Origin of the sequence: Paenibacillus sp. MY03, assembly GCF_002165585.1 — a bacterium.
GTDB lineage: Bacteria > Bacillota > Bacilli > Paenibacillales > Paenibacillaceae > Pristimantibacillus > Pristimantibacillus agaridevorans.
Map to the genome: position 1 here is coordinate 57,672 of NZ_MXQD01000012.1, position 209,340 is coordinate 267,011.

Annotated in this window: 182 protein-coding genes, 4 pseudogenes and 1 other annotated feature (1 of these 187 cut by a window edge); of the genes and pseudogenes, 35 read left to right on the plus strand and 151 right to left on the minus strand. The window is 49.7% G+C overall.

What is annotated here, in order from left to right:
* The 4 genes in view from B1748_RS14070 to B1748_RS14085 are tightly spaced (at most 58 nt apart) and all read left to right on the plus strand, a layout consistent with a single transcriptional unit that may run on beyond the window.
* Positions 1 to 406, plus strand: the end of a protein-coding gene (locus tag B1748_RS14070) for a carbohydrate ABC transporter permease (RefSeq protein WP_087568557.1). 566 nt of this gene lie to the left of the window's left edge; the window shows 406 of its 972 coding nt (coding positions 567–972); the start codon falls outside the window, past its left edge; its stop codon occupies positions 404 to 406.
* A gap of 40 nt (positions 407 to 446) precedes the next feature.
* Complete coding sequence (locus tag B1748_RS14075) at positions 447 to 1,331, plus strand: carbohydrate ABC transporter permease (RefSeq protein ID WP_087568558.1); 885 nt, start codon at positions 447 to 449, stop codon at positions 1,329 to 1,331.
* Positions 1,332 to 1,389: 58 nt separating this feature from the next.
* Entirely contained in the window at positions 1,390 to 4,146 is a 2,757-nt protein-coding gene (locus B1748_RS14080) for an alpha-mannosidase (RefSeq protein WP_087568559.1), read from the plus strand.
* 13 nt (positions 4,147 to 4,159) lie between these two features.
* Positions 4,160 to 5,272: a sialate O-acetylesterase gene (locus B1748_RS14085; protein ID WP_087568560.1), complete on the plus strand. Its 1,113-nt coding sequence runs from the start codon at positions 4,160 to 4,162 to the stop codon at positions 5,270 to 5,272.
* Positions 5,273 to 6,456: 1,184 nt separating this feature from the next.
* Here the strand turns inward: B1748_RS14085 and B1748_RS14090 are convergent.
* Complete coding sequence (locus B1748_RS14090) at positions 6,457 to 7,797, minus strand: FAD-binding oxidoreductase (RefSeq protein WP_087568561.1); 1,341 nt, start codon at positions 7,795 to 7,797, stop codon at positions 6,457 to 6,459.
* 328 nt (positions 7,798 to 8,125) lie between these two features.
* Between B1748_RS14090 and B1748_RS14095 the strand changes: the two genes are divergently transcribed.
* A complete protein-coding gene (locus tag B1748_RS14095; protein ID WP_256975659.1) occupies positions 8,126 to 8,503 on the plus strand; it encodes a hypothetical protein in 378 nt (125 codons plus the stop codon).
* Between the two features lie 594 nt (positions 8,504 to 9,097).
* Positions 9,098 to 10,672 carry an MFS transporter gene (locus tag B1748_RS14100; protein ID WP_256975660.1) on the plus strand — a complete coding sequence of 525 codons (1,575 nt, stop codon included), beginning with the start codon at positions 9,098 to 9,100 and terminating at the stop codon, positions 10,670 to 10,672.
* A 231-nt stretch (positions 10,673 to 10,903) separates the two neighbouring features.
* On the opposite strand, the gene B1748_RS14105 is transcribed toward B1748_RS14100, so the two are convergent.
* From B1748_RS14105 to B1748_RS14125, 5 genes are all read right to left on the minus strand, one after another.
* A complete protein-coding gene (locus B1748_RS14105) occupies positions 10,904 to 11,722 on the minus strand; it encodes an SDR family NAD(P)-dependent oxidoreductase (RefSeq protein WP_087568564.1) in 819 nt (272 codons plus the stop codon).
* Between the two features lie 73 nt (positions 11,723 to 11,795).
* Positions 11,796 to 12,365 (minus strand): TetR/AcrR family transcriptional regulator, encoded by a 570-nt coding sequence (locus tag B1748_RS14110; RefSeq protein ID WP_087568565.1) that lies wholly within the window; start codon positions 12,363 to 12,365, stop codon positions 11,796 to 11,798.
* 129 nt (positions 12,366 to 12,494) lie between these two features.
* Positions 12,495 to 12,818, minus strand: a complete 324-nt coding sequence (locus B1748_RS14115; protein WP_087568566.1) for a winged helix-turn-helix transcriptional regulator — start codon at positions 12,816 to 12,818, stop codon at positions 12,495 to 12,497.
* Positions 12,819 to 12,846: 28 nt separating this feature from the next.
* Positions 12,847 to 13,638: a hypothetical protein gene (locus B1748_RS14120; protein ID WP_256975661.1), complete on the minus strand. Its 792-nt coding sequence runs from the start codon at positions 13,636 to 13,638 to the stop codon at positions 12,847 to 12,849.
* A 146-nt stretch (positions 13,639 to 13,784) separates the two neighbouring features.
* Complete coding sequence (locus B1748_RS14125) at positions 13,785 to 14,456, minus strand: HAD family hydrolase (RefSeq protein WP_256975680.1); 672 nt, start codon at positions 14,454 to 14,456, stop codon at positions 13,785 to 13,787.
* A 120-nt stretch (positions 14,457 to 14,576) separates the two neighbouring features.
* Between B1748_RS14125 and B1748_RS14130 the strand changes: the two genes are divergently transcribed.
* Both B1748_RS14130 and B1748_RS37485 read left to right on the plus strand, forming a co-directional pair.
* Positions 14,577 to 15,359, plus strand: a complete 783-nt coding sequence (locus B1748_RS14130) for an alpha/beta fold hydrolase (RefSeq protein WP_087568568.1) — start codon at positions 14,577 to 14,579, stop codon at positions 15,357 to 15,359.
* A gap of 402 nt (positions 15,360 to 15,761) precedes the next feature.
* Positions 15,762 to 15,884, plus strand: a pseudogene (locus B1748_RS37485) (aldo/keto reductase); the annotation flags it as partial.
* Between the two features lie 63 nt (positions 15,885 to 15,947).
* On the opposite strand, the gene B1748_RS14145 reads toward B1748_RS37485, so the two are convergent.
* The gene (locus B1748_RS14145) at positions 15,948 to 16,799 is read right to left on the minus strand and encodes a LysR family transcriptional regulator (protein ID WP_087568570.1); all 852 of its coding nucleotides are present in this window, start codon (positions 16,797 to 16,799) and stop codon (positions 15,948 to 15,950) included.
* A gap of 211 nt (positions 16,800 to 17,010) precedes the next feature.
* On the opposite strand from B1748_RS14145, the gene B1748_RS14150 reads away from it, so the two are divergent.
* On the plus strand, positions 17,011 to 18,555 hold the full coding sequence (locus tag B1748_RS14150; protein ID WP_218781632.1) for an MFS transporter: 1,545 nt from the start codon (positions 17,011 to 17,013) through the stop codon (positions 18,553 to 18,555).
* 178 nt (positions 18,556 to 18,733) lie between these two features.
* Here the strand turns inward: B1748_RS14150 and B1748_RS14155 are convergent, their stop codons facing one another.
* The 12 genes and pseudogenes from B1748_RS14155 to B1748_RS14215 all read right to left on the minus strand — a co-directional run bounded on the left by B1748_RS14155 (position 18,734) and on the right by B1748_RS14215 (position 26,626).
* Entirely contained in the window at positions 18,734 to 19,249 is a 516-nt protein-coding gene (locus tag B1748_RS14155) for an SRPBCC family protein (RefSeq protein ID WP_087568572.1), read from the minus strand.
* A gap of 237 nt (positions 19,250 to 19,486) precedes the next feature.
* On the minus strand, positions 19,487 to 20,170 hold the full coding sequence (locus B1748_RS14160) for a DUF998 domain-containing protein (protein WP_256975662.1): 684 nt from the start codon (positions 20,168 to 20,170) through the stop codon (positions 19,487 to 19,489).
* A gap of 13 nt (positions 20,171 to 20,183) precedes the next feature.
* On the minus strand, positions 20,184 to 21,491 hold the full coding sequence (locus B1748_RS37490; RefSeq protein ID WP_256975663.1) for an alpha/beta fold hydrolase: 1,308 nt from the start codon (positions 21,489 to 21,491) through the stop codon (positions 20,184 to 20,186).
* Between the two features lie 102 nt (positions 21,492 to 21,593).
* Entirely contained in the window at positions 21,594 to 21,914 is a 321-nt protein-coding gene (locus B1748_RS14175) for an ArsR/SmtB family transcription factor (protein WP_087568573.1), read from the minus strand.
* A gap of 370 nt (positions 21,915 to 22,284) precedes the next feature.
* Complete coding sequence (locus B1748_RS14180; protein WP_256975664.1) at positions 22,285 to 22,587, minus strand: rhodanese-like domain-containing protein; 303 nt, start codon at positions 22,585 to 22,587, stop codon at positions 22,285 to 22,287.
* A 106-nt stretch (positions 22,588 to 22,693) separates the two neighbouring features.
* On the minus strand, positions 22,694 to 22,954 hold the full coding sequence (locus B1748_RS14185; protein ID WP_087568575.1) for a metal-sensitive transcriptional regulator: 261 nt from the start codon (positions 22,952 to 22,954) through the stop codon (positions 22,694 to 22,696).
* Positions 22,955 to 23,051: 97 nt separating this feature from the next.
* The gene (locus tag B1748_RS14190; protein WP_087568576.1) at positions 23,052 to 23,540 is read right to left on the minus strand and encodes a DsrE/DsrF/DrsH-like family protein; all 489 of its coding nucleotides are present in this window, start codon (positions 23,538 to 23,540) and stop codon (positions 23,052 to 23,054) included.
* A gap of 112 nt (positions 23,541 to 23,652) precedes the next feature.
* Positions 23,653 to 23,880, minus strand: a complete 228-nt coding sequence (locus tag B1748_RS14195; protein WP_087568577.1) for a sulfurtransferase TusA family protein — start codon at positions 23,878 to 23,880, stop codon at positions 23,653 to 23,655.
* Between the two features lie 21 nt (positions 23,881 to 23,901).
* On the minus strand, positions 23,902 to 25,023 hold the full coding sequence (locus tag B1748_RS14200) for an MBL fold metallo-hydrolase (protein ID WP_373271276.1): 1,122 nt from the start codon (positions 25,021 to 25,023) through the stop codon (positions 23,902 to 23,904).
* 48 nt (positions 25,024 to 25,071) lie between these two features.
* Positions 25,072 to 25,215 (minus strand): annotated as a pseudogene (locus tag B1748_RS14205) (DsrE/DsrF/DrsH-like family protein); the annotation flags it as partial.
* A 32-nt stretch (positions 25,216 to 25,247) separates the two neighbouring features.
* Positions 25,248 to 25,826, minus strand: a complete 579-nt coding sequence (locus tag B1748_RS14210) for a sulfurtransferase TusA family protein (protein ID WP_087568579.1) — start codon at positions 25,824 to 25,826, stop codon at positions 25,248 to 25,250.
* A gap of 17 nt (positions 25,827 to 25,843) precedes the next feature.
* Entirely contained in the window at positions 25,844 to 26,626 is a 783-nt protein-coding gene (locus tag B1748_RS14215; protein ID WP_108992518.1) for a sulfite exporter TauE/SafE family protein, read from the minus strand.
* Positions 26,627 to 26,956: 330 nt separating this feature from the next.
* Between B1748_RS14215 and B1748_RS14220 the strand changes: the two genes are divergently transcribed.
* Positions 26,957 to 27,259, plus strand: coding sequence for an ArsR/SmtB family transcription factor (locus tag B1748_RS14220; protein WP_087568581.1), 303 nt, complete (start codon positions 26,957 to 26,959; stop codon positions 27,257 to 27,259).
* A gap of 87 nt (positions 27,260 to 27,346) precedes the next feature.
* A complete protein-coding gene (locus B1748_RS14225) occupies positions 27,347 to 28,912 on the plus strand; it encodes an FAD-dependent oxidoreductase (RefSeq protein WP_306299328.1) in 1,566 nt (521 codons plus the stop codon).
* Between the two features lie 191 nt (positions 28,913 to 29,103).
* Here the strand turns inward: B1748_RS14225 and B1748_RS14230 are convergent, their stop codons facing one another.
* Positions 29,104 to 30,147 carry a LacI family DNA-binding transcriptional regulator gene (locus tag B1748_RS14230; RefSeq protein WP_087568582.1) on the minus strand — a complete coding sequence of 348 codons (1,044 nt, stop codon included), beginning with the start codon at positions 30,145 to 30,147 and terminating at the stop codon, positions 29,104 to 29,106.
* 121 nt (positions 30,148 to 30,268) lie between these two features.
* Between B1748_RS14230 and B1748_RS14235 the strand changes: the two genes are divergently transcribed.
* From B1748_RS14235 to B1748_RS14245, 3 genes are all read left to right on the plus strand, one after another.
* Positions 30,269 to 31,564, plus strand: coding sequence for an FAD-dependent oxidoreductase (locus B1748_RS14235; RefSeq protein ID WP_087568583.1), 1,296 nt, complete (start codon positions 30,269 to 30,271; stop codon positions 31,562 to 31,564).
* Positions 31,565 to 31,873: 309 nt separating this feature from the next.
* Positions 31,874 to 32,539 (plus strand): YjgB family protein, encoded by a 666-nt coding sequence (locus B1748_RS14240; RefSeq protein WP_179215584.1) that lies wholly within the window; start codon positions 31,874 to 31,876, stop codon positions 32,537 to 32,539.
* A gap of 86 nt (positions 32,540 to 32,625) precedes the next feature.
* Positions 32,626 to 33,069, plus strand: coding sequence for a CBS domain-containing protein (locus B1748_RS14245; protein WP_087568735.1), 444 nt, complete (start codon positions 32,626 to 32,628; stop codon positions 33,067 to 33,069).
* Between the two features lie 67 nt (positions 33,070 to 33,136).
* Here B1748_RS14245 and B1748_RS14250 read toward each other — a convergent pair whose 3' ends face one another.
* Complete coding sequence (locus B1748_RS14250; RefSeq protein ID WP_087568585.1) at positions 33,137 to 34,666, minus strand: glycine betaine uptake BCCT transporter; 1,530 nt, start codon at positions 34,664 to 34,666, stop codon at positions 33,137 to 33,139.
* Positions 34,667 to 34,823: 157 nt separating this feature from the next.
* Between B1748_RS14250 and B1748_RS14255 the strand changes: the two genes are divergently transcribed.
* The gene (locus B1748_RS14255) at positions 34,824 to 36,671 is read left to right on the plus strand and encodes a stalk domain-containing protein (RefSeq protein WP_179215585.1); all 1,848 of its coding nucleotides are present in this window, start codon (positions 34,824 to 34,826) and stop codon (positions 36,669 to 36,671) included.
* 57 nt (positions 36,672 to 36,728) lie between these two features.
* Here B1748_RS14255 and B1748_RS14260 read toward each other — a convergent pair whose 3' ends face one another.
* Entirely contained in the window at positions 36,729 to 37,253 is a 525-nt protein-coding gene (locus B1748_RS14260) for a cyclase family protein (protein ID WP_087568587.1), read from the minus strand.
* A 138-nt stretch (positions 37,254 to 37,391) separates the two neighbouring features.
* Between B1748_RS14260 and B1748_RS14265 the strand changes: the two genes are divergently transcribed.
* On the plus strand, positions 37,392 to 38,174 hold the full coding sequence (locus B1748_RS14265; RefSeq protein ID WP_087568588.1) for an SDR family oxidoreductase: 783 nt from the start codon (positions 37,392 to 37,394) through the stop codon (positions 38,172 to 38,174).
* 80 nt (positions 38,175 to 38,254) lie between these two features.
* Here B1748_RS14265 and B1748_RS14270 read toward each other — a convergent pair whose 3' ends face one another.
* Positions 38,255 to 38,800, minus strand: coding sequence for a hypothetical protein (locus B1748_RS14270; protein WP_087568589.1), 546 nt, complete (start codon positions 38,798 to 38,800; stop codon positions 38,255 to 38,257).
* A 35-nt stretch (positions 38,801 to 38,835) separates the two neighbouring features.
* Positions 38,836 to 40,050, minus strand: a complete 1,215-nt coding sequence (locus B1748_RS14275; RefSeq protein ID WP_087568590.1) for a GNAT family N-acetyltransferase — start codon at positions 40,048 to 40,050, stop codon at positions 38,836 to 38,838.
* A gap of 167 nt (positions 40,051 to 40,217) precedes the next feature.
* Between B1748_RS14275 and B1748_RS14280 the strand changes: the two genes are divergently transcribed.
* Positions 40,218 to 40,508, plus strand: a complete 291-nt coding sequence (locus tag B1748_RS14280; RefSeq protein ID WP_087568591.1) for a DivIVA domain-containing protein — start codon at positions 40,218 to 40,220, stop codon at positions 40,506 to 40,508.
* A gap of 50 nt (positions 40,509 to 40,558) precedes the next feature.
* On the opposite strand, the gene B1748_RS14285 is transcribed toward B1748_RS14280, so the two are convergent.
* The 21 genes and pseudogenes from B1748_RS14285 to B1748_RS14390 all read right to left on the minus strand — a co-directional run bounded on the left by B1748_RS14285 (position 40,559) and on the right by B1748_RS14390 (position 61,684).
* Positions 40,559 to 41,992 carry a DHA2 family efflux MFS transporter permease subunit gene (locus tag B1748_RS14285; RefSeq protein WP_087568592.1) on the minus strand — a complete coding sequence of 478 codons (1,434 nt, stop codon included), beginning with the start codon at positions 41,990 to 41,992 and terminating at the stop codon, positions 40,559 to 40,561.
* 178 nt (positions 41,993 to 42,170) lie between these two features.
* A complete protein-coding gene (locus tag B1748_RS14290) occupies positions 42,171 to 43,310 on the minus strand; it encodes a toxic anion resistance protein (RefSeq protein ID WP_087568593.1) in 1,140 nt (379 codons plus the stop codon).
* A 29-nt stretch (positions 43,311 to 43,339) separates the two neighbouring features.
* Complete coding sequence (locus B1748_RS14295) at positions 43,340 to 45,028, minus strand: vWA domain-containing protein (RefSeq protein ID WP_087568594.1); 1,689 nt, start codon at positions 45,026 to 45,028, stop codon at positions 43,340 to 43,342.
* 13 nt (positions 45,029 to 45,041) lie between these two features.
* Positions 45,042 to 45,776 (minus strand): hypothetical protein, encoded by a 735-nt coding sequence (locus B1748_RS14300; protein ID WP_087568595.1) that lies wholly within the window; start codon positions 45,774 to 45,776, stop codon positions 45,042 to 45,044.
* A gap of 303 nt (positions 45,777 to 46,079) precedes the next feature.
* Positions 46,080 to 46,895: pseudogene (locus tag B1748_RS14310) on the minus strand (EcsC family protein).
* A gap of 75 nt (positions 46,896 to 46,970) precedes the next feature.
* Positions 46,971 to 47,864, minus strand: a complete 894-nt coding sequence (locus B1748_RS14315; RefSeq protein ID WP_256975665.1) for a helix-turn-helix domain-containing protein — start codon at positions 47,862 to 47,864, stop codon at positions 46,971 to 46,973.
* Positions 47,865 to 47,988: 124 nt separating this feature from the next.
* Complete coding sequence (locus B1748_RS14320) at positions 47,989 to 48,699, minus strand: FAD-dependent oxidoreductase (protein ID WP_087568598.1); 711 nt, start codon at positions 48,697 to 48,699, stop codon at positions 47,989 to 47,991.
* 32 nt (positions 48,700 to 48,731) lie between these two features.
* The gene (locus tag B1748_RS14325; protein ID WP_087568599.1) at positions 48,732 to 50,987 is read right to left on the minus strand and encodes an ATP-binding cassette domain-containing protein; all 2,256 of its coding nucleotides are present in this window, start codon (positions 50,985 to 50,987) and stop codon (positions 48,732 to 48,734) included.
* Between the two features lie 37 nt (positions 50,988 to 51,024).
* Complete coding sequence (locus B1748_RS14330; RefSeq protein ID WP_087568600.1) at positions 51,025 to 51,420, minus strand: SRPBCC family protein; 396 nt, start codon at positions 51,418 to 51,420, stop codon at positions 51,025 to 51,027.
* Entirely contained in the window at positions 51,417 to 51,746 is a 330-nt protein-coding gene (locus B1748_RS14335) for an ArsR/SmtB family transcription factor (RefSeq protein ID WP_087568601.1), read from the minus strand. The genes B1748_RS14330 and B1748_RS14335 overlap by 4 nt, the downstream gene beginning before the upstream one ends.
* A gap of 195 nt (positions 51,747 to 51,941) precedes the next feature.
* A complete protein-coding gene (locus B1748_RS14340; protein ID WP_087568602.1) occupies positions 51,942 to 52,331 on the minus strand; it encodes a VOC family protein in 390 nt (129 codons plus the stop codon).
* Positions 52,332 to 52,560: 229 nt separating this feature from the next.
* On the minus strand, positions 52,561 to 53,091 hold the full coding sequence (locus tag B1748_RS14345; protein WP_306299327.1) for a type 1 glutamine amidotransferase domain-containing protein: 531 nt from the start codon (positions 53,089 to 53,091) through the stop codon (positions 52,561 to 52,563).
* Positions 53,092 to 53,171: 80 nt separating this feature from the next.
* The gene (locus B1748_RS14350) at positions 53,172 to 54,212 is read right to left on the minus strand and encodes an NADH:flavin oxidoreductase (protein WP_087568604.1); all 1,041 of its coding nucleotides are present in this window, start codon (positions 54,210 to 54,212) and stop codon (positions 53,172 to 53,174) included.
* A 90-nt stretch (positions 54,213 to 54,302) separates the two neighbouring features.
* The gene (locus B1748_RS14355) at positions 54,303 to 54,731 is read right to left on the minus strand and encodes a MarR family winged helix-turn-helix transcriptional regulator (protein ID WP_087568605.1); all 429 of its coding nucleotides are present in this window, start codon (positions 54,729 to 54,731) and stop codon (positions 54,303 to 54,305) included.
* Positions 54,732 to 54,844: 113 nt separating this feature from the next.
* Positions 54,845 to 56,911, minus strand: coding sequence for an Ig-like domain-containing protein (locus B1748_RS14360; protein ID WP_087568606.1), 2,067 nt, complete (start codon positions 56,909 to 56,911; stop codon positions 54,845 to 54,847).
* 201 nt (positions 56,912 to 57,112) lie between these two features.
* Positions 57,113 to 57,853 (minus strand): ABC transporter ATP-binding protein, encoded by a 741-nt coding sequence (locus B1748_RS14365; RefSeq protein WP_087568607.1) that lies wholly within the window; start codon positions 57,851 to 57,853, stop codon positions 57,113 to 57,115.
* Complete coding sequence (locus B1748_RS14370; protein ID WP_087568608.1) at positions 57,846 to 58,667, minus strand: ABC transporter permease; 822 nt, start codon at positions 58,665 to 58,667, stop codon at positions 57,846 to 57,848. The genes B1748_RS14365 and B1748_RS14370 overlap by 8 nt, the downstream gene beginning before the upstream one ends.
* Complete coding sequence (locus B1748_RS14375) at positions 58,664 to 59,254, minus strand: nitrous oxide reductase accessory protein NosL (RefSeq protein WP_087568609.1); 591 nt, start codon at positions 59,252 to 59,254, stop codon at positions 58,664 to 58,666. The genes B1748_RS14370 and B1748_RS14375 overlap by 4 nt, the downstream gene beginning before the upstream one ends.
* Positions 59,251 to 60,666, minus strand: a complete 1,416-nt coding sequence (locus tag B1748_RS14380; RefSeq protein ID WP_256975666.1) for a right-handed parallel beta-helix repeat-containing protein — start codon at positions 60,664 to 60,666, stop codon at positions 59,251 to 59,253. Before B1748_RS14380 ends, B1748_RS14375 begins: the two co-directional genes overlap by 4 nt.
* 168 nt (positions 60,667 to 60,834) lie before the next feature.
* Complete coding sequence (locus B1748_RS14385) at positions 60,835 to 61,167, minus strand: hypothetical protein (RefSeq protein WP_087568610.1); 333 nt, start codon at positions 61,165 to 61,167, stop codon at positions 60,835 to 60,837.
* Positions 61,157 to 61,684, minus strand: a complete 528-nt coding sequence (locus tag B1748_RS14390; RefSeq protein WP_256975667.1) for a redoxin domain-containing protein — start codon at positions 61,682 to 61,684, stop codon at positions 61,157 to 61,159. Before B1748_RS14390 ends, B1748_RS14385 begins: the two co-directional genes overlap by 11 nt.
* A 177-nt stretch (positions 61,685 to 61,861) precedes the next feature.
* Here B1748_RS14390 and B1748_RS14395 point away from each other — a divergent pair, with 177 nt between their 5' ends.
* From B1748_RS14395 to arsC, 3 genes are read left to right on the plus strand one after another with little or no spacing between them, the layout of a single operon-like run.
* Complete coding sequence (locus B1748_RS14395; protein WP_087568612.1) at positions 61,862 to 62,176, plus strand: ArsR/SmtB family transcription factor; 315 nt, start codon at positions 61,862 to 61,864, stop codon at positions 62,174 to 62,176.
* A 12-nt stretch (positions 62,177 to 62,188) separates the two neighbouring features.
* Complete coding sequence (locus B1748_RS14400) at positions 62,189 to 63,487, plus strand: arsenic transporter (RefSeq protein WP_087568613.1); 1,299 nt, start codon at positions 62,189 to 62,191, stop codon at positions 63,485 to 63,487.
* 19 nt (positions 63,488 to 63,506) lie between these two features.
* A complete protein-coding gene (gene arsC, locus B1748_RS14405) occupies positions 63,507 to 63,932 on the plus strand; it encodes an arsenate reductase (thioredoxin) (RefSeq protein ID WP_087568614.1) in 426 nt (141 codons plus the stop codon).
* Positions 63,933 to 64,069: 137 nt separating this feature from the next.
* On the opposite strand, the gene B1748_RS14410 is transcribed toward arsC, so the two are convergent.
* From B1748_RS14410 to B1748_RS14455, 10 genes are all read right to left on the minus strand, one after another.
* Positions 64,070 to 66,418 (minus strand): beta-galactosidase, encoded by a 2,349-nt coding sequence (locus B1748_RS14410; RefSeq protein ID WP_087568615.1) that lies wholly within the window; start codon positions 66,416 to 66,418, stop codon positions 64,070 to 64,072.
* Positions 66,419 to 66,436: 18 nt separating this feature from the next.
* A complete protein-coding gene (locus B1748_RS14415) occupies positions 66,437 to 67,360 on the minus strand; it encodes a metallophosphoesterase family protein (protein WP_087568616.1) in 924 nt (307 codons plus the stop codon).
* Between the two features lie 27 nt (positions 67,361 to 67,387).
* Positions 67,388 to 68,356: an aldo/keto reductase family protein gene (locus tag B1748_RS14420; protein ID WP_087568617.1), complete on the minus strand. Its 969-nt coding sequence runs from the start codon at positions 68,354 to 68,356 to the stop codon at positions 67,388 to 67,390.
* A gap of 59 nt (positions 68,357 to 68,415) precedes the next feature.
* Entirely contained in the window at positions 68,416 to 69,612 is a 1,197-nt protein-coding gene (locus tag B1748_RS14425) for a Gfo/Idh/MocA family protein (protein WP_087568618.1), read from the minus strand.
* Complete coding sequence (locus B1748_RS14430; protein ID WP_087568619.1) at positions 69,602 to 71,419, minus strand: right-handed parallel beta-helix repeat-containing protein; 1,818 nt, start codon at positions 71,417 to 71,419, stop codon at positions 69,602 to 69,604. The genes B1748_RS14425 and B1748_RS14430 overlap by 11 nt, the downstream gene beginning before the upstream one ends.
* Positions 71,395 to 73,110: a right-handed parallel beta-helix repeat-containing protein gene (locus B1748_RS14435; protein ID WP_087568620.1), complete on the minus strand. Its 1,716-nt coding sequence runs from the start codon at positions 73,108 to 73,110 to the stop codon at positions 71,395 to 71,397. Before B1748_RS14435 ends, B1748_RS14430 begins: the two co-directional genes overlap by 25 nt.
* Complete coding sequence (locus B1748_RS14440) at positions 73,107 to 74,531, minus strand: endo-alpha-N-acetylgalactosaminidase family protein (protein ID WP_179215587.1); 1,425 nt, start codon at positions 74,529 to 74,531, stop codon at positions 73,107 to 73,109. The genes B1748_RS14435 and B1748_RS14440 overlap by 4 nt, the downstream gene beginning before the upstream one ends.
* Positions 74,532 to 74,608: 77 nt before the next feature.
* Positions 74,609 to 76,237, minus strand: coding sequence for an extracellular solute-binding protein (locus tag B1748_RS14445; RefSeq protein ID WP_087568622.1), 1,629 nt, complete (start codon positions 76,235 to 76,237; stop codon positions 74,609 to 74,611).
* 60 nt (positions 76,238 to 76,297) lie between these two features.
* A complete protein-coding gene (locus tag B1748_RS14450) occupies positions 76,298 to 77,179 on the minus strand; it encodes a carbohydrate ABC transporter permease (protein WP_256975681.1) in 882 nt (293 codons plus the stop codon).
* Positions 77,180 to 77,199: 20 nt separating this feature from the next.
* Positions 77,200 to 78,144 (minus strand): ABC transporter permease, encoded by a 945-nt coding sequence (locus tag B1748_RS14455; protein ID WP_256975668.1) that lies wholly within the window; start codon positions 78,142 to 78,144, stop codon positions 77,200 to 77,202.
* Between the two features lie 403 nt (positions 78,145 to 78,547).
* Between B1748_RS14455 and B1748_RS14460 the strand changes: the two genes are divergently transcribed.
* Positions 78,548 to 80,719: a helix-turn-helix transcriptional regulator gene (locus B1748_RS14460; protein ID WP_087568624.1), complete on the plus strand. Its 2,172-nt coding sequence runs from the start codon at positions 78,548 to 78,550 to the stop codon at positions 80,717 to 80,719.
* Between the two features lie 66 nt (positions 80,720 to 80,785).
* On the opposite strand, the gene B1748_RS14465 is transcribed toward B1748_RS14460, so the two are convergent.
* The 5 genes from B1748_RS14465 to B1748_RS14485 are packed head-to-tail and all read right to left on the minus strand — an operon-like array spanning position 80,786 to position 86,708.
* Positions 80,786 to 81,838: a metallophosphoesterase family protein gene (locus tag B1748_RS14465; RefSeq protein ID WP_179215588.1), complete on the minus strand. Its 1,053-nt coding sequence runs from the start codon at positions 81,836 to 81,838 to the stop codon at positions 80,786 to 80,788.
* A gap of 25 nt (positions 81,839 to 81,863) precedes the next feature.
* Positions 81,864 to 82,850: a metallophosphoesterase family protein gene (locus tag B1748_RS14470; RefSeq protein ID WP_087568626.1), complete on the minus strand. Its 987-nt coding sequence runs from the start codon at positions 82,848 to 82,850 to the stop codon at positions 81,864 to 81,866.
* Entirely contained in the window at positions 82,847 to 83,677 is an 831-nt protein-coding gene (locus tag B1748_RS14475) for an alkaline phosphatase family protein (protein ID WP_087568627.1), read from the minus strand. The genes B1748_RS14470 and B1748_RS14475 overlap by 4 nt, the downstream gene beginning before the upstream one ends.
* Before the next feature lie 23 nt (positions 83,678 to 83,700).
* Positions 83,701 to 84,555, minus strand: a complete 855-nt coding sequence (locus B1748_RS14480; protein WP_087568628.1) for an EamA family transporter — start codon at positions 84,553 to 84,555, stop codon at positions 83,701 to 83,703.
* 17 nt (positions 84,556 to 84,572) lie between these two features.
* Complete coding sequence (locus tag B1748_RS14485; RefSeq protein ID WP_087568629.1) at positions 84,573 to 86,708, minus strand: alpha-amylase family protein; 2,136 nt, start codon at positions 86,706 to 86,708, stop codon at positions 84,573 to 84,575.
* Between the two features lie 307 nt (positions 86,709 to 87,015).
* Between B1748_RS14485 and B1748_RS14490 the strand changes: the two genes are divergently transcribed.
* Positions 87,016 to 88,950 (plus strand): DUF5696 domain-containing protein, encoded by a 1,935-nt coding sequence (locus B1748_RS14490; protein ID WP_087568630.1) that lies wholly within the window; start codon positions 87,016 to 87,018, stop codon positions 88,948 to 88,950.
* Between the two features lie 74 nt (positions 88,951 to 89,024).
* On the opposite strand, the gene B1748_RS14495 is transcribed toward B1748_RS14490, so the two are convergent.
* The gene (locus B1748_RS14495) at positions 89,025 to 89,333 is read right to left on the minus strand and encodes a hypothetical protein (protein WP_087568631.1); all 309 of its coding nucleotides are present in this window, start codon (positions 89,331 to 89,333) and stop codon (positions 89,025 to 89,027) included.
* Positions 89,334 to 89,511: 178 nt separating this feature from the next.
* Between B1748_RS14495 and B1748_RS14500 the strand changes: the two genes are divergently transcribed.
* Complete coding sequence (locus tag B1748_RS14500) at positions 89,512 to 90,993, plus strand: cellulase family glycosylhydrolase (protein WP_256975682.1); 1,482 nt, start codon at positions 89,512 to 89,514, stop codon at positions 90,991 to 90,993.
* 60 nt (positions 90,994 to 91,053) lie between these two features.
* Positions 91,054 to 91,626 (plus strand): TetR/AcrR family transcriptional regulator, encoded by a 573-nt coding sequence (locus tag B1748_RS14505; protein ID WP_087568633.1) that lies wholly within the window; start codon positions 91,054 to 91,056, stop codon positions 91,624 to 91,626.
* 115 nt (positions 91,627 to 91,741) lie between these two features.
* Here B1748_RS14505 and B1748_RS14510 read toward each other — a convergent pair whose 3' ends face one another.
* The 3 genes from B1748_RS14510 to B1748_RS14520 are packed head-to-tail and all read right to left on the minus strand — an operon-like array spanning position 91,742 to position 94,969.
* Entirely contained in the window at positions 91,742 to 93,049 is a 1,308-nt protein-coding gene (locus tag B1748_RS14510; protein ID WP_256975669.1) for an alpha-L-fucosidase, read from the minus strand.
* A gap of 5 nt (positions 93,050 to 93,054) precedes the next feature.
* Positions 93,055 to 94,152, minus strand: a complete 1,098-nt coding sequence (locus tag B1748_RS14515; protein WP_087568635.1) for a mandelate racemase/muconate lactonizing enzyme family protein — start codon at positions 94,150 to 94,152, stop codon at positions 93,055 to 93,057.
* Positions 94,153 to 94,201: 49 nt separating this feature from the next.
* Positions 94,202 to 94,969 (minus strand): SDR family NAD(P)-dependent oxidoreductase, encoded by a 768-nt coding sequence (locus tag B1748_RS14520; protein WP_087568636.1) that lies wholly within the window; start codon positions 94,967 to 94,969, stop codon positions 94,202 to 94,204.
* A gap of 241 nt (positions 94,970 to 95,210) precedes the next feature.
* Here B1748_RS14520 and B1748_RS14525 point away from each other — a divergent pair, with 241 nt between their 5' ends.
* Both B1748_RS14525 and B1748_RS14530 read left to right on the plus strand, forming a co-directional pair.
* Entirely contained in the window at positions 95,211 to 96,068 is an 858-nt protein-coding gene (locus tag B1748_RS14525; RefSeq protein ID WP_087568637.1) for a helix-turn-helix transcriptional regulator, read from the plus strand.
* An 83-nt stretch (positions 96,069 to 96,151) separates the two neighbouring features.
* Positions 96,152 to 97,261, plus strand: coding sequence for an AbrB family transcriptional regulator (locus tag B1748_RS14530; protein ID WP_256975670.1), 1,110 nt, complete (start codon positions 96,152 to 96,154; stop codon positions 97,259 to 97,261).
* A gap of 103 nt (positions 97,262 to 97,364) precedes the next feature.
* Here B1748_RS14530 and B1748_RS14535 read toward each other — a convergent pair whose 3' ends face one another.
* Together B1748_RS14535 and B1748_RS14540 are read right to left on the minus strand one after the other, a co-directional pair.
* Entirely contained in the window at positions 97,365 to 98,033 is a 669-nt protein-coding gene (locus B1748_RS14535) for a TVP38/TMEM64 family protein (RefSeq protein WP_087568639.1), read from the minus strand.
* A complete protein-coding gene (locus B1748_RS14540) occupies positions 98,030 to 98,467 on the minus strand; it encodes a MerR family transcriptional regulator (RefSeq protein ID WP_087568640.1) in 438 nt (145 codons plus the stop codon). Before B1748_RS14540 ends, B1748_RS14535 begins: the two co-directional genes overlap by 4 nt.
* Positions 98,468 to 98,636: 169 nt before the next feature.
* On the opposite strand from B1748_RS14540, the gene trxA reads away from it, so the two are divergent.
* Positions 98,637 to 98,945, plus strand: a complete 309-nt coding sequence (gene trxA / locus B1748_RS14545) for a thioredoxin (protein ID WP_087568641.1) — start codon at positions 98,637 to 98,639, stop codon at positions 98,943 to 98,945.
* Positions 98,946 to 99,028: 83 nt separating this feature from the next.
* Here the strand turns inward: trxA and B1748_RS14550 are convergent, their stop codons facing one another.
* From B1748_RS14550 to fabF, 5 genes are all read right to left on the minus strand, one after another.
* Positions 99,029 to 99,886: an SDR family oxidoreductase gene (locus B1748_RS14550; protein ID WP_087568642.1), complete on the minus strand. Its 858-nt coding sequence runs from the start codon at positions 99,884 to 99,886 to the stop codon at positions 99,029 to 99,031.
* A gap of 102 nt (positions 99,887 to 99,988) precedes the next feature.
* Positions 99,989 to 100,405 carry an Rrf2 family transcriptional regulator gene (locus B1748_RS14555; protein ID WP_087568643.1) on the minus strand — a complete coding sequence of 139 codons (417 nt, stop codon included), beginning with the start codon at positions 100,403 to 100,405 and terminating at the stop codon, positions 99,989 to 99,991.
* A gap of 122 nt (positions 100,406 to 100,527) precedes the next feature.
* Positions 100,528 to 101,235 carry a DUF4367 domain-containing protein gene (locus B1748_RS14560; RefSeq protein ID WP_087568644.1) on the minus strand — a complete coding sequence of 236 codons (708 nt, stop codon included), beginning with the start codon at positions 101,233 to 101,235 and terminating at the stop codon, positions 100,528 to 100,530.
* The gene (locus B1748_RS14565) at positions 101,232 to 101,786 is read right to left on the minus strand and encodes a sigma-70 family RNA polymerase sigma factor (RefSeq protein WP_256975671.1); all 555 of its coding nucleotides are present in this window, start codon (positions 101,784 to 101,786) and stop codon (positions 101,232 to 101,234) included. Before B1748_RS14565 ends, B1748_RS14560 begins: the two co-directional genes overlap by 4 nt.
* A gap of 137 nt (positions 101,787 to 101,923) precedes the next feature.
* Complete coding sequence (fabF, locus tag B1748_RS14570) at positions 101,924 to 103,162, minus strand: beta-ketoacyl-ACP synthase II (protein WP_087568645.1); 1,239 nt, start codon at positions 103,160 to 103,162, stop codon at positions 101,924 to 101,926.
* Between the two features lie 120 nt (positions 103,163 to 103,282).
* On the opposite strand from fabF, the gene B1748_RS14575 reads away from it, so the two are divergent.
* Positions 103,283 to 104,119, plus strand: a complete 837-nt coding sequence (locus B1748_RS14575; RefSeq protein WP_087568646.1) for a helix-turn-helix transcriptional regulator — start codon at positions 103,283 to 103,285, stop codon at positions 104,117 to 104,119.
* Between the two features lie 71 nt (positions 104,120 to 104,190).
* On the opposite strand, the gene B1748_RS14580 is transcribed toward B1748_RS14575, so the two are convergent.
* The 5 genes from B1748_RS14580 to B1748_RS14600 form a co-directional block, all read right to left on the minus strand.
* Positions 104,191 to 105,210: an SDR family oxidoreductase gene (locus tag B1748_RS14580; RefSeq protein WP_087568647.1), complete on the minus strand. Its 1,020-nt coding sequence runs from the start codon at positions 105,208 to 105,210 to the stop codon at positions 104,191 to 104,193.
* A gap of 35 nt (positions 105,211 to 105,245) precedes the next feature.
* Positions 105,246 to 106,232: an aldo/keto reductase gene (locus B1748_RS14585; RefSeq protein WP_087568648.1), complete on the minus strand. Its 987-nt coding sequence runs from the start codon at positions 106,230 to 106,232 to the stop codon at positions 105,246 to 105,248.
* A gap of 75 nt (positions 106,233 to 106,307) precedes the next feature.
* Positions 106,308 to 106,616, minus strand: coding sequence for a hypothetical protein (locus B1748_RS14590; protein ID WP_087568649.1), 309 nt, complete (start codon positions 106,614 to 106,616; stop codon positions 106,308 to 106,310).
* Positions 106,617 to 106,664: 48 nt separating this feature from the next.
* The gene (locus B1748_RS14595; RefSeq protein ID WP_087568650.1) at positions 106,665 to 108,152 is read right to left on the minus strand and encodes an aminoacyl-histidine dipeptidase; all 1,488 of its coding nucleotides are present in this window, start codon (positions 108,150 to 108,152) and stop codon (positions 106,665 to 106,667) included.
* A 63-nt stretch (positions 108,153 to 108,215) separates the two neighbouring features.
* Complete coding sequence (locus tag B1748_RS14600) at positions 108,216 to 109,703, minus strand: Lsa family ABC-F type ribosomal protection protein (protein WP_087568651.1); 1,488 nt, start codon at positions 109,701 to 109,703, stop codon at positions 108,216 to 108,218.
* Positions 109,704 to 110,186: 483 nt separating this feature from the next.
* On the opposite strand from B1748_RS14600, the gene B1748_RS14605 reads away from it, so the two are divergent.
* Complete coding sequence (locus B1748_RS14605; protein ID WP_087568652.1) at positions 110,187 to 110,405, plus strand: alpha/beta-type small acid-soluble spore protein; 219 nt, start codon at positions 110,187 to 110,189, stop codon at positions 110,403 to 110,405.
* 152 nt (positions 110,406 to 110,557) lie between these two features.
* Here the strand turns inward: B1748_RS14605 and B1748_RS14610 are convergent, their stop codons facing one another.
* From B1748_RS14610 to B1748_RS14700, 19 genes are all read right to left on the minus strand, one after another.
* Complete coding sequence (locus B1748_RS14610; protein ID WP_087568653.1) at positions 110,558 to 111,082, minus strand: D-glycero-alpha-D-manno-heptose-1,7-bisphosphate 7-phosphatase; 525 nt, start codon at positions 111,080 to 111,082, stop codon at positions 110,558 to 110,560.
* 174 nt (positions 111,083 to 111,256) lie between these two features.
* A complete protein-coding gene (locus tag B1748_RS14615; RefSeq protein WP_087568654.1) occupies positions 111,257 to 113,653 on the minus strand; it encodes a polyprenyl synthetase family protein in 2,397 nt (798 codons plus the stop codon).
* 165 nt (positions 113,654 to 113,818) lie between these two features.
* Complete coding sequence (locus B1748_RS14620; protein ID WP_087568655.1) at positions 113,819 to 115,786, minus strand: stalk domain-containing protein; 1,968 nt, start codon at positions 115,784 to 115,786, stop codon at positions 113,819 to 113,821.
* A 239-nt stretch (positions 115,787 to 116,025) separates the two neighbouring features.
* Positions 116,026 to 116,925, minus strand: a complete 900-nt coding sequence (locus B1748_RS14625; RefSeq protein ID WP_087568656.1) for an ROK family protein — start codon at positions 116,923 to 116,925, stop codon at positions 116,026 to 116,028.
* Between the two features lie 110 nt (positions 116,926 to 117,035).
* Positions 117,036 to 117,737, minus strand: coding sequence for a response regulator (locus B1748_RS14630; protein ID WP_087568657.1), 702 nt, complete (start codon positions 117,735 to 117,737; stop codon positions 117,036 to 117,038).
* A complete protein-coding gene (locus B1748_RS14635) occupies positions 117,721 to 119,259 on the minus strand; it encodes an ATP-binding protein (RefSeq protein WP_256975672.1) in 1,539 nt (512 codons plus the stop codon). Before B1748_RS14635 ends, B1748_RS14630 begins: the two co-directional genes overlap by 17 nt.
* 301 nt (positions 119,260 to 119,560) lie before the next feature.
* The gene (locus B1748_RS14640) at positions 119,561 to 121,891 is read right to left on the minus strand and encodes a histidine kinase (protein WP_087568659.1); all 2,331 of its coding nucleotides are present in this window, start codon (positions 121,889 to 121,891) and stop codon (positions 119,561 to 119,563) included.
* Entirely contained in the window at positions 121,888 to 122,496 is a 609-nt protein-coding gene (gene kdpC / locus B1748_RS14645; RefSeq protein ID WP_087568660.1) for a potassium-transporting ATPase subunit KdpC, read from the minus strand. Before kdpC ends, B1748_RS14640 begins: the two co-directional genes overlap by 4 nt.
* A 32-nt stretch (positions 122,497 to 122,528) precedes the next feature.
* Positions 122,529 to 124,559 carry a potassium-transporting ATPase subunit KdpB gene (kdpB, locus tag B1748_RS14650; protein WP_087568661.1) on the minus strand — a complete coding sequence of 677 codons (2,031 nt, stop codon included), beginning with the start codon at positions 124,557 to 124,559 and terminating at the stop codon, positions 122,529 to 122,531.
* Between the two features lie 25 nt (positions 124,560 to 124,584).
* Entirely contained in the window at positions 124,585 to 126,264 is a 1,680-nt protein-coding gene (gene kdpA / locus B1748_RS14655) for a potassium-transporting ATPase subunit KdpA (RefSeq protein WP_087568662.1), read from the minus strand.
* A 33-nt stretch (positions 126,265 to 126,297) separates the two neighbouring features.
* Positions 126,298 to 126,375, minus strand: coding sequence for a K(+)-transporting ATPase subunit F (kdpF, locus tag B1748_RS38035; RefSeq protein ID WP_087568739.1), 78 nt, complete (start codon positions 126,373 to 126,375; stop codon positions 126,298 to 126,300).
* Positions 126,376 to 126,478: 103 nt separating this feature from the next.
* A complete protein-coding gene (locus B1748_RS14665) occupies positions 126,479 to 126,925 on the minus strand; it encodes an SDR family oxidoreductase (protein WP_087568663.1) in 447 nt (148 codons plus the stop codon).
* 229 nt (positions 126,926 to 127,154) lie between these two features.
* Positions 127,155 to 128,057 carry a class I SAM-dependent methyltransferase gene (locus B1748_RS14670; RefSeq protein ID WP_087568664.1) on the minus strand — a complete coding sequence of 301 codons (903 nt, stop codon included), beginning with the start codon at positions 128,055 to 128,057 and terminating at the stop codon, positions 127,155 to 127,157.
* Between the two features lie 73 nt (positions 128,058 to 128,130).
* Positions 128,131 to 128,532 (minus strand): Rrf2 family transcriptional regulator, encoded by a 402-nt coding sequence (locus B1748_RS14675; RefSeq protein ID WP_087568665.1) that lies wholly within the window; start codon positions 128,530 to 128,532, stop codon positions 128,131 to 128,133.
* Between the two features lie 228 nt (positions 128,533 to 128,760).
* Positions 128,761 to 133,767: an S-layer homology domain-containing protein gene (locus B1748_RS14680; RefSeq protein ID WP_143810297.1), complete on the minus strand. Its 5,007-nt coding sequence runs from the start codon at positions 133,765 to 133,767 to the stop codon at positions 128,761 to 128,763.
* Positions 133,768 to 133,850: 83 nt separating this feature from the next.
* A complete protein-coding gene (locus B1748_RS14685) occupies positions 133,851 to 135,419 on the minus strand; it encodes an extracellular solute-binding protein (RefSeq protein WP_087568667.1) in 1,569 nt (522 codons plus the stop codon).
* Between the two features lie 77 nt (positions 135,420 to 135,496).
* Positions 135,497 to 136,363, minus strand: coding sequence for a carbohydrate ABC transporter permease (locus B1748_RS14690; protein ID WP_087568668.1), 867 nt, complete (start codon positions 136,361 to 136,363; stop codon positions 135,497 to 135,499).
* Positions 136,364 to 136,377: 14 nt separating this feature from the next.
* Complete coding sequence (locus B1748_RS14695; protein ID WP_087568669.1) at positions 136,378 to 137,283, minus strand: ABC transporter permease; 906 nt, start codon at positions 137,281 to 137,283, stop codon at positions 136,378 to 136,380.
* A gap of 224 nt (positions 137,284 to 137,507) precedes the next feature.
* Positions 137,508 to 138,521 carry a Gfo/Idh/MocA family protein gene (locus B1748_RS14700; RefSeq protein ID WP_087568670.1) on the minus strand — a complete coding sequence of 338 codons (1,014 nt, stop codon included), beginning with the start codon at positions 138,519 to 138,521 and terminating at the stop codon, positions 137,508 to 137,510.
* A gap of 225 nt (positions 138,522 to 138,746) precedes the next feature.
* Here B1748_RS14700 and B1748_RS14705 point away from each other — a divergent pair, with 225 nt between their 5' ends.
* Positions 138,747 to 141,041, plus strand: coding sequence for a helix-turn-helix transcriptional regulator (locus tag B1748_RS14705; RefSeq protein ID WP_087568671.1), 2,295 nt, complete (start codon positions 138,747 to 138,749; stop codon positions 141,039 to 141,041).
* A 184-nt stretch (positions 141,042 to 141,225) separates the two neighbouring features.
* On the opposite strand, the gene B1748_RS14710 is transcribed toward B1748_RS14705, so the two are convergent.
* Entirely contained in the window at positions 141,226 to 142,071 is an 846-nt protein-coding gene (locus B1748_RS14710; protein ID WP_087568672.1) for a hypothetical protein, read from the minus strand.
* A 134-nt stretch (positions 142,072 to 142,205) separates the two neighbouring features.
* Positions 142,206 to 143,201, minus strand: coding sequence for a GNAT family N-acetyltransferase (locus B1748_RS14715; RefSeq protein WP_087568673.1), 996 nt, complete (start codon positions 143,199 to 143,201; stop codon positions 142,206 to 142,208).
* A gap of 141 nt (positions 143,202 to 143,342) precedes the next feature.
* On the opposite strand from B1748_RS14715, the gene B1748_RS37495 reads away from it, so the two are divergent.
* Positions 143,343 to 143,477, plus strand: coding sequence for a hypothetical protein (locus B1748_RS37495; RefSeq protein WP_256975673.1), 135 nt, complete (start codon positions 143,343 to 143,345; stop codon positions 143,475 to 143,477).
* A gap of 65 nt (positions 143,478 to 143,542) precedes the next feature.
* Here B1748_RS37495 and B1748_RS14720 read toward each other — a convergent pair whose 3' ends face one another.
* The 13 genes from B1748_RS14720 to B1748_RS14780 all read right to left on the minus strand — a co-directional run bounded on the left by B1748_RS14720 (position 143,543) and on the right by B1748_RS14780 (position 170,447).
* Positions 143,543 to 150,865, minus strand: a complete 7,323-nt coding sequence (locus B1748_RS14720) for a LamG-like jellyroll fold domain-containing protein (RefSeq protein ID WP_087568674.1) — start codon at positions 150,863 to 150,865, stop codon at positions 143,543 to 143,545.
* A gap of 46 nt (positions 150,866 to 150,911) precedes the next feature.
* The gene (locus tag B1748_RS14725) at positions 150,912 to 153,737 is read right to left on the minus strand and encodes a LamG-like jellyroll fold domain-containing protein (protein WP_087568675.1); all 2,826 of its coding nucleotides are present in this window, start codon (positions 153,735 to 153,737) and stop codon (positions 150,912 to 150,914) included.
* A gap of 146 nt (positions 153,738 to 153,883) precedes the next feature.
* On the minus strand, positions 153,884 to 155,125 hold the full coding sequence (locus tag B1748_RS14730) for an alpha-L-fucosidase (protein WP_087568676.1): 1,242 nt from the start codon (positions 155,123 to 155,125) through the stop codon (positions 153,884 to 153,886).
* 21 nt (positions 155,126 to 155,146) lie between these two features.
* On the minus strand, positions 155,147 to 156,532 hold the full coding sequence (locus B1748_RS14735) for an ABC transporter substrate-binding protein (RefSeq protein ID WP_087568677.1): 1,386 nt from the start codon (positions 156,530 to 156,532) through the stop codon (positions 155,147 to 155,149).
* A 130-nt stretch (positions 156,533 to 156,662) separates the two neighbouring features.
* Complete coding sequence (locus B1748_RS14740) at positions 156,663 to 157,640, minus strand: carbohydrate ABC transporter permease (RefSeq protein ID WP_179215589.1); 978 nt, start codon at positions 157,638 to 157,640, stop codon at positions 156,663 to 156,665.
* A 2-nt stretch (positions 157,641 to 157,642) separates the two neighbouring features.
* Positions 157,643 to 158,539, minus strand: coding sequence for a carbohydrate ABC transporter permease (locus tag B1748_RS14745; protein WP_256975674.1), 897 nt, complete (start codon positions 158,537 to 158,539; stop codon positions 157,643 to 157,645).
* Positions 158,536 to 160,740: a DUF5696 domain-containing protein gene (locus B1748_RS14750; RefSeq protein WP_087568679.1), complete on the minus strand. Its 2,205-nt coding sequence runs from the start codon at positions 160,738 to 160,740 to the stop codon at positions 158,536 to 158,538. Before B1748_RS14750 ends, B1748_RS14745 begins: the two co-directional genes overlap by 4 nt.
* Entirely contained in the window at positions 160,733 to 162,793 is a 2,061-nt protein-coding gene (locus tag B1748_RS14755; RefSeq protein ID WP_087568680.1) for a YIP1 family protein, read from the minus strand. The genes B1748_RS14750 and B1748_RS14755 overlap by 8 nt, the downstream gene beginning before the upstream one ends.
* 36 nt (positions 162,794 to 162,829) lie before the next feature.
* Positions 162,830 to 163,696, minus strand: coding sequence for a carbohydrate ABC transporter permease (locus B1748_RS14760; protein ID WP_087568681.1), 867 nt, complete (start codon positions 163,694 to 163,696; stop codon positions 162,830 to 162,832).
* Position 163,697: 1 nt separating this feature from the next.
* Positions 163,698 to 164,675, minus strand: a complete 978-nt coding sequence (locus B1748_RS14765; protein WP_087568682.1) for a carbohydrate ABC transporter permease — start codon at positions 164,673 to 164,675, stop codon at positions 163,698 to 163,700.
* On the minus strand, positions 164,672 to 167,644 hold the full coding sequence (locus B1748_RS14770; RefSeq protein WP_087568683.1) for an extracellular solute-binding protein: 2,973 nt from the start codon (positions 167,642 to 167,644) through the stop codon (positions 164,672 to 164,674). The genes B1748_RS14765 and B1748_RS14770 overlap by 4 nt, the downstream gene beginning before the upstream one ends.
* A 24-nt stretch (positions 167,645 to 167,668) precedes the next feature.
* Positions 167,669 to 168,778, minus strand: coding sequence for an ABC transporter ATP-binding protein (locus B1748_RS14775; protein WP_087568684.1), 1,110 nt, complete (start codon positions 168,776 to 168,778; stop codon positions 167,669 to 167,671).
* Positions 168,779 to 168,938: 160 nt separating this feature from the next.
* Positions 168,939 to 170,447: an extracellular solute-binding protein gene (locus tag B1748_RS14780; RefSeq protein ID WP_087568685.1), complete on the minus strand. Its 1,509-nt coding sequence runs from the start codon at positions 170,445 to 170,447 to the stop codon at positions 168,939 to 168,941.
* A 214-nt stretch (positions 170,448 to 170,661) separates the two neighbouring features.
* On the opposite strand from B1748_RS14780, the gene B1748_RS14785 reads away from it, so the two are divergent.
* Positions 170,662 to 172,362, plus strand: a complete 1,701-nt coding sequence (locus B1748_RS14785; RefSeq protein WP_087568686.1) for a sensor histidine kinase — start codon at positions 170,662 to 170,664, stop codon at positions 172,360 to 172,362.
* 21 nt (positions 172,363 to 172,383) lie between these two features.
* Positions 172,384 to 174,009, plus strand: coding sequence for a response regulator transcription factor (locus B1748_RS14790; protein WP_087568687.1), 1,626 nt, complete (start codon positions 172,384 to 172,386; stop codon positions 174,007 to 174,009).
* Between the two features lie 7 nt (positions 174,010 to 174,016).
* On the opposite strand, the gene B1748_RS14795 is transcribed toward B1748_RS14790, so the two are convergent.
* The 5 genes from B1748_RS14795 to B1748_RS14815 all read right to left on the minus strand — a co-directional run bounded on the left by B1748_RS14795 (position 174,017) and on the right by B1748_RS14815 (position 182,160).
* On the minus strand, positions 174,017 to 175,102 hold the full coding sequence (locus B1748_RS14795; protein WP_179215590.1) for a peptidylprolyl isomerase: 1,086 nt from the start codon (positions 175,100 to 175,102) through the stop codon (positions 174,017 to 174,019).
* Between the two features lie 205 nt (positions 175,103 to 175,307).
* On the minus strand, positions 175,308 to 177,596 hold the full coding sequence (gene metE, locus B1748_RS14800) for a 5-methyltetrahydropteroyltriglutamate--homocysteine S-methyltransferase (protein WP_087568689.1): 2,289 nt from the start codon (positions 177,594 to 177,596) through the stop codon (positions 175,308 to 175,310).
* A gap of 165 nt (positions 177,597 to 177,761) precedes the next feature.
* The gene (locus B1748_RS14805) at positions 177,762 to 178,664 is read right to left on the minus strand and encodes a LysR family transcriptional regulator (RefSeq protein ID WP_087568690.1); all 903 of its coding nucleotides are present in this window, start codon (positions 178,662 to 178,664) and stop codon (positions 177,762 to 177,764) included.
* 40 nt (positions 178,665 to 178,704) lie between these two features.
* Complete coding sequence (locus B1748_RS14810; RefSeq protein ID WP_087568691.1) at positions 178,705 to 180,384, minus strand: glutamine--tRNA ligase/YqeY domain fusion protein; 1,680 nt, start codon at positions 180,382 to 180,384, stop codon at positions 178,705 to 178,707.
* Between the two features lie 166 nt (positions 180,385 to 180,550).
* Positions 180,551 to 180,811 (minus strand) — a binding site (T-box leader).
* Positions 180,812 to 180,891: 80 nt separating this feature from the next.
* The gene (locus B1748_RS14815; protein ID WP_087568692.1) at positions 180,892 to 182,160 is read right to left on the minus strand and encodes an MFS transporter; all 1,269 of its coding nucleotides are present in this window, start codon (positions 182,158 to 182,160) and stop codon (positions 180,892 to 180,894) included.
* A gap of 140 nt (positions 182,161 to 182,300) precedes the next feature.
* Between B1748_RS14815 and B1748_RS14820 the strand changes: the two genes are divergently transcribed.
* Positions 182,301 to 182,843, plus strand: coding sequence for an NADPH-dependent FMN reductase (locus B1748_RS14820; protein ID WP_087568693.1), 543 nt, complete (start codon positions 182,301 to 182,303; stop codon positions 182,841 to 182,843).
* 96 nt (positions 182,844 to 182,939) lie between these two features.
* On the opposite strand, the gene B1748_RS14825 is transcribed toward B1748_RS14820, so the two are convergent.
* The 12 genes from B1748_RS14825 to B1748_RS14880 form a co-directional block, all read right to left on the minus strand.
* The gene (locus B1748_RS14825) at positions 182,940 to 184,160 is read right to left on the minus strand and encodes a M20 metallopeptidase family protein (protein WP_087568694.1); all 1,221 of its coding nucleotides are present in this window, start codon (positions 184,158 to 184,160) and stop codon (positions 182,940 to 182,942) included.
* A complete protein-coding gene (gene sdaAA / locus B1748_RS14830; protein WP_087568695.1) occupies positions 184,157 to 185,053 on the minus strand; it encodes an L-serine ammonia-lyase, iron-sulfur-dependent, subunit alpha in 897 nt (298 codons plus the stop codon). Before sdaAA ends, B1748_RS14825 begins: the two co-directional genes overlap by 4 nt.
* Entirely contained in the window at positions 185,050 to 185,733 is a 684-nt protein-coding gene (sdaAB, locus tag B1748_RS14835) for an L-serine ammonia-lyase, iron-sulfur-dependent subunit beta (RefSeq protein WP_087568696.1), read from the minus strand. The genes sdaAA and sdaAB overlap by 4 nt, the downstream gene beginning before the upstream one ends.
* Positions 185,734 to 185,760: 27 nt before the next feature.
* The gene (locus B1748_RS14840) at positions 185,761 to 186,831 is read right to left on the minus strand and encodes a dihydrodipicolinate synthase family protein (RefSeq protein ID WP_087568697.1); all 1,071 of its coding nucleotides are present in this window, start codon (positions 186,829 to 186,831) and stop codon (positions 185,761 to 185,763) included.
* Entirely contained in the window at positions 186,831 to 187,847 is a 1,017-nt protein-coding gene (locus B1748_RS14845) for an NAD-dependent epimerase/dehydratase family protein (RefSeq protein WP_087568698.1), read from the minus strand. Before B1748_RS14845 ends, B1748_RS14840 begins: the two co-directional genes overlap by 1 nt.
* 114 nt (positions 187,848 to 187,961) lie before the next feature.
* The gene (locus B1748_RS14850; protein WP_087568699.1) at positions 187,962 to 189,278 is read right to left on the minus strand and encodes a hypothetical protein; all 1,317 of its coding nucleotides are present in this window, start codon (positions 189,276 to 189,278) and stop codon (positions 187,962 to 187,964) included.
* Between the two features lie 36 nt (positions 189,279 to 189,314).
* Positions 189,315 to 189,524, minus strand: coding sequence for a helix-hairpin-helix domain-containing protein (locus B1748_RS14855; protein ID WP_218781634.1), 210 nt, complete (start codon positions 189,522 to 189,524; stop codon positions 189,315 to 189,317).
* A 32-nt stretch (positions 189,525 to 189,556) separates the two neighbouring features.
* The gene (locus B1748_RS14860; protein ID WP_256975676.1) at positions 189,557 to 190,747 is read right to left on the minus strand and encodes an MFS transporter; all 1,191 of its coding nucleotides are present in this window, start codon (positions 190,745 to 190,747) and stop codon (positions 189,557 to 189,559) included.
* A 97-nt stretch (positions 190,748 to 190,844) separates the two neighbouring features.
* Positions 190,845 to 191,285, minus strand: coding sequence for a DUF6376 family protein (locus B1748_RS14865; protein ID WP_087568701.1), 441 nt, complete (start codon positions 191,283 to 191,285; stop codon positions 190,845 to 190,847).
* A 194-nt stretch (positions 191,286 to 191,479) separates the two neighbouring features.
* Complete coding sequence (locus B1748_RS14870; protein WP_087568702.1) at positions 191,480 to 192,028, minus strand: hypothetical protein; 549 nt, start codon at positions 192,026 to 192,028, stop codon at positions 191,480 to 191,482.
* An 11-nt stretch (positions 192,029 to 192,039) separates the two neighbouring features.
* Positions 192,040 to 192,564 (minus strand): YfiT family bacillithiol transferase, encoded by a 525-nt coding sequence (locus tag B1748_RS14875; protein ID WP_087568703.1) that lies wholly within the window; start codon positions 192,562 to 192,564, stop codon positions 192,040 to 192,042.
* Between the two features lie 80 nt (positions 192,565 to 192,644).
* Positions 192,645 to 193,364: a YebC/PmpR family DNA-binding transcriptional regulator gene (locus tag B1748_RS14880; protein ID WP_087568704.1), complete on the minus strand. Its 720-nt coding sequence runs from the start codon at positions 193,362 to 193,364 to the stop codon at positions 192,645 to 192,647.
* A 174-nt stretch (positions 193,365 to 193,538) separates the two neighbouring features.
* Between B1748_RS14880 and B1748_RS14885 the strand changes: the two genes are divergently transcribed.
* On the plus strand, positions 193,539 to 194,057 hold the full coding sequence (locus B1748_RS14885; protein ID WP_087568705.1) for a TlpA family protein disulfide reductase: 519 nt from the start codon (positions 193,539 to 193,541) through the stop codon (positions 194,055 to 194,057).
* Between the two features lie 27 nt (positions 194,058 to 194,084).
* Here the strand turns inward: B1748_RS14885 and B1748_RS37500 are convergent, their stop codons facing one another.
* The 24 genes and pseudogenes from B1748_RS37500 to B1748_RS15005 form a co-directional block, all read right to left on the minus strand.
* On the minus strand, positions 194,085 to 194,474 hold the full coding sequence (locus B1748_RS37500) for an antibiotic biosynthesis monooxygenase family protein (RefSeq protein ID WP_256975683.1): 390 nt from the start codon (positions 194,472 to 194,474) through the stop codon (positions 194,085 to 194,087).
* An 18-nt stretch (positions 194,475 to 194,492) separates the two neighbouring features.
* Positions 194,493 to 194,960: pseudogene (locus tag B1748_RS37505) on the minus strand (GNAT family N-acetyltransferase); the annotation flags it as partial.
* On the minus strand, positions 194,957 to 195,457 hold the full coding sequence (locus B1748_RS14895) for a putative immunity protein (protein ID WP_218781635.1): 501 nt from the start codon (positions 195,455 to 195,457) through the stop codon (positions 194,957 to 194,959). The gene B1748_RS14895 and the pseudogene B1748_RS37505, both read right to left, overlap by 4 nt.
* Before the next feature lie 3 nt (positions 195,458 to 195,460).
* Positions 195,461 to 196,012, minus strand: a complete 552-nt coding sequence (locus tag B1748_RS14900; RefSeq protein WP_087568707.1) for a pyridoxamine 5'-phosphate oxidase family protein — start codon at positions 196,010 to 196,012, stop codon at positions 195,461 to 195,463.
* Entirely contained in the window at positions 195,996 to 196,556 is a 561-nt protein-coding gene (locus B1748_RS14905; protein ID WP_087568708.1) for an NUDIX hydrolase, read from the minus strand. The genes B1748_RS14900 and B1748_RS14905 overlap by 17 nt, the downstream gene beginning before the upstream one ends.
* A gap of 400 nt (positions 196,557 to 196,956) precedes the next feature.
* On the minus strand, positions 196,957 to 197,517 hold the full coding sequence (locus tag B1748_RS14915; RefSeq protein ID WP_087568710.1) for a DEAD/DEAH box helicase family protein: 561 nt from the start codon (positions 197,515 to 197,517) through the stop codon (positions 196,957 to 196,959).
* 29 nt (positions 197,518 to 197,546) lie between these two features.
* On the minus strand, positions 197,547 to 197,957 hold the full coding sequence (locus B1748_RS14920; RefSeq protein WP_087568711.1) for a DUF1801 domain-containing protein: 411 nt from the start codon (positions 197,955 to 197,957) through the stop codon (positions 197,547 to 197,549).
* A gap of 80 nt (positions 197,958 to 198,037) precedes the next feature.
* Entirely contained in the window at positions 198,038 to 198,433 is a 396-nt protein-coding gene (locus B1748_RS14925) for a GNAT family N-acetyltransferase (protein WP_087568712.1), read from the minus strand.
* Between the two features lie 63 nt (positions 198,434 to 198,496).
* The gene (locus B1748_RS14930) at positions 198,497 to 199,084 is read right to left on the minus strand and encodes a metallophosphoesterase family protein (RefSeq protein ID WP_087568713.1); all 588 of its coding nucleotides are present in this window, start codon (positions 199,082 to 199,084) and stop codon (positions 198,497 to 198,499) included.
* 48 nt (positions 199,085 to 199,132) lie between these two features.
* Positions 199,133 to 199,678: a DNA topology modulation protein gene (locus tag B1748_RS14935; RefSeq protein ID WP_087568714.1), complete on the minus strand. Its 546-nt coding sequence runs from the start codon at positions 199,676 to 199,678 to the stop codon at positions 199,133 to 199,135.
* A 23-nt stretch (positions 199,679 to 199,701) separates the two neighbouring features.
* Positions 199,702 to 200,184, minus strand: a complete 483-nt coding sequence (locus tag B1748_RS14940) for a DUF6933 domain-containing protein (RefSeq protein WP_087568715.1) — start codon at positions 200,182 to 200,184, stop codon at positions 199,702 to 199,704.
* Between the two features lie 346 nt (positions 200,185 to 200,530).
* The gene (locus B1748_RS14945; protein WP_087568716.1) at positions 200,531 to 201,238 is read right to left on the minus strand and encodes a class I SAM-dependent methyltransferase; all 708 of its coding nucleotides are present in this window, start codon (positions 201,236 to 201,238) and stop codon (positions 200,531 to 200,533) included.
* A 158-nt stretch (positions 201,239 to 201,396) separates the two neighbouring features.
* Positions 201,397 to 201,903 carry an HIT family protein gene (locus B1748_RS14950; protein ID WP_087568717.1) on the minus strand — a complete coding sequence of 169 codons (507 nt, stop codon included), beginning with the start codon at positions 201,901 to 201,903 and terminating at the stop codon, positions 201,397 to 201,399.
* Positions 201,904 to 202,056: 153 nt separating this feature from the next.
* On the minus strand, positions 202,057 to 202,632 hold the full coding sequence (locus tag B1748_RS14955; protein WP_087568718.1) for a GNAT family N-acetyltransferase: 576 nt from the start codon (positions 202,630 to 202,632) through the stop codon (positions 202,057 to 202,059).
* A 42-nt stretch (positions 202,633 to 202,674) separates the two neighbouring features.
* The gene (locus tag B1748_RS14960) at positions 202,675 to 203,157 is read right to left on the minus strand and encodes a DinB family protein (RefSeq protein WP_087568719.1); all 483 of its coding nucleotides are present in this window, start codon (positions 203,155 to 203,157) and stop codon (positions 202,675 to 202,677) included.
* Positions 203,158 to 203,179: 22 nt separating this feature from the next.
* Positions 203,180 to 203,569 (minus strand): NUDIX hydrolase, encoded by a 390-nt coding sequence (locus B1748_RS14965; protein ID WP_256975677.1) that lies wholly within the window; start codon positions 203,567 to 203,569, stop codon positions 203,180 to 203,182.
* 80 nt (positions 203,570 to 203,649) lie between these two features.
* Positions 203,650 to 204,102 (minus strand): VOC family protein, encoded by a 453-nt coding sequence (locus tag B1748_RS14970; RefSeq protein WP_087568720.1) that lies wholly within the window; start codon positions 204,100 to 204,102, stop codon positions 203,650 to 203,652.
* Between the two features lie 70 nt (positions 204,103 to 204,172).
* Positions 204,173 to 204,847 carry a class I SAM-dependent methyltransferase gene (locus B1748_RS14975; RefSeq protein WP_087568721.1) on the minus strand — a complete coding sequence of 225 codons (675 nt, stop codon included), beginning with the start codon at positions 204,845 to 204,847 and terminating at the stop codon, positions 204,173 to 204,175.
* Between the two features lie 910 nt (positions 204,848 to 205,757).
* Positions 205,758 to 206,558, minus strand: coding sequence for an inositol monophosphatase family protein (locus tag B1748_RS14985; protein ID WP_087568722.1), 801 nt, complete (start codon positions 206,556 to 206,558; stop codon positions 205,758 to 205,760).
* 106 nt (positions 206,559 to 206,664) lie between these two features.
* Entirely contained in the window at positions 206,665 to 206,895 is a 231-nt protein-coding gene (locus tag B1748_RS36420; RefSeq protein ID WP_143810298.1) for a DUF6199 family natural product biosynthesis protein, read from the minus strand.
* A 111-nt stretch (positions 206,896 to 207,006) separates the two neighbouring features.
* Positions 207,007 to 207,447 carry a UPF0158 family protein gene (locus B1748_RS14990; RefSeq protein WP_179215591.1) on the minus strand — a complete coding sequence of 147 codons (441 nt, stop codon included), beginning with the start codon at positions 207,445 to 207,447 and terminating at the stop codon, positions 207,007 to 207,009.
* Between the two features lie 94 nt (positions 207,448 to 207,541).
* Positions 207,542 to 208,135: a histidine phosphatase family protein gene (locus tag B1748_RS14995; protein WP_256975678.1), complete on the minus strand. Its 594-nt coding sequence runs from the start codon at positions 208,133 to 208,135 to the stop codon at positions 207,542 to 207,544.
* Between the two features lie 185 nt (positions 208,136 to 208,320).
* Positions 208,321 to 208,506 carry an NUDIX hydrolase gene (locus B1748_RS15000; RefSeq protein ID WP_087568725.1) on the minus strand — a complete coding sequence of 62 codons (186 nt, stop codon included), beginning with the start codon at positions 208,504 to 208,506 and terminating at the stop codon, positions 208,321 to 208,323.
* A gap of 143 nt (positions 208,507 to 208,649) precedes the next feature.
* On the minus strand, positions 208,650 to 209,069 hold the full coding sequence (locus B1748_RS15005) for a GNAT family N-acetyltransferase (RefSeq protein ID WP_087568726.1): 420 nt from the start codon (positions 209,067 to 209,069) through the stop codon (positions 208,650 to 208,652).
* Positions 209,070 to 209,340: the final 271 nt, after the last annotated feature.

A 209,340-nucleotide genomic window follows, 5' to 3' on the forward strand; every position in this document is an offset into this window, starting at 1 on the left:
CTTTTGGCTCATTATCATTACCGTTTGGAAAGGTGTCGGAAGCACGGTCATCATTTATTTGGCGGGGCTCCAGGGGATTGACACAACCTTATATGAAGCAGGTAAAGTCGACGGTGCGAGCAGATTGAAAATATTTTGGTATATCACCATTCCTTGCCTGAGGCCAATTACGATGTTTTTATTGATTACAGGAATTATCGGCAGTTTTCAAATTTTTGAACCGGTACAGCTCATCACGTATGGAGGTCCTCATGGAGATACGAACATTATCTTGTATCGCATCTATCAGGATGCTTTTCAGGCCTTTAATTTCGGGATGGCGAGTGCATCTTCAGTCGTCGTATTGGTCGTGACCTTGATCTTGTCCGTTATGCAATATCGCATTTCGCAACGCCGAATGACATGATCAACTGAAGCTGGATTGCTGATGAAAGGAGAAAGTCAGGGTGCAAAAACGAACGCGCTTAGAGTCCTTGATTATCTACGGGATACTTGCAGCAGGTAGCCTTATTATGTTTTATCCCTTTTTGTTTCAACTTATGGCCTCTTTGGGGACGAATAAGGACTACTATGACACTTTCATTGTCCCGATACCAACGGAGTGGCAATTGGAGCGATACATTCAGGTGTTTACGGATCCACAAGTGTATCGGCTATATATCAACACTTTAATACGTTGTCTCTGGTACATTTTAACAACCTGTATTATTGCTCTTGTGGCAAGCTACGTGTTCTCCAAGCTCAGGTTTAAAGGCCGGGATACGGTATTCCTTATCTTTCTTGCCTCCATGATGATTCCAAGCCAGGTAACGTTAGTGCCTACTTATTTGCTCTATGTGCGGTGGCCGTTGGCAGGCGGCAATGATTGGCTGGGCCAAGGCGGTCACGGCATGCTTGATTCCTGGGCAGCTTTATTGGTAGGAGGACTAGTCCCCGTATATGCAATCTTCTTGATGAAACAGATGATGGATTCTCTTCCGTTTGATTACGAGGAGGCGGCGCGTGTGGATGGTTCGGGAGTGTTCCATACCATTTTCCGGATTTATTTCCCCATGACCCGTCCGATTCTAGCCGCACTGATTATCATAACGTTTATCGGAATATGGAACGATTATTTATGGCCCCTTATTGTGATCAACAGTATGGATATGCAAGTGATCGCTACGGGGATTTCCTCCTTGATGGGAGAAGCGAAGCAGGTGGGAAGAGTACCGGATTATCCGTCGATCTTCGCCCTGGCAACCATTACGATGATTCCGCCTATCCTCGTTTATTTATGGCTGCAGAAACATTTTATTCAAGCCTTCGCGATGACGGGAGTAAAAGGATAAGAGAATGGCATTCTAAGAGGCTTTCAACTATTATTTATTGAATTGGGAGAAACCGAAAATGGAAAAAAACCGAATCGAAAAAATGTATGTTCTTTCGCAGACTCATTGGGATAGGGAATGGTATCAGGATTTCCAGAGCTTTCGCACCCGCCTGGTCTACATGATGGATGAATTGATTGATTACATGGAGCAGAACGCCGACTATCGCTTTTTTACGATGGACGGCCAAACCATCATGCTCGACGACTACCTGGAGATTCGCCCGGAGAATCGTGACAGATTGCAACGGTTAATTCAGGATAATAGAATTGCTATTGGCCCCTGGTATGTCATGCCGGATGAATTCCTGGTCAGCGGCGAATCATTGATTCGCAATCTTTTGAGGGGAATAAGGGATGCTCGTTCCTGGGGAGTTCAACCCATGTTGTCGGGGTATGTCACGGATATATTCGGACATAACAGCCAGCTGCCACAAATTCTCCACGGCTTCGGTATTGATAATGCCGTATTGTTCCGAGGTTTCCGCGGGGATGCGGACCCTGCGGAAATTTGGTGGGAGGGGGCCGATGGCAGCAGAGTATTGGGATTGAAGCTGGATGAAGACCGTTCGTATAGCGATTTCTATTTTGCGTTGAGATGGCCCTTTTATGATCGTGATAATGCTTATGAGGAACATCAGGATGAACTGATGGAGCGGGCCATGATGTTGATGGATTATAAGAATAAACGGGCCACCACCACAATAGCTTTGAGCATGGATGGGGTGGATCACGTTGAAATCGAACCGCAATTGCCTTGGATGCTTAAAACCTTGAGCGAGAATAAAAAGTTGAATGTGCAGTTTGTTCATGCCCATCTTGAAACCTATCTACAAGACTTGCGTGGAAAAGTCGGGGATTTGAGGGTTTATAAAGGGGAGCAAAAGGAGCTTGCTTATAATGGACTAAACAACTGGGTTCCGGAGAACACCTTGTCTTCGCGCGTCCATTTGAAACAGCATAATCAGCATTGTGAAAACTTGATCGAAAAATGGGCTGAGCCATTGGGCGTGATGGCGGCTTTGGAAGGACGAGCGTATTCCAAAAGCTTTATCAAAAAAGCATGGGAGTTTGTGCTGCAAAACCATCCCCATGATTCCATTTGCGGTTGTTCGATTGACCAAGTGCACCAGGATATGATTTATCGGTTTGACCAATCCCGCTTGATAAGCGAACAGATGATTTATGAACAAATGAGCTACATATCCAATCATCTTAACGAGGAGCAGCTTGGTGGGAATCACGCCTTTACGGTATTCAATCCTTCGCAGTCTTCCGTAGAGGGGATCTTTGAGGTCGAGCTTAGTCTTCCTGCAAACTCGGATGTTTCGGTAACGATGAAAAATTCGTTAAACGGCACTTCTTTTCGAATTTATGATGCGGAGCACAATGAAATTCCTTACCAATTGCTCACTATTCAAACGAACAGCATGCACCTGTATAGACCCTATAGAGAGCTTCCCCGTGGTGAAGCAGTGGATCGGTTTCGCATTGCGATGCCAGGCAAGGTACCTGCTTTCGGTTATTCGGTTTATACATTGGAAAGGTATACGATTGAAAATCATGCTCCTTTGGAATACAGTGCCCCAAAGCTGATCGCGCCAGTGCGCTACCCAGGCTCCATGCAGATGGATGAACATACCTGGGATAATGGGCGCATTCGATTACGCGTAACTTCCAATGGTACCATTCAAGTAACAGATGTCCAAACGGGACGCTTTTATGAAGGACTATTACTATTGGAAGATGAAGCGGACATCGGGGACGGCTGGAGTCATGTTTCACCAATAAATAATGAAACCGTACGTTCTTCCGGCGTGCAAGCTACGGTATCCACTATGTATGATGGACCCTATCAAGCGTGTATTCGTATCCAACTCAATCTTCGTGTTCCGAGGGGCATTGAAAGTGATGAGAACAGCAGAAGCAAGGAATGGGTTGACATGCCGATTACGACTTGGGTCGAGTTGAAAAAGGGTGATCCCATCATTTATTGCAGGACTTCTGTTCACAATACAGCTCGCAATCATCGTCTGCGCATCTTGTTTCCCAACGGATTGGATACGCAACATTACCATACAAGCACCCCATTTGATTTGGTGAAACGACAGATTCAGCGGCCGGATCGGTCTGATTATTTGCGCAAGGATTTTGAAGTTGTGCCGCATAACGGGATTGTTACCGTGGATGATCACAAGGATGGCCTGGCCATTTACAGCAAAGGGCTTTATGAGGTTGTTGTCCGAGATAATAACCAGCGCACAATCGCGTTAACTTTATTTCGTAGCACGAGTAAGGAGGTACTATCGGACGGCAGCGATGGAGGTCAATTGCTGGGAGAGCTCGAATTCAATTATGCTATTAGGCCTTTTGCAATCGAAGAGACTCATCCTGCGCCGCTCTGGAAGGAACATCAGCAATATGTGACCGGTATTCGTTCGCTGAACCGGAAACCCGGCAAGCTATATCGGGAAACCCAGCAGCAAGGAGCCGGCGGATTATCTTTAAGCAAGTCGTATTTGACTCTCGCATCCCAAGCATTGATTGTGAGTGCCTTTAAACAATCGGAGGACCACGACAACAGCTACATCGTTCGATTATTTAATGTAACCGAACAAGAAGGGGCAGGGACATTGACTTTTGAACGAGCGATTGCTTCGGCGGAATTAGTCAATTTAGACGAGGCTCCAATAGCCGATTTACCGGTTACGGCAAGAGAGATTCATGTTATTGCAAAAGCCAAACAAATCATTACAGTGAAAGTAACTCTAGTTTGATGAGGGTGATGATATGCTTGATGAGCGAATGAATGTTCCTGTAATTTCACTTACACATCCTAAGCCGTTTCAAGTGATTCAAAGAACAGGTTATTGTGCAGCGCAAGCTTATGCTAATCATCCAGGCGGGCCAAGACTGGGAGAAGGAACTTTTATCATTTCAGGTACAGTTTCCAGGCGAACGCAAGGCAGGCTGGAAGCCAGAACGTTGCTCCTCCAAGATGCGTATGGAATAGCAGTAGACTGGAAGGACCTGGATGCGGAATGGGAGGGAGAGCAGTTCGAAGCGACATTTCTTGTTCCTGCAGGAGGCTGGTATCGATTAGAACTTCGCTACATCGGCAAGGAGCGGGGGGAACAAAGCGATTCCGTCGTTGTGGAGCCAGTTGGCGTTGGCGAAGTTTTTATCATAGCTGGGCAATCGTATGCGGAGAATTGCAATGACAGCTGTATGCGCATAGAAGATCCGCAAGGAAGAATAAGCGCATTAGACCCTCGCTCGCAAGAATGGAGAGTGGCCCATGATCCGCAGCCGACGGTTAATCGCAGTAACGATAATGAGCAGAGCCGGATGGGAACCATCTGGCCTGCAGCGATGAACCACTTGCTGCCATTGCTAAGAGTTCCGATTGGCATGGCGAATGTAGCTGTTGGTGCTACATCCTCCAGACAATGGATGCCTGGCGAACCTTTATTTGAAAATCTACAGCATGCAGGAATAGCGGTCGGCCCCTTTAGAGCCCTGCTGTGGCAACAGGGAGAATCGGATGTGATTGAGGGGACTTCAACCGAGGTCTATAAGTCTCGCTTGCTGGCCATAAAAGCAGCACTGGAAGAAATCTGGGGACATTCATTCCTGTGGCTGCCTGCCAAATCCACCTTGCATCCAACCGTTTACATCAAGCCATTAGAGGAAGGGAGTATCCGGTTGGCGATTGATGAGCTCTGGTCAACACCCGGTTTTTTACCGGGCCCAGATACTGATATTCTTGCAGGTATCGGGTTGCACCGTGCATTGGAAAGGGAAAGCGGGCATTTCACTTTGTTAGGGCAGCAGCAGGCCGGTTTACTGTGGTGTATAGCTATTTGGAACCTGTTGCAGTTAAGCGGAGTTGCGAATGAATAGTATTAAGATGTGGTGCGGTTCGAACGTTGATGGATCGTAATCGTGTTTAATCATAGGATTAGGATTGACACAATACAATGATAGAAATTCTTAACGCCAGGAAGCCGACGTTCCCGTAGAGGAACTCGGCTTTTTCGGCTTTCTGCATGACATAGGGTATCGTATATATTAGGAGTGCTGCTTATGATTTGTATTAGTCATTTCTTCGGATGAGGATAACCTTTGGGTTGTCATTTTTTTATTTTTTGATTAAGTTTACATAATAATATGTATGTAAATATTATAAATTTCGAAAGAGAAGCTCCAATTGAAAATCAACCAGGGTTCCGGCGTTTTCTGTTTCGAGGCCTTATGCGTCCGTAGGCATCTTGAGAACAACCGTCTGTGGAGAGAACCTGTTTGATTTTGAGAGCAGGGGAGTGCATTGGACCAGCTCTTAAACGGCCAATAGTGTAGATTTTTAAGTTGAACTTAAAATTAATGCTCCAGTCTAATACTTTCATTGCACTGGACATTAAGTAAATGAATATAGTTAATGAGGTTAATTAAATAAGACTGTATTTGTAGAGGGTATAATGTAATAATTACGATTTTAAAAAGTGAATTCAAGATTGTGAGGTGTTCGATATTCGTAGTTACGTAATTATATTTATGTAAACATATTAGAATCCATTTACGATTTATGTTCGTTCACGTAGATATCGATACAAATTGGGTAAATCACTGGCCGTTCCCAAATGATCTGAATCGCGAGCTGTGCGAAACAACTAATTGCGTTCTGGCATTTTTGCTGATCCATAATCGGAATCAAATTCATAAAACGATTATAAAAAATGAGCAGCCGGACAAAACATAACTGATAAAAACATATCAGATAAAACATGAGGTGATAAATGACCTGGAATCAAAGTGCACAAAAGCAAGGCAAACATGCTAAATACATATAAGATCGATAGCCACTCATTTTTCTTAGCTATACATTTACACAAAACTCGTATTTTGTACATATGTATATAGATTGAATCAACCCTTTGATATGACTGGTTTTGATTGGATTGTGTCACAATCAATCACTTGCTTTCAGCTTACTTTTTTATTACCCTCTTCCTCGTTTTGTTTTTTTATAGTCACTCAACCAAGAAGCCAAGATCACTACTGATCTTGGCTGAACAGGAAATATGATATTAAGCCGGCGGAATACTTTGTGGATTATTAAACACATTTTTAGGATCGTATTTAGCTTTTGCTTTCCGCAATCTTGCATAGTTCTTGCCATAATAAACTGGGCCGGAACATTTAATACCTTGGTCTGGTACGTTAATATACGAACCTACAATGTAAGGCTGTAGCTTTTTCCTGGTGTTCCGAGCTAGGGCAATATTCCTAGCCGCATGAGATGGCTTCACCCACGAGCTGTTCCATTCTACATAATATTGCGGATCACGCCAGTAGAAGGCTGTAGCACGAGGAGCCATATTTTTTATAGCACCACCCCAGTTGAGGAAGAAAAATCCAGCAGGTGTGCCTCCCTCCGCTTTTTCCAAAAACTCTCGCATAGGCTTAAACGCTTTATCAGGGAATGGCTTTCTGCCGAAGCCACTGGAGAACTGGTTGCTGAACTTTTGAGTCAAGATCGGGTCGGGAGCTAACATATATTTAGTAGCTTCCAGGTAAGGAAGGTTCTTGATTTCTTTTGTTGGTGTCCCAACCCTAAGAATTGGCTTAAGGAAATGAAGAGCTGCCTTTTTCGATCCGAGGTAAATGCCTAACATGCTAACATTACCGCCCTTTTTGGGACCAACAGACAATTCGCTGCCCAGCTTCGTACTTGTGAAAGGAGCCCAGCGTTGCCATGCTTTAACGATCTTCTCAAATTGGTTCCATGGCCAGGTGATAGTGAATACGGTAGCATTCTCTGGAGCGCGCCTTACTTTGAATTTATATTTGGTATATACGCCAAAGTTACCGCCGCCTCCCCCACGGGAAGCCCATAGAAGATCGGAGTGACGTTTATTGCTGGCACGAAGAATTCTACCTTTTGCGTCAACCATTTCAAGCCCGATGAGATTATCGCTGATTAGGCCGATCGTCCGTTGGAGCGGCCCGATACCACCACCTGGCGTAATACCACCGATACCGACGGTAGGGCTGTCGCCAAACGGGGCCATATATCCTTGCCTCGCAAGCTTATCAACGATTCTTCCTACTCGGTTGCCCGTCCCAACAACTACGGTGCCACATTTTTTGTCCAGTTTAATGGACTTAAGTTCGCTTGTATCGATTACGATACCACCATTAACCTGCGAAAGGTTAGTTTCCAAGGCATGCCTTCCGCTTCTTGGTCGTATAGGAACATTATTTTTACGGGCCCATCTTATAGCGTTCGCTACATCCTGCGCTTTCTTTGCAAAAACAAAAACTTTAGGACATCTGTCCGTATGAGGATCCCAGTTCTTTCGAGCTGCGTTATAACCAGGATCTCCTTTGAATACTACTCGCCCAGTAAGCTTAGTTATTGAATTCACTTATCCAACTCCCTATAGGTGAATGATATACTTTTTTAAAAATTAGGCATTCCCATATAACGTATGATGAAAGACTTAACCCGGTATGGGCTGGTGCTGATAACGGTTTTATATAGTAAAAAGCCGCTATCAAAATTGATAACGCCTTTACCATTTCAGATCTATTTGATTAATAAATACTTACTGTTCGTACAATAACTTTTAGTAAACAGGTATTTAAAATTACCTATCTATATATTTCCCCCCATTTGTCCATAGCATTTTTTTTATTGAATCTTATATTAGTGTATGAACACTTGTCTTAATTGAAAATGGAAGGAGGGATTTTTTGAGCCACAATCATAATATTTTATCAACCGGTGTATTACGAAGACACTCGAGTACGAAATTCATTACTGTTGAAGCGATGAATGTTGATCCTGATGATTTCCGGTCAGTAACTGTTCAAATGTTTGACTGGTCATCCGGTTCACCTATTTTATTACCAACGGTTGATCCGACAACTCAAACGATACCACCTAATCAATACAGAACATTTAGATCATTTGAGATTCCTCCTGCGACATTTTCTTATGAAGTAAGAATAATACATCCTAAAGATAAAGATGTTGTTACAAACGTTTTTGGACTTAGCGATATTTCATTTGACCCACAGGAAGGAAACAATGTCTTACAACATGACTTAGCTAAAGTGAAATTGAGTTAAGCTGTCCAATAAGTCCCCAAAATAAAAAGGCTGGGCGAGAAAACGCAAGGTTTTCCGTCTAGCCTTTTTTGTGTCGCCTGCTGTTGCAGGAATGCAGCGAGGCGGATGCCGTGCATAGATCACGGATTTTTCGTCATCCTCAAATGGTATTCCAGTGTACTTGGCGGTTCCCCTTTGCTTTGGTCCATTCGGGCAAATGAATCGATCATCCAACTCCTCATACGTCTGCATTACCGAATCTATCTTTCCCTTTTTTAATAAATCGTCATCTTGATCCTTACGTGACGTCATGTTTTATAGTTAAGCTACCGGTAAACGACCAGCGCGCTTAATGGAGATGATTATGGAGAATCAATGGAAAGTCGGCGAGTTCGCCAAGTATCGATCCAGATTAAAAGAAGATATCCATCGAAAGAGGCGAAAATAATGAATGAACGATCTGTAGTCCATGATACTTTTGTGCTCGAACGTACCTTTAACACTACGCCATCGCGTGTTTTCTCAGCTAGATGGGTACGATACCCCGGCTGTTCGTGAGCATGGTACGAAGGCAATACTGGACATACTCGGGAAAGCACTGAGACAGGAGGTATGATGTTTGCTGTGACAGTGACAGTGATGAAGGCAGGATTAAAGGATTGGATTGGGCTTGCCGTGCTGGCATTACCCGCGCTCCTTGTATCTATTGATGTCTCCGTAATGATTCTCGCGCTGCCGCATATCGGTGCTGCTCTTGGGGCAGATAGCACGCAGCAGCTATGGGTCATGGATATTTATGGTTTTATGCTTTCCGGGTTTTTGATTACGATGGGCACGATCGGCGACCGGATTGGAAGGCGCAAGCTGCTAATGATTGGGGGCGCCGCATTTGGCGCCGCTTCGATTCTAGCGGCATTCTCACAGAGCGCTGGGATGTTGATTGCTGCCCGGGCACTGCTTGGAATCGCGGGAGCAACACTTTCGCCCTCGACACTTGCCCTTATCAGCAATATGTTCCATGACCACAAGCAAAGATCCTTTGCCATCGGCATATGGCTGACTTGCTCCATGGGCGGCATGGCGCTTGGACCGGTTGTAGGTGGAACGCTGCTGGGGCATTTCTGGTGGGGATCGATATTTCTACTCGCAGTACCTGTCATGGTGCTGCTGCTGATTCTGGGTCCCTTCCTGCTGCCGGAGTATCGCCAGAAAGATGGGGAACGTGTGGACCTTTTAAGTGTAGGCTTATCTCTCGGAGCGATTTTGCCTATCGTTTACGGCTTTAAAGAAGCAGCCAAGCATGGTTTTCAAACACTTCCAATCGTGACTATATTGGTGGGGCTTCTGATCGGTGTTCTGTTCGTACTGCGGCAGCAGAGGCTTTCCAGCCCACTGCTCGATTTGCGGCTGTTTACTAATTCAGCCTTCAGCACATCTCTTGCCTGCATGTTCGGGGTTACCATGACAGGTGCGGTGATGCTGTATATCGCTCAGTATCTCCAATTTGTTAAAGGATTGTCGCCACTTCAAGCAGGGCTGTGGATGCTTCCGGGAGTGATCGGTTCCATGAGTGGTATGCTGCTGTCGCCCCTAATTGCGCGGAGAGTCCGACCTGCTGTTCTCATAGGAGCAGGATTGATCTTGTCGGCCGCTGGATGCGTACTGCTGGCCCGTATTTCCCCTGCTTCAGGTCTCATGCTTCTGGCAGGGGGTTATACACTCTTTAACCTTGGAGCTTCCCCTTTCCAGAGCCTGGCCAGCGACTTTGTCGTGGGGTCAGCCCCGCCTGAGAAGGCTGGTTCCGCTGCCTCGATGCTGCAGACCAGCGGTGAATTTGCCTTTGCTGTTGGAATCACCGTCTTAGGCAGTCTGGGCACGGTAGTTTACCGCAGCAGAGTCAAGGATACGATGCCAGTTGATATACCCCCTTCTGTAGCGCAGGCTTCCGGGGATAGTCTCGCCAGTGCCACAACCGCAGCGGAAGGCTTAAGTGTACTGGCTGCAGACAAGCTGCTGACCAGGGCACACGAAGCCTTTACGAGCGGACTGAATGTGGTTGCAGCATGCTGCTGCGCGTTGATGCTCGGATCTGCCATAATCGCTGTGATTCGGTTTTGGAAAAAAAGGCCGATCGGTACATCCGAGCCACAAGAACCCGGCAGAATTTCAACGGCTGCATCTGAAAAATGAAAGAGAGTACAAACAATGTACAAATTACAATCACTGGACGGAACCCCGGTTGCATAATGTACGAAATGTTTGATCACTGTCAGTGGATAAAAACATGTAAACTATGAAAGCCGCATTATATGCGGTTTTTTTGTTTTAAATACGGATCCAGATGAAGAGCTAATTGCCTTTTTATTGGCTATCGGGACACAATATAGACAACGCCCTTCTCCTTATATGTATAGTTCGTTATCATCCATTTTTAAGTTTCCGTATACTTCTAATTTTTTGTAACCAGGCTTGATCTAACAATCTTGGGAAGAGACGATAAATACGCCATGCCCACCGAACGGATGTCGGGAAAATAATGATAGCTTTATTTTTGATAATGCCCTTTAATATAATATCAACAGCCTCGCTTGGATTCATTGCCCCTACGGGTAGAGATTCCACTATTTTTTCATTTGGAACATTGGCAACCGTCATATTTTTATAAATGTCGGTTTGAACATGTCCGGGACAGATGATACTAACCTTAACCCCCACATCAACTCCCTCATACCGTAACGATTGTGAAAGACCGACGACTGCGTGTTTACTTGCGCAATATGGCGTGTTGCCGGGCTGCGGCATTAATCCTGTGGCAGAGGCTGTATTGATGATATGTCCAAATCCTTGTTTGGCCATCACCCGATAGGCTATCGTCGACCCATAAAGAACGCCATTCAAGTTGATATCCATCACTTTTTTCCACTGCGCTAGGGTCAAATCTCTGACATCCCCGCCAATCGCAATGCCGGCGTTATTAAACATATAGTCAATCCTGCCATATTGTAATACAGTATCATCAATTAGCTGTTGAATATCGGTTTCGCTAGCGACATCGACACGCATATAGTTTGCGGTTCCACCGCTATTTATGATCTGATCAGCAGTCATTTTAGCATGATCTTCACGAATGTCTGCAACAACAACGCTCGTTCCCAATTTAGATAATTGGAAACAAAGTTCTCTTCCGATGCCAGCGCCTCCGCCAGTTATAATGGCAACTTTATTCATAAAATGATTCACTATATACACCCTTCCTCTGTTGACTGACTTGAGTCAATAAAATATAAAAATAATACAACTTCCGAAGAAGTTGTTAATCGATGCCTAACATGCGTTTATAAAAATACTTTAGCTTCCCTACTCTTTCTTCATCGGAGATGCTTGAATCAATCGACTGCCAGCCGTATAAACAGAATTTCGCTGTTTCCTCAGGGTACGAGCAATTGAAAGAACCGTCCGCATTTCCAATTTCAATTAATTCTTTGAATATAGGGAGAATCATTTTTATTCCTGTGCTGCCAATTCGCTTGTGAATCTCCTCATTCTCGTGCTGATGTATGGTTGTAATTAAAGAAGCATCTTTTTTTAACATGTTGCTTGTAAATAGGAACATTTTTTCTAATCGATCCGCTGCACTTATTGTGTTGTCTTTCATCAGAACCATTAAATCTACCAATATCTCTTTAGCCCACTCTTCAACTACGGCATCGAGCAATTCTGATTTTGATTTCACGTAGTGATACACAAGCCCATGTGCAACACCCATTTTATTCGTAATATCACTAATTTGAGTTCCTTCATAACCCTTCTCCTCAAACAATTCCTTGGCTGTCTGAATAATTTCAGCGCGCCGCTCCTCTGGTGGCTTCGTCTTTCGGGCCATGGATGTTATCCTCCTTATGAAAACCATCGGGTTGCTTCAAAAATGAATATAACATGCTCATTGACTTGAGTCAATCGGAATTCGTACCGGCCCTGCCTATTTTCTGCTTGGGGTACCACCGCCGCCGGATCAAGGGTCGGACGTTACGGAATCATCATCATGAGGCATGAGGGATAAGCCGCGTTCTGATAATGAGTACTCAACCTTTGGAGGTACTTGCGGATATTCCTCGCGTATAATAATTTTATCCGCCTCCATTTCTTTCAACATGATACTGAGCGTTTTAAAGGTGATCGAACCGATACATCGCTTTAGTTCGTTAAACCGCATAACTTTATTTTCTGATAGCCAATACATAATGATCATTTTATATTTGCCGCTTACTATGGACAACGTATACCCGAAGCCGGTGTCTTTTAGTTTTACTCCGCTTGGAACACAGGTATCAAGCAATGCAGTCACTCTCCGTATCTTTAGTTTTCTATAAAATCCTGTTGAACTTTTGAATATCGACAAAGTTGCGTTCAGCCATCCGATTCAGTTTTAGATAGCTGAATGCGTATTTATAATAGTGTCCGTGCCAATTGTCCGATAATGCTTGTTCCCAGTAGGAGGCTTCCAAGGGACTCCAGCTCTTCTCAGATACTGCAGCCGAAGAAGATACGGCCTCTAATTGGTTCGCGAAATTTAAAATATCTATCCTTGTGAAAAGGGCCTCATCCAAGACATCTAAGCCATCTCCATTAAAAGCTTGCTTAAGTTGTACGATAGCATGACCGTGGGTAAGTATATGCCCCAGCTGCATATCGTTTTTTTCCATTTGAGGCATCCTGGAAAATCCGTGGAATAGATCAAGTACCATTGCTGGAGTAAGCTTGAATCTTTCGACCTTTGTCTCGAGCCCATCCGGATGGATGACCACATTCTCACCGTTAGTGGTTACATAACCTGGGCCCGATTCTCTGAACCCCTCAAGTAACTTCTTCATGGCCTGATATAATTCGGCGGTAGCGGAAACGTCGGAGCGAGTGAGTAAATCAAGCATATAATAGGCGTAGATGACGTCATGTCCAAGCGAATTGGCAGTACCGCTATTCTGAATCAGCAGTTCTATCAAACCGGATCGGCAATCGTTATAAGCCTTATCATTCCGATACTTCTCTGAGTTTTCATGCTCCTCAACTGTTTTATCGAGATTCTGATAGATTAGGTTTCTAACTCGCTGGGTACCAGTTTTTCTTCTAAAAGATGAATCAATGCCAACACCGCACACGCCCAATGACCATCCCAAATGTTACTATTGGAAGCTTCAACCATTTTTTGGCATGCCCATCTCCTGAAATAATCATGACTAACCATGCAACCACCCCATTTTTTATTAAACTCGTACATAGGCCCAACCAAACAGATTATCCACGTTTAAAGAATCTTCCAGCCGTGCCGTTTAGCCTCCGCACGGAAGTCCGGTGTCGGAGATACGGCAACAGGGTAGCCCACCGACTCCAACATGAATCGGTCCGGCAGCGTATCGCCATAGGCGAAGCTATTCTGCCAGTCGACTGGACGATTCGTTTGCTCCTCCCAGTCCTGAAGCCGCTTCACTTTACCAGATCCCGAACAGAAAATTCCAACTATGCGCCCGGTCAAGCGACCATCGGAGGTCATTTCTAACTCAGTCCCCAGCGCTTGCCCACCGAGCCGTTCTGCAAAGCGCTCCAGTAAGGGCTGGACGACCGCAGAGACCAGCAATACCTCACGCTCCTCAGCCTGATGACTGCGTAGAAGGTTTGCCACTGCTTGCCTGACTTGTTGCCGCTCCACCGTACGATGAAAGTATGGCTCTAAGGTAGTTAGTTTGTCGCCGGCCATCCACCGAACAATGAGAGTAGTGCCAAACAAGGTAAATCTTTCGCTTGAAATCAAACGTAGTTTTCTCAACACTCCGGCACCGCCTGCCAGGCCAAAAACGAGCACCCCGCGTATGCGCCTGTAGCCGCCTTTCCAAAGCTCCTTGGCCAAATCCGGCATCACGCTCTTGTTGCCCTCCAACAAGGTGCCGTCGAGATCAAATGCTGCAATTTGCTTCGACATCTTCAAATAAAGCCCACCTCTTGCTGATGTTCTATGTTTCTTCCACAATCGCCGGCAATCACCTATGCCCTAACTGTGAGTATAATATTAGATGTACAAAACGGATTCGGAGGGATCGACGTGGGACGTTATATTACGGTGGAACCCGGCATTAACCTATTTGTGGAGGATATTAATCCGGCGGGCAGGAAAACGATCTTTTTCATTCATGGCTGGCCGCTTAACCACAATCAGTTCGAATATCAGTATGATGTACTTCCAGCGATGGGCTACCGCTGCGTTAGTATTGACTGGCGTGGATACGGCAACTCAGATAAACCATTCACGGGCTATAGCTTTGACCGTTTGGCGGACGATGTACGAATCGTCGTGGGGGCGCTGCAATTGAAGGACTTTACACTGGCTGGTCATTCGACCGGCGGGGCGATCGCAATTCGGTATATGGCGCGGCACCAAGGTTTTGGCGTAAACAAACTCGTGTTGATCGATGCGGCAGCGCCGTCTAGCTTAGACAAACAGACGGCAAACGAGTTTATTACAGCCACCTTGAACGACCGCCCCAACATGCTGCATAACCTGACTAATATGTTCTTCTTCCAGCTTATTACAGGTCCTTTTGCCAATTGGTTTATGCAGATGGGACTGCAGGCAGCTGGCTATGCCACTGCGGCGATCATGGCCACGCTTCGGGACGAAAACGTGTATTCTGATCTTCAGAAAATCGACGTACCTACACTGATTGTACACGGCGTACACGACAAAATCGTTCCTTTCGCCAAAGGGCAGGAAACGAGCAAACTTATCAAGGGCTCGCAGTTCGTCCCATTCCAATACAGCGGCCACGGGCCTTTCTGGGAAGAACGGGAGCGTTTTAATCAACTGTTGATGCAATTTGTTGGTTAAACTGTTAACTCGATTGTCTCAAATAATTGCCTGATTCTCTCTAATGGCGGAAAGACGCAATGTCTTCCGTCCAACTTTTTTTCCTGCTTTTTCAGGAAAGTGGCGAGGTGGATGCCTGCCACTTAACATTCAACCAAAACGGGGCGTCCAGCATTCCGTTTTCACTGATTTATTGGATAATCATTTGCCAGGTGCCGGCCTGTTTGGGGATTGTGTATGAATTTTCATACACGTTTAGCCAGGTGCAGGCCTATTTGGTGGATTGTATATGAATTTCCTACACGTTTGGCCTGATCCTAGCCTGTTTGATGAATTGTATATGAATTTTCGAATTTTCATACACACTTATCCCGGTGAAGCCACTTGTGTTGAATTTTGTATACAAGCCTACCAATATAATCGAGCCAAGAGGACATCGGGGCTATGGAGTCAATTGCCACATTAGATACGAAACAAAGCCTCTTCTTTTCTCATCGCGATCCAGAAATGGTGAAATGGCTTGGTACACGAAAACTCGAAATCTAATTCATAAAGCCAGAACTACATTTGACTCCTTGGGGCGAATGCATTGACATGCCCATATTCTCTTTACAGACCTTCCTCATTAACTAGATCCGCAAAAGCTTTGTAAGCATAGTCCAAATATTTTTCTCTTCTTCTGATAAGACCTGTTTCAATAAATCGATACGCTTCGGGTATAGGGTACACATTTAAATCTTCATATGGACCTTTTAAAACCGATTTAGGTAAAATGGTTGACGTCAACCCCGCTTTTACACTGCTTAAAATCGTTTCTAATGAACTAATCTCAATGAAATTCTTTAATGCAACTCCCTCGTCCTTCAACCATTGTTCCAATTTCATTCTGAAAGGACAACCTCTTGGAGATATCGCCCACTTTTGCTCTATTAAAGCTGAGACATCGAATGTCCTGCCAGATAATAATACAATTTCATCCGTTAATAAATAGTCTGAAACGAGATTTGTTTTAGTCAGTTCACCTGTTACAAAAGCAGCATCTAACTCGAAGTTCCTTACCTTCTCCATTAATTCAAGAGGATTGCCTGTTTCTAAACTAAGAGATACTTGTTCATATCGCGATTGGTAAGAAGCAATTAGGTTCATGAAATTCCCGCACGTAACCGTTTCAACAACACCTATTTTTAATGATCCACTTGGTTTACCGTGATCTTGTAGTATTTTGATCGACTCATCTGCCATTTGCAAAATTGAATCGACATACTTTCGAAAAAGGGCGCCTTTTTCTGTGATCTGAACTCCTTTAGGTCTTCTATAAAAAAGCAGGACACCTAACTCATCCTCTAGTCTACGTAACCTTGCAGTTACATTGGACTGAACATAATCTAATCGCTCTGCAGCTCCAGAAATGCTTCCTTCTTCAGCAATTGCTTGAAATATCCTCAGGTCGCTTAGTTCCATGAATCACGCCTCCATCATAAAAAGTGATATCAATATCACTAACAATCATTATACTTGATGATAATATGCATGTATACTCGACACAGACTATTAAGAGTGGAGATGGGGAAATGGAACACTGGCTTTAATTAAGCATTAAAGATCAGAAGGAGTGATTCTTTTGGCAAATTCATGTACCACTGAAGGGCCTGAGGGGAGAACAATTCAATCCGTGAGGTTCGCCGGCCCGCGCGAATGGGCCGGGCTCGCGCTTCTCTCCCTACCAACCATCCTGCTCGGACTCGACCTGACGCTGTTGCATCTGGCGTTGCCCGCGCTAGCAATCGATCTGCAGCCCACGAGCGCGCAGGCCCTATGGATCGTGGACGTGTATGGCTTTATGATCGCCGGCTTCCTCATCACGATGGGAACGCTGGGTGATCGCATCGGGCGGCGCAAGCTGCTGATGGTCGGTGCGGCTGTTTTTGCAATCGCTTCTGTACTCGCGGCCTATTCGACTAGCGCATCCATGCTTATTGTAGCACGTGCGGTACTTGGTGTGGCTGGCGCGACACTAATGCCATCGACGCTGGCACTTATCAGCAACATGTTCGTAAACCGTCACCAGCGTGCGCTGGCGATTGGGGTTTGGGCGACCATGTTCGCGCTTGGCATGGCGGCCGGCCCGGTCGTGGGCGGTATATTGCTAGAGCACTATTGGTGGGGGGCGGCCTTTCTTGTCGCGGTGCCGGTGGTCGGGCTCCTGCTTGTAGCCGCACCATTTCTCCTTCCGGAATACCGGGCACCACAGAACGGCCGGTTGGATATCCTGAGTGTCACCCTTTCGCTCCTAGCCCTGCTGCCCATCATCTACGGCATCAAGCAGATCTCCAAAAATGGGTTCAGTACCGAAACAGCGATTGCGATTGCGGGGGGATTCGTCTTCGTGATCTTGTTCGTTCGGCGACAGCGCCGATTGGAAAACCCTCTTTTCGACTTGGATCTTTTCTCTAGCAAGGTGTTCAGCGTCGCATTGGTCGTACTTCTTGTTGGCCTCATCGGCGTCGGCGGAACGATGCTGCTAGTCACTCAGTACCTACAATTGGTCGCCAGCCTACCGCCGCTGGTAGCAGGGCTTTGGATGGGGCCGCCGGCGCTCGCTATGCTGGCCGCTGGCATAGCGGCACCACTGGCATCGCGGCGTATCCGGCCCGGCTATGTGATCGCGGTCGCGCTCGGACTGTCGGTCATCGGCTATTTGATGCTCACGCGACTCGAAAACGGGCCTTCTGGCATTCCTCTGGTCACCGCGGCGTTTTCACTCGTCTATCTCGGCCTTGGCACGATCGCCGCTCTAGGCACGGATCTGGTGGTAGGCGCGGCGCCAGCGGAGAAGGCAGGATCAGCCTCGGCCATATCCGAGACTGCACAGGAACTCGGACTGGCGGTTGGCATTGCCACGCTGGGTAGCCTCACAACCGCCGTCTATCGCAGCCGGATGTTCGACCGGATACCCGATACGCTGGCTCAGGATGTCCACAAGGCAGTCGGAGACAGCCTCGCGGGAGCTTCCTCGGTAGCGCAAAAACTGCCTCCCGGCTTGCTTGAGGAGGCGCAGGCAGCATTCACGGCGGGATTTAATGCAGCAGCGGCAACAATCGCAGTCAGCATCGCGATCCTCTCCATACTCGCGGCCGTCATCTTGCGTCATATTGGAACTGACGGCGGTAATGCCGACGTCATCGAGGCGGTTAAATCCAAGCAAGCTGAATCGTAATTGTTTTCATCCTTCCACGTTTATTAATCTTCATCTAAAATAGGCTGCTGAAAGAATTCAGCAGCCTATACGGGGTCGTACCAACGAAGCTCTCATGTAGTGACAAGTACCAAAATAGTTTCTCTCTGCGAACAATGCTGGTACTACTCTAAGATGTAACGTCGGCAGTGTATGTAATTCATTGGTTCGATCTCATGAAGTTGTCAGTTCGATTGGAGTATTGCTGCGTCATTGGCTTCTCAAGTCGATGCTTCGGCACTGCGCCATACGTCACTCCATGCTCCAGGTAATATTTGAGCAAAGTCAAAGCCTCGCCCCATCCGACCGCGCAATCGGCGAATGCCTTCAAGTCCATGTCGGTTTGCTTATAGCCCGACTCCGCTAATGAAACCAAAGTCCCTTCGCCCAGACTCGTTAATACGAAGGAAATCGTCGTCGTCGATTCGCCCGGCGTCCACTGATAGACAAATTTCTCGCCAGGAATCGCTTCGAGAACCGTTCCCCCATCCTCGAGCGTGATATGGTCGGGCCCAAAATCTTGGAATCGAAAATGAATCGTTCCGCCCGGTCTTGCATCTACGGTCGTTCCCTGCGTAAACCACGCGTCCCAGCCCGCTCCGGTTGCAATCGCCTCATAGACGTCGTCCGGCGCGGCGTTAATAAACGTACGATGGTGAATAGTAAGTGTCTTCATAACTTGATCCCTCCAACTATAATTTCTATCCCCTTCACGATTTATATATTACCATCCGGATATATAACTGTAAAGTAATAAATAGAATGCAGTTATCGCTAACATCCTTTCGTAAACTGTATTTGAATGAATCTTTGCCCCATTTCAGACGAAAACCGGCTGCAAGCGCAATGCAGCCGGTTTTCGATAATTCGAAGTTATATGTTTTTTCTACAGCCCTATACCTCTAATTAAGACTTACTTAGTAGCTCCCAGCTTGGCTGCATGTATTCCCACTATGATTAGCCACGCAATGTCGGCCAAGATTAAGAATCGTCCGAACATACCGGCCAATACCTCCGGCCCGAATTGCCCGTCTTGAGGAATTAGAAGTACAAATACGAGCATCGCGACGATTGCAATAACCGCACTTGTGAGCAGCACTCTCTTCATAGGTTTCCAAGCATCTATTCGACATAACGAAAGACTAATCAGCAAGGCGGCTACCGGCGTGTAGTCCAGCATCGCTCCGATCGAGTGTATGCTGCCGCTAAACGTTGCATCATCCGGACCAACGGAGATGGGATCGGTCACGAAGATACCCGCGATAATAACGCCAATTGCACTGATTCCAAGAATGACAATTCCAATGTATCCCGAAACCGTTCGAATATGCGGAAAAATCGTAATCGCCACACTAATTTGAGCAATTGCAAGCAATCCAAATGCCAGGTGCATCATCCAACCATAGTCACCAAGAGCATATTCGCTGATAAAACGCCATGTTGGATCAAATTCAGGTTGCAGCAGATGCAGGCTGATTAGGATAAACACGAACAATGCTCCTGAAAAGATCGCTACAAGCGCGAATCTAGAGGCCGTCGTCGTCAAAGGTTTTGCCATGTACCGACTAATCGATCCAGAGTTTGAAGAATCCGTCATACTCCCATTCTCCTTATCCCTCGAAATCAACTATGGCCTTTGCCACTACATCTGGGGACATCACAACTGCGGAATGATCTTGACCGGCGAGTAAATGAGCAGTAGCCTCTGGAAGAAGCTCGACAAGCGCGCGTGCAGCGTCATGGAATAGCGGTTCGCTGTTTTCCCCTGTCATTATCAAAGTAGGAATGGCAACGTTCCATCGGCCGGCTGGCAGTGGGTTACCGGATTGTGTCGTTCCCATAATCATGCCATCGTAAGCAAGCGTATGGGCCAAGGACTCCATTTTGTTCCAGGAAGCGTCGACCTTCATGTAGCCGATAAATTCTCCAGGTATGCCTAGAGCCTCGGATGCAAAATATTCGACTGCTTCAGACCGCTTGTCGGCTTCAATGAGCGCATTCAAATGTTCTACGTAGTTACCAGGCACAGGCTTACGGCTGTCGTTAATAATAAACGGTGGTTCGTACAAATAGAGCTTAACAATCGAGTCACCTAACAGGTTTGCCGCCTCAAGCGCCAACACGGCTCCGGACGAGCTGCCGAACAAGTAGGCTTGTCCCCCGGCAGCTGCAATTAATGCTTCAATATCCTCCACTTCCCGAGCGACTGCGTAAGGCGCGGTATCCCCACTCTGACCACGTCCGCGACGATCGTAGTTGTATACGGTGAAGCTGGCCGTCAAGTGCTCGGCTAACGGTAAAGCATCCAGATGGTCAGCGGCTGCTGAAGAAATGATGATGATTGCAGGACCGGTTCCTTGTTTAGTATAAGCAATCTGTGTCCCATCTTTTGAAATAACGGTTTCCATCGTGTTTTTGCCTCCCATTAAGGTTTCTAAGTAGTCTTCCAGTCGATCATAGGCATCGGTGAATCCTTCGATCATGCCCATAGCTTCCGCGTTGTTCAATTGTTCATTGGTAGCGAATCGCGTCACGATGCTAATCCGCGTTCCTCCGCTAATTTCCTCGAACAACACGGTCGTGTACATTTCGCTATCCGAAACCATATTCCAATCGCTGTCGGCAAAAGTGTCAATGTAGACCAGCTTGCCCGGCGCCTCCACTTCTTCATATGTGGCTCTGCAATAGGCTTCTTCGCCGCTATTGTCATCGGCTTTGAGACTATATCGCCACACGCCGCCTGGCCGTACATCCATTTCATAAACGGTGGTCGTCCAGCCTTTTGGCCCCCACCAATTTGTAATATGTTTAGGTTCCGTCCAGCCTTCCCATGCAAGCCGGACAGGCATCGTGACAATTCGCTCGACAGTGAGTTCTCTGCGCTCGCGGTTTTTACGAACGGTTGTTTTTCTTTTCATCTGCAGACATCCTTTTTAGGTAGTTTTCAAGGGAATCCAGCCTTTGGTTCCAAACGTTGCGGTCATTTAGCATGTAGCTCGCGATAAAACGGCTGATACCTTTCATAAGTCCTCCTTCTTCTTAGAATCCAGCATATACTCCTCGAAATTGTCGAGACGCTCTTCCCATAGAATGCTGAAGGAATCAAACCATTCGTCCAGCTCCTGGAACGGTCCGGCCTCGAGACTGTAAATGCGCAGCTGTGCTTGGCTGCGTGAGCGTACCATTCCGGCCTCGCTCAAGATGCGCAAATGACGGGATACATGCGGCTGGCTTATGCCTAGTGCCTGGACAATTTCTCCTACCGATTTAGGCCCATTTCTTAACAACTCAACGATGTTGAATCGATTGGGTTCGGCTAGAGTAAGTAACGTTAACTGCATGGTTGCTGTTCTCATGAACTAAATATATACGAGAGTATATATACATGTCAATATATATTAAGGTGCAACTTTCAGCTTTATACGAAAACCATCTCGAATTATCGTACCAAAAGAATTAAAAGTAAATTAAAAAAACGACAGCCAAGGACGCGAAACAAGTCCTGACTATCGCTGTACATCGCACCTCGGTTTATGAAACTATTTGCGAATACTTTAATCCAACCACATAATTAGGCGACGTTCGATGTCCAAAGCAATATCCCTTAGAGCAGTCGCAGATTCCTCTCCAGCCGTTCCAATCAAGTATTATTACCTAAAGCTTAAAAAATAACGCAAAAAAAGAGCCCCCGATGTGTAAGGGACTCCATTCTTATTTTCGAAGCGAGTTATGCCAAGCCATTATGCCGCCTTTTAGGTTCACGATACTGGGGATACCGTTTTTTTTGAAAATTAGCGCAGCCCGTTTGCTTCTCATTCCGCTCTGACAATAAACAAATACGGGTTTATCCTTTGGAAGTTCGTTCATTCTGCTGCTTAATTGCGAAAGCGGAAGATTCTTCGCCCCTGGCATGTGCCCTGCCTTATATTCATGCGGCTCACGGACGTCGATGACAATGGCATCTTTTGTGGACGTTCGCTCTTGTTCGAACTCTTTTGAATGTAATGTCCGCACTCCTTTAACCGGAGCAAACTGCTTAAAAAAAATAAAATAACGACTAAAGCGATAAAAATGTTAATCATCGTTGATGTATCCATTTTATCATCATTCCTTACCTTTTTTATCTGCTTTTGATTAGCAGATCAACCGCTTGCTTCACAACCTGTCCGGTCTCTTGTCCTTGTTCCATTTGTTCAACAAGACACTGCTCCAAATTAACGGCTACGATATAGGCAATCGCCTTGTCCGTTGCGCTCCTAATAGCTGAAAGCTGGCCTACGACATCCTTACAATCTTTATTCTCTTCCATCATGTTAAGAACGCCTCGAACCTGACCTTCGATTCGCTTCAATCTGCGTTTCACATCATCATCATATTTCATGAAAACCACCCTCTCCATTAAGCAAACAGGTATATTATGAACAAAGATCACAAGGTTTACAATACACCAGATGCGAAGGTGATGTCCGTTTGCGAGCTTAAATGAACAAGTTAACCTTCGCTTCCGTCGCATCGCCCAGATAAGCTGCAACACCGGCATATTCAATGCCATCCAGCAATTCCTCCTGTTGGAGACCAAGCAAATCCATCGTCATTGTGCACGCCACCAATTTAACGCCTTGCGCTTGTGCCAATTCGATTAACTGTGGCAGACTAAGTGCATTATGCTTTTTCATCACATGCTTGATCATAGCCGGGCCTGCGCCTGCGAAATTCATGCGCGATAAGCCTAGTTTTTTGGAACCGCGCGGCATCATCCAGGCAAATGCCTTTTCCAATAGCCCCTTTTTAACCGGAACAGGCTGATCTTTTCGCAGTGCATTTAGGCCCCAAAACGTAAAGAATATCGTAACCTCATGATCGTAGGCAGCTGCCCCGTTCGCAATGATGAAAGCAGCAATCGATTTATCCAGATCTCCGCTGAAAAGCACAATCGTGGTTCTTTCAGTGGTTCCAACTTGTGTCATGAAGTAAATCCATCCTTTCCTTATACATAATAATAAACAAGTGAAATCTAACAGTATTGGATTTAAATTTTAGGAAGGAGAAAATGACATTTTGTCATTCCCTCCTCAGTATTTAACCTTTTCTAATCCAAAATTTGAAAACGCCGTTTTCTTCCTTGCTGTCCAATATTTCATGACCAGTTTTTTTGGCCCAAGCGGTCAAATCATTTTGGGCTCCTTTATCGGTAGCATGTACCTCCAGAACTTGCCCGGATGATAATTCGTCGATCGACTTTTTTGTTTTTACGATAGGCATCGGACACGCCAATCCAGTTGCGTCTAACAATTTATTGTGATCCATTATACATTCCTCCAAAGTTTATTAGTTATCATGAACGGCACACCGGTTTGGTCCGATTTCCATTTCACGCTGTTCTTCTTCGTCGGGATTGATTTTTCCCATATTCGTTTGGCGAATTTCCTGATATGCGTTTGGCTGAGGCGGCAAGTTCTCGGTGACTGTCTTGCGGAAATCATCTTCGTTCGTGATGTTTAAGCCTGGGTTTTGCTTATAGAGATCGCCGAGTCGGCCAGATACCAGCCCCTTTTCGCCAAGTTCTGTTGTTTTTCCGAAATGCGCCGGCAAAACAATTAATTCTTCAGACAGATTTTTATATCGGCTGTAAAGCGTCTCTCGAAGGTCGCCAACCCAATCCTCAGCCAACCCTGCCAAATCCGGGCGTCCGATCGATTCGATAAACAAAATATCGCCGGACAACAAAAATTTGTTGTCGATAATAAACGATGTCGAACCGATTGTATGCCCGGGAGAGTAGATAGGTTGTACAATAATTCGTTCGCTTCCTACGTGGATATCCTTGCCTTCTTCAAGTTTCTCGTAGTGGAATGTCACTTCGCCTGCGTCTTTCTCGGGCAAGTGATAGGTCGCGCCATACTTTTCTGCCAAAGCCCGGCCTCCTGAAATATGATCGGCATGCAGATGCGTATCGATGGTGTGAACAAGTTTGGCGCCTTTTGCTTGCAAAAAATTTTCATACTGGTCCATCATACGGTTTGTATCGATAATGGCAGCTTCGCCTTTAGAAAGCACTGCGTAAGATAAGCAGCCTTTTCCGATACGAACAAACTGGTACAGTTCGCCTCCACCCGATAAATCTGCAACCTTTACAGGCTCCAGGTATTCACTCCACGACTTCATCCCCCCTTCCAAATACGACACGTTGCTTCTGCCGGCTTCCGCTATTTGCTCGGCAACAAACATCGAAGAGCCTTCCTTCGCACATACGACAAGTACGGGTTTGCCATCCGGAATTTGTACAAGCGCGGGATCAACGCCGTCAATCAGATCAAAGTATGGGATGTTGATAATCTGCACGCTGCGGCCTTCAATTTTCCAGTCGATAAAATCAGTTTCATTACGCACATCGAGGATAAACAGTTCTTCGCCTCCCAAAACAACTTGTGCAACTTCTTTTGCCGACATCTTCCTAATTTTGTTCGTGGACATATGATTTCCCCCTTAGGCAGTAAATTAAAATGTTAGTGTCACATTGGCATCTTGAGCAAAATCAAGGAACGTCACAGCTCCGCCAACATCTATACCGTCGACGAAATCCTCTTTCTTGAGATTCATAACGTCCATTGTCATCTGGCATGCAATAATTTTCACGCCCAAATAGTTTTGAACCTTGATCTATCGATTTGTTATCAAATGTCTTTCTCCAAGTCTCCATCCCACTCGGTCATGCCCGGAATGACATTTTTTAGCTTTGAGAAGCCTTTGTCAGCCAGGGTAAGGCATGTCATGTCACTTCGGCTGCCAGTTCTGCAGATCACATGATATTCTTTGTCTGGATCCAACTCCTGATAACGAGATTCCAGCTCTCCTGCAGGGATTGATAGGGCTCCGGGTATTCTTCCGAAAGCGTACTCAGCCGGTTCTCGTACATCAAGAAAGTTCAATTTCTCACCGGAAGCGAGTTTATTGCGAATTTCCTCCAGTGAAGTCGTGTGTTGAAATTTCACGTCTTCTTTGGTTTCAGTTGGATCGGCTTTCCGGATGTAATGGCGGAATACCCCGCCTTCCTCCATAAGTCCGATATATTGATGACCGGTCCGTTTGGACCAGCTTTGCAGATCCGCTACGGAACCTTTATCGGTTGCTTTTACTTCCAAGACCTCTCCGGTGTTTAGTTCCTCCATTGCTTTTTTTGTTTTTACAACCGGCAGAGGACAAGCCAAGCCTTCGCATTCGATTGTCCGATTAACTTTAAGAGTTGTTGTCATGGTAAACAGTTCTCCCTTCAATTAGTCAAAATATCAAGCCAAATCTTTATGACCGTCGCAACAATTAACGCCGCGAGAATCCATTGCAATACTTTGGTGTTCAGTTTCTTGCTTATCATAGCGCCAAGCGGTGATGCGATTGTGCTGGCAATAACCATGACGATTGATGGCAGGAGCAGCATGTGGCCGCCCATCATTTTTCCTGCAGTTGAGCCGATGGAAGATATAAAAGTAATCGCTAGCGATGAAGCAATGGCAACGCGTGTAGGTATTCGCAAGACAACGAGCATAATAGGAACCGTAATAAATGCGCCGGCTGCTCCTACAATTCCGGAGAGGATCCCGGTCAGGCCGGCCAAACTAGCCGCAAGTGTTTTATTAAAACTTAACTTCGTGAAGTCCGCTAACTCGTCTCCTTTTTTGGGAAGAAACATCATAATACCAGCTATAAGCGCAAGAACGGCATAGGTCAGGTTAATGGCTTCATCAGGCAAAAACTTTGAGCCATAACCACCGGCAAAGCTTCCGACTACGATGGCGACGCCCATGTATAACACGAGCGACTTATTGATAAAACCTCCCTTTCGAAAGGCAAATATCCCGGCTAACGAAGCAAAGAATACTTGTACTGCACTAATTGCGGAAACCTCCTGTGCTGTAAAAGCAACGAATCCTAGTGCCGGGGGAATGTAAAGGAGCATCGGGTATTTAATGATGGAGCCTCCGATACCGACCATCCCGGAAATCAAGGAACCGACAAACCCGATTGCAAACAATGTCAGAATCCAGGCAAAATCCAAGTGGGTCTCCTCCTTTCTGTTTTTCGGACCGGATAAACGTAATGCGTTCATTTATGATCGACTTAAATACCCTATGGGGTATTTAAGTGACCAAAAAAAATGAACACTTTACAATATTCATTTTTCCGTCCGATTCATTTTGATTTCGATAATACAGATACCCGTATGGGTATATTGATACTATAAGCTATTGTTTCATATTCGTCAACCCTGTATATGAATTACTAACCGCATGTCGCTAAAATCAATCACTCTGTGACTTAGTTCATAGACCTCTGTATCTTTTTATCGTAATATTACGATATCGCGATATGAAAGGAGTCCTCGTGGATGGATTATACTATACAGCATCTTCAGAAGACGGCTGAAATGCTCAAAACGCTTGGCCACCCTGAACGATTATGCATCGTTACGCGTTTGGCTCGGCAAGGAAGCTTCAATGTTGCGGCGCTCCAAGATTGCATGAGTCTCCCGCAATCGACGGTCTCTACTCACCTGCAGAAGCTGCGGGCAGCCGGCATTGTCGAAGCGCGGCGACAAGGCCTTGAAGTCACTTATTCACTCAAAAACGAACAAGTGAAACAGATCGTTGAATTATTATTCCAATCAACGGAGGGAAAAAAACATGAGTAAAAAGGTAATAATTGTAGGCGGCGTTGCGGGCGGCGCTTCGGCGGCTGCACGACTGCGGAGATTGGACGAGAAGGCTTAGAAATCATCCTGTTTGAACGGGGCGAATACATTTCGTTCGCAAATTGCGGACTTCCTTATTATATCGGCGGAGACATCAAGGATCGTTCCAGACTGCTTGTCCAGACGCCGGAAGCTATGCAGAGCCGCTTTAATCTCGATGTCCGTATCAACAGTGAAGTAACGAGTATTAACGCCTTACGGCGAACGGTTACTGTACGACAAAGTAATGGCGAAGAGTATGAGGAAAGCTTTGATGCCTTATTACTATCTCCTGGCGCGAAGCCGATAAAACCGTCTAATTCAGGCATAGATAGTGAGCGCATATTTACGCTTCGGAGTCTACCTGATACAGATCGCATCAAGTCCTATATTGAAGACCATCATGTTAAACGGGCCGCTGTTATTGGCGGCGGATTTATTGGAATAGAAATGGCCGAAAATTTAATTCAGAGAGGTATTGAAGTCACAATAATTGAAGCTGCTCCACACATCTTGGCTCCCTTCGATTCCGATATGGCCGTTTATGCAGAACAGGAGCTAGAGGACAAAGGAGCACGTCTTGCGCTCGGGGAGAGCGTCGAATCATTCGAAGCGGTATCAAACGAAGTACACATACAATTGAAAAGCGGACGGAAAATCGCAAGCGACATGGTCATTCTCGCAATTGGAGTGACGCCAGACACCAATTTCCTGCTTGAGTCGGGCATTGAATTTGGTGCCCGCGGTCACATTGTTGTGAATGAACGGATGGAGACCAACATTCAAGGAATCTATGCCGTCGGTGACGCTGTAGAGGTCAACCATTTTGTTCTCGGTAATCAAACGGCAATTCCGCTTGCAGGTCCGGCCAATAAGCAAGGTCGAATTGCGGCTGACAACATTGCCGGATTAACAAGTCAATATCATGGTACCCAAGGGACTTCTATTTTAAAAATATTCGGAATGACTGCAGCGGCTACAGGGGTAAATGTACGGACACTCAAGCAGAACGGCCAGACGCCTCATGTTGCTTTTGTTCATCCGCCTTCCCACGCGACTTATTATCCAGGTGCGTCTTCGATAACTCTGAAACTGATCTTTAACGATGAAGGGCGAATTCTCGGAGCCCAGGCTTTCGGTAAAGAAGGTGTTGACAAACGAATCGATGTTATTGCTACCGTGATGCGGTTAAAAGGTACGGTCCAAGACCTTTCTGAACTTGAGCTTTCCTATGCTCCACCATTTTCTTCTGCAAAAGACCCTGTTAACATGGCAGGCTATGTCGCCCAGAACATATTGGATGGAAGAACCGATGTTTGGCTGTCGGATGAACTGGACGATTTAGAGATTCCAGACACGCAACTCGTCGATGTTCGTACGGAAGATGAACACTCCGTTGGGGCAATTCCAGGCTCCATAAACATTCCAGTGGACGAACTTCGCGAGCGTTTGCACGAATTGAATCCATCAAAGCCCGTGTATACCTATTGCCAAGTGGGACAGCGCGGTTATATAGCTTCTCAAATATTAACTCAAAATGGTTTTAAAGTAAGGAACCTCTCGGGGGGATATAAGAGCTATAAGGCCAATCCGTTTAAAACAGATTCAATTTAATATAGTAAGCGAAACAAGGACAGACTGCAAAAGCGACGCATTCTGGCCTTGTTTCTTTTTTATAGGATACGGGACATCCTGAAAGTTACCAAATTAGTAACGGAGAGCTTCGGTAGCCGACATGGCAATTTCTTTTGTTTCATGAACTGTGTACTTTCCCGCGGGAATTATTATTGCAAAATCACTCTCCTCTATGGTTTGATCCGAATTATTGTTTCGCCCGGATAAAATGTCCCTCTCAGCCTCACTTGCTCATAAGGCAGCAGCGGATTCGCGATTCTTCGCAGCATCAGCTCCGCCGCTCGCTCGCCGGCTTCCCGGACAAGCAGCAAAGGCCGCGACATGGCTTCATAACGGGGATGCGCTTCGTTCTCCATCCCGACAAGGGACAAATCACCCGGAATGCTCAGCTTTAGAAAACCCGCCGCGACTCTCACCCATTCGGCTATGCCTGGTATGGCGGCAACGGCAGCCGTGTATTTACCGGAGCTCAGTTTCGAGGTCAAACGTTCCATCCATGCGGCACGGTCCGAAGAACTCTCCGTTACGTGCTCTGCCGGGTTAGCGAGGCCATGCAATCCAAGCCGCTCCGCCGAAGCGGCGAACGCGCTCCATCGCATACGAAATCCTCTAAGCCGCCCGAGCTCCCCGATGTACAAAATGTCTCGATGTCCCGCCCGGTATAGCTCTTCCATCGATTGATGGATGGCGAATTCCACATCCCAGATGACGCTGTCGACCGCTGTTACGTCAGGCGGGTAATTGATAAGCACCTTGGGCAGCGGAAGCTCCAGAAGAATGGTCTCCATCCACTCCGGAATTACCGCGGTCAGGAACAGACCATCCGCGAAGAACAGTCCGTTGTTATCCAGCCAATGCCGAAGCTCGTCCTCGTCGGATATCTCGGCCGGCACGAGCAGCGGATAAAGCGAATGTCCGAGCTCGTTCAGACGCACGCGAACCCCTTCCAACTGCATCTGATGGAAGTCGGAGTCGCCGACGATCAGCATCGCGAAGCGCCGAGGTTTCGCCAACGACCAAGGAATACGTTCCGCCGAGATGCCCGCTTCCTGCTCCTTCGTCCGGTATCCGAGCTCTCGGGCGCAATCCGTGACGGCCTTGCGCGTCGCTTCGGACATGCCGGGCAACCCTCTCAGCGCCTTGGATACGGTATGAATGGTCAAGCCAAGCTCATCGGCGATCGTTCGTAAAGTCACTTGTTTTCTAATCGACATCCATGCTCCTCCTTGCAGGTTATGTTGATTCTAATTGTAACAAAAATGAAACTATAAATCATACTTCATTTTCCTTACAATTGAAATCAAGAATAACAATTTGTTAAGGGAGTTGGTCATTGTGTCAAATCGCGAAATCAAATTGGAACGCAGCGTTCCCGTATTCGATGAAGTCGACGTCATCGTTGTCGGGGGAGGCCCGGCTGGTACGGCTGCGGCCATCAGCTCCGCCCGCAGCGGACAAAAGACGATTCTGCTGGAGCAGTCGGGGCAGCTTGGCGGTATGGGAACGCTAGGCAACGTAAGCGTATTCATGGGCGTCGGCAACGTAACGGGTATCTATCGAGAGATCATCTCGGAGTTTTTGCCCGAGGCGCTTCCGGATTCGCATCACGTTTCCATTTGGCCGCAATATTCGCCGTTCGAGCTGCGGCATTATTTAAACGTCAAGCTGGAGAAGGAAGGCGTTGAGGTTTATTACCATACCAGCTTCGTCTCTTCTATTATGGAGGGCAAGCGTGTTGCTGGCGTTGTGGCCAATACGCGGGAAGGGCTGCGGGCGTTCACGGGACGAGTCGTGATAGACTGCACCGGCGATGCCAGAGTCGCTCAGGATTCCGGCGTGCCTACCCGGTCCGGACGCGACGAGGATGGGTTGACGCAGCCGATGACGCTTATGTTCATGATGCAGGACACAGGCAAGCCGGTCCGCCAATATTTGCCTGACGATTGTTATAAGTACGAATCGATCGAGGAGCTTCCGCAAGGCCGCCATCTGTATTGGGGAGGCATGGGTAACGGCACGCTGCTCGTCAACATGACGCGCGTCAAGGGCAATGGAGCGAATATTAAGGATATTAATTATGCCGAGAAGGAATCGCTGCGACAAGTGTTCTCTGTCGCCAATTACCTGCAGCGAACGAATCACCCGAACCATATTTTGTCCCATGTTCCCGGACAGGTAGGCGTCAGGGAGACCAATCAGATCGAAGGCCGTTATACGTTGACCGAAGAAGACCTGACGAGCGGACGCCGCTTCGAGAACGTGGTTGCCCAGACCAACTATGAGATCGACATTCACAACCCGACCGGCGGAGCGAACACGGACGAACGCAAACTGGACGGCTACGATATTCCGTATGGCTGCATGCTTCCTCAGAACGTAGAAGGCTTGATCGTCGCTGGTCGCAGCATCTCCGCCACGCATGTAGCCATGTCGTCGATGCGCGTGCAGGCAACCTGCTACGCGTTGGGCCAAGCGGCCGGCGTCGCTGCTGCGCTTGCCATCGAATCGGGTTCCAACCTCGCGGACATCTCCATCCCTGCTTTGCATAAACAGCTTGCAACGCAAGGCGTTGTTTTTTACAAAGAAAACGGAGGCGCCAGAACTAAACAGACGGTTAACGGCCAATCCTAATCGAAAATGGTGACGTTGCCCTTCCTCCCGCCTGTACGATATTGATATACAATACCCTTCTCCCCCTGCCGAAGTGGCGGGGGGTGTTGTTTTTGGTGTATGTCCGTTAGCCATGCCCATTTGTTTCTGAAGCTGCTGTGAAGGTAGGTTTTTCATTCATATTGATTCAACTCTTCAATTTATGGTTATCGGACACAGGAGGCCCTATTTGCCCGTTTCGTGCAACCTTAGGGCGACATGGCTCGTCTGTTACACCATATTTCGAGCAACAGACAACATGCAGAGACAGACAAAGGAGTGTGGATCCTAATGAATATGAAACCCTGGCTTTACGCAGCAGCTTTGGCTGGCGCACTAACGATGACGGCTTGCGCTAATGGCGGCGATAACGGGAACGACTCTTCACAGTCCCCTACTGCCACCGCAACCGCTCAACCCTCCCTGGAAAGCACATCACCCCCCATTACGACGACTCCGGGAGCTACGGCCAACGAACAGCCGACTAAGCCCAGCGCGCAGCCCCAGCAAGACGGTTCTGCCGCAACCGCGGACAAGCTGATCGAAATCCGGAAACTGGCAAGAGAAGGACGCGTGCCGGGCCTGTCCTATACGGTTCATACCTCTCTGATCGACGACATCGAGAAGGATTGGGGCGAAGCAGACCGCACCGATTCGGCGGGCAAAGGGATTTACGCCACGTACGAAAGCCATCATGCTGCATTCGGCTATAATAAGGGAAGCGTAGTTTTCGACGTGCGTTCCTATGCCGACGACCTAAAGGATCTCTCGCTTCGCGATATCGAGCAAACGCTTGGCAAAGCGGATTCCGTTACGGAGAATGGCGACGACGATATCTACGTGTATCAAGTTAACGAACAATACGAACTGAAATTCGTCATTCCGGCCAGCAAGGAGCGGGTCGATCATATATCCGTGTTCTCGCCGAAAGATGCCCATAATAATATGGCGGGATAAAATCCCTTATTCGGAAGCACCCTATCGGAGTGTGGCTGTCTACGGATCATGTTGCCACGTTACGAATACGAAAGGTGTTGAAGGAATTGAAACAAGTGAAAGATCTCATGTCCACGAATTGCAAAACGGTTACGCTCCAGGATAACGTTTACGAGGTTGCGGTCATAATGGCCCAAAACGATGTAGGATTCGTACCCGTTGTGGAAACCCATGACTCCGCCAAGCTTATTGGCGCAATTACGGACCGCGACCTGGTCGTTCGGGGCTACGCGCAAAAGAAACAGGGTTCCAGTTCGGTCAGCGAAGTCATGAGCGAAGCGCTGGTAACGGTATCCTCTACGACGGATGCCGAGGAAGCCGCGGATATTATGGCCGCTCATCAAATCCGCCGCCTGCCGGTCGTCGACGACGGACGACTCGTCGGCGTCATCTCGCTTGGCGATCTCGCGCTGGGCAACACGACTAGCAGAGACGCCGGTCAAGCGCTTAGCGAGATTTCCGAGCACGAGAATCAGAACGCGGTGCACTAAAAAATGACAAAATCCCATCCTGGCCGAAGCGCCCGGATGGGATTTTTTTCAACCGATTGGCGTTCTGTCAAAGCTCCTTTTCAAGAAGCTGCTTTAATCTTCGGCGCTGCTGCTTCTCCTTCATGCATCGTTCTTTATCTTCCGCCTGAAGAGCTTTCAGCAAGGAAAAGCAGATGCCGATGATAATAAATGCAAACGGCAATGCGACTACAATGGAAGCCGTCTGAAGTCCGGCCAAGCCTCCGCTGATCAGGAGCGTCACCGCAATGGCAGATTGCAGAACTCCCCAGGCGATCTTTACTTTATTGCCTGGATTTAGATCGCCGTCCGTCGTAAACATCCCCATCACAAATGTCGCCGAGTCGGCCGACGTAATAAAAAAAATCATAATTAAAACCGTAGCGACTACGGACATGATCATACCGAGAGGCAGGTTCTCCAAAGTGAGAAACAGCGCTGTGGTCGTATTCTCCTTAACGCTCTCCGCCAGTTGCGCTCCATCGAACAATTCCTGATGAAGTCCCGTTCCGCCAAAAACGGAAAACCAAATAAAACCAAAAAGACTGGGGAGCATCATGACAAAGATGACAAACTCCTTGATCGTTCTTCCCCTCGATACCCTGGCGATGAAAGTACCGACGAATGGCGCCCATGCTATCCACCAAGCCCAATAAAACAACGTCCAGGTGCCTACCCACGTTCCTTTGGAAAACGGAGTCATTCGAAGGCTCATATTGATCAAATTTTGAAGATAGCTGCCTAGTGTGGTCGTAAACGTTTCGAAAATAAACGCAGTCGGGCCTGTCATCCATACAAAAAGCATCAGCAAAACGGCGATAACCAGATTCGTGTTGCTCAATAATTGGATGCCTTTATTTAAACCCGAGACGGCGGATATAAGAAACAACACGGTCACGATGACAATAATCATAATTTGGGTCCAGACCGTAAGGGGCACACCAAACAGATGATGGAGCCCGCCATTAATTTGCAATGCACCCAGGCCTAGAGAGGTGGCGACGCCAAATACAGTCGCTATAACCGCCAATATGTCAATGGCTTTGCCAATCCCTCCGTACACTAGCCGTTCGCCAAGAAGCGGGATAAACGCGGAGCTGATCAATCCCTTATAGCCTTTGCGGAATTGGAAATAAGCGAGAGCAAGCGCAATTATGGTATAGATGGCCCATGGATGAAGACCCCAGTGAAAAAACGAATAACGCATCGCCAGCCTCGCAGCATCCGCAGTCCCTCCTTCCGCGCCCTCCGGCGGCGACAAGTAATGAGAGAGCGGTTCGGCCACGCCCCAAAATACCAGTCCAATCCCCATGCCTGCACTAAACAACATCGATAGCCAGGACAGGGTCGAATATTCCGGCTCGTCGTCGTCATCTCCAAGTCGAATATGACCGAATCGGCTAAATGCCAGATAAATCGCAAAGACCAGAAAAAACAACGTAGCAATCAAATAAAACCATCCGAAATTGCTTATCGAGAAATTGTATGCCCATCCGGAAACGGATGCCAGTTGCTCCGGAGCAATTGCGCCCCATATAGCAAACAGAGCTACAATGATGATCGAGACGGCTAATACCATGTAATGTCCCCCACTTTTAATCATATCTGCATGGATTCCAATCATCCACAGTATGTGCAGACCGTACAAATTCCAACCCTCTCCAAAAACAAGAAACTTTTCCGCTGTTGAAAGCGTTATACTATTAAATCTATACATAAGAAAGAGAGGTTTCGTAATGAAAAGAAAGAAAGTTAAGCAACGCGGAAGCTTGGTAGTAACCAGCATGGCGGTTCTTGCGTTAACCGTATCGACTCTTGGCCCAGTTCCCGTCCGTGCAGAGGAAGTAGCAACTACCCAGTTGCCGCCCTCGTTGATCGAGCAGCTTGAGCAATGGAAAAAAGGCGTATACGTTGAGTTCCGCAATCTGCGTATTGGGTTAAGCGAGCAGCCAAGGCTGAAAGACGGCATCATGATGGTTCCGGCACGAGAGCTGCTGATCGGCCTCGGCTACACCTTATCCTGGAACGCTTCCGATCGCTCGCTGCATGCCACGAAACCGGACCAGTCGCGCCCCGAGCTTTTGTTCCGCGATGGCAGATCCGAGTTGCAGGCTGGCGGCAAGTCCGTCGCTGCAGGCACAGCTTCTTTTATTGACGATGGCAAGCTATGGATACCGCTTCGCGCGACTGCCCAATCCATTGGCTTAAAAGTGGAATGGGTTCCTCAAAATCGACTTGCCGTAGTCTCGGATCCGTTGGCTACTCCCCAGTTTAGAATCATGACGCTGATTCCGGGGCAAGAAGTCGAAACACCGTCGGTTCTGCTGGAACAGCTAAAAAAGGCTGCGAAGGCAGATGCGGAGATCACCTGGGTAGGCCCTGACCATTACAGACAGAAGTCCATGGTCATGATCGCAGCTGGCGATATGCCGTCTATCATGTTGTTCGATCATCCGTATTTTATCCCCAATGATATTACGGAGAGCATTACGGTTAACCCTGGCCCTTATTTGGACGATTATCCGACTTTGAAGAAGCTTGCGGAAGAAGGTCCCGGGTCACGATATCTCAATGGAGATCCCTATTTCATACCGCGTCTGAGCGACCCCCATCATGCGTCCTTCCCGGCTATCCGCAAGGATTGGCTGGACAAGCTGGGGCTTATCGTTCCTTCGACAATGGATGAGCTGTACGAGGTTATGAAAGCTTTCACGAATTACGACCCGGATGGAAACGGCAAAAATGATACCTATGGTCTGACTGGCGCCATGTTCGGAGAACAATCGATCGCTTGGGTCGAGCATGTTTTTACCGGCAGACCGGAACGTTTTTCGATCAAGAACGGACAGGTTATCGACCATGCGGTATCCGAGGAAGAAACGAAGGCGCTGCAGTGGCTGGCCAAAGCGTATCAAGAGGGACTTGTGGATCCTGAATTCGCGGTACTGGGATCACAGCAAGTGATCGAACGTTTAGAGAATGATACCGCTGGTCTTGCTTCCCTTACGATTGAGCAAGCGGCGGAGCAAAGCGAAGACGATGCCGTTTGGGTACCGCTCGGGTCCCTCAAAGCCGACTCCTCCAGTGCATCGATTGCGCCTTGGAATTCGGCAGGCATCGGCTCCTACATCATTACGGCAATGGCCAAAGAAGATCCCGACCTCCTTCTTCAATGGCTGAACTATGGCATAGAGACGACTTTAAAAGGCGGTTGGAGCAAGCTAGAAGGATGGAGCGCCGCTGATCAGGCAGCCGTCAACAGCTTGTTCGGACAGCCGGATTTGCTCCAACATAATCCCACGCTCGATGCCTTGCCGGAGAAGGTGCTCGATCAGTATAAAGCTTCCGTGGAGCAATGGCGGAAAGTATCGTACGAGGATAGCGCCTTCCCGGAAGCCGAGCTGCTGTGGAGCCAGGGCAAATATATCGAGCTTCGCGACGAGTTGAACATGAACAAAACAAAAGTCATTATGGGAGCCATTAGTATTGACGAATGGAAAACCTACCAGCAAAAGCTCGTCGCGACGGACAGTTATCGCGCCATGATGAAAGAACTAAACGAGCTGCTTAAAGCTCGACTATAGATCCGGCAATGAAAAAGAACGGCAGAGCAGGATAATTCCTGATGCCGTTCTTTTTTCTCATTCGTACACAACCGCAACGGCTCTAACGGGAGAACCATCGCCGGAGACAAGGCGCAGAGGAAATCCGTAAAACATAAAATCCGTTCCGACAGGAAGGCGTTCCATACTCTGCAGCCCCGTATACGTCACAATATTAATGCCTAATAACGCCCGCTCCAGATCTTCCGACAGATCACCGCCGACAAATGGCGGCAGCAGGGCAGCGAGACGATCAAAGCAATCCATACCAACGGATTCGTTGAAAAACAGTCCCCGTCCTTCCGGCCAATTCGTTTCTTCGAGCCTTACTAAACGCGAGGGTCCAAAAAATCGCTCCAAGGGCAGATCGTCCAATGTTGCGGCACCTGGATGCATATGAGAAGGCGCGTCCATATGGGTTCCCGTATGACTGCCCATCGAAAGCTGCCGTAATTCCCAAGAGTGGCTCTCGAAAGTATGAGTTATCTTTACGTTGACCTCCGGGTCGCCGGGATAGACGTCCATTCCATCCACGATCGGCATCGACAAATCAATGACTTTCAACCAGGTGTCCCCTCTCCTATTTGTTAATATACCAAGCTAAATTTAGCTCAATCGACATCCTTCTCTTGCTTGTCCTTCCATTACGCTATATGATTTTACTGATGATTGGAGATTTTTTCTAAAGGAGCTGTTACAAGCATGCAATTGGGATTGCAAGGAAAACGTGCCATCGTTACTGGCGGCAGCAAAGGAATCGGCTTCGCTACAGCGATGCTGCTTGCATCGGAAGGCGCCCAGGTCGCTCTCATTGCCCGGGGCCTGGAGTCGCTGGAGAATGCTGCAGAGCAGATCGCTGCGAAGACGGGAACGAAGCCCCTCGTTATTCAAGGCGATGTGTCGCGACAAGAAGATGTCAATCGCGCCGTCGCTGTCGCGGCCGAGCAATTTGGAGGCATCGATATCCTCGTTAATAATGCCGGCGCAATGGCGGGCAAAACTTTCGAGCAGGTAGATACTGCATCCTGGTCTGCGGATTTGGACCTTAAGTTATTTGGCGCCATACATTGCTCGAAGGCTGTGCTGCCGTATCTGCGCCAGTCTGGGGATGGAGCGATCGTCAACGTTGTGGCTATCGGCGGCAAAACGCCTTCCAGTTCGTCACTGCCCAGTTCGGTCAGCCGCGCATCCGGATTGGCTTTAACGAAAGCGATGAGCAAGGATTTGGCCGCAGGCAACATTCGAGTGAACGCGGTATGCATCGGAGCCATCCAAAGCGACCAGATTGAACGGGTTTGGCAGGCAACCGCCCCGGAATTGTCCTGGGACGAATATGCTGTCCTTCCCAAGCATAACATCCCTCTCGGCAGAATCGGCCGCGCGGAAGAAGCGGCGAATGTGATCGTATTTCTCGTCTCGGCCGCGGCTTCCTACATTACCGGCACGGCTATTAATATAGACGGCGGCATGTCACCGGTTCTGTAACTATAACTATCATCGATAAAAGCCACTTTACACGTCTTAACGAGACAATTAAAGTGGCTTTCCCATAACGTCCAAGCAAGTCAGCTGTTTTCTTCGACCTCCCACCGATGTCTATGTTTCGTGAGTTTAGGATGAGCGTCAGGCGGCGGTTCGCTTATAATTAAACGGATTTTTCCGATCCACTCCTCGAAGGAATGGAAGGAAGCGAAGGCATTCGCCATTGCCGGCGAGACATACAGGAATATCGGTTGCGTATATACATCCATCAAATGCCGCAGCGCCGCTTCGATCGGGGTATACTTCTTGCGTTTCCCTTCCCAATTCTCAACGGTTATGTTCCCACTGTCCTCCCGCTCCTCCCGCTCCTGCCGCCAATCAAATAAATACTGCTCCCGCTTGTAGTAGGGTTCGATCGGCCGCTTCCAGATTCGTCGGGCGGTCTCTTCGTGCAGCGGATACAAGACAAGCTTAGTAAACAAGCGTGAGGTTACCAATGAAGCAGCCCGCTCCAATTGCCTATCCGAAATATCCTGGAAAGTATCGTAAAACACCAATGTTCCCTTTCCCGTACGCGTGTCCAAGCGTTCCTCGTAACCAAAAGGCACTTTGTTAATGCCGCGATCCATCCAATCCCTCCATTCTTAATCCTTTAACCTTCCACTTAGAAGAAATCCGAGAAATAAGGCGTTTGTTGCTCGATGGCGTCTTCTAATAGATCAAGCGTCTCGGGAGAACAAGCGATACGGCCAATCCTATGCAAATATTCGGGCCGTTTGTAGCCAAGCAGCATCGTCGTCATGGTCTGAATATTGATGCTGTCTTCGTTCCGACGATTCTGGCTTCGCGAGATCGTACCTTTGCCTTCCGGCGTAATTTGCAGTGTAAACGTTCCTTGATTCCAGGACAGCAATGGATCTTCTAAAGTGAAGGTCCATTCCCTGATGATGTTGGCTGGTTTAAATGGATACTTCGAAATAAATTGTTCGACGTCCACGATCCGGGCCATATAATAAGGCGAGATCGATTCTTTAATATCGGCATCTTCCAGCAAAAAGGAAAGCTGCTCATCCATATGAATGTTGCCTACGACTTTGGATATCATGGAAAAATGAGCGCTAATAAAGTTCCAAAGACCGCTGCGAGCTTCTTCGTGAATAAAAATCATGTCTTTGACATGAAAAACCTCTTCTTCGATCCAATATAGAATATAACCGTCAGGCTGTCCTTCTTCGCCATAATAGACGGCGGCGGTCAAATCATCGGAATCCCAGCGCCAGTATTCACTCCAGGCTAGTTCTTTGCGAAGCATCGCGCCATGCGTCTGCATCGAATATCGTTCATAAGCCCTTTTTACGTCTTCGCTTTCCGGTTCTATACGAGCGACGTCGCCAGGGACGGGTTTATTTTTGGGCAGTTGGTAATCTTGCACCTCGAATACGATTTTATCGGAGACGATCTCCCACCCTTTGCGGCGATAATAGGGAATCGAGTACGGGTAAAGGTACGAAATCGATTGTTTTTTTTCTCGCATATTGGTAAGAGCCTGCAAGAGCAGCTTATTCATTAATCCTTGTCCGGAATATTCCGGGAAGGTGCCTACCCCTGTCACGCCGCCCATAGCATAAGTTTGATTGAACACCCGAACTTCGAATGGGTAGGTAGATACTTGAGAAATCAACTTGTCATTGTCGAACCAGCCCAAAACGTCCGCTTGTTGCAGTATGGGAGATTTGGCATGGACGATCTCCTCTTCCTTCCAGCCAGACTTGTACAGATCATTCCGGGTTACCTGAAATACATAGCGCAATAACTGATTATATTGTTCCAGATGCGATACATCCACTTTTTTCATTTTCAAATTTCGTTTGCGACTCATTTCGATTCATCTCCTATTTCTAAACAGGAATACTTTGGTTCTGTATATTATAGCGCATTTCTTTAGAATGCCCATAGTTTGGGTAATCATGACGAATGTGCTCTTGCAAAAGTCTGATGGTATAATGAGTTGTAGTTCATACAAATTATAGAAATGGAGGAAGTGGCATGAGCCGTATACGTAGTATTAAAGAGCAGTTCGGACTTCACTTTACCCCTTTGGACATTCACAACAAGGAGTTTTCCGTCAAATATAGAGGCTATGACAAGGACGAAGTGGACGAGTATCTGGATATGATCATTAAAGACTATGAAAAATTGTCGGCCGAATTCGCGAAGCTGCAAGAGCAACAAAACATCGGAGATCATCATCAAGAGGTAACTAGATCCGAATTCACTAATCTGAAAGAGAGAGTTATCAAGATGGAGGGAATGCTCAATCGCGCGGGCATTTATTAATTCCTTTAATGAAAAAGAGGAGCCTGATGGCTCCCCCTCCCCTATCGCAATTAATGCATGGAATGCATGGTGGAATGACTGACTAAGACACGGCGTATAGTAAGCGCAATCCCAAGACTGATCAAAGTAACGACGAATGTAAAGGTAAAGACATGCTGTGCTCCCTGCATCATCGCATTCGCAAGCTCCGTCGGCAATGTCGGCGAAGCGGAATTGTGCAGATACTTCTCGCTTCCGCCCGACAGAAGGCTGATAGCAACCGCAGTGCCAATCGCTCCCGCAACCTGCTGCAGCGTATTCATCACGGCCGTACCGTGCGGATATAATTCAGGCGGCAGCTGGTTTAACCCATTCGTCTGCGCGGGCATCCATACCATGGAAATGCCTACCATCAATCCGATATGCAATGCGATGATAAAAGCTACGGAAGAGGTTATCGTCAGTGTCGTAAAGAACCAGACGGTGACGGACACGACTATAAAACCCGGGATAACCAGCCACTTCGGGCCGTACTTATCGAACAGACGCCCCATTCTGGGCGACAATATGCCATTTAGCGCGCTGCCCGGGAGCAGCATGAGACCCGTCACGAGAGCGGACAGTCCCAAACCTTTCTGCAGGAACATCGGCAAAATAATCATGCTCGACAAAATTATCATCATACACGCCAAGACCATTAACAGACCAACGATAAACATCGGGTGTTTAAACACGCGCAAATTCATCATCGGTTCTTTCATCGTAATCTGTCGGATCACGAACAATGCAAGCGCGACTAGGCCAACGGCAATGGAAATGATGACGACCGGATTGCTCCAGCCTTCCGTTCCCTCGCCCGCATTGCTAAAGCCGAACACGACTCCGCCGAAACCAATCGTCGACAACACAATAGAGTATATATCGATCCTCGGCTTGGACACTTCCGTCACGTTTTCCAAATACTTCAGACCAACCAGCAAACCAACAATCAAAAATGGCAGCGAGAACCAGAAAATATAATGCCAAGTTAAATACTCAATTAATAACCCTGCTACTGTCGGTCCTGTCGCTGGCGCGAACATGATGACAAGTCCGACAAAACCCATAGCTGCTCCACGCTTCTCAGGCGGATAGACGACCAGTATGGTATTAAACATAAGGGGAAGCAATAACCCCATACCAAATGCCTGCATGACGCGGGCTGCCATCAACATTTCGAAATTTACCGCGAGCGCCGCTATGATTGTACCGACAATGGAACTCGCAAGCGATCCGATAAATAACTGCCTGGTCGTGAAACGTTGCAACAATAGTCCACTCATCGGCATTAAAATACCAAGCGTTAACAGAAATCCAGTCGTTAACCATTGAGCGGTTGCGGCCGATATCTGGAACACGTCCATCAAATTACTGATCGCGATGTTAAGTGCCGTCTCGCTAAACATGCCTACGAAACCGCAGATTAACAGCGATGCCATAATGGCGCGTGTATTGTACTTCTTCATGTGATTCACTTCTCCCAATCCGTGTAGTTAATCATGCGCGATGTGACATTCTTGCCTCCTTCGTTTTTAGGGCTGAGTTCTATTCTACACGCTTTTACTTTCGATTCAATAGCGAAAATCGATTTAAAAAGAAAAAAACCGCGATTTACGCGGTTAGAAGCAAAAGTTAATAAATTCTTTAAAGTCCAACTGCATTGCCTCGTTCAAGCCGAACAATTTGCTGCTCTCCTGCTTCCGCTAATTGGCGGAATTCTTCGATGCTCGCTCTCATGCGGGGGAGCGCATCCTGCTTGTATTGACTAATCGCTTCCATTGCGGCAAAGGTGTCGGCGAAGGCCTGCTTCAGTGAGTCCACCGAGATGCTCGAATCAATGGCTCCTTTATGAATCTCGGTCCCTTGCGTGTTCAACATTCTTGCCGTGTTTTCGATAAAAGTATTCGTCGTCGCGTACAAAGCGTTAAGCTGATCCAGCACGATTTTTTGGTTTGCGAGAGCGCTGGCGACGGTTGCCGCAACCCGCAAAGCCGATACGGTAACCGTGTTGGCGCGATCAACGCCACGGATGAGTTCCTTGTTGTTCCGAATAATAATTTCGAATGCCATGTAACCTTGTTGGTTGACGGCCATCATGGATTGCATATCCATCGTACGCTGACGAAGCGGGAACAACACTTCTTCGATGATAAATCTGATTTTTTCCGGATCCTCGCTGCGCAGCTTCGCTGCTTCAATCTGAGCCTCGATCGCTTCGTCCATAAAGGCAGCCAATTGAATTTCCTTCTCCAGCTTCTTCGTTAAATCCCGCAGCGCATGTTGTTCAATCATGAGCGTCGTATTATCGTCTTTTAAGCCGGCTTTGCCTTTCTCGAGCAATTGAACAATCTTCGCGATGACGGCGTCCGCCTTTTCAAACTTCTGGAAATAAGCCCGTAACGGATTAAACAGCTTCCCGAAAAGACCCTTCTTTAAAAAATCAATGCCGCTCGGATCCAGATCCTTCATATACATATGAAGCTCGCCAAGCCCTTTGGCTACAACTCCGCCCTCTTCGCCCGACTTGGACAGACTTCCCAGAGACACCTGCAGCAATGCGTTTTTGGACGATGAGGTTTTCATGGTATCATATCCGAATTGCTCCACGGACGAAAGAATGGTTTTTCGTTTGTCTAGCGAGTCCATGTCGATCGACATAATGGCCTTTACATTCTGGTCGGCTTGTTCCTTTAGTTGTTCGACTTCCTTCGGGATGGGTTTAATCTGTTCCTCAACGATTTCTTTAAGCTCTTCAGGACTTGATACCTGCATGGAAAATGTCATTGAAATTCCTCCCTTAATCTATCGTTGGATTACATTTGAACATTAAACAGGTTGCTGATTTTATACACGACATCGTCCGTATCGGCATTGATGCTTGCTGCTTCGTTAATGCTGGATATGCTTTGAAGGGCTTGAATATCCGCGTTGTATCCGATGGTATAGATCGGGATTTTGTAGCCTTCGATTAGACCGCGAATATCCTTTAAGGAATGGCCCTCGTTGGTTTCGCCGTCGCTAAGCACAAAGATGAGCGGCTTCACATCAGGGTTGGCGGCCATATAATCCTGCAGCATCTTGATCGCCACGACCACGCCATCGAATGTCGCGGTTCCGCCGCTTGCTTGAAGACTGTTAACGGTTCCGACGAACAAGGACTGCTGATTCGTGTCATATCGCGCGATCGGCAGGTTGATCGTTACGTCACTGGAGTAAGAGACCAGTCCGATCATGTTGTCTTTGCCTAAATATTTCTGGCCTTGCGTTAATGACTCTTTTAAACGATTAAGCGCCTCGCCATCCATGCTTCCCGATACATCCGTTACGAATACTGCCGCTATCGGTTTAGCGCCGTTTTTCTTCTCCTTCCACACCTTTTGCGCAGCGCTTAATGTAGGACCGTCGAGAGGCTCAAGCTCGGCTTTATAATCATCAAGACCGTTAAAACCTCTTTCTTTTGCATGGACTTGATATTTTTCGCCGGTTACAAAGGTGGTGAAGGCTTTGAGAATCTCCTTTTTCTCGTTCGAAATGTCGCCAAGCGCGTAGAGCGGGCTGTCATGCCTGACACCAAAAGGCGTAAAGACATATTCATTTTTGAGATCGCCGGGCGTGTTAACGAAAGTCTGATACTCCAGTACGAATCCATCCAACATGCCGGAAGTCGCCGCATCGCGCATTTGAATGGTCGTCGAAGCGATAAAAGGGACATTGACCTGGAATTGCTCAAAGCCTTGTACAGCCTCACTGCTTAACGGATTTCCGTTATCGAAGGTTTTCAGAGCCGTAACGAGAAAATTGAGGCCCGTCGAGCTGGCGAATGGATCTGTATATCCCATAGCAAATTCATTATTGGCGATCGCTTCCGTCACGGTTTTTACATTGATCGCGCCGTAGCTATTAACGAGCTCATCATGTTTCGCCTTTGCAATAACGATACCAGGCACATTGCCTACCAGTCTGCTCGAAATGAGCTCTGTCTTCACCCCTGCCGCTTTCACCATCTCTCCCCACAGTTCGTTGGAAGGCGTAAAGGCATCGGGTATGTATTTACCGGATTTGATATAGTCGGTTGCGGTACCGGAAGCAATATTCCTGATCATAACGGATACGGGCTTCCCATTAATGGACAGATTAGACGAGTTAAAATCAGATGCAGCGTCGCTTAACCAACCGTCTGTACCGGTACCGCCCTTTTCTGTCGACGAGAAAATCTCTACATATAAGTCCGTAGTATTCGTCACTGTTATTGGAAACTTCGATATTTCCGGCAACGATTCCGCAACGTCCACGGGATTTATATCGATCTGGCCTTTCACGGGTTCGGCAGTGTTGACAGATATTTTGGAGTATAGTTTTTCCAGACGTTTGCCCGCATCTTCGGCCGACACCTCGGCATCGGATTTCCCTAAGTTGGAGGTAAACGTAATCCCCGCGTACACAGCAATAAAAACAATGATAATTAATGAACTAGCTATAAGGAAAAACTTGCCCTTATTCATGTAGTCATCTCCTTTATGATTTATATAATCTGGTTTGTTTAATTAACGTATCGATCTCTTGCATGCATGGCATGGTCTCCATATCTTTAAGCTCCACCGTATCCAGACGCGACACTTCAAGGATCAGCTTGTCGAGCTTAAGCAATATCTCTTCATTTGTTTCAAGAGATCTTCGAATAAATAACAGATATTCTTGGAAAACCTCTTTTTTTCTCAGTTGGACCTGCGAGGGGGAAGCAGCATTTTGAGTCATGACCCGGTTATATTCTCTTTCGTCAAAAATATGAAGATGCGTTAGGATACCGCGAATATTGGTGAAAAATAGATTTTCGACATCCTTTGTGGTGTCGGCGAACTTGACGAAACTAAGACCTCCAGGCACAAATCTTTGATTCAGCACATTAAGAAGAGTGTCGTGGCGCTTTTTGATTCTGTCGATTTGGTGGAGCGCCAAGCTCACGTCGTTCTCGACAGCCTTTACTTTTTGGAACTGCTTCAAAGCGATTTCGAATTCTTCGGGCGTATGAACTTCAAGGATTGGAATACGCGCTTCTTTCTTGAGCAGCAGCGTATAGCTGCTGTATAAAAGGATTGCAGCGCTGCCAGCTAACGTGGCTGCGGCAGTTGCGCTTTTTAGCGCATTCTCTCCAAAACCAATGGCTAAAAGTCCTGGGGATAAGATGGCAATATCAATGAGGATGACCGTCATTACAATGAATGTTAATGTTATCACTTTTTTAGCATCCACTTCGGCAGCCCCTCCTTTCTGTCTTTAAATTTGGAACACTAACATTTGACAATAAGTATAGTACGATAGATTTTTTATTAAGACTCAAATTCCTAAGCGCGGCAATCATCTAGAACAGCGGAAGTATCTGTCTTCGCAACCTCTGCCGAACCTTTTTTTGTTCCTTCGGAACCAAATTATACCTTTCGTACCTGTTGGTTTCAATGATTTTATTTAAAACCTGATGCCATTTCCAGACAAAAAAAGACCCGATTCCCTTTACTTCAGGATTCGGGTTGTTGCAAGCAAACTTTCGGTTCGCCATCAAGGCGCCTCGATAGTCTTCAATTTCTCAAGAATTCGACGCTTTCGATACATCATTTTGCCTGTTTCGCTGACATCCATAAGCGTGGATCGATTTAAATATGCGCCGAACAAGATGCCTGCGATGGGAATCATCTGGAACAGCTTTTTCCAGCCAAAATTGTCTCTCTATGTGAGCATGACCTCGCGCCAGCCTTGAAGTTGGGACATAACCTGCCCGCTTCTCTCTTCCGAATGGAAGGCTGAAAGCTCTTCGAGAATCGCCTTTTTGCCGACGATATCGGAGGAGGAGAACTGCATGCATTTTACGATGAAAATACGTTCCGACTTTTCGTTTGGGTCATAGCCGTAGCTGAGCGCAACCTCCTGGAGCGCTTTGAGCGAGATGCCGAGCAACAGCGGAATATCGATAGCGATCGTGAAGATGCCTCCGATGCCTGTCGTTGCGCCCTGCACGGTCGCCATCTTGCTGCTTGTAGCGATTACGCGATCAGCCGCTTCATCCATTGTACGCAGAGGCAGCTTGCCGATCCGATCCAGGGCCGATTCTTCGCCTTGCTCTTCGTCCGGAAAAAACTTGCGGTACATCTGTTCCTTGCTGATCAGATAACGACCGCCGTTCTGAATATAGCTGCCGAGCTCGTCCAGCGCTGTACTTATTTTGTCCTGTATGAACTTCGGCGTAATTCGGTCCAGAATGGCAAAGGGCAGCCGTCCTAGCTTCTCCCAGAAGAACAGTCCCTTCTGATCATTTTCCCACGTTTCGATTTTCTTTAATTCCAACTTCAACGCTTCCGCGGTTTCTATATTTGTCATCCCTAAAGCAATACCTCGCTTCGATAAGTGATTTAGACCTTACATACTTCTCGAAGCGCTTCAACGTTTCATTTTTTATTCCTCGAACGACAAATTTTGCGGCTCGTCCCGCAATTCTCCGCCGATCTGCATATTCGTGCTTGGCGTTCGTTCATCCACAATGTCGAAGGCGAAATTGTCCATCCATACTTTCCCTTGACCGGTAAGCAGAACGCCGAACGAGATAGACGCACTGTCCGATGGCACATCGAGCACGATGGAGTACAAGTTCCAAGATGCTGTACCTTGAATCGGCCGGTCGCTCATATTGTCGAATTGCATCGTATCCCCCGCCGCGTTGTCGATTCTCATCCATAACCCGGCAAAAGCAGAAACCTTCTCGACCTGGATAAAAGCAGACAGCTTTATTCGTTTTCCTTTGTATTTGTCGGATCTGAATTGCTGCATAATCGTCGCGAATTGCGTCTCTGATGTTGCGGATACCGATTTTAAATAACCGGATACCTTCCCCATATGGACAGTCTCCCGATCCATGCCCATCTCATAGAGGGACGGGTCGGCCCCGCTCAGAATCCAACCTTTAACTTGGTTATTATCGTTCATCTTCTTAATCTCCTCTCGTTGATCATGCGTGTAAAGCACGCTCTCCATCATTTTGCGGTAACGTCCAGGCGGCATGCCGTATTCCTTCTTGAACGCGCGTGTAAATGCTTCCTGCGATTCAAATCTGCATCGGAACGCGATCTGGATGATTTCCTCCGAGGTATAGAGGAGAAGCGCCGAAGCACCGGCTAGTCTGCGAGACCGGCTATAGTCCGTTACGCTTGCGCCTACTTGCTCCAGAAAAATTCGGTGAAAATGATATTTGGAGAAACCTGCGGCGGCCGCCACCTGCTCGAGCGTCAGCTCTTCCTCCAGATGCGTTTCGATATAATCTAAAGCTTGATAAATCATGGGATGGTATTTCACGTGATCACCTCTTGCAGACAACAATAACATAAATGTGCGGAGCTATTTTTGATCAGAATTGCGAATGTAATGGAATGCGCCATAAATGACAACAAAAAAACCGCGAAAATCGCGGTTTTTTTACTTACGAGTAGCCCCAGAAGGCATCCTTTTTAATATTTCCTTTGGCCACAGCAAGCTGCTTTAACTTTTCGGCATGCAAGTCGACGAACGACTTCGGACCGGCTATATAATACCTGCCGTTTACCTTATGAGAGGCTGCAAACCTGCCAATCTCCTGCTGCAAGTCGTCCCTGGAGTCCAGATACGTAATCCGGAACGACATTTTGTTTGCAAGGTCATCAAGCTCATCCTTGAAGATATAGGACTTATTGGTGTCCGTGTATACAAGATGGATATGGCTGGCGTCTTTGTTACCTTCAGCATCCAATTGCTTGAGGATGGAACGAAACGGAGTAATTCCGATCCCGCCGGCGATCAACAGCGAAGGATTGTTGTCCGTCAAAGTAAACGCGCCGACAGGACCGCTCATTTTGACCGTCATGCCTTTCTTCAATTCGGACATCGCCGTCTTGAATTCGCTTGGATTTTCGCCGACGCGCGTCGTCAGTCTAATGACATTTTCTGAAGGCGCCGATGCAATACTGAAAGGTTTTGTTCCGTTCTTGATTTTTTTATGAGTAGGAGTGAACAATCCATATTGACCGGCATTCCAGGTCAGATCCTTCGGTTTCTCGAATAAGAAGGAATAGACTTGGCGATCCTCCTGGAGGCTCTCCAAGAACACTAATTCTTTTTTATTAAATATGGCGAACATATCTTTGAAGAAACTCAATTCTTCCTCATCCCCTTATGTGAGCTTACGACTTACGTCAAATATTTTCCAGTGATCGATTTCTCCGCTTGAATGATCGACGTAGGTGTGCCCTCGAACACCACCTGACCGCCCTTGCTTCCTCCGTCCGGTCCCATGTCGATGATCCAGTCCGCTTGGCTGATGACATCGAGATTATGTTCGATCACGATGACCGTATTGCCGCTGTCTACAAGACGGTTCATGATCGCCATAAGATGGCCGATATCGGACATATGCAGTCCTGTCGTCGGTTCATCCATTACATAGATGCTCCCCTTCTTGTGCAGCTCGCTCGCCAATTTGATCCGCTGACATTCTCCGCCGGACAATGTGCTGAGCGGCTGACCAAGAGTAATGTAGCTCAGACCTACGTCGCTCATCGCTTGAAGCTTGCGGACGACTTCTTTCAGCTGGAAAAATTCCAATGCCTGCTCGACAGTCATCATCAACACTTCAGCGATCGACTTGCCATTCAGCTTGTATTCGAGAACCTCTTCCTTGAACCGATTGCCGCCGCATACATCGCATGGCAGTTTCACGCTGTCAAGAAAAGCAAGGTCTGTGTAGACAACGCCAAGTCCTTGGCAATTCTCGCAGGCTCCTTTGGAGTTGAAGCTGAACAAGCTCTGATTGACTTTATTCGCGGATGCGAACGCCTTGCGAACATCGTCCATAATGCCCGTATAAGTCGCGGGATTGGAGCGTGTCGACACGCCGACTGCCGATTGATCGATGACAATGGCATCCGGTTGCTGCTTCAGGAAGATTTCGTTGATCAATGTACTTTTGCCGGAGCCGGCAACTCCCGTCACGACCGTTAGAACACCGACAGGAATATACACGCTTACGTTCTGCAAATTATGCAAGCTGGCATTTTTAATGGAAAGCTTGCCGGAGTGCTCTCTGCTCTCGTTCTTAAGCTGAAGCGGGTGCTTCATATGGTTGCCCGTAAGCGTACCCGACTCCAAGAGGCCGGGATAGCTGCCTTCGTATACGATGTTCCCGCCGCGTCCGCCGGCATGAGGTCCTACATCGACAATATGATCCGCCACCTTGATGACATCGGGGTCATGCTCGACGACGATTACCGTGTTCCCCTTGTCGCGCAGCTTTTGCAGCAGCTCATTAAGACGGTGTACGTCTCGCGGATGCAGGCCAACGCTAGGCTCATCGAAGATGTAAGTAACATCAACCAGACTCCCGCTCAGATGTTTAACCATCTTTACGCGTTGCGATTCGCCGCCTGATAATGTATCCGTCTCGCGGTCCAGCGTTAGGTAATCAAGTCCGATATCTACCAGATGCTGCAGCCTCTGTATCAGAGACTTTACGACTGGCGCCGCCACCGGATCGTCGATCTCCCGGATGACACGGATTAACTGACCAACCTCTGTGGAGGACATTTCTGCGATGTTGAGGTCGTTGATCCTGCAGTTCAAAGCCGCTTGACTGAGTCTGGCGCCATGACAGCTGGTGCAAGGACCCTCGGAGATGAATGGCGAGACTGCTTTTTGCGTTCGTTCGGACATCGTCTTCAGATCGCGTTTAATATACTTATTGGTAAACTTCTCAATGATGCCCTCTACAGTCAGGTTCATCGCCTTTCCGCCGAACATCACCTGAACCTTGCTAGCCTTCGCGTAGAAAAGCTGATCCAGCTCTTCCTGCGAATAATCGCTTAACTTTTTGTCAAGATCGAATGTCCCCCACTGTGGAATCATATTCCATTCCCAGCCGTTCACCGCATAATCGGGCATCAAAAGAGCCCCTTCATTAAGCGACTTGGACATATCCACCGCTTTGCTCATGTCTACGCCCAGTCTGCGTCCGAGTCCGCTGCAATCCGGACACATGCCTTGCGGATCGTTGAAGGAGAACATATGAGCCCCGCCAACATGCGGCTGGCCGACTCGGGAGAACAACAGGCGAAGAATGGGCGAAATATCGGTTATCGTGCCCATCGTAGAATGGGAGCCGCCGCCGAGTCGCTTCTGGTCGACGATGACAGCCATACTCAGATTCTCTATGGCATCCGTATCCGGCTGAGGCACGCGCGGCAGGAAATTACGCACAAACATACTGAAATTTTCATTTAGCAAACGGGTAGATTCTGCGGCGATCGTATCAAAAACGATGGATGACTTGCCGGATCCCGATACGCCGGTAAAGATCGTGATCTTCTTTTTTGGGATGCGTAACGAAACATTGTTAAGATTGTTTTCTCTTGCTCCCGAGATGACGATAAAATGTTGATTATTTTCGCTCATTCATGACATCCTTCCGATCTTTTTGTAGGCAAGCTTCTTACGCCAATGCTTTATCCAGCTCGCCGCACCAATTCGACCAGCCATGTCTAGCTCCTTCAAGCCCATGTACATTCGAGAATCCGGTTTGTTCCAGATGCAGGTTAACCTTCCCGTCTTCGATTTCCTGAAGCGTCCAGTTCACGGTATGCTTCTCTTCGCCGACAGCCCAAGAATAGGACAAGTGCGATGGCGGGTCCACGATCAATACTTCGCCGTCAATAATGCCATCCCAGTACTCATTTGGTTTGGCGCGAAATTGGAATTGATGGCCCACTATAGGCTCGAAATCATTTTCCAACACCCATTTCGCCAATTTGTTGGAATCCGTTAATGCCGACCATAGCTTCTCGATCGAGGTCTTGTATTGAAAATCCAGCTCCAGCTTTAAACTCATTTTTCTTCCTCCTCTAGTAAGAAACCTAAACTTAGTAAATTAGCAGTCCAGAACTTGTTATAGAATGAAAGCCAATCCTGCACTTCTCTAAGCGGTGAAGGATTCAGCTTGAATCGCGTTTCTCTGCCAACCTTTCGGTCCATAACAAGTCCTGCTTCTTTAAGTATGCTCAAATGTTTGGACACAGCTGTTCGGCCCATCTGGAATTGCGTCGTCAATTCGTGCAGTGGTATATCGTCTGTCTCGGCTAACAGCCTTATAAGTTGGCGTCTGGTTGGATCTGCAATCGCGTCAAATACATCCCGCAACTGTTTGTGTTCGCTCACAACACCCTCTCCTAAGGAATGATATTTAGTTGTTAATTGGACACCATTTGGTGACTTTTTGATTATAGGACACCGTTCGGTGTCATGTCAACTGCATGAAAAATGAAACAACGATAGTCAAGGACGAGAAAATATAGTCCTGGACTGCCGCTGTTTTTTTATGCTAACGTTCTCGGTAAATTGTATATGTATGAATTACTCCGCTTGAAACAAATCAAATTGATTACTGTACAAATCCTCAAAACCGACTCCTTTTCCTCCCGGAACTATGGCTGGTTCTCCGTGGAAAACGACACCCCGTCCTTTCATTTCAAAGTAGTCGCCTTCGATGTCATCTGTTTCAAACATGACCAGGACTTGGTTAGCGCTCTGTTTGCCTATCAATGCCAGTTGGTCTGATGTTTCCGCCTTTACCAGTTCAAACAACGTTTCATTACTCTCTCTCGGAGCGACCGCCAGATATCGCGATCCCTGACCAAAATCCATATCCGAGATTACGACAAACCCAAGTCTTTCCGTATAAAATTGTTTGGCTTCTTCTTGATCTTTCACAAGAATCGTAAGTTGGGCCGCTTTAAGAATCATGTCCCAGTCCCATCCTTCTACTATTATTTATATTCCAATTATAGCACATACGTTCGTATCCATCTACCCGAAAAATCCCGATTCATCCTCTGCCTACGCTCTCTCTTCGTGAGTATGTTGACTCTTTTTAAAACAGCTAGCCAGACATTAAACAGAGGACCCAAGTCGTTAGTTAATAACGACTATAGAGTCCTCTTTTTTACAATATGGGTTTTTGCGTTTTAAGCCGTTACCAGGCATTAACGCCGAGACGCTCGACCGTCTCCCGAATGAATGCCGGCTCGTCCTCCGGCACGCGCGAAGTGACGAGATTACGATCCACGACGACTTCGCGGTTAAGGTACTTCCCGCCCACCGCCTCGATCTCCGAAGAAATGCCGGGAAACGCCGTTAACGTTCGGCCTTCCAGCACGCCTGCCGCAGCCAGTACTTGCGGTCCGTGACAGATCGCGGCAATGGTTTTCCCTTCCCGGTCGGCTTCTCGAACGAAACGATTGACATCTTCGTTATACATCAGATAACCTGGCGAACTGCCGCCTGGGATGATAATGGCATCGTAATCCGCCGCATGGGCATCTTTGATACCCAGATGCGTAGTATACGTCACCGTACCTTGTTTGCCTGTCAGCTCCTCTTGTGCCTCTAGTCCGATGATCACGGTCTCGTGACCGTTCTTTACCATCTCTTCGTAGGGATTAACCATCTCGGAATCCTCGAAATCCTTAGCAAGCAAAAATGCTACTTTTTTGGCTTCAGTCATCTTCATAGCTCCTCTCCAAATCATCGACATAAAGGTAATATACCCAATGATGCCCATGTTGAAGCGGCTAAGCGATGGAATTAATACAAAGTTTGGAGCGCCTGAGGCGTGAATGGAATCAGCTCATCAAGGTTACCGTCTCTAATTTTTTTGACCCAAGCCGGATCTGCAAGAAGCGCTCGGCCGATCGCCACAAGATCGAATTCTTGATTCTCGAGCTTTGGAATCAGGCCATCCAAGCTGGCGTTGCCTGCACCGCTTCCCTTCGTAAAAAATGTCGAGACATCGCCGTCCAGGCCAACAGAGCCCACCGTAATGGTCGGTTTGCCGGTCAAATGTTTCACCCAGCCCGCAAAATTCAACTTGGAGCCTTCGAATTCCGGTTCCCAGAAGCGGCGTGTCGAGCAATGGAAGATATCAACCCCGGCGTCAACCAGCGGTTCGAGAAATTGCTTCAGCTCCTCCGAAGTCTCCACGAGTTTCGCCGAATAATCGCTGCCCTTCCATTGCGAAATCCGCAAAATAATAGGGAAATCGGGACCAACGGCTTCGCGGCAAGCTTTCACGACTTCTGCGGCGAAGTTCGTACGCGCGAGCAGGCTGCCGCCGTACCGGTCACTGCGTTGATTCGTTTTCTCCCAAAAGAACTGGTCGATCAGATATCCGTGAGCGCCGTGAAGCTCGATGCCGTCAAAGCCAAGACGTTTCGCTTGCGCCGCGGCTTTGGCGAATTCCTGCACGATGCCGACGATCTCGTCTTGGGAGTATTCGTTCACGTTGCCACGGGCGCCCATGTGCCAGATTTGAGGGACGATCTTGCCACCTGCTTCGTGCACTTCCGATAAAACGTTAGCCCAGCCGTTTAAGGCATCTTCCCCATAAAAGAACGGAACGTTCTCCTGATTACTTGAATCGGCGTGATTGATGACCGTACCTTCCGTGATGATCAACCCGACTCCGTTCTCGGCTCTGCGGCGATAATAGGCGGCGACATCCGGTCCGGGAACGCCGTTCGGCGATTTTTGACGCGTCATTGGCGCCATTACGGTCCGATTAGACAATGAAAGCTTCCCCAGCGTAAAAGGACGGAACAGGGATTGCACAGTTTGCGTGTTAGTCATGGTTACCCTCCAATAGGCATATTCTTTATTTTTAAAAGCATGCGCATGCATATAAATTATCAAAAAGAAAAGAGCCCTGTCAAGAGGCTCTCATTTCAGAAGCTGTTGTACAAGCTTCCCCAGCTCGGTCATCGCCCCATCGCGGCGTAATTCAGCATCAAGCACATCATTTACGATAGCAAGGGCACGCTGATACTTTTGTTCGCCCGTTTCCGTAATGCGGGTATAGATGCCTCGTCGATCATTGGTGCAAGAATGCCGTTCGAGAGCTCCTACATGAGGGGCTTCCATGCGATCCACTAAACGCGACGTCGCGCTTTGGCTTAATCCCACCATCTCTTGAAGCTGCTGCAATCGCAGCTCCTTGCACGCGGAGCCGGAAACGAATTTAAGAACGTAAAATTCCTTTAAGGATATATCAAATTGCTTCAGCAGCGCTTGTTCCAACTTTTCGTTGACGCTGGAATGGATGAGGGATACGGACAGCCATAAATCCAGTCGTTCGTTGTCGTGATGCAAGATTGACCACCCCGTAAATAATTGTTGATTCCGTCGTCTTATTGTATCAAGGTTGCTCGGAATGGTCAAAATCTCGCAAAACGACTGATTTGCTCAGCTCATCATTTGTACAATTAAACGCCGGTGAACGAAAGGCTGATATCTTCGTTGCCGTTTTTGATCTGCCAACCGTTAAAGCCCGCCGCATCCGTAATGCCAGGCTTAAATGTCAGAACATAGACCTGGCCAGCCTTCAGATCATTGGACATCTTTAGCGTGACTTCGGTGACGACCGCTCCCGTGTTGTTTAATTCGTCATGGGAGATGCGAACCGCTTCTCCACCCTGCTCAGCCAAGGCAAAGGAGGTTTCATTCACGTTTTTTACCGGTTCGCTAAATAATACTTTGATCGTCGAACGGTTAATGACGACGACCTGCTTCGCGTACGGCGCTTCATTAGGAACGACAGTACCCGCGAAGGTTGTGTCGTTCTCTCCGTTTTGGGTATTCAGGGACGATACGCCCGTTACTCTTGCAGAATACACGCGGCCTGGCTGGAACAAGTTCGGATTGGAGTCGGTACTTGTTCGGAATTGGACGCTGACCACTCTGTTCGTGCCGGCTTTGCGCACAGCGTACTTGCTCCAACCGGACATCGAGACATTGGCTCCGTTATCCTTTAAAATCGTTACGACAAGCGAGCCTACGTCCGAATCCTTAATATCACGATCGAAGGAAACTTCGATTGTATTTTCATTAACCGCCGTTATGCCCTGCAGCTTCACGGGAAGGACCGGATTGGAGATGCCTCCGAACAGGAGACCGGACTTCGTATCCATGACGTTGCCGGCCAGATCGGGAATGCCCGATACGGTCAAGTTGTACACAGTTTTGTCTTGTTGCGCGGAAGTCCGCAGTGTGACGGTTCGACCTTCATTGTCCAAGCTTGCCGAGACGACAGCCAATCCGGGGATGCTGTAGCGTCCGGTCTGGACCGCGATATCCCGATTGACCTTTTCGCTGAACCTAACGGTCAAGGAGGCATCTGCGTTTACCTTGAAATCCGCTTCTACGATCGTCGGCTTCGTGGCGTCCGCGCTGCCTACGATAGACAAGTCGGAACGCGTATCCATAATGTTGCCGGCCAGATCCTTAATGTTTTTGACCGTCATCGTATAACGGGTATTATCCGACTGATTGGATGTTGTAATCGTCACTTGTCTCTTATCTCCGGACAATTGCACTGCCGACAGCTTAAGTCCGCCGGAGAACGAATAATTCGAAGGATTGGTAGCTGTCGCTTGATCCAGCGCCTCCGAAAACGTTAATACGTAGACTCGCGCCGTAATCCGATCGAATGCGGTGATCACGGGCTTTGTCATATCCGATCTCGTCGAGCTGTAAGCCCACGACTTGCCGTCGATGGTTAAGTAGTGCGTTCGATTTTCGGCCTGATACCCTGTCGTGATCAGTATCGACATGCCATCCCCGCTTAGCGAGGAAAGCAGAATCGGGACGATGGTATTGCGATCGTCTCGCAGACTGAACCTTGAGATATCGGCGGACTCAGCCTTGGATTTCAAGTTTACTCGAACCGTCTGGACGCTAATGGCCTCGACAGACTTGACATCCAGCAGAATTCCCCAACCTGTATAAACCGCATAGACGGCATCTACAAGAACGCTGCGTGTTGCGTTAATCGTATAGTCGTTCCGATGAGCAATCCAGCCTTTGCTAAGAGCGGTTCCTACAGCAGCTTTCGCCCATGGCGATACTTTGCCTTCGAAGCCGATGTTGGAGTTAGGCGTAATATTGTTGACCTTTAGCAATACAGAGGCCAACTCCTCCACTTTCACTTTTGCCGTCGGTTCGAACCTGTTCTCGCCTTTGCCTACCATAATCCCGGCGCCTCGGACAGCTTGGATCGCTTCATACGACCATCGCGTCTTCAATACGTCGACGAAGCTTGGCGTGGATTGGGAACGAGGCAATTCAAGAAGCTTGTAGAGCACGGTCGCAAACTGCTCTCTTGACATCGTTTCGTGGAGACGTGAAGACCCATCCTCGAAGCCGCTCATGATGCCTTGATTTTTTAACACCTGGAACTTCTCTTCCGTTGTCAATGTTGCCGCGCTTGCAGTAGGGATGGCCAATCCGAACAACAAAGTTAATGCAAGCAGAGTCAGTGCTATTTTCCTCATCTTCAGGGTCCTCCTAATGGATTTCTGCTGGTACCTCGTATAATTAATAAGTCCGGTTGCGGCCACGGTCCAGCGAGTGTACCCTCTTTAACGTTGCCATTGAGGAAAATGTTTCTGACGAAAGCTGTCACATCCAAAACTAGTCATGATTCGAGTAAAATCTCTGAAATCCGAGCGATCGCTCTTCGAGTGGAGGTTTTCTCACTGGCCGTGTTTCCCCGCCCCCGCCAAACCGAACAGTTCGCCGAACACCTTGTGCAAGCCATCGCTTCCGTAAGCGCTCCGAATGTCGGCCTTATTACCGTCCAGTACGATGACCCCATCCTTGAGGAACACGATTCGATCGGCTAACGTCTCGGCTATGTGCAGTTGATGCGTCGAGAATAACACGGTGCTTCCACTCGCGGCAGCCCCCCGGACCAGACTTACGAACGTTTCCATCCAATAAGGATCCAGTCCGTTCGTCGGTTCGTCCATGAGGATGAGCGGCGGCTTGGAGAGCAGAGCTTGACCGAACAATACCCGTTGACGCATTCCCTTCGAGAAGGAAGTGACCGGTTTTTTGCCCGTATCGGATAACCCGACGAGCGTAAGCACCTCGGCTGCCCGATCCTTGCCCAGACCTCTCAGCTTGGCCCAGAACGTCATCGTCTCCATCGCCGTTAGCCCTGCGCTGAAGCGATAATCATCCGGCATATAGCCGATCTTCTCGGCGTAGGCTTTCCGATTCTCCTTCCAGAGGATGCCGTCAACCGTAATGGATCCGCTTGTCGGCAGCATGATGCCGGCCAGCATGCGAAGCAGCGTGCTTTTGCCGGCTCCGTTGCCGCCGCATAAGGCTACCGCGCTTCCACGTCCAATGTTTAAGTTCATAGCTTCGATGACGGTTTTGTTTTTATAGGCTTTGTGAACGGAGTTGAACCTTACCAGCTCTTCAGCCACGACCGCGCCTCCTCTCCCACAGCACATAGGAAACGGTGAATATAATACTGATCCAGAGTAACGCGATGCCGGCAAACGCCGAAGTTCCCCAAGGCTGCAAGACCCACTTCACCCACTTATAATATTCGGGACCCAACGTAGAGCCTCCGCCTAACTTCACCACGGTGAACAATCGGGTCAATTCCGCCGGATTAAGAAAGACGAGCGCGGTTACTGCCGGCTTAATCCAGAGATAGGGCAACATGCCGAGTACGGCGATCAGCAGCGACGGCCAGGCAATAATGGCGAAAAACCAGACACCGACGGCCACTGTAAGCGCCTGCCAGCGATTTTTTGAAAGCGTGCCGATCAACAGCGCTATGGCTAGGAAAAATAAGGATAATAGCGCAGCGAAAATCAGCAATCGCCCATAAGTAGCCAAGTCGAATCCTCCGCCAAACATGGAGCCGGCGAGCCCCGATAATCCGAAGCCTGCGGCAACAATCGTGAGAAGCACGATGGCAAGCCCGATATATTTGCCGAGCAGGTACGCTCCCGTCCCCAGCGCGTAAGTGGACAGAAGCTCCCAGTTGCCCTCCTCCTTGTCGCCGGTAAGCGAGAAGGAACCTAACATCAGTGCCATCAAAGGCAACAGGTAAATAGCCAGATTCAGCATCGTGCCGCTCACGCCGGAATAGCCGCTTACATAACCTTGCAGATTGATCAAGAGCAGGCTGAACATGAATAGCGTAAAAAGGGCCATAAACGAATAGGCCCATGGATTACGAAATCCGATCTTCAATTCTCTTGCCGCAACATGCCTCAGAAGATTCACGAAGCGTGTCCTCCGCCATCATGAGTGCCGCTCTCCTCAACATGTCCATGCTCTTCTTGCCCGTGAGTATCAGACTCGCCATGCCCTTGATCATCGGAATGATCGTGACCGTGCATCTCCATCATTTCATGGTTAACCGCCCAGGAATGGCTGGCAAGATCATCTGCGGACATCAGCGTTCCTTTGCCTTGCTCAGCGATATAAGCCTTGGCATCCTCTTCCTTCTCGAACGATACGATGCCGTAGGCCATCGGTGTTTGAAAAGTAGGATCATAAGCATAATAGGCTTTCTCGTAACGCAGCCATTGCTTGGAGTCGAAATCGCGTACAAACGCAGCGCCGATCGTTTCCGTTCCGTTTTCCTTCTTCCAAGTGTTTAGACAGCCGATATCGTCGAATTTGAGCGACTGGCCGTCCTTCGTTATGATTTGCGTCGCAAATTGATCATCCTTGATTGCCATCTTGCAGATGACGCATACATCCGTCTCTTCGTTAATGGCTTGCGCCTCGTATTTCTCTCCGCCGCAAGCCGCTAGCGTCAGCACGAACACCAGTGCGAGGGCGAGCAGACTTATTTTTTTGTTCATATCGTTCTCCTCCTGTTCATATACAACATACCGATTACCGCGATAGTTAACAGCAGGCTCAAATAGACTGTCGCCTTGGAACTGCCATGACTTGGATTAACGCCGTCAAAACCCGGAGGTGCCAAAAGGGGCTTGACATCCCTTGACCAATCATCCCGATTGTTTTGGAAGAGCTCCTCGAGAAACTCCATGCCCGGCGATTGGAAGAAAAGCTGGAACGCCGCTCGTTTCTGCGTCACGCCTTGAAAAAAGGGATTGATCGCATAAGCGGTATCGCTATATCCGTCCCCATCCGTGTCGATGCCGCTGAAGCCGTCCCAATAGTTCCCGGCAATCTCGTTGTTGCTGCTTCCGCGGGCCTGCGCATCCGCGACATTCCCTTGGAAGAGGTTCCCTTCGACGACATTGCGTTCCGCATCGAGAAGCTGGATCCCGACAAAATTGTAGATCACTTCATTGCCGACGATGACATTGCCCGTAGACTGCTCCACGTAGAAGCCTGTCCGGTTGCCTTCGACTTTGTTGTCTTCGAATACAGAATCATGCGCGTCGAATAACAGTATGCCTTGCGAATGGACATTTTCGTTCTGTTTCGTGAATGTATTGCCGTTTACCTCAACCTCTGTAGCCGTCATCACCATGGCGCCGGTCACATTGGCATTGCCGACGTTGCCGCGAATGACCGTTCGGGCGGTATACATGCAATGAATGCCGTAACGCGAACGCTCGACGACGTTGCCGGTTACGATCGTATCATCGCTTTTCTCCATGTAGATACCGTCATGAGCATCGCTGACCGTGTTCCCGTCAATCCGCCAACGATGGGAATTAAAGAGGTCGATGCCGTTGCCCTTGGCAGCCATGGATACCTCTCGCGGCGTCCAATCAATCACGGTGCTTGTGATCGTACCATTATCTGCATCCTTCACGGCAATCCCGTCTGCGCCCGTAGCAATCCATAATTGCTCGATTCGAGCCCGGTCTCCCGATACGACGATCGTTGCTTGCGGCTTAAACGCCTCGTCGCGGATTCGTATTCCAGCCAAGGTGACGTCATCGGCTTCGACAATTAAGGCGCTTTCTTCACTTTCGTTCAGCAGAATGGATTCTCCAGCAATCTCGGAACGAAGCTCCAGCGGTTTCCGGATCACCGCCGGTCCCAGGTAGATACCCGGCTTTAGAACAATGGTCGATCCAGGCTCGGCTTCATCCAGAATCGGTTGCAATTCGGTTGTCATGGACGCAGATGAGACATCCGAGACATCCACCGATCCGGTATGATTTGCCGTGGTTGACGGATGGCCGCTGGCGCTTTCCGTAGCTGCTGCAGATGCTTGCCCGCCGCTGAGTACGGCGACTACCAACCAACCCATGATGGTGGATCGAAGCGCAAGCCTACATGTTGGGGTCAAATCTCCTCCCTCGCTTCCCTCCAGTTGTGCGGCTATTCAAGTACTTCTTTACAGCCAATCAAATTGTAACAATGACGGCCATCCCCATACATAGCCCTTTGTAGTCAATGTCGCCCTTAAGATCGACAGTCTTGTGACAAACCTGCGATTCCTTGCGCACGCGTGGAATTACCATGACCAAACGGATTCCATCAAACCCAGCTTCTCTCCTATTCGTTTCAACAGGGAATAACTCACCGGCTCCATAAGTTGGGTGGTACAGTCGGAGTTTGAAACATAATCTTTTTCCTGGGCTTTATCCCAGGTTGTCTCCGTCAAATAATTTGTAGCCTCCGCTTCATCGAAGCATGGCGGAGCTATGTACACTTCGTGGGTATGGTCGAGAATCATTCGGATATCGTTTGGCGGAGCAAAAGGTAGAGGAACTACAAGCAGTGTTATCAGGACGAGGGTCAGACTGATGCCGACCCAACCTTTTCTGAAGGTTGATTTATTTTTCATCGCTAATCCCCCTCGTCAGCGCGAAGATATCCGACATATCCGTCAACTCGCCTTCGTGACGTTTAATGAGTTTTCCTTGCTCATCGATGACTACGGTCAGTGGAAGACCTGCGACGCGATATTGCCGCTTTACATCCTGCTCGCGATCCATCGCGATCGGAAACGCAAGCTCGTAACGGTCGACGAACTTCTTCACCGTCTCCTCGTCTTCCCCGACATTAATCGCGATCATGTCGATGCCGGCTAGCTTGTAAGCTTCATTGAGAAGCGGCAGTTCATTGACGCATGGATTGCACCAGGACGCCCAGAAGTTAAGCACGACGCCTTTACCTTCAAAATCGGATAATGCAAGCTGACCGCCGGCGAGTTGATTCAATTGGAAGGACGGAGCCGCATCGCCAACGGCAGCCTTGCTCTGCGGCGCGGCATTGGTTTGTACCACTACGTAGACGGCGAGCGCGACTACGCCTGCCAGCAGCACGGCTTGAAACCAGCCTTTGCGTATGACTGAAATCAAAGTATACACCTCTCTAACTAAACAATAGTATCTATCTATTGTAACAATGGTGAAGGCTTGCAGATATGACTCGTTTGGGCTATTCATGATGTGAATAAGTATATAGTTATATTGTTATTTACTTATATAATCAGTTGCGTATATAATTGGTGTAGTTCACACGGAGGAGGCACAGTTATGGACCCGATTGATGAAATGTCGGAAGTACTTAAGCTTTTGTCGGATAAAACTAGATTAACGATACTCGCGCTCTTGAAGGAGCGGGAATTATGCGTCTGCGATATCGTGGAGCTGTTGGAAACAAGTCAACCTAATATCAGTCAACATCTGCGGAAGCTCAAGCTGGGCGGTTTGGTTCATGAAACCAGGCGCAGCCAATGGATCTATTATTCCTTGAATCTGGAGTCCAGACCGTATCTGCAGACCGTCATCGATCAGCTTCCCTCTATGAAAGAAAAGCTTGTCGGCCGTGCGAACTCGACTTGCGATTGATGGGGAGGCACTATGCTGGTACTTGCGTGTTTGATTTTTATCGTCACTTTAATTTTCGTTATCTGGCAGCCTAAAGGACTGAGCATCGGCTGGTCGGCATCCGCTGGCGCTCTTGCAGCTTTGCTATTCGGAGTCGTCGATTGGCAGGACGTTTGGGATGTTACCGGCATGGTCTGGAACGCCACGCTCGCTTTTGTCGCCATCATTCTGATTTCATTAGTTCTGGACGAAATCGGATTTTTCGAATGGTCCGCCCTTCATATGGCGCGATTGGCACGCGGGAATGGAGTTCTCATGTACGTCTACGTCATTCTGCTCGGTGCTGCGGTAGCGATCTTCTTCGCCAACGACGGTGCGGCGTTAATATTGACGCCAATCGTTCTGGCTTTGGTTAGAGCGCTGAAATTCGAAGATCGGCTCGTTCTGCCTTTTATTATCGCTAGCGGTTTTATAGCGGATACGGCCTCTTTGCCGCTAATTGTCAGCAATCTGGTTAATATTGTATCCGCTGATTTCTTTTCGATCTCCTTTATGGAGTACGCCAGTGTTATGATCGTGCCGGGTTTGTTTTCTATCGCTGCCAGCTTGCTTGTGTTGTTCGTTTATTTCCGTAAAAATATCCCTTCCCGCTATGATCTCGAGAAAGTAAAAGAACCTAAGGAAGCCATAAAGGATCGGACTTTGTTTCGATTATCCTGGTGGGTGCTGGGCGTACTTTTGGCGGGGTATCTGGTTAGCGAATCCATAGGCTTGCCAGTCTCTGCCATCGTGGGAATAGTGGCCGTCATCTTCCTGCTATTAGCGAGACGCAGCCATGCCTTGCAAACGTGGAAGCTGGTCAAAGGCGCGCCGTGGTCCGTTGTCGTTTTTTCGATTGGCATGTATGTCGTTGTTTATGGCTTGCGCAATGTAGGCTTGACCGATCAATTGGGCCGATTATTCCAGTGGGTTGCCGAACAAGGACTATTTATTGCCGTATTAGGAACCGGCTTTATCGCGGCGATTCTTTCCTCCGTGATGAACAATTTGCCAACCGTCATGATCGACGCGCTTGCCATTCAGGGAACGACAACCGAAGGCGTAATCCGTGAAGCATTGATTTACGCCAATGTAATCGGCTCGGACTTGGGACCCAAGATTACGCCGATTGGCTCGCTCGCCACCTTATTATGGCTGCATGTGTTAGCTCAGAAAGGCGTTAGAATTGGCTGGGGACAATATTTTAAGATAGGACTGATCCTCACGCTCCCCACCCTGTTCATCACGCTGGTTGGTTTATTTCTATGGTTGTCCTTCCTCTATTTTATATAATCCAAAGGAGATTTTACTTATGACGTCCAAACGGTTAGTTTACTTCCTATGTACAGGCAATTCCTGCCGCAGCCAAATCGCTGATGGTTATTTGAAGGCTATCGGAGGAGATCGTTTTGAAGTCAAAAGCGCCGGCCTGGAAGCACACGGACTTAATCCCCGAGCAGTTGCCGCAATGCAAGAAGACGGTATAGATATTACCGCTCATACCTCGGATGTCATTAATCCGGACATTTTGAACCGCGCCGATTACGTAATTACTTTGTGCGGACATGCCGACGAACATTGCCCCGTTGTCTCTAATGTCAATGTCGTAAAGCAGCACTGGGGCTTCGACGATCCAGCCAAAGCTGCCGGAACGGAAGAGGAAATTACAGCGAAATTTCGCGAAGTGCGGGATTCCATTAAAAACCGAATTCGCGAATTTGTTGAGTCGTTGCAATAGTTCGGAACAAAGAAAATAAACAGCGGCTACCTTGAGAAACATTAAAGTCTCAGGGGAAGCGGCTGTTTATCTTCATTTCGCATTTCCGTATATTGGTCGCCAACGATCGCGTTTGCGGTTACAAATCATCGGGACTTCTAGGCGTTCACAACGATCGTATACTCCGCTTCCGCGCGAACATCCCTAATTTCCGCCTGGTGATCCTCTTCCGGTCTGGAAGGCATATAAATATTGCTTTTCTTTAATAGCGGGGAAATTTTCAGAACGATTGGTTCGTTGGCCATAATCTCGCGGAACCGCTTTAAGCCTATCATCCAAGGAACGCCGCTGTAGAACTGATCCGCAACGCATTGTCCGGCAATATAGGCCTGCGCCACGTCTCCCACAAAATCGATGATGAGCGTAATATCGTTCGCTTCGACGAAGGCGGAGGGATCTAACGTAATCTCCCATTCCGGAGCATTTCCTTTTTGACCTTCGTCTTCGAACAAATACTCGAAGAAGCTTGCATGTAATGACGGATCCCGGGTCGGTTTCCACGTAACTTCGACTTCCCGGGATTGCAAGACCGGCTTATACGCTTGGAATATTCCCTCTTGTTCGGCCAATAACGAAAGACCCCCTTGATCCAAGGCGCGCTCGACGGGAGGATAAACCGCAAACGCCATCCGTTCGGCTTCAGTTCCGCTAATATGCAGAGCATCATCCTCAAACGTCACGTTTCCTTCGCATGCGATCAATCGATCGCGTCCGAACGCTTGGCCTTTCCACATGTGCAGCGACTGCCGCTCGTTGACCGTTAACACCTTTATCACTTCGCCTTCAACAGTCCTGACGGTGAATAAGCAACCAAGACCCGGCCTCAGGTCGCGAACGGCAATCGCGCCTTCTTCGCGTTCTACTCCACCCTCCTTGAGTTCAACATCCGCAATGCTCACCGGATCGAATGAAAATTCCGGCCGCACTCCTGCAACCTCGAAGAAAACGTACAGCGTTACATCATCTTCGCGAAGCGTACATAACGGCTGAGCGGTCGCATACTTCAATCGGGCGCCGCCCATGTCCATTTGGATCGGCCAGAAGAAATAAGCGTCATGCTTGAGCGCAAACGGAGCCGCAGGCACGTTCAAGGTTTCACTCGCCAGCCGCAATTCAACCTGCACGTGTTCTTTGTCCGGCATTTCCGTCAATCTTTGATAATTATTAAAGAACAGGAAGCCGCTGTCTCCATCCATTCGCGCCGCAACGCGCACCGTCTTGGTATCTTCGACGGAGTAAGGTCGAATATCGGGATAAACCGCAGTCATAAGCGCAAGCTTCTCTCCGAAATCATGAATAAACAGATGAAGGCGCTTCAAGCTTTTGTAGGAGTCCCTGATTCGGCCAAACTCCCCGATCGGCGCTTGAAAATCGTAGCTGCGCACCGGCAGCTGATTACCGCGGGCGTCCGACTCCTGCATCGTCGAGCGTTCCCCGAGGGGCTGAGTGCCTCCGTGATACATGTAATAACCTAGCAGATTACAGCCGTTGGCGATTTTGACCATCGCCATTGCGGCAACATCGTCGGAATCAATGACGGGACGCCTATGATAGGTGATTTGCACTCCGCCTCCAAGTTCGCAGCAGCCGTCGGGATAACGATCGATATCATCCAAATCTCTAATCTCCGACTCTTTTTCGCCAAACAGATCGCTGCCGATGCTCGGATCGTTGCGCATCGGATGGAAAAAATAATGCGGTCCAGGCGGAAGCGGGTTCGTATGTTTTTCCCACGGATGATCGGGATAACCTCCGAATAACGGCAGCACTTCATCTCTCGGAATGCGCGCCCCGCCGGGACCTCCCCAGCCTGTAATCGTATACAAAGGAGCTTGGATACCCGATTCCAGCGCCATGCTCTTTAATGTCCGCAAATGCTCTGCATTGTCCGTCAGCTCGTTATCAAGCTGTATGCCGATAATCGGACCGCCGTCTTGATAAGCGAGCCCATCGACCTGCCTGGAGATTTCCTCGTACAATCTTCTGGCGTATAACAAATAGTCCTCGTCGTTCGTCCGCAAAGCGCCTCTCCCGTACAACCAATCCGGGAAACCTCCGTTGCGGCATTCGCCGTGAGCCCATGGCCCGATGCGGACAAGGGCATCCAAGCCATGTTTTTGGCAAAGCCTGACGAAAGTTCGCAGATCCTTGTCGCCAGACCAGTCGAAACGTCCCTCTATTTCTTCGTGATGAATCCAGAATACGTATGTGGCGACAATTTGGATGCCGCCTGCTTTCATCTTCAACAGTTCTTCCTCCCATTGTCCATGAGGGCATCTAGAGAAATGAAACTCCCCCATAACCGGCAGCCAAGGCTTTCCGCCGCGGGTGAGGTACCTGCTGTTCGCATCTATTTTTACCCCGGACGGATTCTCTCCCCCCATTTTCAAATGCCCTTCGATCAACTCCGCATTTCCATGGCGGCTGGCATCCAGTACATACTTCATGATTATAATTTCACTCCTTCAACGAGGATTCTGTTCCTGTTGCCCGATCTTCTCTCCCGTTACCAGCCGCAGCCATGTCGAAAATCCGCTGACGCCTTGCTCCAAGCGAATAATCCGCGCTCCGTGCGGGAAGTCCTCCCGGCCATACGTATTCAAGCCGGTGGCACGGCCATAGTATAATCGGATGCCGTACCACTCACCCCAAAAATCGTTTAAGTGGTCATGCCCGCAGAACGTGCCCATCACGTCTCCCTGCTCCACCATGGCAGTGAACATACCCGAATTGATTTTGGGACAGCAAACCTTCTCCAGCTTGCTGCCGTAACCTCCTTTTTCCATCCACATTTCCTCATATTCCGGTAGTGGAATGTGGAAGAAGGCTAACGCGGGTACAGGAGCGCCTCCGTTTTTCGATGCAAGCTCCCGGGACTGCTCCGCGTACCAGTTGATTTGATCCCGCCTAATCCAGTCGTATCCCTTAACAGAGGGCACGGAAGAGACATCGCCCGAATCTAGAAAGTAGAGCGCGACCTCGCATTCGCCTTCCGCTTCCCCGATCTCGACGACGTAGTTGCCTTCGCCGGACAACTGCTCCGGTCCGCGCTGCGTAATCGAATGAGGCTGCGCGATGATAGCCTCGATCAATTCTGTCCGGCTAATATTTTTCTCCGTATCATGGTTGCCACAAACATAAGCCCATGGGATGCCTCTTTCTACGACCGGCTCGACAGCTTGCCGCATCATCTCCACGGGATCCGTTGTATCCGACGGATAAATCAAATCGCCCGTAAATACGACCAGATCCGGACTTTCGGCATCAAGAACCGCTCGTATGACTTTTTCCGTTTGCCGATCGATCTCGAGCCCGTCTTGCCAATGGACATCAGTGAACTGAATAATGGTAAAAGTACCGTCTTCCCGATATGTCATCCGATGATTCATCACCCAATTCCTCCGATTAGCATATGTTTAGTCTCTGTCTTCTTCCGTTAATATGTTTTCAATTTCGGACAACGTATCCTCCGAAAGCGAGATGCCCGAAGCAGCGACATTTTTCTCTACTTGCTCCGGTTTCGTAGCGCCGATAATACAGCTAGAAATGTTCGGAAGCCGCAGGTTCCATGCTAACGCTAGCTGCACCAAACTGATGCCTAGTCTCTCAGCTACCTGGATTAAGCTCTCGATTTGGTCTACCCGATGCTCGGAAAGCAGCCCCTGGCTTTTTATCCAATGGTTATGATCCGGATTGGTCGCGCGCGACCCTGGAGGTAACGCCACTCCCTTGCGATATTTTCCGCTAAGCACGCCGTGGGCTAACGGAGAAAACACGACTTGCCCGATTCCGTGCTTCTCGCACATCGGCACGATATCCGATTCGATGCGACGGGTGAACAGATTATACTCTGGTTGGTTCACCACAATCGGGTCCAGGTGCAGTCGCTCCGTTATTCCCGCTGCTTCAGCGATTTGCCATTCCCGCCATTCGCTTACGCCGACGTACAATACTTTGCCTTGCGTGACCAGATCATCCATCGCCCTCAACGTTTCATCCAGCGGCGTATTCTCGTCGAAGCGATGGCAATAATACAGATCGATATAATCGGCGCCAAGCCTCTTCAAGCTGGCTTCGCATTGCTCCATAATATGTTTGCGCGACAAACCTTTACGATTTGGTCCTTCGCCCATATCAAAATAAACCTTCGTTCCGAGCACATAAGAGTCTCTCTCGTATCTCGCAAGCGCCCGTCCCATAACTCGCTCCGCTTCGCCGCGGGCGTACATATTGGCCGTGTCGAAATAATTGATTCCCAGTTCGTATGCCTTATGAATAACGGCCTCTACAGAAGCGGCCTGCCTAGGGTCGTCATAGGTGAGCCAGCTTCCAAGCGCGATCTCGCTCACCTGAAGTCCGCTTCTTCCCAATCTGCGATATTTCATTGTCTCTCGATTCTCCTCCCGACGGGCAAGCTACGCCACGATTTTTTCATCCGACTATATTACTTGCCGCTGATCCATTTTCCGTTCGTAAAATCGGGAATCGCAACCGGATGTCCTCCCAAAGCGATAGAATCTTCGCTTAAGGAAGAGATGCACATCCAGGAAGCCATGTCGTACACGTCGATCGGCGTTTGCGTCCCGTTCCTCACGCTATCAAAAAATTGCTGAAAAACGAGCCAATCCATGCCGTCATGACCTTCCCGCACTCCTTCTTGCAAGTAGCGCTGCCATATCGGATGCTCATACTTTTCGCGATATTGCTCCACATTGCCCCATTGCGACTTCCATTTCGTTTCATATTGGGCATGCTCTTCCTCCAGGAACAAAGAGCGATTGTCCTCCATAAACAATCCTTTTGTGCCTCTTACCGTAAACCCTCGCGCATAGAAACGAGGCAGCGTCGTATCCAGCGTGAGCGTAATCGTCTCTCCGCGCGCGCACTTGATGACGGTCGTCACGATATCTCCTTGTTGAAAGCGGGTATCGGCGAGCTCGCTATCGCCTCTTTTGTTTGTAACGTATGCCTGCATGCCAACCGCCTTGGACGCAACCGACACGAGGGATAACATACGGTTTCCTTTATTAATATCGAGCACCTTGGCAATCGGCCCTAATTCGTGAGTCGGGTAGTTTTCGCAGTTTCGATGAATATATTCGTTTAGCCGATAATGACGGTTTTCTTTGCCGTAAGCAATTTCAGAACGCAGATCGTGATGATAACCTCCCGAACAATGTACGATTTCGCCGAGTACACCCAGCTTCACCATGTTCAGCACCATGAGCTCATCCCGGCCATAACAGCAATTTTCCAGCATCATACATGGAACGCCCGTTCGTTCATAAGCCTCCACCAGCTTCCAGCATTCCTGAACAGAATAAGATCCGCCCACTTCGCAGGCAACATATTTCCCCTTCTCCATGGCATCAATGACGATCTGGATATGAGAGGACCACGATGTGCATAAAACGAAGGCATCAACCGATTCCATCTTCAGAATTTCCATATAATTAGAAGTTGTGACAGGACGACCATTTCCTCCGAACTCGATGATGTCGGCCGCCCGCTCGCGACGATCCTCGTGCAAGTCGCATACGGCGACGACCTCCACGTCCTTCATTTTCATTATGATGATTTCGAGCAGCCCCATCCCTCTGCCGCCAAGTCCGATCAAGCCGATTTTCACTTTAGATGTCATTTTCGCCACCCCTCCTATTAAAAGCAGCCTGCCCTTTATCGATAACAAGATGTTCGTCTTTCATTAAATTCGTCTGTACGATTGCGGTTGCATGATCTTCAATCGTATTTCCGACAATTTCAACCCCGCTGCAAGCCCGCAGTCGAATGATTTCGTGCGAATCGTCGGATGATCCGTCCCTACAGCCGTTCCTCAAAATGTCATTATCGGCCACGATCAAGCCGCTCGTACTTTTCGCCTCCAATAAAGGTGCACCGTTCAGTTCAAAGCGATTGCCGCTTATGATGACGTTGCGATGAACAGGCAGGTCGGAGGATACGTGCGTGTTTTCTGGGCGAATCAGTAGGACTGGCGCTTGGCGATTGCCGCAATCGATAAACCGATTGCCGCGGATCAGAACATCTCGTACCATTCCCGATTCGAACCAGCTTTCGGCGTCGTCGGCGATCAAAATGGCGCTCATATGCAGGTTGTCGAACACATTGTTCTCAATCGTCACCTTGCGCCGGGTTGTTGCCAGAATGCCGCGAGTCGGAATTCTCTTAAAGACATTTCCGCTAACGGAAAGCTCAGGCGTCCAGGTGACGTTCTCGATAACATCCCCGTCTTGGATCGTATCCGGTACGGGAGAATCAAGCGTCAGCTCAACTTCGCGTATAGAAAGCGGTTTAATGCCGACAACGCTGCAGGTTGCGTAAGAAGTCAAAGAGCTTGCGGAAATAAAATCGATCTCGTCACCCGGATGGAATGCGTTAAATCCATAGCTTTGAGGATGCATGAATCTAACCCGTATCCGCCTGCCCTCCTCCACCTCCTCGATACGGAGATGGGTTCCATGGACGTTGATCGCATCATCGTGCGCTCCCTCGAATACGCTGTCGACAATGGATATTTTCCCTTTTATCCCGGATAGATGAACAAAATCGGCAAACGCCGCCGCCGTTCGTCCGCTGGAAGGGTCCGGCGCCAATCGCAGACGCTCGAACGTCAAATTTTCACTGAATTGTCCGACGATCCCAAGTCCATGCATATACTGCATCCAGACGTTGCGCCAGATGATATTCCGGCAGCCGACGATCAGGACGCCGACCTGATCCCGGATGCCGTCGCGCATTTGAAACACATGGCCAACCGACGTGTGCGGCGCGGAGATGAACCGCAATCGGAGCTTGCCTGGCCCGAGCTGTTCGACCTGATTAGCCAACATGATCGGGTTCGGAACTCTCCAGGTCCGATTGCTTACCGGATCATATTCCTGAGCGGGACCGCCTCGATAAGACCATCCTTCGTCAATCCAATACAGCTTATCGTCTTGCAGCCTGTATTCGGAATCCGGATGGACCTCCACGTCCCAATGACTTGCGCTTGTCGCTGTAATACGCATTTCGGAAATCGTCGGACGGGCGAAATCGATCGTCAAATTCCGTATTTCCGCTTGGATACAGCCATCCATTACGATCGGCGTCATCTTTCCGTGAAACAGAAGCCGCGAGCCGTTCCCTTCTATGTGAATCCGGCGTGATCCTTTGAGCCGCAGGCCGATCGTCTTGGTCGGATCGGGATGCTCCTCTTCGCTGGCCGTATTGGAGATATAATAAACCGACTTTACGGCATTTGTCGGATACAGATCGTATTGGCCAGGCGGAAATTCAACTACCGTCGGCCCATTCGCGGCGGAAGCGGCATCGATCGCAGCTTGTATCGCGTTTGTCGAATCCTCGCCGGAATCCGGTATCGCTCCGTAATCGGTTACTCGAAAGATTTGGATCGGCGGTTCGATGCCTATGGAGTTTTCTTGATCTTGCATGTTTCATCCCTCAATATGATCGTCTTTTCCAAGCAACCTGCTCCTACAAAAATCTGTGTATTATCCCGATCAAAACGATTGTTCTGCATAACTACATTATACGAGTGATCAAACAGAGCAATAGATGAGGTCGAATAAAACTCGTTCTCTTCAATGCAAACTTCTTTCGCGCTTTCGATCCGCAGCGCGAGACCGTTGCGTCCATGTATGACGTTTCCGATAAATTGAATATGGCTATGTGCTCCGACAACAGGCTCCGGGGCTTCTACGCTGACAACCATCGCCTCCGCTTTTCCAATCGTTCCCGCTCCGTAAGCGCATTCCAGAAACTGATTGTTTTTTATCGAAACACGGTCGACGTTCAAACTTTCATACCAATAAATCGAGCAATTCACATGAATAGCCGTGCCGGTGCAATGATCGAACGTACAATTCTCAATCTCCACATCCCGTGTTTGAACGAGGAAGGCCCTGGCGCGATTGTTGCGTACCGTACAATTTTTAACAGATAGGGAAGCGGTTCTTGACAGGTTCGCAATCAAGTCGGATTCAGCCAGGTCTTTTGGGATTGGCCGCGACATCTGAAGTATAAGAGTGCCATCCGGGCACAATTGAATGCCGGCGACTTCATTCGTAGAATAAGGCTCCAACGTCTGGCTTCGAACGATCTCGAGATGATCACCGACATCCGGAAAATCCAGCTTTTCGGATTGAGGAGTAATATCTACGAATACTTCCACCGTATGATCGTCGACGATTTTTTTCACCTTTAAATAAAATCCGTGAACATTTACCGCATCGTCGCCCATGCTTTCGAAGTAGCAGTCCGCAAACTTGATTTTCCCCTTGCAGCTTATAAAATGAGTGGCATCCGTATTCGTGGACAAAATTCTTCCTTCGCCTGGTTTCACTGTCAGACGGACAAAAGACAGATGCTCGCTGCGGTGTCCAATAATTCCCATCCCGGGAGCATACAATAAAGTGACATCTTGTACTTCAACAAACATACATTCGTATAAAAGAATGCCCATGCGGTAGTTTAATATATGCCGCAGCAACAACTGCATGCCCGGTTTCAGCCGTTGCGGATTCTCGTAATGAAGGCGCAATCGATTCGGCGAAGGCTGCTCCGTTCGATCAACCTGGGAAAAAGATTCGATGGAACCGATCAACGGATAGGGGGAATACCGGTCGACATTCATAAGCGCTGCAACAGGAACGGCACCTTCATCCAAATGTCCCTCCTGAAGATCGATCAAAGCGCTCATTTCGTCGGCAGAGCTGACAACTCCTATGGAAAACAGCGGTTGCTCCCAGTCCATCGTGAAACGGTGAATTTTGAGATTCCGGCACCTGATGAATGCGAACGGCTGAACTAATCCGTGGAACACGAATTGCGAGAATCCGCCATCCCATTCGAATTCTTCCATCTCCTCCAATTGAAACGCGATAACTTTCTGTTCTGTCGATTGGCCCAAATCCAATTGTGCCCCATGTTTCATAAGCAAGTCATATTGTTCTATGAAAGAAGAATGTTTGAAATCATACCTTCCTTGTTCGAATACGATACGGCGAATTCCGTTTTCCTTACAGTGCCGAATTGCATTTCGTACAGCTTCCGTGCTGTCTTTGCCCGTATCCGGCTTGACGCCGAAGTCGGACGCTTTCACAAATTGAATGGATAATGTCATCTTACAATCCCCCTTTCAGAGGGAAATATGGAAACGGCAACACCGGACGGCAGCGAAAGCTCCAATTGTCCGCCTACCGCTGGGTGACCGAGCTTGATTTCCTTTAACCCATCAGAAGTGATCAGGTAAATATCGACGGCATTCACTTCATTCCAATCCGGCGGCAGAGACCAGAGCTTTTGCGAGTACCCCGTTTTGCTAAACGCGATCAGTTCGGACCGTTTATGCCATAAAGCCGGGAACAGTACGTCGTCCCCCTCTCGCAACGGCTTCCCGTCACGACGAACGGAGCGATCGGCCAGGTGGACAGAATGGTCATCGGAATAATGAACGACTCTGTTGTCACCTTCGTTATCCATCCGAATGCGATCCAGCGAATTCAAATATTGGTATTGCAGCATTCTTGTGCAAAATCGCTCGATAAATAAAGGATGCCAATCCTCGCGCGGAGCATCTTTGTCGGAATCCCAGAAGACGTCTTCCCCGTGCACGCCCGCGCCGAATAGAAACTCCAGGTCGTGCCGGACCGGAATGCCGGGCTGCGAATAATCGCGAATCGCGGCGCCGCTCAACAGCCTGGCGGGTCTCTCCAGAAAATGCTGTTCGTCGCATTGGTCGAACCACCAGCACCAGGGCTGCAGCCCAATAAACGGATCGTTGCGCAGATGTGCAAAGTTTTCGCTCGTCACATCGATGCCGCGCCCTCGGAAATAACGGATCGTACGGCGCATATAGGAGGATTCCTCCTCCTGGGTGATGTCATGGAAGGCGTTCGGTCTCGGAAAATAGGCGTCCAGATGCACCGTTCCCGCACGATCAAGCTCGAGCAGCGAAATGAGCGTCTCGATCCGCTTTACGATGACCCCGCTCTCCCACTCGTTCTTATAGAAAATCTGATAGGCTGGCCAATCGTTGTAAGTGCCCACTTGCAGCAAGGAACCATCTGCTTTACGCGAGATCAGGTCCTTCCCCAAGTACATGTCCCAATGCGGACTATTAGGATAAGCATCCGTCATATTGACATGGACGCTTATCGTCGTATGATATTTTTGCGCTTCTTCCGCCAGCCATAGGTAGCTGTCTCTCGCCGTACGATCCTGCGGTCGCTTCAGATGGACGTTGACCTCGTCCCAAGCCGGATAACGGTCATCATGTCCGTTATACTGCCAACCGACCAAATAGATGATCTTTGGAATTTCTCTCGTCAAAAGATCGATCTCCCGGATAAAGTCCAGCGCGCGTTCGAACGTGCATAAGACGCGAGAGCCTCCTTGTCCGTCCGGTATAGCCATACCCAGCTTCATCGTGAGCGTCCGGCTGTAATCGAAATTGTACGGACTTTCCGGCTGCATAGTCGCTTTCCAATCGTAGTAATCTCCCGATATGGAGCGCCACTTTTCATTTCTATCCATTGAATGCATTATTCCGCCCTCTTTCTTCCCCCAATAGGGAAACCTGGCAGTGCCGATAATCGACACTGTCAGGTTTCGGATCGTTCCTACTTCGATATTTGAGCGTTCATCATATCTACAATCGATTGATAATCTCCGATATTCGAAAGCTCTGTCTTGAAAGCATCCCATTCGGAGAGATCTCTTTCGCCTAGCAGGAACTTATAGATGTTCTCATCCACATAAGTTGTCACCGCGGTCATGACCTGAGCTTTCTTAGCCTCATCCTCTTTGCTTAAACGTAGAACCGGTGCGACTTCATACGGTGCAATAGCCGTTTCCGGGTTTGTATATTTTCCCATCCCCTCTTGAGGACGCATTTCTTCAATCTTTCCGTCGCCGAAAAATTTAACGTCTTTGTATCTGATATAGTCCGACGAATAGTTTTGTGGAGCGAAGACAAAGCCTTGACGTGTCCAGGGTTCAGCTAAGCCGAAGTCGGATAATTCCTTCCAGTCTCCGTTTTTATTAATAAATTCCTTCTCGCCGTTGACTACCTGGTATGTTTTGCCTTCCACGCCCCAATGCATCAGTTCAACCATTTCTGGTGAATACTGGTAATCTAACATTTTGACGATAAGCTCCGGATATTTTGTTTTTTTGGATACCATGACACCGTAGTTGGCATAGATGGTTTTGCCTAACAATGCCGGACCCAGCACCCACTGGTCGCCATACTTTTCGTTTTTCGGATTGACGGCCGCTCCCCACTCGACGCCTTGGTCTGGAACGGAATATTTCTCCCACCAGCCTCCCCAAGCGATCGGAAGCATAAAGGATTTTCCTGTGGTGACTTTAGCCTGCAATTGATCTTGCGACTGACTCAAGAACTCTGGATCCAGCAGCTTTTCATCATACAATCTGCGGATAAACTCCAAACCTTCTTTAAAAGAGTCCTCGGCGGGTCCGAATACATATTTCTCGCCATTCCAGTAAATATCGTTTTTCGTATGGTTCGAAAGCGCCAACGCGTCTATAAATTTAGGCCATTCCTGCGAATTGACCGGATAAGAATCCGGATACAGCTCTTTCAGCTTAACCGCCGCATCATAAAATTCATCCCAGTTTTCCGGAATCTTGATGTTATGCTTCTCGAAAATATCGAACCTATACAGAGATGGGTAAGCCGAGCCGGAAAATCCGGTATCGTTTAAAAATCCATCTCCAAAGAAATACATTTTTCCATCCGGCGTATACATGCTCTTGTCTACGAACTTGGTAGATTCCAAATAGGATTTGTAATTTGGAGCGTACTCGTCCAGATAAGGAGCAATGTCCAAGAGAGAGCCTTGGTTGCCGAACTGGAACATGACTTCAGCATCCTTGACGCCCGACATAATGTCCGGTGTATCGCCGCTCGCCAGTGTCAGCTTCACTTTCTCCGGATAGTCGTCACTATTTACGTAGATCCATTTAATATCGAGCTTTGCGCCGATATAAGCTTCCATCTTTTCTTTCCATAGCTTATAGAGCTCAGTATCCTTCGGGTCGTCCCCAAAGCTGGACATGTAAGCTGTAATCTTGATCGTTTCTTCGGCCGGCGTCGATGTTGCATCAGAACCGGAATTCGTATTGCTTGGCTGATTCGACGGATTGTTGTTGTTCTGGCTGCAGCCTGCGAGCACAAGCGTCACAGCGAGAACGATACTGAGGATGAGACCCATTTTTTTCTTCAAAGCTTAACCCCTCCATTAGTTTAATTTGTTTATCTATAATAAATAATAGAGAAACCGTAGTTAGCCTTTCACCGAACCAATCATCATCCCCGAAACAAAGTGCTTCTGCAATAGCGGATAAACGAACAGAATCGGTAAAATGGTGACGATGATAGAAGCCATCCTGATGTTTTTGGGGTTCAGATTGTAGGTGTCGAGAAACCGCTGCAATCCGCCCACATCCGTATAATTGTCTGTCTCTATGGTCATCCTGCGCAAAAGCAATTGAATCGGATGATCGTCGTTATTATTTAGAAAAATCATCGGTTCAAACCACATATTCCAAAACATGACGGCGCCGAAAAGCGCGAATGTCGCCAGCAGCGGCTTGGAAAGCGGGATGTATATACGAAACAGAATGCCGAAATCATTTGCTCCATCCAAATAGGCGGACTCACGCAATTCCTTGGGTATATCCTGAAAGAAGGTACGGAAGATAATAATATTGAAAGCGCTCATCGCGACGGGCAACACAACCGCCCAGATCGTATTGAACATATTCAAATCCCTAATAAGAAGGAATTGCGGGATGAGACCTCCGCTGAATACCATGGTGATAATTACATAAACCGCCAACGGCTTGCGGAATATAAAATCGCTGATCGCTAGCGGATAAGCAAACAAGGTGGTCAGCAGCAACTGCAACGAAGTGCCGATGACCAAAAACACAAGCGTATTCTTATAAGCATTCAAAATGTTTTTATCCTGAAAAATGTACTGGTAGCTGTGAAAGTCGAATCCCTGTGGATACCAGGTGATTTTCCCTTGACCTACCAAGACCGGATCGCTAATGGAAACAGCAAACGTATTCAATAGCGGATAAAGCATAATGATACATAAAAGGATCATAAGCAAGTAATTAAAAATATCGAAAGATCTGGACCAAAGCCCTTCGTTATACACTTTCAACGTTTATCAGCTCCTTACCATAAGCTGTTTTCGGATACTTTTTTGGAAAAGTAATTTGCAAATAGAATCAAGAAGAAACTGATCACAGAGAGCATTAATCCGACCGCTGCGCCATATTCGAATTGTCCGCCTTGCACGCCTACCCGGTAGACGTAAGTTTCGATTACATCCGCCGTTTCATAAATTTTCGGATTGTACATCAATAGCACCTTTTGATAATCCGTACTAAGAATAGTTCCCACTTTCAGAATGAGCATCACTGAGGTTGCCGGAATAATGGCCGGCCAAGTGACATATCTAAGTCTCTGCCAACGGTTTGCGCCGTCGATGACAGCTGCCTCGTGCTGCGCAGGATCAACTCCGGTCAAAGCTGCTAAGTAGATGATGGCGCCATAACCCAATTCCTGCCATATGCCCATTCCGACATAAAGCGGCCGGAAAGCTTCGGAAACATACAACAGCGTCCTCGGTTCCGCCCCAAACCAACCCAGAACTTTATTAATAATACCGTCAATCGAAGTAAATTCATGAATAAAGCCGACGACAATGACTGCAGACAGAAAATGCGGGAAATAGGTAATCGTTTGCACTGTCCGCTTAAAAAATTTGTGACGAAGTTCATTTAGTAACAATGCGAAAATAACGGGTGCGGGAAATCCGAAAAGCAAGGAGTAAAATGCAAGCAACAATGAGTTTTTTGTAATTCTCCAGCTCATCGGAGAGTCGAAAAACGCTTTGAAATGGTCGAAACCGATCCAAGGGCTCCTTAGAAATCCCAACGAAGCATCATAACTTTTGAAAGCGATTGTAATTCCATACATGGGAAAATACTTAAAAACGAGTAGAACTAGAAAACCGGGCAGCGCCATTAAGATCAAATAGCGCTGTTTTAAACATTTTCGCAGAAAACTATCTTTTTTTCTTAGTAGCGGCTTCTGCACTAGCTGTTGATTCTGCAAATTTCACCCCTCCAGTGTACTTTTGCGTTACGAGACGATAAAAATGAAAACCCTTTCCTGAAACTGTGGCAGCAACCAAGCCAGGCTCGCTCTTGGTGAACCCAGATTACAGGAAAGGAATATTAATCGGCAATAATCAACTATTCATATCGTTTGAATTATTTCATATTTACTCGAAAATAGACCTCATCTGAACGGACGATAATCACTCCGCCGCTTAAAATCAAGAACTTTCATTTATTAATGTGCTGTTCAGTATTTCAACATCGCATGACAACCAGGCAAGATCCAGCTATAATACAATCCAGTGGCGTAAAAAACCTAATTTGTGTATGCGGTTACAAATTGAAAATATTATAGAGATCGAGGATCGTGCCGCTAACAAAAAAAGGGGGGCTCCAACTTGAATAAGTTGTTTCGATCTGTTTCTGCTCGCTATCACAGAAGCAGCGTTTTGTATAAGCTGCTCATCATCAACATGATTTTTATCATTTTGCTCACGAGTCTGCTGGGATTTAACTACTCGTATTTAAAAACGAATGTAAGGGAAGATGTTTTACGAACGAATGAAAGCTTTCTAAAGCAAGTATCCAGTCAATTGTCTGGAGAATGGCTCGCGATCCGCAACATGATTTACAATTACAGCGTGAGTCCGGAGACAAAGATTTTATCCAACATCTCAAAAAATTCGCGTTCCTATTATACCGAGTTATTAGCTTATAAAAACAAAATAACGCAAACCAATTTGCAGCTTCCGTTTCGAGCCCAGCTATCCGCCTATTTCCCGGCTCAGAATATGGTCGTCAGCAGCGACGGAACCCGCAGCCTAAACGTGTTTTATGAAAATCTTGACCTTAAAAACGACGGGGTAGTCTGTCGTTGTCTGCTGCAAAACGAATTGGAGCGGGTTTATAATTTCAGCAATACAATCGTATTCTCGTATCGGCTCTTTCCGACGGGATACATCTTTGTTCAGATCGCGAAGAACGAATTGCTGGCTTTTTTAAACGGTCAAACCAGTTTGCTTGATAATGTCATCATGATAAGCGATAAGGATAATCAACCTGTTATTAGTACAGCCGCTCTTGATCAGGATCTCGCCGGGCAACGGCTTCAAAATTTGTCGGGGCAGATCATGATCGATGGGAAAAAATATACACCTATCGCCCATACAGACCCCTTGTTTACTTACACCGTTTTGTTTTCGGAAAGCCAGATGCAGGAGAAGCTTCAAAAGGCCAACGTTTACGCCTTTATTTTGTTTGCCGTTTTCTTTGCCATTAATCTCGGATTTTTATTCGTCAACTGGTCCTTGTTCAGACCGCTTAGACTTATGGCAAGAACATTTAATCAATGGACGACAGCGCCCGCTACAAAAAATGAATTCGCGATACTCTCGGATACGTTCAAGGAGCTCAATTCTGTGACAGTCTCCATGAAACTGGAAATGACGGAGCAAGCCGACATCCTGGAGCATAACGCGCTTTTGCGGCTATCAAACGACGAAAACTATATTTTGAAGCCCAACATCCACCAGATGCTGTCAGCCAAGTTTGATTCTTATGCTGTTATTTATGTCATCGAAGAGAACAACCTTGGGGAGCACTCAGCTTATTACGCACCATTGCTAGAAGCCGCATTAAACCAAATTGGACCGTACATTCGCCTGCACCACCATAGCGATAAATGTATACTTATCGTAAATTGCTCCGAAACCGAAACGCTGGAAGCGCTAATCTATCGTGTTTTGGAGAGCGATCCCGCTCCGGTAATCAATGGGCTTTTTCTCTGCGGCATCAGTTCCGTTAAAACGCAACTGAAAGAAATCGGCAAAGCCATTTACGAATCGAAAGACGCGATAGACAAACATGTGCCGGACTTAATCCATTTAAAGCGCGTCAATCCATATCAAGCCCAGAACAGCGGCCAATCTTCGGTCATCCACTTATCCATCGATAAGGAGCAAGAGCTTGTCAACTATGTGCTCAAAGGAAACTCGGAAGCCGTTTATCAATTTTTTGATAAAACAATGGAAAAAACGTTTAAAAGTTTGACATTCGAGCAGTTCCAAAATATGCTTCGTTATTTCCACGACCTGCTGCTTGTCATTTTGAACAGCAAAAAAATTCCCTCCGAGGAGGTTGGGTTAACTCCGCCCACACCTATGGAGAGCTACCATCTTCAATATTTATTTAATCAAATTCGCAATGGATACGCCGTAGTTGCAAAGCGATCTGCATTGCCGAATACGCCGCTTATCGAGCAAATTAAACTTTATATCGAAAAAAACTATGCCAACCCGGACTTGTCGTTAACTGTCATTGCAGATCATTTCTCGATCACTCATGTTTATTTGTCTACCTACTTCAAGAAAAATACCGGCTATAACTTGAACTATTACGTGCACCTGATACGGATACAATCCGCAATTCAACTTATCCAATTGCATTCGCATTTAGCTATGAAAGATGTCGCCGAACGCGTCGGTTATACCAATGCCGGGACGTTTATCCGCCATTTCAAAAAAATTGCAGGTACGACGCCCACCCAGCATGTCAGGATGCAGCAGGAATAGATGTAAAAAAAGGGAGGCCGCGGTAAGCGGCCTCCCTTATGTTCTGATCCGGTGCTGCCGGACCGATCATACTTCAAAGATTACAATCCTGTCTTCTCCCGCTCCGAACCGGGTCATTCGCAATTCGCCTTTCGAACAATCTATACTGATGAGATCGAACGCCGTCTCGCTCGCCGTACCAACCGTCCTGTCGGGGCTTTCGGCATAATTTCGGTAGCTAACCGCGTTAAGAGTCGAAATCAGCGGAATGCCGTCTTGGTACAGCACCTGGTCGATATGGACGTGTCCGAACAGACAGGCGACAACTTGATTGCGATTTGTTTTGATGACTTTCCAAATCTTCTCGCCGTTTTCGACTTCGCCGTCAACATATCCTTTAACCCCTCGCTGAATAATTGGCAGATGCGAGAAAATGACGACCTTCCACTTATCGCCGTCCGGTATGTCGCTAAAATCGAACACCTTATGCTCGAACCAATCCACCTGTCTGTCCGAGAAGGCGTACTCCCATTGTCCGTTTTGCTGCAGCATTCCGTCCGCTTTTACTTTGTAGAGAACATCGACGCTGTTCAGCATAACGATTCTCGTCTTTTTTACCGGAATATCGTAGTAATAATAAAGTCCGCTTTCGTAGCCTTTGTCAAATGAAACGGTCCCATCCAATCTTTGATAAATAACCGTGTAGGCTTCGACCGGGAAAATGACATTGTTCGCGCCTTTTATTTTCAGGCGAAAATCCTCAATCGAGTTGTCATCATGGTTTCCTCTCATTGGGAAGGCGGGACAACCTTGCATTCGTATCGCATCCATCAACTCCGATTGGGCCAACAGGATCTCTTTTTTGGGCCCATTCTCCATAATGTCCCCCCCGATAACCATACAGTCCGATGATAGCGCTTTAGCGGCGTGTTTGACCGCAGCGGCTGCCCGCAGCTGATTGCCTCCCAGTTTATGATGGGGATCGGTGTAAAACACGATATCGACACTTCCTGTCGTCTGCGCTTGCTTAGCCCGATCGATCGTTTCGCTTAAAGGTATATGATAATAGTCCGGTAAATCAGGATATTGTTCAGCCAGATCCGCTTGGCCCCGTCCATGCTCAGACGTTTCCACTCCCATTCGTTCATTCATCTCCTTTCTTGTTTTAGATGCGGATGCTTCTGTCCTCTCCCGCTCCGAAGCGGATGATCGAAAGTTCATTTTTCGCCTCATTTAAGCTGACAATATCGAATGCCGTTTCGGATGCCATATCTATTAATCTCCCGTAAGTGGCCGCATTAAGAGTAGAAATCATCGGAATGCCGTCTCTCACCAATACTTGATCGCAATGGACATGGCCGAAAAAACAAGCCGCGACGTGCTTTTGATTTCTTCTAATGATATCCCACATGGCTTCCCCATTAGCTACATCATGATCAACGCCTTCCAAGCCGTCCTGGATAATCGCGACATGTGAAAAAATCAAAACTTTCCATTCATCGCTGCTCGGCTGCCGGCCAAAATCGAAAACTTTGCGTTCGACCCAATCCAGCTGTCTTTCGGAAAAAGCGTATTCCCATTGTCCGTTATGCTTAAGCTCCCCGCTGTCAGCAGTCTGGTACGGAATATCGATACTGTTTAAAATGGCGATTCTCGTCTTTTTGCCGGGAATGTCATAGTAGTAATATAAGCCGCATTCGTTTCCTTTATCGAAGACTACTTTGCCCTCCAATGGTTTAAGCCAGTCCTCGTAGGATTGTTGCGGAAAAATGACATGATCCACGCCGCCCGTTTTTAAGTGGAAGTCTTGAATGGAATTGTCGTCATGATTGCCTTTTACCGGAAAAACGGGACATTCCCGCACCCGAAGCGCATTAAGGATTTCCATTTGCGACCGTTCGACCTCCTCTTTCGGGCCGTTTTCGCTGAAATCTCCTCCGCATACGATCGCATCTACAGAAATGTTTTGCGCCAGCTGCCGGATGACCGCCGCCGTGCGAAGCTGATTGCCCCCGGGCATGTGATGCGGATCCGTGTAAAAAACAACTCGAACCGTCTGTTCATTTTGATCCTTCATCGTTCGCCTAATGGCTTGCGAAACCCAATACTCGTAATATTCCGGTATATCGTTGTTGAACTGATTTGCGCTCAACGGGACTCCTCCTTAAATAAACCAGAAGGCACTTTTGCAGACCATGTAACGGGCGAGTCGATTCCCAGCGCATAGGCGACGACAGCCGCTGTATCTTCAATCGCAACAGGCTCCGCTTCGACATTCGACACGACGTTTGGACCTGCGCATCCCCAGAAAATCGTCACATCCTTCGGATGATCGCTTCCATGGTTTTTCGGGTCCGCCCCGCCCCCGCCGTGATCGGACAGAAATATGATCAAAGTGTCTTCCAGCTTATTTTTTGCCCGAAGAATAGCAAGAATTTGACCAATCAACTCATCTGTTTCTTCTATAACCTCATGAAATAGTGTCGTGCCATAACCGAAAGAATGTCCAGCCCCGTCGATCCCGTCGAATTGAATAAACATGAGCTTGAAATCCGGATATTGTTCAGAAAAAGCGGCCACTTCATGAACCAAATGTTTATCCGCATGGACGTTGGAGACATAGTCTGCGACGCCCGCTTCGATAATGCCGTCATTGATCGGCTTCCACGCGCTAAACGAGGCGATAACAGCGGACGGATCCGCTTCCTTTACAAGTCGCATAAACGACGGATATGGCGAATCGATCGGATATTGGCGATGCTCCGCTCTTTCGTTGGTAAGACCGTGCAGACTCGGCTTTACCCCATGGAACATCGATCCCCAACATTCTCCGCTAATCGTGGGAAGTACTGTTTGCGCCTCGTACGTAATAAATCCGCCCTTTAAAGCTTTGTCAATATTCGGAGTGATTGCTTGATCGATCATATTGCCGGCCCCGTCAAGACCGATGATCACTACTCTTTTCGTTGCTTGCTTCATTTTCTTTCATCCCCTTTTGTTCATTATCCGCTTATGCCGACTACGATAATGCCTGCCGTAATCGCCGTTGCAGTCATCAATCTTCTGATTCCATTTTTCTCTTTCAGAATCCATATTCCCAACAAAGTAGCGACAACCGTTCCGATTTCCCTGACCGGAGCGATATGGGATACCGGAGCCAGGTTCATCGCCAACAGGAATAAGAAATACGAGCCGGGCATCAGCACCGATCCGAGCAAAATCATTCCTTTATTTTTTCTCCACTCGGACAATAACGTTTTTCCGTTTACCATCGTTCGTACATTCCCCAGCATAAATCCGATGTTGGACGCCGCTATCAGAGTAAGCGGAGTTACGTATTGCAGTGTCATTTTATCGATCAACACATACGATGTCGTGCATAACCCTACCCCTAGTGCTATCAATACGGGCATTAACTGTACCGCTTGACCGGGATTTGAGCGTTTATTCCATTCGCTTAACCCCAATATGCCGCGCAGGATGATGGCTACTCCCGCCCATCCCGCTATGGACAGTCGCTCACCCATAAAAATGACGCTAATTAAAGGAATAAGCAGTACTCCCGTTCCACGCTGAATCGGATAGACTTGGGACAAATCGCCCAGCTTATAGACCTGGGATAACATAAATGCGTAAGCCGCTTGTGCCGCCATGGACAACAGGAGCAATAAATAGACTTGCAGCGGATACCTTTCGCTCAACAATTCCATCAATAAAATGGGAATCAGAATGACATTTGCCGTCATGACGATCAGTGCGAGATACGCTTGCTTACTTTCACTTCGCTTGGCGAAAAAATTCCATATTGCATTCATTGTGCCTGAAATGATGACCAACGACATCGCAATCCAAAACATACGTTAACCTTCTTTCATCAACTAAATCCGAGATCAGCCTTACCTTGTTCTTCTTCCCACCGAATACTCAATTTTAGCAGGCGGCTATCCTCGCTATCGCTGTCTTCGACTGCGATTACGATCCCAATACCGCTGCAATTCTCGTAGCGGTACGAGGAAGGAACCGAAATCCAATAATGCTCTGTCGTTCCCGGCACTCCCCGCAAATCGAGAAGCAATCGTCCGTCCTCCCAGCGTTCGTCTGCAACGCTGACCGCATCCATGCTGACATGTCTGGAGGAACCGATCAATTGCGGCCGGTTCTCGGCTTTGCACAAACCGACGATCTGACAATGCCCGAGCTCCAGTGCATCCAGCGCGATCGATCCGGTCTTTTTACCCAAATAACGCTGTTTCCAAAAATCGAACGCATGGTACGCGTCATCTGGCGCAAGCGCCAACGCTTCCAGCTCAAGCACGGTCTCCATTAGAGGCACAACCGCAAATCGGCCCGCAACGCACCACCGGCGAAATGGAAGATCAAAGTGTATCGCCCACAACGACCCAGTCGCATTCGTTTCACGCGGTTCCGCGTTCAGGCCAAGCAGAGCATAGGCGAAAGCATCATCCATTTGACGATCGCCGAGCTGCGGCAAGGACAAATCCAACGGGAAGGTCATGTCGAGCTGCCCCGTTTCTCCAGTCGTCGTTGCCAGAGACGGGATGCAACGCTGAATGGAATGAATTCTGTCCTTATCATAGAGCTCCGTATTGTCGCTGATCATCAACAGTCCGCCTGTTAACGAAACGAGCGACAGCAGCGATTGGCCCCACGCTTCCTCCGTACGCACGCATATGTAATCCGGGTCGTTTAAATAAAGGATTCGCTGAGTATGATACCAGCGGGCTGTTTCAACCATCTGCTTGCAAATCGCCGACCAGCTCGGATTCGAATCTCCGGCGATTCTGCACGCGTCAACGATTCCTGCCGCCTCCGTCAACACGCCCCAGCAAGCGAGGAAAAAGGAATCTTCTCCAATCTGCTCCCTTGCGCACTGGAGATAGTTGCGCAAACTCGCGGATGCCTCCTCATTTGAAAGGAGGCCGTCATTGACCGCCTTATGCAAACCGTCATACAAAAAATGACGAATTTGATCGGTTTTGAAATAACTGTACCCTTTGTCCTTTAATCCCCTGTACAGCGGCGCCACCTGCTCAGCCAACGTTTTCGGATCCGTTTTTAAGACGTTAAAAATCCACTGACCATATAAAGGATCCCCGCTGGAGTCGCATTCAAAATATTCGCGGTTCGCTTCCACGAACTCCCGATTCGTAACCATCGCGCTTGACCAAATTCCAGCCCGAAAACCACGTCCCTTTATGCTGGATATTAATCCGTCATGGCCATCCGGAAAGCGATGATTCGTTTGAATCCAAGCATCGGCAACGCTCCCTTCCTTTGTTGGAGGAATGTGTTCTGACTGAAAGCCGTCATCAATCTGCATCACATTCAACCCATAAGGCTTGAAGTGGGTTTCCAAAAACGCCGCAGTTTTTTCGATATCCTTGCCGGTAACACGCTGCGCGAACGCTTCCCATGAGCTCCAGCCGGTAATCGGCTGCACATTCGGACGCCATTGCCATGGACGATGATGTTCAAATTGAAGATGGCGGCGATAATACTGCATCCGTAAATTGACAATCCAAGGCTGCAAACCTCCCTGAACTTCCAATTCCGCCTGCCAATCCCCTGTTTCGCTCTTTTCCAGGCGCGATTTTGTCCACGACCAACCTGCTCCATGCCAATCGATCAGCAAATCCTGAAAAACATCGTAAATCCCGTTAACCCCTTTAAGCAAAGGTTTGCCGATCTGACCCAGTATCGCCTGGCCTTTAACCGCTCTTTGCGGCCGCATGTTGAGCGCCTTCTTACTTAAATGAATGTTGACTTTGACCAAAGCAGGCTTATCCAAAGCAACATATATTTGCTGCACAAACGGGCTGCTCTGTATATTGCCGTTAGAAGCTTCACGATAGTACGGTTTTGCCCCCTCCGGAATAAAAATCGAGAGCAAAGGTTTACCATTATAGTCATAGTGCAGAGAATGCTCGTTTTCTTCCCATCTGTGCGACGCATGAGCGACGGGCGGTTCCTTTTCAAATGTCGATTTCATCAAGCGACCTCCATATACAACTATTAGTTGCGCACTGATAAATATCTCTACATTGCTATGCTAAGCATGATCGTTTCGGGAGGCAACAGTCATAATTTAATCTGATAAACAAAAAAGCAGAGACGGTATTTTCAGTTTTTCATATGGCAGTCATATCTTTATCCGGACGACGATTAACCCACGTTTTCGTAACGATCTTAAAAACGACAAATTGTTGAAGCTCCGGTCTCATGCTAGTTTAAAAAACAGGAGGATTGTAAGGAGGGACAATTCCGACATACAATGCTTAACGATGAGGTCAGAGAGGATGATCACGAAGACCATGCATGAAAATGATAACGTTATCTTATTAGAAAACGGCGGCACAAAAATTTTTCTGGACAAGAAAAGTTTAAGCGTACGCGTCGAGACGGAAAATGTCTCTTGGGAAACCGTTTCCGGGGCTGCGAGCTTCGCCGTCGGATACGAACATGCCGAACGGGTTTGGATTTCTTTTCATCAAGCTGAAAACAAACAGTTTTCCCCTATCGACTCGGGTTTCCTTCAAGGCGTCCGCATTCATCTTGGCCCATTTTCCAGCAACGGCAAAATAATCGGAGTTCAAGCAGATGTTACCGTCCTGCTAAACACCCACAGCGGCGAACTCGTATTTGAAGTCCATGGGATCAGCGGCGGAACAGAAAATGAGGTCTCCGAAGTCATTTGGCCGGGATCCTTTGCTTTCTCCGGCGATCGAGAGACCGACTATACGGTCGTTCCCGCTATGCAAGGCTACCTGATTCCGGCAAATTGGCAGAAGCCCTTTCGGCGATACCATAAAGGGATGATGTTCGATCGGGATGCCTATATGCCTTGGTGGGGACAAGTCAAAGAAGGAAACGGATATTTGGCCATCATCGACACGCCTAACGATGCGCGCCTCTCCGTGGAGCACCTCCCCCTTGTTCACACCCATGCGGAAGTCGTATGGATTCATTCGCTTGAACGCTTTGACTATACCCGGAAGCTGCGTGTTCGATTCGCTAAGGATTTGAACTATGTAGGCATGGCCAAAATGTATCGTCAATATGTACGAAGTTTAGGCAAGTTACGTACATTGGCGGAAAAGCAGCTTGTAAATCCGAAACTGTCGGAATTAATGGGCTCGGCCGTCGTACACACAAGCGTACATACTCGCATAGCGCCGGAATCTTATTACTTCGATAAGGAGCATCCCGAGAAAAACGATTTTGCCGTTTCCTTCGAAGAGAGAGCCTTGCAGCTCGCGGCGCTCCAGCAAAAATACACCGGCAAGCTCTATGTCCACATAGATGGTTGGGGACGCAACGGCTACGACAATCTCCATCCCGACGTGCTTCCCCCAAGCCCGAAAGGCGGAGGCTGGGAAGGCATGCGGAAACTCCAGGAGGTGTGCAGAGATCAACATATTTTATTAGCCCTGCACGACAATTATCGGGACTTTTATCACGATGCCGATTCTTATAACCCCGAGCTAACGATTAAGCATCGGAACGGAGATCAGGAATTTTGCGATTATTGGGCAGGAGGAGCTCACAGCTGGCTTTGCACAACGTTGTCCAAAGGCTATTTAGAACGCAATCACGATAAACTAAATGAAAACGGCATATATCCGGATGGGGTTTATATCGATGTGTTCGCAGTTGTACCTGGCGATGAATGTTATGATCCGAGACATCGGATGACAAGAACGGAGTGCATGGCTTACCGTGCCTCCTGCTTCGAAGAGATCCGCTCCAGAGGGATGATCATCAGTTCGGAGGAACCAACCGATTGGGCCGTGCCTTATCTGGATCTGGTCCATCATGCTCCATATGCCCTTTATCCCGGTCCGGGAGAAGGCCCGGCTATCGGAATTCCTACACCGTTGTTTTCCCTTGTTTATCATGACGCGATCGTCGTGCCGTGGTCCTTGGATAGAGGAGCCTGGGGAATTCCGGAGGCGGATCTCGGCCTGCTTCATGGGCTGTTGAATGCCGGCGTTCCTTATTTGCCCATCCAGCCTTCGGACAACGAAATTCCGATCGTCAAAACAATGGCCCGGCTCCATCAGCTAATAGGATCGCTAGAAATGACGAACCACGAATTTATGGACGGAAGCTGGCGCAAGCAACGCACTACGTTTGCAGACGGTACGATCGTCGAGGTCGATTTGGACGGTGACCGTTATACGATCCAAATGGCGGACGGTGAACTCATTTCGGAGGCAGACGTTCATTTGTAATAAGGATGCGGATAACGCGGAAAGCTGTCCCCATAGTAGAGAATTCTACACCAGGGACAGCCTTCTTCGTTGTTTTAAGCTTTTATCTGATAATGAGCGGTTGTAATCGGTCCTTTATTGCCTTGATTGTCAATTGCATACATTTCGATGTCGTACACTCCCGGAGGCGCTTCCCAAGGGATGACATACGACCATGAGAACAAGCGGTCGCCTTCCCGCTTCATCGCATCGTATATACCATAATCCGATATTCGCATGATCGATCTCTCCAACGCCTCGCCGCTGTTGCCGGCATCGCCATACTCGATCTGCAGCTTAACCCTCTCTCCGCGTCGCCCGATCTTCGGATCGAACGTCACTTTGGCTTCATTAGCAATACTCATTTTATCACCCTCGCTTTTTGTTGTACTGACTAGTCAGTTTAATATTAGGGGTTAACTGCATGCCATGTCAATAGGGTAAGCAAAAAAATTACGAATTGACAGTCCTCCCTTATCCGACATATATTTAGACTGACTAGTCAGTTCAATTTCACTAAAAGGAGACTGCCCTTTGAAAAACATGACAACCAATGGTTCCAGGTTTATCGACGCTCAAGGACGTCAAGTCATTCTTCACGGTATCAGCATGGTTTGCAAGGATAAAGAAAAAGGTTATCTCGATCATTGGACAGACAAAGATTTTCTGAAATTAAAGCAATGGGGATTTAATGTCATCCGGCTAGGCATCATATGGGACGGAATCGAGCCTCAACCGGGACAGTTCGATGGTCAATACATTGAAAACGTTCGGGGGATGATCCGAATGGCCCATCGTTACGGTTTGTACGTCTTTCTGGATATGCACCAGGATTTGTACAGCTCGTTGTACGCAGACGGCGCGCCAGCCTGGGCTACTTTGATCGACGATCATGTATACGTAAAGACCGAACTTTGGAGTGACGCATACTTGTTCGACCGGGCGGTGCAAACCGCGTTCGACCATTTCTGGAGCAACACTCCCGCGTCCGACGGCATCGGCCTGCAGGATCACTACGTCGCGGCTTGGCGTTTTGTTGCCGAACGACTGCGCGATGAACCTAATCTGATCGGGTACGACATGATGAACGAACCTTTCATCGGCTCTAAAGTCGAGGTGATGGTTGGGGGCATGTTTACCGCTTACGGAGAATTGGTGGCGGAACAAACAGGTCGGCCTCCCGAAATGGAGGAGCTGCTCGACATTTGGACCGATCACGAGAAAAAGCTGCAAGCGCTCGAAATGCTGAATTCCGTCGACGCGTATCGTTATGTCATGCAAGCGACTGCGCCAGCGCAAGACGTTTTCGAAAAGAACGTGCTCTCCCCCTTCTTCCAGAAAATCGGCCATGCTATCCGCGAAGTCGATCCGGATCGGATTTTGTTTCTAGAAACGAATTACTTTTCTAACCTTGGCGTTGCCAGTTCGATCCAGCCAATCAAGGACGCGCAAGGCCGACGAGATGCGCAGCAGGCATACGCACCTCACGGCTACGACCTGGTAACCGATTCCGATTTCGTGCATGCCGCGGATAGCCGCCGCATCGACTTTATTTTTGACAATCATGTGCAAACCCGCGACAGACTGGATATGCCAATGCTGATCGGAGAATGGGGAGCCTACGGGGAATCCCGGCTAGCGGAGCAAGCGTGCCTCGACGTACAAAAAAACTTCGAACGGATGTTATGCGGCGACGTTTATTGGTGTTATTTGTACCCTGATATGGATCAGTTCAGCTCCTTTAACGGAGTGTGCAGGGGGATTCCGTCAGAGGTGGCCGGAACTATATTAAGCTATCAATATGAAAGAAGCAGCAGCTTCTTCGAGATGAAGTGGGACGAGGACGGCAATGTCGACGCTCCGACGAGAATCTATTTTCCCGATATCGAAGTCATGCGGTCTGGCCCAATGTCGCTAACTTCATCCGAAAGCGGATTTGAGTGGTCTGGCCTGGAAGGAACGAAAGCAGGATATCTGAGCATTTCGTCTTCTGGAGGTGGCAAAAGATCTCTGCAGATCGGTTAATTCCTGAGGATGTGGTATACTTTACGGAAGATCGAGTTGTAGGAAAGGACCGATAGTACGTTGAGCAAAAATAAAATTATCGATGCCGCGATCAAGCTTTTTTCCGAGCAAGGCTATTACAAGACAAATATGGACGACATTGCCAAAGAAGCCAATGTGGCCAAAGGCACGCTTTATTATCATTTCTCGGGCAAGGGCGAGCTCTTCGAAAGGATCGTGACGGACGGCATTCAAATGCTGATGGACAAAATCGAGGAAGTGCTGCGGCAAAACGAGGACCCGGATTGGCAAATCCGAACAATCGTAAGCAAACACATCGAGCTGTTCCTGCATTACGGAGAACTTGTTCACATTATTTCCAATGAAATCACAAACGGAATCGAGCCGGATATTTTGGAGCGGATCGTGGCGCTTAAAAACAAGTACATCGCTTTTGTGGCAGACGTTTTGCGCTACGGACAAGCGGACGGCTCGCTAAACGAAATGCATTGCGAATTGGCGGCGGCAGGGCTGATCGGGATGATCCAAAGCGCAAGCTTGTACGTTATCCATCATCACGGTAAGAGATCGGTCGATGAGTTGCACGAAACGATTAACGCCTTCGTGCTTCCAGCTCTGCTTAAGAAAACTTAAAGGCATCATGCTTACAGCATAATTATCGAACAGTGATTTTCTTTCCTATATTACTGCAAAGGCCTTCCCGACATGCGGAAGGCCTTTGCCGCTATAATAATTTAATCTCTTACTTTCACCCCGGCCACACCGGTTTGCCTTCGAACTCGACCGCGACGACCGTATTCCAATCGTCGCAGTCAGCAGGATCGAGCTCGATCCACAATCTGCTGACGTAGTAGTCGCCTTCCACGCCGCCGGAGAAACCGTGCGTTCGCTCTGTTCGATATGGCAGCGGCTGTCCGGAACCAACAAGATGCACGCTCTTGACTTCCCCGCCGATTTCGCGAAGCTCGATTGGGGATCGAGGCAAGTCGCGGACATGCAGATAGATGATGTTGTCCTTCGTCGTCATCGGTCCATAGAACACGGGAGGATAGTGTTTTGGCGCTCGCTTCGTCCCGTAGATGCTTTCGCCCCAGCGAGATAACCAACTTCCGATTGCAATCAGACGTGCCCTCGCTTCTTCCGGCCATGTTCCATCTGGACGAGGCCCAACGTTCAAGAGCAGATTTCCGCCTTTCGTCGCAATCTCCAGTAAAGTGCCCAGCAACGTAATCTCGCTTTTATAAGTGGATGCATCGGGATGATACGCCCATTGATGGTTCATCGTCATGCAGGTTTCCCACCATTCGTCCGGCGGATGATGCGGTACAAATTGCTCCGGCGTCTCGTAGTCTCCCGCACCGGGGAGACGATCGTTAATGATCAGGTGAGGCTGAAGATTTAGCATCATCGTCTTTACCTCGCTGCTCCGCCAGCGATCCGCGCCGAAGCCGGGAACGTCGAACCAGATCAGATCGATCCGGCCATAACCCGTAAGCAGCTCCCGGAGTTGTTCGACGAACCGCCCATGGAACTTCCACCACCGATCCGGATCATAAGTATTCGGTTTCGGAGATTGTATGCTCGCCGAGATCGGAATCGTGGCAAAATCCGGATCATGCCAGTCGATCGTCGTGAAGTATAGTCCTACTTTAAGACCCTCTTCTCGAGCGGCCTCTACGAACGGGGCAATCAGATCCCGGCCCGGTCCTCGCTTCACGGCGTTATAGTCGGTAGTGGCGGTATCGAACAGACAGAAGCCGTCATGGTGTTTGGCCGTCAGGACGATATAGCTCGCCCCTGCTTCCTTGGCCATTCGAGCCCATTCCTTGGGATCGTAGGACTGCGGATTAAATTCATCCGCAAGACTTTCATAGTCCTCCGCCTTCATATGCTGGTTGCTATGGGACATTAACGGCCAGGAGGCCTCGATGCCCCGGACCGAATAAGGTCCCCAATGAAGAAATATACCAAATCTCGCTTCGTCGAACCATTGCGCTTCCGGATGTATAGCTTTCATCGATTCGTTCTCCTTTGGAATGTTATCGTCATGCCGCAATCTTGTTACTTCACTCGATACTCGTCAAAATAACGAGGAAGGATCGTCGTCGAAGCTCCCGGCAGCTGTGGCAGCACATAAAAGCCGTCCTTGACGGTAGCGGGCTCCTCGAAAATATGCCGGATCCACGGAATATACTCCAGCATGACGGCTCCCGGCGTAGCAGCCACAAGATGCTGATGGATCTGCCCCATGTCGCCGACATGTGGGCAGACCGGAATGTCGTAAGCCGCGGCAAGACCAGCCACCTGCAGCCACTCCGTGACGCCTGCGACGCGAGTAACGTCGACTTGAACGTACTCTACAGCGCCCGACGCGATGTAATCGCGGAACGCGTATTTGTTGTAGACATGCTCGCCGAGGGCGATTGGCACGTTTAATTCATCCGCCAGCTTTTTGTGACCGGAAATATCATCGGGATTTAACGGCTCCTCCAGCCAAATGAGATCGAATTGTTCCAGCTTTTTGCCCCAGGTCATGGCTGTCGTGATGTTCCATTGCTGGTTCACGTCGATCATAAGGCCGGCTTTATCGCCAATCGCTTTGCGGACCGCCTCTACCCGCTCGTAATCTTCCCCTGGGTCCGGCTTGCCGACCTTCATCTTAACGGCGGAGAAACCTTGCTCGAGGATAGAGGTCATATCCTCTACCAGCCGCTCCTTGCTCCAATTCAACCAACCTCCGTTGGTGTTGTAAGCTTTGATTCCTTCCGGCTTATGGCCGCCCAAATATTGCCATAGCGGCTTCCCCGACGCCTTGGACATGATGTCCCACAACGCAATGTCCACTGCCGCCAGCGCCATATGAGTCACGCCGGAACGGCCGATCCAATGCATGGGTCCAAATCGCATTTCGTCCCAAAGCTGCTTCACCATAAAGGGATCCTTGCCGATGAGCGCAGGAGCGTAGTAGCGATCGATCGTATCGGCTATCATTTCGTCGCCTTTTGCGCATGTCCCCGTGTAGCCATACCCCGTCACGCCTTCATCGGTCTCGATGCGCACTCCCGTCACGCCCCAATGGGTAGCCACGTTAATAGCGTCCGTAATGGGCGGCAGAATCGGAACATGCAAAATAAAGCTTTCCGATTTCGTGATTTTCATAATTCATTCCTCCTGGAAGTATCGTAATCGAATAAGCGTAAACAACCCTTTAATAGCCTAACGATGCTCCTCCGTCTACCGGCAAAGCAACGCCGGTCACGAATCGGGACAAATCGCTGGCGAAAAAGATCGCGGCGTCCGCGACTTCTTCCGGCGTCGCCGGCCGGCCCAGCGGATGCATGGCGTTTAAAATGATCCGCGTCTTGGCGGGATCATCCTGTTCCTCGATCCATTTCTCTAGCAGCGGCGTTGACACGCCGGCGGGACAGATGCAATTGACGCGCACTCCATCGGAGGCGTAGTCCAGCGCGAGCGACTTGGTCATGGCGACGATCGCGCCTTTGGTAGAGGCATATACCGCATTTTGCTTCTGCCCGACCAATCCGTTTAAAGAAGCCATATTGACGATGCTTCCCTTGGACTCTCGCAGCAACGGGATGGTATGTTTGATCAGCAAATAAACGCTTTTCATGTTAATATCGATAACCCGCTGCCACTCCGTCTCCATCACATCTTCCAGCGGCTTCGGCAAAATCGTTGCCGCGTTGTTGATCAGAATGTCGAGCCTGCCGTATCGGTCGCGAATCGTGGTTGCTAATTGCCGAACTTCCCCTTCGTCCGCTACATCGGTTCGAACCGAAACAGCGGGTGAAAGGCCAGTTTTTCCCGCAAGAGCTTGCGCGACCCGCTCGCCTCTCTCCCCGTCTACATCCGCGACGATGACCGTCGCGCCTTCCTCCGCTAATCTGATCGCCGTTACTTCACCGATACCGGATCCGCCCCCTGTGATGAGACAAACCTTATTGTTAACGAGCATGGACAAACTACCTTCTTTCGACTTTGGTCTATTTGCATATTAATCCGTTATTTATTCCTGGTTGTTTTTGTGCGATTCTTTTTACATCGTAACATTTCAATGGACAACTGTATTTATCAGCTCCTCCAATCATTTGATAAATAATCCGGTAACTCCGAATGATATTACTTTAAAAATGAAATGGAATAAGGTAAGCTTTCACTACGAGATTGAAATAACAGTTGCAAAGGGATGAGCATGAATGAAACGGCTGCACGAGATCGAACCTTACGTTGGTGATGCTTTGCCCTATTTATACGATGGGGGCTACGAGGAGAAGCTGCGGGTATGCAATGTGTTTGCGTTTCATTTGTTTAACGATGGTCCGGGAGAAATGGAGATCGACGGCATGAAGCATCCCATCGGTCCAAAAACGTTGGTGTTCTTAAGGCCGAACCAACCGCACGCGTTTCATATCGACGCGAAGCATCCCCTTTCTTCTTACAATATCTATTGCGATTTATGGGACAAAGAGCATCCGCTCTCGGGGAACCGCGCATTTATTTATGACCCTGCACCTTTCGTCTTCGAAACGAATCGGCAGGCTGCCATGCCGACTTGCGCCGATTTGGACTCCTTGCCCAGTGTGTTTTCCCTGCAGTCTCACCCCTGGTTATATGAATCTATCGTTCAACTAACCCGATTGTTCCATGATACTTTTTATTATAGAGATGAGTTGGTGAGCGGCTTGATGCAGAGCTGGCTGCTGGGTTGGTACAATGCGGTCCACTCGCGTCAGCCTACCGACTACCGAATCGTACGACTCCTTGCTTACTTGAACGAGAATCCCGAAGAACGCGCTTCGATCGACGAATGGGCGGCTTCCTGCGGGATGAAACGTTCCTACTTCCATGCACTGTTTCAGCGTGAAACAGGCATGGCGCCGAAGGCTTATCAGCACAAGCTGCTGATGAGGCGTGCAGCCAACCTGTTGCAAGAGAGCGAGTTGACGGTTACCGCCATCGCGGATCGATTGGGGTATCCCTCCATTCACCCCTTTACGAGGCATTTCACCGCCGCATACGGAGCTAGTCCCCGACAATTTCGGTTAAATCGGTAAAACGGGTTTATCGTCCTGCTATTATCATGTATGATAATAGTTCAGTACTAAACGATTCGACTACTTAGAGGATGATTGGCGACATGAGATGGCTTCGAGCACGACATCGTTTGTTTATCACATTAATAACTTCTATTGCGGGAGGATGCGTCTTCTATTTCCTGCATATTCCCCTGCCGTGGATATTGGGTCCCATGACGTTCGTGTTACTGGGATCGACCCGCTTTAAAAATCGGTTCGCATGGAACAAATCCCTGCAGAACGCGGGCATGATGATCATTGCTTATACGATGGGGCTTTCCTTTACGGCAACGGTCCTGCACGAAATTTCTCGCCATTTGCCCAAAATGCTGCTGATGACGGTCATTCTTGTGTTGTTTAGCGTAGCGCTGGCAGCGATTCTAACCCGTCTAACGGGCGGCGACTTCCTGACCATGCTCATGGGCACGGTACCCGGGGGCTTAAGCCAGGTCGTTTTATTGGCTCAGGAGACAAAAGGCGTCAATGTGACGATCGTTACAGTCATGCAGGTCATGCGACTGATGACGATCATCGTCATGGTTCCGTTATTATTGTTCAGTCCCATTGTCGGCGCAAAACATAGCAACACGCTTGCGCCGCTTGCAGGCGAAATGGGAGCAACGACAGCCGCTGGTCAGAGCATTCTTATAAATGCGGCCCTATTTGCCCTTGTTTGCGTTCTGTTCGCATGGGGAGCAGGGAAGCTGAAGCTGCCTACTGCTCCGCTGCTTGGACCGCTGTTCGGGACCGCATTGCTTCAAATTCTCGGTTTGTCAGGTCCCGAGCTGCCGCCTATCGTACTGATTGCGGCTCAAATCTGCATCGGCGCCTTTCTGGGGTTGCTCTTTAAGCCAGCGGAGTTTACGAACCGGTTCAAGACGCTGGCTCTGGCGCTTGCTTCCAGTCTGCTGCTTATATTGGGGACTTACTTGCAAAGCTTAATCTTGTCGGCGGATGAATCCATGTCGCTTTTGACAGCTTTGTTAAGTCTGGCTCCGGGCGGCATGGACCAGATGAGCATCATTGCTCACGAGACCGAGGCGGACGTCTCCATCGTCGTCGTTTATCAATTATTCCGGTTGCTGTTTATGTTTTTTGTCGTGATCCCGCTGCTCAAGATCGTTGTGGACAGACTGCAGAACAAAAACCGTCAGTCTCGAGCCGGCTTATGATCCGTCAAAACCCAAAAACTCGTCTCCAACGCGGAGACGAGTTTTTGGTATGTTAAACGTTATGATGACCGTGTCTTGAACCTCGCGCTCGAGGAAGAAGGCTTTATTTGACTTGCCTCGGTTGCTCCAAAGCCTCGTTCCCCTCACTCCGGTTATTCGCAAGGAAGTGAAATCGTCGATATGCTGCCAGGATGACGAGCAAAAAAAGCATATAAAAGACAATAACCCGAATCGCTCCTCCGGTGCTGGACATCCATTGATCTCCAACCAGAGCAAAAACGAACATGGTAGGCAGCTTCCCAATCAGCGTTGCGACCGCGAAAATTCGGAACGGCATCCGGCTGAGAGCCGCATAGACGTTGACGAGGATTGCGGGAACGAACGGAAGCAGCCTGGCGAACAAGACGGCGATAAACGCATTGCGTTCCACTTGGACCGTGAACTTGCCGATCGTTGGGTTCTTGGACAGGAGCCGGCTGCCTTGCTCATGGAAGGCAAACCGCACGAGATAGAACATGATGGCGGCAGCCGCGGTCGATGAGAGAACGTTCGCGAGTCCTCCCCAATAGGGACCGTACTTTGCTCCGATGATGCCGGCTACGATGCCGTACGGAACGATTGGAACAAGACCGAATAAAATCGCCGCCCCAATGAGAAGGACGTGATGGGACGCGCTATCCTCTTGCAGCCAATGCATGATCGGCTTCCGATATAGCAGCAATAAAGCGACGGAAGCCGCATAAGCAGCAATGACCAGTCCTTTTTTGATCATGTCTCCCTTCCCTTTGTATGCGGTTTGGCCTGATCGTTAATGGTACTTAGGCTTTCGCTGACAGAAAGCGCGCTTCCACCAGCTACTCTTTCGTTGTTGATGGATTGGATTCGATCGATCAAATTGTTCCGAATGCCGTTCAAACTGCGAATTTGCTCGTCGATTTCTTCCAACTTCTGCTGGTAGATGGGCAGCACTTCCTCGCAGAACGATTCTTTATTCCGGATGACGCAATGGAGGAAGCTCGCGATTTGAACCGTAGTGAGGCCCAGATTCAAATAAAATCGTATCGTTTGAACTTGTTGAACGGCAAGCGGCGAATATTCGCGATAACCGTTGTCTTGGCGCAGCGGCGACAAAAGTCCCTTCTGCTCATAATATCTGAGCGAACGAAGGCTGCTTCCGGTCAATTCCGCTAATTGTCCGATCTTCATCGGGAGTCCTCCCTTCCTTCGATCATTATCCTTCTATTATAAACCTTTACGCAAGTGTCAGGGTCAAGGGGTTGACCTTGTCATTAATGGCAGGGTTTATACTGAATTCGCGGCACGATTGGCAAGAGCCATCGTACGTACTCTGCAAGAATGAAAGGAGCGAATAGGATTGGCCATTCTAGATGCAACGGAAAGCGATTTTGATGAAGTGATCCAATCGGAGAAGACGGTACTTGTGGACTTCTGGGCGGTATGGTGTCCGCCTTGCAAGCGGCTTTCGCCTATCTTGAAGGAGCTCGACGAGGAGCTTGAAGATTTTAATGTCGCCAAGGTGAATGTTGACGAACACCCGGAGCTCGCTAGCCGCTTCGGCGTGATGAGCATGCCGACGTTGATCGTCTTCCAGGACGGCCAGCCTGTCAAGAAAGCCGTCGGTTTCCGCCACAAGGAAGCACTGACGGAGCTAATTGCCCGTTAGATGTTAAGGAAGGATGAACGCAAGCACAAAGAAGGACTGTGCCCTGGTCTAATGACCAGAGGCACAGTCCTTCCTGTCAAACTTTATTCTTTCACGAGATCGGCTAATGCTTCTCGCACCGGCGTTGCGGGCCTGCCCAGAAGTTTTTCGAAATCGTTGCTGACGATCTCGAGATGCCCTTCCCGAATGCCTTGTTGAATGCCGACGAGAATTGGCAGGACGAATTCAGGTATGCCCGCGCCTTTCATGATATCGGAATATGCCGCATCGTCGATATGCCGTACCTGCACGTCCTTGCCGATCGTATCCGCAAGCGCAGACGCCAATTCGTCTTGCGTAAGCAGGTTGCCCGACAGTTCGTAGATCGAATTTTCATGTCCTTCGCCGGCGAGAACGGCAGCTGCTGCTTCCGCGTAATCTTGCTGCAATGCCCAGCCCACTTTGCCCGATTCCGCGGAAGTAACCCATGGCGCGCCGGCAGCAGAGGCTTTGATCGCACCCAGCTCATTCTCCAGGTACCAGTTATTGCGCAGGAACGAATACGGAATGCCGGTTGCGGCTATGGCCGCTTCCGTGACGCGATGAACTTCGGCAAGGAAGATGCCGCTCTCGCTCGCGTTAGCAAGACTTGTGTAAGCGATGAAACCCACGCCGGCGCGTTTGGCCGCATCTACCGCATGGTTGTGCTGTCTGATGCGAGTCTCGTTATCTCCGTCCGCCGATATGATCAGCAAGCGATCAATGCCTTGGAAGGCGGAATCCAGCGTTTCAGGACGATCGAAGTCGCCGAGTCGCACGTTTACTCCCTGCTCTTTGAGGTGTTGCGCTTTCTCCGGATTGCGTACGCTGACGGCAATATCGTTGGCAGGCAGTTTGCGCAGCAAAACTTCCACGATTTTCGAACCCAATTTCCCCGTTGCTCCCGTTACCAATACTTTCATCTGATGTTCCTCCTCTTTTTTATACGTTGTCACCATATTTGTTATAACATATATAGTTACAACGTTTTTAAAAATAAAAGCTCATGGATTAGAGCTTCCACTTTAAATAAACTTCGCGGTAATTCCGCTTAAAGTCGTCTCAGCCAGTCGATTCTCTAACGCGAGTTGCGCTTCATCCATCTCCGATTGCAGCGCCGCTTCGATATTTCTGCCGACCAGGCATCGTTCGTTGGGATCTTCGTGGAACCGGAACAGCCGTTGATCCTCGACGACATCGACAGCCCTATAAATATCCAGGAGCGTAATGTCTGCCGGAGATTTCAGCAGAGAAGCGCCACCCACGCCGGGACGCACGTCAATAAAACCTGCCTTCTTAAGCATGCCCATAATTCTACGAATGACAACGGGATTCGTGCCTACGCTACCGGCTATATAATCGCCCGTACATTCGTTCGGAAAGCTTGCGATCAGGGACAATGTATGAACCGCTATCGAGAATCTCGTACTGATCTGCTTCATGTTTTGAATCACCACCGTTGTAACCATTGTAGTTACTGCGCATCGTCATGTCAAGCGTTCTACTCGAAAAAATCCCCGCCGTTTATTTGGACAGCGGGGATGAATACCAATCGTTGTACCGTTCAGTTGATCGATTCGGCCGCCTGCACGGCTTCGTCTGCGGTCAAATTGCCCACGATTCCGTATTGAATGCCGTTTTCGATCCAATACAGCTCCACAAGCTCCGGCTGCTCGAATACGAATCCTTCGGCTCCCTTTACCTGAACGGGAGAGAACATGTCTTGCGGGAAGTCAGTCTCCATGCGGCTTACGGTATACGTGAACGTTCGATCTCCCGCGGCATACGTAAGCACGGCATCCCGAAGCGGCTCTCCTTCCATGCCCGCTGTCGTAATATCTTGAAGCAGGAATCCTTCCGGAAGCATTGAAGGTACGAGCAGACCTTCGCCGAAAGCGGCTTTGGCTTCTTCTACCGTTGCCAACTTCGCCGTAATGAGCTGGGAAAGTCCCGTCCCCGTCCCAGTGCCCGACGATGCGCCACCATCCGATGGCGGTTGGCTGACACCCGTATTTCCCGTTTGCGGAGCGGGGACTGACGACGGCCCGTTTAACAGCGGGTATCCCGCGAATACGACGACAGCAGTAACCACTACCGCCGTGCCCGCGATCCAGGCTTTGGGGAGGGAGAAACTTCTTCGCTTCTGCCCTGTCGGCGACGCTTGACGGCGAATTTTGTCCTTGGCTGCCTCGCTTAGTTCCATATTGTTAAATAACATATTATCCGACTCCTCTCGAAATTGTTCTCGCAATCGACGGTCGATATCGTTCATCTTCCGTATTCCTCCTTCTTCATCTCCTTGGCAAGCGCTTCACGAGCCCGATGCAGACGGTTCCGTACTGTTCCTTCGGGCGCTCCGATCGCCTCGGCGATTTCCTTCGTTCCCAGATCCAAGTAATAATAAAGATACAACGCTTCCTGATAAGGCATAGATAATTGAAGCACATATCGCAGCACTTCGCTCTTCTCGAATTTCTCCAGCGCTTCCTCTTCCACGCTAATCGTTCTGCCCCGGTCCATGCGGACTGGATCAGTGGGCTGTTCCGCGAACATGCGGACGCCCATTTTGTCCCGGCATACATTGACGGTTATTGTCGTTAACCAGGTTTGGACGCTGCTGTCCCCCCGGAAGGACGTCCATTTGCGATATGCCCTTAGAAATGTCTCCTGGCTAATATCCTCCGCGAGATGCCGATCGCCCGTATAAAAATAGGCGGTTCGCATGACAGTCGAGCCGTAGCGGTTCATGAGCAGCTCGAGCGCCGCATCGGGATCGCGAGGAATGTTATCGTTTTCGTAGCTATTGGAGCCGGCCGGCCTCACTGGATCATCACCTCCAACCTATTAGACGGTCATTGGTCCGTTTTCGCTGCATGCTTCTTTTATTTTTTCCACCACGCCAAGAAGCATCCGGCTGACTTAGCCGAATGCTCCTCTATTGCCGAATGTTATACCATAACTTATCCCTCATAGGTTCTGACGATAATGACCGCGTTGTGGCCGCCGAATCCGAACGAATTCGACATGCCGATCCGTAAATCGGCTTTTCTAGCGGCATTGGGCACGTAGTCCAGATCGCATTCGGCATCCGGTTCCGTCAGATTGATGGTTGGCGGGATCATGCCTTCGCCCAGGCTTTTCACCAATGCGATCGCTTCTACGCCTCCGGCCGCTCCGAGCAGATGTCCAAGCATGGATTTGTTGGCGGTGACGGGGATGCGGTAAGCATCGTCTCCGAATAGCCGCTTGATTGCGGCCGTCTCCGACCGGTCCCCGAGCTCCGTACTCGTAGCGTGCGCGCTGATGACATCCACTTCGTCCGGTGTAATACCGGCGTCTCGAATCGCCTCTCGCATCGCCATGTAAGCACCGTCGCCTTCAGGATGCGTAGCCACCATATGGTACGCGTCCGAGCTGGCTCCGTATCCGATGACCTCGGCAAGAATGCGGGCACCGCGCCGCTTCGCGTGGCTGAGAGACTCCAGTACGACGATCCCGGCACCTTCGCCCATGACGAAGCCGTCCCGATCCTTATCGAAGGGCCGGCTGGCGCCGGCAGGATCATCATTGCGCGTCGACAGCGCGGTCGCATTGGCAAAGCTGGCCAGCGAGATGCGTGTCACGGCGGCCTCCGCCCCGCCGGCCAATATAACATCCGACCTTCCGGCTTGAATGCGATGGAACGCTTCCCCGATAGCGGTATTGCCGATGGAACAAGCCGTGACGGGAGACAAGGTCGGTCCGTGCAGGCCATGCCGGATGCTGATGCTCGCCGCAGCCATATTGGATATCAGCATCGGCACAAGCACGGGACTTACTTTGCCGGGACCTCTGGCAAGCAGCGTTGCGTGCTGCTCCTCCAGCGTCCCGATTCCGCCGATACCGGATCCCACATAAACGCCAATACGCTCGCGATCGATCGTAGCCAGATCGAGCTTTGCGTCGAGGATGGCTTGGTCGGCGGCGGCAACGGCGAATTGCGTGAAACGGTCCATTCTTCGATATTCCTTTGCGCCGTACAGCTCCTTGCCGTCAAACCCTTTGACGGATGCCGCGATCGTTACCTTGTACCCGTCCACGTCAAATGCATCAATTTGCGTAATGCCCGAAGTACCCCGCACAAGCTGCTTCCACGTTTCTTCTACGTCCAGACCCAACGGCGTAATGGCTCCCATGCCTGTAATAACAACTCGTTCCATAAGCGATACCTCCATGCTCATCTATTTGTGTTACTCATCTTGCCATATGATTTATCCTATTACAAGTTGTCGTTTATCCTAGTATAATAAGTACCAGTATGAGTCATTGGAGGTTTCCTCATGAATCGTCAAACGAAGCTTCAAGTTTTATCAGAGTTTCTGAAAGCCGCGCGAGCACGACTTACTCCCTCGTCTGTCGGTCTGCCCGAAGGAACGCGCAGGCGAACGCCGGGCTTGCGCCGGGAGGAAGTCGCATCGCTCGCAAACGTCAGCGCTACTTGGTATACGTGGCTGGAGCAAGGCCGCGACATCACCGTGTCGCCTGCCGTTCTTGATGCCATAGCGACAGCGCTTCGACTGACGACGGACGAAAGAAAATACGTGTTCTCCCTTGCGCGAGATTCCGTTGCTGCCGTCCATGCTCCAGAGGAAGAAGCTGCCACGATCAGTCCTTCCTTAAATCGGATGATTACGGAGCTGCGAGGCTGTCCAGCCATCATTTCCGACCGCAGATGCAATATCGTCGCATGGAATGAAGCCGCCGGCCGGGTGTTTATGGATTTTGGAAATTTGCGTCCCGATGAGCGAAATATGATTAGGCTGCTGTTCGCCCGGCGTGAATTCAGACGTCTGGCGGTGAATTGGGAGAGCTTCGCGCGGGAGTATTTAGCCATGTTTCGCGCCTATTACGGTCAATACGCGGACGATGAATGGTACGAGATGTTTCTGGAGGAGATGATGGATGCTTACCCCGACTTCTCGCGATTGTGGGCTGCCGGCAACGTGAGTTATGCGCCGGAAGTGTTGCTCGAATTCCGCCATGCTTCCGCCGGAAAAATGCTGTTTCAATTAACGTCGCTTCACGTTCACGGAGACGCGGATCTGAGATGCAGCATCTATACACCTGCACAGCACTCCAATACGGATGCGAAAATGTCGGCGTTAATGGCGAAATAATTCGCGTCAAGGCAATATCAACGGCAAAGGGCATCGTCGACGACGATGCCCTTTGCATGAACATTCCAGCTTTATGATCCCTTGACCGCCGCAATCGCGCCATCCATAGCCCGTGCTACTTTGTCGCACCAAGCGTCGAATTCGGCATCCTCTCTTTGAAGCTCCGGGTGGTCCAAAATATATCGAATTGTCGCCTTAATGCCCTGATCGAAGCGAGTTGTAGCCGTAAATCCGGGTACGAGCCGCTTCAACTTCGAATTGTCAAAGACGACGGAATTCGCTTTGTCCCCGATCAGACCGCCCGTATAGTCCATTTCGCTGCAAGCCGCGAGGAAGGACGAAGACACGTGAACGGCATTCAGCTTTACGCCGAGCGCGGACGCAATACATTCGTAGATTTGATTCCATGTTAAGGATTCGTCCGACGTAATTTGCACCGCTTCTCCGATGGCATGAAGGTTGCCCATCAACCCGATGAAACCTTGCGCGAAGTCCGAATTGTGGGTCATCGTCCATAAGGAGGTGCCATCACCGTGGATAATGACGGGTTTATTCTCCAGCATGCGCTTCGCCACTTGCCATGAGCCGTTTCGGCCGTGCACGCCAAGCGGGATGGATCTTTCGTCGTATGTATGGCTCGGCCTGACGATCGTAACCGGGAAACCTTGCTCCCTGTATTGTTTCATCAAATATTCCTCGCAGGCGATCTTGTTGCGGGAGTATTGCCAATATGGATTGGCAAGAGGCGTCCCTTCTGTTATTCGATAGTCGGATAGAGGTTTTTGGTAAGCGGAAGCCGAGCTGATAAAGATAAACTGCTTGGTCTTGTCCTTAAACAAGCGGTAATCCCGTTCCAGCTGCGAAGGCTCGAACGCGATAAAATCGGCGACGACGTCGAAAGACAGCTCCGAGATCAGCCCGGCAACCTTGTTTTCGTCGTTGATATCGGCTTGAATGGTGATGACGTTATCCGGCAGCGTGGACCGCCTGTTCCCTCGGTTGAGCAAATACAGTTCATGTCCTTGCTCTGCCAATTGCTTCGTAATCGCGGAGCTGATCGTTCCGGTTCCTCCAATAAATAACGCTTTCATCCTTTTCTCCTCCTATCAACCTATCTATCATTTTGTTACTCTTTCAACGCCCCAACGACCGGGTGCGGAACGTACGGTGCTTCCAATTCGGCAATTTCGTCCTGAGTCAGCTTGACGGATAGCGAGGAAACCGCTTCATCCAGATGCGACAGCTTCGTAGCGCCGATGATCGGAGACGAAACGTTATCCTTCTGCAGCAACCAAGCCAGAGCGACCTCGGCGCGAGAGACCCCGCGCTGCTCGGCTATGGCCGCAACGCGATCCACAATCGGTCGATCGACATCTGCAGTAGCGTCGTATTTCATCTTTTGGGCAGGGTCGGTCTCTGATCGCTGCGTCGTGACGGACAGGTCACGGGCAAGTCTGCCCGAGGCTAGAGGGCTGTACGGGATGACGCCGATTCCCTCTTCCTTGCATAGAGGCATCATCTCGCGCTCTTCTTCCCGATAAATCAGGTTAAGATGGTTCTGCATGGCCGTAAATCGGGTCCAGCCGTGTCGTTCGGCGACATGCAGCGCCTTCTGGAACTGCCAGGCGAACATGGCGGAAGCGCCAATGTACCTGGCTTTGCCGGACTTCACGACATCATGCAACGCCTCCATCGTCTCTTCGATCGGCGTGTTGTAGTCCCAGCGGTGGATTTGATACAGATCCACGTAATCCGTACCGAGACGTTTCAAGCTGTTGTCGATTTCGCTCATAATCGCTTTGCGGGACAGACCGGCGCCGTTAGGACCTTCCTGCATGCGGAAAAATACCTTCGTAGCTATAACAACCTCGTCGCGTCTGGCGTAATCCTTTAGAGCGCGGCCAACGATTTCTTCGCTGGAGCCGATGCCGTATACATTTGCCGTATCAAAGAAATTAATGCCGAGGTCCAGCGCCTTCTTGATAAACGGACGGCTCTGCTCCTCGTCGAGCACCCATGGATGATTCCAGCGCTTTGCGTCGCCGAAGCTCATGCAGCCCAAACAAATGCGCGATACATCCAATCCCGTACGGCCTAATTTTACAAATTCCATTCCAACTCCCCGCTTTCTATTCGCAATTGAAATGATTTGCTATGTATCCACAGAAACCCTGTGTGCAACCCACGTTCATCCTTCCGTCAAATCCGCGCGAAGTTCGCTTGCGATCTCGACCATCTTTGAAACAACAGCCTCGTTGGTGACCGCTACGTACAAATCTCCCATGTAATGCCGGAACGGAATTTCCAGTTCTCCATGGCTCCACATAAAGAAGTCGCCGTCGATGGACATCGTGGCGCCGGGCCCTTTAACCGTGTAGACGGACTTATATACAAAGTCAGGTTTCGCCGCAAAATATTTTTTGCATTCCTCCAGCGTTATCTCCTGAGCCTCTGCCGGCTCCTGAAATGATCTTGTAATCCGGTATCGTTCACTCAACTTGCATGCCTCCTTGCTGTAATTCCATTCTTTTCTATCATACCACGCCTATTGCTTCAGCGCGCGCAGCACATCGACCAGGAACGCCCATGAACGCTCCACGGACGTAATCGACAGATGCTCTTGCGGCGTATGGATATCGTAGAGATTGGGGCCATACGACACGGCGTCGAGCTCCGGCATTTTGCCGACCAGCACGCCGCATTCCAGTCCGGCATGAATGGCTTTGACTTCAAGAGCTTTGCCGAACCGCCGCATGTATACTTCCTCAAAGACGGGACGAAGTCTGGAGTCTGCCAGGTACGGCCAGCCCGGGAAGTAGCTGTCGAAGCGGAAGCCGCAGCAGACAAGGCCGGATAACGTCTCCATCCTTCGGAGTACATCGTCCAACTGCGATCGATGCGAGCTTCGCGCCAAACTTTGCATAACGATGGATTCATCGCCGGTTGAAACAATGCCGAGATTGGAGGAGGTTCGAACCAGATTCGGGATCGCCTTGTCCATACTAAGCACGCCGTTCGGAATGAGTTCAAGCAGCCCGATCGCTGCCGACTTCGTTGCGTCGTCTAACAGCTTTCCGTTATGCGGCAAATCTCCTCCCCACTCTTTTGAAGCATGTAACTCAACGCGGACATCTTCGTCCGATACGCGGTATTCATCGCTGAGTACGGTGTTGAGATCGGCGATCACCTCTTGCGTCGCCTCAAGATCACTCTGGCGGATATACACCACGGCTTCCGCTTCGCGCGGGATCGCATTCACTTTCATGCCGCCAGTTACACTCGCAAGACCGAACGAGACTCGGCGGCGAAGCTCGCCCAGCGCTCTCCCGAGCAGCTTGTTCGCATTCCCGCGTTCATGGATAATATCGTCGCCGGAATGACCGCCCCGCAGTCCTTGTACAACAATAACGTAAGAATCGCCGTCCGCCTGCTCGGCTTCGCGCCAGCCGATTGGCACCGTATGGTACAGATTCACTCCGCCGGCACTGCTGACGAACAATACGCCCTCGCGGTCGGAATCGAAGTTGATCATACGACGGCCCTTCAGCGTGGAAACATCCAATGCGAACGCGCCGCCCATCGTCGTTTCTTCTTCCGTAGTCATTAAAATTTCCAGCTCCGGATGAGCCAGCTCGGCGGAATCGATCAATGCAAGGGCGGTTGCGACCGCAATGCCGTTGTCAGCGCCGAGCGTCGTTCCATCCGCATAGATAAAATCGTCTTCCACGCGAAGTGTTATCGGGTCATTTTCGAAGTCATGTACGGTGCCTTTATTCTTCTCGCACACCATGTCGAGATGCCCCTGGAAGATGACGGGCTCCGCGTGTTCATAGCCGGCTGAAGCCTGCTTGCGAATAATGAGGTTATGGCGTTCGTCCTGCAGGACCTCACAGCCTCTTTGCCTGGCGAAATCCGCCACGAAATCGCTGATCGCCTTCTCGTTGCCCGATCCTCGAGGAATCGCGGACAATTGTTCGAATAGCTGTAGTACTTTCAGATCGCCGGTATACTTTGCGTTATTGGTTTTTTTCATCGTGGTATCCCCCTTTGCGCTTCACTTAGAATTCCTCTGATTCCATCAGTTTAACACAGTCGCTTATCCGTTCGACAGCTCGATCCGCTCTGTCGCGATGGCATTGGTGAATTCTCGATCGTGTTCGACGAACAACAAGGTTGGCGCATAGTCCAGCAAAAGCTGCTCAATCTGCATGCGGGAGATGACGTCGATAAAGTTTAGAGGTTCATCCCAGACGTGCAGATGCGCTTGTTCGCATAAGCTTCTGGCGATCAGCACCTTCTTTTTTTGTCCGCCGCTGTATGCCGATATATCTTTTTCGAACTGCACTCTGGAGAAGTCCAGCTTGCGCAAAATCGACTTGAACAAACTTTCGTCAATCCCGTAATCGCGCGCATATTGGCTCAGACTGCCGTTAAGATGTGATGTATCCTGGGATACATAAGAGACGACCAGCCCGCTGCCTCTTCTCATCGTTCCCGTATATTTCAGCTCCTCCCCGCAGATCAGCTTAAACAAACTCGACTTGCCCGAGCCGTTGCGTCCCGACAATGCGATACGTTCGCCACGTTCGATGTCGAAGCTGATTTCGCCGGTTACGGGCGTTTCTCCATAATAGATCGACACGCGATCCAGCTCTACAAGCCTGCTTTTGTGATAGTGCAGCTGCGTCAGCTTCAGGCTGTCGGCAGTTTCTACGTTTTTGAGCAGCCTGGATTTCTCTTCGATGGCATCCGATTGTCTGCCTTCAATCGATTTGGAGCGTTGCATCATTTTCGCGGCTTTATGGCCGACGTATCCCTTGTCGATCTTCGATCCGGAATTTAATGTGCCGTTTTTCGATTTCTCAACTTCATCGGACCAGTTGCTTGTGCGTTTCGCCGCCTCCGAAAGCCGCTTAATATCCTTCTTCAGCTTATCGTTTTCGGCGAGCTCGAAGTTGTCTTGCCGTTTCTTATTCTCCCACCAGTCTGAGAAGTTGCCTCTCTGCACGGTTATATCCGTCCGGTTGATGGACAGGATGTGATCGACGCAATTGTCGAGGAAGGCACGGTCATGGGACACCAAAATATATCCTTCCTTGCTTCGCAAATATTGACTGACCAGCTCCCTCGCTTCCATATCGAGATGATTGGTCGGCTCGTCGATTAACAAAAAATGATTGTCTTTGAGGAACAGCGCCGCCAGCAGCATCTTCGTCTGCTCTCCGTTCGACAGCGTCTCGAAGGATCGATACAGGACATCTTCGCCCACCTGCAGCAGGTTCAACTCGCGCATCAGCTTCCAATGCTCATAATCCGGAGCGATGTCTTCGACAACTTCGATCGCCATCCGACCACGGTCCTTTACCTGAAAGGGGAAGTAATCAAATTCGACGGAAGTGGATATCGTGCCCTCGTACTCCTGTTTGCCGAGCAACAGATTGAGAAAGGTGGTTTTCCCCCTCCCGTTGCGTCCGGTGAAGCCTAACTTCCAATTCGTATCGATCTGGAAGCTGACGTTCTCAAAGATGGGATCGTAGCTGCCTTCGTATGCAAACGTTAATTTCGATACTTGAATTAATGACATTAAGGATTCCCTCCCGTATGGAAAAAAATAAAAAAGCCGCAAGAAAGTTACTCTCTCGCAGCTCATTACCATATAACTCTAATATCCGCACCATAATAAAGGGCGGTCCATTAGAGATATGCCGTTGAGACTGAAGCCGATGAAGTAACTTTCTTGAAGTCACGCGACAAAACAAACGGATGATGTCATCATGCGTTCGCCCATTTGTCTACTCGTAACGATCAAGAAAATCCTACATCCTGCATTCAGCTCCATTCATGAAATTAACAGTAGGTTATCACAATCATGTGCCGATGACAACCCTAATTCTTTGTTAGGCTCGATCAAATATCATTCAAAAAAAAATTTTTGGTCAGAAAATGGCGTCATTATGCGGAAAAAGTCAATTACCATTTTTTACATGTAATTTCTTGCGGATAAGCATGTATATCTTGTTCTATCATGCACACAATAACCTCACATCCCATTAAGGAGTGATTAACAATGAGCAGACAAAGTTCAAACAACCTGGTAGTACCGCAAGCAAAAGCAGCACTGAATCAAATGAAAATGGAAGCGGCATCCTCGCTTGGCGTATCCCTCTCCCAAGATGGATACAACGGCAACCTGACAACTCGTGAAGCTGGTTCCATCGGCGGTTACATCACGAAAAAATTGGTCCAAATCGCCGAGCAACAAATCGGCGGCGGCCAACGTTTCTAGAAGTCGGCGACGAGCAGGATAATCAAGGTGAAACGGCTGTCGCCGCCCTTTGGCGGCGCAGCAACTTTCATCCTGGGAATTATAGGTCCAGTATGGCGTAAACCTATACTTTCTATAATTCAAGAAGGCAGCCGGATTACCGGCTGCCTTTCTTATGCGTGTATAATGCTGCGATCCCGCAGGCCGTTTACGGCTTCCAGCAAGCCGGAGAATACATAATCCGGATCAATGCCGGAAGGAACGTTGTCGCCAATAAATACCGTATGAACGCCTGCGCTGCGTCCCGCCATTATATCGGTGTCACGATCACCGACCATGAAGCTTGCTTTACGGTCAATATCGTACTTTTTGATCAGCTCAAGCAGCATGCCCGGTTTGGGCTTGCGGCAGGAGCAGCCCGCATGCGGCTTATGCGTGCAATAACGAGCTTCCACAATATCGCCGCCTTCTTCACGAATAAGAGTAACCATGTAGCCATTTATGCTTCTGAGAGCCGATTTGGTCATGAAGCCCAACCCGACGCCTCCCTGATTCGATGCCACGAATACGCCGAAGCCCATGTCGTTTAACGCTTTTATCGCCTCCGTTACGCCAGGCAGCAACTGGAATTCGGATTTTCGGTTGATGTTCCCACCTTTATTGATGACTCCGTCGCGATCCAAAATAAAGGCCTTCATGCTTGTGGTGTTCGCTCCTTTTATTCAAGGGGATTAATTAGTAAATGGTTTGCCAGTCCGCCCATAAACAGCTATCGTTTGTCTGTTATAAGTTTCTCCTATAAATATGCCGTCGATTCTTTCCGGCTTATCGTTCAGAAAGGAACGCCCGGTCAGGACGCTCCTCAAAATGACTTATGATTGTCTTTGAATCAAATAATGGAGCAGATGCGCCAAAAAGGCCGAATCACGAGGAAGTTCGTTCAGAGCTTCCGACGCAAGACAAAAATGCTCCCACATGGTCTTCGTTGCACCGTCTTTGCCAAACAACGTCACGAACGTCGAGCTGCTATTGCTCTCGTCCTGTCCAACCGGCTTGCCAAGCATCGCGACGTTACCCTCGGCGTCAAGCAAGTCGTCCTTGATTTGGAACGCAATGCCGGCATGATAAGCGTATTTCTTTAACGCTTGAATTTCCTTCTCATCCGTGCCGGCGAGAATGGCAGGCATAAGAAGCGATGCTTCGAATGCGATACCTGTTTTGTAATAACATAAGATGTTAAGCTCTTCGAGCGTAAGCGCCTGACCGCGCGTGCGCAGATCCATCTCTTGGCCTCGGCACATATCGGCCGCCTTAGAAGAGGAATATTGGATCAATTGCAGGACGGATTTCGGCGAGAAGCCGGTCAACGAAGATTGCTCCTCGATAGCCTTCTGGATCAGGAACAGACCGGTCAGCTCGGCTGTTGCGCTATTGTGCACGAGGTGAAGCGTCGGTTTTCCTCTGCGGGAGGAAGCATTATCTTGCGTCGGCAAGTCGTCGAAGATGAGCGACGCCGTATGCATATATTCGAGCGAACGGATGAGCGGAGCGATCGAGGACGGCGATAAACCGTATTCCTCTACGCACATCACCCATGCGACAATGGGCCGTATTCGCTTTCCGGAGCCTTCGAGACTATAGTTGGCCGCATCGGTTAAGGATTCGCCGAGTATTTCGGATCCTCCCTGCGCTTGTAACGGCAGAAGTGCATTGATCTCTTCGCGTATGCCTTTAACGGTTGCGGAAAATCGTTCTTTCTGTTCGCGATTGGAGCGCAGCGTGGACACCATCTGTTCCCGAAGCAGTTTATCGAAAAAATCGACGCGATCGGCCTTTTGTATAAGACGTTCCAGCATATTGTCGAAAGAGGCATCGCCTACGGCGAATACGCGCATGAACGACTGATAGGTGTCCACTCCGACTTTTTGCTTAAACCGCTTAAGCCCGCCGATCGCCCGCTCTAGAATGACCTTGCGGGCAGTGGGTTGCGACCGATACACCCGATGGATCAAGTGAGCCACTACAGCCCAGTATAATTCAAAAGGATTAAGCAGATCAGGACGTTCGCGATGGTTGCTCCAGTAGTAGGTGTATGGCGTTACAGCGCCTGCCGCCAAATCGTCGTACATATCCGCGAAGTCGTCAGCCAATTGGTTATATAGGCCGTAATAGAATGTTCGCTGATCGAAGGCCTCGTCCTCTTGCGCGCCGATAACCGAACGGACGATCAGCCGTGAGGATGCTGATTTAATAATAATAGGCAGCAGCAATTCTTCGTTCGTGTAATTCGTTACTTTCGGCGATTTATCCCGATCGATGTCCTGGGATTGGAAGAAAACATAAGACTGCTCGTAGAAAATGGGCAGAGACTCCGGGTTCTGATGTTTCCTGATCGTCTCGAACGCTTCGCGGAGCTCGCCATGCACATATTGGATCAGACCGGCGTTGTTCCCCGTCCAATTCTTGACATCCGGCACGGAGCCGTGCAATAGTGTGTGACGAATCATGCGCGCATATTGCGATTTCTCCGCGTCGTCAAGTACACCGGAATCCATTAAATCGTCGATAAACGGATAAGTTAATCCATAGGAATACCCTAATCGAATGCCTTGATCCAGTCGGCGAGAACGTTCGGCGGGCAGTATATGATCGTCCATGTCATCCATGACGTGAAGGACGACGCCGATCATGATTTTGATCAGTTTGCGTACCGCGTGCTCTGCATTCATCTCGGGCGGAATGCGATCGGAAACTCGTCTAAGTTTGTTGATCGCCCAAATGACGGCCAACTCGACACCTTCCCGCTGCGCCCAACGATAGATCCCGGCTAGACTCATATGTTCTGGAATCCCTTTGCTGTCGTTCGATGAATCTGATGAAGGAATCAGATGCTGCTTCAGGAAGGCGACCAACTTTTCAATTCGCCTCTGCGTGCTGGGCGATGCAAGGTCTTTGCCAAGATCGCGCATGTACATATAAGTAACGCTGCGTTCCAGATAGTCGTCAAGCCCTCCTGTCAGCCGCTGCCATCGCAGAAATTTTCCGTAATCCTTGTAATCGGGTTTGCGGCCCGCCAGTGATAAAGCGGATTGCCAAGCAGAAGGTTTGATAAGCTCCTTCTCCCATAGCCGGAAATCCGTCAAAAGCGTATCCCTGTAAGATTTATGTCCAAGCTCTTCTTGCAGCAGCGCCAGGTAATGGGCGGCTTTGCGTTCCGCATTCGTATACCAGCTATCGGCAAGTTCTGTCTTCGTATTTAATTGATTCATCTCGGAAACGCCCCTTAATTGTTGCCCTTAATCATACTCGCGCTTCGGCAAGTAGTTGAGTATACGCGCTACCCTCAGCCGGGTTGCTATTAAATATTGTATAAGTTATTGCGCTATAAAAAAACCGACCTCGGAAGGGGATTTCTTCTTTGGTCGGCGATATGGCTATTTATAGTATTTCCCGTTGCCTTTTGCAAATGCTTCGACGACGACGTCGGCATCCGCTTGTTCGTAGGTAATGGCTGCGCGTGCGTAAATGTCCTCATAATCGTAAGTGACATAGACATAACATTGTTCGACTCCGACTACATCGCCCCAGCGCATCTGCGCAACATGATTCATTAGCTTGGCTTTGGCTTCCTTGGACAACCCGTTAAACAACTCTGCGTCTTCTTCTGTTTCAAGCTCGATAAACATCATCGCTTCCGTGCTGTCCAGATTATAATCATTTACGTAATAGCCGTCGATATAGCTGTAAAAAGAGTTCCGAAGCAGCTGCTTAATTGTGGTATCTTCGGTAACGGGCGGAGGTTCTTCGCCAATATACTCGTCCGCTACCCAGTAACCCGCATTGGATATGGTATTGTCGGCATGTCGGATAAATCCGTATCCGTCCATATTGCCTTCATATACTTCTCCGATATAGCGTATGCCGTCTTCCAAATAGAAAATGCCTACCCCTGTTATGTTGCCGTTCGTCAATTCGCCCCGATAATATTTGGTACTGCCGTCGGAATAAACGGTTCCACTGTCGTGAGCCTCGTTGTGATAAAAATATCCTACATATCCCAATTTTCCGTCGTAGTATTGCTTGCCAATATAACGTCCGTCATTCAGCCACTCCCCGTCATAATCCAGCTTGCCATCGGTATAGAATTTGCCTGAGCCATTGTAGTAACCTCTCTCGAAGGAGCCGATATAATAATTTCTTGGCGCTTCGTAATAAGTTCCGTGGCCGTGCAGCGCGTCCCTTTTAAACTGTCCGTTATAACGCAGCGAGCCATCCGCATTAAACCACTTGCCGATCCCTTCGCGCATGCCGTCGACAAACGATCCCTCATAATACGAGCCTCCGCTATACACCATTTTGCCTTCGCCTTGAGGTCGATTATTTAGGAACGGTCCATCGTAATAAGAGGTGGTATCCTCTACATCGTACATAATGCCATTGCCCTCGACGATCCCGTTGTTGAAGTCGCCTTCGTAGAACAACGTCCCTTTGTATAACAAGCGTCCCTTACCGTTAGGAACCCCATCTTTCTGATCGCCGAAGTATTTCGTGTCGTTCGAATACAAATATTCGAAGTTGTAGGAGGTAACGGTGCTGTTGATGGATACCGTTCTCGTCTCAGCATCCCACTCCACGCTCCTCCCGGTAGCTTCTCCGATAAAGCGCAGCGGAACCATCGTGTTTCCGGACATGAGGATGGGGGCAGAAGGTAGGGTTACGGGCTGTCCGCTTACGAAAGCGCTTTTGCTGTCGATGACCAGCTTCAGTTCCAGCTTTTCCTTGCTTCCCGTTACCGTGCGCGTTGCACCATCCCAGCCTACTTCAAGTCCGAATTGCTCGAACAGCGGACGGAATTGCACCATGGTTGAACCTTTGACGATTACAGGATCGATCCCGAATTCGGCAAGCTCTCCATCGATATAGATTTTGATGGGAGCCAAGCTGCTGCTTTCGGAGTTATCGTCCAGATCTATTTTCGTAACGACGGTGACGCCCTTCTCTTTTAATTGTTCCACGACGTATTGGCCTTCCTCATTGAGAGAGCCGCTGTCAATGTATAGAAATTGAAGCGATTCGATCGACGAAAGCGCAGTAATGTCGAGCTTGTCATGGGTGTTCATGATGAATATTTGCGTCAGATACAAAGCATGCTCCAATCCTTTGAGAGACTGGATTTCCTCCGTGTCATCGAGAGACAACGAATGAATGATCGAAATCTCATCCTCCGTAACGGGCTCCTTCTCCGGCAATCCAAGCTCATAACGAATATCGTCCTGCAAAGCCTTGTCCATCGTTAATTTAGACAAAGCGTGGGTTGTGTCCGAGAAACTCCATGCGAAGCTTCCCGCGGCGATTGCGCATGCAATCGCGAGCTTGCTTAATTTGCCGAATTTACGAAACAATGAAATTCCACCCTCCGACGAAAAATAGGATATTTGAACTACTTTAAGTTAAATACGAGATGTCCGCCGGAATTCCTTCCAAACTTGGACAGTGTTAGTAAATATTTTTGTGAAGAAATGCCTTTGACTTTAAATACGTCTGCTTTTATATAAAACGTGAAAAAACCACCCTCGCGGGCGGTTTAGAAGTTGATATTTCTATAGGGAATCTTGTTTCCCCACACCTTTACTTAATTCCATTAACCATTATCGACATTAACCGAGGACTTTCTCCAAGCCTCGACGCCGAGCGCCAAGGATCCGCATAATGCCGCATTATCGCCAAGTCCAGGAGAAACGATATAATTTTTAATGTCATTAACTATAGCGTTAACTTGAACATAACCGTTCAAATTCCGTTGCACTTCTTGCCGTATGAGAGGCAGCAGCTGCTTCTGATGCATGACGCCTCCCCCAAGGATGACCCGTTTCGGAGAAAGCAGCAATATCGTCGATGTGACGGCTTGTCCGATATAGTAGGCTTCCATCTCCCATGCCGGATGGTCCGGTGCAAGCTCGCTGCCCTTCACTCCCCACCGCTTCTCGAGCGACGGTCCTGCCGCCAGGCCCTCCAAGCAATCTCCATGGTAGGGGCAAGCACCTTCGTAACGATCGTCCGGATGACGTCTAGGCAGAATATGTCCGCCTTCCGGATGAGCCAATCCGTGCACAAGCCGTCCCTCCGAGTAAACGCCGACGCCGATGCCGGTACCGATCGTGAAGTAGACGCAGCTATCCAGTCCTGCCGCGGCTCCCCATACCGCTTCGCCATATGCGGCAGCGTTAACATCCGTGTCCCAGCCCATCGGCACATCGAAGCATTCTTTTAAAGTAGCAAGGAACGGAAAGTCGGACCACCCCCGCTTCGGTGTCGTCGTTACATATCCATACGTCTTGCTTGCGGGGTCAATATCGATTGGGCCGAATGTCCCAATGCCAATGGCTTCAACGTCTTTGTTGCGGAAGTAGTCGATAATGGCCGCCATGACTTTCTCCGGCTCCTCCGTGGGGAAGCTGATCCGGTCTTCGATTACGCCTTGTTCATTGCCGATGCCGCACACGAATTTCGTGCCGCCCCCTTCAATGGCTCCGATTCTCATCGTTGTTCATCCTCCTGTTTGTTCATTACAACAAAATGACTGTCCGAGCGGACAGCCAGGTCACTTCTTCCATCTAGCCATAAAAATGGCTAATTGTCTATCCTCATTGCCTAATCTTCTACCGCGAACCGGTACCCGATTCCGGGCTCCGTCAAAATGTACTGTGGTCTCGTCGTGTCGGTCTCCAGCTTCTTGCGCAGATGGCCCACGTATATGCGTAGGTAATGCTGTTCCGTCTCTCCATAGTGACGGCCCCATACTTGCTGCAGCAACTGTCGCTGAGTCATCACTTTTCCCCCGTTGGAAGCAAGCGCTTTGAGCAGATCGTATTCGGTCGGCGTCAATTTGACCCGTTCCCCTCCAAGCTCCACGTTTCGCATAGCGAGATCGATCGTTAAGGCTCCGAAACGAAGGACGGGTTCGCTGACGGAACCCGCGACATGCCTAAGCGCTACGCGTATGCGAGCGACGAGTTCTCCCATGCCGAACGGCTTCGTCACGTAATCGTCCGCGCCTTCGTCGAGAGCGGCGATCTTGTCCTCTTCCCTGTCTCTCGCGGTCAGGACGATGATGGGAGTCTGCGACCATTCGCGGATCCGCCTTAGTACGTCCATGCCGCCCATATCGGGCAAGCCCAAGTCGAGGACGATCAAATCCGGATGCGACATCGACGCTTGCAGAATGCCTTCTTCGCCGCTGCCGGCTTCGGCCACATCATAGTGATGTGCATGAAGCGTTACTTTGAGCAGCTTGCGAATTTGCGGTTCGTCGTCTATGATCAATATTTTGGCTCCTTTATCGGGTGCGCTCATGTGCGTCCATGCTCCTCTCCAACATATGTTCCAGTGAATTTTCCTGGTTTTGCAGCGGGAGACGAATCGTGATGACCGTACCGCGCCCTCCGTTAGGTGCCGCCGATATACGGCCGCCGTGCAGCTCGACAATTCCCTTGCATATGGCAAGTCCTAAGCCCGTTCCCGGCAAATGACTCGTTTTATCGGCCCGATAGAATTTGTCGAAGACGCGCTCTATCGCAGCCGGTTCAATACCCATGCCTTGGTCGGCCACGGCAATCGACACCTCGGCACCGACGGTGAGTACTTCAATGACAATTTCACTTCCGTCCGGGGAGTACTTGATCGCGTTGCTGACCACGTTCGTCAGCACTTGCTCCAGGAGCACTTCGTCTCCGGGGATGGGGGGAACGGTTTCCGCAATGATCACCTTCAGCTTCCTGTTATGTTGGAAGTCCCTGACCTGGGACAGCACGACGCTAATCATGTCCTCCGCGTCGCACCATTGCTTGCGAAGCCGCAGCATGCCGCTCTCCAGTTGGACCATTCCCAGCAGGTTGGAGACGAGCCGGTTCATGCGAAGCGCGCCATCCCGGATCGTGCCTAGCAGTTCCATTCGGTCCTGCGAAGTAAACAAGGCATCATTGTCCATTAAAGCGCCCGCTGAACCGATCATGCTTGCCAGAGGCGTTCTCAGCTCATGGGAGACTGAGTCCAGTATCGCGGTACGCAGCTGTTCCGATTCTGCCGTCAATTGCGCCAGCTTCGCCTCCTCGCTCAACTTGACTCTGGCCATGGCAATGGCCGCAAGCCCCCCGAGCGCCTCCAGGAAAGAGACCGAGTCCGATGACAGCACGACATCATCCAGCTTAACGCCAAGTACGCCATGAACGCGATCCTCGGTGCGCAAAGGCAAATACAACCCCTTCGAAGCATTCAGCGTCGAAGTTCCTTTTCCCGCTCTGTTACCGTTTCTATATACCCAATCCGCAATCGTTAGCTCTGCATCGCCACTCCCCCAATCGTCTGGTTGTTTGGTAGATGCCGAAACCGCCAGAACATCCAGGTCGTCCGGCAAATAAATGACGGCTGGCGCCCCTACGCTGATGGATACTTGATCCGATACGTTATGCAGAAGCGATTGAATGTCTGTAAACGCGCTCATTTCTCTGCTAATCGCGTATAACGAGGCGGTGTAACCTTCCTTCCGCTCGGATTCCTTCAACTGAGCTTTAAGCCGTGAAGCGAGACTAGCCGTTAAAACCGCTACGACGTAGAAAACGACAAACGTCGATAAGTTGCGTAGATCCGAAACGGCGAAGCTGAAAAAAGGCGGGACAAAAAAGTAATTAAACGAAACCAGCCCTAGCGTTGCAGCATAAAGAGAAGGACCTCTCCCGCCGTACACTGCCCCCATCAACACAGGCAGCAAATATAGCAGAGCGATGTTTACAAGTTCAACCGTCGGCCACCACTTCGAAAACACGAACGTCAAAATCACGTTCGCAACGGTTACCCATAGGTATACCTGCTGCCTCATGACCTTCATCCCTCACACGTTAACTTTATAAGAGGTTGTTCAAAAAGTCCGCTTCCCATTACGAAGTATTTCTTGGAGCTTACTCGACGTCGAATATTGAATTCAGCCGAACCTTCCGGTGCTCACGTAGCCTCCACTACGCTCCGCTCCTCAGGTCCTAGCTTCATCCAATCTTCTCGGTACTGAGAACCGAACTTTTTGAACTTGCACTATAAACACCATCATACACAGGAGAACGAAGGCATGGCAACTCGGCGGCGGAAGATGTTTTCCGCTAACTGAAGTACTTCGATTGAAGTTTTTATCTCGTTTTCGCCTCCCGTGCATAGTCGGCTACGACAAGCACATCCATATGTCTCCCGCGGCCCAGTAAGGTCTTTACGACGGAGCCCCGTTGCAAAAATGGCATCCAGCGTCTGGACGGCTGTCCTACGATCATCTGCGTCGTTTCATATGCTGAAGCCATATCTAACAGGATGCGGGGAATATCGCATTTCGACTCGGTTACAGCGTATTCGAAACGCCCTCCAAGCCTCGCTGTAAACGCACAAATTTCGTCGACACGTTTCTGCTCTTCCTCCGTAAGCCGAGAATTGGCGTGGATATAGACGACATGCCATACCGCCTTCAGCCGATGCGCGATGCGGAAGCCCCGCCTAACGAGCCGTTCCGCGCCCGAACCGAGCGTAACCGCTACGAAGATTCTCTCCCGCCTTCGCCATGGTCCCCGCAAATATTCCTTCCGATCCCACGCTTCCAGCCGTTCGTCGACATCGTCCGCGATTTCCCTTAAAGCAAGCTCGCGAAGCGCGATCAGATTGCCTTTCGAGAAAAACCGGCCTAACGCCTGTTCGATCTTGTCCGGCGCGTAGATCCGGCCTTCGCGCATCCGTTGCCGCAGCCGGTCGGGCGAGACGTCGATCAATTCGACTTCGTCGGCAATGCCCAGCATCCAATCCGGCACGGTCTCTCTCACCCGAATGCCGGTTATTTGCTCTACGGCATCATTTAAACTCTCCAAGTGCTGGACATTCATAGTGGAGATGACGTTAATGCCAGCGTCCAGCAGCTCCAATACATCCTCGTACCGTTTTTTGTTTTTGCTTCCCGGCACATTCGTATGAGCCAGCTCATCGACCAGCACCACCTCCGGATTTCCCTCCAAAATAGCCGGAACGTCCATTTCCCTGAGCTGCGTCCCCCTGTAATCGATGACGGCTTGCGGCACCACGGGAAGCTCGCCTATTTGAGAGACGGTCTCTTGCCGTCCATGCGTTTCCAGCAGTCCAATTACAATTTGAACTCCTTTGCGTAAAAGAACATTGCCTTCTCTCAGCATCGTATAGGTTTTGCCAACGCCGGGGGCGGCGCCAATATATACTTTGAACGACCCTCGACTTATCCGATCGATTCGTCGATCCCTCTCTTGTTCGTTCAATCGTTTATAAGACTCGGAGCGTTCCGCTACCCGGTTAGACTTTGCCGGCATAATACGTTCGCCTTCTTGATCCGACCTGTCTGCCACAAAAAAGACATCCGTACTACAGATCTTATCCAGCAATCCGTTCACGATAGAACCTTGCCGCCATTCCTTCCACGGATCGTGTTTGGAATGTCCCATGACGATTCGCGTTACGCCATTGTTTATCGCGTATTGGACAAGCGCGCCGGGGATGCGGCGCCTGCCGGGGTACGGCAGCTCTGTAAAGGTGGCGCCGATCTTCGAAGTTAATTTCTTTATGGAGTCCTTGAACATGGTCTCTTCCTTGTTTAGCGCAGAGCTGCTTTTTGCAAACGAAACGACATGCAGATCTCCATTCAATCGCTTGGCGATCTGCTGGCCGCGGCGGACATAAATAGACCCGTTCCAGTGATATTGAGCGGATACGAGAATCCTCTCGCTGGCTCCCGATGGACCGGTCAGTCCCAACTCTCCCCGGTGCTTCTCCAAGGATTCGTTGACCTCTTCGGCCATCTGCCGCAGCGCAAGCTCCCGCAACACGCCGAGATTGCCTCTTGCCAGCATGGATGCTGATCGGACGCCGGTCAGATTGCCTTCTTCGATCCGTTTCAGCATCGTCTCCGGCGTGACGTCGATCAGTCTCACTTCATCGGCGGATTCCAGCGTCTCGTCCGGCACCGTCGCCTCCCCTTGTATTCCCGTCAACTTGTGCGCTACATGCGATACGCCTTCCAACTCGTAGACGTTTACGGTCGTCATTACGCTGATCCCTCTGCCAAGCAATTCGCGTATGTCCTCCAACCGGGTTGGATTAGAGGCTTCTTTGCGATTCCGATGCGCCAGTCCATCGACCAGTACGATTTCGGGATTGCGGGCAATCAATGCCTCCATATTTAAATCCTTCTGCGGGACATCGACTTTCTGCCAATGAATGCTTGGCACCCGTTCCAGCGTCCCCAACTGCTCCATCGTTTCGGGCCACCCCATGGTCGAGACCGCGCAGATCACGACGTCCGTGCCTTGCTGCTTCAGGCGTTGCCCTTCCCGCAGCATGTGATAGGTTTTGCCCGAGCCGCTTACCGCGCCGATAAAGATCGTCAATCTGCCTCTGCGCAGCTTGGCAATAGTAGACAATATTTCTTCAGGCGTCTTGCGTCTGTAAGAATTCATGAACGGGAGATCATCTCTTGAAGCGCCATGTTGAGCTTTAATACATTGACCCTCGGCTCGCCGAATAAGCCGAGATCGCGATCTTCCGTATGCGCTTTGACAAGCGAACGAAGCTGCTCTTCCGTCAGATTCGTCAGGCTACTTATTCGCGGAACCTGCACGTAGGCTGACTCAGGCGTGATATGAGGGTCAAGCCCGGAACCCGAATTGCTAATTAGCGCGATCGGGAGTTGTTGGATCGGGACTTCGGGATTGTTCTGCTTCCATTCGTCAATAGACGCCAGAGTTCGCTCCAGCAAATCAGGGTTCGAAGGGGCGTAGTTGTTCGAGCCCGACGCATCCGCCTTATAGCCGATACTGGATACGCGGCCATGAAAGTAAGCGGGGTTTGTAAAACTCTGTCCGATCAGCTCAGACCCGACGACATCCCCGTTCCCGTTTTTCAGCAAGCTTCCGCCCGCCTGATTCGGCATGAGCAGCCCGGCAAGACCCGTGCATAGCAGCGGGTACAGCAATCCGCACAAGACAATAAACGTGACGCCCGCTCGGATCGCGATAAGCAAGGACGTTTTCCCCGAACGAATTGGATCCGTATGATTTGTCATTAGTCGCGTCTCCTTCCTTTTTGAACTACCTCTTACACCCAAAGTTGTACGATCATATCGATTGCCTTGATGCCTATAAACGGCACGATGACGCCTCCGAGCCCATAGAGAAACATATTGCGGCCAAGCAGCCTCGAAGCGCTCAACGGTTGATAACGGACGCCGCGCATGGCGAGCGGGATTAACAGAGGAATAATAAGGGCATTAAATAACAGCGCCGACAAGATCGCGGATGCGGGAGATCCCAGATTCATGACGTTAAGCACGCCCATCTCGGGAATCGCAAGCATGAACATCGCCGGGATAATTGCAAAATATTTGGCAATGTCGTTCGCGATGCTAAACGTCGTCAATGCTCCGCGCGTCATGAGCAGCCCCTTGCCGATCGCCACCACCTCAATGAGCTTGGAAGGATCGGAATCCAGATCCACCATGTTGGCCGCTTCCTTGGCGGCGGCAGTCCCACTGTTCATTGCCAGTCCGACGTCGGCTTGCGCAAGCGCCGGCGCGTCGTTCGTGCCGTCTCCGGTCATCGCGACGAGCTTGCCCTGCTCCTGTTCTCTGCGAATAACGGCGATTTTGTCCTCGGGCGTGCTTTCCGCGATAAAATCGTCCACTCCCGCTTCCAATGCGATCGTGGCCGCCGTCAGCGGATTGTCGCCTGTGCACATGATCGTCTTGATGCCCATCTGCCGCAGCTGCTCGAACCTCTCGCGCATACCCGGCTTAACCGTATCCTTTAAATAAATGAGTCCGTACACGCGACCGTCGACGGCTACCGCCAGAGGCGTTCCCCCTTTGGACGCAATAGCATTCCCTTTCTCTTCCAGATCCTTAGGAATGTTGCCGCCCAAAGCCGTTACCCATTTCTTTACGGAATCAACAGCGCCTTTGCGAACCTTGCGGCCGTCCGCCAAGTTCATGCCGCTCATCCGGGTCTCCGCTTGAAAAGGAATGAACGCGGCGCCTTCACCAAGCTCGGCCGAATATTGCCCTCCTGTGTTTCTCATGTATTCAAGCACGGAACGTCCCTCCGGCGTCTCGTCCAGCAGCGAGCTGATCGCTGCCCAACCGGCCAGTTCGCTCTCCGTTGCATCTCCCACGGGAATAAGGGCGCTTGCCATCCGATTCCCGTACGTAATGGTTCCCGTTTTGTCCAGAATCATCGTATTAATGTCGCCGGCAGCTTCCACGGCCTTGCCGGATGTCGCAATCACATTAAATTGCGTCACGCGGTCCATGCCGGCGATGCCGATTGCCGAAAGCAACCCGCCGATCGTCGTCGGGATCAAGCATACAAGCAGCGCGATTAGGACCGGCACTTCCAGGTCGACTCCCGCATAACTGGCGATTGGCGGAAGCGTAACGATCACGATAAAAAAGATTAGCGTCAGGCTTGTCAACAGCGTGTTCAACGCCAGCTCGTTCGGCGTTTTTTGGCGTTTCGCTCCTTCGACCAACGAAATCATACGATCGATAAACGATTCCCCGGGGTCGCTCGTAATCCGCACCATGATCCGGTCGCTCACGACGCGCGTTCCTCCCGTCACCGAGCTGAAGTCGCCTCCGGCTTCCTTAATGACGGGAGCCGATTCGCCCGTAATCGCGGATTCATCGACGGAGGCCAGCCCCTCGACGATTTCTCCGTCGCCCGGGATCCATTCTCCCGAAGCGACCACGACCACATCCCCTTTGCGCAGTTCCGTGGAAGGAACGACCTTTATCCCGCTTCCGACGATTTTGTTTGCCATCATCTCTCCCTTCGACTTCTTGAGCGTATCGGCTTGCGCCTTGCCCCGCCCTTCGGCGAGCGCTTCGGCGAAGTTCGCGAACAGCAGGGTAAACAGAAGGATCAGGAAGACGGTTAGATTAAATCCGAATTGTCCCCTTGCTTCGAAGTAGTCGGGAAAGATCGTCATCATCAGGACGACAAATGTTCCGGCCTCCACGACAAACATGACGGGATTCTTGATCATGGACATGGGATTTAATTTCTTGAAGCTGTCGATCGCGGCGTTCTTCACGATTGCAGGCGTCAACAGCGCTTTGCGTTGCTCATTCATTCTTTTCGTCACCTCATTTTTCGCATTAACGAAGCGTCAGCTGTTCCGCGATCGGTCCCAGAACGACCGCTGGCAGGAACGTGAGCGCTCCGATGATAATAACCGTGCCAATCAGTATGGCTGCGAACAGCCCGTTATCCGTACGGAACGTCCCGATCGTCTCGGGTACCCATTGCTTGGCGGCCAAAGAACCGGCTACGGCAAGCATCGCGATCATGGTGACATACCTTCCCAGCAGCATGACGATCCCGGTAGAGATGTTCCAGAACGGCGTATTGTCGGCGAGGCCCTCGAAGCCGGACCCGTTATTGGCGGCGGATGAAGCGAACTCGTACAGAACCTGCGTTATGCCGTGGAAGCCCGGATTCGTGATCGACCCTTGACCAAGCTGGGTCAGAAACGAGAGGGCCGTCGGTCCCAATATAATGAGCGGATGCACGAGTATGACGATTGCGATCAGCTTCATCTCCTTGGGCTCGATCTTTCTTCCGAGAAATTCCGGCGTTCGCCCCACCATTAACCCTGCCAAAAACACGCCGAGAATGGCGTACATCAGCATGTTCACGATGCCGACGCCCTTGCCCCCGAACACGACGTTCAACATCATCTCGGCCAGCGGCACAAGTCCGCCGATCGGAGTCAGCGTGTCATGCATATTGTTGACCGTACCTGTCGTAGCGGCAGTCGTAACGGCCGTGAACAAGGCGGATTGCGGAATGCCGAATCGCACTTCCTTGCCCTCCATGCTGCCTTGCGAGGCGTCGATGCCTAACTCGTTGATGACCGGGTTGCCTCGCGTCTCCGCTATATATACAGTTGTAAGGAATAGGAGGAACAGCGTCATCATGGCGCTGAACACGACCCAGCCCTGCTTGCGATTCCCGGCGAACAGTCCGTATGCATACGGCAGTGCAGCCGGCAATAGCCACATGGATAAAATTTGGATGACATTCGTGAGCGGACTTGGATTCTCAAACGGATGGGACGAGTTGGCTCCGAAAAAACCTCCGCCGTTTGTTCCGATATGCTTGATAGCTTCCAATGCAGCGACGGGTCCAATTGCGATGGATTGTGTCTCTCCTTCCAGCGTGGTAACGTTGATGGTCGATTGAAGCGTCTGCGGGACCTGCAGCGCAACAAGAACAAGCGTTACGAGAACAGCGGCGGGAATGAAGATACGGGTATGGGCCTTGACGAAATCCTGGAAGAAGTTCCCGATTGTCGTTCCCCTGCTCGTTAACCCGCGAATGAATGCGATCGCCACGGAGAAGCCCGTTGCCGCCGACGTAAACATCATCATCATAATGACGGCCATCTGGGAAAAATAACTGAGTCCCGTCTCGCCGCTGTAATGCTGCAGATTCGTATTCGTGACGAAGCTGATGATGGTATTGAACGCGAGCGTTTCCTCCATGCCGTCGATTCCGCTCGGATTGACCGGCAGCAGATTCTGCGTTCTAAGAACGATGTAACCTATGCCTACTAATACAACGTTTGTAAGCAAGACGCTTAAGGCATAGGCCTTCCATGTCATGCCTGCAAACGATTTTAAGCCAATAAGTTTGAACAACAAGTTTTCGAACGGTCCGAAAACGGCATCGCTCCGGTTCCGCTTATTCGAGAACACGTGATAAACGTAAGTGCCTATCGGCTTGACCAGCAGAATAAGCACGATCAAGACGATGGCGATTTGTACTATGCCCATGAGGCAGCCTCCTTCGGGTACGATTTGGGTCGGTCAGAATTTCTCCGGATGGATCAGCGCGTATACCAAATAAACAAAAACGAGCAGGGCACAGATCAGCAGCAAGGTCACCGGGAATCCTCTCCTTTATCTTCAATGACATGCCCGCACCATGCCGCGAATCCGTAAAATAAGACAAACGCGGCAGCCAGCGTCGCAGCCATATACACATCCATCATTTAGTGTCATCCTCTCCCGTTGATTCATGATCCGTCATCTCGTCCGTTATTAAGAAGTTGGAATCCTGGCCGCTTGCATAAATAACGTAGTTGGCGCCTAGACCTCGGTACATCAGCTTGGGCCTCACCTGTTCCGTAATGACATAGATGGGATTGTTGCTCCACTTCCTGCAGATCAAGAGATAGCGGCAGATTTGATTCAAGCTTCGTTCGAACAAATACACTCGGCCTATGCCGATATCGGGGGCCGCCGGCCAGACTCCTTCGTCCGACGTGTCCACCGCTATAATAGTTTCAACGCCTAATCCCAGCAGCCGTTCGTATTCCTGCTCATTGTTGACGATCGCTGCAAAAGGGATATGCCTATGGAGAAGAGCTCTAACGAACTGTTCTCCCCTCAGGTTAGGAGCCGATACTAATATGACATTTTCGTGTTTGTTCATGTTCGTTTTCTCCTCTGTTTGCTTCAGGCCCAAAAGCTGAAGCTGCGGCATTTCATGAAGTCCGGATTCACACTTTCATCTTAGAACGGGTTCGGGTAAAAAGGGGGTAAAGAAATAACGCCGTGATATAAAAAAAATATAAAAATCGCGAATCCGCCTTGGTACGCAAAAAGGTCCTTGAGCAACATGCATGCTCAAGGACCTTATGATGTTTTTAGCTGCTAATCGCTTAAGCTTGACGAGGCTTTCGCGTATACATGTTTTGATCCTGGAGTCGGATGAGTACCTTCCCGAATCGTCCGCCCTCCTGGTATTCCACCTGTCCATCCGGATAGGTCTGCTGCATATATTCCGTAATGATGGATAGGCTGTTTTCGTCTGCCGGCAGACCGTGAATTTTCAGCCAGTTTATTACCTCCTTATTGGCAATCTCAAGGTCGCTTTTTGTCGTTTTGACTTCACGGGAAAGGATGGATTCGAACGAATATCCCTTCAGATAAAGCAGGTGCAGCAAATAGGCAAACTCCATGATCTCATCACGAATCGGCTCCTGTGTAACTAGTGTTCGCACTTCATCCAGAAGGCTATGCTCCCTTCGTCCAGCCGGCATGCTGATATAACAGTATCCACGTGCGCAGCTCAGCACCCTCTCCGCGCCATCCCAGTCCGTTATGACTGGACACATGGAGACGAACACGAGATCGAATTTATTTAGCCAGCCTTTGCCCTCCAGGTCGATATCTTCGAAAGGTTCGGCGATCACTTCGACGCTTCCTTCGGGCAAGTCCTGAATATTCTTTTGCAGCAGCTCTCTCAGAGGACCGTTTGGCTCGACGGCCGTGACGCGGGCTCCCCGCTCCGCGAACGCAACAGAGAATCCGCCGGACGCGGCACCAATATCCAGCACAGTCATGCCGTTAAAGTCCACATTCTGGCCTTCAATCCAGCTCAGGATACGATTGGTACGTTTTTTCCCCCCTTCGCTAAACACTTCCTTATTGAATGCGACCGCTCTTTTATCAAATACGCGTGTCGGGTCCATGCCTGCGTTCAACATTTTGTTAATGGCGGTATTACGGTCTTCCTTCCAGGCTTTCTCCCATACGGATGCGTCAAAAAAGGTATTCATCATTATTCCTCCATTTTTTTATTGAGATTTTGTAGAGTTATTATGTCTATGATCGGAGCCGAGAAAAAAACGTCCGTTAAGGCACGTTTTTTATCGACTGGGCCAAATCGTATATGGTCTGTTCGCGCAAGCGACGCTCCATTTGATCTTCCGCAGCCAGCACCACCTTCTGAATGACGCATTCCGGGCCATGGTCCAAGCTGCATTCGAACAACGAAGTCGTCCCTTCGATGGCATGGATGATATCGAGGAACGATATTTTCTCCCAATTTCGTTTGAGCCGGTATCCCCCGCTCGCTCCGGACGCGGATTCGATCATGCCGGCTTTGACGAGCTTCGTCAATATTTTGGACAAATAGGTTGGCGAGACATTCTGCTTCTCCGCAAGCTGCTGGACGCCTATGGGCTTCTCCGGCGTGGCTACGGCGAGAAAAAGCATGCTGTGAAGCGCATAATTCGTCGCTTTGGAGTATTTCAACGTTATCCTCCTTCCGATTATATTGCAGATATAATGAATCTATAATAACTTCATTTAATGGATTCGTCAATTCCGCTTTCGAATTGAAGCAAATTTTCTTCAGAGCTCTATTGAACACTAGGCCACTAAGTTATATAAAAATCCCGGCACCGTCCCTCCCACTTGGGACAGACATTGTGCCGGGATTTTCAAATTAATGGAGTTTAGGTCCTCTCTATATTTGATCTATTATTCATCTTCCTCCAAATAACGAACCAGTCTTAGAATAACGGTAACTGCTTCCGCTCTCGTCACCTGATCCAAAGGCGCGAATAGGTTGCCCGTGCGGCCGTTCATAATGCCCAATTCCTTAAGCAATCGAGCTGCGGGTCTCGCCCATGCCGGAATAGTCGCTTCGTCGGCGTAGCCGGAAGCCGAATCCGCATTAGGCGCGTCGGGGCCAAGCGCTCTCGCAAGGATTACGGCGAGCTGCGACCGCGTTAATTCGTTTTTCGGACGGAACGTTCCATCCTCGTAGCCGGACATTAATCCCATCTCATCCGCTAGTGCAATAGCTCGCGTTGCCCACGATGATATATCAGCACCATCCATGAATGGTGGAGCAGCCGAAGCTTCTTCGTTCGGTCTGAGCGCATTCATGATCATCACGATAAATTGTTCTCTTGTGACGGACTGATTCGGACGGAAAGTACCGTCCCCGAATCCTTGCGCGATGCCGTGCTCGATTGCTTCATTAATCTGCTTGTTTGCCCAATGCCCCCCAATGTCATTCACCCCCGGCTTAGCGCTCGGCTTCGGCGTAGGAGCCTGAGTTGCAGAAGGTTTAGGCGTGTTAGTAGGTTTCGGAGTAGCCGAAGGTTTCGGCGTGCTGGCTGGCGGCGGCGTTGATCCTGTCGACTCCGATGGCGACGGCTCCGGCGTCGCTGCAGGCTCTTCCTCCGTCTCGACATGAATCATGACGTACCCATTGTTCGATGTAAACGGAGTCGTTTTGCCGTTCCAACGAACCTGCTCAGCGCCAGGCGCATAGACGACAAACGTCCCGCGATCAAACTCAACTCCATTGTTTAATGTGACATTAAGAGTCGCACTGTCCATATAAGCAAGCGGACTCACATCCGATGTGTCCAGTTCGGCGCCCTCAAGGAATACATATTGAAGCTGTCCCGGCTCAAGCTCTCCGAACTCGTATTGGAACAGATTCGTGCGTCCATCCGTCAGCTTCACTTCAATCTGTTCGATGGGCTTCGAGTTCAGCCGACGAACTGACTGGATCTTGCTCTCTCCGCTAAATGGTTCCAGAACCGATACATAACGGGCCTCCGTCCCGTTCACGCGATTGACGACCGTTGGCGTATAAGCATCCGTATCATTGCCTGGACCCGGCGATTCGCCCACAATCATCGTAGTCGGCTGATGCGCAGAGCTCGTCAAGCTGAACAGCTTCAAGCCGTTGCCTGCCGGAGTGCGCCATGTCCCTTCCCAGATGCCGTCTGCCTGCGCCGATTGTCCGTTGCGGAAAAAGGAATAAGCATCCTCCGTGCCAAGCGTTTCAGTCATCGGTTCCATCTCGCCGTCCGTCTCGAAGCTTCCGATTCCCCGCATGATCCAGTCGAATTGGCGTTCGCTTGCCGATGCCACGTCGAACAAGTCAATCATATAGTCCGGGGTGACAGCAACCGTACGTTCGTATTGGCTCATATTGTCATACGCTTTGCTCGATGTATTCGTCATGATACCGAAGCTCTCCGAAGGGAGATACAGCTTGGTCGGTTCGAAGCTTTCGACATTATTGACAGTTGGAATATTTTGCGTCTTCCCGTCAACGGCTACGGTATTATGGGAGAAGGTCATTTTGTAATAAGAAGTGTACATGGAATTACTGTAAGGCGGGATGCCGAGATCGGGCGCCAGACGCTCGCCTTTGCCGAAAATATCGAGATGCAGCTTGTCCGGATGTCCATGATATCCGCCGTGCAGACCGTAGTCGACCAAAGCGAACAACTGGTCGTTGCCCTCGCCTACGCGAATGACGGAATGGCCCAAACCTTCGAAATTCAAGCTTTCGGAAGGCAAGCTTCCCCCTGACGCGATATCCGTCTTGCCGTAAAACACCGCCTGCTCGCCGACGATTCCGCTGGAGGAATTGTTCGGAACAACATAACCGCCGGGCGGTCTCTCCTTGTCGATATACAGCGTATTCAGCAAAGCCGCATAAGAAGAATCATTGTATTCGGCATACACAGCTTCGTAATCCATCGGCACGACTCGGCCGGGAGCGCCCAGATTTGTCGGATATTTGCCGGAATCGTTGCTGTTGATGATGCCAAGGTCGGGATAGGCATACTGAAGCGTAACGTCGAACGTCTTCTTGAAGTTCGCGTTGCCGAACAGATCGTAGCCCATCTCCTTAAGGGATTGCGCATGAAGCAATAAAGCCATCTGGGCGTAAAAGTGATAGCCGATGGCTCCTTCGTACCAGAAACCGTCGGACAATACGCTGTTCGTCATTTGATAATCGAAGCCGCTTCGCCCCAGGACGGAGAAGTCCATAAGCGTCTTGTCCTCCAGCACGGCGCCGATGGCTCCAATCGCGGCGTTATGCCAGGTTTGCCAGTTGGACTTGCCGACATCGTAACCTTGCAACGTCTTCGCCGATGCCGCGAACAAGTTTTGTTCGATGCCATATGACTCTGCAACGTCAAGCACTCCGCTTGGCTTGATGAGATCATAAGCTTGCACGAGCTGGATCATCTGAACCGCTTCGTCCAGCGTCTGGAAAAACAGCTTGCCGTATTGCGGCTGCACGGGATAACTTGGATACAGCTCGGAATAACGGACCAGAATTTCCTTCGCTTTGTCGGCATATTTCTCTTCGCCTGTCAACGCATACACAATGGCGAGATTTCGCGCCGCTTCCGTATTCAGCGTGTGAGTCGTAAATCGCCAGCCTGCATCAACCTGATCGCCCGTTACGTATTCATTGGTGGCGGGACATAGATGTCTGTTAGGCGAATCGTAGTTGTACGTCAAAGTCGTGTCGCCGCAGACGAACCAGGTGGTCTGCCCTGCCGGCTGAGTCGGATAATAGATTTCCTTCTCCAGCCAAACATCCGCTTTCGCCTTAACGGCTTCAAGATAGTCGGCTGCCCAGTCGTAATGCTCGATCTTCTCTCTGGATTCCTCCAGTTGCTCCTTCGTAGTCATGATGTACGGATGCTGCTTCGTCGCGATTCGTTCCGAGCCTACGGAGACATTGAGCTCAAGCTTCAACGCTTTGCCGCCTGCGGAAGGCTGAACGGAAATAATCGCCTTCCTGGTTTCGCCAGGATCAGCGTCCGCCGGTACTTGTACTTCGAATTCGATGTCAATTGCGCGTCCTACCTCGACAACTTCCGTTACGCTGTCGTACGTGACCAGATATTCCGTACCGAAGCCGGACTCTGTCGTCAAGTTATAGGCCGTGCTCGCCTCTCCTATGTTTTTAAGGGAAAGGCTGTAATGCAGAGCGCTGCCCGGGAGCGCGCTTTGGCTGATTTGTTTGATGGAGGGCTCGACCACGTTTTTGGCTAAGGCAAGATTGTCAAAATAAAGCTTGTCCGTCGGATCCGGCGCGGGATCGGAACCGTACCATTGCGGGTGGACGATCAGCTTGCTGATCTTGCTCATCTCCGCGGTTCCCGTTGAGTTCAAAAACTTGTTGAACGGCAGCTCGATTTTTTTCCAGCCTTTCCAATCGACAAAAAAGGATGTCATAAAATATTCGTTGCTCGGCGTTGCGGGATCGTTGGCATATAGCAGGAAATAAACTTTTTTGTTGGAAGCCTTCTCCGAATACAGCCAGAACTCGATTTGATCGTAATTCTGCCACTGGATTTGGTTAAGCTCGGTAATATGCCCTGCGTTTGTCCCATCATGCCCGACAATGTCGATCGGAGTCGCGGGATTCGCCCAATATCCGGAGTATTGACCGGCAGCCGGCGAAGCGGCGTTGGTCGTATTCGTCCAACGGATAGAGCCCGTCGTAAAGTTTTCATTGGTGCCGAGCGGCGTGCTGCCCGCACTGGACAGATCAATCGTGTAGGCATATGCCATCAGCTCGCTTGAGTAGCTTCCGATCATCGCCTTTGTCACAAGCACGGCGTTCTCGTCGACCACGATCGGGCCGTTGTACAACCGGTAAGCGGAATCCTCCTCGCCTTCGTATTTATAATAAATTTGCGCATCTTCCGATTCGGACGTCAATGTAACGTTCTGTACTTGCGGGAAGGTTCCCGCTTCGGGAGCTGCCTTGACCTCGCCGACGAAGTTCGGATCGATATCAACCGTGTAGGTATAGGTCGTTTCGGCGCTGCTCACGCCGTTCATGACGGACTTGACGACCAACTCCGTTGTTTGAGTCAGTTCCAGAGCGCCGGAATACAGTTGGAAGTCGTTGTCTACTCCTGAACGTTTGTAGTAAATGCGGTTCGCGCCAGGCGGCGTGGACGCGCTGACGAGATTCACTTTCACTTTGTTCATATAGGTGCCGCTAGGCTTGTCCGCCACGGCTGGGAACAATTCGCCGCTTCCGGTCAGTCGGAAGTCATCCAGATATACCGCCAATTCGGGGTCATTGGTCGTGCTGCCGAGCGCAATGGGATTAAATCGCAGATAATCAAGAGGACCAAACGGTTTTGGGGCCCCCGTAATCTGCATTTTTATCGTGGCCAGCGGAATTTCGATTTTTTTCCACCCCGTCCAATCCAGCATCAGTCTGTAATAATAATAGGCCGACGCGTCGCCTTTCATATAGAAACGAATTTCCACCGGTCTATCGGTTTGATTGCCGGTACGCTGTTTGACCGAATAAGCCCAGAACGAAAGTATATCGTAGCTGTTCAAGTCGACGCTGAGGTCCTCCTTGGAATAAATCATGGCGCTTCCCGGAACCAGACTCCCCGGGTTAGCCTGATCCGGGATGGCCAAAATCCATTTTTTTGAACCCGACCCTTCGTGGACGTAATCCGGATCGATATTGATTTGGACCGCGAGACCGGAGGTGCTTGTCGTATCGCCGGCTGTATTATGCGCGCTGGAGTCCATATTGTTCATTTGGAAATCCAGATCGAGCAGAATTCCTCCCGCCGCTTGAACCGCGATCGGCATAGCCAGATTGGCAGATGTTATTAAACCTAGCAGCAAAGTGATTACAAGCAAGAAAGATAACGGTTTCATACTCCGTGATGATGCCACTAATCCTCATCCTTTCGCTTGACAGTTTGTCAGAAGACAAGCCCCGTTAAAGCTAACGAGGCTTGTCGAATCATTGCAAAATATTACTTTACGGCCGCAAGCGCACGTTCATGCGCCGTCTTGTACAGAGCTACGATCTCTTCGTAGCCAAGCTTCTTTTGCTCTTCCACGAAGCTGCCCCACTCATCGAAGCTGCGCGTGCCCATGATAAACTTCGCGAAGTTTTCATCTCGGTTGCTGTTAAGCGAATCGCCTTTCGTGCTTAGAATTTGCTGCTCTTCCGGCGTAAAGGAGATGGAGATTTTTGGATCGCTGTCGTATTTGGGCGCTTCCGCGTAAGCAACCTTCAGCTCCGGCGACGACAGGGAAATGTGGGCGTCGTAATCGAACCAAGCATAAGTGCCGTCCGTAGACAGTCCGGTTTTCTTGCGCATATCGGCAACGTCGGCGTATTTCTCGATGAACGCGCCGTTCGAGGATGTCTCGCCTTCTATGCCCCAGCTGGACAGTTGTTTGCCTTCTTCGGAATAGAAGAAATCGATGAATTTCACGGCATCTTCGATTTTGTCCGTCGTCGACGCGATCATAAAACCTTCTTCGCTCGTTTGCGTATACGCGTTTTTCTGAGGTCCGCCTTCCCAGCCTGCAGGCGGCGCCATAAAGTTCATGTTAAACGCGGCGTTGGCCGGACGAAGCGCGTTGTTGTAGAAGTCGATCCGTCCGATATAATCCAGCGTGACGAATGCGCGATCCGTCGATACGATATCCTGCCACATCTTCGTGTCGATCGTCAGGAAGTCTTTCGGAATCAGATTATCTTTGTAAAACTTATTGAAGTACTCCAGCATTTTTTTGTACTCTTCTTGAATGGCCGCATACTTCCATTCGCCTGAAGCGTTATCATGGATCACGCTCGCCTTGGAAACCTCGACGTCGGCGGAGACGTTAAAGGCCGCGCCGAAGTCGTAGAAGTAACGAAGTCCGTTACGGAACGTAAGCGGATAGCTGTCCGGATACTTCTCTTTGAGCGTTTTCAGGACCGTGTACAGCTCGTCCCATGTTTGCGGCGTTTGCAGCCCGTTCTCCTTAAAGATATCTTCGCGATACATCCAGACGCGGCGGTTCGTATCGCCGATGCCTTGATTCGGCGTCATGTACATCTTGCCGTCCGCAGAAATAAAGTTTTGCACTTCTTGCGGATATTTCTCCATAAATGCTTTGAAATTAGGCATTTGATCGACATAATCCAAAATGTTGGCCAGTGCGCCTTGTTGGCCGAACTTGTCAGCCGCCGCTTTGGATTGGATCCACATCAGATCCGGCATTTCGCCGCCCGCGACCGCCAAGCTGATGGAATCCTCAAGCAGGTTGCCGGATGGAAGCTGGATATCGAGCGTAACGCCCGTCTTCTCCTTGATCATATCCCATACCATCCAGTTTTCGTCGTACGGCCAGCTCGGATTGCTGTAATTCAAAAACGTGAGCGTCGATTGCTTAAGCGGCTCGCTTGTCGCTCCGGCGCTGTCGCTCGGCTTCGCCGTCGCGCTAGCGTCAGGCGTATTGCCTCCATTGTTGTTGCCGGAACAGGCGCCCAGCGCCAAACTTGATCCCAGCACGGTTGCGAGCATTACGGTTGACCATTTCTTCTTCATACTTTGCCCCACTCTCCCTTAATTTGGTGTACAATGACTTGCCCTCTTGCTTGGTGTTACTTCCCATGGATTCTATATTAACCTTTGACCGACCCGATTAGCGCTCCTTTTGCAAAATACTTTTGGAGGAACGGGTAGACCAAAAGGATGGGAACCGTCGTCACGATAATCGTGGCGTACTTCAATGCTTCGTCGACGATCATGCTGTCTCCGCCGATATTGCCCGCGCCGTTTGCGCCGCCGGCGCCTTGAAGCACCATGTTGCGAATAATGACCTGGAGCGGCAATAGATCGGCATCGCGCAGATAGAGCAGCGCGGAGAAAAAATTGTTCCAGATGGCGACGCCGTAGAACAGACCGATCGTCGCGATGATGGCGCTGGATAGCGGAAGCACCAGGCGGAAGAAGATGCCAATGTCCGTCAAACCGTCGATTTTGCCCGATTCCTCTACTTCCTGCGGCATGTTCATGAAGAAAGTGCGCATGACGATAAAGTTCCAGGAGCTAACCGCCGTAGGAATGACCATGGCCCAGATCGTGTCGATCAAGTTATAGCTTTTGACCACCAAAAACGTAGGAATCATCCCGCCGCTAAAGAACAGCGTAATGACGATCATGATCATAAAGGGGCGCTGGAACAGCATCGTTTTTTTGGAGAGAGCATAGGCTCCAGCTGCCGTAACGAACAAGGAAATCGTTGTGCCGAGCACGGTATACAGGATGGTATTGATATAGGCTTTGCCGATATCGGGATTGTCGAATACGACAGCATACGTATTAAGCGTGAATTCCTTCGGCCACAGGAACACTTCGCCTCTTAATACGGGCACCGTGCCGCTAAGCGAGACGGCGATCATATAGAGGAACGGGTACAAGGCGGATAAGGCTACGCAGAAGATAACAAAATAGATGATGACATCGAATACCGAAAATTTGATTTTCATAGTCCCGCTCCTTCCTACCATAAGCTCGTGTTGCTGACTTTGCGGCTAATCCAGTTGGCGCTGAGAATGAAGGCAAGGTTAACGACGCTCGTAAACAAGTCGATCGCCGTTCCGTAGCTGTAATTCATGGCTTGTATCCCCGTACGGTACACGTAGGTGCTCAGCACATCCGCCGTGTTGTAGATAGATGGATTTAACATCAGCAATACTTTCTCGAATCCGATGTCGAGCACTTGCCCGATATTTAGAATGAACAAAATAATGATGGCGGAGCTGATGCCGGGCACCGTAATATGCCGAAGCTGATGCCATCTGTTCGCGCCGTCCACTCGCGCCGCTTCGTACAGCTGCGGATCGATCGCGCTTAAAGCGGCCAAATAGATGATCGTCTCCCAGCCGATATGCTGCCATATTCCCGAGAGGACATACAGAGAACGGAAGTAATGATCATCCTGCATAAAGTTGATCGACTCGTAACCGAACCACTCTACAAGCTGGTTGACGATTCCGTTCGACGGCGACAAAAACAGGAACATCATGCTGACGACAACGACGTTGGAGATGAAGTGCGGCAAATAGCTGATGGACTGCGCCACGCGTTTGACGACTTGAATTCTAACTTCGTTTAATAGAAGCGCAAGGATGATCGGCGCCGGGAATCCGAAGATGATCTTGTAGACGCCGAGCAGAATCGTGTTGCGAAGCAGCTTCAGAAAATCGGGACTCTCGAAAAACAGCTTGTAATATTTGATGCCGACCCAATCGCTTTCCCATACGCCCTTAAACGCGTTGTAATCTTTGAAAGAGATCAGAATGCCGAACATCGGAACGTACTTGAACATGATGTAGTACACAAGCGCTGGCAAAAAGAGTATGAGCAAGTATTTGCTTCGATTGAATCTGGTTAGGAACTGCGCCATCCCTTATCCTCCTGTCTGGTCTGCATAACGTGTCTATGCCGTTAACGATAGCGGGTCAATTGCCTCGCGGACAATCGCCAGTGCTTGCGAAACCTTGCAATTATGCGAGCACTCGCATTTTCGACAATGATCTTAAATGTTGCGAAGTTGTGAATTTCGATAGATTCGCCATATTTACAGCAGCATACGCCTGCCGCTTCTCGACGCTAATGGCGAGTCTCCTTTTACAGAGAAAGGTCTTCGTTGCCGACGGTTTGAACGAGAACCTCGGCGCGCAACTCGCTAGAACGGTATAGTCCTTCGACGGCCGCAACGACGCTTCGCGAATAGGTCATCGAACATTCCGGCTCCTCGCCGCTTTCGACGGCATGCAGCAGATCCAGGATCTGCATGGCAAGCGCCGGACCCGGCAATCTCTCGGCATGAACCTCCGAATAAGCGCCGCCCGTACTGATCCAAACGCCAATGCCGGTTCGAAGCCGAAGGCTTCCTCCCGTAAAGAGCAGCTCCGTCTCGTCGATGGCAGCCCCCGGGTATCCCGATTGGCAGACGATGGCCGGTATTCCGCCGGAGGTTTCCAGATACGCCAATCCCCCGCCTTCCACATCCCCCCGTCCCAGCCCGTAATCGACCGATGCCCGCACCTTCGTTATCGTATCGCCCGTCAGCCATTGAATCTTGTCGATGGAATGGGAGCCCAGATTCGTCAGAATGCCTCCGCCGGCTTTGGCGCGTTCGAAAAACCATTGCGGCCGCTGCGGTTTGTCGTAAGGCAGATGTCTGCGATCATTGATCATGACTAGTCTTCCGAGTTCGCCGCTTTGCAATATTTTTTTGGCCAATACGTTTTCGGCGGAATAATGCTGCGTGTGCCCAACCATCAATTTGACGCCTGCCGTTCTGACGGCCCGTTCGATTTCGTCGCACTCCTGCACGTTCATCGCCATGGGCTTCTCCAGCAAAATATGGCAGCCTTGCTCCGCCGCAAAAATCGCCGCTTCCTTGTGCAAATAATGCGGCAGCGTAATAATCGCGATATGCGGCCGCTCGGTTTTAATCATCTCTTTGTAATCGATATATGGCGTAATGTTGTAAGCGACGGCCAACTGCTCCGCTCGTTCCTCCGCAATATCGGCTACGGCGCAAGCCTCCGCCTGGCCCATTTCCTTAATCGCCGTCAGATGCGAAGCGGCAATGCTTCCGCCTCCGACAACTGCAATCCTGTATTTTGCCGTCATAAAAGTTTCTCCCCTCGTCGTTGTGTTCGGAGGTTAGCTTACCAAGACGTCGGCCCTTTTGTGTATCGTGGAATCTTGTTTTCCTTGTCCGATTTCCGTCAGAATCGCGTTATTTAGCCCATTTCATAAGAAATGATAAGGATCGTAAGCGTTGATTATTGAGCCATTGTTAATACCTCGTGCTATACTCGCTATATGATTTTGTAAAATGAAAGGAATAGTGGCATGAAGCGACTGATCCCGTTCCCGAACATTTCGAACAACCAGCTGTCACTTTTTTACACCTTATTCTGCAGCTTTATCGCCATCATTTTGCTGCTTGTTTCCATCCACCTTGTCACGTATTCTTTTTTCCGCGATCGGATCAAAGAAGAGATTATCGTTAACAGCGGCCTTAATCTAAACACGACGGTCACGAACTACGAGAAACACTTCAAGCTCATGCGAAGTTTTATGCTCAGCACCCTGTTCGAAAACGATACGCAAATATTGAAGAACGGCACCAGCGCGTTTCATTACGATATCGTATCGCGGGTTCAGCGAGAGCTTCGCAATACGATGAACAATTCGCTGCTCTACCTGGACAACATTATTTATTACTTCAAGGACACGGGTTTTGTGTTCGATAAGGAAGGGACGAGGAACGCGGAGACGATGTTTGGCAAATTCTACGTCAGCGATACTTATTCCGTGGAATTCTGGAAGAGACAAGCGGAGTCCGTCGACAGCTTCAAGGTTTATCCCACTACGAACTTTCGTATGGAGACGGCATTCGAAGATTTCTCTTACGGCAATCTGACTCCTATTCTGGTCAAAAGCGCTTACGATGATCGTCTGGCCTTCATTCTGCTCCTCAAAAGCGCCAGAGCCTTCGAAGCGTTCCATCAGCCCAAACCCGGCAGCAGCCTGCTCATACTGGATGAAGATCAGCAAGTCATCTACTCCTCATCTCCTTCGCTCAGCATGCCGGATAATTTGAAGATGGAAGATGGGACCTACCCGGGACTTGGCGGGTACGCGAAGCTGGACGACAAGTATTATTTCTTCCGTAGCGGCTCCGAGACGGGGTTCACTTATGTTGAGGTCGTTGCAGACAGGGGGCTGACGAATCAGCTTCGCAATTTAAACGTGCTTATGTTCGTTATTTTGGCCCTGTCGATTTTGATCAGTCTGGCCGTATCCTACATCCTTGCGAAAAAGTTCCATAATCCGCTTGCGAAGATGATTCGATCCATACAGACCTATAGCGTTTTGGGAGGTCCTGGTGCGGCGAGCAGCCGAATCAAGGAATTTAATATGCTGCATTCGACTTTGCGCGACTTGTCGCGCTCTAACGAGAAGTTCCATCATGATCTTCAGACCAAAAACACCATGCTCCAACAGTTCGCCTACATGTCCAAGCTTAAGAAGATCGGCGGCGGAGCAGGGCTGGAGACGAGAATGGACGAAGATCGTCCCTACAGACTAGTGTTATTCCACCTTGAGTTCAAAGAACGTTTCCTTCTGGAAATCTCAAGCTCGGTGCATCGCGCCTTCAATACGTACAAGGAATTGATCGATGCTCATTTTACCAGTCTGTACGGCGAATCGTTGACCTTCCAGCTTGAAAAGGATCAAATCCTGACGATTCTGTTCTTGGATGACGATCAAGCGGATAAACCGGAAGCGGAGCTGCGTACGTTGATCCGGATCTTCGATTCGGATGCACCCTACTGCAACTTCACGATCGCGCCAAGCCCCGTTCGCAAATATGCGACGGATTTCGCAGAGACGTATCAGAACGCGCTTGATCTGATCCGGCAGCGCAAGCTTGGCGAGGACGTTCAGATTATTACGCAATGGGAAGCACATCCTTCCCTGCTCGTCCCTACTCCTTCCGAAGAGACGGAGCTGGCAGCCAATCTGCAAGCCGGCATCGAAACCGTAACGATCCCGCTAGTCGAGCGATTCCTCGATCATCTGGATAAGGTCGGCGCAACAGCTGGGCAGTTTCAGGAGTGGTCCAAGGATATCGTCAATCGAACAATCAAGGCTATGTATGCGCAGAATGTGTCGGTGGCTTCCGTCGTAGATGGCAGTCATTTGCATGAGCAGTTGAAATCCTGCTACACGTTGGAGCAATACAAAACGTTTTTCAGACGTTTGCTCACAAGGTCCGCGATTGCCATTCAGGAGAAGAAGTCCGAGACGGATGCTATTACGAAGTTTGTTTTCGAATACGTGGAGGCGAATTATGGCGGCGATCTGTCGCTGGATGCCATTGCGCACAAGCTCGGCATAACCGGACCTTACTTGTCGAGTTACTTCAAGGAGAAGACGGGAACCAACTTCAGCGATTACATCTACACCGTACGCATGAACAAGGCGACCGAGATGCTTATTGAAACCGATCTGCTCATTCAAGATATCGCTTCTCTGGTCGGCTACTTTACGGTAGCCTCCTTCAACCGCGTCTTCAAGCGGTATACAGGCATGACGCCTAGCGAATTCCGAAGACAGAACATCAAATGGGAAGAATAATTCTTGCAGCCACTATTGCCGCTCGTATAGCGGACAACCATTATCGGCGTTTTTAACGCCTACAGCTGCTCGTTCGCCTACTTTTTGGAGCCATAAGCGTTACTAACGCCTATGTATGCTAATCAGAGTTACTATCCGACCAAAACAAAAGGCAGTTGACCCGTTTATGGGCAACTGCCTTTAGTCAAGGCAAATTCAATCTAATATCGTCAACCTTCGTGTTTGCAAATTGCTGAATAAAAAGATCCATTACCGTAGCATCCAATTTAAGAATCAGGTACGGGTTCTCGCCAAAGCGCGGATCTGTATTTTCAATGGTCGCGTATTGGATCCTCATCAGGCTCTCATTTCCGAACACATTCAACAACTCAACAGAATGTTCCATGCCCGCTACCAGAAGTATATAAAGCGTATCGTCTGCAATAAAATGATAGTGTCCCGCGTTTCTAGCCGAGATTTTTTCGTTGACTTCCTTTAAAATACCTGGATCGCCAATGCTTGAAACATCAATGATTTCATAAGTGACCGATTGTTCCGGAGGCATGGCTCCGTCTTCTGCAAGATTGGTTACTGTCCAAATGCCGTTATAATTGTACCATTTTCGAAGTTCAAGCATGTAGGTGTTTCCTTCGGTCGTCCCCACCACCACATTTCGTGGATTGTAGGTGCCATCCACACTATCAAGGTAGCTGACTTCGTGCCCCAATTCCTGCCGCATATAATTTTTAATGACGGCAACGTAATCCTTTTGCATGTCGTCCTTTGCCAAATTGGCCATATCCATTTCGGTATACTCTCTGGATGTCCCCGTAATGATTCTGTACTGCTCTAATTGATCCAGATTAAGAAACGACTCATTGTCTGGCTGTGCGGTTTCTTTCGCAATTGACTCGTTGGATATGCTGCTTTCGCTGGTTTCGATGGTGACGCTAGTCGCCATGTTTACCCCGGAGTCGTTGTTGCTGTCAATCGCACATGCAGGCAATATACATATTGCCGCTAAACAGAGCAGATAAATAGATCCCTTCATGCTTGCCCTCCATTCCCTGTTTGTTAATCGTTCAACAAATTAGACAGAAAATTTTGCATATTGTTTCGCTAATACAAAAATGGAGTCCAGAACTGTTGCCAGTCTGTACTCCATTTTAATGTTCATCATAATGGTCATTCTCGCCGAAACGTGGAACTACCCGTAAGATCGATCGTTTTCTCGAATTTCGCATAGGTTCTCCAGTTTGTATACCCAAGCTTGCCATAAAACTCGACGAACGGCGTCGTATCGATTACGATATGGCGACTGCCCCGCTCCAGCAAGTAGTGGATCGCCGCCTGCACAATGGAGATGCCATATCGATATCCGCGATAGGCCTCGTCGATGCCGAGCGGCCCGATTCCGCCCAAGGGCTCGTCGAAAAGCGGCGACCAATAAATGTTTTGCGCAAGCAACGGCGAATGTTCGTCGTTCATTCTGCAAAAACCGATGATGATGCCTTCTCTCTCAAGCAATACGTATTCCCTGCCTGTTCCGCCACGTTTCCAATACTCCCGGTGCTGATAGTCCCAAGTCCCCGGGAAGCAGCGGCGCATAAAAGCCGTCATTCGTTCCCGATCCTCCGGGGTTGCGACTCTAAACAGCGCATCCTGTACTTCGGGCAACGTAACTCCAGCTCTATGGTTATAGCTGTTCAGCAAATCAAAGACTTCTGCTTTAAAGACATAACCTCGTTTCTCGAACCAGCCCTTCGTTGCCTCTTCCGGCTCCGGCAAGCCGGGAAACAAGCGGCTTTGCAAATCATTACCAAGTGATATGCGTTGAACGCCCAACTTTCGAAGGGCTTCCTCCGTCCGGCCAAGCAGCTCGCTCCCTATGCCGACGCCCCGGCTGTCCTGCTCCACGATGAGAGCTTGAATCCATCCCGCGTCGGACTTAAGGCCATATTGGGCAAGTTCCTCACGGTACGCCTTCGCCACAACGAATCCGACAATCCGATCGCGACTTTCCTCGATGGCAACCCACGAGCCATGACGCAGCCAATTGGGATCCTCGAACACATTTTGCGCGATTAATTGCTCTCTCATGGGAAACACCCGAATCCATTCCGAATTCCAGACGGATACCATTCCATCCAGATGTTTTTCCGACATTGCCTCGTAACGCATGACATCGCCCTCCTCGAAAGTTACGATTCTATAGGGCAACTTTAAACCAAATTTCGTCGTGTTCCTATTATCTATTCTTTTGAATCTTCTTCTATTTTGCCTTAGACGAGTTGTCAATCATTATGAAACAGGATTATCGACATGATTTGGCATATTCGTCCACTTGTCCGCAAGGATCGCGCTGTTATGGTGATCGTCTCTTTCGCCGACGTATGGGATATTCTCCGCCAAACATCTTCGGGAATGGATTCGCCGTATAGCGGGGATGACTTGTAAAGCGGCGGCCTCGATCCTTATGACTGGATCGGGGCCGCCATTGATTAATAGAGGTTCTTTCTTCCTTATTGCTTGAACTGGAACCAATTCAAATTCAATCCGGCCGTATAGACCAGGTACACATCATGTACGCCCGATACGCTGCTTAATGCGGCTTGGGCCGTTGTATAGGTTTGATAGGAGCCGGTATTTACCCCGTTCACCGTACCGATCAGCGTACCCGTCGGACTGCCGAGTCGTATCTCGATCTTGCCTACAGTCGAACCGGCGATACGGGCATCCACGGAGGCTGCGCCCAAGCCGAAGTTGACATCCTCATAGACCGTATAATCTCCCGTTCCGATAAAACCGAGATTATCCGACCCTTCGCTGCTTGGCTCGGCCTGTACGGAGCCGCTTTTGGAGCTGTAATGTTCCGCTTCGATCTTAGAAAAGGCACTGCTCAACGAAGGTTTGCCGGTTCCTTTGAGCGCGTTATATATCGCTGTGGCGATAGTCGTCGACCCGGCATCGTTGGGATGGACATTGTCGGGGAAGTTATGCCCCATGTTCTGTGTGCCCGGATTGACATGAATGACGGTGCTTCCCTTGTTGGCCGCAGCTTGAATCTGCAGCGGCACCACCTCGCTCGTCACGACGTTCCCCGGCCAATAATTATGAGGAGAAGTCGCAACGTAGACGGTCGGCTGCGAAGCCAGGCCTCGATAATGATCGATCATGTCTTCATAATCGGACACAAACTCCGAGCTGTGCTGCCAGTTGATCGCCGTAGAATCGTTGGTGCCGAGCATGATGACTACGATATCCGGCTCCCAGTTCGAGCTGTTGACGAATTCCCAGCTGTCCCAATAAGGTTGATCGCCGTTTTTCAGCATCGTCGTACCGCCAGATCCATACGGATTAATATAATAGTTCGGGCCGAGAAGCGTTTGCAGCTGCGCAGGGTAACTGCCCGTCGTAATGCTGTCGCCGATAAGCGCGACATTGATCACTTGCGGCGGCTGTCCCCCAGCCTGGCTCAAAGCGAACACCTCCTGATCCGTCAGAGTTCTCGGATACATCCGGAGCTCGTCGATGGCGCCGTGGAATACCTCGGCGGCGCCCTGCGAGGCGGCATTTTGCCCGCCGATTCGGAACGGATTCGGATTATTGGTCTGAACGATATCCGACGAAGCCGATTTGGTCAAGGCGAGCTGGCCGTCAATATACAATTTGAACTGGCTTCCCGCCTTCGATACCGCAACATGAGTCCATTCGTTAAGCGGAATCGAGCTGCTTGCGGTCGCGAAAGGCCATAAGGAATGGCCCTGGCCAAGCGCATCCGCCATCAGGAATTCCAATTTGCCGTTTGCGATCCACCAATTGAACATGTTCGTCTGGCTACCGGTAATGCCTTGACCGAGAATGATCCGATTCGCGCCGTCGGACTCCGGCTTGATCCAGGCCGCGAAGGTGAAATTGTCCTTGACGATGGAATCCGTCACGATCGACGTATCCGATCCGTTGAAACGCAGCGCCTGGCCGACTTTGCCCGGCACCCAGCTGTAGCCGCCCTCAATGGACATCGCCTGCCCGCTTACGCTTTCCGTCGCCGTGGAGCCTTGGCCTTCATCAAAGTCGAAGTATTGCTCGCGGTCGGCATCCTGGCTTCCTCCGCCCGCGCCCAGCTCGCCGATATCGTATACGCCGGCAAAGTTAAGCAGAGGCGATGCCTGGGAAGAGAGAATATTAATGCGAACCTGATCCGATTCCACTTCATCAAACGTGACGATGCGCTTGTAGCCAATCGTTGTACCGGTCGCTACCGTCGTCCAGCTGCCGCCGATCCGCACCTGCACGTTGAATCCCGATATGCGCTGACCGAGAGGAATATATTCCTGCAGCGTAACCGCATTAAACGTTTTCGTCGCGCCCAGATTCAAATCGACATGAGCCGAAGTCACCTGGTCGTCCGTTGCCCAATAGCTGTCATATTGGCCATCCGTCAGTTTGCCCGCCGCGTATGCGGAAGCATTGCCCCTGACATTGCTTGCCGAAGCGGATGACCCCGCTGCCAGATTTACTCCGTAAGCTTGGTCGATCCAATTTCTCAGCTCCATTAATCTGTTAATGTCGCTGTTCACCAGCTTGCCTCGTTTATCCGGCGATACGTTAAGCAGCAGGTTGGCCCCTCTCCCTACCGATTTCTGATAAATATCGACCAGCTCCGGCAACGTTTTAATATGGGTATCCTCCCAATCATGGTAGAACCAGCCTGGCCGCAGCGGTACGTCGGCTTCGCCGGATTGCCATGCCGTGCCGTTCGGATTGCCCTCTCCATATTGGTTGGGCGTCCAGTAAGGATTGCCCGGCTGCTGCGGGACAACCTTGGCCCAGTTCGTTTCGCTTGCGATTCCGTCTTCGTTGCCGATGTAGCGAGCATCTCCAGGAGCGCCCCATATAACGATATTGGGCTGCAATTGCTTAATGACGGAATACCATCTTTCCGTATCGTAATCCTGCGGGGTATTGTCCCCCTTCGCGCCATCGAACCAGATTTCGCTTATTTCACCGTAGTTCGTCATCAGCTCGGTCAATTGGTTGACGAAAAAATCATTATAAGCCAGGCCCGAGCCGTAAGTCGGCTCGTGCATATCCCATGGCGACACGTAAAGTCCGAATTTAATGCCGAACTCCATACAAGCATCGGAAACTTCCTTGACCACGTCGCCTTGTCCGTTTTTCCATGGACTACTCGCTACGTCATGCGTCGTGTAAGCGCTCGGCCACAGCGCGAAGCCGTCATGATGCTTCGCGGTCAGAATCAGCAGCTTAAATCCCGCATCCTTAAGCGCGCTGACCCACTGCCTCGCGTCAAAATCCGTGGGATTAAACAGGGACGGACTCTCGGTTCCCGTTCCCCACTCCCGGTCCGTGAACGTATTCATGCCGAAATGGGCAAATGCGATCGTCTCCATCTTCTGATAGGCAATCTGCGGCTCCGTCGGAATCGGCAGATGAGGCAGGACGGGCGGTACCGCAGGCGGCTGGTACGGAATCTCTTCCCCGTATACTTCGAACTCTTGGACCCCGTAACCGCCGGTTCCGTTCCGTTTTGTGCCGTAAACGCGGACGAACCTGACATCCGTATCCTGGAAGCTGACATCCACCACGCTGCCGTTCCCCGTCGTTGTGGAATATACGTCCGTCCATTGAATCATATCGTTGGATACTTGAATCTTGAATGCCCGACCCGCTCCGCCGCTCCCCCAAGTGAGCTTCGTGCGGTTGATCCGGTGTGGTTTGCCCAGGTCGGCAATCAGCCACTGCGGATCGGAGGCCTCGCTCTCCCATTTCGTTCCGGCAGACTCGTCGAATGCGCGCGATCCGACGTTGCCGTCGCGCGACGACGAGACAAGCGCGGTTTTACCGTAAGCCACGTTGGAAACGGCCATCAGCGTTTCCACCTCCTTTATTGCCGGCTTCCCTTCGGTTTCGATCCCGCTCAGCTCCCGAATTCGATCCGCCGATAGCGCCTCGGGATAAAGCCTCAACTCGTCGATTGCGCCGTGAAAACCTTCGGAAGGACCGCCTTCGCCATTGTTCTGCGCGCCAATCCGGAACGGATTGGGATTAGTGAGCTGATTTTGGTGATGGGGCACGGTTTTCGTCAACACATTTTCGCCGTTTAGATACATCTGGAACGTATTGCCTTCTCTCGCCACGGCCACATGGGTCCACTCGCCCAGCGGAATGGAGCCAGGCTCCGTGTTAAACGGCCACATGCCGTGTCCGGCCCCTTCCGCATCGCTAACAAGGAAATACAACTGCCCGTTTGTAATCCACCAGTTGAACATATTCGCCTGGCTTCCGGTAATTCCCTGACCTAAGATCGTATGGTTATGCAAATCGGTTTCCGGCTTGATCCATGCCATAAAGGTAAAGTCGTCCTTGGCAATCGGACTGATTTTGACCGAATTCCCGTAGAACAGCAGCGCTTTGCCAACTTTGCCGTCCACCCAGACCGGCTCGCCCTCGATGGCATAGGAGATGCCGCTAGCGCTGTCCTTCGTCGTCATACCCTCTCCTTCATCGAATGCGTAATATTGCCCCAAATCCTCGATTACCGCGCTGACCGATGCTTCCTTTCCCCGGTAAGACGCCGTTATCGTAACCGGTCCTTTCTCGCCCGTGAAGGTCACGGTACCGTTTGATACAGCTGCAATGTCGGAATTGCTGGACGACCACTCGGCATGCGTAATCCGCGATACGAAGCCGTCGTCGAAGGTTCCCGTTGCCGTCAAAGTCACGGGCAGAGCGCTATAAGCGAGCGGTTCGTTAATCGACAGACTTTCCAGCACGCGGTCTACCTGGCCGATCAAGCGCATCAGCTTGAATTGGCTTGGGTCTTTGATGCCTCCGATGCCGCCGCCCCACTCGATCCATCCTTTGCGCCCGTGACCGTCATTGTCGTTTACGAGCAAGGACAGACCAAACTTTCCGTCGTCAGGCAGGATTGGAGAAAGCTCTGTCCAAGGAAGCGAAAGCTCGTAATAGGTTTCTTGACGCGCCTCGTCCCTTGCAACTGCCAACGCCGGATCCGCCATCAATCCGGCTTCTCCCTCGATCGCTGACCAGCGGTACAGTTGTGGCCCATCAGGAGTCAATGCCATCCCGAACTCGTACATGCTCGTTTGGTCGCCAGGCATTCCAGGAGACAAGGCAAACTGGATACTGTCGCCAAGCCATATTTGGCCTTCCGATTGCTCTTGCGAATGGACATTGTCTCGAATGGCGGCAGCTATGTTCAGATAATCCTCATCCCAGGTCACCCAAACGCTGCCGCTTACATCCGCCGCACCGCCATACCCCGGAATTTGGACCGCTCCTTCCTCCGCCAGTTGAATAACCGGCAAGTCGGCCAAATCGTCGCGATCGCCGTCAATGGCGATGCTCTTGTTGGCCAGCAAAGTGGCGAGAGTCACTTGTCCTTCGTAAGCGAGGGATACTCCCCCGGCGGCTTCCAGCGTAATCTTGACCGGGTGGCTGCTCGAAGGGCGATAGGCATCCAGCGGGAGCAGGGCAACATAATCGCCGCCTGCCGGAACGGAAGCTTGCAGCGCTTCGACTCCGTCCTGCCCGCCGATCGTCCATAACAGCCCATTGAGAACTCTGTTCGTATCCGACACATTGCGAATTCGGACTCGAAGCGCTTCCCTATTTTCATTCAACGCATGCTTCACCTCCATCTGCAAAGGCTCAAGCACTTCAACATTTGCCGCAATCCGGGCAATTGCCTTGCCATGGGAGACGATTTCGCCAACCAGCCGCAAGCTGCCGGCCGCCTCGGAAGCAGGTACCGTCATATCGATTACGGCCGTCTTGCCGGAAGCAACCTTAACCGGTATCTCCTGTCCCGCGATGAGAAGCCGGGCATTGATCGCCGAACGAGGCTTGCCCGTGTTATCCACTGTGAGCTTAAGGCGGATCGAATCGCCGAGGTAAGCGCTGCTTGCCTGCAGCGCATATTTGCCGCTTGGCTTTATCTCCTTCACCTTGCCCGTCAACTCCAGGGCCATTTCCGACAGCGTCAGATAAACATAACCGGCGTTATCGGGAGAATAAGACTTTGCTTCCCCGTCGGCATCCTTTACAATCAGCTTTCCATTGACTCGGATCGCCACCTCCTGCGGCATCGAAGAAGAGAGCATGCGAACTTCCTTGCCTTCCTTCGAAAAGAGATAGCTGTTAATCCCGCTGCCGATCCGTTCGTTTTTAACGCCTTTGCCGTTATAGGCACCCCGATTCGGAGATTGGGTGGAAGACACGGCATTGCCCCAGTAGTCCTTGCCTCCGTTGTCCGCAATAACCGTACCGCTGCCCAGCGAAGGCGAACCTTCTCCCAGCCGGTAACCGTCAACGGTCGAACGCCCGGTTCCGCCGGAACCGGCTCCGATCAGGAGCGGGTCGGAAGTCAGCTTGTTGGGATCGTCCGGTTCGCTTGGATCATGGTTGCCGTAGAAAGTATTGGAGTCGAACGTACAGGTCGCGTTGCCGCAGTAATAGGTCATGTCTGTTCCAAGATTATAGATGATGTTGTTCTTGAAGCTCATCGTGCCCTGGGGCATGTTGTTGCCGTCAGGCGCCTTCAGAAATTGAACCTTCATGTCCTCCGACGTGTAGAAGGTATTGTTGTATACCTGATAATTATCCATGCGGCCGACGGCCTGAACGATGGCGTGGTCATCGTTTTCGCTTATGTTGTAGCGAACGATGCCGTTTTTGTCGTAGCCGGTGCCGTCCCCGCCCCGCCTGCCGACAAGCAGCATGAATCCGCCTTCGTTATCATGGCTGTAGTTGTGCTGCATCACGCAATTGTTGCAAAGCTCGTCAATGTCGAAGCCCATCCCGTCCATTGTCGTCCGGGTCATATAAGCCTCGTTGTACTGGAACAGCGCGTTATCGGAATTGATTGCCCATATTGCGGCGTGGTACCCTACCGAATCGTAATAGCTGTTCGCCGCGACGTTGTATTCGATAAGCGCTCCTTCGCTTTCGCATACGATGATCGCGTCACCGCCGGTTCGGTTCAGGCTGTTGCCGCGGATAACCACTTCCGTGAATCCGAGCCACGGTCCTACACCGTCCGTTCTTGTATCGCGGTTGCGCCAGTTGCTGCGCACGTAAATGCCGGTACTGTCTACGTCCACGAACGTATTGTCCTCGATGAGCAGATCGTGGAACTTGGTCGGGGTCGCGCTGCCGGTGACGCGTACGATGATGCCGCCGGATTCCAGGTCCTGCACCTCGGTCTGGCCGTTTACGTCATGGATATCCAGATTTTTAAGATAGATATGGTTGGCCGTTCCGATATCCTGGGCTTCGATCCATACTGCCCTGCGCGTGTCTCTGGCCTCCCCGGTGTTTGTAAGCTCCAGATTGTTAATCTCCCAATACTGCTGATTGAACAGCTTTACCGTCTCTTGGTATAAGCCGGCTCCGTGTATGACCGGTTTGGGGCCAGATCCGTACTTGTCGATGACGATCGGACGCCCGTTGGAGCCAGAGCCCTTGGGCCAAAGCTGGCCGGTCCAAGTGGAACCCGCCTTCAGCAAGACCTTGTCGCCTGGCTGGAACGTCGTGGCGTTTACCTTGTCCAGCGTCCTCCAGGCGGAGCCTTTGCTTTTGCCGGATTTTGTATCGTTCCCGCGGGATGAGTCTACGTAATAGGTCGTGCCGGAACGCCCCCCGCCGCCGTACCTGTTCGCATCTTCTTCCGAATCACCTTTGGCTGCCTCAGCGCCTTGCGCGGCTGCCGGATTGGCTGCTGCCACCCCGAAAGGGGAAAGCAGTAGCGCAACTGCGAGCAGCAAGTACAAGCTTTTCCCGATTTTCGTTTTTATGAGCATTTCATGTACACCTCTTTCTAATAGGAGATGGTTGCAAACCGGCAGCCTATTGCAAGGTAACCGGATGGAACAACGCGGTATTTTTGGAGCCGCCGATGCCGCCGCCCCACTCGATCCACCCTTTGCGCCCGGAGCCGTCGTTATCGTTCGCCAAAAGCGACAAACTAAAGGTCTGGTCCGCCGTTGTAATCGGGGATAATTCGGCCCATGGCAGCGCAAGCTCATATACCGTCTCGTTAGCGCTCGCGTTTCTGGTAATAGACAGTTGTCTATTTGTTACCGTACCGCTTGCGTTGTTGATTCCGGACCAGCGGTACAGCTGCGGACCGCTCGATGTTAGCGCCATACCGAATTCAATCATTCCGGCATGCTGGCCCGGCAGCCCCGGCGATACCGCGAACTGGATGCTGTCCCCCAGCCAAATATTGCCGCCCGATTCCGGCTGGTGAAAGGTATCATCCTTGATTTTGGCAGAGAGGTAGAGGTGGTTTGCATCCCAAGTCAGCCATACCATTCCGCTCAGGTCGCTCGTTCCGCCGTAACCCGACATCACCACCGTGCCTTGCGTTCCCAGATCGATTCCCGGCACGGAAGAAAGGTTATCCAGCGTTCCGTCCACGGTGATGGTTCGGGCTGCAATCGGCGCTCCTGCCAGGCCTGGTCCGCCGTAAGCTCCGCGATTGGGAGCCGCAGAGGAGGAAATCGGATTGCCCCAATAATCCTTGCCTCCATTGTTCGCAATGGGCACTCCGCTGCCCAGCGCGGGAGAGCCCGCCGCCAGCTTGTATCCGAATACCGTATGCCGTCCCGTGCCGCCCGATCCGGGATCCAGCAGCATCGGATCCGTCGTCAGCTTGTTGGGATCGTTCGTCGGCTCGCTCGCGTCATGGTTGCCGTAATAGATGTTGCCGTCATACGTGCAAGTCGCATTGCCGCAGTAATAGGTCATATTCGTTCCAAGGTTGTAGATGATGTTGTTTTTAAAGCTCATCGTTCCCTGTGGCAGGTTATTGCCGTCAGGCGCCATCAAAAACCGCACATTCATGCCGGGAGCCGTATAAAAAGTGTTGTTGTATACCTGATAGTTTTGAACGCGGCCGACGGCTTGAATAAGCGCAAGCTCATCGTTTTCGCTGATATTGTAGCGTACGACGCTGTCCTGATCGTAGTCGACGCCGTTGCCGCCCCTCTGGCCTACCAGCAGCATAAAACCGCCTTCGTTGTCATGGCTGTAATTGTACTGCATAATCGAATTGCTGCTCAGCTCATCGATGTCGAAGCCCATCCCGTCCATCGTATTCCGCGTGAGGTAAGCCTCGTTGTACTGAAAGACGGCATTGTCCGTGTTGATGCCCCAGATCGCCGCATGGTACCCAACCGAATCGTAATAGCTGTTGGCGGCAACGTTGTATTCGATTAGCGGAGCGTCGCTTTCGCAGACGATGATCGCGTCTCCGCCGGTCCGGTTAAAGCTGTTGCTTCGGAGCACGACTCCGGTAAACCCTAGCCATGCGCCCGAACCGTCTGTCCGGGTCAGCCGGTTGCGCCAATTGCTGCGGATAAACACTCCCGTGCTGTCGACGTCGGTAAAGGTATTGTCCTGGATCAGCAGATCATGGAATTTGGTCGGCGTCGTGTGGCCCGTTACGCGTACGATGATTCCTCCGGACTCCAGATCCTGCACCGCGGTCTGGCCGTTTACATCGCGGATATCCAAATTTTTAAGATGAATGTGGTTTGCCACCCCGATGTCCTGCGCTTCGATCCAGACAGCCCGCCTCGTCGTTCTGGAAGCTCCCGTGTTCGTCAGCTCCAGATTGTTGATTTCCCAATATTGCTGGTTATACAGCTTGACCGTTTCCTGGTATTGTCCGGCACCATGAATGACCGGCTTATTTCCCTCGCCGTATTTGTCCACAATGATGGGAGAACCGCTCGATCCCGATCCTTTGGGCCAAAGCTGTCCGGTCCAGACCGAGCCGGATTTTAACAATAAGCGGTCCCCGGGCTGGAATGTCGTCGCATTGACTTTGGCCAGCGAAGCCCACGCCGTCCCAGCGCTTGTTCCCGTATTGGCGTCGTTGCCGTTCGCGGCGTCCACATAATAGTCCGTTCCTGCCTCCACGAAGTCCTCACCCTCCATCACCATGATGATCTCCACGTCTGTAAGCGCTTCCTCAAATACGTTGAATTCATCGATCAGGCCATCGAATACCCCCATCGGACCTCCGCCCGACGCGTTCTGCGCTCCTATCCGGAGCGGATTCGGGTTGCCTGACAAATCAAGGTTGCCGGAAGCCGTCTTGCTTGCCGCCAGGACACCGTTCAAATAAAGCTTGAACAGATTGCCCGAACGCGACACGGCCACATGCGTCCAATCATTGAGCGGGATCGAGTTCTCTGCCGTAGAGAAAGGCCATAAGCCGAAGCCGTTCCCCGATTCGTCGCTGAGCAGAAAAAACAGCTTGCCTCCGTTTACCCACAGATTAAACATGTACTCCTGTTCGCCTGACACGCCTTGCCCGAACACAAAATGATTGTACGTGTACGAATGCGGTTTAATCCATGCCGCGATCGTAAAGGCTTCCTTGTTTACCGAATCCAAGACGACCGATGTGCTCACTCCGTCGAAATCCAGCGCATTCCCTTCCTTGCCCGACACCCAGGCAGGCGTGCCCGTAATCGTACGCGCTTGTCCGCTCACCCGCTCCTCCGTACTGCTCCCCGATCCCTCGTCAAACGTATACGATTGACGGAGGACAGGCCCGTCTGCGCTTGCCCGGTCAGGTGCCGCGCTCATGCCGGCAAGCAAAGTCACGCTCATCGATGCTGCCAATAACAGGGACAAGATTTTCGAACGCCATCTTCTCATTTACACAATCCCCTCTCCTCATTGGACTTGTGTCCCGGCATTGCTCTGCCGGCCTATTATCGCTGCCCCGGATCACCTCCTTCCAGCGGAGCGTCGCAAAACCCTCCGCCGGAACGCTCATCATCTACTTCATAACTTGAACTTGGCTAACGGTCACTCCCTGTCGCGTAGCAGCTGAGTCTTCGAATAAGAGGTGTGCCTACGGAAGACAATACGCGCAGGCGCAGTCCGTCCGCATGCACCGGTCCGACGCGGTCGATTTTTTTATGTCCGATGGCCGATCCCGTCGCAAGCCGAACCCATTTGCCATCCACTCTGGCCTCCAGCGTATATTCCCTTATTCTCTCTCCTTCAGCAATTTCCTCCATAATCACGACATGGTCGAAGGTTTCCGCCTGTTGCCATTCCTGGCTAACCGTCTCTCCGGTACCCGACGTCTCGCCGATCGGATTGCTGAATCTGCGCCGCATCTCTCCGCTCAGCTCAAGCAGCCGTTTAACGTCCGGGTCGGGCAGCAGGCCTCTGTCATCCGGCGAAATATTCAACAGCAGATTCGTTCCGTGCCCGACCGAACGGTAATAGATGTCTATCAGACGATCCAGCGATTTTAAGCTGTGCTCATCGTCCGGATGCCAGAACCAATGGAGTTCGCGGATCGGGACGTCGCATTCCGCCGGAACCCAGCCCGGCGTATCCGGCAGCCAAGTCAACATATCCTTTGTGAACATGCTGACCTTGGCCGTCTCCGCGGTATTCCAGCATGGATAAGGCGCTACGCCGTCTTCGTTGCCGACCCAACGGATCGTGGGACGCCCCAGGTTAAACACCATGGCCTCCGGCTGATGCTCCGTCACCAGCGACATGATGCGTCCCCAGTCGTATTCCCTGCCTTCCGATCCCGCGCCGTCGAACCAAACCTCCACCAATGGGCCATATCCCGTCAACAGCTCCGTTAGTTGCCTGCAATAAAATTCGTCGTACGCTTCTTTGTCCGGATAACAGGATGCATGTCGATCCCATGGCGACAAATAGATGCCAAAGAGAATACCGGCTTCCGCGCACGCATCCGCCACTTCGCGGACCACGTCACCACCGCCGTCCCTCCATGGACTCGCCTTGACGGAATGATCGGTCGTCGCCGTCGGCCACAAACAGAATCCGTCATGATGCTTCGCGGTCAGAATCAAGTAGCGGAATCCGGCGTCCTTGGCCGCCTTCACCCACTGGGTCGCGTCGAATTCGGTCGGATGAAATCGCTTTGGATCCTCCGTTCCATGCCCCCACTCCTGGTCATAAAACGTGTTGATGCCGAAGTGGCAGAACAATCCAAGCTCCAGGTCCTGCCAGCGCAGCTGTGCCGGCGTAGGTTTAGCCAATTCTGTTGTCATCGCATAAGGCTCCCTTTTGGTTTATTCCAATCCCAATTCCTTGCGGACGGTTGGCGCATGAGCGTTAAATTCTTCTCCCCATTTCTGGAATACGCTGAGATCTCCGCCGTTATTAAACAAACCGCCGGTTTCTCCAGCCCACCACTGAATATATTTGTCTTCCCCTGGCATCGTGCGAATCCAGCTGTCCGCCTGCACCGCATCCTTAATGCTTTTGCCTGCCCAGCTTCCGGTTTGCTGCACTTCTTCCCATAACGCTGGATCTGTCGTGAGCGGAATGTTCCCATCCGACATCAGTACACGCTGTCCGTCAGGGGATAACAGCCACGAGAGGAACTTTGCCGCCGCGTCCGCGTTTTGCGTGCCGTTTAGGATGCCGATCGGCGATATGGCGTTGTAGCCGACCTGGCTATGAGAACCTCTCGGGAACGGAATTACGTCCCAGTCGAATTGTGCGCCGGCCTTGCGCGCCGTGCCTTCCCACGTCCCCATAATATCGAAGGCGATCTTGCCGGACAGCCAGCTTCCCCAGCCGTTCGGGTCGATTCCCGCGTCCTGCGATTGTTTCTCCGATGGACGGGAGCCGTCCACCCAGCCCAGCTCCGCATACCATTGCACCGCAGACAATACATTGGGATCGGCAATAAGGCTCTGCGTCCAATCCTCGTTCATGAAGTTCAGATTCGGCGCCAGCCCGTTAGAAACCGCGTACACCTGCGGAGTCGTCATGTAATTAAACGGGCCGGGGGCAAGACCGTATTCTCCGGCGGTGGCATCGGTTGCTTGTTTGGCGATTTCCCGGAATTCGTCCCAAGTCCAGTCCTTGGACGGCATGTCGATGCCGTGTTTGGCCAGAAGATCCTTGTTGACGAACATGACATGCGCGTCAACGGCGCGCGGCAGAGCGACAAGTTTCCCCTTCCAGGAGAGCGCATCCTTTACCGGCTGGCTGAGCTCGGCGGTCGACAGCACCGGGTCGGACTGCATATACGGGGTCAGATCGAGAAGGAGGTCATCTTTCATAAAATCCGGAATGCCCGGAACCCATGTCAGATCGGCTGGCGTGCCGGCCGCGCTCAAGGCCGTAATCTTTTCCAATACGGAAGCGTTGTCGCCGCCGTCGATTTTCTCCACCTGCAATGTAATATGGGGGTACTTCTCCTTAAATTTCTCCGGAATTGTTTTCGTCCAGAGCTCGGGTCCCCAAACGACCAGGCGAATTGTAGCAGGCGTTTCCGGAGCGGGAGGATCTTCATCCGAGCTGCCGCTTTCGGTCGGCGCGACACTGGGCGGATTGCTCCCGGTTGCCTGATTGCCGGGCGTATTGTTGCCTCCCGAGCAAGCAGCAAGCAATGCGACGATCAGAATGTACATCATAATGAAAACGAACCTTTTGTTTTTAACCATGTTCACATCTCCCTTTTTCACATTTGGACTCGCTTAACCCCTTGCAAAATGCCTTTGTTCCAATCCGCTTCGATTTCAAGCATGCAACCGCGCCCGCATCACCTCCTACAATAAATTTTGTTTCAGGCTTTTAATCGACCAGACCGGTGCGTTCGATTCCTTCGACGAACCACCTCTGAGCGATCATATAGACGAGGAGCGGCGGGAACACAATCAGAAACGCGCCCGCCATCTTCGTTCCTTCCGTTACGGGATTAACCGCAAGCATCTCCATCGACGGCGCTTGGCCGAAGATCTCCGTCTCCAGATTGGACAATCGGGTAGAAAGAGGGATGAAGTCATGCGTCAGAAACATGGATGAGAGATAACCTTCATTCCAGTGCCAGACAAACGAGAACAGAAAGACGACAAGGCAGGCCGGCACCGATAAAGGGATGATGATCCGAAAGAACAGCCTGAACATCGACGCGCCGTCAATCATCGCCGCTTCTTCCAGCGCTTTGGGCAGCGAAAGGAAGAACTGCCGGAAAATAATAATAAACAGCGCGCTCTTGAGTCCCTGTCCGAATAAGGCCGGGATGATAAAGACAAACGGCGAATTCAGCCAGCCCAGCTTGCTGTAGATCACATACAGCGGAATGATGATAATCTGCGGCGGGATCAAAAAAGTAATGAAGATGAGCGCAAAAAACAGATTTTTGCCCGGGAACTGAAGCCGGGCCAACGCATACCCCGTGAGCGAGCAAATCAATACCGAGATGAGCGACGGTACAACCGCCAGCGTCAGCGTGTTGACAAGCGACTCCGAAAAATTTAATCCGTCGAGCGCTTTCCGAAGATTTCCCCAATCGATGACGCGCGGAATCCATTGCACGGTAGGATCCAGAAGGTCTCCAAGCGACTTGAGCATGGTAGAGATCATGTAAAAGAAAGGCTGCAGGTACAGGTACGACACGATCGAAAGCATAAAATAAAGAAACAGCTTGGCGGCCATGCCGTCGTTAATGTGCTGTCCCAGCAGCAGAAGCTTCAGCTTCTGCGAGCGCCTGCCAATGAGAATGAGCCTTGCCTGGGACGTGAGCTGCTTCATAACGGTTTCCGCTTTCATCTTCAACCCCTCCTCTCTCTGCTCGAGCGGTTTAGAAACCATAGAATAATCAGGATCAGTACGATAATAAGCAAAAAGTAAAACCAGGCTAGCGCGCTTGCGTATCCGTAACCTGTCGACACATTGAACATGTTCAGCTTGATTTGCTCCATCACCGGATTAAACGGGAAGGTAAACAAGTCAACCATGGTGTATAGCAGGTTCAAGCCGATAAACGGCTTAATGCCGGGAAGCGTTATTTTCCAAAAGCTGGTCCACGGCGATGCGCCATCGATTCTAACGGCCTCGTAGATTGACTTCGAAATGGTCTGGAAGCCTGCAATGAAAATAAGAATTTGCACGCCGGAAGACCAGAGAATCAGAATCGTCATGCCAAGCAGCTCCGTTATCGTTGCCGCCATGGCGGGACTGAAATTCTCCTTGATAAACGCGTCCGCCCCGTATTGGGACAAAAATGGCACATTGCCAGCTCCTTGCTGGAACAGCTCGGTCAACACCTGGCCAGTCGAGAAGATGACCGGCAGGAAGAAAATCGCCCGATAGATAAACCGGCCCTTGAAGTTCTGATTCAGCATGACGGCAACCAGGAGCGAAAATATAAGGATGACCGGAACCATCAGAATCATCTGCTGGAAAAAGGAGATAAGCTCGATCGGATAAACATTGTCCTTAAACAGGGCGTCCTTGAAATTTTGCAAGCCGACAAATTCGTAAGAGAACAGCCCCCCTCCGGTCAGCTTCACCTTCTGAAAGCTCAGATAGAGCGACCAGCCGATCGGGAATGCCATAAAAGCGCAGAAGCCGATCATCCAGGGGAGCATAAACAGGTACGCCGTCCCGCAGCTTCTCCACATGTAGTGCCATCTCGCCTTGCGGTGCCGCCTAGCGTTCGCGCTCATGTGCCTCCCCCTCGCTCCACGCGAAACGTCTTCTCGTTGTAATCGACAACGACGACAGTCCCGTCCGCGTATTCCGTTTCGTAAACCCCTTCTGTGCGTTTGCTATGGCCGATCATTTGCAGATGATGGAGAGAGGCCAAACGGTTAAACGACTCGTATTCCGCCGACGCCTTCTCCTTCCATTGCGAGAATTGGCTTGTAAATAGGCCCCAGGTTTTCGTCTGCATCAACGTCCGGCTGCTCTCGGCCGTCAGAATAAAGGAAGGAACCGCTCCGTATTCGATCGCCCGCAGAAATTCGTCGTCGTACTGGCTGCGCAAATTGCCCGGTACCATGGAATAGGTTATATGGCCGTGCACCGCCATCGGGTAAAAAGGAACGGTCTCGTCAATTGCGTAATACTGATGCGTCTCGCCGGGGAACTGCTGGATATCGCTTAGGTAGCGGAGCGCATAAGCATTGCCGAGATAGGCGCTGCCGGCGCCTAACGTTCCTTGCGTCTGTTCCAGTATCCGGTTATAGAGATAAGCCGTATCGTTTCTTGTATAAGCAAATCGCGGATTATAATCGCGGAACACCGTTTCTCCAATCCCGCTATAATGGATGCCGTCCGCCCGGAGGACGGCGGCTTCGCTAATCAATTCCTGCGCATAGTTGTAGGTAATATTGGGATTCAGAAAGAAAAACTCGTAATCGAACAAGGTATCTCCTTCCACGGAACGGATCCCGTACGTCTTGGGCGGCAGCTCCGAACCTTCGGAATCCGCATGAGTCAATACCGCGTTCAGGTACACCTTGAAGCCCAGCCCATGCGCGGCATCGATAAACGACTGCAATCCCGGCTTGCCGCCGAGCTTGCGCTCGACATTTAGCCTCAAGTCCGGCGCAAGAGTTCCCTTGTGCTGCCAATTTTGCCAAGTGATCCGAAGTTCATGTACGCCCGCGTCCTTCAGCTCCCGGAGAATCTCTTCCCCCTGCGCGAACGTTGTCGCGATCTCGTATTGGCTGTCTCCGTAATAGATCGTGTCTCCGCCAACGAGGGTCAGATGCATCGGAATATGGGAGCTGGGAGCAAGCGCCGGTCCAAGCCCGCCTGTATCCAGCAGATGTTTCCTATACCGCCGGGCCATCCCCGAGTAATCCGCCTCGTCCTTTTCCATGAAATAATATTGGATCTGGCGGTCCTCCCGAAGCAGCTCGTTCTGGAAAACGCGGATCGCTCTTCCCCCCAAATTCAGGCGGCGGTTGTATTCCTCCCTGTAGATAAATCGGGTATTGACCGAATTGAATGTGCTGACCAAGCCGGGAGTCAATGCGCGGATGGCCGAAGCCTTTTCCCCTTCCGTAATAACGGCCAGGAAAGCCTGCTCCCCTTTTTTTATCCCGAATACCGGCATGGAGACGGTAACCGGGTCAAACGATTTGTTCGTCAGCTCGGGTCCGTAAACGTATTGGTAATAGCCCGCGCCCACGCGCTTTTGTTGCTGCGGGTATCGAATGAGCGCACCTGGTCCGTCAGGCACGAACATATATCCAGGCTCGGCGGTATCATCCTCCGCCGCTCCGAAAAACGGCAGCGGATCGATGGACAAAATGCGGAATGGACCCGATTCCGTGATGCTGGCTGCCGGAATAGCGACGTGGAAGCCGTTGTCCGTCAATCCGTACACAAGGCTGAAACGGAATCCAAGCTTCTCGAATTCGTAGTTCGCGGCAACCCCGTTGTCCGTTGCGGAGAATGACAGCTTTACGCCGGGATCCTTGCCGTTTACAACCAGACGCTGCGCTTTGTTCTGCTCCGCGTATTCCAAAATAAACGGCGACTCCAGATTCGTCCGAAGGATGCCCCCTACCGTCTGACTCTCCAACTGCACGGTCGTTGGATTGCTTCGCCATTGAACGCCGGACCGCAGCTCTTGGACGATAACTTGCCCTGACGCCGGATTGACTAGCAGCTCGAGGCGGTCGGTTCGGGCCGCGGACGCGAAACCGGCAGCGTCCCGTTTATCGCTTAACCAAGGGGGCCCCGAAGGGTCGGCCATAGCTGAAGCTTCATACGCGGGGATGTCCAGTTCGCTGGATATGCCGGGGCTGGACAGCGACCATATCGCCAGCCCGACAACGATGATTGCCAATGCCAGGCCGCCAAACAGCCATGTTTTTCTCCTGCCCGGATCCGCAATGGCCTTAATGTTAGGCAAGGACTGTCACCTCCTTGTAGAGCTGATAGAAGAAGTCGTAGAGATTGTAAGACAGTCCTGTCGTCAGACTGATAAACAGGAACAAGATTCCGATCGTAACGACTGTAATGGTGCTGTTTGCGATATTCTCCACGAAATCGAAATTATGAATAACCTGAGAGCTGATGATAAACAAAGCGCCGATCCAGAGCCACATGACCGTATGCAAGGAAGAGTAGAGAATGCCTTCCTCCAACACCAGGATGTTGGACAATAAGAGAATCGGCATGGTAAGCGTAATGTACGGAACAACTGCGAACAGGCTTGCCTGTACGACATCCCTGAATCGTCCCTCGCCGTCCTTAACGGTGCTGACCAAATAATTGGCAACAACCCAGGCCAGGATGGGCGCCAGAAAACCGATCAGTTCCGGCCAGAGTCTAAACCGGCTTAGGTCGACGGGGCGGAAAATAAATCCGGTCCAGTATAGTGCCGCTATCTTCGCAAGCACCAGCAGCAGCAGAAGCAGCAGCAGCGTAAAGACGGAAAGCTTGCGTCCCTTGATCCGGTAGAAGCCCTCATAGGGATGGAACAGCGTGTACCACGCGTCTTTTAGCTCCGCCGCGACGCGAACCAGAGGCTCCGGCAGCCTTCGTGTCGAGCTTCTCGCCAGAGTTCGAAGCCCGTATCGAAAGAGCAGCCATAAGGCAACGATGACTCCTGCGGCATAAGCAAAGTTTTGTTGAATCCATTCCAGTCTGTACGTCCAAAACGCTTCCGAATATCCCTCATTGTCGTACGACATTTTGAAGTAGGCCATGGCGTCGCGGGTACGCTCCTGCTTCTGCGCCACTTCTCCCAGACCGACATAAGTCAGGCTGATGATTTCGTTAAGCGACTTTACCTTGTTCCAGTTTGCTTCGCTCTTTTCGTAGTCGCCGATGTAATAATCGGCGGCAGCCGTAAGCACCGCATCCCCGAACTCCGTACGGTCGTAGGCTTGGGCCAGGCTTTGGTCGGAATCCAGCACCCACAGCCGGTTCCCCGAGTCGATGCCGATGCTTGCCGGATAGGAGAGCACGCCCCGTTGCTGCGGTACCTTCCTGCTCTTGCCGAAGGAAAAGAGCTGGGTGCCGCCCGGACTGTAGATGGAGATCATCGCATCGTATCTGTTCTCCTTCCGGTCCAGCACGTAGAAAAAATGGCGCTTATCCGTCGCGACGTCCACCATCTGGTCCGAAGCCGCGAAACGGGCGGACTTTAACGATTCGAAGCGGTTTACCCCTGCGGCAGTCAGCTTTCTGATCTGATCGTTTAACACGCCGGTCGTCGTGGCGAAAATATACCCGTCTTGGTCAATCGTGACGTTGCCGATCTCGGCGGGTCGCTTCAGCTCCTCCCTCGCAAGCTGTTCCTCCGTAAAGATCTGGCGCTTTAGCCGGTCCATCCATGTCCCGCTTGTTTTGTTGCTGCCGAAAAAACCGGTAAACTCGCCGCTGTCCCCTCTCATCCGGACCATCCCCTGATAAGAGCCCTTGGACACGATATACATAACGCCGCGATCGTCGACGGCCACCTTGACCGGCACGAAGAAGTAGCTGGCGGGCATTAAACCTTCCTCCGGCTTCTTGTACTCTCGGACGAAGGTTCCCCCTTTATCGAAAACGGCTATGCGCTGATTGCCCGTGTCCGCTACGTAGATATCTCCGGACGGACGGACGAACACCCCCTCCGGCGCCTTCAGCGCCCCGCTCCCTTCCGCGTCGCCGATCGCCCTTACCCACTCGCCTTCCCGGTTCAGCTCGATAACCCGGTTATTGCCCTTATCCGCAATATACAAATGATCGTCGGCCGCTATAAACAGGTCGGCCGGCTGCTTCATCGCCTGATCGCCCTGGCCGACAGCCGTATGGGACACGGTGTATACGTCCTGCATCCAGAACGTTCTCGTGCCCGCTCCTCCCGTCCCGTGGGAAATAAAGAAGGTATCATATGGCTGCCAGGCCGAGGAAGTACCGGGAAACAGGAAGAAAGCGGCCAGCAAAACAGCTATGAATCGTGTGTATTTAGCCATCACGTCAACCTCTTTCCTTAAAAATGCCGAGCGCCTTTATTTCACGCCGGAATGCACCATCGTCTCCATAATCCGTCGCTGGGCGAACAGGAAGATGATGAGATTAGGCAGAAACATTAGCAGCCCGGCAGCCGCTGCCATACCCTGACCGGCTACGGTATTCGCCATGCCGCTCGTCAGCGTCGTAATATAGTAAGGCAGCGTCTTCATCGTTTCGTCCTGCATAAACAGCGTGGATGCCGAAGCGTCGCCCCATACTCCCTGGAACGTAATGATCGAGATGGTTGCAATCGCAGGCATCGATAACGGTATGATAATGCGGATAAAGATGCGCAGCTCGGAAGCGCCGTCCATCTTGGCTGCTTCCAGCAGCTCCGCCGGTATCTGATCGATAAACTGCTTGATCAGGAATACCGCGACCGGAGAGGCGATAACCGGCAGGATATGGCCAAAGTACGTATTGTTCAGCTGCAGCCAGCCTACGATCAGATACCTCGGAATCGCTACCGTCTCCGGCGCGAACATGAGAGCCAGCATAATCATGGCCATTACCGCCTTCTTCAGGCTGAACTGAAGCTTCGAGAGCACATAGGCGGCCATGCAGCTGGAGAGGATGACGGCGACCATGGATGAGGCGGCTACGATAATGCTGTTGTAGAGATACCTAGAAAACGGCACGATTCTGGCCACCGGCCGCATAAACAGCTCATAGAAGTTGGTCAGCGTCGGGTCCTTCACCAGGAAGGTGGGCGGAAACAGGAACAACTCATGGAACGGCTTGAACGCATGATTAATAATGAACACGATCGGCAGCGACATAAAGGCCGCCAACAGGAGCAGGGCTAGCAGCAGCAACGTCTCGAACAGAGTGAGCCTTCTGATTTGTTTTACGATAGCTATCATGTTATTCACCGTCCTTCGGGCCGAATAGCCGGTAGCTGAGCTTCATCGCGGCATACGAGAACAGCAGCAGGACAACCGACAGCATGGAAGCATATCCGAGCTCGAAGCGAATGAAGGCATAGTCGTCGATATGGTTCAACATCAGATGGCCGGCATATTGCTTCGTAATCGGCATTCCCGTCAGTTGAACGGAGATGGCGCCCGCTTTGAGCGTGCCGACAATCGCCATAACGGCGCTGAACAGCATCTGCGGTTTCATCGACGGAACCGTAATATAATAAACCTCCTGCAGACGGGTGGAGATGCCGTCGATGCGCCCCGCTTCGTAAAGCTCCCGATTTACCGTATCGAATCCGGCCAGCATCGCCAGAAAGCCGACGCCGAACCCCATCCAGATCGTAACGACAATCATCACGTTGAGCAGATATTTGGGATTTTGCAGCCATAACACCGGCGTTTCGATCAAGTTGTAATTCATCAAAAATTGGTTTAAATAACCTACGTAGTCGCCGCTGAAAGCCGCTTGCCATACGACGACAAGAGCGATGCCGCCGGCGATCGAAGGCGCATAGATCGCAAGGGTAACCAGATCGCGAACGCTCTTGGGCAGCTGATAGATCAGCCAAGCAATAAAGAAAGTGAGCAAGTAGCCGATCGGTCCGACAAAAAAAGCGAATTTGATCGTATTCGGCAGCGCATGTTTCATGAACACCGTATCCTGCGTGATAAGCGAGATATAGTTTTTGAAGCCGGTAAAATGCGGGATCCGAAAGGCGTCATACGACGTAAAGCTCATCAGGATCGCCATAAGGACGGGCAGCAGGATAAACGCCGTAAAGCAAAGCAGAAACGGCGCCATAAACAGATAAGCGATGCGCTCGCGATATAAACTTCGGACTAGCCGCTGCAGCCGGCTTGGCGGCGCCGGATGTTTTAAGGCTGCCGATACCGCAAGCGTAGATGTAACCTGTTCTTTCATTTCGGCGTTTCCCCCCAATCATAGGGCTGATCAACGACCGGGAAATCCAGTCTCTGCCCGTTCCGGATGCCCAGATCCTGCTGCTTTCTTGCTATCTCGCGGGCCATGGCTACAAAGGAAGTGTCCAGAGAATCCTTGGCCGGAATCTTCTGCACAATCGTCCGGTTAAACGCAAATTCCATCTCGCGGGCGAGCAAGTACCCTCCAGGAAGGAACGGTACGTTGCGGTTCCATCGGTTCTGCTCCTTAATAGCCGCAATATGCTCCGCAGGCCAAGGCATGGCTGCCATCGCCTTCATATTGGCCGTATTCCAACGATATTCCGGCCCGTAAAAGGATTCGATCGCGTTGCCGTATTCCAGCTGAACGTCCGTGGACGTCCACCAATCGATAAAACGCCATGCCTGTTCCTTTTTATCGCTTTTGTTCAAAATCATCGCGGCAGTCATCGTGTTCATCGCCCATCTCGCTACGCTGCCGTCCTCCTGCACGGTCCCGGGCATCGGCGCGATCTCCCAGTCTCCGAGTATTTCGGGGGCGGAGGTCAGCAGTTGGACGTACGTATTAAAATCCGATACGCCAATCGGCATCGTGCCCAGCTTGAAATGCTGGAAAAATGCCGGAACCTCCTGGGGCAGATCGTATTTGCCGAACAGCTCCGTCCACAAGGAAAACGATGTATAGGCCGCTTCCGTATCAAACGCCGCTTCTCTCCCGTCCGGCGAATAAAATTCCACGTCATTTTGATAAAAGAAAGGAACAAAGTCCTTTGCGTTGTAATAAAATTGCATGCCGTTCTCCTGCAGGGTCGGCAGTATCCGCTGCAAATCCTCCCACGTATCCGGCGCCTCCAGCTCCAACTCCTTCATAATGCTCTTGCGGTAAAAGAGCAGATGGTAGGACTGGGTTTCGGGCAGCGCATATACGCCATTTTTATAACCAAATGAGCGCATGACGCCGGGATGAAAGCGTTCGGCCACTTCTTCAAAATTCGCGAATTGCGTCAAGTCGACGGACGCTTCGCGCATCGCGTAATCGACTGGCATATCCTGCACCAGACCAAGCGCGACATCCGGCTGATCTCCCCCCGCGTTGCTAAGCGTAAGCGCGTTCGCATCGGGCATGAAATTTACGTTGACCGCGATGCCGGTCTGAGGCGTGAAGCTTTGATCGATCATCTCCTGAAGCAGAGACGCATAGTCTCTCCCCCGGCCGACCCATATCTCGATCGCGTCCTTATCGTTTAAATCCCTGGCGTTGTAATTCAAATAGAAGGTGCGCGCAAAGTTGATTAACGTGTAAGACACCTTGGACAGAGTGGAGGTTTCCTTGTACGGATGGACGGCGGAAGGACTCCTGACGACGATATAATCCGCGGACATTCCCCCGTTTGCCATCTTATCCATCCAGGTGCCGATTCTCATCTGCAAGTCAGGGAACTTGCCCAGCCTGTTCGGAATTTGATTGATCTCCTCCAGCAGTCCGTCCAGAATCGCTACTCCGATCTTGAGAGACTCGGTCGTATCGTTCGTTTGGCCGTTCAAGCCGTTTAGATAATCCATGCTCAGCTTCAATTGATCCCGAAGGCCGGCAAGTTGATCCTCCAGATCAGGGAAGTAGCTCATCATATCCCATGTGCGGTTCGCATCGCCCGTATTCGTTCCATAGTCGCCCGTCAGCTTGCGAAGCTTCTGCTCGATGCCGTACAACTTGCGGATCGCCTCCTGCATCGAAAGCACAACCGGATTCAACGGCGAGATATCCGTTACCAGCCGCAACGTGTGCTCTCCCTTATTCAGATAGAAGCGGTAAGGCTCTCCCGCGCGGCTGCCGAGCGTATGCATCTCCAGCTTGCTGTTGTAAGGAAACGGATAATGAAGCAGCTCTTCGAAAGGCGTCTTGCCGTCGATCAGCACCGTCCGAAATGCGTTGGCTTTGCCGACGAAGCCCTGATAATATTTCACGTCGATTTCATACCAGCCTGCGGACGGCACTTCAAAGGTCCACTCCGCCCATTCCCCTGCCCTTTTCCATCGCTGGCCGTCCAGGACGTTATACAGCAGGCGCCCTTCGCCATCCGGAGATACGTTTGGTTCGTTGATCGTTCCGGTTTGCACCGAGGGGTGGGATTTCTGCTCATAACGCTCTCCTTCAAGAAGCGTGTACCACGTTTCGATAGCCGGTGGAGCGTCTGCCCGTTCAGGAGCGCCAGCCTGCTCCGATGTGCCTGCCCTCTCCAGATATTCCGCATAAGCGGGTATCGCTTCCGGAGCCGTCAGGCGGATTGGCCCCCAAGACATCGATTCGTTTTGCGCGGCGAACCGCAGCGTATGTACGCCTTTGGTCAACGGCAGCCGAAGCGGGACGGACGAAACCGCATAATTTGTTGCCGGAGCCGTTAGCCAGCCCACCGTCTCCACTTGCATCGATCGAATCTCGTTGCCGAGCGCATCCTTCCGGTAAGGAACATCCTTGTCCCTCCATCGTTTCAACAGCTCGATTCCATTTGCCTCCGAAAACGGAATTTCGCCATCAATCGATAACGCGTAGAACACCGAGCTGCTGCTGTCCCGCTTGGTCGGCATATAGGTCAGTTCCAGCTCGTACAAGGCATCCGCCGGAATTTCTACCGTCCATTCCACCCATCCCGCGCCATTTGTCCAGTGAAGAACCTCCTCGTTTAAATCAGCATCATATCCCTTCCGGACAGTCGCTTCTGCAGAAGCCGCGCTGTAAGCGGCCGGCTCGATTACAACTGGCGGTCCCGTATACGGCAGTATGCCCGACCCTTCCGCTTTCCGAAGCCGATCCGCGTAGAATAGGATGCCTTCTCCGTCTCCGCTGCCAAAATCCATCGCATCGGCGCTGACGACGGGAAAACTCTCTTCTCCTTGCAACCATGACCTGACGGCATAGCCCGACACAATCAAAGCCAGCAGAGCCGTATAAACCATCCATTTGCGAAGCATGATGCTCTACCTCCCGTATTGTGGTCAAAAAATGCCAAGATTGCCGCCCGATTCCGCATCAAAAAAATGAGCCATTTCCATCCGGAATCCGATGTCGATCTTGTCCGTCACATGAAATTTCGAGCCTGGTTCGATCGCCCTGGCGATCACACGGATATCCCCCATGCTCAAATACAGGTAAGAATCGGAGCCCATTAGCTCGATAACGTCGATAACGGCTCCATAGGAATCATTGGGCTCCTCCAGCGTCGGCTCAAGCAGCACATGCTCGGGACGAATGCCCATGACGACGTTCCTTATTTTTCCGGAAGCGAGGAACGGCTTATATTGGGGCGGAATCTCCAACCGCAAGCGCCTGTTGCTGAAATAATGCGTTCCCCCGTCCTCCTCGATGCTCCCTTCGATGAGATTCATGGCCGGAGAACCGATAAATCCGGCGACGAACAGATTGGCCGGCTGCCGATAAATAAATTCCGGCGCTGCCGCCTGCTGAATGATGCCGTCCTTCATGACTACGATTCTGGAGCCCATCGTCATCGCTTCCGTCTGATCATGGGTCACATAAACCGTTGTCGTCTGCAATTCCTGATGCAGCCTGATCAGCTCCGATCTGGTTTGGGTTCTCAGCTTCGCGTCGAGATTGGACAAAGGCTCATCCATCAGAAAAACCTCCGGCTCGCGAACGATCGCCCTGCCGAGGGCAACTCGCTGCTTCTGTCCGCCCGACAGCTGATTAGGCTTCTTGTCGAGCAAAGCGGAAATTTCCAATATTTTTGCAGCCTTCTTTACCCGGAGCTCAATCTCGTGTTTGGCCGTCTTCCTAAGCTTTAGGCCAAGCGCCATATTCTCGTAGACGGATAAATTGGGGTATAGGGCATAATTTTGAAACACCATTGCAATATCTCTGTCCTTTGGAGAGACATAATTGATATAACGATCCCCGATGTAAATCTCGCCTTCCGTTATGTCTTCAAGGCCGGATAACATCCGGAGCGTCGTCGTTTTCCCGCAGCCGGAAGGGCCTACCAGCACCACGAATTCCCCATCCTCTATCTCCAGATGAAAGTCGGTAACCGACGTTTTCTTTTCGGAACGGTACTGTTTGTATACATGATGAAAAGATACCCGAGCCATTTAATCTCTCCTTTATATCACTTTAATGTTTTTGTTTAACAGTATTTAAGCGAAAAACTCCCTTCCCCCTCCTATTTACATGAAATTTGAGCAGGCTTAAATTGGCTTACGACTAGCGCAAGCCCTTTAAGTCATCTTTTTTATAGTCGATGCTATATTTTTATTGTTTATATTGGTTGTAAGAAAGCTTCAGTTCATCGACGATTTTACGGTAATCTTCGGAAGCCGTCAGTTCGTTAACGTAGCTGTCCCAATCCGCCTCCGACATAACGCCCATGACGTACTTTACCTTGTTCCTTTCCAGATCCCGAGTCAGGTCGCCCCACTTGTCGCCCACAACGGGCGACGATAGATTAAACGCCGGATTGGCATACGTCGATTTGAGCTGCGAATCTTCGAACACTTCCTTATACCAGCTCACCCGTTCCGGATCGGCGTCCCATAGCAGATAATTGTCGGCTCCCGTATACGTTCCGTCATTCCATGTATAAGCCTCAATACCTTCGCTTTTGTATTTCTCATTGCGAATGATCTTGCCGTCCTTCACTTCGTGATGGATGCCTTCGATCCCATAAAGCGCAAGCTTTTGATACTCCGTCGACGACGTATAATCGATCAGCCTGAGCAGCCGGGGAATATCCTCCTTGGGAACTTTCGAGTTGATCATCAAATTGGTCCAAGAGCCTGTCGCCGCACTGGTCGTATATCCCTGCGGACCCTTAAGCACTTTAAGCGTCAACACATCCGCTCCCGGCGCGTTGCGGCTCAGGGTATCCAGCCAATCCGGTATAGTGAACATATGGGTATTGGATGCAACTACGGCGTAAGTGCCTTGCTTGAACAGATCCGTTTCACTGCCTTCGACAATGGGAAACTCGGGATGAATCGCCCCTTTTTCGTAGAGCATCTTCAACCAGTTCAGATAAGTCTTAAACGTCGGCATAAAATCCCGGTATTGAAAATTCCCTACTTCGTCAACCGACCAATTCTGAATGCCGGTAATGGCATTGGCAATGACATCCCCGCTTGACGTCGACTTCATGGCAATCCCGTATCGTTCCGGCGGATCGCTAAGCTTCAAAATCACATTCGTCAACTCTTCCCAAGTAGTCGGCGGCTCCAAACCAGCTTTCTCCAGCAAATCCTTTCGGACATGAACGGTTGTAAAAATCGGCGGATTGGGATGTCGGGGTATGCCCCAAATCTTGCCGTTATATTGCATGTTGTCCCATATTTCATCCGGGTACGCCGCAAGATTCGGATAGTCCTTCAAGCTCTCTCCCGTTAAATACGGGGTAAGATCATGGAACTTGCCGGCCTGAATCGCATCATGCGTCGCTGTCTCGTAAATGGGGTTGCTCGTAGGCACCTGGGTAATTTCCGCCAAATCTCCGGTGTTCAGCGCGACGCCGAGCCTCTCCTTGTAGCCGTTAAGGGGAATCCACTGCCAGCTGATCACCGTATTCGTCTTGTCTTCGATTTGCTTGCCGACGGCGTCCCCGCCCAGCGGCGGCGTGCCGTAAGCGATATTCGTCCATCGGACCTCTAGCGGCTTCTCGTCGGCTTCATGATTCGAGCCAACCGATCCTCCAGAGCCGGAGCAGGCGGCAAGGAACAGCATGGCAAACATTGCGGCGCACGACAGTCGTTTACTTTTATACGGTTTCATTCTTCGGACCTCCCGGGTTTATAAACACGCCGCCACGCTTCTTACTTGTATAGTAAATCTTGGCGGTCGACAGTTATATGTCGGTTTGAATACATTCATGATGTTTTCATCACCATTCCCTTTGTTCGCCATGCGAACCCCTCCTTTGCGGCAGCAATTCATAGTATAATAGGCTCATATTTGACAACGCTTACACCCGTTAGGAGGATCAGGCATGCCGGTCAAGATGACGATATTCCGCAAGCTGATCATCATGCTGCTGCTGTTAATCATCCCGATACTTATTCTGCATACTTATTCCAACCAGGTCAGCGTCAATGTTGTCCGCAACGAAATCAAAGAATCGAATCTGCAGCATCTCTCCTTTCTGTTAAGCCAGGCGGAGGCGACGTTGGAGCAACTGTCCATTGCCGCCAATACGATCGGGCGATTCCAGGTCATCGATGATTTGATCCATATCCATGAGAAGGATAATAATTACGACAAGGTGGTGATCAAGCAGGATATCATCGAGAAGCTGCGCTTGTCCGGCGCCTCCAGCAATTGGATCAATCAGTTTACGGTTTATTCCCCGCAGGCCGGAACTGGCGTAACGACCTTGAATGAAGCCGACTATACGAAGATGTTCGCTCCGGATCGGATAACGGAGAACTGGCTCTACAGGGAAACCTCGGAAAACGGCACTCCGATCGAACAATTCGTCAAACATACCGTATATCCGGGTTCGCGGCTCATCGTTGAAATCAGCTTTACGGTTAACAATATCCGCAACATGCTGGACCAGATCAAGATGACGGGCAAAAACGACCCCTTCTTTTATCACGAAGATAATCGGCCCATCCTAAACCGGTCCGCCGATCAGTCGTTGGCTAATGACGTCGTCCATTTTCTCAATGGAAGCGAGACAAACGATAGCGGCACGGAATACGTGAAACTTCAAGGAAAGCAGTACATGGTCAACTACGTAAAGTCGGACGCGCTGAACTGGACTCTCGTGGATTACGTGCCTATGGAATACCGGTTAAGTCCCATTAAAAACAGTTCGCTATTATTTTACGCTTCCATGGCCACCCTTCTTGCGATGGGCATCGTGGTCGCGCTTATGCTGTACCGCAACGTCCAGGTCCCCGTATCCCAATTGCTCCATGGCGTAAGAAAATTAGAGATGGGCAACTTCTCCGTCCGGCTGGCAAACAAACAAAGAAACGAATTCGGATTTCTGCTCCAGCGATTCAACCAGATGGCCGCCCAGATCGAACAACTGATCGAGAATGTCTACTCGGAACGGCTGAGGTCGCGGGAGGCTACTCTTAAACAGCTGCAATCGCAGATTAACCCCCACTTCCTTTACAACTCTCTTGCTTTCATCAAAAGCATGACCGAGCTTGAAGAGAAGGAGGCCGTTATCGCCATGACCTTGAACCTGAGCCAGTATTACCGGTACACGACCCGCGTGGAAAATCAGGAAACAACGCTGCGGGAAGAGCTGGAGCTCGTTAAAAATTATTTGAACATCCAAAGCTTGCAAATGCAGCGGCTGGAGTACGAGATTCATATTCCTGATACGATGCTGCAGCTTTCCATTCCGCGTTTGCTCCTTCAGCCGATCGTGGAAAACGCGATCATTCACGGGCTGGAGCCCCAGATGAAATGGGGCAGGATGTCCGTAACCGGCGAACGGGTTCATAACAAAGTCCGATTGATCATAGAAGACAGCGGCGAACCGCTGAGCGATCAAGAGCTGGACCGACTCAAGCAAAAGCTCGAAGCCCCGCTCGATGGCGAGATGGGCTGCGGGCTGTGGAACGTGCATCAGCGGCTGAAATTCCGGTTTGGCCAGGACGCCGGCGTCCTTCTGTCGCACGCCGCTCTTGGCGGACTATGCGTGACCCTTCAATGGACGGTCATTGACTAATTTTATCGGAGGTGGATTGCCATGCATCAAGTATTAATCGTTGACGACCACATGCATCTCGTGGACAGCATGGAGAAGACTTTGCCCTGGAGCGATATGGGGGTAAGCAGCGTGCACAAAGCCTATTCCGCCTTCGATGCGATGGAAACGCTGGAATCCCATTCGATCGATCTCGTCATTACCGACATTCGCATGCCCGTAAAATCCGGTCTGGAGCTTATCCGCGAAATTCGTTCCCGTTGGAGAACCATCAAAATCATCCTGCTGTCGGGTTATTCCGACTTCGAATACGCCAAAGAGGCCCTGCGCCAGGATGTCGAGGATTACTTGCTCAAGCCGGTTCCCGATGAGGAGCTTATTGCTTCCATTCGGCGCGTTTTGGAGAAAGCCTCGGTCGAATGGCACGCCGTCATCTCGAACCAAAGGGCGATTCAAACGCTTCAGGCGCATCTTCCTCTGCTCCGGCAAAACTTGCTGCTGGAGCTCCTGCAGGGCCGGAGCATGACGGAATCGGCGCTGCAGGACAAATTTTCGCTGTATCAGCTCCCATTCTCTACCGGCATTTCCGCATCCATGGCTCTCATACGGTTGGAGGATGATTTCGCCCGCCATGACGAGCATTCCGTGTCCTTATTCGAATACGCGATCGCCAATGTAGCAGCAGAGATCTTCCAAGACGACTTTAATCTGTGGAACTGTCGGGACGATTACGGCTATTTGGTCTTCATGATAGCTGCCACAGACAAGCTGACGGCGCAGACGGCCGACAAGAGAAAGCAGCTTCTGGAACAGCATGCCGTCCAGCTGCAGCATTACGTACATGTTTACTTAAAGGGCAGCATCTCCGTGCTGGTGAGCGAATGGTTTATGTTCCCGAATGATATCTCCGCTTATTACCAGAACTGTTTGTTCGCTTTCCGCCAGCGGATCGGGGACGAGCAGGATTTATTTATGACGTTGACCGGCAGCGAAAACAATCAAAAGATCGCCTCCTTCTCCAGTTTGTACGAACCGCCAACACTCAAGCAATGCATAGAAGCCGGCCAATGGAAGGAGCTGCACGCGAAGCTCGAGAGAATTTTTGAGGAATTATTGCGGGATTGGTCTCATTCCGAAGAGCATATTCTCGAGGTTTACCTCGAAATATGCGGGATGCTCACTTACATTGCCCACAAAAACCATAAGCGGCTCTCCGAGCTGATCGGCGAGGAATACGAGAAGGTCGTCGGCGGTCTTCCGTTCAAGACGGTCAAACCTCTGCGCGACTGGACTTTTCGCAGATTGGAACAGCTCTCCGACATCGTCGACCGCGAACGCAAGCATTCCCATGCCGCAATCGTCAGTCAAGTAAATGAATATATCGAACACCATTTGCAGCATGATGTATCCATTCAAACCGTGGCGAACCACGTCTTTCTGCACCCCTCCTACCTGTCCAGAATATACAAGACGGAATCGGGAGAGAGCTTTAGCGACTACGTGCTCAAGGTCAGGATGGAAAGGGCCGTCTCCCTGCTCCGCAACAAAGGAATCAAGGTATACGATATTTCCACGGAGCTGGGCTATAATCAGACACAGCATTTCATCAAAATGTTTAAAAAACATTTTGGCCTGACACCGCAGGAGTACCGCGAGCGGATGCTTTAAGTCTGCTTTAAGGCAGCGTTACTTCGTCGAATTGCGCTTGTCTAATCTCGATGGACGCTTCCCGAGTCTTTTTGTCGATAAGCTCCGTATAACGGTAGCTCATATATTTGTTTTTTACGTCTTGCCGCACCTGATCGAAGGGCTGCGCTTCCGCAGGCAGCCTGTTCAAGCAATAAAGCAAATACAGCGCATTGTTTGTTTCGATAATCCCGCTAGTCCCTCCCGCCGCGAGCTTCATCGCTTCTTGCCTCAGAACGCCTCCCGACATTTGGTCTTCGCGGGCGGTGGAGCGATCAAAAACTTGCTCTCCGTAGCTGCTCCGCTCTTCTTTTGTCTCATTGAGCTGCTCCGCAAGCACGGCGAAGCTTTCTCCCTGTTCCAGCTTGCCCTGCGCTTCCCGCATAAGCTCCCATGCCTGTTCCTTTTTCTTGAGATTAATCGCTCCGTCCTGCCCCATGTAGGAGATTCGGATTTTGTGTACCCGAACGGCATCCTCCCCCTTGTAATATTTCTCCTTGATCGTGTCGTAATATTGCTTTAGAAGAGGCTCCGTTAACGGAATCTCGGCTCCTTCCAATCTCGATTGCAGTTGAATCAGCAAATTGGCCGTCACGTATTCGAAGTAGGCCTCCTCCGTATACTGAAGCGGTCCGTAGATGACTTCATTCTTCTTTACCGCCTCCTTTCTGCGCTCGTTTTCTTTCGTCAGGTTTTTGAGAAAAGCGGGATAGGATATATCCTCGATAAGGCCTTTGCTTCGCGCCATCATCATCTGCTGCTTCGTCCGAACCACACTTTGAAGCGCTTTCATTCTTAGCCGTTCGATAGGCAGCTCTCCTTCATACCGGCTTGTCCAGAATCCAGGCGTTTCCTCCAGTCCATGCTCATGGTAATAATACATGGCAACGGCATGACGTTCCTTCTCCATGCTTTTCTGCAGCTCTGCGGCATAGATCGGCTCCCCGTCTACATACGCAACGATAACGGATTCCGGCTGTTCGGACAGGCGGTCTGCCAGAAAAAAACCGGACAGCAGCACGATCAAGACGCCGACTCCCGATGCGACCTTCGAGCTCTTGCTCCATCTGGGCATTGTTTTCCCTCCACCTTCGCAACGAATACAAAATATCATTTAACAAAGCTGCAATGCCGTAGATCAACATGCCGAGATGCCGAGCCAGCTTTACCTCAATATACTTATCGCTTATATCTGCTGTCAAGATGCGTTTCTCAATCGAAAAAAGGCCAAGGGATATACCCTGACCTTCTTTCGATTTTGCCAAACAATCGTTCGTTGGTTACACGCCTACCGAATGTTTCTCGCGAGCGAGCTTCGTCGCGTCGACCATGTTGCGCAGCGACGCAACCGTCTCATCCAGACCGCGAGTCTTCAGGCCGCAATCCGGATTGATCCAGAACAGCTTGGGATCCAGCACGCGCAGCGCGCGATCGATCATATTCGTCATTTCGTCAACGCTCGGCACGCGCGGGCTATGAATGTCGTAGACGCCAAGGCCGATGCCGAGACCATAAGTATTCTCCTCGAAGCTGTGGATCAGCTCGCCGTGGCTGCGCGAGGTTTCGATGGAGATGACGTCCGCATCCATCGCCTCGATGGAGTCGATCATGTCGTGGAATTCGCAATAGCACATATGCGTATGGATTTGCGTCTCCGGCTGTACCGTGCAAGTCGTCATGCGGAACGCTTTGACCGCCCAGTCCAGATAGTTGGCTTGATCCTTCTCCTTTAGCGGCAATCCTTCGCGGACGGCCGGTTCGTCGACCTGGATCATGCCGATGCCCGCTTTCTCCAGCGCTTCTACCTCTTGTCTCAGCGCATAGGCCAGTTGATACGCGATTTGCTCGCGCGTTATATCTTCGCGAACGAACGACCAGTTCATGATCGTGATCGGACCCGTCAACATGCCTTTAACAGGCTGTTTTGTCTTGGATTGCGCATATTGCGTTTCTTCTACCGTCATCGCTTCCTCGAAGGCAACGTCTCCGTAGATGATTGGCGGCTTCACGCAGCGTGAACCGTAGGACTGCACCCATCCGAATTGCGTAAAGGCAAAACCCGCCAGCTTCTCTCCGAAAAATTCGACCATATCCGTGCGCTCGAATTCTCCATGTACGAGAACGTCGAGGCCGATGTCTTCTTGCAGTCCGATCCAGACATCGATTTGCTCCCGAATAAACGCGTTATATTGCTCGTTGCTCCACTCGCCTTTGCGCCACAGCTGACGTGCCTTGCGCACTTCGGCTGTTTGCGGGAAGCTGCCGATCGTCGTTGTCGGGAAAATGGGCAGTTGCCATTTCGACTGCTGCGCGGCATGACGATCCCCGAACGGTTTGCTGCGCACAGGTTCTTGACCGTTAATGGCTGCGACAGCCGTTCTGACTTCCGTCCGATTACGGGCTGCGGAACGGCCAAGCGCACCGACCGCCGCTTCACTGCTCGACAGCTCTTGCTCTACAGAAAGTTCTCCTCCGTTAATCGCTTTCGTGAGCACAACCAGCTCGGACAACTTCTCATTGGCAAAAGCCAGCGCGTTCTTAAGCTCTTCGGGAAGCTTCGATTCCGATGCAGTGGTAACCGGTACATGCAACAAGCTGCATGACGATTGAATAATAAGCCGGTCGGACGTTACGATGCCTTCCAGTTCGCGAACCAGCTTCAGCTTCTCGCGAAGATCCGCTCTCCAAATTCCGCGACCGTCGATGATGCCGGCGCCAAGCGTTTTGTCCTGCGGGAAGCCGAACTCGCGAATGGCGGCCAGATTGCCTTGCAAACCGTGCACGAAGTCAAGTCCGATTCCCGCAACAGGCAGAGCGACGAGGTCCGTGTAAAACTCTACGGATTCGAAATACGTTTGCAGCAGGATCTTCAAGGAAGGAACCGCGCTCGCGATGGCGCCATAAATTCGTTTCACACGGTCTATATCTTCTGCGCTTACGTTCGTGGCAAGCACGGGTTCGTCGACTTGGACCCACTCAACGCCTTCTTGCGCAAGCTCGCCTAGCACTTGGATATACAGAGGCAACAGACGGTCGATCCAGCTATCGAGCTCCGAAGGTTTGTAGCCTTTGGAGAGCTTCAGGAAGGTCAGCGGCCCGATCAGGACGGGACGGCCCTCGATTCCCAAAGTTTCCTTGGCTTCTCTGTAAGCGATAAGCGGCTTGTTCTCCGTCAGTACAGGCTGTGCGCCGTCGAGCTCCGGTACGATATAGTGATAGTTCGTGTTAAACCATTTGGTCATCTCGCTGGCCGTCGCTTCTTTGGTGCCGCGAGCGATCCCGTAATACAAGGATGGCTGTACGGGACCGCCTTTGTAGCCGAAACGGGCAGGTACGATGCCGAACATGGCCGCCGTGTCCAGCACTTGATCGTAATAGCTGAAGTCGCCTACCGGAATGTAGTCGATGCCTTGCTCCTGCTGTTTGCGCCAGTGATTGACGCGGATGTCGCGCAGTTGACTCTCGAATTCGTTTTGCTCCAATTTGCCGGCCCAAAATGCTTCCAACGCCTTTTTCCATTCCCGGTTTCCGCCGATCCGCGGATATCCCAATACGCTGCTTTTTGCCATCCTCCAACACTCCCTATCTTTGTTACCAACAAGATATCATGGATATGGAGATATAGCGTAACTTGTCTTTTCTATATCTGGTCATAGCTATTACCTATAACGGAAGGTTAGTTGAATTAGTTATGCCGACCATTGCGACGTAACTCGTTGTAAAAAAACGCTCAATCACGGGGCCACCGCTTCCTTGAGCGCTTCGATATAGGCCGCTCCGAGAACGGATAACGGCATGTTTTTCTGCGCGATCCACCCGACGTTGATCACTTCGTCGATCGCCAACGGCACGGGGATGATTTCGTTGCCGTTCAGATCGGAGCTCAGCACGCCGGTCGAGATCGTATAGCCGTTCAAGCCGATCAACAGGTTGAAAAGCGTCGCACGGTCGTTGACGGTAATGCTCTTTTTGCGCGACAGCGTGCTCAGAATCTCTTCCGAGAAGTGGAAGGAATTGTATTCCCCTTGATCGAAGGACAAGTACGGATAATCCTGCAGTTCGTCGATCGTCACGACCTTTTGCCTCGCCAGCGGGTTATGAATGCTAATAAAAACATGCGGCATGGCCGTAAACAAGCTTGTAAATTGCAGGTTCGCGGACTTAAGCAGTTTGTCGATGACCCCTCTGTTGAAATCGTTTAAGTATAAAATCCCGATCTCGCTGCGCATCGTCTTGACATCTTCGATAATTTCATAGGTCTTCGTCTCGCGAAGCATAAGCTCGTATTCCTCATGGCCATGCTCCCGTACGAGGCTGACGAAGGCGTTGACGGCAAAAGCATAATGCTGCGTGGATACGGAAAAATGTTGCGGCGAAGGCTTAGCGTTTAAATAACGACTCTCCAGCAGCTCCGCCTGCTCCACTACCTGCCGGGCATAGCTCAAAAATTCGACGCCTTCCTTGGACAAGGTTATTCCCTTGTTTGTTCGCTCAAAGATCGAGATGCCCATCTCTAATTCCAGTTCCTTGATTGCGTTCGACAAGCTCGGCTGTGAAATAAACAGTCGTTTCGCGGCTTCGTTAATGGACCCTCTGCTCGCCACTTCAATGACGTATTTTAACTGTTGAAGAGTCAACGGATCGCTCTCCTTTCACCTAGCTAATTCATAAAGGACTTTATTTTTTGTTCCACGAATCCTTAAGCGGAACGATCCGGTTAAACACCGGCCCCTCGTTCGTTGAAGGCCCATCGTCCGCAACAAAATAACCATGCCGGAAAAACTGCAACCGGTCTCCGGGCGCTGCCTTGGCCGCAATCGGTTCGAACTGAGCGGCATACAATTGGATTAGCGAGTTGGGATTCAACCACTTCGACCAATCCACTGCATCCTCCTTGGGAATGTTCTCATCACGGAGCAGTCGATCGTATAGCCGTACTTCTCCCGCTGCCGCATGCGCAGCTGATACCCAATGAATGGTGCCCTTCACCTTACGTCCGGCAAAACCCGTTCCGCTCTTCGTTTCGGGATCGTATGTGCAGTGGACCTCCAAAATTCCGCCGCTTTCAGGATCTTTTACGACCTTCTGACAGCGAATGAAGTATGCGCCCTTAAGCCGCACTTCGCCTCCGGGCTGCAGCCGATGATACCCCGGCACCGGGTCCTCCATAAAGTCATCCTGTTCGATATAGATCGTTCGGGAGAAAGGGACCTCCCTTGATCCCAGCTCGACATTCGAAGCGTTATTTTCGACTCGCAGCATCTCTTCCGTATCTTCCGGATAATTTGTGATCACGATTTTCAGCGGCCGAAGCACGGCCATTACGCTTATAGTCGATTCCTTCAGGTCTTGGCGCAGGCATTGGTCCAGAAGCGAGATATCGACCGTGCTGTAGGATCGGATACTCCCGATTTCCTCAATAAAAGAACGAATGCTTGCCGGCGTATACCCCCTTCGTCTCAAGCCTCTAAGCGTTGGCAGTCTCGGATCATCCCAGCCATCTATATGTCTTTCCTCTACAAGCTGGCGCAGATAACGTTTGCTGGTCACAACGCCGGTCAACCCCACTCGCCCGAATTCCCGCTGTCTTGGCGGTTCCTCGTATCCAAGCTCAGCAAGTACCCATTCATACAAAGGACGATGATCCTTGAATTCGAGCGAGCATAACGAATACGTAATCCCTTCGATCGCATCCTGAATCGGATGGGCAAAATCGTACATGGGATAGATGCACCAAGCCGCCCCGGTTCGGTAATGATCGGCGTGAATGATCCGGTACAGCACGGGATCTCTCATGTTCATATTCGGCGATGACATGTCGATTCGTGCACGCAGCACCTTGGAAGCCGTTTTGTATCGGCCTTCCTTCATTTCTTGGAACAACGCAACGTTTTCTTCGATGGAACGATTGCGGTACGGACTATCCACGCCCGGTTCGGTCAACGTGCCCCTGCCCGCCGCCAACTCGTCAGGCGACAAGTCGCAGACGTAAGCTTTTTCCTTCTTGATCAGCGTCATGGCGGCCTTAAAGATCATCTCCGAATAATCCGATCCGTAGTAGACATGGGACCCTGGATCGAAGCCGAGCCACTTGATGTCTTCGAGGATCGCCTCCGCGTAAGCGGCATCCTCCTTGAGCGGATTGGTGTCGTCAAATCGCAGATGGAACCGGCCTCCGTACGATCTCGCGATTTCCGCATTTGTCATGATCGCGTACGCACTGCCGATATGGAGATAACCGTTCGGCTCCGGCGGAAATCGTGTTGCCATAGGGCGATGAAACGGGTAAGTATGCAACTCTTCGCGTATAAGATTGGCCAAGTAGCCTTCTTCGGTTTTGTTAATATCGGTTGACATGGCAGACTCCTCCTTATGAGCATAGCTGCAATTTGAACCAAGGTGAAACGGCTGTCGCCGTTCTTTGGCGGTGCTGCGCGTTTCATTCCGAGAATTATAGGTCAAGTATGGAGTAAACTTATACTTTCCTGTAATTTAAAAAAACTTCACCTCCAAGACTTGTCGTCTTGGGGACGAAGTTGTTCGCGGTGCCACCCCAGCTTTATCAATATGTCGCCATATTAACCTCTTCAAGTACGGCATGCGCAAACTCCCCGCATGATTATACTCTAGCTCTGTAACGGGAGCTCCCGTCTTACCATCCTCGGGTCCGATTCCGGTAAGCCGCTCTGAGGCTTGGTTCGGCGAATGTCACTTGGCTCCTTCTCAGCTGCCGGAGCTCTCTGTACAAGATCGTTTTCCCTACTCTTCTCTTCGTCGCATTTCAGATATGGGGACTATTCTAACAAATGAAGCTCCTGTTTGTAAATAGCCCGCTTGCCGGTTCATGAATGATATTGCAGACGGCTATGTTGCCTGTTCCCGACGTTTCGCGTTCGACCATAACAAAACCGGAATAAGCAACAAGGACAGAAGTCCTCCGGCAAGCGACAACGTAGCGTAACTGGAATAATCCACGATTACGCCCGACAAGGCGCCTCCCGAAGCGCCTGCAAGGGCAACGAGGACATCGATGTTCCCCTGCGTTTTGGCTCGAACGGATAACGGAGTTGCATCTACGATTAGCGTCGTTCCGCTTATCAAACCCAGATTCCAGCCCAGTCCAAGCAGCGCGAGTGCCGTAATGAGTATCGGCATGGAGTCGCCAGAACCGTACGCGGACAAGAGACCGGCGGCAAGCAATACGATTCCCGCAGCCGATGCCATCCGCATCCGCCCGATTTTATCAATAAGAAGGCCTGTAAACAACGACGGCAAGAACATGGCGCCTACATGGATGCCGATGACGATGCCGACTTGCGACAAGCCATGTCCGTGATGTTTCATATGGACGGGCGTCATGGTCATAATCGCGACCATGACCATCTGCGTAAGAAGCATAACGGTCGCTCCTGCCGCAAGGCCTCTTTTATTGATTACAGTCAACAGCTCCGGGCCTTTGCCGCCGCTCTTTAATCGCTCCTGTTCCGCAAGCGCGCGTGCCGCAAAAAAGGGATCCGGACGAAGCAAAATAAACACGATCAGTCCAGCCAACAGAAAAGCTGCGGCTCCTAAAATAAACGGACCCGCTAACGGAGGAATGCCCCACGACCGGGCTACGTTCCCCATCACTTCGACGAGATTAGGACCCGCCACGGCCCCGAATGTCGTTGATACCAACGCCATGCTGACGGCGGTCGCGCGTTGATTCGGTTTCGCCAGATCCGTGCCCGCATAACGGGCAAGCAGATTCGTCGCAGTACCTGCTCCGTAGACGAACAAGGAAACGAATAACAAAACGATGTTTCCGTAAACGGCTGCTATAATGACGCCTATCGCTCCCAAGCCGCCTGCTCCGAACCCGATGACAAGACCCGGTCTTCGCCCCAGACGTTGCGTAAACCGGCCAATCAGGAAGGCGGTCAGCGCCGAACCTAATGTCAGAAGTGCCGTCGGTAAGCCCGCATAGCTGGCTGTCCCTAACATATCTTCCGCAAGCAGCGCGCCGACCGTAACCCCTGCTGCCAGTCCCGCACCGCCGAACAATTGCGACAACAGAACGACGATCATCGTCCGTTTAAATAGATGTTGCTGATTTATAGATTCAATAAGACAAACCTCCTCTGATCCTTTCATTCACCAAGAATAAATGTATTATGAACGATATCGGCAAGTTCCGCCATACCCGCGAGCAGAAAATGAATGAAACCGGACAAAAATGGTTATTTAAAAGGTAGGTCCCAAACCAGGTCCAATCTTATGAGGAGTTGATTACGATGGCAGGATTAAATATCGGTATTATTTTGGGAAGCACGAGACAAGGTCGCGTTAGCCCGCAGGTGGGGCAATGGGTGAAGGAGGTTGCGGATCGACGCGGCGACGCCAATTACGAAATCGTCGATATCGCCGACTACAAGCTGCCTCTTCTTGGCGAAGAGGACGCGACGGAACAGGCAACGGCGTGGAATACGAAGCTGGCGAGCCTTGACGGCTTCGTTTTTATCGTAGCAGAGTATAACCACAGCATCACGGGGGCGCTTAAAAACGCGCTTGATTACGCTCGCGACTCCTGGAACAACAAAGCAGCCGGCATTGTCAGCTACGGCTCCGTTGGCGGCGCTCGAGCAGCCGAGCATTTGCGCGGAATTTTGGGAGAGCTGTCCGTTGCCGATGTTCGCATACACGCCGCATTGTCCTTGTTTACGGACTTCGACAATGGCGAGTTTAAACCGGCGGATCTGCATCTGACGAACGTAAACGGCATGCTGGACCAAGTACTCGCTTGGAGCGGCGCCCTTAAAACTCTGCGCATCTCATAATCCACCATCAGCAAACATCATGATAAAAGGCCGATCCACGTCACAATATTGAGACGATGAATCGGCCTTTTTATTTTTCCATCTAAAAAGAATGTATTAGGTTTTTTGGACTGCATCTGCGAGAACCTGCAAGCGGTTGACCGCTATCTCCGCAAGCAAGGCTGCTCCAACGGGAAGGCATTCCTCATTCAACGTATATTTCGGATGATGCAGGCCGTATGCCGACTCGGCGTTGTCCGGCGGACCGGAGCCCAGCCAGAAAAAGCAGCCCGGAATCTCGTTCAAATAAACGGAGAAGTCTTCTCCGGCGAGCGTCGGCTTGGCTTCTTCTCTCGCTTCTCGTCCGATCAGGCCGTCAATAATCGCTTCGGTCGCCTCCGTCTGTTCCCAATGATTCATGAGTACCGGCACTTGCTCGATGTATTTCAACCGCGCTTTGCATCGATGACCCTCAGCGACGTGATTGACGATTCGTTCGATCCGCTCCGGCAATGTCACGCGGACTTCCGGATTAAACGTGCGCACAGTGCCGGTCATCATGGCATACTGCGGAATAACGTTGTTGGCATTGCCGGAGGTTATGCTGCCTATCGTAACGACTACGGGCTCGAACGGGGACAGTTCCCGGCTTACGATTCCCTGCAAGGATTGTATAATGGCTGCGGCGCAGACGATGGGATCGATGCTCTGATCGGGGATGGCGCCATGGCCGCCTTTTCCCTCCAGCGTAATTTCGATCCGGTCCACGGATCCCATCAACGGTCCTTGTTTCGTCGCAACCTTGCCAGCCGGCAAAGTCGGCAAGTTATGCAGCCCATACAACTCACGAACATCTTGCAGCGCCCCATCCATTATCATGGCGTTCGCGCCGGCGTTCACTTCTTCGGCGGGCTGGAATAGCAGGCGCACAGTGCCGGGCAAACTTTGTTGCCGGTGCAATTGCTCCAGCAGCTCCGCTGCTCCGATCAGCATCGCCGTATGGGCGTCATGCCCGCAAGCGTGCATCAGACCGGGTCGTTCCGATGCAAAGTCGAGATCCGTCTCCTCCTGAATCGGCAGCGCATCTATATCTGCGCGCAACGCAACCACCGGGCCTTCGTATTCACTCCCGATTTCGGCGATAATTCCATGTCCTCCGACATTGGCACGATAAGGTATGCCGATTCGATCTAATTCGCGGCAAATCCTCTCTGCCGTTTCAGACTCCTCCAAGCTTAGCTCGGGGAATCGATGGAGCTCCCTGCGCCACTCGGTCAGGGCGGGAGCCAGCCGTTTCGCTTTTGCCAGCATATCGAATGGATTCCGGGAAGATATCATTCTTTTGCCTTGCCCCCCTTGCCATAAAGCTGGTTCATAATTTTCCGACCCGTAGGCGTCTGAGCAAGTCCGCCCTTGGCGGTCTCCCGATGTTTCTCCGGCATAGCCGCTCCAACCTCCAGCATGACATCGATTACTTCGTCCGATGGAATGACGCTGCGAACGCCGGCGAGTGCCATATCCGACGCGGCCAGCGCCGTTACTGAACCAAAGCCGTTGCGTACGATGCATGGAATTTCGACGAGGCCGCCTACCGGATCGCAGATGAGACCCAGCGAATTTTTTAAGGCGAGTCCTACGGCATGCACCGCTTGCTCTGGCGTTCCGCCGCGAAGCTCCGTTAATGCCCCGGCCGCCATCCCGATTGCGGAACCAACCTCTGCTTGACAGCCGCCTTCCGCCCCGGAGACAAACGAATTGTTGGCAATGACATAGCCGATTGCGCCTGCCGCAAACAACCCGTACACCATATGCTCATCGCTCCAGCCGAATCTCTCCTGCGTGCTGACGAACACGCCGGGAATGATGCCGCAGCTGCCGGCGGTTGGAGTTGCGATCACGCGCCCCATCGAAGCGTTTACTTCCGATACCGCAAGCGCATAAGCCATGGCCGTACAAGCCGACTCGCCAAGCGCAGGCATGCCTGAATCCGAGAAATAGGTCAGAACCCTTTTGGCATCGCCTCCCGTTAAGCCGCTTCTGGACGTTGTATCTTCCTGAAGTCCCTTTCGTACCGCCTCTTTCATCACACCGTAATAGGCCGTCATTTGTTCCATGACGGCGGCTTCGCTAGCGCCGGTTTCCAGGGATTGCTCCAGAACCATCAGTCGTCCCATCGTTAGCGATTCGGTCAGACACAGCTCCTTCAGCTCATTGAGAGTCGAAAATCTCATGACTGCGCCTCCTTTTTCATCAGATCGATGATGCAGACCTCGTTGACGTCGGTCAGTCGTTCCAATCGTTGCTTGGCTTCCGGCAGTAGCCTTTCGTCGCTTTCGATGACGGTCAGCGCTTCGCCGTTGCGCATCTTGCGGTCCACTTCCATATAGCTGATATTAATGCCGGCTTGTCTGGCAATATCCGATATCTCTGCAACCATCCCTGTACGATCCTTATGGTAAATCAGCAGGGTCGGATAGACGGCCGTAAATTTCACGTCGAAACCATTTACATTAATAATTTCAATGCTGCCGCCGCCGATGGAACAGCCCGTCATCGTTACTTTGCGACCGTCTCCTTGCAGAAGCATGGTTACCGTGTTCGGATGAACGTTCGGCCGTGTCATCGGCACGAATTTAATTTGCATGCCGAGCTGCTCGGCATGCTGTATGGAATGCCGGATACGCACGTCGTCGGTGTCCAGATCCAACAGTCCTGCAATGATCGCGAGATCCGTTCCATGGCCGACGTAAGTGTCGGCGAACGATCCGTAGAACCGGATTTCCGCCTCATTCGGCATAACGCCTAGCGCTTGCCTGGCGCATCTGCCGAGCCTTACGGCGCCGGCTGTGTGTGAGCTGGAAGGGCCGATCATGCTCGGGCCGATTATCGAAAAAACGTCCTTGAATCGCAAGCGGGTTCCCCTCCGTAATGTGCGCCTCTAATCGTTCGCCAGCCACTTCGTTAAATTCGCCTTAACGAATTCGTCGTCATGCAGATGCGGGTATTGCTCATATACGCGGTCGATCTCTTCCGATTGTCCCGGGGAAAGCTTCTCGTCCGGGTTCAAGCACCAGGTGCCGCGCAGCAAGCCTTGTCTTCTTAACACTTCATGAATGCCCGGAATGCAACCTTCGAAGCCATGCGCCGGATCAAAAAATGCCGCGTTGGAATCCGTCACCTGGATATTCCGAGTCAACCATTCCTTGCTGAAGACGCCTTCCTTCCGCACGGCTTTAATCTCTTCCAGCAGCTCAACGGCTTTATTCGTCCATACGGCCCAATGGCCAAGCAAACCGCCGACGATCGGCTTCTCTACGGTCTCGCCATCTACATTAAACCGATACGTCGTGAGCAGGTCCGCGACGATATTATCATCGTTGCCCGTATATAAGGCGATCTCGTCCCGACGCGAAGAAGCGCATACCGCACGCACGACATCGATCGTCTGATAGCGATTAAACGGCGCCATCTTAATCGCTACGATATTAGGGATTTCGGCAAAAGCGCGCCAGAATTCATAGCTAAAAATCCTTCCTCCGACGGACGGCTGCAGATAGAAGCCGATGACCGGCATGATCGCCGCGATGCGCTCAGTCCGTTTGAGGATTTCGTCTTCGCTCCAGCCCTGCAGTCCGCCCATGCTGAGCAATGCCGCGTCGTAGCCGAGTTTTTGGGCAAGCTCGGCTTCCCCGATCGCTTGCTCCGTCCCTCCGCATACGCCGGCAACCTTGATAAATGGCCGGCTCAGCCCCGCGGCATCCACTTCTTCGGCTGCCATTCGCAGAACGGTCTCGAACAAATTATGCTGCGGTTCGCGGATTTCGAATTGCGTAGAGTGAACGCCTACGGCAATGCCGCCCGCTCCGGAGGCGATATAATATCTCGATAAGGCTCGTTGGTAGTTTTCGTCCAGTTGACGGTTCTCATCCAAAGCGAGCGGATGCGCTGGAATGACGAGCCCATCCTGCAAAGCTTTCAACAGTTCCGGCGATAACGTTTGTGCAGCCATTAGAAGTTCCCCTTTCGTTCTTGAAAGTGCGTCGGCTTATTCCAGGTTGCGCCGCCCTGCAGCACCCACTCCGCCGTCCAATCGATCATTTGAAGCAGAGAAACGCGTGGATAGCCGAATAATTGATGCGACTTGGCCGCATTATTAAGCAGCGCCGTCTCGGATTCTGTGCCTTCAAAGAGCGCTTCCTTGCCAAGCCGCTTCGCAATTTCGGTTGCCGCCCATCGGATGGATACCGTCTCCGGCCCCGTAATATTGATCAGCGTCGGCGGGCTGGAGCAATGATTTAAGCTTCTAAGCGCCATCGCGTTTGCATCGCCTTGCCAAATGACGTTGGCAAAGCCCATCGTCAAATCGATGGAGCGGTTCTCTTGAATCGCCTTCGCCAGCTCAAGCAGCACGCCGTATCTCATGTCGATGGCGTAATTGAGACGGTACATGGCCATCGGCGTGCCGTTTTTGTGGGAATGGTATTCGAAGATCCGTTCTCTTCCCAGCGTCGATTGCGCGTATTCGCCAAGCGGCTCCGGCGCAACCGATTCGCTGGCGCCGCCGCTGCTGACCGGCTTGAACGGATAGATATTGCCAGAGGAGAACACGACGATCCGGGAATCCTTGAACTTCTCCGCTACGCGGCCGGGCAGATAAGTATTCATCGCCCAAGTAAAATGTTCGTTGCCCGTTGTACCGAACTTGTTGCCGGCCATATAGATAACGTTCGCCGCATCCGGCAGCGAAAAGAGCGACTCGTTGTCCAGCAGCTCGCAGGAGATGGTCTCCACGCCGAACTCTTCCAGTTCTCTCCTTGCTTCCTGATTGGAAAATCTTGAGACGCCGATGACCCGTTTATTCAAGCCGCCTTCGCGTATCGCGTTCATCGCCAATCTGGCGAGACTGGGCCCCATTTTACCCCCTACTCCAAGCAGAATAATATCGCCTTCCACCTTCGACAAATCACTCACCAAGGCTTGTGACGGCTCGGCCAGCTTGGCTTCCAGTTCCGTTATCGTTTTCATATATGTGATGACCTCCAATCGTATGATTACGTACATCTTACGACCGAGAGCCATATAAAGACAAGTCTTTAAATTGACTTTATATAGCGACAAAAAAAGGACAAATCGCTTTCATTACAACGACTTGTCCTTCAGAAAGGCGAAACGGAAGAGCTGGCGCGGCCGGCCTTTAGGCACTTTCTCCACACCCGAGACCTCCACGAGTCCGTTATCCGTCCATTGCAAAACCAAGCGATGCGCGCTCCGAACCGAGATGCCGAGCGTAGCCGCCAAGTCGTGAACCTTGTATTCGTATTTGCCCGTCTTGGCCATATTCGCAAGCAATCTGCTGAGATAAGCGCTGGTCATGCCGGCATCCTCCGCTTGCCTGATCAGGGCTGGTTCTGTAGGAGCAAGCACCGATTGCACCGGATCGGACATCTCGAGCGGGCCGATTACAGTAGCGTCTTCCCTGACGATAAATCCGGTATTGCCGCCTGCTTCCCGGGATTTGCGAAGCGCAATTCGCGCGTTCGTGCCTGCTTCGTTTGCAGTCAAGCCGAACCCGATGCCGACGCTTAGCGAGATGCCGAAGCTTTTGTTTGCATCCTTCGCTAAAGGAATCGTCTTGTATCCGCCCGTCTCCCGCTCGAATATGCCCCGGGTCGTGCAGAATAGAAATTCGTCTCCGCTTGCAGACATGGAGTAGCCGTCCAGTGATTCGACATAGCCGAGCACCATCCGGTGGATGTCCAGCTTCAGCTTCTGAACCTCGTGTTCGTTATGCCTCTGCATGACAAGCTTGCCAAAGTCATCAACTTTGATCATGCCGACAACAATCTGCGATTCCTTGCTTCGACGCGATTCTGTGGATAAAAGCGCGCGCTCCAAGGTTACGATAATATCCTGCTCCGAGGGCAGCAGCCATTCGTTCGGAATACCTTTTATGTCTAGCAGCTCCGCGACGTCTCCATTGCCAGTAAACGCAATGGAGCAAGCTCCTTCTGTTACGTTCGCGGCATGAAATGCGACCAGCTTATCGGAGCCCGCATGCGCCGGTCCGTCATAGACGATCAGCTTTGTATCCTCGAGCCCGAGATCCTGGAGCGTTCGCGTAATGATATTGCGGGTAAGCGTATCGATGGAGATGCCGCTCTCGAGCTTTCCGGCTTGCATGGCTTTAAAGATCGCTTTATACAAGCCGGCGCCGGTCAACGGCAAGTAATGAACGGGAATGGAAGCCGGCAGCATCTCCTTCACTTTGCGATGCGCCTGGGGACCGGATAGCAGCAGCACCTCCACTTCCTCGCTAAGCCGCGTCGCGACGTTGGGCACCTCTCGCTCATGTTCGACGACGACGGATACGGGCAAGAACGTTGGGAACGACTTTAATACGGCGAGAGTCTTCGAGACAATCGTTTCCGTTCCGATAATTCCGATCTTGATCTGCATACTAATCTGCACCTCTTAGCCTGGCATAGTTGAATGCTACTCTTTGGCATTCGCGAAGGTTAGTCCATGTTCCTCTAACGACGCTTTTAAAATACGAATCGCTTTGGGCCCCATGCCGTGGAGACGCAGCAACTCGGCTTCGGTTACCGACGTCAACTGATTAAGCGTCGTAATGCCGACATGGTTCATTGCCCGCTCGGCAGGTCTGGATGTTTTGGGCAGCGGAATGGATGTTTGACTCATCATCAATCTACTCCTTTGTCTCGATTAGACATCGCCTACGGCGTATCCGAAACATTGATTGCTTTAGGTTTGTACCCTATCCCCCTGATCGCAAAGAGGGCGAACGCCAGTCCCAGAAACAAGAACAAGCTATTAGGCGAAACATATCGAAGCCCAATACCGCCAAGCATCGGCCCTGCTATGCTCCCCAGGCTGAAGTGTACGGAGGCGATCACATTGGCTGACGGCAGCATGCTCCGCGGTACAATATCGGCGGCATAAGCAAGGCCCAAGGAGAAAAACGATCCCACGACTCCGCCGGCAACGATGAACAAGATAAACAATACGAGTAGTTCATCTCCTGCGATTGGCACTGTCAGAAAGGCTAAAGCCCCAATCATGGCGCAGCCAATCAGGACAGGCTTACGCCCGATCCGGTCGCTCCATATGCCAAGCGGCAGCTGCAGGATAAGACCGCCGATCCCGAATGCCAGCAGCAGAAACGATATCCAATGCTGATCCAGACCGAGGCGAATCGCATACAACGGGAAGCTGCTGTTCATGGAAGATTCCATCAATCCGTACAACAGTCCGGGAATGAGGACGAACCAAGCCAGCTTGTACGTCTTCAGATGACGCCGGCCCAAGGAAGACGCCGACGCCGAGCGCTCCGGCCACTCGTTTGGCATTCTCAGGACAAGGCATAATACGATGGCAAAAAAAAGACTACTGACCAGAAACGGAAGCTTCTCTCCGTAAGGCAGCAGATTGATGCCTAGCGGTCCCAGGCTAAAGCCCGTTCCGTAAGCCATGCCGTAAAGCGAGATCGTTCGCCCTCGTTTCTCGGCGGGACTGGAGCTGACGATCCACAGCTGGGTCGCAAAGTGGAGCGAACTGTCCCCGATTCCGACCAGCATTCGCAAGAGAAACCAGACCAGGAGGGAATCCGTTGTCGAAAATAACAGGGTGGAGAGCGTAACGAGCGTAATTCCCGCAATGATCACCCTCTTGTACCCGAACCGGACGACAGGCTTCTCGATCACGAACATGGTGACGAAAATCCCGATATACATGGCGGCCGAATTCATGCCGTTCAACTCGGACGAAAGGCCCGACCGGTCTAATAAAATGGACAATAACGGCAGAAGCAGGCCTTGGCTCATCCCCGCCACGACGACGACGAGCAGCAAAGCCCCTAATCGAAATTTGGAAGATAGCAATGCCGGTGCTGATGTCTGTGCTGTCAAATCTTATTGCACTCTCCTTGTTGATTGGAAGAATCCTAGGTTGTCGTTCGCCTATTGTATCGCGAGAACCGAGGATTCGCAATAAGGAGAACGCAGATTAAGGCGCAAGCCCGTTAAGCTGCGTCAGAAGTTCATTTACCTTGCCAATGGTATCCGGTATGCCGGTCGCGTCGAATGCCGCCCTGCCTTGCTCGATGTTGGTTAACGCCTGATCCAGTCCTTGTTGGAGCGTATCGTTATACTGAGCGATCGAAGCGTGCAGGTCCTTCGCGTAATCCGGTACGTTAAGGTTGCCGTAGGCGACCACCTGATCCTTCAGCTCTACAATACGCGCCTTCAGATCCGTTCGGGCATCGATATCCGCAACCGCTTTTTCGGCGAGTCCGTTCATGTCTTCGCCGAAAGTCTTTAATTCATTCATGTACGTCGTTGTTTCCGTGGCGAAATTGACCGTTTGTCCAATCCCGTCCAGAATGCCGCAGCCTTGCGCAAGCAATAACGTAACGGCAAGGATGACCGCGAGTCCTTTTGCTCTCAATGGTACCGCCTCCTTCTTCTTGGTCACAGACGCCAGTGCAGATGCACCCTACTCTAGCTGTAACCATGTCTCCCTCTACGCAAACCATTGCATCCAGGTTCCATGGCACGTGACGGTTGCAGCGACAATAAAAAAGGCGCAAGCTCTGCCGGGACGGCAAGCTCTCGCCTCGTTGCGATTCTCCATACGCGACGTTATTTCCGCCACTCGGCGGCATATTTCTTTTTGTATTTGGGGTCGGCCTCCAGCTCGATTAACTCAGCCGCCAGCTTGCGAATCTCTTCAGCCGGGTAACTGTCGTACAGCTTGCGCAGGCCAACGAGCAAATCGTAACGGATAAGCGTGTAATTCTTCTCGCCCTCGCAGGTCTCGAACCGATGAGCAACGACATCCAACAGCATCCGCTTCTGCTCGGCACCGCCAAGACCAATGCGCCAAAGATGTTGGATCGTATGCCTGGCAGTCACGAACATGGGATCGCGGGTCACTTCCATAATGGCCGCGATATCCTCCATGATTCGTTGCTCCGGATCGCTGATCGCCAGATTGCATAGCAGCTGCGCGCCGATTGTACGGAGATGATTGTCCTTGTCCGTTAGCAAAGACCGGAACGAGTCCCATGTCTCGTAAGCCCAAGGCACGGGAGATTTCGTCATCTCCAACAGTTGAAGATAGGCTTCTGTGCGACGATGTTTGTCGCCGGACATGAGTGCATCTATAAGAGCTTGTACTTGATCGTCCATGACTTTCTCTCCTACCAGCCCAGCCGAACAGCCAAGCTTGTGATCTGAGCCAGATGATGTTTCCCGTGCCATGCGTACATGCCCAGGCATCGGTCCAGTGGTACCGTCTCGCCGGATCCGGGATGGTAGAAGGTGCGAGCGAATTGCTCAGCGTTCATGGATTCAAGCAACGTTACCCATCTACCGTGCAGCGTGGCGATGAGCGAGATCGACGTATCGACCGGCTCCTTCAACGAGTCCGCCAATTCCGCCCAGAGAGCTTCGTCATAGGGTCTGATGGTAGGATGATCCTCGGTCAGGGCCAGATTGAACCGCATGAGACTATTCATGTGACTATCCGCGAGATGATGAACGACTTGCCGAACCTGCCAGCCGCCCTCCCGATAGGGTGTGGAGAGCTGATCCTGAGTCAGATTCGCGACCGAGTGCTTAAGCAGCAACGGAAGCTCCGCAATCTCCTTGATCCATGCCGCTCTCTGATCGGAAGTAACCTCGCCTTGGTGTTGAAAAGTTCCAATGGGATACCTGTCATCCATCTTATTAACTCCTCTCACGTCGGGTCTGGGTAAGAAAAAGCCGCGAGCAATCGCGGCTTCCTTCGGACGAGCATGAAAGATTAATCTTCCAGCTCGACGTTATGAAATACTTGCTGAACGTCTTCCAAGTCTTCCAGCGCGTCGATAAGCTTCTCGAATTGTGCTTGCGCATCGCCTGGCAGCGTGATGTAGTTCTGGGCAAGCATCGTCAGCTCCGCTACCGTGAATTCATCTACCCCTGCCTTCTTAAACGCTTCTTGCACGTTGTGGAACTGATCCGGCTCCGCATAGACGATAACGGCATCCTCTTCTTCGAGGATGTCGCGCACGTCGACGTCCGCTTCCAACATAATGTCCATCACTTCGTCCGCCGTCTTGCCGGTTACGCCGAATACAGCCGTGGCGTCGAACATATAAGCGACGGAGCCGCTCACACCCATGCTGCCGCCTTGTTTGTTGAACGCGGCACGAACGGCCGGAGCCGTGCGGTTTACATTGTTCGTCAGCGTGTCCACGATCACCATCGAGCCGTTCGGTCCAAAACCTTCGTAACGCAGCTCTTGGTAATTATCGTCAGCGCTTCCCTTGGCTTTATCGAGCGCGCGGTCGATGATGGCCTTCGGCACGTTGTACGTTTTGGCTCTTTCCAGAACGACCTTAAGCGCGCGATTGGATTCCGGATCGGGTTCGCCCTTCTTTGCCGCTACGTAGATCTCGACTCCGAATTTGGCATATATGCGGCTTGTATTGGCATCTTTGGATGCTTTCTTTTCCTTGATATTATTCCATTTACGACCCATGCTGCTCCCACTTTCTACGATAATCTATCCTCCAACATTATAACCGATTTTTTATGGGAATGGACAAGTGTCGACGAGATTTTGAACAAAGTTGGCGTTTTGTTTGGATAATCATCCCAACTATTGTATACTGTTGTTGATTAGGATTCGAGATATACGAAAGGGTGAAATTCGTTGAAACGAAGGCAAACCTTAATCACGTTAACCATTGCGGCAACCGCTGTCGCGTTCATCTTATATGTGGGATTGGCGAATTGGGGAGGCAAAACGGAGACGCTGCAAGCCTCTTCCATTCAATTGCAGGAGTTGGGAAGCGAACAACAAGTCACTGTCGATTTCGCAGAGAAACCTACCGTTATCTCGCTGTTCACTTCATGGTGTACCTATTGCAACGAAGATGCGCCGAAAATGGCCGTCTTGCACGAGAAATACAAAGATCGATTAAATTTGATCGGAGTCAATATCACGAACCGCGACAAGCTGTCGGAAGTCCGAAGTTATGTAGAACGGCATAATTTGTCGTACCCGATTCTTTTAGATCGGGACGGATCCGTTTATTCGCAATACGGAGGCAGCGGCTTCCCAGCTTTATACTTCGTTAATACGGCAGGCGAAGTCACCGATGCCATCATTGGATCAACGGATCTGGAGACGCTGGACGGACATTTCGCTCGTTTGGCTAACGCTCCTTAACAAAACAAAGAAAGGCTCGCCCCCATCTTATTGACTGGGGGGCGAGCCTTCTTCTTTGTCATTTCTTTTGGTTCCGGGTAGCAAATTAGGATGAAAATGCTCCACCACCGGGAACGGGTCATAATAATGATGCAGCAGGCTCTTCCACTCCTGGTAAGCGGAAGATTCGCGGAACCCGACGGTATGATCCTCCAGCGACTCCCAATGAACCAACAACAAATATTTGTGATCGTCCTCGACGCAGGCGCGAAGCTCATGTCCCAAATAACCGCGTATGCCGGCTATAATGGCGGATGCTTGAATAAAGCTAGCTTCGAACTCTTCCTTCCTTCCTGGTATGATCGACAGAAGAGCGGCTTCCAGTATTGGCTGCTCATGGTCCTTCGACCGAGGTGCCGCACCGATTCGATACGCCATATGCGCCTCGTCCAAACACTCTCCGTCGACTCGAAGCGCGCACGGCTCCGTGCCATAGGTTACGAATCCTAACGAACGATACAGCTTTAGCGCTTCCGTGTTCGTAGTAACGACGGAAAGTGTAACGATTTCTAATCCGTTCATTGCGGTCGCCCGTTGAATAACCTCTTCCATCAACAATCTGCCAATTCCCTGCCCGCGATGCGAAGATGCGACGTACATGCCCCAGATGAATGCTTTGTGACGCTCCTTGATCGACGTTCCCCGCTTGAAGCCGATCATGCCTACCAAGCGATTGTCCTGGTACGCGCCTAACACGAATCCGTTATCGTCGTTTTGAAGTCTGTCACGTATACCTTCATCGGTAATGTCTTTTGCCTCTTCCCATGAACTGCCGAAGGCGGTAGGATGCTGGCGGAGCGCTTCCAGACGAAGCGTCCAGAAGGCAGCCGCTTCCTCATATGGAATGATTCGTATGGTAGTCATGTCGAAACTTTCCCTTCTCTCGCTAGCACAAGTTGATATTGCCAGTCTCGAATGGCTTCCACCGCGTCTCCCGGCCCCACTGCTCCTGATGAGTAAGCAGCAGCTTTGGCTGCATAGGTTGCTGCATGAATCGCATGTCCTGTTACATGTGATGTTGCAGCTGCATGCCCTGCAGCTCGAGCAGCTGCAGTCGCCGCTTCGTTACCGGCATCTCGGGCAGCAGCGTGCGCGGCAAAAGCGGCCTTGCGCGCTTCGCTCATCGAGATTTCTTTCCTCGACCATGCCCTTCCGGCTTCGATCGCTCTTCGCGGTCTATCATCTCCCGGAACTTGCTGCTCAAACAATGGCAGCACTTGCTCTGCACAATCGGCTGCCCAGGCTACCAATGTCCGTTGTTCCCAATGTTTCACGGCGTTAATTATATCCTTGCCTCGCTTGGCATCCTTAAATTTGATTGTATTCAACTCCGTCCCTACGGCATCATGATGAATTCGCACGATTTATAGAAACTTCTTGCCAATAGGTGTCAGAATACCGTCCATACTTGTTGCGTTTTTGGCTTTACGGTATTCCGTAAGCTTCTCTTCCCCTTTATTGCCTGCCCATTGCAGTAGAGTTTCCCGTTCGCCTTCATAACTGTAGAATGGTACGCTGAAGCCGCATGAGGTCTTCACGATATCAATATCCGCCACAATCATTTGCCGATGTCCCGGCATCAGCTCGAAGCGGGGAGCAAGCACCTCCCACTCTTCCGTATCCGGCAGGACAACCTTTCCTCTCCCATACAATCTCAAAATAAGCGGCTTTCCCTCGAACGCTACGAACATAAATGTTATACGATCCAACACGGAGAGATGTGCGCTTGTCTCGTTGCCGCTGCCTGTCAAATCCAGATAAGCCACCCGATTGGGAGATAGAATTCGGAACACATCATGTCCTTTTGGAGATAGATTGACATGGCCGTCAGGAGCGGCAGTTCCTACGAAAAATAGATGCTGTTCCCGAATAAACGTTTCGTGATCAGGTTTAATGCTGTCATAGACAGTTCCCATCGTTTGTTTCCCCTTTTTCTTTTCGAATGGCATCCGCTAATTGATACAACTCGGCAAGGTCGGAACGGCCTACGCTATGGAAGCGTTGTAAAGCCTCTTCGAGGCTTACGACTTCCACGGCCACGACTTGTTCGCCATCCGGCGGATTTAAGGGCTTACCTACCAATTCCACTTGGCCATACCCCATCAATCTTACAAATTGGGGATGCGGAATATGAGCTTTGTATGGAACCGCGGCCTTCGACTCGCAATTGAACCGCCCGAAGATCGTATAGGAAACAAGTTCGCCGCCGAGCTCTTCCATCACTTCGCGTCGCAAGCCGTCCAAGTAATGTTCTCCCGGCTCTAAAGTCCCTCCCGGAAGCTCCCACATTCCGTTCTCCACTTGAAAGATAATGTATTTATCCCCTGAGCATGGCACAATACTAACATTGCTTACTCTCGCCTCGTCCGTCCCCGATGCAAAAACGAACGAAGCATGCACAGGCCCCCATTCAATCGGATTGGATAAAGTCGGATACAGCGCTAACGTTTCGAGCGGCATTATGGAAATTCTCCTCTATTTACATAATCAATCCCAATAGTATTATCATATCATCGATCAGGCTTGTTTTCGAACCATACTCTTAAGAAATAATAAGCTGCGAAAGTAATAATAAACACGGCACCGCCTATTGACCAGCATCGAAGTCATCTTTGACCTTTTTCGATACCTCAAACGGTTTTATTCTATCGTGAATAAGGATGAGTAAAGCAGTCACTATCGAGAAGTTTAGAATGAGAACGCCGGGGATTCCAAAATTGTAATACACAACCGCATTAATTCCGATCATTGCAACAAAAATGAATAGATAACTCATTTGAACTCCCCCGCCCTAGAGGTCAGTATAAAAAACCGACTTGCCATTCTTACGTTCCATACCGTTCGAGTCGCTCGCAGGGTCTCATAAATTAAATTCGTTCCGAATTTTTTGGGCCGCTTCATCTGGGGACATATTCATATTGTTGATTTTAATATAATTGCTCCTTGTAATTTCTCCAGGATTAGAATTTAGCCGATGGTTTTCGTAAGTTGTAATTAAATCCTTTTCCGACCTTTCTACATCCCTTTTAGTTGGTTTATGCTCGAGTCTATTTGCGGTACGATTCCGTTGCAGTCTTTCTTCTACGCTGGCTTCTAGCTCAACCCAATATACCTGGCCGCCCTTTGATTCAAAGAGCTCCGTTATAGAATGGATGTAATCCCAATCGGATTGGAGATCGAACCCCCACAAATAGGTGAAAATGAACCCCTCTAAATCACTTTTTGAAACTTCTTCGAATATTTCCTGACGGATTAAAGCAACTAATCGCTTTCCTGACGCAGTCCCATAATCAAAAAATTGCGAAACAAAATCAATCGACATATGATTATGAAATAACTTAATATTTAGCAGCTTGGATAAGCTTTGACCTACTGTCATCTTGCCTACGGCTTGAGGGCCAAAAATAATAAAAAATTTCATCTCATCCCGCCTTCTAGAACACGAATTGCTTATGACTGCTTGGTCGCTTCAATCCATTTGGTTATTACATCGATTAATTTGTCTTTTTTCGCCATAACATCCGTTAGATCAGTAATCTTAACAATTGCACGGTCATCTGCCGCCCATTCGAGCAAACCGGTATGATCCTCGATTAGTTTACCTGATTGCGTACGTGTCTGAGCTTTAGCCCCGGTATGGAATATAAGTCGAAAGAAGCCCTTCCCTTGCAATTGGAATGTAATTCGGTCCTCGGCTGCATAACAGAAGCTTGGCGCATTCCATTTGATATGCTCTGTGAGCTCTGGTACAGCCTCTAACACAATTCTCCGCACTTCTTCGATTTCAGCTTTGAGCGGATGCTGCAATTCGCTTAAAAAGGTGGCAACCTGCTCTTCCCCGCTTTGTTTTTTGACCGTCATGGCATGATCTCCTTTTTACATTTTTCTAATTGATTGTTGTGATGCTCATCGTGTTGGCAGTTGAAATTGGTTAACCTAATCTATTGCTTGCGTTTGATGAGAAAAGCGTTCTCGGCCTTCTCGAATCCAATCTTCGGATAATAGTCCATCGCTCCTGGTGCTGCTAAAAGGAGAAGACAACATTCGTCGCCGATTCGATCTTGAACGTGCTGAACGAGTTGCTTGCCCACGCCCACCTGTTGATGCTGCTGGATTACCGCAAGGTCGGATAAATAACAGCAGTACGAGAAATCGGTTATCGCTCGTGCAATGCCGATCATTTTCCCCTTCTCCCAAGCCGATACAATGACATGAGCATTGTCAATCATCCTCTGAATCCGTTCCAAGTCCGCAAATGGCCTTTTCATACCCGACAATCGGAAAACTTCCGCTACATCTGATGCTTGCAGGTTATGATCAAAAGAATATTGGATCATTTTGCCCTGGCCTCCTTTGTTTCTGTTTAATTCGTATTGCTCCGATTGAACGGCAGTGCCTGACTACATATCTATAATGTGATAACCAAAAGCATTAATTATTTTCGTCGTTTTATATTGATGAATTCTTTGCCCTTTACCGTAATTCAAATGCTGATGTCCATGGAGCAACAACTTTGGATGATATTTATCCATAAAATCAATAAAACATTGAAATCCCCTATGACAGAGATCTTCGCCATCTCCAATTTTATAGACTGGTGCATGTGTTAACAGGATATCGATTCCTTTGTTTTTCCACAACCTGAACTTGAGTTTAGTTATTCTCCATTTCATCTGTTTTTCGGTGTATTGATGGCTACCCTGGCTGTATCGATTACTGCCACCGAGCCCCATAATTCGAACGCCATTAAATTTGACAACTTTATCTTCAATGTTCTCGCAACCTTCAGGAGGCTTTGTTATATATGTCGTATCATGATTTCCATGCACATAGAATAGAGGCGCCTTAATCATTGTGACCAGAAAAGACAAATACTCGGCTTTGAGATCTCCGCATGATAGGATCAATTCAATTCCCTCGAACCTGGATGGATCAAAATGATCCCATATGTATTTGGACTCTTCGTCGGAGACAATCAAAATTTTCATCGGCTCTCCTCCATCTAATTCTTCTCATGCAATTGTATGATGAGGTTGTTATGAGAAGTTCTCGCCTTTTTCGAAAATACCCGCACCTAATGTCTTAACTTGCGCTAGAAAAATTTTCACTTCTTTCGGAGATTTCAATACAATAATATGTTTGTGACTATAATCTCTTAGTTTTTGAATGATGCTTGGAATCCTTGTTTTTCTGAAATTCCACACCCATTTTATAAATTCAAAGTCCAGACTTTCCGGACAATCTTCATTTAAGTCGGGTCTGGTCTTGCCATGATACATAATCCTCCTCTTGATCACTCTGTATATAGTTATCAATCTTGAAAAATCCAGGAGAATAATAACATCAGCTTGTTTTATTCTAATATCAAGAGAACGACCATAATTTCCATCTATAATCCAATATTCTTCTAGTACAAGCTTTTCTTGAAACGAATCCCACTGTTCATTAGGAGTAGGATTCCAGCCAGCCTTCCAGTAGTACGCATCCAAATGATGAACTGGCAATTGTAATAACTCTCCCAGTTGTCTGGCAAGAGTGGATTTACCAGCTCCACCAGATCCAATAATCATAATTCTCTTCATTGAAACTTCACCTGCCAAACAGTTCACTTAGATAATGTTTTTAGAGCTTCTTTAAATACTTTGATTGGTTCATTATATTCTATCGGTTTATAAATTAATCGGTTCAGCCATTTCATTCTTTGCATATTGTCTGTAAAATTATCTTTTTCGAAAATGGATATTTCAGTCATAGTTCCTATCACACTTCTGTTGTTGGTTTTTGAAATACTTAATTCAGAACCTTCTTTCAAATACCTATCAATCATATTTTTTTCAATTCCTTCTTCCTGTAAATAAGTTTCCAGTGTTATCAAAAATTTCTCCTTTAGTAAAGAAAGTTGCGATGTTCTAATTCCATCAATGATTAGACAAAGCCTTGATAAATCATTAACAAATAATATGTGTTTTTTGTTGTTTAATTTATATATATTCACATGCCAACTGAAAAGAGGTGAAATGTCGTCGACTTGAATTTGAGCAGACTTCATGTCTTTCAATAATGATTGCGTAAATCTTAATACGATCAAATGAATTCAATCCCTTCTTTATTTTTTCTAATCAAACTTATTCCTTAAGAATCTTTAGGTTCAAAATCGTCTTTTCTATTTTTAAGTTCGTTGATAATAAGGTCTAGTCTATTAATTATAATTTCATCATTTTTCCTTCTTTTTCTTAGGGTTCCATCTATACTAGCTAATCCTATAATGATTATTATCATAAAGATGTAAATGACTATACGATCAACTCCTTAGATTATTTAGTTGACTTTCGTAGTTTTCATCTAATATTCCGTGTTCATGACGGCCATTTCCCCTTAGTCCGCCGATGCTTGAACACATTGTTAGATGGTGCTTGCTGGTTTCAACGATTAACTTACTTTATTTTCTTAGCTACAAATGATATACAATCAGTGGTCAGCATTACGTTTTGTCCATTTCTGTCTATTTCATATTCTAATTGTTTTACAAATCGATTTTTAACTACCCATCCGGCATAACATTGATCCAATGTTGTCAGCATTCTTTCGGTAGATAGATTTACTTCAAACATTGGATCTAATTCTTGCCCATTTTCAAGGTTTACTTCTCTTATATTCGATCCAATAATAATGCAATTCGACCCATTTGATTTGGTTCCACATGTCATTTCATTAAGTTTTCTTTCCAGTTCTCTCTCCGAACTTACGTGCTCCAGGGCAGACACAGCAATAATAATATCGAACTTTTCTTTTTCGATAGTATATTGTTCAATGTCAGATAATATTGCCTCGATATATTGTTCAACGCCATATTTCTTACTATAATAATGTAATTTATCTATAGCGGACTCTAAGATATCAACACAAACGACCTTGCCATTATTATTCTTCAATGATTCAGCTATAGGAATACTATTCCTACCTATACCTGAACCTAAGTCTAATACACATAATGATTCTTGTTGGTTATATTCTGCTAAAAGGTCGATTACAGTTTTTACTGGTCTATGCAGCCATGAACCTGATTCAAATAAATTGTAATTATCGTAACAGAAGTCATGATATTTCTTCTCTTCTGTTCTTATACTCGCTACTCTGTCCATATCTTTCACCTCGAGCTTTTTGCAAGTATATCTATATTTCATGTATTCACGAAGTCCGACGAAGGTCTTAAATGTCCGGCTGGACCTGCTTCCCTGCGAATTACTTCTTTCCGGACCGAGGGCGAATGCCCCGATGCGTGAATATCGTGTAGGCGAAGTTACCCTGTGCTGCTTTCAAAATGCCTTAATCCTTCCCTTAATTCTTTGATTCCTTCAATTACAGCTTTCATATTCTCTTCATTATTCATTTGATTTCTTGCATGTAACAATACTGGTCTCAAAGATTCAACGGAATTTCCAAATTGTTCCATCCATTCATATCTCGGAACCATCCACATATGAAAATGATGAGTTGTATCTTCATTATAAAAATAATATACCTTATCAATTCCTAGTCTTGATCTTTGTTCGCTTCTAATCTTATGTATTAATGATATGTATTCCATTCGTTCTTCTACCGAGAGCTCGTCCATACAGTAAAAATGCCTTTTAGAAGCAAGGATTACTAAACCTCTTATTGGATAAGCAACATCTTGATGTACATGAAAATGTTTTGATTCATAAATCACTCCACCTGTGGAAGCAATTAATCCACTTGTCAGAGCACAACTCAGGCAATCTACTTCGACAGTTCGTCCATCAGCCAATGTGATCTGCCGTGACATTCGGACACCTCCTGGTTTTATTTATAGATCTCTTCGTAATTACATCGAGTGCTGAATGGATCGAAGCGTGAATATGGTGTTATGTGAAGCGCCCTTCTTCGTTTATCCAACAACTAATACTCGTTCTAATATGATAGCTTGCACTAAATTCGCTCATAAAAATTCTCCTCTATCTACTTTCAAAATATCTTCTTTCGAGTATTCCATCAGCCAACAATCCCTTAGCTCTCCCTCATGCATTTCATAATTTTCAAGTTTCATTATTTTCTTAAATCCACATCTTTCATAACATGTGATTGCTCTTAAATTCCATGTTTGTGGGTCCATTAAGATACGATCTGCGCCTAATTCATGCGTTAAATATTTGATCATGGATTTCATGAGCTGTTTGCCAATTCCTTGATTCCAATATTTCGTTTCTCCAATAAATTGATCCGTTCCATAGATCGTTTCATTCAAATCATAGTAACCAAATTTCTTACATGTTTCTTCATCTATCAAATAGAATTGTATATATCCTATTGGTTTATGGTTGTATTCTATCAAACATCTTTTTTCTTCTTCATCATTCGTGTAAAAATTTTCTTTTATCAATTCCAAATCATGCGGACGATCGCGACCTTCATAATAGGTTAAAACTAACGGGTCATTGAGCCAACTAACCAGATGTTTTTGATCTTTTATTTCAAGTGTCCGCACAGTTATACCGTTACTTTCATATAAGATCATACTTGAACCTACTTTCGATATATTCTGAATCGTAGATTTCGCCTAATGTTTCGTTAATGATTTTATATACTTTTCAATTTGTTTTTTATGGTGCTTGTCATGGGAAATAAATCCTCTTAAATATCCCCGAATCGAAAACTTCTTTGTATCCCCGTCTTTATATGCCTTAATATAATCTTCCTCTGGTAATCCTGAAATGTCACTAATGATCTTTTTCCTATATTCAAGGAATTGGTCAATAATTTGATCCCTGGATTGGGTTTTTGCATACTCCCTTGCATTGGCGTTGAATTCATCAAAGTTTAAATGCCTTACCGACACGGGCTGCCCAAGCTTGATCTTCTTTATGCCTTCCTCATAAAAATACTTGTCCCAAAGCATGATGTGACTTATTACATCTTTTAAAGTCCATTTCCCCTCAGAAAGAGGCCTATTCCAATGTTCTTCATCTATTTTTTTAAGATCTTGTACGAAATTAATAAAGGATTTGAATTCTTCAACCATTTCCTTAGACGTCTTCGCCATATAATTTGCTCCTTTGAGTATTTTATGATGTCTTTAGCTTCAATTTCTTACTTACAATATCCATTATCGGCTTTGTGTAACTATCAAGATAATTAATACCTTTTTGTGAAATCCATTTAACCTCAATTATGTCTTCATTATCTTTATTGTCTTTATCTAGTTTTATTTGCCCTTCAAATTTGGTTATTAGATATGTGTATTTTTTATTCTGTTCATGTATTAGATATAATCCTTTTACTTCAATTCCCGTCTCTTCTTTAACTTCTCTTATACAAGCCATTTCAGGGGTTTCATTTATTTCAATTCCGCCTCCAGGAAAATTCCATACGATATCTCCTCTATGTACATATTGTCTAACCATCAAGAGGCTGTCGTTTTGTAAGATAACAGCTTGTGCAATGATACGATACACCTTCCAACATTATTTAATGAGGTTAATATGTTTGATTCTGTTGGTCTTTTCAGTAAAGGCTTTTTTAAACCGTCACTTACTTATTTGTTACCGAGTTCTTCCGCCAAACCGATTAGAATTCCTTCGGTTCCACGAATGTAGCAGAGCCGATAAGAGTCCTTATACTGAACCACTTCGCCAACGAGCTGCGCGCCATATTTAGTGAGTCTGGATACCATCTCGTCAATGTTTTGAACTGTGAACATGACGCGTAGATAACCAAGGGAGTTTACTGGAGCCGTCCGGTGATCTGATGTAGTAGGTGGGGTGAGAAATCTCGAAAGTTCAATTCGGCTGTGGCCATCTGGGGTAACCATCATAGCAATCTCTACACACTGAGAACCTAGTCCGGTTACGCGACCAGCCCATTCACCTTCGACAGTAGTTCGCCCTTCGAGTTTCAAGCCAATCTCCTCAAAGAAAGAAATTGCGTCATCAAGGGATTCTACAACGATGCCGACATTGTCCATTCTCAGTAATTTATTTTTTTCCATGGTTTTTTCCTCCTCGGATATCAAGTCTATACCTGGTGTTAGATGATGTGGCCGACTTCCTGAATTGCGCTTAAGGTTTTATAGCTTTCCATATGTATTTATATTCCTTCAATTGAATGATTCCATTTATAGTATTCTCATTTATTCTAATTTCAAGTTCTTCTTTCATATGGTCTTCTGTATAATTTGGGTTTCCAGGAATGTCAGAAAGGAATTTCATAAATTCTTCTTGGTTAGGAAAAATAATTCTTGCATCCTTATACTCTCTGATCTCAATATTCTTAAAACCGTTGTGATCAAGCCGTTCCTTTACTATATCAAGTGCGCCTGAATGAATACCGAAAATCGTACCTTTAGATCTCAAAATCCGGCTATGATTTATAATAGAAGTAGGGCCTCTACGATCATATATAAAATCGAATTGTTCATCTTTGAATGGAAGTTCTTCCTTTGTTGTGGCATATACAAATTCCAAATTTGATCTATCCAACTGATAAGACTGAGCTATTTTAATCATCTCGATTGAATTATCAAAACCAATGATTGATTTAGCGAATGGAGACATTTTTATTGTAAAATCACCATGTCCACAGCCGGCATCTAATACGTGACTATAGTTTGGAAGGATATTAATTAATTCTTTTTCGAAAATATTCTCAGCGGAAACACCTTTTATTAGGAATTTCGCATCTGATTTATACCCGCCATTTCGGCGGGCGATAGAGTTATACCAATCTACTCCCATGAAAGCCCTCCATTGTTTATGATCTAGCTGCGTCATCTAACATTTTGTATATTCACGAAGTCGACATAGTTGGACGTTTCTGGCTGAAAACTCACCTGCAGAACAAAGCATATAAATTGCTCCTTTGAGTGGTGCCAATAACTCCAGGCGAGGGTCGGATGTCCCGATGCGAGGATTTGATGTTATACGGAGTTACTTTTTTCCAGATTAAGATTAATTTTATTAATCTTTTGGATCTTCCTTGTAAAACGTCCATTCGTTTCCTCTACCAAATTTATCTTTAGCGTTAACATTGTTTATTCTCTTGGTAGCAAGATACTCAGCATAGTACTCTTTCCCATTAACCTTATATTTAATAGTGTACTCTATAAAGTGACTTTGAATATCTGTGGTAATATCAATTACTTCCCCACCTTTTTCTTTGATTACTTTGTTGATTTCTTCCTTATGGAGCTTTTCTAAGTTATTATTAATTGGAATTGATAATATTAGTACTAATCCAACTGATACAAAAACAATAAATGAACCTGCAATTTTATTTCTCTTGCCAAGTAGAAATGTAATAATAAAACAAATTAAAATAACAACTATTGAGATAATTGCCCAAACCAGAATGAATCCCCTCCAATTTCAACTTATTATAATTTCGTATAACGTTTCCATGTTGCCTTCTTCCGTCCAATAGTGATCTAGATATCTATACTCATATAGTCCATTTTCCTTGACATCATCTGGTTCATAATCACTAAAGTAATATTTATACAATTCAAGGAGATTTCACAAAGATGATTTTGATCATATTCGCCCCACTGAATAGTTATCATAGACCGAAAACCTTTTACCGGATCGAGGACCGAATCGCAAGATGGGCAAATATGGTATTTTAAATGAAGTCAGTTGCTTCCTTGAGTTAACCAAGTCCCTCTTTTACTATTCTCAATAATTCTTGTTTGTGGTCGGGATGGCAAGCAATTATGTAAGGCTCTTCTTTCATTCCTGTAAAAGGGTTTCCATCAAAATCGATTACGATGCCCCCAGCTTCTTTAACCATTAAAATACCTGAATACAAATCGTCACCTTCAGAATTATAAAGAATTATTCTCTCTATGTCCCCTTTGGCAAGCATGCACCATTGAAGTGTTGGAGCCCATAATCTCATCATTCTTATGAAGTTTACATCAATAAATTGTCTTAATTTAACTGCCCTACTATCGTTCTGTACTTTGTGCCCTTGAATCCAACCAATATTCCCTTTAAAAATATTGAAATTACTTTTTATCTGAACCTGACGTTTATTGCAATACGTTCCTTCTCCAAGGACAGATACAAATAATCTATCAGTCAACGGCTCGTAAACCACCCCAAGTACGGGTTCTCTTCTATACATCAACGTTATTGAAGTCGTAAAAACGGGCAATCCTATTGCAAAATTATTAGTTCCGTCCAAAGGATCAATAAGCCAAAGCCAATCGTTTTCCGTTCCTATTATCCCTGCCTCTTCACTATGTATCTGATGGGTAGGAAATGTAGTGCGAATTTGTTTGATTATAATTTCTTCAGCTAGATGGTCAACTTCAGTGACCACATCGCCAAATTCGTCTTTTGATCTTAAATCTACAAAATTATCAAATTTTTCTTTAGAAATCTCTCCTGCTTGGCGAATAGTTCTTACTGATATTTCTTTTGCTTTATGGATAATCTTGTAATCCATCTTACACCCCTTATTATATTGCCTCTACCGCTCTCACGCTCTCAATATCATCAGATTTTAACTAAATTCAGTACTGATTCACGAACATTTTAATGTATTGAATTTTTCAAGTTCCTTTAAATCCACCCAAAAGTGCTACTATTATAAGAAAAACCCCAATTGTAACAGAAACATACCCACCTGTTTTAAATCCTTTAACAGCTGTTTTAGATGGTTTATTTGGATAAACATAGGTTCCTGATCTTTTGTACATCATTTCAGGCTTTATGATTGATAATATGCCAGGCAATATCACAATGATTGTAATGAATAAAGCAATTGTAATTCTATCAATCATTAAGATCACCTATTCTGTTTATTATTAAGTATCTCTGCTAATATCCCCTGCCAAACCATGGCGCGAAGCGTGAAAATGGTGTTAGGTGATTGTAGCTTGAGATTTTTACATTCATTCTATAATCAGTTTAATCAGTTCTTCTTCAAGTACCTTCACAACTCTTTCCCTGTTTTTTTGATCCTTGAATTTATACCATTCTTCCAACAATCTTGAGTCATCCGAAACGGAATCTTTAAATCTTCTGAAAACTCCTTTTCCTCCACTGAGTGCACGTTCAAGTGAATGTTTCATCCTCATATCTCCTACAGTTTCTGTGAACTCTACCATATCCTCAAACGATTGCCATGATTCAATCATTGGTACTCTTATATAACGTTCTCCAAACTCATCTTCAATTCTTTCTTCAAGTTCTGGATCATTTTCAATGTACTCGCCAAGCATTTCGACTTCACCTGTTTGCTTATCAAAATAATATCTAATTTCGTGTCCTGTATTTTCACACGCAAATATCAGCTCTTCGAACTGAGATTGAGTAATTTTAATTTGTTGCATTGAGTTCAACCTCATTTAGTATTTTTCTTCATATTTTCGGCTGAATAGGCATCTTAGCTTCTGACTCTACTTCTTTGTTGCTTGCTTCATTGAATTACTTCCATATCCTACTTAAACTATAATGTTCTTTTTTTGAATTTAAGATCTTTAGTTCATATACATCTGGATTGCTTAATTTTTTCCATTCTTCAAATCCAAATTCATTATCAAAGCACTTTATTATTAATGACATTAAATTTCCGTGTGTTACAATCGCAACACTACTTTCTATTCGCTCACTTAATTCATTAATTACAGAGTATCCACGCTCCATTGCTTCCCTTGATGATTCACCGCCAAATAATCTTAAATCTAGATTTTCATACGTTTCTGATAATCTATCCATCCAGTTTTCTATATTTTCTGAGCTTAAAACTCTCTCACATAACCTCTCTTCAATATTTATTTTCAATTTATTTTTCTCCGCTAAAGGCTGGATACTCGACACAGCTCTAACATAACTGCTTGAAATAATATAATCTATTTGCTTTTCATGAAGAAAATCAGCTAATTTAATAGCTTGTTCGTTTCCTTCAATCGTTAATTTTGCATTCGCCTCCTGCCCTTCAGCCTTGCAATGTCGTATAAGAAAAAACCGCTTCAAAGCTATCACTTCCAAACATTTTGATTTTGTTTTTGGCAATTGCACATAACGTCTCTCGCATTCACGAACCTCCGAAGGAGGTTGTCCTAAGCATCTACTTTCCAGAGATCACTACTGTGGGTCACTCCCGCCGGACCGTGGACCGAATACCCCGATGCATTATGGTCTTATAGGGTGACGCAGACCTCTTTGACCACTTTCAAAATGCCTATAGACCTTCTAACAATTCTTTATATAACTTTTTTTCTCAATGTCAATTCTGTGGATGGGTTGATATTTTCTATTGGTTCTTCTAATGAAAAATAATGAAGTTCAATTCCCTCGTCGTCATTTATCTTGGCTTGTCCTTCAACATCTATTGCTTCATATACTGCCATTACATTATAGATTTTTGGTTTGAAAAATGTCTCTCCCATAAGGAACTAATTCATCTTTGGCGGTAAGTCGGTGCGGATGGTCCGCTGAATCTACTTCCCCTGCTACTCGCTTCTAGCGGACCAAGGGTTGATAGGCCCGAAGCTGTTAGATGATGTGGCTGCTTCTCGAGTTACCTTCGATATTATAACTCTTTAACAAAAAACACTTCCCCGATTTTGCCTTCATTTATTCCATTTATTATTCCACATTCCTTAAATCCCATTTTCCTATGCCACTCTTGTGGATCGGCTTCATTCACTTGAGACGAACTATATATTGTTTTTAATCCTTTGCTTTTCAAATGTTCTTCAACATATTTCAATAATCTTTTACCAAGTCCTTTTCCTCTATAATCAGGATGAACCATTATCAACCCTATGTATGGATACTTTGACCATAAATATTCTAATCTTAAATATCCAATCAGATCTTCATCATCTTTTGCCAGAATAATTTCTTGGTTTTTCAGCTTCCAATTTAAAATATGCTCTGGAACGTGTTGGTCCCCAGTGAACACATCACTTGAATCTAATTGACTTCCAAATCTAATTGTAATTGACATTATTCAATTACTCCTTTTCCTTTTGCTCTTTTATTAATAACTGTTTTGGCTATTTCGTCTAACGTTTCATATATTCACAACATCCGATGAATGTTGGATGTGTCCGGCTGCATCGGCTCCCCTGCCAACTACTTCTGCCGGACCGAGGGGCGAATGCCCCGAAGCGTGACTATGATGTTATAGGATGTATCCGCCTTCTTCGATATGGCTCTATCCTTTTCTTTCGTCTATAATTTCTTTAATTTGTTGAATATGTCTTTGTTCATGAATG

Coding starts and splice junctions, on each gene's coding strand:
- B1748_RS14500 (WP_256975682.1), top strand. CDS start 89,512: ATGACAACCAATGGTTCCAGGTTTATCGACGCTCAAGGACGTCAAGTC.
- B1748_RS14730 (WP_087568676.1), bottom strand. CDS start 155,125: ATGACAACAGAATTGGCTAAACCTACGCCGGCACAGCTGCGCTGGCAG.
- B1748_RS37495 (WP_256975673.1), top strand. CDS start 143,343: ATGATTTGGCATATTCGTCCACTTGTCCGCAAGGATCGCGCTGTTATG.
- B1748_RS14785 (WP_087568686.1), top strand. CDS start 170,662: ATGCCGGTCAAGATGACGATATTCCGCAAGCTGATCATCATGCTGCTG.
- B1748_RS14560 (WP_087568644.1), bottom strand. CDS start 101,235: ATGAACGATATCGACCGTCGATTGCGAGAACAATTTCGAGAGGAGTCG.
- B1748_RS37500 (WP_256975683.1), bottom strand. CDS start 194,474: ATGGCGTATCGAATCGGTGCGGCACCTCGGTCGAAGGACCATGAGCAG.
- B1748_RS14400 (WP_087568613.1), top strand. CDS start 62,189: ATGCTGGTACTTGCGTGTTTGATTTTTATCGTCACTTTAATTTTCGTT.
- B1748_RS14880 (WP_087568704.1), bottom strand. CDS start 193,364: ATGGGTCGTAAATGGAATAATATCAAGGAAAAGAAAGCATCCAAAGAT.
- B1748_RS14810 (WP_087568691.1), bottom strand. CDS start 180,384: ATGTCAACCGATATTAACAAAACCGAAGAAGGCTACTTGGCCAATCTT.
- B1748_RS14920 (WP_087568711.1), bottom strand. CDS start 197,957: ATGACGGTCAAAAAACAAAGCGGGGAAGAGCAGGTTGCCACCTTTTTA.
- B1748_RS14600 (WP_087568651.1), bottom strand. CDS start 109,703: ATGTCATTAATTCAAGTATCGAAATTAACGTTTGCATACGAAGGCAGC.
- B1748_RS14625 (WP_087568656.1), bottom strand. CDS start 116,925: ATGAGAATCGGAGCCATTGAAGGGGGCGGCACGAAATTCGTGTGCGGC.
- B1748_RS14465 (WP_179215588.1), bottom strand. CDS start 81,838: ATGGGAGTGGAAACGTCTGAGCATGGACGGGGCCAAGCGGATCTGGCT.
- B1748_RS14495 (WP_087568631.1), bottom strand. CDS start 89,333: ATGAGTATTGCTAATGAAGCCAAAGTGACGTTCGATCCGAAGATCGGG.
- B1748_RS14515 (WP_087568635.1), bottom strand. CDS start 94,152: ATGAAAATCACGAAATCGGAAAGCTTTATTTTGCATGTTCCGATTCTG.
- B1748_RS14575 (WP_087568646.1), top strand. CDS start 103,283: ATGAATCGTCAAACGAAGCTTCAAGTTTTATCAGAGTTTCTGAAAGCC.
- kdpC (WP_087568660.1), bottom strand. CDS start 122,496: ATGACAAATCATACGGATCCAATTCGTTCGGGGAAAACGTCCTTGCTT.
- B1748_RS14525 (WP_087568637.1), top strand. CDS start 95,211: ATGAAACGGCTGCACGAGATCGAACCTTACGTTGGTGATGCTTTGCCC.
- B1748_RS14360 (WP_087568606.1), bottom strand. CDS start 56,911: ATGAGGAAAATAGCACTGACTCTGCTTGCATTAACTTTGTTGTTCGGA.
- B1748_RS14845 (WP_087568698.1), bottom strand. CDS start 187,847: ATGAAAACGATAACGGAACTGGAAGCCAAGCTGGCCGAGCCGTCACAA.
- B1748_RS14930 (WP_087568713.1), bottom strand. CDS start 199,084: ATGAAAATTTTGATTGTCTCCGACGAAGAGTCCAAATACATATGGGAT.
- B1748_RS14740 (WP_179215589.1), bottom strand. CDS start 157,640: ATGAAAGCGGAAACCGTTATGAAGCAGCTCACGTCCCAGGCAAGGCTC.
- B1748_RS14990 (WP_179215591.1), bottom strand. CDS start 207,447: ATGCAACAAATTAAAATTACTCAATCTCAGTTCGAAGAGCTGATATTT.
- B1748_RS14290 (WP_087568593.1), bottom strand. CDS start 43,310: ATGACATTTTCCATGCAGGTATCAAGTCCTGAAGAGCTTAAAGAAATC.
- B1748_RS14580 (WP_087568647.1), bottom strand. CDS start 105,210: ATGAAAGCGTTATTTATTGGAGGAACCGGAACGATCAGCTCCGCGATT.
- B1748_RS14900 (WP_087568707.1), bottom strand. CDS start 196,012: ATGGGAACTGTCTATGACAGCATTAAACCTGATCACGAAACGTTTATT.
- B1748_RS14725 (WP_087568675.1), bottom strand. CDS start 153,737: ATGAGAAGATGGCGTTCGAAAATCTTGTCCCTGTTATTGGCAGCATCG.
- B1748_RS14735 (WP_087568677.1), bottom strand. CDS start 156,532: ATGGTTAAAAACAAAAGGTTCGTTTTCATTATGATGTACATTCTGATC.
- B1748_RS14605 (WP_087568652.1), top strand. CDS start 110,187: ATGAGCAGACAAAGTTCAAACAACCTGGTAGTACCGCAAGCAAAAGCA.
- B1748_RS14825 (WP_087568694.1), bottom strand. CDS start 184,160: ATGATATCTTCCCGGAATCCATTCGATATGCTGGCAAAAGCGAAACGG.
- B1748_RS14690 (WP_087568668.1), bottom strand. CDS start 136,363: ATGAAAATCAAATTTTCGGTATTCGATGTCATCATCTATTTTGTTATC.
- kdpA (WP_087568662.1), bottom strand. CDS start 126,264: ATGGGCATAGTACAAATCGCCATCGTCTTGATCGTGCTTATTCTGCTG.
- B1748_RS14270 (WP_087568589.1), bottom strand. CDS start 38,800: ATGGATCGCGGCATTAACAAAGTGCCTTTTGGTTACGAGGAACGCTTG.
- B1748_RS14775 (WP_087568684.1), bottom strand. CDS start 168,778: ATGGCTCGGGTATCTTTTCATCATGTATACAAACAGTACCGTTCCGAA.
- B1748_RS14615 (WP_087568654.1), bottom strand. CDS start 113,653: ATGAATCAATTAAATACGAAGACAGAACTTGCCGATAGCTGGTATACG.
- B1748_RS14210 (WP_087568579.1), bottom strand. CDS start 25,826: ATGACAACAACTCTTAAAGTTAATCGGACAATCGAATGCGAAGGCTTG.
- B1748_RS14240 (WP_179215584.1), top strand. CDS start 31,874: ATGAATATGAAACCCTGGCTTTACGCAGCAGCTTTGGCTGGCGCACTA.
- B1748_RS14410 (WP_087568615.1), bottom strand. CDS start 66,418: ATGAAGTATGTACTGGATGCCAGCCGCCATGGAAATGCGGAGTTGATC.
- B1748_RS14950 (WP_087568717.1), bottom strand. CDS start 201,903: ATGTCACGGCAGATCACATTGGCTGATGGACGAACTGTCGAAGTAGAT.
- fabF (WP_087568645.1), bottom strand. CDS start 103,162: ATGGAACGAGTTGTTATTACAGGCATGGGAGCCATTACGCCGTTGGGT.
- arsC (WP_087568614.1), top strand. CDS start 63,507: ATGACGTCCAAACGGTTAGTTTACTTCCTATGTACAGGCAATTCCTGC.
- B1748_RS14595 (WP_087568650.1), bottom strand. CDS start 108,152: ATGAAAAAAACCAATAACGCAAAGTATACCGGCGATCTGAAAGTACTA.
- B1748_RS14870 (WP_087568702.1), bottom strand. CDS start 192,028: ATGGACGATCAAGTACAAGCTCTTATAGATGCACTCATGTCCGGCGAC.
- B1748_RS14480 (WP_087568628.1), bottom strand. CDS start 84,555: ATGTTTTGGATTGCGATGTCGTTGGTCATCATTTCAGGCACAATGAAT.
- B1748_RS14345 (WP_306299327.1), bottom strand. CDS start 53,091: ATGACTGAAGCCAAAAAAGTAGCATTTTTGCTTGCTAAGGATTTCGAG.
- B1748_RS14975 (WP_087568721.1), bottom strand. CDS start 204,847: ATGGGAGTAGATTGGTATAACTCTATCGCCCGCCGAAATGGCGGGTAT.
- B1748_RS14125 (WP_256975680.1), bottom strand. CDS start 14,456: ATGTCGAAGCAAATTGCAGCATTTGATCTCGACGGCACCTTGTTGGAG.
- B1748_RS14275 (WP_087568590.1), bottom strand. CDS start 40,050: ATGAGTCGCAAACGAAATTTGAAAATGAAAAAAGTGGATGTATCGCAT.
- B1748_RS14915 (WP_087568710.1), bottom strand. CDS start 197,517: ATGAAATTTTTTATTATTTTTGGCCCTCAAGCCGTAGGCAAGATGACA.
- B1748_RS14700 (WP_087568670.1), bottom strand. CDS start 138,521: ATGACGGCAAAATACAGGATTGCAGTTGTCGGAGGCGGAAGCATTGCC.
- B1748_RS14630 (WP_087568657.1), bottom strand. CDS start 117,737: ATGAGCGCACCCGATAAAGGAGCCAAAATATTGATCATAGACGACGAA.
- B1748_RS14685 (WP_087568667.1), bottom strand. CDS start 135,419: ATGAAGAAGAAATGGTCAACCGTAATGCTCGCAACCGTGCTGGGATCA.
- B1748_RS14185 (WP_087568575.1), bottom strand. CDS start 22,954: ATGAAATATGATGATGATGTGAAACGCAGATTGAAGCGAATCGAAGGT.
- B1748_RS14350 (WP_087568604.1), bottom strand. CDS start 54,212: ATGACTAACACGCAAACTGTGCAATCCCTGTTCCGTCCTTTTACGCTG.
- B1748_RS14175 (WP_087568573.1), bottom strand. CDS start 21,914: ATGCAGTTAACGTTACTTACTCTAGCCGAACCCAATCGATTCAACATC.
- B1748_RS14490 (WP_087568630.1), top strand. CDS start 87,016: ATGATCACGAAGACCATGCATGAAAATGATAACGTTATCTTATTAGAA.
- B1748_RS14265 (WP_087568588.1), top strand. CDS start 37,392: ATGCAATTGGGATTGCAAGGAAAACGTGCCATCGTTACTGGCGGCAGC.
- B1748_RS14085 (WP_087568560.1), top strand. CDS start 4,160: ATGCTTGATGAGCGAATGAATGTTCCTGTAATTTCACTTACACATCCT.
- B1748_RS14665 (WP_087568663.1), bottom strand. CDS start 126,925: ATGAACAAACACGAAAATGTCATATTAGTATCGGCTCCTAACCTGAGG.
- B1748_RS14925 (WP_087568712.1), bottom strand. CDS start 198,433: ATGATCCAATATTCTTTTGATCATAACCTGCAAGCATCAGATGTAGCG.
- B1748_RS14855 (WP_218781634.1), bottom strand. CDS start 189,524: ATGATGAGTCAAACATCCATTCCGCTGCCCAAAACATCCAGACCTGCC.
- B1748_RS14540 (WP_087568640.1), bottom strand. CDS start 98,467: ATGAAGATCGGACAATTAGCGGAATTGACCGGAAGCAGCCTTCGTTCG.
- B1748_RS14340 (WP_087568602.1), bottom strand. CDS start 52,331: ATGATTCTTAAAGCGGCCCAACTTACGATTCTTGTGAAAGATCAAGAA.
- B1748_RS14585 (WP_087568648.1), bottom strand. CDS start 106,232: ATGGAATTTGTAAAATTAGGCCGTACGGGATTGGATGTATCGCGCATT.
- B1748_RS14840 (WP_087568697.1), bottom strand. CDS start 186,831: ATGGCTGCACAAACGTTATCGCCGGAACTGTTGAAAGCTTTGCAGGAT.
- B1748_RS14850 (WP_087568699.1), bottom strand. CDS start 189,278: ATGCAGATCAAGATCGGAATTATCGGAACGGAAACGATTGTCTCGAAG.
- B1748_RS36420 (WP_143810298.1), bottom strand. CDS start 206,895: ATGATTGATAGAATTACAATTGCTTTATTCATTACAATCATTGTGATA.
- B1748_RS14425 (WP_087568618.1), bottom strand. CDS start 69,612: ATGACATCTAAAGTGAAAATCGGCTTGATCGGACTTGGCGGCAGAGGG.
- B1748_RS14145 (WP_087568570.1), bottom strand. CDS start 16,799: ATGGAACTAAGCGACCTGAGGATATTTCAAGCAATTGCTGAAGAAGGA.
- B1748_RS14555 (WP_087568643.1), bottom strand. CDS start 100,405: ATGAAGCAGATCAGTACGAGATTCTCGATAGCGGTTCATACATTGTCC.
- metE (WP_087568689.1), bottom strand. CDS start 177,596: ATGGCAAAAAGCAGCGTATTGGGATATCCGCGGATCGGCGGAAACCGG.
- B1748_RS14535 (WP_087568639.1), bottom strand. CDS start 98,033: ATGATCAAAAAAGGACTGGTCATTGCTGCTTATGCGGCTTCCGTCGCT.
- B1748_RS14190 (WP_087568576.1), bottom strand. CDS start 23,540: ATGACACAAGTTGGAACCACTGAAAGAACCACGATTGTGCTTTTCAGC.
- B1748_RS14250 (WP_087568585.1), bottom strand. CDS start 34,666: ATGGTATTAGCCGTCTCGATCATCATTGTAGCTCTGTTTGCTATATGG.
- B1748_RS14200 (WP_373271276.1), bottom strand. CDS start 25,023: ATGTCGGCAAAAGAAGTTGCACAAGTTGTTTTGGGAGGCGAAGAACTG.
- B1748_RS14550 (WP_087568642.1), bottom strand. CDS start 99,886: ATGAAAGTATTGGTAACGGGAGCAACGGGGAAATTGGGTTCGAAAATC.
- B1748_RS14285 (WP_087568592.1), bottom strand. CDS start 41,992: ATGAAGAAGTACAATACACGCGCCATTATGGCATCGCTGTTAATCTGC.
- B1748_RS14610 (WP_087568653.1), bottom strand. CDS start 111,082: ATGAAGGCCTTTATTTTGGATCGCGACGGAGTCATCAATAAAGGTGGG.
- B1748_RS14695 (WP_087568669.1), bottom strand. CDS start 137,283: ATGGCGCAGTTCCTAACCAGATTCAATCGAAGCAAATACTTGCTCATA.
- B1748_RS14110 (WP_087568565.1), bottom strand. CDS start 12,365: ATGGCCCGAAAGACGAAGCCACCAGAGGAGCGGCGCGCTGAAATTATT.
- B1748_RS15000 (WP_087568725.1), bottom strand. CDS start 208,506: ATGGGAGAGACATTTTTCAAACCAAAAATCTATAATGTAATGGCAGTA.
- B1748_RS14330 (WP_087568600.1), bottom strand. CDS start 51,420: ATGAGTTTAAAGCTGGAGCTGGATTTTCAATACAAGACCTCGATCGAG.
- B1748_RS14755 (WP_087568680.1), bottom strand. CDS start 162,793: ATGGCTAAATACACACGATTCATAGCTGTTTTGCTGGCCGCTTTCTTC.
- B1748_RS14325 (WP_087568599.1), bottom strand. CDS start 50,987: ATGAGCGAAAATAATCAACATTTTATCGTCATCTCGGGAGCAAGAGAA.
- B1748_RS14820 (WP_087568693.1), top strand. CDS start 182,301: ATGGCAGGATTAAATATCGGTATTATTTTGGGAAGCACGAGACAAGGT.
- B1748_RS14415 (WP_087568616.1), bottom strand. CDS start 67,360: ATGAATCATCGGATGACATATCGGGAAGACGGTACTTTTACCATTATT.
- B1748_RS14230 (WP_087568582.1), bottom strand. CDS start 30,147: ATGTCGATTAGAAAACAAGTGACTTTACGAACGATCGCCGATGAGCTT.
- B1748_RS14760 (WP_087568681.1), bottom strand. CDS start 163,696: ATGATAGCTATCGTAAAACAAATCAGAAGGCTCACTCTGTTCGAGACG.
- B1748_RS37490 (WP_256975663.1), bottom strand. CDS start 21,491: ATGAAAAGAAAAACAACCGTTCGTAAAAACCGCGAGCGCAGAGAACTC.
- B1748_RS14955 (WP_087568718.1), bottom strand. CDS start 202,632: ATGATCTTATATGAAAGTAACGGTATAACTGTGCGGACACTTGAAATA.
- B1748_RS14970 (WP_087568720.1), bottom strand. CDS start 204,102: ATGGAAAAAAATAAATTACTGAGAATGGACAATGTCGGCATCGTTGTA.
- B1748_RS14255 (WP_179215585.1), top strand. CDS start 34,824: ATGAAAAGAAAGAAAGTTAAGCAACGCGGAAGCTTGGTAGTAACCAGC.
- B1748_RS14220 (WP_087568581.1), top strand. CDS start 26,957: ATGGATTATACTATACAGCATCTTCAGAAGACGGCTGAAATGCTCAAA.
- B1748_RS14705 (WP_087568671.1), top strand. CDS start 138,747: ATGAAGCGACTGATCCCGTTCCCGAACATTTCGAACAACCAGCTGTCA.
- B1748_RS14295 (WP_087568594.1), bottom strand. CDS start 45,028: ATGAATAAGGGCAAGTTTTTCCTTATAGCTAGTTCATTAATTATCATT.
- kdpB (WP_087568661.1), bottom strand. CDS start 124,559: ATGAATGAGCAACGCAAAGCGCTGTTGACGCCTGCAATCGTGAAGAAC.
- B1748_RS14160 (WP_256975662.1), bottom strand. CDS start 20,170: ATGACGGATTCTTCAAACTCTGGATCGATTAGTCGGTACATGGCAAAA.
- B1748_RS14485 (WP_087568629.1), bottom strand. CDS start 86,708: ATGAAATCGACATTTGAAAAGGAACCGCCCGTCGCTCATGCGTCGCAC.
- B1748_RS14670 (WP_087568664.1), bottom strand. CDS start 128,057: ATGATGAATACCTTTTTTGACGCATCCGTATGGGAGAAAGCCTGGAAG.
- B1748_RS14945 (WP_087568716.1), bottom strand. CDS start 201,238: ATGGACAGAGTAGCGAGTATAAGAACAGAAGAGAAGAAATATCATGAC.
- B1748_RS15005 (WP_087568726.1), bottom strand. CDS start 209,069: ATGTCAATTACAATTAGATTTGGAAGTCAATTAGATTCAAGTGATGTG.
- B1748_RS14790 (WP_087568687.1), top strand. CDS start 172,384: ATGCATCAAGTATTAATCGTTGACGACCACATGCATCTCGTGGACAGC.
- B1748_RS14475 (WP_087568627.1), bottom strand. CDS start 83,677: ATGAAGCAAGCAACGAAAAGAGTAGTGATCATCGGTCTTGACGGGGCC.
- B1748_RS14640 (WP_087568659.1), bottom strand. CDS start 121,891: ATGAATTCTTACAGACGCAAGACGCCTGAAGAAATATTGTCTACTATT.
- B1748_RS14745 (WP_256975674.1), bottom strand. CDS start 158,539: ATGAGCGCGAACGCTAGGCGGCACCGCAAGGCGAGATGGCACTACATG.
- sdaAA (WP_087568695.1), bottom strand. CDS start 185,053: ATGAGATTTTCGACTCTCAATGAGCTGAAGGAGCTGTGTCTGACCGAA.
- B1748_RS14875 (WP_087568703.1), bottom strand. CDS start 192,564: ATGGATGACAGGTATCCCATTGGAACTTTTCAACACCAAGGCGAGGTT.
- B1748_RS14935 (WP_087568714.1), bottom strand. CDS start 199,678: ATGAAGAGAATTATGATTATTGGATCTGGTGGAGCTGGTAAATCCACT.
- B1748_RS14100 (WP_256975660.1), top strand. CDS start 9,098: ATGTTTGCTGTGACAGTGACAGTGATGAAGGCAGGATTAAAGGATTGG.
- B1748_RS14420 (WP_087568617.1), bottom strand. CDS start 68,356: ATGAAATATCGCAGATTGGGAAGAAGCGGACTTCAGGTGAGCGAGATC.
- B1748_RS14765 (WP_087568682.1), bottom strand. CDS start 164,675: ATGAAAGAACAGGTTACATCTACGCTTGCGGTATCGGCAGCCTTAAAA.
- B1748_RS14155 (WP_087568572.1), bottom strand. CDS start 19,249: ATGAAGACACTTACTATTCACCATCGTACGTTTATTAACGCCGCGCCG.
- B1748_RS14195 (WP_087568577.1), bottom strand. CDS start 23,880: ATGGATCACAATAAATTGTTAGACGCAACTGGATTGGCGTGTCCGATG.
- B1748_RS14440 (WP_179215587.1), bottom strand. CDS start 74,531: ATGCATTCAATGGATAGAAATGAAAAGTGGCGCTCCATATCGGGAGAT.
- B1748_RS14430 (WP_087568619.1), bottom strand. CDS start 71,419: ATGCAAGATCAAGAAAACTCCATAGGCATCGAACCGCCGATCCAAATC.
- B1748_RS14985 (WP_087568722.1), bottom strand. CDS start 206,558: ATGGATTACAAGATTATCCATAAAGCAAAAGAAATATCAGTAAGAACT.
- B1748_RS14720 (WP_087568674.1), bottom strand. CDS start 150,865: ATGCTCATAAAAACGAAAATCGGGAAAAGCTTGTACTTGCTGCTCGCA.
- B1748_RS14960 (WP_087568719.1), bottom strand. CDS start 203,157: ATGGCGAAGACGTCTAAGGAAATGGTTGAAGAATTCAAATCCTTTATT.
- B1748_RS14395 (WP_087568612.1), top strand. CDS start 61,862: ATGGACCCGATTGATGAAATGTCGGAAGTACTTAAGCTTTTGTCGGAT.
- B1748_RS14795 (WP_179215590.1), bottom strand. CDS start 175,102: ATGCCCAGATGGAGCAAGAGCTCGAAGGTCGCATCGGGAGTCGGCGTC.
- B1748_RS14280 (WP_087568591.1), top strand. CDS start 40,218: ATGAGCCGTATACGTAGTATTAAAGAGCAGTTCGGACTTCACTTTACC.
- B1748_RS14710 (WP_087568672.1), bottom strand. CDS start 142,071: ATGAAGGGATCTATTTATCTGCTCTGTTTAGCGGCAATATGTATATTG.
- B1748_RS14715 (WP_087568673.1), bottom strand. CDS start 143,201: ATGCGTTACGAGGCAATGTCGGAAAAACATCTGGATGGAATGGTATCC.
- B1748_RS14780 (WP_087568685.1), bottom strand. CDS start 170,447: ATGAAACCGTATAAAAGTAAACGACTGTCGTGCGCCGCAATGTTTGCC.
- B1748_RS14080 (WP_087568559.1), top strand. CDS start 1,390: ATGGAAAAAAACCGAATCGAAAAAATGTATGTTCTTTCGCAGACTCAT.
- B1748_RS14770 (WP_087568683.1), bottom strand. CDS start 167,644: ATGCTTCGCAAATGGATGGTTTATACGGCTCTGCTGGCTTTGATTGTG.
- B1748_RS14815 (WP_087568692.1), bottom strand. CDS start 182,160: ATGAAAGGATCAGAGGAGGTTTGTCTTATTGAATCTATAAATCAGCAA.
- B1748_RS14530 (WP_256975670.1), top strand. CDS start 96,152: ATGAGATGGCTTCGAGCACGACATCGTTTGTTTATCACATTAATAACT.
- B1748_RS14375 (WP_087568609.1), bottom strand. CDS start 59,254: ATGAACAAAAAAATAAGTCTGCTCGCCCTCGCACTGGTGTTCGTGCTG.
- B1748_RS14520 (WP_087568636.1), bottom strand. CDS start 94,969: ATGCTCGTTAACAATAAGGTTTGTCTCATCACAGGGGGCGGATCCGGT.
- B1748_RS14385 (WP_087568610.1), bottom strand. CDS start 61,167: ATGAAAAATAAATCAACCTTCAGAAAAGGTTGGGTCGGCATCAGTCTG.
- B1748_RS14635 (WP_256975672.1), bottom strand. CDS start 119,259: ATGAGGCAGCAGGTATACCTATGGGTAACCGTTGCGAACGTGATTTTG.
- B1748_RS14435 (WP_087568620.1), bottom strand. CDS start 73,110: ATGACATTATCCATTCAATTTGTGAAAGCGTCCGACTTCGGCGTCAAG.
- B1748_RS14905 (WP_087568708.1), bottom strand. CDS start 196,556: ATGCCGCTCGAAACGTTAGCGCTGTATCCGACTTTATCCAATCCGATT.